Below are 230,686 nucleotides of genomic sequence, written 5' to 3' on the forward strand. Positions count from 1 at the left end.
TTTGCCAATTCGACAATATGTTCAGGGCCTTTAAGAATGGCAATTCCAAGCGGTACTTGCTGTACAATATTTTTAAAACGTTTCTCACTTTCTTCGATTGCTTGGCGTGCTGTAACCTGAAGCGTTACGTCATTTGCAATCGCAACAATTCCCGAAATTGTTCCGTCTGTCTCATACAAAGCTTCATAAACAACATTAATAAACGTATTTACGATTTTGCCGTTTCTCATTAATTTTACCGGAAGCTCATTTGCTGTAAAGCGTTCGCCTGTCAAATATACGTTCATCAGAAGATCTTCTAGACCTTGTCCCGTAGCTTCTGGCAATGATTCGAAAATGGGTTTATTAAGAACTTCATGCTCTTTACGTTCCCAAATTTCAAGCATTAGTTGATTTGCGATTTCAACAGTAAAATCCTTTCCTCTGAAAATGCACATGGCATTTGGTGCCTGCAGAATATTATTGCGATAACGGTCATTACTTTCTTCGAGTCTTTTACGAATGTTTACTTTGTCTGTAGTTTCGGTACAGACAACGAGAACGCCAGAGATTTTTCCGTCATCATTCGTTACAGGACTATAACTGAAAGTCCAATAAACATCTTCTAATGTTCCATTTCTGTAAATAGGAACTAATTGATCTTCATGCCATGTAGGTTCTCCATTGGTCAAAACCTGATCGATTAACGGACCAATAAAATCCCAAATTTCCGGCCAGTATTCGGCGCCTTTTTGTCCTAAAATATCTGGATGTTTTCCTTCGTTTCCTAGACTTGGACGATACGCATCATTATAAAAGCAAATATGTTCTTCTCCCCAAAACAAAAACATGGGAAATCTGGAATGCAAAAGAATACCTAAAGTAGTACGAAGGCTTTGAGGCCAAGTTTCAACCGCCCCAACCGAAGTTTTGCTCCAATCTTTGGCACGGGTCAGGGCGCCCATTTCGCCTCCATTTAAAAGAAAATTATAATTTGTATTGTTCATTAAAATTCGCTTTTGCTGGTCGTTGAAAAATAAATTTTACGTAATAAATATAGCACTTTTTGTATTGTTTGTGATTGAAAATTTAAAATTAATAAAAATATTCAGGATTAGAATTGGTCTTTTTTGAATGAGATAATTTTTAAATCTATTGAGTTAATTTTATCTGCCAACTATGATGAAATTTGATAAAACAAGATTAACTAAAATGTTATTCAAATTTTTAAGTCATGAAAAAAGAACAAAAACACGAAACCGATTATATACAGAAATATCAGGATGAAGGCTACACATCAAATTTTTTATTTGATACTTCTGGCCTGATAGATACTGATACAAAATACGCCTATCAGCCAGATGAAATTTACATTGTAGCACATCACAGATACGAAGGTATGAGTAATCCAGATGATATGTCGATATTATATGTAATTGAAACAAAAGACCACATAAAAGGTACGCATTTGCTAGGCTATGGCCCAACAGCAGATTTAGAGGAAGCCGAATTTTTTAAAGATATTCCGAAAAAGAATTATTCTAAAAATGCAGACATAAGTGAACTTACTTAAGATAAAATAAATAGGTATTTTTATTTTGCTGAGGAGCAGTTGTTCCAGATTTATCTGGGGCAGCTGTTTTTTTTTTGAGGTTCTGAGATGCTAAGGTACTGAGGTTCTAAGTTTTTTTATTTAAAATCAAAGTAAAAAAAACTTAGTCTCTTAGAACCTCAGAACCTTAGTCTCTTAACAAAATAAAAATTATGAAATATCTGACTGAAATTGTGTAAGGGTTTGATTTACAATTAATACGAAATTTGGGTTATACAAAATGAGAAACTTATTAAACTCATTTTTATAAAAACTAATTAAGTATTGACTACTTTGTAAAACCAAACCAAAATGAAAAAACTATACATAAACAATGGGGAATTTGATACTGTTTTTAATGACCTTAAAGATAGTTTTAATGGCACATTAAGTGCTCAAAACAATGAATATAACTTAGATATTCAATCGAAATGGACTAAAGGTTCTATAAAAGGAACTCGTTTTGATGATAAAATTTTGTTTATGCATTTTGATTTGGTTTTTCATCAAGATGTCAGTTTAAGTATTGAAGCATTTCAATCGGCTCCTGTATTTTTTGTGTACTGCGAAAACGGAAAAGTATGTCACAGTTTTGGTGCAGGTGGAGAAAAGAAAATCTTAGGAAAAAATCAGTCGGCGGTTTTAAACAATTCCTCTGTAATTAATAGCGTTTTATATTTTGAAAGCCATAAACGCATTCAGTTTACTTTGTTAGGAATGCCAACAATGGAGAACCGAAATGCACCATTAGTTTCTCAAGTAAAACAGCATTTTACAAACGATTCTGGAAACTATATCTACATTGGAAAAGAGAATTCCAGAATTTCAAAAAAGATTCAGCAATTCAAAACAATGCCTGAAAAAGGTGTAGTGGGAACGATTCTTAAAAAAAGCATTCTAAATCATATTGTTGAGATGGAAGTAGAGCAACATGCTTATAATTATTTGAACACATTTGATCCAATTGTTGATGTAGTTGCTCATCAAATTACTGAAATTAAACGAATTTTAACCATGAGTTTTTCTGAAGCCGTTGCTTCTTTCAAACTTTTCAGAGCCAAACATCATTGGTCATTTAAACTTTATAACCAAAAATTAGCTAGCTGATAAAGCAACATATATTTTATCTTAAGGTACTAAGATGCTAAGATTCTGAGGTTCTAAGTTTTTTAACTTGGAATCTCAGAGTTTTTTTTTAGTTTAAAACCTTAGTCCCTTAGACTCTCAGAACCTTAGCACCTTAGGTCACTCTTTTTCGTAGTAAATTATAAAATAGACCATCACTAGATTTAGACAGAGCGAAACACTATTTGTGATGATAATTGGCAAATCTTCTTTTAAAACTCCATAGATGATCCAAACTACGATTCCGAAAGTCAGAATTCCGAAAGTCTTAAGTGAAATATCCTTTACTTTCTTGGTTTTCCAAACCTTTATAATCTGCGGAATTGTAGATATCGTGATGCACGCACCTGCAAATAATCCTATTATGTCGATGTAGTTCATTTTTTTTAAGGTTCTAAGGTTCTGAGATGCTGAGGTTTTTTCTTAACCGTAAAGCACGCTAAGGTTCACGCAAAGGTTCGCTAAGCTATTTGCACACTCGTTTTATAGATTTGAAACATATTTTTCTTGCGTTCTTCGCGTAAACCTTAGCGTGCTTTGGGGTTAATTGCTAGCCTCCAACTAATTCCCCGCCATTAATATGAATAAATTGCCCAGTAATATAACTGCTATCTTCGCAGGCCAAAAACACATATGCCGGCGCAACTTCTGATGGCTGTCCGGCTCTTTTCATTGGATTATCTTTTCCAAAATCTGAAATTTTATCAAAACTAGCCACAATCAACGGAGTCCAAATTGGTCCTGGCGCAACTCCGTTTACCCTAATTTTTCTAGGTGCAAGCATGGCAGAAAGTGATTTGGTAAAACTCACGATTGCGCCTTTTGTGCTGGCATAATCTACTAAATGTTCACTGCCTCGGTAAGCCGTTACTGAGCTTGTATTGATAATGGTATCATTTTCATTTAGAAATGGCAAAACCGCTTTTGTGATATAGAAATACGGATAAATATTAGTTTCAAAAGTTTTCTGTAACTGTGATGCAGTAATTTTTTCTAATTTGCTTTGCGGAAACTGAACTGCAGCATTATTGACCAAAACATTGATTTTTTTAAACAAACTGATGCATTTTTTAACGGCACTTTTGCAGAATTTCTCATCCTTTAAATCACCGCTTATCAAAAGGCATTGTTGTCCTTCTTTCTCAATTAATTCTTTTGTAAGCTGTGCATCTTTATCTTCTTTCAAATAAACAATTGCAATATTGGCACCTTCTCTGGCAAAATGAACTGCAACGCTGCGCCCAATACCGCTGTCACCGCCCGTTATAAAAGCGACTTTTCCAAAAAGTTTACGACTTCCAATATAATTTTCACGAATTATTTCGGGTTCGGGATGCATTAAATATTCATTTCCGGGAAGTTCCTGTTTTTGTTCAGGAAATATTTTAGGCTTTTTCATGATAGTTTGAGTTATAGTAATTCATTTCTAATTTACTTCGTTTTCTTTCAATCGATTAACTGAAATAATCTAAAAATTGCCCCAAAAAGAGATTTTACATAATTTTAGTTCCAACATGGGAATTATATAAATAATTGCATTTTTGATGAAAAGTAGTTTTAACTTTTCTTTATACATTTGAAAGTTGAGCTTAGGTTGTTCAAAATAGGATCAGATGTTTTGAATTGCTGCTTAGGCTTTAAATTTCAAACCAAAACAAATTCATAACGCTTTTTATCCCCACACAGCATGGTATTGATTGTAGACGATATAAAGGCAAATATTATTGCCTTAAAAAAAACATTAGAGCTGCATAATATCGATGTCGATACCGCCGAATCTGGTGAGGAGGCCCTGAGGAAAATTTTAAAAACAAATTACTGCCTCATTATTATGGATGTTCAAATGCCGGGACTTGACGGCTTTGAAGTGGTTAAAATTCTTTCAGGAAATAAACGCACAAAAGATATTCCGGTTATATTTCTTTCGGCTTTAAATATCGAAAAAAAATACATTTTCAAAGGTTATGAAACTGGCGCAGTGGAATATATCACTAAACCGGTAGATACTGATTTGCTGATGCTGAAGGTTAAAACCTTTATCAAAATCTACGAACAACAAAACGAATTGAAAGGCATTAAAGATCTTCTTTCAAAAGAAATAAAAATCAGAAAAGAAGCGCAGGACAATCTCGAAATTAAAATTGCCGAACGAACAAAAGAACTGGTTTTAAAAAATGAAGAATTAGAGATGAAAAACCACGAACTACAGCAGTTTGCATGGGTTGTCTCGCATGATTTGAATGAACCGATTCGGAAAATTCAAATCTTCATTAAAATCATCAAAGATTTATATTTAAAAGCAGATGACAAAGCGGTTGATTATGTCGATAGAACTATAAAATCGGCAGAGAGAATGCAGACTTTAATTACTGATCTTTTGGCGTATTCCAGATTATCAGCACAAGTAAAACCTGAAACTACAGATCTTAATGTGGTTTTGCAGGAAGTGCTTTCAGACTTTGATTATTTGATTGATCGAAAAAATGCAACAATCAAAACTACAGAACTTCCAACAATAGATAGTATTCCGAGTCAGCTTCGTCAGGTTTTCCAAAATCTTATTGGAAACGCGATTAAATTTTCTGGCGCAAATGAACCTCCGTTAATCGAAATTACTTCTGAATTGATTGCCATAAAATCTTTTGACAGCCCCACTTCGCCTGATGGAAAGTTCTGCAGAATTACGGTAAAGGACAACGGAATTGGGTTTGATGAAATTTATCTGGATCGAATATTTATCATTTTCCAAAGTTTAAATGACCGTCAGACATATGAGGGAACCGGAATTGGTTTAGCAATCGCTAAAAAAATCATAGAAAAACACAACGGATTAATCACTGCTAAAAGCGAAGTAGGCAAAGGCGCGAGCTTTATTATTGTACTTCCTTTAAAATACGAATAAAAAGTAATTATAAAATATGAAGAATAATTTTAAAAGAAACCTGCTGATCAGTTCTTTAGTTTCCTTATTAGTACTTACAATCAGCTCTGTGGCTTCGTTTATCAGCATTAAAAGTTTGCTGCATAGTAATTTTTGGGTCAATCACACTCAGGAAGTTATTTATAATTTAAATGAAGGCTCAGCAATTATTACAGAAGCGCAAACCAGTATGCGCGGTTATTTGATTACAGGCGATGAGCAGTTTGTAGACAGATACAATGACGCTGAAGCGAAATCAAATAGTTATTTTGATAAATTGGATGACCTTACAAGTGATAATCCTTCTCAGCAAAAACAATTGAAACAACTTCGTGTAAAGCGCGCTAGTTTTTTCAAATATCTAAACAATCAGATAGTTAAAAAACGTCTAGGAAAAGATACTGTGGTTTTTGATTTAAATGTAGGCAGACAGATGATGAATGATCTACGTGCGGTGATTAAGAAAGTAGAAGCTACAGAGCAAGAACTTTTAGCCGAACGTAATGCTAATTCAGAACGATACGGGAATTATAGTTTGATATTAATTATTGTTGCTTTTTTTATTGCCTTTATTATTTCTATTGTCTTCTTGATCAGAATCTTGAAAGATTTTAACGAACGCTCTGCTTTACAATCTGAGTTAGAGAAAAAAGATATAGAAACTGCACAAAGAATTGAAGCAATTAGCACCATTGCAACTAATATCTCAAACGGAAATTATGACATTCGTGTTGATGATACAAAAGCGGATGCGCTTGGAAGTGTTGGAGAATCGCTGAACACAATGGGCGTAAATCTTAAAAGCTCATTTGATTTGTTATCTCAAAAAGAATGGCTTCAAACTGGTATTGCCGATTTAAATAATACAATGTTAGGTGAAAAAACATTGCAAAAATTAGCTAAAGATGTAATCGAATTTTTATGTAATTATACCAACAGCAGTGCAGGCGTATTATATGTGATTGATGGAGAGGAACTCTTGGCTGCTGGTGGTTATAGTTATATTCCGAGCAAAAATCGTGAACGCATAAAAAAGGGAGAAGGGATTATAGGTCAGGCAATTACTTCTAGAAAAATGCTGGAATTAAAAACATTGTCGCCAGATGATATTCAAATCAATTATGCTTTAGGGCAAATTAAACCAACTCATGTTGTGGCATTTCCTTTGGTCGATAATAAAATTGAAGGTGCCGTTGAGCTGGCCAGTATTTATGGATTTTCTGAACTGCATTTGGAATTTTTGAACACTGTTGCGAGCAATATCGGGATCGCACTTCGATCAACTCAAAATAGAAAACGAGTAATGGAATTGCTCGAAGAAACAAAATCACAGTCGGAGGAATTGCAGGTACAACATAGTGAGCTGGAAGCGATTAATGCCGAATTAGAAGCGCAGACCGAAAAACTTCAGGCATCAGAAGAAGAACTTAGAGTACAGCAGGAAGAATTGGAACAAACCAATGAAGAATTGTCTGAAAGAAGTGTTTTATTGGAAGAAAAAAACAATGAAATTCAGAAAAAATCGGAAGCGTTGGAACTTACAACACGCTATAAATCGGAGTTTTTGGCAAACATGTCACATGAGCTAAGAACGCCTTTGAACTCAATTCTTCTTTTAAGCCGATTGTTATCTGAAAATAATAATCAAAGCATGAACAATGAAGAAATCGAATTTGCAAAAGTAATTCAGAGTTCAGGAAACAGTTTGCTTGGTATAATTGATGAAATTTTGGATTTATCTAAAATTGAAGCCGGTAAAATGGAATTGGAGTTTTTAGAAGTTTCGACTAAAGAAATCACTGATACACTTTGGAACTTGTTCAATTTAATTGCCAAAGAAAAAGGAATAGAATTTGAAATTATTTCGAAAGAAGCACCAATTGTCATCAAAACAGACAAAATGCGTTTAGAGCAGATTTTGAAAAACCTGATTTCAAACGCTATTAAATTCACAGAAAAAGGAAAAGTAAGTGTTGAAATCAAAATAAATGATGACGATGAAAAAATAATCTGTTTTATTGTAAAAGATACCGGAATCGGAATTCCGTTAGAAAAACAGCCACTTGTTTTTGAAGCTTTCCAACAAGCCGACGGTTCGACAAAACGTAAATATGGCGGCACTGGTTTAGGATTGTCAATCAGCAGGGAATTGGCAAAATTATTAAAAGGAGAAATTATTCTGCATAGTAAAGTGAATGAAGGAAGTTCGTTTACGTTATGTCTACCAGTTTTTGGAGCGGCTTACAATAAAATAAATGTCGAAAAAATTCCACCAACAGATTTTACAGATCTAGAGCCAGAGGAAGAACCAGTTCCAACAAAAAAATACATTAGTGATATTATTCCTGATGAAATTGATGACGATCGAAATTCAGTTAAACCTGGCGATAAGGTAATTTTGATTGTTGAGGATGATATTAATTTTGCAAAATCACTTTTGAGTTTTACACATCAAAAAGGATACAAAGGAGTAGTGGCAGTTCGTGGTGATTATGCATTGAATTTTACATTGCTCTATAAACCTGTTGGTATTTTATTGGATATTGAACTTCCAATTAAAAGCGGATGGGAAGTTTTAGAAGAATTAAAAAATAATTTTGAAACCAAACATATTCCTGTGCATATTATGTCATCTCATAAATTGAAACAGGAAAGTCTGCTAAAAGGAGCTGTTGATTTCTTAGATAAACCGGTAGCTTTCGAGAAAATTCCGGATGTATTTTTGCGAATAGAACATATTATCAACAAAGAAGCGCAAAAGGTTTTAATTATTGAAGATAACCCAAAACATGCTAAGGCTTTAGCTTATTTTTTAGAAACGTATAATATTAATTCGGAAATTAAGAGTGAAGTTTCTGAAGGACTTCAAGCTTTGAATAAAACTGAAGTGGATTGCGTAATTCTGGATATGGGAATTCCGGATAAACAAGCGTACCAAATTCTAGATGGCGTGAAGAAAAATCCAGGATTAGAGAATTTGCCAGTAATTGTTTTCACCGGGAAAAGTTTGTCGCTTAAAGAAGAAGTGAAAATTAAAAAGTATGCTGATTCCATTATTGTAAAAACAGCGCATTCGTATCAAAGAATGCTCGATGAGGTTTCACTTTTCTTGCATTTGGTAGAAGATAAAAAAGAAGGAAAAGATAAAAAAGAAGGACATAAAAAGCTAAATTTACTGAATAACATTCTGTTTGATAAAAAAGTATTGATTGTTGATGATGATGTTCGAAATATTTATTCATTGACAAAAGCTTTAGAAGTCTTCAAAATGAATATTATCACAGCTTTTGACGGAAATGAAGCCATCAAAATTCTGGGCGAAAATCCAGATACTGATATTGTTTTATTAGATATGATGATGCCAAATATGGACGGTTATGAAACAGCCGAAAAAATAAGAGCAAATCCTAAATTCTTGAATTTGCCATTGATTGCCGTTACAGCAAAAGCCATGACAGGAGACAGAGAAAAATGCATAAAAGCCGGAGCATCAGATTATATAACAAAACCGGTTGATGTTGATCAGCTGTTGTCGTTATTGCGAGTTTGGCTGTATGATAAAGTTTAAGAGTAAAATGCCAGGAATTACACGAATTAACACAAATTCAAATTGGTAATTAATTAGTGAAAATTAGTGTAATTCGTGGCAAAAAAATATAAGAGTTTATGAGTAAAAAACGACTTTTAATTGTAGATGACGATTCCAGAAATATCTTCGCATTGACGCATACTTTGCGCGTCAAGTCATACGATTGTCTGTCATGTACGAGTGCTGAAGAAGCCATAAAGTTATTGAAATCTGATGAAAAGATTGACGCCGTTTTATTGGATATGATGATGCCCGAAATGGATGGTTATGATGCAATTCCGTTAATAAAAGAGATTCCGTCTAGAGCCTCTATTTTTGTTATTGCGGTAACAGCGCAAGCTATGACGGGCGATAAAGAAAAATGTTTAGAAGCTGGTGCAGATGATTATATTTCAAAACCAGTAGATGTTGATAAATTATTGCTGATTTTAAGCAAAATTTGAGTTAAAATTTGAAAGGAATATGATTGAGGATATTGAGTTAGAAACGCTAATCAATGAGGTTTTTGAGTACTATGGTTTTGATTTTGGAAGTTATTCAAAAGCGTCGCTAAAAAGGCGTGTAAACAGGATTTTTCATTTAGATGGTTTTACGCATTTTCATGAATTTCTTTCAAAAGTCCGTTCAGATCCAGAATATTATAAAAGAATGGTCGACGAAATCACGGTTAATGTAACCGAAATGTTTCGTGATCCTGCCTTTTATAGTGTTTTGAGAAATGAAATTTTACCACTTTTAGGAACAAAACCTTTTATTAGATTATGGCACGCCGGATGCTCAACTGGCGAGGAAGTTTATTCTATGGCAATAATGCTAAAAGAGGCAGGTTTGCTTCATAAATCATTATTATATGCGACCGATATTAATGCGACCGTTTTAGAAACAGCTAAAAAAGGAATTTTTCCGCTTCGAATGATGAAAGAGTATTCACAAAATTATCGTGATGCAGGAGGCCAAGAAGATTTTTCAAGTTATTACACAGCAAATTACGGGATAGCAAAGTTTAACGGTGATTTGGCTGAAAAAATGGTTTTCTCACAGCACAATCTCGTTTCAGATACTTCCTTCAATGAATTTGATATGATTTTGTGCCGAAATGTTTTGATTTACTTTGATGCCGATCTACAAAAGCGCGTAATTAAGTTATTTGATGAAAGTTTAGCTGTTCTTGGTTTTTTGGCTTTGGGCACAAAGGAAACTATAAAATATTCTATTGGTCCAAATAAATACAAACAATTGGATAAAGATAAAATATGGAGGAAATTAAAATAATATCAGATTGTAAAGTAGTCATTATTGGAGGATCTGCAGGAAGTCTGAATGCTTTGATGATGATTTTGCCAGAGCTTATCAAACTCAATGATTTTGCAATTGTCATTGTGCTTCACAGAAAAAGTACAGACGATCAAACTTTAGAAGATTTAATTACATTAAAAGCAAATATAAAAGTAAAGCCAGTTGAAGATAAAACACCGCTTTTGCCTGGATTTATCTATATAGCGCCCTCTAATTATCATTTATTATTTGAAAAAGAAGGAATTTTTGCTTTAGATACTTCCGAAAAAATAAATTACAGCCGTCCGAGTATTGATGTTTCTTTTGAATCGGCGTCAGAGATTTATGGATCTTCTTTGATCGGAATTTTATTGTCAGGTTCAAATGCTGACGGAACAGAAGGTCTAAAAGCTATAAAAGCTGCGGGAGGAAAAATTGCAGTTCAAAATCCGCTTTCTGCAGAAATGCCTTTTATGCCTAATAATGCTATTTTGTATGCTGATCCTGATTTTGTTTTAAGTACGCAGGAAATACTTCATTTTATAGCATCAATAAATACCAAATAGACCAGAATCTGAGTTCGATTATTTTGTTTTTCTATCCCGCTAGGGATTTAATATTGGTAGAAAAAAAAATATCCCAGTTTTATTTTGTCCCGTAGGGACTATATTATGCATAAATCCAAATAAAAATGGCATTAAACATATAGTCCCTACGGGACAAATGGCTATCGGCAAAATTAATTTCTACCAATATTAAATCCCTAGCGGGATAAAAAAAAGTTTTTATAAATTTAATCAAATTTGATAGCCAGCTTGTAGGTATTATTTCCGTATTTACAGACACCTACAAGGTTTTGGAAACCTTGCAGGAATTTATATCTTAATTTTTCGGTGCTGGTTTTTCATCTTCAGGAAGAATAATTTTATTCAGTTCCGCTTCTTTTTCTGCTTTTCGTTTAGCTGCTTTTCCTTTTCCAATAGGGATTCCAGCCGTAATGTACCACGATCTGTTATACTGATTATTTGGTCCGTCACCTTTCATTACAGTTACAAGTCCATAGTAGTATTGAACAGTAAAATTAAGGCCGTTTCCAACATTTAAGTGATAACCAAGACCTGCAGCAAGTCCGGCGTCAATAACATGAATTTGATCGCGAATATTTCTTTTGTAGATAACATCATCTTTCTCGTATTCAGTTTTGAATTCATCAAATGCTTTGGCTAGCAAACCAAACTGTGGTCCGGCTTTTACATAAATATTGTTTTTGAACTGATATTTAATTAAAATGGGAACATTAAAATAACGTATTTCACGATTTACGCTTCCGCCGGCAAAGGTATTGTCTAAATTTGCATCTCCCGTTGGATAGACCGGAATTCCCTGCGCGCCCATAGGAGATTTTACGATTACGCCCGTATTAATCATCCAGGCCGGATTTTTTTTTGATCTAAGATCGAAATAAAATCCAAGATTAAAACCCGGATTAGTTCCCGAAGAATCCATATTTGAAATAGTAGAAAAATTTACCCCGCCTTCCAAACCAAATTCTAAAAACTCAGAGTTAAGTTTATCTCCAAAAATTAAGGAAATTAAAACTTGCGAATAGGCAGAACTGACACAAAAGAAGGTAAAAACGATTAATATAATCTTTTTCATAAAATGGATGTATTACAGTCCAAAACGATATTGTAAACTGCCCAATACTTGAGTACGGCTTCCTAAAAAGCCACATTCTGCTCGAAACATAAAATGTCTGTTGAATTGATACTGCGATCCCACAATAAAGTTCCACATATCTTTTGGTCTTTTTTGAAGCGAATATTGAACAGATGAATCTGAGACTGTGCTCAATGCTCCGTCAAGAGTTGCCAAGAATGTTCCTGCTCTATCTAAAGCTCTGTCAGCAGTATTGTGTTTGGCTATATTTACTGGATTTTTTTGTTCCGCTGGACTTAAACTATCCCACCAGTTATCTACTTTTGTTTGGTTTTCCGCTACTTTTGCAAGACCACTGTCCACTTTAGCTTGAGCGTTGCTTAAATCGATGAAATCTGACAATGGTAAATCTCCATTAGTATCTCCAGAAATATGCACTCTAAAAGCTCCAACCCAGACAGCTATATTTTTGTCTGGTTTATTGAATTTAAATGTTTTACCTAATCTTGGTCCAAAAATATAAGAAAATGCAGGTTTATCAAGGGAACTAATGTCCGTCCAAGCCATGTTCATATCCAAAGCAAACCAGCCTCCGCCAATACCAATTGTAGGTGTCATACCGATACCAAAAGTAGTGGCATCAAAATTTGCTTGAGTGCTGAAATTTGCAATTTCAGACCAATTGTTACTAGCATCCGGAACCCAGATACCAGCATTAATTTTAGTTGAAGTATTGGCTTTTCCAAAAATTCCATAAATATTTAAAAACGGAAGCAGCCAAACATCAGGTCTAATGGTCAAAGCACCAGCTTCTACAGTTGATTTGTCAAATCGTACAATTTCATCTAAGTTATACTGAGGACCATGATTAAAACCAATATTTAAATCATTGATAACAATTTCAGATTCCTGCCAAAAATAATTAACAGAAACTCCCGCAGAATAAGGAAGTTTGTATCCTTTTTGAGCTACTTTTTCTCCCCAGATAGGAAGAGCGTACGGATATTTTTCGACTTTAAGGCTGTCTTTTAATTCTTCATTTTTTTTCCCTACAATCTTGTCGGTGTAAACCTGCCCGAAAATTTGTATGCTAAATAATAATAAAAAGGCTGATATTAATGTATTACATTTCATTGATTTGAGTGTTTTAATATTAATTAATAAACTGCGAAAAATAAATATGTACTAATAATTATGAGGGGTAATCTTTTTATTGAATTTGATTAGCGTAGGTTTTTAAAATTTAGTTTAAGGCTTAATAATGTGTTAATTAATGTTAAAGTTAACGAAATTTTCTTACCTCCGGCAAAATTTTTTTAGAAAGTATAATTTCTGTTAAAAATAGCACACAGATAACACGGATTAGACGGATTGTTCATAGTTATTAATATAAAAATCCGTTTAATCCGTTTAATCCGTGTTCCATTTATTCATCCTTACATTTATCTATATCAATTATTTATATTTATAAAAAATAAATAGTAATTTTACGAACATGAAATGGATTGCAGCCTTATTATCAATTTATTTGATGGCACTTTCAAATATGCCTTGTGCAGATATGGAAGTGGATAGTGTTATGCATAAAACTGCTCAATTTTCTTCTGAAGCAAATCATTCTCATGACAAAGACAATGATTTATGTTCTCCATTTTGTGCCTGCAACTGCTGTGGAGCTCAGGTTTTGAGTTATCAGGCTCCTTTAAGTTTTGAGTTCTCTAAAACTTTCAACCAAATTTCGATTCAGTTACCCAATTATAATTCTGTTTTTGCTTCTAATTTCTACGGAAGCATTTGGCAACCCCCTCAAATAGCATAATGATGCTCGGTTGAAACCGAGTTAGAGACATGTGGATTTTCCACAAATTTATCAGACAAATTATTGTCTAATTTCTCATGTCATTATATATTTCAAATGCTAGATAAAATCATTCAATTTAGTATACGAAACAAATTCGTCATACTACTATTTACCCTTGTTTTAATAGCTTGGGGAAGCTATTCGCTTAAAAATTTACCGCTCGACGCACTGCCTGACGTTACTAATAATCAAGTTCAGATTATTACAACGGCACCAACTTTGGCAAGTCAGGAAGTTGAGCAATTAATAACATATCCGCTGGAACGAGCTGTAAAAACAGTTCCAGATATTATAGAACTTCGCAGTATTTCCCGTTTCGGATTATCAGTTGTTACCGTCGTTTTTGAAGATGATGTTGACATTTATTGGGCGCGTGAACAAATTTTCCAGCGTTTAAAACAAGCCGAAGAAAATATTCCAGATTATGTTAATTCTCCCGAATTAGCGCCTATTACAACGGGTTTAGGCGAAATTTATCAATACGATGTTTATGCCAAAAAAGGGTACGAAAACAAATACAGCGCGATAGAATTAAGAACAATTCAAGATTGGATTATTATTCCACAATTGCAAGGAATTAGGGGCGTTGCCGATGTGAGTACTTGGGGCGGAAAACTAAAACAATATGAAATTGCCGTTAACCCAAATATGCTGAACAGTCTCGGTGTAACCATCACCGAAATTTTTGATGCTTTAGAAAAAAACAATCAGAACACGGGTGGAGCCTATATTGAAAAAGATCAATACACTTATTTTATTCGCGGAGTCGGAATGGCAAAAGGCGTTAAAGATCTCGAAAATGTTGTTGTAAAAAACAGAAACGGTTCGCCAGTTTTAGTGCGTAATGTAGCGCAGGTTCGTGAAGGCGTTGCTCTTCGCTACGGCGCATCAACAAAAGATGGAAAAGGCGAAATTGTTTCTGGTTTGGTTTTGATGCTGAAAGGAGAGAACTCAAGCGCCGTAGTAGATCGAATTCATGAAAAAATGGCTCAGATTAATAAAAGTCTGCCCGAAGGTGTGGTCGCAGAAGCCTTTATTGATAGAGGAAAACTGGTTGATAATTCGATAAAAACAGTAACTAAGAATTTATTAGAAGGCGCTTTAATTGTCATTTTTGTTCTGATTTTATTCTTAGGAAATCTTCGTGCTGGATTAATTGTAGCTTCTGTAATTCCGTTGGCAATGTTGTTTGCGGTTATTTTGATGAATGCTTTTGGCGTAAGCGGAAACTTGATGAGTCTTGGCGCAATAGATTTCGGAATCATTGTCGATGGCGCCGTTATTATTGTTGAAGCTACGATGCATCATCTGCAGAAAATAAAAAACAAAAAAGAGCTGACTCAAGAAGAAATGGATGATGAAGTCTACAATTCGGCTTCAAAAATTAGAAACAGTGCGGCTTTCGGAGAAATCATTATTCTAATTGTTTATCTGCCAATTTTGGCTCTGATTGGAACAGAAGGAAAAATGTTCAAACCAATGGCAATGACAGTTGGTTTTGCTATTATTGGCGCGTTTGTTCTTTCGCTGACTTATATTCCAATGATGAGTGCTTTATTTCTTTCGAAGAAAACAGAACACAAAGAAAACTTTAGCGACCGAATGATAGCTTGGTTACAAAATCGGTACACACCTTTGTTGAATAAAGCTTTGGAGTTTAAAAAAGTGGTTCTTTCAATTGCTGTCGGATTATTTGCTTTGGCATTTATTATTTTCCAAAATATGGGAGGCGAATTTATTCCGACTATCGAAGAAGGAGATTTGGCCATAAATGCAACAATCATGACAGGAAGTTCGCTTACGCAGATGGTAGAAACGACAACCAAATACGAACAGATTCTAAAAGCCAAATTTCCCGAAATTAAAACCATCGTAACCAAAATTGGAAGCGGTGAAATTCCAACCGATCCAATGCCGATTGAAAGCGGCGATTTGATTATTGTTTTGAAAGACAAAAAAGAATGGAAAGGCAAATACCATAATTGGGAAGAACTCGCCAATGCCATGAAAGAAGAAATGGAAGTGATTCCAGGTGCCAATATTGAGATTTCTCAGCCCATTCAGATGCGTTTTAACGAATTAATGACTGGAAGTCGATCTGATATTGCGATTAAGATTTTTGGTGATGATTTAGAGATTCTAGATGCTAAGGCATCGGAACTAATTTCAAAAATAAAAGGAATCGACGGAATTGGTGATTTAAAAGCCGACAAAGTTACCGGATTACCACAGATTACGGTTAAATACGATTACGATAAAATTGCACTTTACGGACTCAATATTTCAGATATCAATCAAATTATCCGTTCGTCATTTGCGGGTGAAAGCGCTGGGAAAATTTATGACGAAAGTAAACGATTTGATGTTGTCGTGCGAATGGATGAAAATAACCGTGCTGATATTACTGATGTCAGCAATTTGTTTATTCCGCTTCCAAACGGTCAGCAAGTACCGCTTTCTCAAGTGGCTTCTGTTGATTACGAACAAGGGCCGGTGCAGGTAATTCGCGAAGACGGAAAACGTAGAATTACTGTTGGTTTAAATGTCCGCGGACGTGATATTAAAAGTGTTGTCGAAGAAATTCAGGAAAAATTGGATAAAAACTTCAAACTTCCTGTGGGCTATTACGTTACATATGGCGGTCAGTTTGAGAATTTAATTAAAGCTTCGGAAAGACTTTCAATTGCATTGCCAATTGCTTTAGGATTGATTTTGGTGCTGCTTTATTTTACTTTCAAAAGTGTCAAGCAAGCATTTTTGATTTTTACTGCAATTCCGTTGTCAGCAATCGGGGGCGTTTTTGCGCTTTCGCTGCGAGGAATGCCGTTTAGTATTTCGGCAGGAATTGGTTTTATTGCTTTATTCGGAATTGCCGTTTTAAACGGAATTGTACTGATTTCGTATTTCAATCAATTGAAAACAGAAGGAATTTCAAATCCGTTTCAACGAATTCTTATTGGAACCAAAACCAGATTACGTCCTGTTTTAATGACAGCAGCTGTAGCTTCGTTAGGATTTTTGCCAATGGCTTTATCAACAAGCGGTGGGGCAGAAGTACAGAAACCTTTAGCAACTGTAGTTATCGGCGGATTAGTCTCAGCGACTTTATTGACTTTAATCGTTTTGCCGATTTTGTATTTAATGTTAGAGAGATTTAACCGCAAAGAGCGCAAAGATTTACGCGAAGAACGCTAAGAAAAATTTAAAAGAATGAAAAATTTACTATATAATTTAAGAAAAATAACCCTTGTGAACTTCGCGCTTCCTTTGCGAACTTTGCGGTTAAGCATATTCCTATTGGCAAGCACGTGTACATTTGCACAAACTAAAATATCGTTAGAAAAAGCAATAGAATTAGCCAAATCAAATAACATCGACTTAAAAATTGCCGATAAAGAAATTGAAAAACAAACCGTTTTAAAGAAAACCGCTTTTCAGCCAGATCCTTTACAAGTTCAATATCAAGGCGGTCAATTCAATAGCGCCGATTTTGATCATAATGTTTCGGTGCAGCAATTTTTCCCGTTAGGAAATATCACAAAAGCTAACAGGCAATTGCAGGAAGAATTGGCAAAATTAGCCGAAAAAAGCAAAGCATTATCTTCTTATGAAGTAGAAAAAGCAGTGACTTTGGCGTATTATCAATATTTGTACGGCGTTTCGATTCAGAAGCTAAACTCCGAATTGAATGATATTTATACCAAGTTCCTTAAAAATGCTGAACTCCGATTTAAAACGGGAGAAAGCGGCAATATTGAAGTAATTTCTGCGAAAGCCAAAGTGAAAGAAATTGAAACGCAAAAGGGACAATTAGAATATGATTTGGCAATTTATCAAAAACAGCTTCAGTTTTTTGTTCAAACAGATCAAAATATAATTCCAGATGAAACAACTTCGCTGCAATATGCCCTTGTAGAAACTCAGGATTCGAAAGCAGAAAATCTAATGACAGATTTTTATCGGCAACAAATTTCAGTTTATCAGAAAGAAGCTGGAACATACAAAGCTTTGCGAACACCAAAAGTTGGCTTAGGATATTTTGCCCAAACAATTAATACTGAATCATTGTTTCAAGGTTTTACGGCAGGATTACAAATTCCGCTATTTGGAGGTGTTAATACAACGAAAGCAAAAGCGGCAGAAATTAGTATTTTACAGTCGCAATTGGCATTGGATAAAAATAAAATTATCCTGAATTTGCAAAAAGATGAATTGCAAAATAACTTCCAAAAACAGCAGAAAAACTTGGATTATTACCAAAATGAAGGCTTGCAATACGCAAATCAGATTATTGAAACAGCACAAAAAAGTTATGTAAATGGCGATATGAGTTATTGGTCGTATATCAGTTTTTTAAATCAAGCCATTGATATTAAAAAACAATATGCCGAGGCTACACATAGCTACAATCAAAGCGCGATTGAATTGCAATTCCCAACCATCAAAAACAATTAATTATGAAAATTATATTTATGACTTTAACCGAAGATTTAACCGTAAAGCACGCAAAGATAAAACGCAATGTTCGCAAAGGAATTAAGTTTAGCGTCCTTTGCGTAATCTTTGCGCTCTTTGCGGTTAATTTAAGTTGCAGTGAAAAGAAAACGGAAGAGTCAAAAGAAGAAGAAAAGTCAAGTACAGAAGTTGCATTAACCGAATCACAATATAAAACGGTAAGCATTCAAACGGGATTTGTTGAAGACAGAAATCTCAATAAAATCATCAAAGCAAATGGTTATACAACGGTTCCGCCTCAAAACTCTGCTGAAGTTTCAACTTTAATTGGCGGAACAGTCAAAGACATTTATGTTTTGGAAGGAACTTATGTCAATAAAGGAAAAGTCTTGGCAACCATTCAGAATTTGGAAGTAATTGAAATGCAGGAAGAATATCATTCGGCGACAGCGAATATTGAATATCTGCAGTTGGAATACAATCGCCAGAAAACCTTGAGTGATGAAAATGTAAATCCGAGGAAAATATTTCAAGAAGTCAAAGCAAAATTAGCGACGGAAAGAGCTCGTGCACAGGCAGCAAAAAATAAACTGGATGCATTGCATGTTTCTACAAAAGGAAGTTCGTCTTTAGTTCCTATTGTAGCGCCTATAAACGGTTATGTTGGGAAAATAAACATTGCCAAAGGTGCTTTTGCAAATACTGGTGTTTCGTTGTTTGAAGTGGTTGATAATAGTCAGATGCATTTAGATTTGAATGTTTATGAAAAAGATTTAGGTTCAATTTCTGTAGGCCAAGTAATTGATTTTGTATTGACAAATCAGTCTAATAAATCCATTAAAGGAAAGATTTTCGGAATCAATAAATCATTTTCAAACGAAAGTAAAACCGTTGCAGTTCATGCTAAAATCGATCCGGCGGATGCTAAAGGTTTAATTCCGGGAATGTACGTTTCTGCCAATATCAATATTACAAATACAACCGTTCCGGCTTTGCCAAAAGATGCGGTTGTAAAAAATGCCGACAAATACTTTGTTTTTGTACAAGAAGAAGGAAATGCACAAGAAGAGCATAAACATGAAGAAGGAGAAAAAGAACAAACTCATGAAAAAGAAGTTCATTTTAAGGCAATTGAAGTGATTCCAGGCACAACAGATTTAGGCTTTACAGAGGTTAAGTTTGTAGATAAAATTAATTCGGATGCTAAAATAGTTATCAATGGTGCTTTTTATTTGCTGTCTGCAATGAAAGGTGGAGGAGAGCATGAGCATTGATTTTTTTTAAGGTTCTAAGATTCTGAGGTGCTAAGGGACTAAGTTTTTTGTTTATTAAATTGCCTCCAGCTTTAGCTAGAGGTGATAAAATGTCAATTCTAAAGGCTTTAGCCAAACTCACGCATTTGGCTAAAGCCTTTTACTTTGTCCTTAGTACCTCCAGCTAAAGCTGGAGGCAATTAAAGATAAACTTTGCAACTCTGCGACTTTGCGAGATTAAAAACAAATTTTACTTCAAGTAAATTGCCACAAAATGATTAAATTTAGAACATAATTTTAAACAAAGTTTTAGAATCCAAAACTTGTCCCGATAGCTATCGGGATTAAACCTGAAACGCTAAAAATGATACATCAAGATATAGAAGTAAAAAATATAAAAACCAAGCCTAAAGCATCCTGTTGTTGTTCACATGACGAGCCCGTTCACACAGAAAGTAACGGACACGACCACGAAGGGCACGATCATGAACATAATACAGACGGCAGTTTATTTAAATTATTCCTGCCATCGATTATATCGTTTGTTTTATTGCTAATCGGAATTGGGTTTGATCATTATTTTCCACAAAATTGGTTTACCGGAATTGTTAGAATTGCTTGGTATGTAATTGCCTATCTTCCTGTTGGACTTCCTGTTTTGAGAGAAGCTTATGAAAGCATAGTAAAAGGAGATGTTTTTTCTGAATTCTTCTTGATGTGTATAGCGACAATTGGTGCTTTTGCAATTGGTGAATTTCCCGAAGGTGTTGCCGTTATGCTATTTTATACCATTGGAGAAACTTTTCAAGGAATGGCGGTAAAGCGAGCAAAATCTAGTATTAAAAGTTTGCTTGATCAGCGTCCAGATGAGGTTACTATTTTAGAAAACAATATTGCGACAAAAGTCAAAGCCAAAGATGTTCAAATTGGAACCATTATTCAGCTTAAAGCAGGAGAAAAACTTGGTTTAGACGGTGAATTATTGTCGGATTGGGCTTCGTTTAATACTGCGGCTTTAACAGGAGAAAGCAAACCCGATACTAAAAAGAAAGGCGATACCGTTTTGGCCGGGATGATAAACGGAACCACAATTGCAGAAGTAAAAGTAACAACTGCTTATAACGACAGTAAATTGTCTAAAATTCTCGAATTGGTGCAAAATGCTACAACCAAAAAAGCACCTGCCGAATTATTCATTCGGAAATTTGCTAAAATTTATACGCCGATTGTAGTTTATCTGGCAATTGCGATTTGTCTTATTCCAATGCTTTTTGTAGATAACTATGTTTTTGCAGACTGGCTTTACAGGGCTTTAGTATTTCTGGTAATTTCTTGTCCTTGTGCTTTGGTTATCAGTATTCCGTTGGGTTATTTTGGCGGAATTGGCGCAGCGAGTAAAAACGGAATTCTATTTAAAGGAAGTAATTTTCTAGATAGTATTTCGACAATTGAGAATGTTGTTGTGGATAAAACAGGAACAATGACCGAAGGCGTTTTTAAAGTTCAAGAAGTCATTATAAAACCTGATTTTGATAAAGAAGAAATTCTAAAATTGATCAATGTTTTAGAAAGCCGAAGCACGCATCCCGTTGCAACGGCAATTCATAATTACGTTGGACAAATTGACGCTTCAATTGAATTGAAAAACATTGAAGAGATTTCCGGACATGGTTTAAAAGCTTTTTATAATGAAAAAGAACTTCATGTTGGGAATTTTAGACTTCTGGATAAATTCAATATTCCGTACGATCTCGATCCGTCTTCAATCGTTTATACGACGATTGCGATTGCTTACGACAAAAAATTCGCTGGCTATTTAACCATTGCCGATGAAATTAAAGAAGATGCTCAAGAAACAGTTTCTAAGTTGAAATCTTTAGGAGTGAAACTAACAATGTTGAGCGGTGATAAAACAAATGTTGTTCAGTTTGTAGCAGATAAACTTGGAATTGCAAAAGCTTTTGGAGATTTGCTTCCAGAAGATAAAGTCAATAAAGTAAATGAAATTAAAGCAAAAAATGAAACTGTAGCATTTGTAGGCGACGGCGTAAATGATGCGCCTGTAATCGCGTTAAGCACAGTAGGAATCGCAATGGGAGGTTTAGGAAGCGACGCCGCAATCGAAACTGCCGATGTTGTCATTCAGGATGATAAACCAAGCAAAATTGCAATGGCAATAAACATTGGAAAACAAACCAAAAAAATTGTCTGGCAGAATATTACCCTGGCTTTTGCCGTAAAAGCTTTTGTCCTAATTCTTGGCGCCGGCGGACTCGCCACAATGTGGGAAGCTGTTTTTGCCGATGTTGGTGTGGCTTTACTTGCAATTTTAAATGCAGTCAGAATTCAGAAGATGAGGTTTTAATAAAAAATTTTTCAACCACAAATTACACAAATTCACACAAATTAATTCGCGAAAATTTGTGTAATTTGTGGTTAAAATTAAGCTTCCCAATCTTGCAGATTTGTACTTTACTGATCAAACATATAGACTTCCAGTCTATAGCAGTTTAGTTTTTCAATCGATTTAATTGAAATTGTCTTTTGAAAACTGTTCGCAAAACTCTTTTATAGTTTGTCTGACTGTTCTAAATTCCTGTAAAATTTCTTCTTCAGTTCCAGTTGCTTTTGCTGGATCATTAAAGTTATAATGCAGTTTTGTGGCGCTTGAAGGGAAAAATGGACAACGCTCTTTTGCTTTATCACAAACCGTAATTACAAAGTCAAAATCGATATTTTGATATTCATCAATATGATTTGAAGTGTGATTTGAAATATCAATTCCATCTTCTTTCATAGTTATAATAGCTCTCGGGTTTACTCCATGAGTTTCTACGCCAGCGCTGTAAACTTCCGCTTTATTTCCTAAAAAATGTTTTAAATAACCTTCAGCAATTTGGCTTCTGCAACTGTTTCCTGTGCAGAGCACTAGAATCTTTTTTGTCATAATTTAAACGAATAACCAAATGAGATTGATAATGCAGAATTTTGGCTCAAATCCAAAAATGAGTTGCAGTACAATAACAGATGTTGTGATAATGATAGGTTTCTTGTATTTAATTATTTTCTGCTTCATGATTAGCAACAACCCGAATTTGGCGAACAGCTGTTTGCTTCATTTTTATGCAATTCAGTCAAAGCAATTTTCTGTTTTGCTGGAGGAATATTGCATGCATCTTGCGCCAGACAAGCTGTAGTTTTGTTTTTCAATAGAAAATGTGTTCCATTAAACTCTAAATCATATCGGCCAATGGTTTCATTTTGATATTCGACTTCAATTTCAAAATCTTGAATGTTTAGTTTTTCTTCTGATAGCTGAATGATATGTAAAAGTTTGCTTGGTTTCAATCGGTGTTCATAATCATTTGCGTTCCATAATTGGAAGTTTACTGCGTTTTCATTTCGTATAACGCCTCCGCAATCAATAAAGTTTTTTGAAGTGATTCCGATTTCCGTAACATGAAAATGTTCAGGAACAAAAGTTTCATTTTCTAATTGAAATGCAACATTTTCCAAATTAGGAAGTATGTTTTTAATCTCTGATAGTTTCATAATTTTTTCATTTATAGTTATAATGCAATATTGCGATATAGATAGTTAAAAAAATGCTTTAACAGCATTTCTGATTTTTTGTAACGGCAATAATATTCGAAAAATAGGCATTTAAAATAGCAAAAGTCGATTCATCAATACAATAACAAATCGCATTTCCTTCGATATTTCCTTTTATAAGCCCAGCATTTTTGAGTTCTTTAAGATGTTGCGAAACGGTTGGCTGCGCAAGAGGAAGTTCATTTACAATATCACCACAAATACATTCGTTTACCTTCAAAAGATATTCGATAATAGCAATTCTTGCAGGATGTCCTAATGCCTTTGCTATGGTTGCAATCTGATTTTGTTTATCTGTAAAATGTTCTGTTTTAGAAGCTCCCATTTTGTTTAAATTTTAATATAGCAATATTACGATATAGATTTGTTAAAAGCAAATATTTTATTCATTAAAGTAATATTAGAGTTTTTTGGAAAACAAAAAAGCCGATTCCATTGAAATCGGCTTTTAATTTTTCTTTTGAAATCATTTTGGAAGACTATTGTTTCAAATCAACCACAACTTTTTCAATTTTGCCTTGAAAAGTAAAAGGGGCATCGTAAGTTCTATTTACTGGTGTTCCAAAATCTTCTCCAACATCTAAGGTTTCATCTGCAGAGAAACGGCTTGGTACTGTTTTAGGAATATCGCCACTTGCTACTTTTTTGCCATCAACAAGCAAAGTAGCTTTAACCGCTTTTCCGACACCGCCACCTGCATAATCAAAATTTAAAACAAGAGTATGTTTACCTGCTGTTAAGGCAGTTGGCGATTGAATACTCCATTTATGATTTGGATAATGAGAAAAAGCATACGCAAATGTTGGTTTTCCTTTTTGAAGCATTAAAGCCAAACCTGCAAAATAACCACCTTGCGTAATAATCATGCCTTCCTGACCTGCTTTTACTTCAATATCTGCTGTTATGCTAAAAGACGTATTTTTCATGTTAGGCGCCATTCCTTCTGTGATTCGCGATGTTCCTTGGTGAAAAGTAAATTGCGTTCTTCCTTTATTTAGATTCGGACGATTTTCAGGATTTACTCGATCTATATAACGATCGTCAAACGGAAAAACATTGTATTTTTCGGCTTCTTCCATAAAAGCTTTTTGCATTTCTTTTAATTTCTCAGGGTTTTGAGCAGCAATATCTTTCGCTTGGCTAAAATCTTTGGTCAAATCATATAATTCCCATTTGTAATCTTTAACGGGATCTTCAGAGGGAACTGGATGACCTTGCCACGGAAGATTTTTTGGAGTTGTACTCGCCATCCATCCATCTTTATAATAGGCTCTGTTGGCAATAACTTCAAAATATTGTGATTTGTGAGTTTCAGGTGCGTTTGCATTATCAAAAGAATAAACAAGACTTTTTCCGGCCATTGGAGTTTGGTCAAAACCATCTACTTTTTTGGGCTGCGGAATATTTGCGACTTCAAGAATAGTCGGAACAATATCTGTAATATGAGCAAACTGACTTCTTATTTGCCCAATTTGCTTGATTCTAGCCGGCCATGAAATTACCATTCCAGTACGACTTCCACCCAAATGAGAGGCAATTTTTTTGTCCCACTGAAAAGGTGTGTTCATTGCATGCGCCCAGCTTTGCGAATAATGTTCTGCCATCCAAGGACCGCCAAAATCATCTAAATGTTTCAGCATAAATTCCTCAGTATCAACTTCGCCATTTACCAACATACCAATTTCGCTCGTCATACCTTGTCCGGTTGGGTCTTCGGCACTTGCGCCATTATCACCCATTATAAAAATGACCATCGTATTGTCATATTCTCCCAAATCTTTAATTGATTGAAGAATTCTTCCAATTTGATTGTCACAATAGGCTAACATCGCTGCATAAACTTCCATTTCTCGGGCGGCGACTTTTTTCATTCCCGGAGACAATGCATCCCATTTTTGATATTCAGGAGGCGTAGCTGCTAATAAAGCATCAGACGGAATAATGCCTAGTTTTTTCTGATTTTCATATGTTGCAATTCGCTGTTTATCAAATCCCTGATCAAATTTCCCTTTAAATTTTGCAATCCATTCCTTAGGTGCTTGATGCGGAGCGTGCGCAGTTCCAGGCGTATAATAGGCAAAGAAAGGTTTGTTTGGCGAGACATTTTTTTGTGTTTGTATCCAATGAATAGCGTGATCGGCCAAATCTCGGTCCAAGATATAGTCATTATCTACTTTTTCTTCTTTGAAATAAGGATCTACAGGTTTTGTCCCTTCAAATAAAGCGGGTCTAAATTGATGCGCATCGGCACCTAAAAAGCCGTAGAAATATTCAAAACCTAAACCTGTTGGCCACAAATTAAACGGTCCAGCCGGTGTCGATTGCCAATCTGGGACATTATGATTTTTACCAAACCATGAAGTTCCGTATCCATTATCGGTTAAAATTTTACCAATTGTAGCAACGCTTCTCGGCACTAAACTGTTGTAACCGGGATAAGGAGTTGAGAATTCCATAATAATTCCCGTAGCTGCGGTGTGATGATTTCTACCAGTAATTAAGGCAGCTCTGGAAGGAGAACAAACTGCAGTGGTGTGAAAGCGATTGTAGCGTAATCCGTTTTTAGCAAGAGCGTCAAAATTTGGAGTTGGAATAGGACCACCGAAAGTAGAACTTGCACCAAAACCAACATCATCAATCATAATCAGCAAAACGTTTGGTGCACTTGTTGGCGCGCTGATTTCTTTGGGCCAATCTATTGGGTCAGAATCTTTAATTGTCGGGGCGACTTTACCGACTTTTTGATAAGGCTCAATGGGCAAAACAGTTCTGTCGGGCCAGTTTTGAGCATTTATCGTACCAAAACCTAGGACTAAAATTAGTCCCGTGAAAAAAAAGTTACTTTTCATAATATTAAAATGGTATTATATTTATAAAAAAAAGAGTGATAACTTTTTAAAAATCTGTTTGTGAGGAGAATACACTAGTAAATGTACGAAAATTAAATGCAGGCTGCTTAAAAGGTCTAAATATTTGGTAAATAAATTTTTATAAATAATAATGTAAAAAAAGCCCTTTTCAAAACGAAAAGGGCTTTTATGATTTGTGGTTTTTATTGGGGCAAAAAACAAATCATTTTAACTAAATTATTTTGGCATTTCAGGGACAATGATTCTTCTGGTAGGGGTACTGAGCGTTTCAATAAAAGCCAATAAATCACTAATTTCTTCTTTGCTTAAATCCAGTTTTTTAAGCATTGGATCAGTTTTCGGAATTAAAGAATCTCGTGCTGTTCCTAAATACTTTTTTTGAACCGGAGATGGATTCCCTAAATTATACAATTCCACAACATCTAATAAAGAAGGAAAATGACCGTGATGCATCCACGGTTTTGTGTTTACAGCTTCGCGAAGTGTTGGCGTTCTGAATTTGCCAATGTCTTTTACATCTTTGGTTACATTGTAACACCCAAAATCTTCATTTTTTGTTCCGAATAAAGTTTGACCGTCATTATGAAACTGATTGTCGCTGAAATACGGCGTATTGTGGCAATTGATGCATTGCGCTTTAGTTCTGAACAAATGAAGCCCTTTTACTTGCGAATCGGTATAAATGTCTGATTTTCCGCTTACAAATTGATCAAACTTACTTTTCGGACTGTTAATTGATCTTTCAAAGGTTGCAATGGCATATTGAATTCTTTCTAAAGTTACTTTTTTGTCTCCAAAAGCGTCTGTAAATAAAGAATTATAGCCTTTGATTTTAGCAATTTTATCAACAGCAATCGTCAATTTTTCATTCATTTCTAAAGGATCTTGAACAGGAAATTGCGCTTGATCTTCTAGACTTTTAGCTCTTCCATCCCAAAATAAAGAAGTGGCGTAAGCCGAATTTAAAATGGTCATCGAATTGCGTTTTCCAGTTTGACGATCGTGTCCAAAAGAACGTGTCAAATTATCCGTCCAACCTAATTCTGGATTATGACAGGAAGCGCAGGCAATTTGTCCGCTTCTGGATAATCTCGGATCAAAAAATAAAATCTTTCCCAAACTTTCTTTTTCCTTCGAATACGGATTATAAGCTGGATAAGGAACTGCAGGAAGTACACCAATATCTTGAAATGTAGATTTATCGACATTTTCGTGCAATTCCGCAACAGGCCACTTCGAAACGTCACCGCTTGAATACAGTTTTCGCAATTCCTGAATATCAATATAATCAGGTTCTTCGGCACTTTTATAAGCCGTTAAACTCAAGAGGAATAGGATGGGGAAGATTAGTTTTTTCAATTTTTTTGTTTTTAAAAGCAAGAGGAAAGAAGCAAGAAGCAAGAAACAAGAGTTAAAGAATTAACAATTCACAATTAACCATTAATTATAGGTCTTTCTCTTTAGGACAGTCAATCGCTAAAGCGGCTGGTTTTGGATAGGTTTTATTATTATACATTTTGTATTGAGATGTTACAGTTCCTCCAAAAAGAACATCATTGGTCAATTTCAATTCAAAAATAATTTCAAACAAACCTGCACTTATTTCTTTGTATGTTCCTGATCCTGAAATCGCAATACTGTAGGTGTTTTTGTTAGTTCCGGCGATTGTAATGTATTGCGGTATAACCAACACATTTCCGCTTGTTTTGCTGTTTCCGTTTGCAGGGAAAAATTCCAAAGCTGATGTAATATTAAATCCAGGCGAATTTGCTGCGGTGGTACTTTCATTAGAAAACCATCTTTTTAAGTTGAATGAGTTTGTCGTATTGGTTCCAGAAGCAACATTAAATCCAATTTTGAAAGCGTCATGATAAACATCATCATTTGGGTTTGCGGTTCCTTTATCACTGTATAAAATTGCATTTTCATGATCTTTCGTAACAACAACCGGAAACGTAAAAGCATTATAAGCCTGCCAAGCGCAAACACCGCTTTTATCAAACCAAGTTTCTCCGTATGTCAAATAAAACTGATTGGATAAATCATAAAACTTAGAAGCCGGATTTGCATTTCGATCTCTGGTTGATTTGATTGGCTTAATAATTTGAAGAATGGTGTTTCCTGTTGCGTTATAACTGCCTGCATTCACTAATGAAATGGAAGATTCATAATAAACATCATCGTTTTGAATGTTCTCTAAAAGCGTTAAATGATAGGTTACCGAATTGGTACTTTTATTGAAATCGTCATGAGTCAAAGAATAATTAAATCCATTCAGGAATTTGAAAATTTCTAGTTTTTCTAATTCTGAAGCAAAAAATCCGTTTGGGAAATTTACTTTAAAATCAACCGTTTCGCCAACTTCACCTTTAATGATATATTGCGAAACCGGAAAAGTATAATTCGTTGTAATAGTTCCTAAATCAATTTTGAAAGTATCGTTTGGATATTCAGTATTAAGACTTCCAATGTGAATTTCAGGATCTGAAACGGTTTCCAATTTTAAAGAAATACTTTGGTTTGCCGTCCATCTTTTATTAAAAGAAACAAAAATAGTATCGGTCACTTTATTTCCCTGAAACGTTAATTCGTTAACCGGATTGACAGTGAAACTTTCCTTATCACCAGTTGATGATACGGCACTAAAATTTGCTGTTACGGCATTTTTTAGGGAACGTGTTGTTAGAGCAACTGGCACTTTCAAAGTTTTAACCGAATTGTTTACATAACTAGACTGTGGCAATAAACCTCCGTTAACCGTTGGATATTCTAACGGAACATTGTCGCTTTTAACCAAGAAGTTAAAACGTAAATGCGGTTCAATTTCAGAGCCTAATTTATAATCGTCTTTTGAACAAGAAGTCAATAACAAGACTAAAGTTACTATGCTTACTATCTTAATAGGATTCATTTTGCTGTAAGTTTTCATTAAGATTAATATTAAAAGTTGGAATTGGCAGTACATATTTTAATGAAGGATAAGTCAAACTGCAAACGGTTGAAATACAGCCGTCATTTCGTGTAATTCCTTTATGATTGCGCGCCAGATCAAAAAATAAGTGACCTTCAAAACAAAGTTCTTTTCGGCGTTCTAAAAGAATATCTTCTTTTAAATTTGTTGTATTGGTTAATAAAGAAGCTTTGGCGCGAGCACGAATAGTGTTTACGTCAGCCATTGCAAGATCTGGTTTATTATTTTCCAAAGCAGCTTCAGCACGTATTAAATACATTTCGCTTATTCTAAAAGCAACATAACCAGCGTTATCCTGAAATTTTCGTGTAAAGTTGTAATTAACAGGAACTAGAACGCCATTTACTAAAGTCGAAAGATTTGTGCCAATAAATAATTGTTTTCTCAAATCAGTATTCTCATAAAGATTATACAAATCATTTGATGCCACGTATTTGGCATAATTATTTTCGGTAACCCCAAAATAACTTGACATTGATGATGAAACGGTATTTTCTAAATCTTTAGGGACAGAAAATTCTAAAAGCGCTTCAGAAATAGGGAGATCTGGCTGTGTCCATTGTGTTACAAAATTTGAAGTATTTACTAAAGTAATTCCCGAATTTGTAATCACATCATTTGCCGTTTCATAGGCATTTGTCCAGTCTTTTTTGTACAAATAAACTCTGGCCAATAGCGCTTTTGCATTATTTCTGTTGAAATAAGAATAAGACGGTCCGGTCATTAAAGAAGCATCGGAATAATTTGAAATGGCCGTTTTTAAATCTTCAATAATAAAAGAATAAGTCGCAGCAAGCGTTTCTCTTTTAGGGTATTTGATTCCTGTTTTTATAGATTCTCTGCTGTAAACAATTCCTAAATGCGAGGCATCAGTAGTATAACTGTAATTTTGACTGTAAATCTGTGACAAAAGAAAGTGTGCATAGGCTCTGATTGTCAAAGCTTCGGCTTTTATTTGGTTTTTCTCCGCTTCGGTGGCATCGGTTAAAGTAGGAGTATATTCTAAAATTAGATTTGCCTGATTGATAATGTCATAACTTGCATCATAGAATGATTTAAAATTGCTATTGTCTGCGGTATCTTCAAACGAATATACTTCCCTGATATTAAGCGCAGGCGTAATCTGGCCTCTGCTGCTTCCGGAAGATGTTGGTGTAAATTTGATATTACCACCTTGTAAATCAGAATACACGGCAAAACGCTCGCTTCTAACATTTGCTTCAACCTCTACATAAAGCCCTTTTAAAGCTTTTAAAACGCCTTCTTTGTTTTGCAGAAGTTCATCTATAGAGGTTTGAGTTCCAGGTTCTTGTTCCAAGAAATCACTGCAGCTTTGCAATGAAAAAATCAGGATTATTATTGTGATATATTTTAAATAATTCATTGTCTTAAAATTTTGCATTAACACCAAGTGAAATTGTTCGCGCTTGCGGATAGATATAACTGAATTCTCGTATTCCGTTCATTCCTTTCGGACTTTTTTCTTTGTACCAATACAACACATTTGTCGCATCTGCAAAAACAGAAAGATTGTCTAGGAAAATATTTTTGATAGGAACATTATAACTTAGATTGATATTGCTCACACGGAAATAAGTAGCATCATAAACATATTTACTAAGATTTGGCGTTGGAGGAGAACTCGCAACCGCGGATTGAGAAACGATATCGCCTGGATTTCTCCAATGATCATCGGCATTTACTGAAAGATTTCGGTTTACTGTATTTGAATATTTGTCAATAAGGACATCTGGAGCAAAGAAATCACCGCCAAATTGAAAATCTCCTCTAACCGCTAAAGTAAGGTTGTTGTAGAAAGTAAAACTGTTGTGAAATCCGCCGTATGCTTTTGCCTGAGTATCTCCAATTGGCTCCCAATCTGCCACAGTATATAAAGATCTGTAAGTCGCAAGGTCGTAAACTTTGCCATTTTTAGTGACCAAATCTCGTCCTGTAGCCGGATCAACTCCAACCCATTTTATTCCCCAAACTGTTGTGGAGCTGTAACCAATTTTTTGTGCCAAAGCTAGGTCGGCTGTGGAGTAATCGCTTCCTAAACCTTTTAAATCGGTTACTTTGCTGTCTACTGTAGAAATGTTGAACGATGTTGTCCATTTAAAAGCATCACTTTTTACCCATTTAATTCGGGTTGTAAACTCAAAACCTTTATTGTACATACTTGCAGCATTTAACTGAATTGAGCTGTAACCAGTTTCAGTAGGAATATCACGAGTTGTAATCAAATCACTCTTATTATCATAAAAATATTCCAATGAAAATTCCAATCGGCTGAAAACATTAAAATCGATTCCGGCATTGAATTTTGTGTTTTTTTCCCAGCTTAAATCTCCGTTTGGCGCTGTACCAGTCGTTGCACCAATTCCTCCGTTATAACTGTTTTGTGAAATATTGTATAAACCTTTTGAACGATACGAACCAATTCTTGAATTTCCTGTGTTACCGTAACTTGTTTTCAATTTCAAGAAATCAACCCACGAACTGCGGTTAAGAAAATTTTCATTGCTGATAATCCAGCTGGCTCCGGCGCCACCATTATTAGCAACATCAGTGTCATCTCCAAAAACAGAACTTTGATCACGACGGAAATTGGCCAATAAAAAGTAACGTTTTTTATAATTGTAATTGACTTGAGTGAATAATGAAACTCTTGAATTATAGCTTATTTCACCGCCATAAGTCTGATTTGATGTTCGTTCATCTACTGAAGTAGTTACCGGATTATCATCGCGTAAAGCATTAGAAACTGGATTAATCACATACGGATTCACAAAGCCAATTCCGGATTGATAATTAAAATCGGTTTTGTCTTCAGAAAGTTCAAAACCTACAACGCCGTCAATTGCATGATTTTCTGTTAATTGTTTGTCAAATAAAGCCTGACCTTGCCAGTTCCATTTTTTAGCATTTCTTTCATTAATAAGTCGGCGTCCCCATCTTGGATACGTAATATTATCTAAAGTAAATGTTCCAGTGAATTGACCGCTTTCATTTTCGGCAGAAAAATAACGATCCTGATCTTTTTTTGCATAATCCATACCGAAAAGAGTCACAAATTTAATGGCATTGCTAAGCTTATACGAAACACTCAAACTTCCTAAAAGACCATAAGTTTGTGCTTCATTTTTATTTTGTTCGATAGCTGCAAGCGGATTTCCGCGCATCATACCGCTCACACCTAACATTGAATACGAACCATCCGCGTTATACGGAGAAAGAGTAGGCAAATAAGCAAAAGAATAAAAAATATTTGGAGCATCTTTTTGAATAAAACTCGGATTAAGCATTAAATTAATGTCCAGTTTTCCAGAGTTATAACCTAAATTAATTCCCGCATTAAGCTGTTTGGTATTATTTCCCATTTGCGGTTCATCAATTTTTGTATAACTGATGTTGGTGCGATAAGAGAATTTTGACGTCGCGCCAGATACATTAAAATTGTACTTATTGTAAATCCCTGATCGGTTCAATAAGCCAAACCAATCTGTATTTACGCCATTGTAAGCCACAGGAACATAATTAGTTGTAGTGTTTTTTACAAATTCATTTCGAAGTTCTGTGTATTGTTCTCCGTTCAAATATTTAATTTGATTTATAGCCGATGAAACCCCAAGCTGATTCGAGAAGCCAAATTGCATTTTCCCTTTTTTTCCTTTTTTAGTGGTAATCAAGATTACACCGTTAGCTCCGTCAGCACCATAAATACCAACAGCTGCAGCATCTTTCAAAACAGAAATTGTTTCAATATTTTCAGGAGCAATTTTCATCAACGGATTTCCGAAACTTTCCGTAAAATCGCCGTTTCCGCTAAAATAAGAACTATCAATTCCAAATTCTTCGCCCATTATAACGCCGTCAACGATGATAAGCGGTTGTGTCGAAGTTCCGGTTCTAGCGCCAGTTAATGAAGGCAATGTACCTTGTCCGCGAATATTAATTTTCACCGGACCACCAACGCCAGAAGTGTTTTCGACCAAAACTCCAGCAATTTGTCCCGTAATCATTTTATCAACCGATTCAGATGCTTGTTCTACGGCAATATCTTTTGAATTTAGGGTAGAAATAGAACCAACAATTTCTTCTTTTAACTTTTTAGTTCCGTACGAGGAAGTAATTACAACCGGATTCAGTTCGTCAGTTGCTTCTTCAAGATAAAAAGTAAATTCCTTTTTGCTGTTTACTTTTTGAGTTTGAATTTCCATTCCTAAATACGAAGTTTCAAGAACTATGTTTTCAATATTGTCGCCATTTAGCTGATAAATAAATTTTCCGTTAAAGTCAGTTATAGCACCCATTCCAGTTCCTTTTATGCGAATAGTAGCGCCCGGAAGTGGCAGTTTGTCTTTTGCGCCAAAAACAGTTCCATGTATCAATCTTTCTGTTTCCTGAACATTTGGATCAGAAGTTTGGGAAGGAGCAGTGCTGGTCAATAAAACCTGTTTTTTCTGTATGTAAAATGTAATATTTTTGTCTTTTAATAATTGCGTTAAAGCCTTTTCTAAAGTCACATTATTGACATCTAAATCGGCCAATTGTTCAGCATCAATTTTTCGGGCATTATAAATTATTCTGAAATCACTTTGCTCTTCAATCGATTTGATAATTAGGTTTATAGGTTTATTTTTAGCATGTATGGTTATTAATTTATTCTGAGAAAATCCTTTAAAAACAGATATGAGAAATGCTAAGAAAAACAGAATTTTTCTTAAAGCGGGTTGTATCGTAAATGTCATGTTTATTTATTTATCGCGGATTGGTAATTGTAATGGTTTTTTGTTCAATTGAATAATTAAAAGGCGTGTCGCGTTTTAGCAGATCTAAAATGTTTTCGACACTAGATTCGCTTATTTTTATTGTACCGGTAAAATTCTGTCTGGCCAAATCAGAATTTTCGTTGACAATTTCAACGTCATAAGTACGCTGAATAATTTTAGCGATGGTTGAAAATGGAGTGTCTTTAAAAGCAAGTTCACCTTTTGTCCAAGCAGTATAAAAGGCTGGATCAACTTCTTTTATGACGATTTTTTTAGAATTATTCTGCCAAGTTGCCATTTGGTTTGGTTCAAGCAAAATAGAGTTTGCCGGGTTAACAGCTTCAGACATTTGAATGCTTCCTTCCAGTAATGTACTATTAACAGTAGGGTTTTCAGGATAAGCGCTCACATTAAATTTTGTTCCGAGTACTTCAATGTTTGCCTGATTGGCATGCACAATAAACGGGTGCAGTTTATCTTTAGAAACTTCAAAAAAGGCTTCTCCTGTTAAATATACATTCCTGTTTCCATTAATGCCAAATTGCTCCGGATAACGAAACGTTGTTCCCGAGTTTAAACTGACAACAGTGCCGTCTGAAAGCTGAATTTTAAAGCGTTTTCCGTACGGAACTTTTAGGGTATTGTAATTAATATTCTCATCCTGAACTTTGCCAAAATAAATGATTTGATCCGGAAATTTTTTGGCCACTAAATCGCCTTTATCATTTAAAATTTGGCTCTGATTTTTTCCTCTAAAATATTCCAGTCGGCCGTCGCCAAGAGCAAGAACAATTTCTTTTGAAGTTTCAGAAGTTCTGTTAAATAAGAAAAAAGTGGTTCCAAAGCTCAAAAACACTAAAAAGATGGCAGCATACTGCAGATACTGTCTGATTTTGTTTTTTGCTTTGATTTGAATTACCGGAACTGTATCAATAGATAAATCTGTTGCAATTGAGCTTAAAACCCAAGCTTTCTTTGCGTTTATAAATTGTTGTTTATTTTCTTCTGATGCTTCAATCCATTCAAAAAGTGCCTGAACTTCTTGTTCTGAAGCTTCGTTAGAAAGGTATTTATTTAGTATTTCCGATGTCATATTTGCGTTTTAAAACTTCTCGCTATAGTTAGTACACCTCAGAATTAAAATACCCTACCTTTTATTCTTAATTATTATAAATAAGGATAAAAATTAAGAATAAATAATCAGATAATTTGGTTTTTAAAATCTTTAAAGCCTTGGTCATATGGGCTTCAACAGCTTTTAAGGTAACACCCATTTCTTCGGCGATTTCTGCATTTTTTTTATTCTCGAAACGTTTTTTTATAAAAACTTCTCTGGTTTTTGCTGGTAAATCGCCAATCGATTCCTGAATGATGCGTTCTAATTCGGTTAATTCTAAAGTGTCGAACTGAATCGAATTTAAAACTTCGATATTCAGTTCTCTTTCTTTTTGGTTGAGTAGGTCATTTTTGAATTTATCTTTCACTTTATTGTGCCGAATTAAATTCAAGCATTTTGATTTGGCGTAGGTAAACAAGAAAGCCTGAATTCCATTTATAGATTCAACACTTTCTCTATTTTGCCATAAATGCAGTAAAGCTTCCTGAGCAAGATTTTCGGCTTCATCCTGATCGTAAATAAACTGAAAGTTGAAAGATTGTATTCGTCTAAAATATTTATCGTAGAAAAACTTAAATGCAGTTTCGTCTCCTCCCTTGAAGGATAGGAATAGTTCAAATTCAAAACTGTCATTATTGTTCATCAAAAGGATTTTACTTTGGAAAGCAATATTAAGTAAATTTTAAAAACTACTCAGTTTTGCTCAGAAAGTGGCAAATATAAAAGTTTATTTATATTAATTCTAAATAAAATTCAAATAAAGATTGATTCTATAGAATTTATTCAGAATAGGTTTAGTATTGCTGTTTTTTTTAACCGCAAAGCACGCAAAGATTTTAGAATATAGTAACCTCATATAAACGCAAAGTTCGCAAAGCTTTATCTAAAAACTTTGCGAACTTTGCGTATACCTTAGCGCCCTTTGCGGTTAAATAATTTGGCGGTTAAATAACTTTCCGTTTAAAATTCCACCAACCAAAAACAATCAGCAACAAATTAAAAATAAGTAAAGGCAAAAACGCATTTATAAAACTCGTTTCAGAGTTGTCCTTAAAAGTTTCGACTTTAAAATTTTCCCATTTTTCCTGATCGACCGGAGCATCATCGAATATCTTCGGATAAAAATACAAACGCAGTTTTTCGTGAAATTTCGTTGTTTCTTTTAAAAACAAAAGCTGGTTTCGCAAATCAGATTTTGCAATTTCTTTTAACTGAATTTGCGTATGAAGCGTCGGAATAAACTGCGCGATAAACTCACTCGCATGATTTCTCTGTTCCAATTTCGATTCTAATTCTTTAGATTGTACCGAAGATTCATCGTCGCCCATTTGCTGCATGGCGTAATACCAAAGCCAGCTGAACTCCTTATCAGGCAAAGGATAATTTTTAAACTGCGGATAATGTTTGTAGAATTTATCCAACGTTTCCTGTTTGTCCATATCCCATTTTTCATGATAGGCATTTCGTTGCGCAAGCGTTAGTTCTAGGGCTTCGGGAACTTTGTATTTATTAATGATATACGTATTGATTACGGCTGGAAGAATAATAATTAGAAACAGCCAGATGGTCAATAAAATAACGGCGTTGAAGTTGGAGTTTTTGTTAAGAGAAGCAATGAAAAAACAAACCGTAAACCAAAATAAAAGGTACAAAACCGAAAGCCCATAAAACAGAAGAAACGCTTTGTCGACTGGAATTTGTAAAAACAAAACAGCAACTAAAAGTGTTAAAGTTAAAAGCGCCAGTAAGCTTAAAATCCGAATATAAAACAGTTTTAAAATATAGAAAAAGGTATTCGGACTTTGTGTTGCCACGATTTTCCAAGTTCCTGATTCTTTTTCTTCAGAAATGATATTATACGAAAAAGCGATAATCAAAAGCGGAAATAAATACAAAAGCACAAAACTAAAATCGATATTTCCAGACAAAAGATTACTCGGATTATTCAATTCTGAATCGTATTTCTGAGCTTCCAAACCCCGAATAGTAACACTTTGAATCGACGGATTCACATCGCGCTGCCCAATTGCCAAACTGTTGATTGGTAGAGTAGTATTAACCAATGAAAATTTGATGTAATAGAGGAGAAGTCCAATTTCATCTTTATGAAAAGCAGCATTTCTCGCAATATGTTCTTTTTGATAAACTGCCGCTTCAGTAATATTATTTTGTTGTTTTTCCTGAAACTGATGTCCAATCAAAAGGCTTATAAAACCAATGATTAATAAAAAAAGTAAGCCAATTTTGGTTCCTTTTGAACGTATGAAATTTTTAAATAAGAGTGGTAACATATTAAATGGCTTTTAAGTTTTTAGAAGCAATTCGGATCAAAATAAATAACAGAATTATCCATAAAAGAATAGAAATAACAGAAACAATTTCGTTTTTTAAAACGTCCCTGATGCCTTTTGGTTCATAATGAAACTCCTTTACATCGGCCCAGTGTTCCTTGCTAATTGTGAGTGGTTTATCATTGGGCCCGGGTTTTTTATTACTGATGTATTTAACTTGTAATGCGTTCATTTTCTGCGCCATTCCATAACGGTATTTCTCGGCTTGTTTCTGGAAATCGATATATGAATCATAATCAGTATTTGATAATCCCATCGATAAATTCTTCATCGCGATGTACGGATTTAGAAAAGAAACGGCCTTCGAAAAACTGTTTTGTCTGGCATAGATTTTCAGCAATTCTTCTAAATGTTTGTTGTAAATGTTCGAGCTGATTTTCTCGCCTTCGGTCATAATAAATCCAGAATAATTAAAAGGAAGTTTTTGTACCGAATCGACTTTGTAAACTCGTAATAAAGAATCTTTTATTGCTTTATAATGCACATCATTAGGGTTGTGACTGTCGCCTTGTTTCAAAATATCTTTTTCTATGTCGCTGTTAAACTGAATTTTAGAAGGCGCTTCATATAAATATGCTCCAATTGCCTGCGTTGTTCGTGGCAGAATTATGGTAAATAGCAACTAAATTCCAATTAATGAAACTAAAGCTTTTTTTGAAGTTTTACTTGACGCCGAAATCAAAACAGCAACGACACAAAAGAGCATCAGATAAATAAAATGAAACCCAATAAACAACAGCATTTTAATCGTTTCATCTGCCGAAATGGAAAAATTTTGCAGCAGTAACCAGACCAAAACCAAAATGATAATAGTGGGAACAAAAAGCAACATAACGACACTTGCAATTCCAAAGACTTTACCAAATAAAAGCTGTTTCCAGCTTATTCCCTGACTTAAAAGGATTTTTAAAGTTCCGTTTTCTCTTTCGTAAGCCACAGAATTAAAACCGACAAAAAAGATCAATAAAGGCAGTAAAACCTGCAAAACCATAGCAATGCTGATTTCGCCAAAACGAAGCATACTGTTAGAAAATCCAGCTTCAGAGAAATTGGCCGTATTTTGTTTATGTGCTTCAAGGAAAATGGCATTTCCAAAAAATGGTTCCATTCCAAATTCAAAAACGCTCAAAGAGGTACTTTTTCTAAAGGCAAAATTGCCGTAGTGCGCCATTCTATGCGGGTTTTTATCTGGGTTTTTCAACCAGTCTTCGCGGGATTCATGTTGGTATTTTTCGCTTGTTTCGTTTTGGCTTTTGTAATTATCCCAACCCGAAAACGCAGCAAATAAAAGTAAGACGCCAATAAAAAGTGTAATAATATAAATCGCCGAATTTTTAAAAACAGCGTTTTTAAAATGTCTGGCTATAAGGAGTTCTGTATGTAATAATTTCATATAAATTAAAATTTATAAGTTACCGTAAGGCTAACATTTCTAGGACTTCCCGGAAACAAGCGCAAATAATTCTGTGCACCCAACCAATACGTTTTGTTTAATAAATTGCCAGCATTTACAGCAATCTGAACATTGCTTTTGCTTGGTTTATAAAACAAAGCAGCGTCAAAAATGGTAAAGTCAGGAAGTGTAAAATCGCGGGTAAACCAAGGCACTTTACTGCTTTGGTACTGCATTCCAAAACCAATTCCCAAATCTTGTAAAACAGAGTCAGAAGCAAAATTGTAGCGTGTCCATAAATTGGCGCTGTTTTTTGGCGTGTTTTGTTTTCGAGCACCAATTAAAGCCGGATTAGCGTCTTCCATGATTTCAGCATCAATATAACTGTATGATGCATTAATTTGCCAGTCTGTTGTAATATAACCTGCTATATCACACTCAAAACCACGGCTTCGTTCTGCACCTCTTGTAACCAGTAAATCAGGATTTGCAGGATCATTGGCATTCATTAAAATATTGCGCTGATTGATTTCATAAATTGCTGCATTAAAACTCATTGAATTGTTTAAAAATGTGGTTTTGATCCCGACTTCTTTTAAATTACTTTCCAGCGGATCAAATAAACTTCCGGCAGGCAAACTTCCCGTTTGTGGCATTAGAGTTACCGTATTCGATTGTGGCTGATAACCTTCAAGATATGTCGTATATACATTTATCGCACTGTTTACGGAATAAGTTATCCCGATTCTTGGCAACAAAGCTGATTTTTTGACTTTCAGTTCGTTACTGGTTTCGTAGTTTGTAATATCTTCAAACCATTCGTTTCGCAAACCCAATAAAAAAGTAAACTTTTCCCATTGAATTTGATCCTGAATATAAACCGCATTTGTAGTCGTTAATGCCGATGGAAGTGATGTTCTCACATTCAGCGCATAATCTTCGGGACTTGTAAGTTTGTAGTTTGGATTGCTCAAATTGAAATAATTCACATTTGGTTTTGGCATAACAACGCCGTCAACGGTAATGGTTTGGTAATTTGAGGCATTCGCCAAAACAAAACTGCTGGCAACCGTTCCGTCTTTTAATAAATAACCTCTCGCTGCATTTTGTCCGCCGCCTTTATTTTTGTTCCAACTGCTTAAATCGTAACCTGTCAATAATTTATGCTTAAGTTTTCCAGTTTTGAAATCGAAGTTGAAATAAGCACTCAAATTATCAATGTTCCAATTTTGTTGACGTTGTACAAACTGCATCATTGCCAGACTTGTAACGGGTTTATTGTTCATATCGACAGCAAAAGCATTTGTAGTGCGGTGTTCTTGAAGATCTTCTGTCCAAGTTTGCTTCATGTACGATGCGTTAAAACCAATTTTAGAGCTGAATTTATGTGTAAAATTCGTCATCAAAATCATTTCTTTCGATTTGAAAAAGTCGCTCGGAGCGCCTAGATTTAAGCTTATAGGTGTTTTATTCAGACTTGTTTTTCCAGCAACGGCACCAAAAATCGGTTGTCCGCGGTCCAGAATTCCAGTCATGTCGCTTAAAATTAATTCGGTGTTAATTGCCGTTTTTTCATTTGGTATATAACTGAAAGAAGGCGAGATCAAAAACGATTTATTATTGACTAAATCACGAAATGATTTTGCTTGTTGATACGCGCCGTTTACACGGTATAAAAGTGTTTTAGATTCGTTTAAAGGGCCTGTGAAATCAAGCGTTCCGCGCAAAGTACTGAAGCTCCCAACGCTTAAACTAATCTCTTTTCGGTCAATTGCCAATGGTTTTTTTGTAACCAAATTAATGCTTCCACCTGGATCAACAGAAGAAAATGTTGCACTCGATGGACCTTTGATGACTTCAACACGTTCAATATTGCTCGTTAAAGGCTGAAGAAAATAATATTGACGCGTTCGCATTCCGTTGATGATTTGGCCCTCCTCATTTTGGCTGATTCCCCGAATCGTATATTGATTGTAATAACTTGCCGGAATTACACCACTTGCCATTTTTACGGCATCAGCAAGATAAAAAGCTGCTTTATCGGTAATTAATTCCTTTGTAATTGTCGAAATAGATTGCGGAATGTCTTTATTCAACGCTGCAGTTTTTGTAGCTGCAAACGAATATTCGCTGTTGTATTTTTTGGTTGAACGACCTATAATTTCAACAGTCTGCAATTCATTTTTCATCATTTTGATTGAATCCTGTGGAATGCTATCTGTACTTTTTTTGTTGACAGTCTGAGAATGTATTGCTTGTACTGCAATTAGTAGAAATATAAAAGGAAATAAATTTTTCATGTTTTATAGGGAATGGAAATGCTATTTCCTTTTAAACCGTTTGTAAATACAAATTTTCAAGTTCATCAGCCGAAATTTTAGATGCTTCGATTACGGTAACAAGATTTCCTTGTTTCATAATTCCGATTCGGGAAGCTACTTCACGGGCTCTAAAAATATCATGTGTGGCCATTAAAATTGCGGTTCCATCAGCTGAAAGCTCTTTTAAAATCTGCGAAAATTCATTGGAAGCTTTTGGATCCAAACCACTTGTAGGCTCATCTAGTAAAAGGACTTTGGCTTGTTTTGCTATTGCAATCGCAATTCCCACTTTTTGCCTCATTCCTTTAGAATAACCTCCTAAATTTTTATCATGGGCATTAGCCTGTAATCCGGCTTTGTTTAAAAAATAGGTTAATTCGCCTTTTGAATATTTGAAACCAGCTAATGAAGAGAAAAACTTAAGGTTCTCTAATCCAGTTAAATTGGGATATAACATGACGGTTTCTGGAATATAAGCGACATGTTTTTTGGTTTCCTGCGTATTTTCAATTACAGATATATTATTGATTTCTAATTCTCCGGATGTGGGTTCAATAAAGCCAAGAAATAAATTGATTGTAGTAGTTTTTCCGGCGCCATTTTGACCTAAAAGAGCAAAAATTTCGCCTTGTTTTATCGTCAAGTTCAAGGCATTTAAAGCAGTATAGTCTCCGTACTTTTTAGTCAGATTTTTTGCTGTAAGCATAGTGTTATTTATTTTGAAAGATTTGATTTTAAAAAATAGAAATATCAAAATCAGGCCTTTACGTATGTGTAAAAGATTGATTTTTAATATGAAACAAGAAGATTTACTGCAAATAATAGAAAATAGGATTTGATTTGTTCTCGAAAACAAATCAGACAAAACATAAAACAGCATTGCTTTTATCTATTTCAATGAAAAAGATAAATGCAGTATTTAGTTTGAAAAAAATTAAATGTAGTAAATTACAGAAGTGCTGGAGGTGCACGAAGGGCAAAAAGACTTCCTTTGAAAAATGTCGAAACTGTCTTTGAATAAAAGAAATAATAAGAAGTTTGAACACTGATTTTATGAAACGAAATTGTCTGAAAAGAATTCGGGATAAAAGTGCTGAAAGCAAAATGGCACACATGACAGGTGTTCTCAACAGAGTGACTGTGCGTTATTTGCTTTTCTCCAGATTTGTGTTTATGAACACAGTGTTTTTCAGAAAATTGCTTAACAACGTGTTCATACGAGTGAACGGTCTGGAACAGCATTGCGAACAATACTGCAAAAGACATCAAGAAATTTAAAACTATAATTTTCTTTTTCATTCAGTGGTATTTCAGTGCAATTCTTAAATCACTCAAAATGAAATAAATAAATGCAACAGTGTTGCAAATATACTTATCTTATTTTAAAATGCCCGAAAAGCGGACTTTTTTTATTGAAAAATCAGAAAATTAAAGATTGCTATACAATAATTGCAGTGTATGAAAATCAGATGATCCGTCAAAATATTTATGAAGCGCTTCCTGAAATACTGGCTCACTGTTTTGAATACTCGCAAACAATGTCAGGCAGGATTGCAGTTTTTCATCATCTGGATTTCCAAAAATTTCTTCTGCCGTTTTTTCTTCGTTTTTGATCAATTCTGAAGTAATTTCAATAAGATGTTTTCCAAGAATTGGATGCTCTAAAAACGCAATTGCTTCATCGGCATTCTTAATTTCATAGAATTTTGAAGTATCGCAAGATCCCGATCCTTTTATCTGCGGAAAAACAAACCACATCCATGGAGATTCTTTTTTACCTTTTTTAATTTCAGCCAGCGCTGACAGGTATAATTTATTTTGTGCGTCTAAAAAACGCATTAATTCATTGTTATTGTAGGCCATTATTTACTGATTTTGATTTGGGGAATCAGGTCATAAAACTACTCAAAATATGTTTAGTTGTACACGCGGAAGTTGTTTTTTTACAGCTATTTTGTTAGTTTTTTTGCAAATTAAAATGTTTGTTTGGGAACTGTAAAAATTTAGCTTCAAAAAGAGAAAGTGGAACTCATTTTTTGTCATTTCGACTGAAAGAAGAAATCACACAAGAGAGTCTACAAAGATTGGCGATCATCGTTACGAAAATACTAGTATGATTTCTTCTTTCAGTCGAGATGACAAACTGGATGTAATCGTTCCTTTCCAAATAAATCTCAATTCACAACAGCCGGTTTCCTAACATTCTTTCCAACTTTATTAGTCAAATCATCGCCAAGATCTTCTCGTGCTGTCTCAGCTATTTTTTGAATTTGCTGTACAATTTCTGGGTATAATTCTTGTACATCACGCACTTCCCCGGGATCATGTGCTAAATCGTAAAGCGCCATTGGAACATCTTGTGTGGCTCCTTTGCCTCTTAAACCGTCTTTTCCAGGTAAATTTTTATTGTAAGTAGTTCCTTTATGCGGAAAAATAAGTTTCCAATGTTTATAGCGAATAGCTTCCAGATTATTGCTTCCCACTCCAAAATAATAATAAAAAGTATCTCTCGGACCTTTATCGGTTTTTCCGGTCAATAATGGAAGAAAATTTAGGCCGTCAATTTTGTTTTCTGGCAATGAAGCTCCAGTGATAGAAGCAATGGTTGGCAAAAGATCCATATTAGTAAAAAGTGAACTGTTGACCATTCCGGCTTCAATTTTTCCGGGCCAACGAATCAAAAACGGAACTCTCGTACCGCCTTCCCAAGTAGTTGATTTACCTTCTCTAAAACCTCCTGAAGAACCGGCATTGTCTCCAAAAACAAGCCAAGGACCGTTATCACTAGTTACAATAAGAACCGTGTTTTTTGAAAGTCCTTCATTTTCTAAAGTTTTTAAAATTTCTCCTATCGACCAATCGATTTCCATAATAACATCGCCAAAAAGACCTAAATCGCTTTTTCCTTTAAACTTATCTGAAACAGCTAAAGGCGCGTGTGGCAAAGGATGCGTGAGGTATAAAAAGAACGGATTTTTTTTATTCTTTTTGATAAACCCAACCGCTTTTTCAGTAAAAAGAGTCGTTAATTTTGAAGCTTCTTTGATGTTTTTTATAGTATCAATTACGGTAGTATTGCTGATCAATGGAAGAGGAGGAAAGCTTGAACGCATATCTTTTGAATCTGTAACCAATGTAAAGCCGTCATAATCAATTGGCCAGACATCATGTGAATATGGAATTCCATAAAACTCGTCAAAACCATAATTTGTTGGCCAATATGGCATTTCATTTCCTAAATGCCATTTTCCGTAATTAGCCGTTTTATAGCCGACTTTTTTAAGCATAGAAGCAATCGTTTCTTCTTTTGGATTAAGAGCGTGTTTCATTCCGGGAAGCAAAACGCCAGACATTCCAATTCGATTAGGATAACAACCTGTCAATAAAGCCGCTCTCGATGCGGTACAAATCGCTTGACCGGCATTAAAATTCGTAAATCGTGTTCCTTCCTGAGCAATCTGATTAAAATGCGGCGTCGGAATTCCGGTCATTCCATAAGGTTCGGTATCTCCATATCCCATATCATCCATATTGATGATTACAATATTGGGTTTTGAATCTTGTTTTTTATTTTGAGCGGTTATTTTGCAATTAAAAAAGGATACGAATAATAAAAGCAAGGTTAGACTTTTTCTCATGATTTGCGTGGTAATTATTTTGGATAGTGGTATACAAATATAATTCGCAAAACCGAAAAGTATTCTGCTTCACAAAACTCTTTTTTGGCAAATAAACAGAAAATTGTTATTTCTTTAAAAGCAAAGCCTTCGTATATTCATAATTCATTTTGGCAATAGAAAGCACTGAAATGCTTTGAGGACATTCGACTTCACAAGCTCTTGTATCCGAACAGTTTCCAAAACCTTCTGCATCCATTTGCTGTACCATTGTTAAAACTCTTTTTGAAGCTTCTATTTTTCCTTGCGGAAGCAAAGCTAAATGCGTTATTTTGGCCCCAACAAACAAAGCAGCACTGGCATTTTTGCAAGTTGCGACGCAGGCACCGCATCCAATGCAAGCGGCAGCATCAAAAGAGGCTTCGGCAGTTTCGTAGGAAATCGGAATACTATTGGCTTCTGGCGCTTGACCTGTTGCTGCGCCAATAAAACCACCAGATTCAATAATCGAATCAAAAGCAGATCGGTCAATTTTTAAATCTCTCAGAACCGGAAACGCTTTCGCCCTAAAAGGTTCAATATAAATGGTTTCGCCATCTTTAAAGCTTCGCATATGAAGCTGGCAAGTTGTAGTATTTTTTAAAGGTCCGTGCGCTCTTCCGTTTATCATAACACCACATTGCCCGCAGATTCCTTCTCGGCAGTCGTGATCAAACTCAATTACGCGCTCTTTTTTCTGAATCAAAGATTCGTTTAAAAGATCGAGCATTTCAAGAAATGACATATGTTTAGAAACGCCATCTATTTCATAATCTTTAATTTCTCCTTTAGATGAAGAATCAAATTGGCGCCATATTTTTAGAAATAATTTCATAGTTAATTATTAATTATAAATTGTTAATTATGATTTCTTATAAGTCGTGAAAATGAGTGAGTTGTTAATTAACAATTAACAATTCATAATTCACCATTTATTTATAGCTTCTAACAGTAAGTTCGACGGCTTCAAAAACAAGCGGTTCTTTATGTAGTTTTTGAGGCTTTTCTTTTCCTTGCCATTCCCAAGCAGATACGTAACAGAAATCGGCATCATTTCGAACGGCTTCGCCATCAGCAGTTTGGTATTCTTCTCTAAAATGAGCACCGCAGGATTCTTCTCTTTGCAAGGCATCGTGGCACATTAATTCGGCTAATTCTAGATAATCAGCAATTCGTCCCGCTTTTTCTAATTCGCTGTTTAATGTATCATCTCCTGTAATTAAAAGATCGTTTTCAAAAGATTTTTTTAATTCATGAATTCCTTTAATTGCTTCTTCGAGACTTTTTTTGCTTCTCGAAAGTCCGCATTTTTCATAAAGAAGTCGGCCAATTGTTTTATGAAAATAATCGGCACTTAAAGTTCCTTTATTATTTAAAAACGTATCTAATTGCGCTCGAACAGCATTTTCAGCTTCTTCAAAAGCAGGATGATTGATATCAATTTTAGGAGCATTTAATTCGCCCGACAAATAATTCGGAATCGTATATGGCGCAATAAAATAACCATCGACACAGGCCTGAAGCAATGAATTAGCGCCAAGACGGTTTGCACCATGATCAGAGAAATTAGCTTCTCCCAAGGCAAATAAACCTGGAATTGTAGTCATTAATTCATAATCAACCCAAAGTCCGCCCATAGTAAAATGTGCTGATGGTGAAATCAACATGGGTTCTTTATAAGCGTTGATTCCTGTAATTTTCTCATACATCGCAAAAAGATTGCTGTATTTGGCTTCAATTTTATCTTTTCCTTGTGCTTTTATAGCATCGGAGAAATCCAAATAAATGGCATTTTTCATTGGGCCAACACCATGTCCGGCATCGATTCTTTCTTTGGCAGCGCGCGACGAAATATCTCTTGGAGCAAGATTTCCGAAAGAAGGATATTTACGTTCCAAATAATAATCGCGTTCGTTTTCTGGAATTTTATTGGCAACTCGATCGTCGTTTGCGGTTTTAGGAACCCAGATCCGGCCATCATTTCGCAAAGATTCCGACATTAGCGTTAGTTTTGATTGATTTTCACCATGTTGTGGTAAAGAAGTAGGGTGAAACTGAATCCAGCTGACTCCGGCCATATAAGCGCCTTTTTTATGTGCTCTCCAAATCGCTGAACTGTTACAGCCCATTGCAAGTGTGGAGAGATAATATACTTTTCCGTAGCCTCCAGAAGCTAAAACAACGGCATCTGCATTGTGGCGTTCTAAGGCTCCGGTTTCAAGATTTCGGGCAATAATTCCTTTTGCTTTTCCATCAATAACTACTAATTCAAGCATTTCATGACGCGTGTGCAAATCTACTTTTCCTAAAGAAACTTGTCGCAACAAACCTTGATAAGCACCAAGTAAAAGCTGTTGTCCCGTTTGTCCGCGAGCGTAAAAAGTTCTGGAAACCTGAACGCCACCAAAAGATCTGTTGTTTAAATATCCCGCATATTCTCTTGCAAAGGGCACGCCTTGAGCAACCGCGTGATCGATTAAAGCAGCTGAACATTCGGCTAAACGATAAACATTGGCTTCTCGAGATCTAAAATCTCCCCCTTTGATGGTGTCATAAAACATTCTGAAAGTGCTGTCACCGTCATTTTTATAGTTTTTGGCAGCATTAACACCGCCTTGTGCAGCAACAGAATGCGCTCTTCGGGCTGAATCCTGAAAACAAAATGATTTGATGTTGTAACCTTGTTCAGCTAGAGAAGCAGCGCACGAAGCACCTGCAAGTCCAGTTCCAACAACAATAACGGTAAGTTTTTTTCGGTTCGCCGGATTTACCAGTTTGGCTTTGGCTTTATAAGTATTCCATTTTTCGGCAAGAGGTCCTTCGGGTATTTTTGATTCCATTCTTTTCAACGGTTTAAAATGAATTGAGACAAAATTTTAAAAAATCGAAATTGTAAGGGCACTCTAATTTACTATAAATTATTAATTTACATGTTAATAAATGAAGATTTTTGCTTTGTGAATTTAATTATAATGATGGCTATCAGGATGAAGGGTAAAAAAATGTTTCACGCAGATTTTGCAGATTTAATTTTTAGTGTTGATTAAAAAATCGGCATGATCTGCAAAATCTGCGTGAGATAAAAAAGTTTGGGTTTTACTTCCCAATAATTTCTTTTCGATGTAAAGTTCCCCATTCATTTAGAGCCCCAATGACATTATACAAAGTATGACTGTGTTCTGTTCGTGCATATTCAACAGTTGGCGGAAAAGTATCATAAACCGTTCTGGTGACCAGTTTATTCATTTCTAGGTCTTTAAGCTCTTTCGAAAGCATTTTATCTGTAATGCCGTTTATATCTTTAGAAATCTCTTTAAATCGTTTTGGTCGGTTTGACAATGCAATCAAAATAGGTAATTTCCATCTGCCGCTTAAAACTTCTAATGCATCTCGTACTGGTAATAGTGCCGCCAGACAACCTTCTGGTTCACAGCCCATTTCTTTCGTTATTTCGCTTTTTGTTTTCATGCTAATCGCTTTACTATCCTCAATGATAGCGCTATCCTCGAGGATAGTACTATAAAATGTATAGCAAATGTAAATAAGTTTGCATTGTAAACAAATAATACTGAAAAATTATGAGCCAAAAAATTCTACGCATAATTACTAGTACCAACGGAGATACTTCGTTTAGTAATCAATTATCGAATGCCGTTATTGAAAAATTAACTGCATCAAATCCTGAAACTGAAGTACAGACATTGGATCTTACTAAAACACCTTTGCCTTATTTGACGGGTTCGCATATTAATGCCGTTTATACACCTGAAGATGCGCATTCGGTAGAACAAACTGAGGCATTGAAATATTCTGATGAGGCGATAAAAACGTTATTAGAATCAGATGTTATTGTAATTGGAGTGCCTTTGTACAATTTTGGAATTCCAGCAGTTTTAAAAGGATGGATTGACCAAATTGCCAGAGCAGGAAAAACTTTTAGTTATAGTGCCGAAGGTCCAAAAGGATTGGTTACAGATAAAAAAGTATATTTATCGATTGCTTCTGGAGCCATATTTTCTGAAGGACCATATAAAAGTTATGATTTCTCAGAATCGTATTTGCGCACCGTATTTGGTTTTTTAGGGATGACAGATGTTACAACTTTCCGCGTTGAAGGAACAGCAATCCCTGATTTTGCTGCAAATGCATTGCCAAAAGCTTTGTCTTCTGTTGAAGAATTTGCTTTTTAAGAAAATCAAAAAAAATCTGCTAAAACTGCGTGAAAAAAATTACTCCCGCAGATTTAGCAGATTTGCAGATTTTTATAATGAAACTCAAGGATGTTTTAAAATATTATTTCTCAATAATCATAGTTACACCTTGTCCGCCTGCGGCACAAATTGAAACAAAACCTCTTCCTGAACCTTTTTCATTTAAAAGTTTCGCCATAACGCCAATGATTCGGCCACCAGTTGCAGCAAAAGGATGCGCTGCAGCTAAACTGCTTCCTTTTACATTTAGTTTTTCTCTGTCAATTGCGCCAAGCGGTTTTTTCAATCCTATTTCGGCGCTCAGTTCTGGGCTTTCCCAAATTTTTAAAGTAGCCAAAACTTGTGCGGCAAAAGCTTCATGTATTTCATAATAATCGAAATCTTGAAGATTTAATCCAGCTTTTTCTAACATTCTAGATGCCGCAAATAAAGGAGCCAGCAAAAGATTCTGCTGATTTTTGACATATTCAATTGCTGCAATTTCTGCAAAAGTGATATAAGCTAAAATTGGTAAACCTTGTTCTTTTGCCCATTCTTCACTGGCTAAAAGAATACAGGAAGCGCCATCAGTAAGCGGTGTCGAGTTTCCTGCTGTCAATGTTCCGTTTGCTTTGTCGAATGCGGGTTTCAGGCTTCTCAGTTTTTCAATCGAACTGTCTTTTCTTAAATTATTGTCTTTTTCAAGTCCGTTAAAGGGCGTAATCATATCGTCAAAAAAGCCTTCATCATACGCTTTTGCCATATTCAAATGACTTTTAAGCGCTAATTGATCTTGATCTTCTCTTGGTATTTTATAATATTTTGCAGTAATTTCGGTATGTCCGCCCATCGAAAGTCCGGTTTGTGATTCTTCATTTCGAGGAACTAAAGGCGTTAAATCTGACGGTCGAAGTTTTAAAAAAGTATTGATTTTTCCACCCAATGATTTTTGTTGTCGTGCTTCAAGCAATATTTTTCGGAGTTTTTCGCTTACTGCAATTGGCATATCGCTTATAGAATCGACACCGCCAGCAATTCCTGATTCTATTTGGCCTAAAGCAATTTTATTAGCGATATAAACGGCACTTTCAATTCCGGTGTCGCAAGCTTGTTGCAAATCACAGGCAGGAGTTGCGGGATCTAAAGACGTTTTCATAACACATTCTCTGATCAAATTCATGTCATAAGAATGTTTAATTACTGCGCCACCAGCAACTTCGCCAAGCAATTTTCCTTTTAAATTGTATTTGTCTATAAGTCCGTTTAAGGTTGCGGTCATCATTTCTTGATTTCCAACATTTGAATATGCGGTATTTGCTCGCGCAAACGGAATTCGGTTATAGCCAACAATGGCAACTTTTCTAATCGTTGTGGTATTGTTCATATCTGGATTTTGTTTCATTAAAGATAAGAAGTTTTTTTATTGCCACAGATTACACAGATTAAAATGATTTTTTAAGCCTATAGAAATATTTTATATATAAAAAGATATTCGTTGCGTAGGCGCACAGCAGTGCGTCTCTACGGTATAAAATGAGGATAATTGTATTTTGATTATTTGTATTTAACGAAAGTTGGAGTTAAATAAAACAAAAATCAACACATAGTATATCGTAGAGGCGCACTGCAGTGCGTCTACGCAAAGTAGAGCACGAACGGAGCTTTTCTAATGTTATAATATTTTAAGATCATAACGTTCATCTCTAAAAGTTTTTCCCCATTGTTTGACTTCTACAGATTCTGTTAGTGTAAATCCCGCTTTTTTATACATTTCCAGTGCCGTATCTTGCATGCTTGTAGTAAGCAGAAAAACATTTTTAAATTTCTTCTCTCTGCAAAAATCTACAGCATCGGTTAAAAGTCTTTTTCCGATTCCCAATCCTCTAAAAGTTGGATCCAATAAAAACCATCTTAATTGTGCTTCTTCTTTTGTTTGATGCTGAATCGCAATACAGCCTACAATTTTATTGTTGTATTCAGCCATCCAAATGCGATCATATTCAGGAGAATAATTTTCTAGAAAATGGTAAAAAGTCTTTATAACGTATTTTTCAAATTCGTTCGAAAAATTAGATTCGTTGCCGTAAATAAATCCATGCAGGTAGATAATATAACCAATATCGCCCGGATTAATTTCGTGACGATAGGTGATATCACTTCGAACTGGTTTATTTTCAGATAAAAGATTTTTTATTGTATGCATTGAATTGAGCAAATTCTCTTTTTCAAAGAAATTCAGATTTTCTATTTTATGTTCAATCTGTTGTTCTACTTTTTTATTTAAAGATTGAAGCAATTCCCTTCCCGAATTACTGAGTTCAATATTAAAAGCGCGTTTATCTTCTAATGAAGCAACTTTTAAAATGATGTTTTCTTTTAAAAAGCGTTTTATAATTCGGCTTACATATCCTTTATCCAAATTCAGAATTTCAGTGATTTTTTGTGCTGTAATGGTTTTGCTTTCACTTATTTCATAAAGAATTCGGACTTCGGTCAGCGAGTAATCACTATCAAGATAATGTTGGCTTAGTATGTCTAAATGTGCTGTGTAAAAGCGATTAAAACTTCTAATTTTTGAAGTTGTAGTATTCATAATTTTAAATATTGCATTGAATAATGCAAATATACAAAATTAGTTGCTTTTGTCAACTATTATTTTGTTTTAAAATAAATTGATATCAGTGCGTCTACGCAAAGAATATCACGAACGAATTTCTATAAAGTCATTCCAAAAAAATATTAAAACAGACAAAAATAATTATCAAATTGCCAAATTATCTAATTCTACTTATTCATCGCAATATAATCCGAAGGCGACATTGAAAAATGTTTCTGAAAATTTCTTCCAAAACTTGTCTGTGATTTATAACCTACCATTTCGGCGATTTCATACATTTTGTAATTCTCATTTAAAAGCAACTCTGCAGCACGTTTTAAGCGAACAATATTAATCAACTCATTCGGACTCAAATTCGATAAGTCTTTGATTTTTCGGTACAAAGTCGAACGGCTCATGTTCATGATTTCGGCCAAAGATTCTACACTTAAATCGGGATCTGTGATGTTTTTTAGGATTTCATCATCCAGTTTTTTAAGAAATTTTTCGTCTGTTTTGTTGTGTGCAATGCTCTTGATATGTGAAAGCGGAGAACTCGCATAATAATTCATAATCTGCTTTCTATTTTCGATTAAATTATTGGCTTGAACTTTCAAATAATCCATCGAAAAAGGTTTTGCCACATAAGCATCTGCACCAACTTCCAGACCGTCGATTTGTGATTTCAACGAATTTTTGGCTGTCAATAAAATGACCGGAATATGACTCGTTTCAAGATTTGTTTTAATCTCTTTACACATCGTAATTCCGTCCATAATTGGCATCGAAACGTCGCTTATTACAAGCTGAATGTTTTGATTATGAATTATTTTTAATGCTTTTTCTCCATCTTCTGCTTTTAAAACGGTATAAGTCGAAGCCAATTCTGAAGTGATGAAATTTAAAAGATCCAGATTATCTTCAACAATTAAAATTTGAGGTTTTTCTAGTTTTGTTTCCAGTTCTGTTTTCTCGAATTCAGTTTCATTCGTTTCTTTTTCAGTATCGGTATAAAGCATAAATTCTTCTTCTTGATGCAATGGCACAACAAGTTCGAAAATGTTTAATTTAGGATCAGCAATCAATTGCAGGTTTCCGTTATGAAGCTGTGCAAGCGAATGCGCCAACGAAAGTCCAATTCCAGTTCCCGAAGTAGTATCCATATTATCAACTCTAAAAAACGGCTCAAAAATCTTGTCTTTCAGCTGAAACGGAATCAAATTCCCATCATTTTTGACAATTAACGTCAACTTTTTGTCATCTCTAAAAAGTGTAATCGAAACCTTGTCTTTTGAATATTTGATCGCATTACTGATTAAGTTGCTTAATATTTTCTTGAAAGCTTCTTTGTCAACAAATGCAAAAATGTCTTTTTCGCCTAATTCCAAATCAAAATCAATTCCCTGTTCTTCAATTAATGGCGTAAATCGTAAATGCAGATTTCTAATTATAGACGAAATATTGGCTTCTACGAAAGTGAGTTTCAATCCGCCAATTTCAGATTTTCTAAAATCGAGCAATTCGTTTACCAATTTTAATAAACGCGACGTATTTTTCTTCATTATAGAAAGATTCTGAGGAACTTCCGGCGATTGGTATTCCATGATCAGCAATTTTTCCAAAGGCCCTTTAATAAGCGTTAAAGGCGTTCTGATTTCGTGTGCAACATTGGTGAAAAAATCAATTTTAGCCTGATAGATTTCTTTTTCTTTTTCGTCGTTCAGATGTTTTATTTTGCGGTTATTCTTAATCTGCGTAAGATTTTGCGAATAACGAATGATGTAGTAAAACGAACCGCAAATCAAAAGAAAATAGAAAAAATACGCATAAGAACTTGCCCAAAACGGAGGCAAAATCCTGATTTTTAGTTCTACTTCTTTGCTCCAAACACCAAAACTATTCAGCGACTTAACTTTAAAAACATAATCGCCAGGCGCCAGTTCTGTAAAGAAAACTTTGTTGTTTCGTTCCAAATAAACCCAGTCATTATTGACATTTTCCAGTTTATACCAATATTCGGTAAGTTCTGGAGCTGTGTAATTTAAAGAAGCAAATTCCAAATTAAATGACGATTGATCGTTGTTTAATTCCAATTCATCCAAATGCGAAATTGATTGTTTTATAGGCGAATCATTTTCATTGGCATCAATATCTTTATTATTGATTTGCAGATTGGTTATAAAAGTAGAAGGCGTGTATTTGTTTTTGGTAAAATTTTTCGGATTGAAGCTGATCATTCCGTTTAAATTTCCAAAATACATATCGCCATTTGTATCCATAAAAGCCGACGCATAATTAAACTGATCGCTCAATAATCCGTTTGCTGTGGTGTAAATTTTAATGCTTTTATGATCAGGACTAAATTTCACCAAACCTTTTGACGTCGTAAGCCATAGATTTTTGTTTTTATCTTCTAAAATCGAATATACAACATTGCTTGGAAGGCCATCTTTTGTGCTGAATTTCTCGAAAGTTCTGCTTTTTTTATCAAATAAATTCAGTCCATTTTCAGTTGCAAACCATAGATTTTTTGAACTGTCTTCAAAAATATAGTTGATAGAATTATTACTGATTCCGTTTGGATTTTTATAATCATAAGTGAAAACCTCCTTTTTTCGAGTTTTCGGATTGTAATAAAACAAACCGTCTCGATAACTTCCTGCCCAGCAATTTCCATCTCGATCTTCTTTATAAGTGGTATAATGTGTGGTTTCGGGAAATGTTTTCAAAATATCAAAACTGTCATTTTCCTCGTCATAACGGTACAATCCCATTGTGGTAATCACAATCAGTTCATTCTTTTTGGTTTCATAAAAAGAAAAAATAAAATTACTGTGCAATCCAGAAGCGGGATTATTGGCGCTGTAATGTTTTATAACAGTGCCCGAATTTCGATCTAAAACATCCAAGCCATGCTCAAAAGTTCCTACCCAAATTTTATCTTTTCTAGGCATTAAAGCGTGAATATTATAGTAGGAAACGGGATAAGAAGTAAATTGCTGCGTTTTAGGATTAAAACGATTTACTCCAGCATCTTCAGTTCCAATCCACAAATCGCCATAATCATCTTTGTGAATTTCTCTTACGGCGCTTCCGCTAATAGAATTTTGGTTTTTCTGAGGGAAATACTTTTTAAACTGCGTGTATTGTTTTTGATGGTAATTAATTCCTCCAAAATAAGTTCCAATCCAAACTCCGTTTTCCTTATCAATAGAAATAGAGTAGGCGGCATTGTCTGAAATCGCATACGGATCGTTATAATTCTTCTTTAGATTGATGCTTGTTTTTGTTTTCAGATTGTAAACATAAACGCCAGATTCACTGGCAATCCAGATTTCGTTATTTCCACGTTTTCTAAATTGACGTACAAAAACAGGTTCTTTTCCTGAAAATTGCAAAACCGATGTCGTTTTGTCTTTAATATTATAAACCAAAACGCCATGATCCTGCGTGCCAATCAAGATGTTGTTTTTATTTAAAGCGTAAACAACTGTAATTCTAAAATTGGCTTTATTTGCCGGCGGATTTAGATTCATGCTTTCAAACGAAAGGCTTTCTTCAGAATAATGATATAATTTATTTAGAGAAGATGCCCAGATTTCGCCGTTTTCATCACGCGAAATTGAAGTTGTAATAAAATATTTGTTCGGATTAAAAGTTTTAGTTTCTTTTTTGCTCGGCGAATATTTATAGAGGATATTTCCAGAAACAAACCAAATATTACCTCTTTTATCATGATTAATGTCGTTGATTCTGTCGTTTATTGCTTCATTCAAAACCGTAAACTTATCTGTTTTTTTATTGTATTGATACAAACCTTTATCAGTTCCTACCCAAATAATTCCATTGAAAGCATGAATCGACTGTATATAGTTGCTTCCAAGGCTGTTGATTGGATCAGATTGGCTTCTGTAAGTTTTAAAACGATAACCGTCAAATCTATTTAAACCATCTTTTGTTCCAAACCACATAAAACCATCTTCATCTTGAGTTGAAGTGATAACCGTGTTGTTAGAAAGTCCTTCTTCAACCTGAAAATGTTTAAAATAATATTCCTGAGCGTGAATAAAATTTATAGAAAAAAGAAATAAAAATGTAAAAAGAAAGAATTTACGCATTGCTGTGTTTTTTTATAAAAAAATAAATTTCTTCAAATCGTCTCAATATTCTACCAAATGTTGCAAGCCTATGTTTTAATGATCATTTTTATACAATTTGAATCATTTGAGAGAGATATTGACACAAATGAAGCATTTTATTTTGAATTAAAATCATCTACTTTGAATTTTCAAATAAACGTTATTGATAATTTTTAGGCTGAAAAAATATAGTATCAGTAAAATTTTATTTGAAAAAAAATATCATATTCAATTTTGAAACCAAATGAACACATTATTATCAATGAGTAAAGACAAAAGCTGTTTTGCTCGAATCAGAGATGATTAGAAAATTAACTTATTTATTGTAAAACCAACCAAGAAATGAAAACTATCTAAAATGAAAAATCAATGAAAACAAAGTTCACTCAAATTTTAAAGCAGAGATATTACCTCTTGTTTTTCTTTAGTTTATTATTACAGCAAACGTATGCGCAGCAGCAAATCACTATTAGTGGTAAAGTTTTGGCTGCTACGGGAGAACCAGTCCCGTTTGCAAACGTTTTAATTAAAGGCACAGCAAATGGAGCTGTTACCGATTTTGACGGAACATATAAAATTAGTGCAAGCGGCAATCAGACATTAATTTTTAGTTCCCAAGGTTATAAAACGACAGAAGTAGCGATCAACAATAGAACTTCTATCGATGTAAAGCTGGAAGAAGATGCCATGAAACTCGATGAGATAGTTGTTGTGGGTTATGGCTCACAACAGAAAAAAGATCTTACGGGAGCAGTTTCTTTAGTAAAGCCAGACGAAATTCAGAAAAGACAAATTACAACAGTTGCAGACGGACTTCAAGGTTTAGTTACCGGAGTAAAAGTTCGCGGTGGCGGTCGTCCTGGGCAAGAAGCTAGTGTTGAGATTCGTGGTTTGAAGAATCTTCAAAATACAAATCCGCTTTATGTTATCGACGGTTTAGTAACATCTGCAAATAGAGATTTTAATCCAAATGATATTGAAAGCATTCAGGTTTTAAAAGATGCATCGGCGGCGGCAATCTACGGCTCAAGAGCGGCAAATGGTGTAATCATTATTACTACTAAAAAAGGAAAAAAAGGACCACTTCAAGTCGAAGTTTCTGCAAAAACGAGTTTCCAAGTTATGCCACGTTATGATTTAATGGGAACTGAAGAGTTTGCAAAATACAATAACATGGCGTATGATAATGCTGGATTTACAAGACAAAATCTAAACATGGCTGTAGATACAGACTGGCAGGATGCTGTTTTCAAAACGGGAATGATGCAGGATTATAATGCAAGTTTTTCTGGAGGAAATGAAAATTCAACATTCTTTATGTCTGGAAATTATTTTGGAAACGAAGGAACTGTAGTTGGAACTGATTTCGACAGAATCTCATTCCGTGTCAATTCAAGCGGAACAAAAGGAATTTTCAGCATCGGAGAAAACTTAGCGATCAGTAATTCAAAAACAGATGAAATGTCTGGAAACCCAATTATTGATGTGTACAGAATGACGCCTACAATTCCTTTGTATGATCCTGCAAATCCAGGTGGTTACGGCTACGGAAAACAAGGTGTTGCAGATACTTTTGGAACAAACCCTTTAGCGATAGCTGATTTTGCAAATACGATGAATGAGAATTTCAGAATTAGAGGAAATATTTGGTCTGAATTAAAATTTGCTCCTTGGTTGAAATACCGTTTCAATTTTGGATATGAAACTAGTTTCGACTCTTATAAATTCATGAGAAAAGTTGGAAACTGGTCTTTAAATCAGCCAATTGATCAATCGTATACCGATCAAAACAAAGGAAGATCAGAAACGTTGCTGTTTGAAAATACATTGACTTTCAAAAAAGCATTCGGCAAACATGATATTACATTTTTAGTAGGACAGACGTACCAAAAAGACAACTACAACCAAATTTATGGAACAAAGAGAAATCTTCCAATGAATTCTGGAACAGGTCAATATTATGAAGTTCTTAATCAAGGAGATTCGCCAGTTGTTGGTGGTTTCATTAATGAAGCGGCTTTGGCTTCTTATTTAGGAAGATTAGAATACAATTATGACAATCGTTATTTATTCAATGCGGTTTTAAGACGCGACGGATCTTCAAAATTCAGCGATGCAAACAAATGGGGTAATTTCCCTTCACTTTCAGCAGGATGGAGAGTAAGCAACGAGTCTTTCTTTAAATCAGAATTTATTAAAGATTTAAAAGTAAGAGCAAGTTACGGAGAATTAGGTTCTGGAAATATTGGAAATTACGAATACAAAAGCTTCGTAAACAATTTTGGACAGATTGTAATGGGTAACGAACAAAAATTATATCCATCTGCAACGCAAGTAAAATTGTCAAACTCAGAATTGCGTTGGGAAAAATTAAAACAAACGAACTTTGGTTTAGATCTTGGCGTTTTAAATAATGATTTGCGTCTTACAGCCGATTATTTTATTGCTCGCACAGAGGATGTATTATTCGGGTTCCCAATTTTATTGACAACAGGAAATGATGGAGGAAACCCAATTTCTAACGCTGCAACTGTTGAAAATAAAGGTTTTGAATTAGAATTGGCTTACAGTAAAAAAATCAATGAATTCTCGTTTAATGCTTCGGTGAATTTCACGAAAGTAAATAACAAACTGGTTTCATTGGGTAACGGACAAAACGAAAACTTTTCTGGAAATACAGTTACAAGAGCAGGAATGCCAGTAGGAATGTGGTATGTTTTAGAAACAGACGGTTTGTTCCAAAATCAAGACGAAATTAATAACTACAAAACGGCAGACGGAAAAGTAATTATGCCTGGCGCAGTTCCTGGAGATATTCGTTTTAAAGATAATAACGGAGACGGACAAATTACGAATGAAGACAAAGCTGTTGTTGGAAGCCCTTGGCCAGAATTTGAAATGGGATTCAATGCAGGAGCCGATTACAAAGGTTTTGATTTTTCTATGAACTGGATTGCTTCACACGGAGCAACTGTTTATGACGGATTTAGAAGTGTTGTAGATCGTTTTGATGACAATAGTAACTACCGAAAAGGAATTCAGCCTTGGACACCAGAAAACCCAAACACTGATTTTCCTAGAATTACAAAAGGTTCAACTTTAAACTCGCGTGGTGACAGTGACCGTTTCTTAGAAAGTGGTGATTTCATCAGATTGAAATATATTGGATTTGGCTATAATTTGCCAAGCACTGTTTTGAAAAACTCTGGTATTACAAGAGCAAGATTAACGATTTCGGCACAAAACATTATCACTATTACAAAATACAAAGGATTGGATCCTGAGTTTACAAACGGTAATATTTTTGAAAGAGGTGTTGACAACGGTGCTTTCCCAAATCTTAAGACATATTCTTTTGGTGTAGAGTTTAGCTTTTAATTTTAAAAAAATAGCATAATGAAAAAATCAATAATAATAGCCGTAGCTTTTCTAGGTCTCATTTTTGCTTCATGCGAAAAAGAACTTGACCTAAATAGCCCAAATGATATTACAGTAGATCAATATTGGAAAACTGAAAGTGACGCACAAGCCGGAGTAAATTCTATTTATGCCATGTTTTATAAAGATGGTTTGTGGGCAAGATGGATTTATTTCCGTTTAGATTTAACTTCTGATGAAGGATATAGCGTGAGCCCGTGGACAGAATTGGCAGATTGGACGAGATTCAATTACATCAATTATAATTTCTGGGAAGGAAACGCTGTAACATGGAGAGATACTTACAAAGCAATTTTCAGATGTAACCAAGTTTTGGCAAATGTTCCAAATATTACTTTCCAAAATGAAGATGCAAAAAAGAGAATTATAGCGCAAGCTAAGTTTTTAAGAGCGTTGCATTACTATTATGCAACAGTAATTTGGGAAGATATTCCGTTGGTTTTAGATCCATCTACACCAGCAGATTTGCCAAAACAAGTAAAAGTAACTGAAATTTGGGCTCAAGTTGAAAAAGACTTAAATGATGCTTACGCAGATTTACCAAGAGACTGGGTAGGTGCGGATATTGGAAGACCTGATAAAGGTGCAGCAAAAGCTTTTCTTGCAAAAGTATATATGCAGCAACACAAATGGGCTGAAGCAAAAACAGCTTTAGACTATTTAATTTCTGGCGCAGGAGCAAAATACAGCTTACAAGCCAACTACAGAGACAATTTTACAGATTTACGTGAAAACAACAGCGAATCTGTTTTTGAAATCCAATTTGGTGATCAAAGAAAAGGAGGAACAGGAGAAGATCAAAATGCTGCAGTTTCTAGCAACCGTTGTCAGTTTTTTGCACCAAGAGGAATTGGATGGTCTGACGGACAAGCACGTTTCTGGTTAGTAAATGCTTTCAAAGAAGAAAAAAATAAAGATGGAAATCTTGATATCCGTTTAAGATGGACTTTGTATTATCCTCAATTGTTAGCTGATTTTGGAGACAAAACATACAACAGAAACTGGGAATGGAACAACAACGAAGCTTGGTTCAGAAAAGGAAGTCGTGATTATTACAGAGATAATGAAGATTACTATTCTCAAGTAAACTACAGATTAGTTCGTTATGGTGATATTTTGTTGCGTTATGCCGAAGTTTTGAACGAATTAGGAAACACTGCTCAGGCGTATCAATATGTTGACATGGTAAGAGCGCGTGCTAATATGAACACTTTAGCGGTTGCACATCCTGAAATTGGAAACAATCATGATTTGTTCTTGGAAAGATTAAAAATGGAAAGAGTTTTAGAATTAGCAGGAGAAAGTGTTCGCTGGGAAGATCTAAAACGTTGGGGAGATTTGAATACGCAAGCTTCTGTTGATAAAATCGCGCTTCGTGATTCAGATTTTAAAAACTTCAAAGTGGGTAAAAATCACAGAATGCCAATTCCACAAACAGATGTAGATAATAATCCAAATCTAGAGCAAAACTCAGGATATTAAAAATTAAATTTTTTGAGGGAATCAGATGCTTCAAATCTGATTCCCTTATCATAAAGAACAATTGTTCATAATAACAATATTGAAAATGAAGAAAGTAAAATTGTGTCTGACATTAATGTTGGCAGGGCTAGTATTGCTTAGCTGCAACAATAAAAAAAGTAATTCTGAAGAAAACAAAATCGAAACCGCTTCAGCAGAAAAAAGAGAAATCTGGACAAAAGATCAGGCCAATAAATGGTACGCAGAACAACCTTGGTTTGTGGGCTCAAATTATTCTCCTAGCACAGCTATAAATCAGTTAGAGATGTGGCAGGAAGATACTTTTGACCCAAAAAGAATTGATCAGGAATTGGGCTGGGCAGAAGGTCTGGGAATGAATGTAATGCGTGTGTATTTACACGATTTATTGCATCAGCAAGATCCAGAAGGACTTTACAAACGCATGGATCAGTTTTTAGAAATCGCAGATAAACACCATATCAAAACGCTTTTTGTTTTGTTTGATTCTTGCTGGGATCCCTTTCCTGCTTTAGGAAAACAACGCGCTCCTAAACCGCACACACACAATTCTGGTTGGGTTCAGGCACCAGGCCAAAAAGCACTTCAAGATAAAACACAATATCCTCGTTTAGAGAAATATGTAAAAGAAACGGTTGCCAAATTCAAAGATGATAAGCGAATTTTAGGATGGGACGTTTGGAATGAACCGGATAACATGACAGGACCATCTTACGAAAAAGTAGAGATCAAAAACAAAGTTGATTTGATTTTACCGCTTTTAAAAGATGTTTTTGTTTGGGCAAGATCAAGTAATCCTTCACAGCCTTTGACTTCTGGAGTTTGGGTTGGAGATTGGAGCGACGAAGCTAGAATGCAACCCATGCACAAAATGCAGATCGAGCAATCTGATGTGGTTTCTTTCCACAATTACAACACGCCTCAAGATTTCGAAAAAGTGATCAAACAATTACAACGTTACGGGAAACCATTAATCTGTACAGAATATATGGCAAGGCCAAACGGAAGTACTTTTGAAGGATTTCTTCCGATTGCCAGAAAATACAATATTGGTATGATCAATTGGGGATTTGTGGACGGAAAAACACAAACAAAATACGCTTGGGACAGCTGGACAAAAACGTATACTGCAGAACCAAAAGTTTGGTTTCACGAAGTATTACACACAGACGGAACGCCATACATTAAAGCTGAAACAGATTTGATCAAAAAAATGACTTCTGAAGCGAATAAAAAGAATTAGATAATTGCTTTTGGCCACAGATTAAACGGATTAAACGGATTTCCGCCGATTATTTTAAATTATATCAGTGAAAACCTGTTTAATCTGTAAAATCCGTGGGAAATAAAATAAATCATTTTAATCCATTTAATCTGAGGCAAAAAAACAACCCGCGGAAACCCGTTTAATCCGTTTAATCTGTGGGCAATAAGCTAAACCTTTACAGCAATGAAAAGATACACAATAAAACAGCTCTTTTTTCTAGCGATAATTCTAGTAGGATTTTCTGCGAAAGCACAACAACCAGATCCGCCGGGACAAGTTAAGGGAAATGAAAAGCCTAAAAACGAAGCCTATCTTTTTGCGCACATGACGCACAAAGATTATGGCAGATTGTATTATTCTGTCAGTCTTGATGGTTTACATTGGGAAAATCTGAACGACGGAAAAAGAGTTTTTGAAGAATACAAAGGACATCCTGATATCTGTAAAGGTCCAGACGGAAAATATTACATAGCAGGAAATACTGGTGACGATGCAAAAAGCATTAATATCTGGGTTTCAGACGATTTAATTACTTGGAAAAAACATTCCGATTATACGCCAGATTTAAAAAGCACGCCTGATTATTCAAATGCTTTACAGCGAATTGGCGCGCCAAAATTATATTACGACAAAGATTCGGAAAAGTTCATCATGACTTGGCACACGCCACATTTAGAAGGAACAAAAGAAGATGGAGAACGTTATTGGGCAAGTCAGCGAACGTTGTATGTGTTGTCTAAAGATTTAAAAACCTTCGAAGGAACTCCAAAACGTTTATTCGATTGGGATATGGGAACAATTGATGTTTTTATTCGTAAAGTCGGCGATTCCTACTACGCCGTGATTAAAGACGAAACTTATCCGACTTTGTATTGGACAACCGGAAAAACCATTCGAATTGCCAAATCAAAATCCCTTTTAGGACCTTATTCTTTGCCCCAGCAATCTATCAGTCCAAACTTTAGAGAAGCGCCAATGTTGATTCCTTCTCCAGATGACAAAATATGGTACATGTATTACGAACAATATCCAGGAGTTTCATACGGATTATCAATCGCAGATAACCTAAACGGACCTTGGTTTCAAGCCTCAGGCTACACTTTTTTCTCTGATTGGGACAAATACAGCCTTCCAGAAAAAGTACGCCACGGTTGTATGATTACAATATCTAAAAAAGAATACGACAGTTTAGTGAAGAAATTTGGAAAGAAGAATTAAGATAGGAGTATTAAGTATTAAGAATGTGTGAGGAGTAAAAGAATCTTAATACTTAATACAAAAATCTTAATACTACTAAAAACTTGGTTAGTTAAGTTAGTTTGAGAATTTACCAGGCTTGTGTGGAATAAGTCTGGTAATTCATTTTGATTTAGAAGAAATACCAAAGCATTAAAAATATTTTCACCATATAAGTTAAGTAAGGTCATAGTAAGTTTGGTTGTTGATTAAAAGTCAGAACTTACATTCTCTTGGGATTGTTTTAAAACCGTTGCTTAAACTAAAATGAACTTATATAACTTATATGGTTTAAAAAAAACTTATGAGAATAAAATCTCAAAATATATAGCAGATGAAAAGAAAAAGCATCCTTTTTTTAGCCTTATTTTCCATGCTTGCAGTGAATGCACAATGGAAACCGCAAGGAGATAAAATCAAAACAAAATGGGCAGAGCAGGTTGATCCAAATAAAACTTTACCTGAATATCCCCGTCCGATTATGGAGCGTGGCCAATGGAAAAATCTGAATGGTTTATGGAATTATGCTATTCAGGAATTTGGCAAAACAGCGCCTTCAAAATATGATGGGCAAATTCTGGTTCCGTTTGCGGTTGAATCGAGTTTGTCTGGCGTTATGAAAGAAGTTGGTGCCAAAAATGAACTTTGGTACGAAACTAATTTTTCGATTGAATCAAATTGGAACGGAAAAAATATCCTTTTGCATTTTGGTGCCGTAGACTGGAAAACGGAAGTTTTTATAAATGATATAAAAGTTGGGTCGCATACAGGTGGTTATACACCATTTTCGTTTGACATTACATCTTTTATTCAAAAAGGAAAAAATCAAAAACTAGTTGTAAAAGTTTGGGATCCTTCAAATGACGGGCCTCAGCCACGAGGAAAACAAGTCAAAAATCCAGAAGGAATTTGGTACACGCCGGTAACCGGAATTTGGCAGACGGTTTGGATTGAACCTGTAAATGCTAAAAGTATTTCAGAATTAAGAACAACGCCAAATATCGATCAAAACACTATCAGCATAAAAGCAGATGTAACTGGAGCAGAAAAAGGAGATTTAGTTGAAATTTCTGTTTTTGACGGCGGAAAAGAAATTGCTAAAGAAAAAGCGGTTGTTGGCGAAAGCAATGATATTGTATTAAATGCTCCGAAATTATGGTCGCCGGAGAATCCGTTTTTGTATCAGACAAAGATTCGTTTAATCAGTAAAAATAAAGTGGTTGATGAAGTGAAAAGTTATTTTGCAATGCGAAAAATTTCATCAAAAAGAGATGAAAACGGAATCATGAGAATGCAGTTGAACAACAAAGATTATTTTCAATACGGACCTCTAGATCAAGGATGGTGGCCAGACGGATTGTACACGGCACCAACTGACGAAGCGTTGAAATATGATATTATTAAAACCAAAGAATTAGGTTTTAATATGATTCGTAAACATGTAAAAGTAGAACCGGAGCGTTGGTACACACATTGTGATCAGTTAGGAATTTTAGTTTGGCAAGATATGCCAAGCGGTGATGATCAGCCGATTTGGCAAAACAAAAAATATTTCGACGGAACTGAATTACAGCGTTCTGCAAAATCTGAAGAAATCTACAAAAAAGAATGGAAGGAAATAATGGATCATTTGTATTCTTATCCAAGTATTGTCGTTTGGGTTCCGTTTAACGAAGCTTGGGGACAATTTAAAACCGTCGAAATTACAGAATGGACTAAAAAATACGACTCAACGCGTTTGATTAATTCAGCAAGTGGAGGAAATCATTTCCAAACGGGCGATATTTTGGATTTACACAATTATCCAGGACCAGAAATGTATTTATTCGACGCAAGAAGAGTCACTGTTTTAGGAGAATATGGTGGAATCGGACTTCCATTAGAAGGCCATTTATGGAGAGCAAATGATAATTGGGGCTACATTAAATTTAAAAATGAAGCTGAAGTTACAGCTGAATATATCAAGTATGCGAAAGTTCTAAAGAATTACGTAAAAACAGGTTTTTCAGCAGCAGTTTACACACAAACAACCGATGTTGAAGGCGAAGTAAACGGTTTCATGACCTACGACAGAAAAGTAGATAAAATGGATTTCAAAGCAATAAATAAGATTAATACTGAAGTTATAAATGCTTTGAATTAGTAAAGAGTGATTTTTTTTAAATACATAGAAACATAGGTTTTTTTCTTAAAAAAGGAAGTAGAAGAAACTAGTTTCCACAATCTTGTCATTCCGAGGAACGAGGAATCTCCACGAGTAACTCTACAAAGATTGGCGATTCTCTAAACGGAGCTACTTGCGGAGATTCCTCGTTTCTCGGAATGACAAGATTGTGGTGACTATGTTTATTTTAAACAAGTGAAACGCCTTTTTTACAGACAAAGCAAAACTATGTCTCTATGTGTTTAAAAAATCACGCCCAACAATAAAAAAACTAAAAATGAAAAAATACCTAATCCTTTTTCTGCTCACAACTATAAGTTTTGCGCAGCAAAAAACATTCAAAAACCCCATTTTGCCATCGGGTGCAGATCCTTATAGTACGTATTATAAAGGCTATTACTATTATACAAACACACTCGGAAATAAACTGGTTTTATGGAAAACAAAAGATTTATCTGATATCAAAAATGCTGAAAGCAAAGTGATTTGGACGCCACCAAAAAATACCAATTATTCGGCAGAAATCTGGGCTCCAGAATTTCATATTATCAACGGGAAATGGTATTGTTATTTTGCTGCAGATAATGGAAACAACAACAATCACAGAATGTATGTTTTAGAAAATAAATCATCAGATCCGTTTAAAGGGAACTTTGAATTCAAAGGAAAAATAGCTGCGAAAACAGATAAATGGGCAATTGATGGAAATGTTTTTGAATATAAAAAACAGCTTTATATGATTTGGGCTGGATGGGCAGGAGATACCAATGGACAACAGAATATCTACATTGCTAAAATGAAAAACCCGCTTCAAATTGATGGTGACAGAGTGATGATTTCTGAGCCAACAAACGATTGGGAAACGCACGGCGCATTACATGATGACGTAAATCCACCACAAGTAAACGTGAATGAAGGGCCACAATTTTTAGAAAGAAACGGAAAAATTTTCATTATGTTTTCTGCAAGTGGCTGTTGGACTGATTTCTATTCTTTAGGATTATTGGCTTTTAATGGAAGTGTTAATTTGTTAGATGCTTCAGCTTGGAAAAAATCTTCAGAGCCAATCTTCAAACAATCAGACGAAAATAAAGTTTACGCACCGGGACACAATTCCTTCTTTAAATCTCCAGACGGAAAAGAAGATTGGATTTTGTACCACGCCAATTCAAATCCGGGAGAAGGATGCGGCAATAAAAGATCGCCAAGAATGCAGAAAATCGATTGGGATGCGAACGGATTTCCAGTTTTGGGAGAGCCTGTAAGTGAAGCGACAATCTTGGCAATTCCATCAAAATAAAACATTGAAAATCATCTTATAAATTATATAAAAATGAAAAACATTCAAATTGCTGCAGTTGTTTTGCTGGCGCTTTTTCAATTTAATTGCAAAGACAATAAAAAGGAAGATACAGTTTCAAAAGAAAGTACTGAAATCAAAACAGATTCAGTTAAAACGGTTTTAGAAACTAAAAATTTCGATACGATAATTGACGGTAAAAAAGTCAATTTGTATTGGATCGAAAACAAAGGAATCAAAGCTGCTTTCACTAATTACGGCGGAAGATTAATTGGACTTTGGATAAACGATAAAAACGGAAAACCAACTGATGTTGTTGTGGGTATGAACAGTGCTAAAGGTTTTAAAACTTCGACTGAACCTTATTTTGGAGCAACAATTGGAAGAGTTGGAAATCGTATTGGCAAAGGAAAATTTACTTTGGAAGGAAAACAATATCAAGTGCCTCTAAATAATGGAAAAAATGCTTTACATGGCGGTATAAAAGGTTTTCAAGATGTAGTTTGGAATGCTGAAAAAGTGAATGAAAACACATTAGTATTTACCTATGTTTCGCCAGATGGGGAACAAGGTTTTCCTGGGAATTTAAATGTAAAAGTAACCTATACGATTACAGATGATAATTCGGTTAAAATGGAATATGAAGCGACTACAGATAAAACGACATTGGTAAACTTAACAAATCACGCTTTTTTTAATTTAAATGGAGAGGGAAGTGGCACCATTTTAAATCACGAATTACAGATTTATGCGAATGAATTTACACCAGTTGATGAAGGTTTGATTCCGAGTGGAGAATTGAAATCGGTAAAAAACACAGTTTTTGATTTTACCTCAAAACATACAATTGGAGCACGAATCGAAACGAAAGACGAGCAATTGAAATTTGGAAAAGGTTACGATCATAATTACGTTTTAAACGGAACGAAGAAAAATGGTCTGAATCATGCTGCAACAATTTCGGGAGATAAATCCGGAATTGTATTGGATATTTTCACAGAAGAACCGGGATTACAGTTTTACAGCGGGAATTTCATGCAATCTAAAAACACTTTTAAAAGTGGTTCAAAAGATGATTTCAGAACGGCTTTTGCTTTAGAAACACAACATTTTCCTGACGCACCAAACCAGCCAAAATTTGCTCCGATTGTTTTGAAGCCGGGAGGAAAATACCATACGGTTTCTTATTATCAGTTTTCTGTGAAAAAGTAGTAACGAGTTTAACCGCAAAGAGCGCAAAGGTTTACGCAAAGTGCGCTAAGGTTTTTATAACTTTTGCCACCCTGAGCGAAGTCGAAGGGCGCAAAGTAATTTCTCATTTTTCAAATTCATTGCGTTCTTAGCGTAATCCTTTGCGCTCTTTGCGGTTAAAAACACAAACCCTATAAAAATGAAAAAAATACTATCCATACTAACATTATTCAGTGTTTTTACAGCCTGTTCGCAAGAAAAAAGCACAGACAAACCAAAAGAAACAAAGTCGAATGCCATTTTACTGGCAGACCCAACTATATTCTACGACAAAGGAACGTACTATTTATACGGAACCACAACCGGAGATATTCCAAATGGTGAAGGATTTCAAGTATATACTTCAAGTGATTTAAAAGACTGGAAAGGTCCGGTTGGCGCGCAGAATGGATTGGCTTTAAAAAAGGGAGATGCTTTTGGAGACAAAGGCTTTTGGGCACCGCAAATTCTATCGTATAAAAACAAATTTTATATCATTTATACTGCCAATGAAAATATTGCAGTTGCAACCAGCGACAGTCCGCTTGGGCCATTCAAGAGCGAATCGAAGGAACCAATTATCAAAACCGGAAACCAAATTGATCCGTTTATTTTTATTGATGAAGATGGAAAAAAATACCTGTATCATGTTCGTTTGACAAATGGAAATAGAATTTTCGTAGCAGAAATAAACGATGACCTTCAAAGTATTAAACCGGAAACCTTAACCGAATGTATTTCGGGAACTTTGCCTTGGGAGAATACACAAAATGTAAGTTGGCCAGTAACAGAAGGCCCAACAGTTTTAAAACACAATGGTTTGTATTACATGATTTATTCGGCTAACGATTTTAGAAATATTGATTATGCTGTTGGTTACGCAACCAGTAAAAGTCCGCTTGGACCTTGGGTAAAAGCTACGGACAGCCCAATTATCAGCAGAAAAAACACAAAGCAAAACGGAATTGGCCACGGTGATGTATTTTGGGACAAAGACAACAAAATGCATTATGTATTGCATACGCATTTTAATGAAAGTGCCGTTTCGCCGAGAAAAGCCGGAATAATTTCGATTGAATTTGCTGGAGATAAAATAATTGCAAAACCAGAAAGTTTTATCTTTTTGAATCAAAAGTAAATTTCTAAAAAAGATTCTGAAACGAGAATTTCACTCTTACTTAGAATTAAAAGTTTTTTAAAGCCTGTTTTTATTTCTAAAACAGGCTTTTTTATTGCCTTCCAGCAAGTTAAAAGTTTGATTTTGACATGTAATTTTTATTTTTATTTAGAATGGTTAAAAATAATTTGGAAAAACAAGTTTTAGAAAGTACTTTTGCCAACGAAATTTAAAACCAGACAAAATGAATAGCTTAACCATTAAAAAAATCTGTTTTTTTGTGCTTTTCGTAACATCATTAACTATGATGGCGCAAAACCAAAATACAGGCAGGGTAACAGGAAAAGTATCTTTGAGCGGAAATGTTCCTGCAGAAGGTGTATCAGTTGCTCTTAAAGGAACAAAATATAGTGCTGTAACCAACGAAAATGGACAGTACGAAATTAGAAATGTTAAACCAGGCTCTTACACAATCAGTATTCATTCGGTTGGAATTCATGGTGAAGAAGCAGCAATTGTTGTAACGGCAAAACAAGTAACAACAAAAAACTTTGCACTTTCTGAAAGCCAAGAAGATCTTGACGAAGTTGTAATTACAAAAAACAAATACAAGCAAGACAAACCTTCGTTGTCTTTACGTCTTCAGACTCCAGTTTTGGAAATTCCGCAAAACGTTCAAATTGTAAGTGGTCAAACTTTAAAAGATCAGCAAATTACAAGTATGAGCGATGGAGTTATTCGCAACGTGAGTGGAGCAGTACGTTTAGAGCACTGGGGTGATTTGTACACAAACATTACCATGCGTGGTTCTCAAATTCAGGCTTTCCGTAACGGATTTAACGTGGTTTCTTCTTTCTGGGGGCCATTGACTGAAGATATGAGTTTTGTTGATCATATCGAATTTGTAAAAGGACCTGCTGGATTCATGCTTTCAAGCGGAGATCCAAGCGGACTTTATAATGTGGTGACTAAAAAACCAACTGGAATTACAAAAGGCGAAGTAAGCGCTTTAGTTGGAAGCTACGATTTTTACAGAGTAAGTCTTGACCTTGACGGGAAATTAGACAAAAAAGGAAAATTACTTTACAGATTTAACGGAGCAGCTCAAAAGAAAGGTTCTCACCGTCCTTTTGAACACAATGATCGTTATGTAATTGCCCCGGTAATTTCATATCAATTTGATGATAAAACAAAAATTACAGCGGAATACAATTTCCAATATGCAAATATGACTGAAGTAGGTTCTTACTATGTTTTCGGACCTGCATCTGACGGATATGCAACTTTGCCTGTTGGGTTTACAATGACACAGCCAGGTCTGCCTGATACCAATATTCAGGATCACAGCGGTTATTTGATGTTTGAACATAAATTTGACGACAACTGGAAACTTACGGCTCAGACTTCTTACTTTAAATACATTCAGCAAGGATACAGTTCTTGGCCAGGTGTAGTTGGTCCTGGCGATGTTGACAGAAATTTTGACGGAGTTTCTGAAGGAACACTGGCAAAAGGAGAAATCATCAGAAACGTTGGTATTTGGGATGCAGAAAGTAATATGTATTTGGGACAGATATTTGTAAACGGAAAATTCAATACTGGATCTGTAAGTCACAAAATATTAGGAGGAGTAGATTTAGGAAGTAAAGATTATATGGCAGACTGGGGGCAATCTCATGATCTTGATACAGTTGATGATCCATTCAATGTTTATGCACCAAATTATGGTACGCCATCTAACGGATTACCAATGTTTGACCACAAAACGCCACTTTCTGTAAGAGCTAAAAATGCAGGAGGATTAATGAGTACAGATTATGCTGCAGGTTATGTGCAGGATGAATTAGGTTTTTTCCAAAACAAACTTAGATTGACTCTTGCAGCACGTTATACTTGGATTAGTCAAGCGAGCTGGGGCGGTGCTCCAATTGCTGACAGCCATATCACGCCTCGTGTTGGTGTAAGTTACTCGATTACTAATGATTTTGCAGTTTATGGTTTGTACGATCAAGCTTTTATTCCACAATCAGGAGTTATTAAAAATGGAGACAAAGTAAAACCGCTTACTGGTAACAATATGGAAATTGGTATCAAAAAAGATTGGTTTGATGGATCTTGGAGTACAACTTTAGCGGTTTACAACATTTTAAAGAAAAACGAACTTACATCAGATCCTGCAAATACACCAGGACAGCAATTTAGTGTTGTTTTAGGAGAAAAAAGAGCGCAAGGTGTTGAATTTGATTTAAGAGGAAAAATTGCAGATGGTCTTAATCTTATTGCAAATTATGCTTTTACAGAATCTATTGTAAACAAAATTGATCCAGCAGTTTCTGCATCAACAGGAATTAAAGAAGGAGATATTGTTCCAGGTTATGCTAAACATACAGCAAATGCTTGGTTAAACTATACGTTGCAAAATGGTAAATTAAAAGGATTTGGAGCTTCTATTGGAGGAACTTTCCTTGACGGAAGACAAACTGATACTTGGAGTGCAGGTCTTCAAAAACTGCCTTCTTACTTTAAATTAGATGGAGGTTTATCTTATGAAACTGGTAAAGTGAAAGTTACTGCTAACGTATTTAATATCTTGAACAAATATCTTTACAGCGGTTCGTATTACCAATGGTTGAATGCTTACTACTGGCAGACTGAAGCGCCAACAAATGTTAGAGTTGGTGTAACTTATAAATTTTAATTATCCGCCTTTAAAAAGAATTGTTATAAATGATAAAGCATCCGTTAATTTTTAGCGGATGCTTTTTTTTTTTGAGGTTCTGAGGGACTAAGGTTCTGAGTTTTTATGTATTGCCTCCAGTTTTAACTGGAGGTATAAATTAAGATTAGGAAAGGCTTTAGCCAAACTGTGCTAGTTTGGCTAAAGCCTTTTCAATTTCTTTCTTATTCCCATCTAGCTAAAGCTGTACGCTATTCATTTTTTATATCTGTTATGTTTTTATCTAGTGTTATCCTTTTTTTATTAAAGGAATCAATTTTGTTCCAATTAACTCTATAGAATTCATTAATTGTTGATGTGTAAGTCCTGCGTTGTCCATTTGGAAAGTAAATCTTGAAATACCGCCAAGTGCTTCGCTGTGTCGTAAAATTTTCTCGGCCGCGCGTTCAGGACTTCCCACAATTAAAACACCAAGATCATCAATTAATCCGTCAAATTTTCCTTTGGTTACTGGTGGCCAGCCTCTTTCGTAACCTAATTTTGTCCACAATTCGGCGTAACCTGGATAATATTCTTCGATTGCTTTTTCAGTAGTTGTTCCAACAAAACCAGGCGAATGTATTCCTACTTTCAATTCTTCTGGTTTATAACCTGCCGCTTTTCCGGCTTCGCGATATAAATCAATTAAAGGACGAAAACGATGTGTTTGTCCACCAATAATAGCCACCATCAAAGGCAAACCTAGAGATCCAGCTCTAATAAAGGATTCTGGAGTTCCTCCAACGCCAAGCCAAACGGGAAGTTTTTCCTGTAAAGCTCTCGGGTAAACTGGAAGATTATTTATAGCGGGACGAAATTTCCCCGACCAAGTAATAAATTCGTTGTCTCTGATTTGTAAAAAAAGATCTAATTTTTCCTTGAAAAGTGCATCGTAATCGTTTAAATCAAATCCGAAAAGGGGATAAGCTTCAATTGAAGATCCTCGGCCAACAACAATCTCGGCTCTTCCTTTCGAAATTAAATCCAATGTTGCAAAGCTTTGATAAACGCGCACAGGATCTGCAGCACTTAAAACCGAAACGGCACTTGATAAACGTATATTTTTTGTTCGCGCTGCAGCTGCAGCCAATATTACCACCGTAGCCGAATCTAAAAACTCTTTTTTATGATGTTCTCCAATCCCAAAAACATCCAAACCCACCTGATCTGCAAGTTCAATTCGCTGAAGTAATTGTTCCATTGCATCAACACTGTTCAAAGTGTTGTTGTCTCCGTACATTGCCGAAGCAAAACTGTCAATTCCTATTTCCATAATTTTTTTGCTTTAGGCTTTTTATTAGCATTAAGCTTTAAGCAATAGGCTTTAAGCTTTTACTTATTATTTTTAACATTAGCTTTATGCAATAAATGTCAAGCTTTTTTGAAAGCCTAAAGCTTACTGCCTATAGCTTAAAGCTTCTCAATGTGAGAAGCCAAATGAGATACTAGTAATAATAATCAAAATAACAATCAGCGTAATCACAACGTATAGATAATCTCTTTCGATAAGAAAAGAGAATAACGACAGCAAAACCCTGAAAACCGGCGTTAGAAACAATAATATAATTCCGAAGAAAATTAAAAATTCTCCATTTCCTTGAATAACACCGCGATAAACATCGGCAATTACTTCAAATATATTTCGGTCATTTTCTTTAAAAACAGAATAATCTTCAATGTCACTTCCGTGATGCATCAAATAAACAATACCGCCTATAAAAGCGACTGAAAGCGAAATCCAAACTCCGTATCGCAATAAATTTCCAACAATTGCTTGAAAATCTTTTTCTCCAAATTTTTCGTGTTGCATACTTTTAGATTTTTCCATTAAGTCCGTTATAAATCATATTAATTGCTAAAACAAAAATTAAGCAGGCAAAAAATATTCTCAATTTTTTAGGGTTTGTTCGCACTAAAACTTTGGCTCCAGCCATAGCTCCAAACAAAACACCAATTACAACCGGCATACAAATTCCGGGTTCAATATATCCTTTCTGAATATAAATTACGGAACTCGCCATTGCGGTAACACCCATCATAAAATTACTGGTTGTAGTCGAAACTTTAAACGGAATTCGCATGATATTATCCATCGCAATAACTTTAAAAGCGCCAGAACCAATTCCCAGTAAACCAGACATCATTCCAGCAAGTCCCATCATCCCAAATCCGCCTAGGACATTTTTAGTGCCATAGCTCACTACTTCGCCGTCGTGTGTTGGGTAAGTTCCGTCTAATTTTAATTTTTGTGCCAATGGACTAGATTCTAGTACAATATGTTCTTCTTTTTTCCGAAGTGAATTTATAGCCGAAAAAATCAAGGTAAGTCCGAATAAAACGGCAATGAAAGAAGTTGGAGCAATAGCAGAAAGCAACGCGCCACCGACCGCGCCAATTGTTGTAGCGATTTCTAGAAAAATTCCCAATCGCATATTGGTAATTCCTTCTTTTACATAAGCGGCAGCAGAACCTGATGAAGTTGCAATTACTGAAACTAAAGCCGCTCCAATTGCATAATGAATATCAACGCCTAAAATGACAGTTAAAAGTGGAATAATAATGATACCGCCTCCCAATCCTGATAATGAACCAATAAAACCTGCTAAAAAAGCACCAAAAATCATAATCAGCGTAAACGTAAGTACTGTCATTCGAATAAATTTTGTTTTGGCTAATTTACGAATTGATATTTGGCGAAGGAATTTTTAGGAGCTTAAAAAATCCTTAAAAATCCGAAAACGATTTTGTTGAAAGTAATTTAAACCATACATGGTTGTTGATAATTTTGTCATTTCGAGGAACGAGAAATCTCCGCAAGAAACGCTACAAAGATTGGAGATTCTCGATGTGGAGCTACTTGCGGAGATTTCTCGTTCCTCGAAATGACAAACTTTGGGAACTATCTGCAAAAACTAATAAAGTATTATTTTTTAAAATACAACGAACCGTTTTTTATGGATTGTTTTCCTAGTTCACCTTTCTCTAATAATTTTTCAAGAAGAATAATGGTTTCAGCATAAGATGTATCCCGAATAACAGCAAACTCTTTTGGAGTCAATGTGGGATAAATTTTAAACAGAGATAAAGGATCCGTATTCGAAATAGTTTTCTTTTTTGCGTTTGGAAACACGGCAAGTAAAGCATTTTCGTATTCAGAATAAGGTTTGGAGCCGTAAACAGCAAAACGGTTATTGTTTTGATCGGCAAAAAATAGCGTTGGAAAACCTCTTACTCCAAGTTTTTTTCCGTAATCTAGATCTTCCTGAAAAAGTTCTTCAGCGTCGTCATAATCGGTTTTCATTTTTTGAATGTCGAGTCCAGCTATTTTTGCAGCTTCTTCAATGTTTTTCCACTTTGCAATGTTTTTCTTTTCGAGATATAATTTCTCACGCAATACACGCATAAAATGAATTGCTTTTTCTTTACTCTGTATTTGTGCCGCTTTCATGGCAATACAAGAAGGGTAGGAAGAATCCAGTGGATCTTCAAGCCACACATTTCCATCAATTGGCATTTCATAAACTAAACTTGCCTCATCCCAATGATGGGCCACATCTGAAGGTTTGCTTATACCACCGCTATTATAACTCCAATCTGGCAGTAAACCGCCCATTTTGTAATTAATTTCAAAATAGTCGCCATATTCGAGTTTAAGCTTTCTGAGTTGTGGCTCGATTCCCCAGCATGAAGAGCAAATGGGATCGGTATAATAAATTATTTTTACTGGTTTATTTTCTGTTTTAATAATGGTATTTTCGACTGTTTTTTCGTTAAAAGGCATTTCACATGCTCCGGTAACGGGATCACAAAGTAGCGGATTTATATTATTTTCGTTCATTTTTAAATGGGTTTGTGACTGACAGGACATGCTGTAGATCAGGATTAATAATAGTGATCCTATTTTCATAAAAACTGAAGGAAAATAGAGGTTAGGCGTTTAATATTTTATATTTTTATATCAAAGTTCGCTGATGTTTAACCAAAAGTCAATTAGTCTAAAAAATATGACTACAGAAAATAAAGAAGAAAAAGATAGCGGTTGTCCGGCAGAAGGACTTCTGAAATTATTATCAGGAAAATGGAAACCACAGATTTTTTTATTAGCCGTTGATGGACCAATACGTTTCAACGGACTTTTAAGGGATATTAAAGGTTCAAACAAACAATCAGTTGCAGTAGCGTTGCGTGAACTCGAAGAATTTGGGCTTTTAGATAAGAAAGTTATCAAACTAAAACCGCTTCATATTGAATATAATTTATCAGAAAGAGGGAAATCACTTATTCCAGTTTTTAGGCAATTAGAATCTTTTTTTGAGAAATAAGATTTTGATTTTAACCTTTTCAAAATCTCGTCGAAATAAGTATTTGTTCAGATAAAACTAACCTTTGTAGCTTTGAGCCTTTACACCTCTGAACCTAAAAAATAATTCATTAAATTTTCATTAACAAAAAGTACGTTTTCATTAGTTTATATTTGTAAGAGACAAATTAAATCTAAAGAACTGTTTTTTTATGAAAGCAAAGACTTTTTTAAGCCTATTTTTATTGGTCGTTTTATCGACAGTTTCTTACGGTCAGAACGTAAAACTTATCACTGTCGACCAACTTCACGAACGAATTAAAAACGGAAAAGATAGCACTTATGTGGTCAATTTCTGGGCAACTTGGTGTGCGCCTTGCGTAAAAGAATTGCCTAATTTTGAAAAACTTCAGGCAGAATTTAAATCGGAGAAATTGGCAGTTTTATTGGTAAGTGTTGACTTTAAATCCAAATTAAATTCGGCTGTAATTCCATTTGTCAAGCGTAAAAATCTTCAAAATCAAGTGTTTTTATTAAACGAAAGCAGTCCGCAGGAATATATTGACCGAATCGATCCTTCGTGGTCAGGAAGTATTCCAGCAACACTTTTCATTAAAGACGATAAAAGAAAATTTGTTGAAACGGAACTTACATATGAACAACTATTAACTGAATATAAAAAACTATAAATTATGAAAAAGATTATCACTTTATTAGTACTAGTATTTACAGCCTGGTTATCGCAGGCACAGACAGCAACGCTAAAAGCAGGTGATCCCGCACCAGATTTTAAACTTAAAAATGTTGACAATAAAGAAGTTTCTTTTGCAAGTTTTCCTATAGCAAAAGGTTTTATTGTAGTTTTTACCTGTAATACATGTCCGTATGCAGTTGCTTATGAGCAACGCATTATCGATTTAGATAAAAAATTCAGACCTCAGGGATATCCTGTAATTGCAATTAATCCAAATGATCCTGAAGCTTCAAAAGCTGATGCGTTCAATAAAATGCAGGATTTAGCAAAAGATAAAAGTTATCCTTTCCCATATTTATTTGATGCAGGACAAGTAGTTACAGATCAATATGGTGCAAAACATACACCGCATATTTTTATTGTATCTAAAACTGCCAAAGGAAATGTTATTGAATATGTAGGAGCAATCGATAATGATCCAGAAGGAACAAAAGCAGAAAAAACAAAATATGCTGAAGATGCCATTGCAGCTTTGCAAAGCAACAAAAAACCAGCAGTAACGCAAACTAAAGAAATTGGTTGTACAGTAAAAAGAAAGGCGAAAGCTTAATTTTTGAATATTAATTTGTGAAACGAAAAACGCCTCAATTTCTTGAGGCGTTTTTTTTGTTTTATAAACTTTTCAGTTTCTTCATAAAAACAGGAAAAACTTCATTCAATTCATCAAACAAAGGATTCTTGCGGTGTTTGAGTTTGATTTCACTGAATAATTTTAATCCGAGTGCAAATTGAGTTGCTTCTGAGGGATCGTCGAACAAGTTTTTGTCTTTCATTTTTTGAATGATGCCAAAAATCTCATCGTGATTAGAAAATTCGATTCCGAGTTCTTTTGCTGGTTGGGTTTCTCCGTTTGCGTACTCTTTTAAGCTTAATGTTAAATAGTATTTGTTTGATCTTTTTTCCATGATAATTTAAAATCTATTTTATTTTAACCATTTATCAACGATGGTTTTGAATGGCTCTTTGTATTGTTCTCCCACTGAAATTTCGGTTTTTCCAATAAAAACAGAATGTTTGCTGATGGCACTTATTTTGTCAAGCGAAACAATAAACGAACGATGAATTCGCATAAATTTTGCAGAAGGCAGTTTTTCTTCTAAAGCTTTTAAAGAAATTAAAGACAGTACTGTTTTTTGTGAATCGTCGAGATGTACTTTTACGTAATCTTTCAAACTTTCGATATATGAGATATCTTTCAATGAAATTCGGACCCAATTATATTCTACTTTCAGGAATATAAATTCATCATCGGCTGTTATGGGCTGAAAGTTGTTGGTGGATTCTTCAGTTATTTGCAAAATTTTATTGGCTGCGCGCAGAAATTCCTCATAGCTAAAAGGCTTTAAAAGATAATCAACAGCATTTACTTTGTAACCTTCAATAGCATAATGATTGTATGCGGTTGTAAAAACTATTTTAGGCATTAATCCGGGCGTATCCAGCAAAAGTCGGGCTAATTCCATTCCTGTAAGATTGGGCATGTTGATGTCTAGAAAAACAATATCGGGCTGTTTTTCTCTAATTAATCCCATCGCTTCGACAGCATTATCACAACTTGCCGTTAATTCCAGAAATGGCGTTTGTTCAATAAAGGTTTCCACCAGTTTTAATGCCAGTGGTTCGTCGTCAACTGCTATACATTTTAATATCATCATTATTCTAAATTTAGCTGCAGTTTTACATTATACTTTCCATTTTCAGCAATTCCAGCTTTTAAACTATGTTTATGCGGATAAATCAAATGAAGTCTTCTTTTAGTATTGGTTAAACCGATGCCTCCTTCGACTGCAGTTCCAGACTTTTCGAAATACGTATTTTCTACTTCAAAATCAAGATTGCTTCCGTTTTGTCGCAGTTTAATGTAGATTTCGCTTTTGTCTGTGGCGTGAATTCCGTGTTTAAAAGCATTTTCAACTAAAGGAAGCAATAACATTGGAACAATAGGATAATCATGTAATTTTTCAGGAATATCAGTCGTAATAGTCAATTTGCTGTTGGCACGAAGTTTCATAAGTGCTATAAAATCCTTCATGAATTCAGCTTCTTTGAGCAAAGTCGTTGTTTCTTCGGTGCTGTAAAGCAGGTAGCGCATCATTCGGCTTAAAGTATGAAGTGCATTTCGAGAATCTTCAATATCTGTATAAGTAAGCGAGTAAATGCTATTTAATGAATTGAAAAAAAAGTGCGGATTAATTTGTGCCTTCAGCATTGCTAGTTCGGCCATCGTTTTGTCCTGCTCCAATTTTTGTTTGTGTTGTGCTGCTTTTTGCCAATATTGCAGCATTGCCCAACTTGTACTAATTCCTAAAACCAATAAAGTCAGTGTAAGAACATAATTATCAAAATAGGGATTCTTGTACTTTTTGAAACCTAAAACTAAGCTGATTTTATTATGAAGATCAGTTTCTGAAGTATATAAAAAAGCAATAAACTGCATCGTAACAATTGCAAGGAAAGCCCAAATCAAAAACGGCGAAGTATTGTCTTTAATAATGGTTTGCGGAACTATGATTTTGGCATTGATATAGAAAATAATAATTAGCAAAAACAATACAATCATTTGCCAAAGCCAAAAAGCATCTGGAAGAACAACATTCCAAGTTAAAGGAATGTAAAACAGCATGATAAAGCCCAGCGATAACCATCCGAGAATGTGCAGTCCGGTGAACAAATAGGGTCTGTAGATGTTTGAAGCCATTATAAGTTGTGATTTTTAAAGACAATATTACATTTTATTTGAATACGATCAAGAACCAATCGGCCAAAATAACTTTACAGCCATTAGAAACCATTTTTTAGCCGACGAGCTTAAAAATTAAACGCTTGTTTAATTCTGAAAAAAAACCGTCGGGTGTCAGGCTGTCTCTATCGATTGTGTTTCGCTCTTCGTCTATTCTAAAAATTTTGCGTATTCTATTTTAGTTCTTTTGCTTATTAATAAATAGATAATTACACATTTTTCACAATGAATAAGCAATCGTTTTTAAGCATTTTCGCAGCCTCAGTTATTATTGCCTCTTGCGGTAATAAAAATGACAAATCGGCTCAAGCCGGCGCTGCGCCACAGGTAAAAGAGTATAAAACGCTGACATTGCAGCCAGAATCTGCAACGTTATATAGCGATTACCCTGCTAGTATTCAAGGACAGCAAAATATAGAAATACGTCCAAGAGTTGAAGGTTATATTGATAAGATTTTTGTCGATGAAGGCGCTGTAGTAAAAGTGGGACAACCATTGTTTAAAATTAGCGCGCCAGAATATGAACAACAAGTTCGCACGGCAAGTGCCAGCATTAAAAGTGCTCAAGCAGAAGTTAGTGCAGCAAAACTGGCAGTTAATAAAGTGAGACCTTTAGTTGAAAAAGGAATTATCAGTAAATATGATTTAGAATCAGCACAATATACGTATGAATCGGCTATGGCAACATTGGCTCAGGCAAATGCAGCTTTAGTCAATGCCAAAACTAATTTAGGTTATACAACTGTAACAAGTCCGGTGAATGGCGTTGTAGGTTCAATTCCGTTTCGTTTGGGAAGTTTAGTTAGCTCAAATACTGCAGATCCTTTGACGACGGTTTCGAGCATCGGAAATGTGTATGCTTATTTTGCAATCAATGAAAAGAAACTTTTAGATTTTACAGAAAGCAAAACGCCGGGTACAACATTGGCACAAAAAATCCAAAATATGCCTGCAGTTTCATTAGTGCTTTCTGACGGAACGCCTTACTCAGAAAAAGGCCGAGTGGAAACCGTGAACGGATTGATTAATACTGAAACTGGTTCGGTTACTTTTAGAGCACGTTTTGCAAATCCAAAAAGCATTATCAGAAGCGGAAGCAGTACAACTGTTCGAATTCCGAATGAAGTAAAAGGTGGGCTCATTATTCCTCAAAGTGCAACTTATGAACTTCAGGATAAAATATTTGCCGTTACAGTTGGAAAAGATGGTAAAACAAAAAGTGCCAATATTACCATTTTAGACAACAGCGCAGGAAATTATTATGTTGTAACAAGCGGTTTGCAGGCGGGAGATCAAATTGTTTTGGAAGGAGTGGCAACACTTAAAGACGGAACAGAAATTAAAAGCCAAAATCAATCTTCAGAAAAAGTTTACGCCGATTTAAAATAAAAACAGATGTTTAAAAAATTTATACAACGACCTGTACTCTCAACAGTAATATCTGTTATTATTGTTATTTTGGGTGTTTTAGGATTGATTGAGCTGCCTATTTCTCAATATCCCGATATTGCACCGCCAACAGTAAATGTTTCGGCGAGTTATACAGGTGCCAATGCCGATGTGGTACTGAAAAGTATCGTCATTCCATTGGAAGAGCAGATTAATGGTGTAGAAAACATGACCTACATGACTTCTACAGCCACAAATGATGGAAATGCTTCGATCAAAATTTTCTTTAAAGTAGGAACAAATCCAGATTTAGCAGCGGTAAACGTGCAAAACAGGGTTTCGAGAGCAACTAGTTTATTGCCTGTTGAGGTAACTCAGGCAGGGGTTACAGTTACTAAAAGTCAGAGCAGTAACTTGCTGATTTTCTCTTTATACAGTGATGATAAAGCTTATGATCAGACATTTCTTCAAAATTATGCGAAGATCAATTTGGTGCCACAAATTCAGCGTGTAGTTGGAGTTGGTGATGTAACTGTTTTTGGTGCAAAAGATTATTCGATGAGAATCTGGCTGAAACCAGATGTAATGCAACAATATAAATTGATTCCGAGTGATATTTCAGCAGCTTTGGCAGAGCAAAATATCGAAGCGGCGCCAGGTAAATTTGGTGAAAACGGAAATCAGGCGTTTCAATATGTAATTAAATACAAAGGACGTTTAACCAGTGCTCAAGAATTTGAAAATATCATTATCAAATCGGTAGGGAACGGACAAATGTTACGTTTAAAAGATATTGCAAAAGTTGAGTTAGGATCTTTAAGTTATTCTTCAACAATTAAAACAAATGGTGTTGAATCGGCGGCAATGGCAATCAGTCAGACTCCGGGTTCAAATGCGCGTGATGTAATTATCAATTCTAAAAAACTGATTGAAGAAGCAGCAAAGAGTTTTCCAAAAGGAATGAAGTATACCATTATGGTAGATGTCAATGAAAATTTGGATGCTTCGATTGAGAAAGTAATTCATACGTTGATTGAAGCTTTTATATTGGTTTTCATCGTAGTATTTATTTTTCTTCAAGATTTTAGGTCAACTTTAATTCCGGCGATTGCGGTTCCAGTTGCGATTGTAGGAACGTTCTTCTTCTTGAATTTATTCGGATTTACGATCAACTTATTGACGCTTTTTGCGATGGTTCTTGCCATTGGTATTGTTGTCGATGATGCAATTGTGGTTGTTGAGGCCGTTCACGCCAAACTCGATCACGGGTATAAATCGGCAAAAAAAGCGACGATTCATGCGATGAACGAGATTTCTGGAGCGATTATTTCGATTACTCTGGTAATGGCGGCGGTATTTATTCCGGTAACTTTCATCAATGGATCAACAGGAGTTTTCTACAAACAGTTTGGTATTACACTGGCTGTAGCGATTATTCTTTCGGCTGTAAACGCCTTGACGCTGAGTCCGGCTTTGTGCGCGCTTTTGCTTAAACCGCATGCAGACGATCATAAACATAAAAGTTATTTACAACGTTTTTACACTTCATTTAACGTTGCATTTGATAATGTAACCGAAAGATACAAACGTTCAGTAAGTTTTCTTTCCGTGAAAAAATGGATTGTACTGGCGTCGATTTTAATAGCAGGTTTGTCTTTGTTTTATATGATGAAAACCACGCCATCAGCTTTTGTTCCTTCGGAAGATCAAGGAACTGTTTTTGCCAATATTAGCTTACCGCCATCGGCTTCTATGGAGCGTTCTGATATTATCGCGAAAAGAGTTGACAGTATTGCTAAGACGATTCCGGGAGTTAAAAATACACTTCGAATTGTTGGGCAAAACTTTACAGCTGGAGCGGGAAGTGCCTATAGTATGGTTATTGTGAAATTGAAACCATGGGATGAGCGTGATCTTAGTGTTGATGACGTAATCGGAGAGCTTTTTGCTAAAACGAGCGGTATTCGTGAAGCTAATATTTTCTTTATTTCACCACCAACGATTCAAGGTTTTGGACAAAGTGGTGGATTTGAATTCCAATTGCAAGATAAGGGTGGACATACAACGGCTGAATTCTATAAAGTCAATAACGAATTCTTGGCAAAATTAGCTGAACGTCCTGAAATTCAATATGCGACAACGCCATTTAATCCTGGTTTTCCTCAGTATATGATGGATATTAATTTGGCCAAAGCCAAAGATGCAGGAGTTTCTGTAAATACGATTCTATCAACGATGCAAGGGTATTATGGCGGATTGTATGCTTCGAATTTCAATAAATTCGGAAAACAATACCGTGTTATGATTCAGGCTTCTCCAGAATTCCGAACAAATACAGAAGGTTTGAATAAAATTTTTGTTCGTAATAGTGCAGGAACTATGGCGCCAATTACAGAGTTTGTCAATATGACCAGAGTTTTTGGTCCTGAATCGATTTCAAGATTTAACTTATTTACGTCTATTTCTATTACTGGAGCACCAAAACCAGGATATAGTTCAGGAGACGCCATTAAAGCTATTCAAGAAGTTGCAGCAGAAAATCTTCCTGCAGGTTATGGATATGAATTTTCTGGTTTAACACGTGAAGAATTAGCTTCGGGAAGTGAAACTATTTTCATCTTTATTTTGTGTCTGGTGTTTGTTTACTTCTTGTTGAGTGCGCAATATGAAAGTTATATTTTGCCGTTTGCGGTATTATTCTCTATTCCGTTTGGATTGGCGGGAGCTTATTTATTCTCGATTATTTTCAAACTGAACAGTAATATTTATTTGCAGATTTCCTTAATCATGTTGATTGGACTTCTTGCCAAGAATGGTATTTTGATTGTCGAATTTGCTTTGGATAGAAGACGAAAAGGATTGCCAATTGTTCAAGCAGCAATCGAAGGAGCCGTAGCACGTTTGCGACCAATTTTGATGACATCATTTGCTTTTATCCTCGGACTTGTGCCGCTAATGTTTGCATCTGGCGCCGGAGCGGTTGGGAATAGATCAATTGGAACTGGAGCTGTAGGAGGAATGTTGATCGGAACCATTTTAGGAGTTTTTGTAATTCCGGTTCTGTTTATCATTTTCCAGACATTACAAGAAAGAGTAAGCGGTCCAGCAAAAGATGGTTATGATGATGAAGATGACGACGACGACGATCATTTATTAGAAGCTCATAAAGCATAAAATTTAATTCAAAAGAAATGACAAATAGTTCAAATAAATATATTTTACTGGTAATGACAGCCGCACTTTTAAGTGCGTGCTCTGTTACCAAAAAGTACGAACGCCCCACAACAATATCGACCGAGAAATTGTATAGAGATCAGGCTTCTGCTGATTCTACTACAATTGCAAATATGCCTTGGCAAACTGTTTTTAAAGATGAAAAACTAAATACACTGATTCAAAAAGGACTGGATCAGAATCTGAATCTGAAAAATGCGATTGAGAATATTGTTCAAGCAAATGCTTCATTGCGTCAAAGCAAACTGGCTTATTATCCAACTTTACAATTGGACGCAAATGCAACGCATACCAAGCAATCTGAAGCAGGATTGAATTTTCCGGCAGGAATCAATATTAATACCTTAACAACAACGTACAAATTAGGTTTAAGCACTTCTTGGGAAGCAGATATTTGGGGAAAATTAAGCAGTAAAAAAAGAGCTGCGCTTGCTACATATTTAGCTTCCGACGCAGCGAAACAAGCTGTTCAAACACAGTTGATTGCTGATATTGCCAATAATTATTTCCGATTATTAGCGTACGACAAACAATTGGCGATAACTCAGGAAACTTTGGAAAGCCGAATCAAAAACGTGCAGACAATCAAAGATTTAAAAGAAGGAGCGATTGTTACGGGCGCGGCGGTTGTGCAGAGCGAAGCCAATCAGCATGCAGCGGAAGTTTTGATTCCCGATTTAAAACAAAGCATTCGCGAAACTGAAAATGCAATAAATATCTTGCTTGGACAAGCACCTGGCCCAATCGATAGAGGAGTATTAGGATCACAGATTGTTCCTGAGAAATTGGCACTTGGGCTTCCTTCACAATTACTAGAAAATCGTCCAGATGTTCGTCAAGCTGAATTCAATTTCAGAACTGCTTTTGAAATGACGAATATGGCCAAAACGTATTTTTATCCGAGTTTGACGCTTACAGCAAGCGGTGGTTTTTCGAATTTAGAATTAAAAGATTTCTTTGCCAATTCAGTGTTTTACTCATTAATTGGAGGATTGACACAACCGATTTTTAATCAAGGACTGAATAAAATGCGATTGACAACAGCGCAGTCTCAGCAAGTACAAGCCTATAATAATTTTCAGCAAAGTCTTTTGACAGCGGGTCAGGAAGTTTCAAATGCGTTGTACACGTATCAAATGGCGGCAGAAAAAGAAGATTCAAGAACCAAACAAATTGAAGCTTTAATAAAAGCGGTTGATTATACAAAACAGTTGTTAGAATATAGTTCGGCTACCAATTATACAGATGTTTTAACATCGGAACAAAACCTTTTAGCAGCGCAATTGAGCGGTGTAAATGACAATCTGCAAAAACTGCAGGCTGTTGTTGATTTGTACCGAGCTTTAGGCGGTGGTTGGAAATAAAATTCAGAAAAAGCATCTCAAATATTGAGATGCTTTTTTTAGAATGTATATCGGCTGAGAAGCACTTTTCGTCGATTAGTTTGGTGGTTTTGTATAATGAATGCGGAAAAAAGCATATTTGGCACTACTTTAGATTAGTATCTATTGTAATTAATATTTAAATTTTGAAAAGATGAAAAAGTTAGTATTCGCCTTAATGCTTTTTACAAGTGTTTTTGCTCAGGCACAGGTTTCAGTTAATGTAAATATAGGAACGCCTCCAAATTGGGGACCGGTTGGTTATGACAACAGCAGATATTATTATTTACCAGATATTGATGTCTATTATGATGTAACTCAAAGTGTATTTATTTCTGATAATAACGGAAAATGGGTACGCGCAAAAAGGCTTCCAGAAAGATACAGACAATATGATCTTTACTCAGGCTATAAAGTGGTTTTGAATGATTATAGAGGAGATGCTCCTTATGCGTATCATTCTAAACACAGAGCAGAATATCCAAAAGGATATCATGGAAAACCTCAGAAAAACAGAGGTGAAAAACCAAAAGGTAATAACGGGAATCATTACGGGAATGATAAGGGAAATGGAAAACATTCAAATAAAAACCACGATCACCATTAATCAAATTTAAACATGACAAAGAAAAACGTCCCGAACTTCGGGACGTTTTTTGATTTACATACTTTTTAGTTTTTGTCATGCAGAGCGAAGTCGAAGCATTTTTTCAAAAGCTATTTTCAAAATTGAAAAACTACAAAGGCGTATAAAAATCTGAGATATATTTTTTATTTTAGTCTTCTCACTTTACGTAAAATATGGAAAAAGAAAATACCACAAAAGGAAGAATTTTGCCAAGCATTATTTTTGTATCGGAATTGTACGCGTTACCTGTGCAGTTTTACTTATTGCTTGATGGATCTGAATTTACTTTTTTAAGTGCGACGGTTCGCTTTTTTAGTTTCTTTACAATTCTGACCAATTCTATAGTTTTCTTTTGGTCTGCAATGTTTTTATTTGGAGGGAAATCTAACCTTAAATCTTTTTTTTCAAAATATGCTACAATTACTGCTATAACGGTTTATATCATGATTGTTGGAATTGTTTTTAATGTGCTTTTGCGTTCTATCGCTCATTTAACTGGCCAACATCGTATTGTCAGCGAAATTTTTCATGCTGTAGTACCAACTTTAGTCTTTTTTTATTGGCTGTTTGTTCTTCCTTCTGAAAAGCTTTCTTTTAAGGTTATTTTGCCGTGGCTGATTTATCCAATTATTTATATAATTTATACTTTACTGCACGGAATTTCGACCAATTTTTATCCGTATCCTTTTGTAGATGTGACAAAAATAGGTTTTGAAAAAGCAATTATAAATGGACTTTTTGTTTTATTAGCGTTTGTAATTTTATCGATTATTCTGATTTTTATTTCTAATAAAAGAAGTAAAAACGTCAGCTAATTATTTTCAAAGAAAACTCAGTACCTTAGTTCCTTAGCATCTTAGTATCTTAAAAACTAAAACTTAGCCTTAAAATGCTTAATATTGAAGTTTTTAGATTTGATTACTTTTCCTTTATCAGTAATCATCAAACAAGAATATTCGGGATGTTTTTGAAGTAAAATCAAACCTTCTTTTTGGCCTAAAACCATCAACGAAGTGCTTAAGCCATTTGCAGTTTCGGCATTTGGACCAAAAACCGTTACACTGCACAAACCCGTTGCAGGATAACCCGTTGCCGGATTAATTATATGTGAATAACGTTTACCGTTAAAAATCACAAATTTTTCATAACTGCCAGACGTAGTAACAGCTTGCTGTTCAAGCGGTACAACGGCAAGAAGTTTTTCAGGATTAAATGGGTTTGTAATGCCAATTTTCCAAGGCGTTCCGTTGGGCTGTTTTCCCCAAGTGCTCATATCTCCGGAACCGTTTATAATTCCGGCATTGATGCCTTTTGCAAGCATCATAGCGCGACATTTATCTGTAGCATAACCTTCGCCCAAAGCGCCAAAACCAATCTTCATTCCTTTTAATTTTAGAAAAATTGTTGATTGAATGCTATCTAAAATAATGTTTTTGTAACCGACTTTTTCCACCGATTTTTTTATGGCTTCCGCCGAAGGCATTTCGGTCATTGAACCGTCAAATTTCCAAATTCTGTCCATGGCAGCAAAACTTACATCAAAGCCACCTTTTGTAATTTCTGATAATTTTATGGCTCTTTGCGCTAGTTCAAAAACTTCGCGATCTACTTTTATCGGTTTGATTCCGGCATTTTGGTTTACTTGCGAAACCTGAGAATCTGGTTTCCAGTCTGATATTAAGTTTTCGATTCTAGTAATTTCGGCAATTACTTCGTTTATGTTTTGTTCTGCTTCAAGCGAATCTTTGGCAACAATTGTAATATCAAATCGTCCGCCCATCAGTAATGTTGTTCTTTTTCGTAAGACTTGTGCATTGGCTGAAAGACTGAAAATCAGTATAAAAAGAAATAAAGCTCTTTTATAATATGATTTTTGAATTGACATAAAAGTTATTTTAAATTTATTGTTCTCAAAAATAGTTCAACACGATTATTATAGTACGTTTTGCTTTCAACTTTAAAGAAGTTTTTAACCGCAAATTACACAGATTAACACAAATTAATTTGCGAAAATTTGTGTAATTTGTGGTTAAAATTAAGCTTTCTAATCTTCTAGACCTTAAGTATGCAGGTCAAATCCATACTGGCTTAGTTAATAGCAATCAGTTAATAACTGTCCATTATTTCTAAATTCTGAAAGTGTTCCAATATTATTTTCCAGACACAAAGCATCCAAAATTGTTTCAACATCTTTTTGCATCGCAAGCGAACCGCAAATCATAATAACTCCACCTTCTTTCAATAAATTAATAAAAAAAGTCGCATCTCTTTTAATTAAATCCATTACATAAAAATGTTCTGCTTCGCGCGATAAAGCCAAATGAAAATTATGAAGCTGTTGTTTCTCCATCATTTCCGAAGTAAACTTTTTATAGCCTAAAACCATTTCAGTTTCCATTCGGAATCCAGCATACAAATGCGTTTCGATTTTTTTCTTGTTTTGCTCAATCATTCCAAGAAATGGCGCAATTCCGGTTCCGTTAGAAATTAAAGCCACTTTTGAAGTTTTTTTCGGAAAGTGAAAAGCATGATTATTGATAATTCTTCCTTTTATAACTTTTCCTGCTTCTAAATTATTTAAGAAACCAGAACCCAATCCGTGCGGATGAAGTTTGACAACCAATTGTATATTTCCAGAATGATTTCCAATAGAATAGAGGCGTTCTCTGTTGTCGTTTGCCGGATAAACAGCTAGTAAATCTCCAGAAGTAAATTTGGTTCTTGCATTAGCTCTTAAAGTGACTAAAAAAGTCTGTTCTGATTCAGAAACCATAGTTTTATCTAAAACCATTAATTTCTGTAATCCTTTTGGAACATGATTATATACAGAAGGCGTTGTAGACAATGAAATTCCGGTTTTGGCACTCCACAATTTAACCCATTCCACAAATTCAACAGCCGATTTATCATTAACAGTCTGCAGTTCCAAGAAACGCTCTGACCAATTTTGTTTTTCTAAAAGCTGATCCATTTCAACAGCAAAACCACAAAAATCCGGATACGATTTTGAACCAAAACCAACTACTGAAAAATTGATTTTTTGCTCTTGATTGTGTTTCTTTAACAATGAAACAAATTTGCTTCCGTTAGAAGGCGCGTTACCTAAACCGTGTGTTGACGAGAAAACTATAAAATGTTCTGCTTTTGGAAAAACGGTAAAATTATTCAATTCAGATATATGCGCTTTGTGTCCGTGATCAATTAATTGTTTCAGAATAGAATTGGCAAAACGCAAAGTGCTTCCGTTTTCAGAACCTGCTAAAATAATGATCGAACTTTCAGCAGCTTTGAATTTGTTTTTAATTCGGCTTGCTCTTCTTTTTAAAGTAATTGCAAAACCAGAATAAATGAAAAACAGAATATTCAAACATGCAATTGCCAAAATAACAGCCCAAATGGCGTTTATTCTTCCGGTATGAATGTCAAGACTTAAAGCCGCTAACTGAATCGTCATTGGCGAAAGCTTCTCAGTAATTACAGTGCCAGTAACCTGATTAACTTCAATTTCACGGTCTTTTAATTCAATGATATAATATTCTTCTGGATCATCTGTAAAAGGAAATTCGATTTTCTTTACATCTTTCAAAAGTGTTTTTTCAAAGACTGAAGTTTTTTTGGCTTCCGCCGAAAGTTCTGTTTTTACGGCTTTTGCTTTTTCATCTCCCATAAAAAAGTTGAATCTTTCAAGGGAAAGATAAGTTCCTGTAAGCGCAATAATCAAAATCGGAATTAAAGCTAATCTTCCAAAAATTACGTGATAATATTGGGCAAAATATTCTTTGATTACTTTCGAAAAGAAATTACGAATTCCTCTTTGACGACTTAAAACAAGCATAAATCCAGAAATGGCAATCAGAAATAATAAAAATGAAATTACACCAACAAAAAAACGCCCCGTTTCATGAAGAAACAAAGAGCGGTGAAGACTTGTAATCCATTGAATAAATTCACTTTTTTTTGCAGGAATTCCTAACGTTTTTCCTGTTTTGGCATCAATATAAGCGTTGATGTCATTTCCATCTTCATCAATTGCCTGAAGCGTTACAAATTGATTGTAATCGACGCTTAATTCGGTAATTTCAGCGTATTTCTTTTTTAAAACAGGAAGTGTTTGACCTAAAGTTAAGGTGTCAAAATTTTCTGTTTTGTACGGCAACGTTTTTTCCTGTACAGCATCTACAGCCAAAATAATTCCGGTAACGGATGCCAGCAGTAAAAACAAAGAAGAAAACAAAGCCAAGGCTAAGTGTGTGTAACGCCAAAAAGAAAGAGTCATTGAATGTATTCTATTGTAATGTAATGAAATGTAATAAGCTTTGTCAAAGTTTTAAATTTTGACAAAGCTATATTTTTTAGTTTATGCGATAATTAAATTTTGTTTAATCTTACATATCTGATATAACCTTTACCGTCAGTTTTATCAGCAAGACCAGCCGTTGTCAAAGGAATTTCTAAATCACTTACGTAATATTTTTGGTCCTCAACAGCCGATTCAAATCGTAATTTGTATCCTTTATTGATTTTAGAATCATCAATTTCAAAAGTGGTAACACTGCGGTCTCCTCCAGTAACTGACGCTCCTGAGATCGCACTAACATCATCAGCTTTTGCAGTATGAAATTTGTTCCATTCTTTCAATGATTTGTACCATTTTTTATCATCTCCCATTACATAAAGCGTTTTCTCGTATTCACCTTTTGGGTTGATTAGAGAAACCACAATATATGCACCTTCTCCCATATAATTTGCCATTTGCAGCATGCATTTATATTTGCTTGCTTGTGCATTAGACTGAAAAGAAATAAGGCAGATAAGTGTTGCAGTAAGCGCGATTTTTAGAATTGATTTCATTTTAATTATGAATTGTAAATTGTTAATTATAAATTTTGAGTTATGAAGTATGAGTTTTTAACTCAAAACTTATAATTCATAACTCATAACTTTTTTTAATCTTATTTTAAAAATTCGATTGATATATTTTGTTTGGTCAGAGACTCGTTTTCTTTTGCTAATGCATAAGCGCTTTCGTCAAATTCTGTCATAAGGTCTTTTTTAGCACCAATTGAAAGCAAATATTTTAAAATTGAATCATCTTTTGCAACCATTGCAGCTTTGTGTAATGCTGTAATTCCGTCTTTATTTTTAGCATTTACGTCAATATTTAAAGCAGCTAATTTTTTTACCAAAGAAAGATCGTTTTTCGCTGCTGCGAAATGATACAAAGTGCTTCCATCTTTTTGTGGAGCAGCAAGATTTAATCCTTTTTCTTGAAGCAGTTTTGCTTTGGCATCAAAAGTATCTTGTTTAGGATCTGGTCTGTAAGCTTGTACTAAATAAAAGCCAAGATTATTTCCGTCTTTATCAAGAACTTTTGCATCAGCTCCTTTATTTAATAAAAGTGTAACCGCTTCTGTTGTTCCTGATTTAACAGCCATTGTTAAAGCCGATTCTCCTTTTGTATTTTTGAGATTGATATTTTTTGCTGTAGGCAATAATACTTCTAATGCACCATTTTCTCTAGCGCCTGCTGCAATCATAAACGGAGTATTTCCGTCATTATTTACTTTGTTTGCATCAACATTTTTTGATAAGAAATAAGCAAGGATTTCTTTCTGATTAGGTTTTCCAGCTAATAAATGAAGCACGTTTTCTCCAGATTTCCCTGTTACAGTTGGTTTTAACTTCAAATCTTCAACTAAAAATTTGTAAGCTTCAAGTGAAGTTGTTTCTCTACGACTTCCTTGAGTTGCGATAAGTATCGCGTTGTCAGTTGGTTTTACTTTTCGTTCTAATAATTTTTTCAAAAGAACAATATTTCCAGTTCTGGCAGCATAATCAAATGCAGTGCTGCCATTTGCATCAGTATCTTTTAGAGATAAACCTTTTGTTGTTAAAAAATCGGCAAGTTTTAATTCCTTGTCAGACGGAATGCCTAAAAGCAATAAGTTTTCTCCGTCTTTATATTTTTTCTTCGGATCGATTCCGGCTTTAAAAAATGCATCATAAAGCGCTGGATCAGATTGCCCATTGCCTGCAGCAAAAACTAGTGGTGTAGTGCCATGGCTGTCTTCAAAATTAATATCAGATCCTTTTGAGATTAAGTAGTTCACTAATTCGGTATTACCTCTATAAGCGGCCCAGTGCAAATAAATACGATTATCGTGTGTAGATTTGTTTACAGGATTTCCTGGCTGATCTAATAAGAATGTTATAGTTGTAAATGGTGCATCATTATTAATGGCTAATGTTGTAACATCAAAAGCATTTGCATTGGCTTCTGCTGGATTATTTCCTTTTGCAATTTCGGCTTTAACAGTATTTACATCTGGAGCTGTTTTCCAAAAAGAAGCTTCTAATAAAGTATTTTTTTGCTGTGCATTAACAAAAAAAGCGGTAGTTAATGCCAAATAAAGAAAGATATTCTTTTTCATATTTTGGTATTTGTTGTTATTCAGTAAGTTAATATTTATGTGTTCTTTTTTATAAAAATCATTCTTCAAAACGATTCTATTTAGAATAAATAAAAATAACGCAAATGTAAAAATTAATATCAGTAAATCAATTTATTTGGCTCATAAACTTTGGTCTTAAGCAGATTTTAAGAGTTTTTCATATGATTTTCTTTCTATAAGACTTATAAGAGGTGTAAAAGTTTAATTTCATTTAAAATTTATTTTCTAAAACAAAAAAAGGATATAATTCTCATTAAATATTAATTTAGTAGCCGTTTCCAATCCCGTCCCGAAGTTTCAGGATCGAGACAAAATTTAAAAACCAAAACCAATCATAAATGGAAAATATTACTGTCATTATAATGTTACTTTTTGGCGTCGCTTTTTTGAGCTTAATGAGCAAAAGATATAATTTTCCTATTCCTATTGTACTGGTTCTTTGTGGTGTTGCAATCAGTGTAGTTCCTGGGCTTCCAGTAATTGCCTTAAATCCCGAAGTCGTTTTTATTATCTTTTTGCCACCACTTTTATATCATGCAGCATGGTACACCAGCTGGTACGAATTCAAAAAAACAATTCGACCTATTACGCTTGCTGCAGTAGGACTGGTTTTATTTACCACATTTGCTGTTGCCGTTGTGGCGCATATGTTGATTGATGATATCTCTTGGCCGTTAGCCTTTTTATTAGGAGCAATTGTTTCGCCTCCAGATGCTGTTTCAGCAACTTCAATTACAAAAGGACTTGGACTGCATCCGCGCTTGATTGCTATTCTTGAAGGTGAAAGTTTGCTGAATGACGCCAGCGGACTTGTGGCATACAAATATGCACTAACCGCTATAATTGCTGGAAATTTTGTGTTGTGGGAAGCCGGATTGAATTTCTTTATCATGTCGACCTTAGGAATTGCGATTGGTCTTTTGGTAGGTTACGTGATGAGCATTATTCATAAAAGATTTGTCTGCGATGATGTTATTGAAGCGACATTGACACTTTTAACACCGTTTGCATCGTATTTAATTGCCGAGCATTTTGAATGTTCTGGAGTTCTTGCGGTTGTAACGACGGGGCTTTTTCTGTCGGCAAGATCGAGCGTTATTTTTACACATGAAAGCCGAATGATGGCAGGAACTATTTGGAACATCTTAACCAATATCTTAAATGGTCTGATTTTTATATTAATAGGTCTGCAGTTGCGTGATATTATTTCGGGAATAAGCAATTATTCTGGAACTTCTTTGTTTTTATGGGGCGCGAGTATAAGTATTGTTGTCGTTTTAGTTCGTTTTTTATGGATTATTCCGGCAACATTAGTTCCGAGATTTCTCAGCAAAAAAATACGTACCAATGAAGAATTTGATTACCGTAACATGATTATTTTTGGTTGGTCCGGAATGCGTGGTGTGGTTTCTATGGCTGCCGCATTGGCATTGCCCTTAATGTTGAATGAAAAAGAAGGATTTCCGCTTCGCAACCTTATTATTTATTTGGTTTTTTGCGTGATACTTTCGACTTTAGTCGTTCAAGGATTAACGCTTCCTTGGCTCATTCGAAAATTAAAACTACAGCCGTATTCGATTTTAGCCGAAGAATATGAAATTAGAAATGTAATTGTTTCAGAGACAATTGCGCATATTGAAGATAATTTTTCACTCTTAAATGACGATTTGCTTCATAATATTAAAAGCAAATATGAAGTAAAATTTAATCGTTTGCAGAAGACTGAACTTCCGGCAAATTTCTTCGGAAAAGGAAATGTAATGGGAGGGGAGATTTTTAATGATTTTACAAAATTACAAATTGATTTGCTTAACGTTGAGCGCGCAAAATTAGAATTGATGCATAAAAATGGCTCAGTAAACGAAGAGATTTTCAGAAAAATAGAAAAAGAGCTGGATCTTGAAGAAACACGTCTTTGGATGGAAATGTATGAGGAATAAGGGAATTAGATAATTCGATAATTAGAAAGTTAGATAATTCTGTAATTCGAATTAAGATAATTCATTAAGTCAATTTTAGAAATCCTATAATGTTGTAAAATAACTTATATTTACATCTTATATTATTTATTTCATGGAAGAGAATAAACATGTAACGATCTACGATATTGCAGAGAAGCTGAATTTAGCGACCTCTACAATTTCAAGAGCTTTAAAAGATCATCATTCAATAAGTGATAAAACTATAAAAAAGGTAAAAAAAGCAGCCAAAGAAATGGGATTTGTTCCTAATACTCTGGCAGCAGGTTTACGTGGAAATAAAACAAAAACAATTGGAGTTTTGATTCCAACAGTTACACAGCCCTTTTTATCTTCTTTGATTAGTGGTATTGAAATTACAGCTCAGAAATCGGACTATTCTGTAATTATTATGCAGTCGCACGATTCTTATGCCGAAGAAGTAAATATGGCTAAATCATTGTACAGCAACCGTGTGAGCGGTGTTATTTGTTCGCTTGCGATGGAAACAAGAGATACTTCGCATTTTGAGCAATTTTCAAATAATAATATTCCGCTAGTATTTGTCGACAGGGTTCCAAAGGATTACAATACGTTTAGAGTTGTAATTGATAATTACTCAGCAGGTTATAAAGCGACAAAACATCTTATTGAGCAAGGCTGTCTGCGAATTGCGCATTTAACGGCTGGAGCTGAATTTGGAAACCTTTATAATGAAAGAAAAAGAGGTTATACAGAAGCTTTAAGAGACCATAACTTGCCTATTATTGATGAGTTGATCGTTGATTTAAAGTCGGTTACTTATGAAGATGGTGTAAAAGCCAGTAATAAATTGTTTGATTTAAAGCCAATTCCAGACGGAATATTTGCCTCTGGAGACATTATTGCAGTAAGTGCTGTGCAAACCGCAAAGAAAAGAGGAATAAAAGTACCTGAAGATCTGGCAGTTATTGGTTTTAATAATGACCCTATTTCTGAAATTATAGACCCTAATTTATCTACGATTACACATCCAGCAGAAAAAATGGGAAAGGCAGCAGCCGAAATCATTATAAAAAACCTGAAATCACTTAAAGAAAGTGAAGTTCAGGAAATTACTTTTTTAAATACAGAAGTTCTTGTTCGAGAATCTTCTCATAGAAAATAATTTTGTTTTAAGGTAAAAAACTAAAATCAGAAGATGTTTCAACTGGTTCAATTATAGTTAATTATTGATTTTAGCAATCAATTTTTTAGTAGTATAAAAAAACTCCCGTCAATTTGATGACGGGAGTTTTTTTGTTTTAATAAGCAACCGATTGCCTTTTTGGTTTATTTTTCTGAATAAAAAGGAAGTACTGTCAATTTTCCTACGACGTATCCAAAGTACGTAATGTTTACTTACAGTTTGTTCAATCATAATCTTGTAGGTTGAAAATGAAAAAAATCTAATATTCAATTTTTGCATTTTTTTTATTTTTTTTTAGAAAACATAAATTTATCTACAACGTTTTCGTTGTAATGCGATGTTGTTTTATTAAATGTTTAAAATTTTAATATAAAAATTAAATTATGTATTTTTTAAACCGTGTTTTTTTTAATTATTCAAATAAAAAAATTGCACAACCGGTTGTGTATTGTTGTATTTTATATATATTTGTTCAGACAAAGATTTGTTTTGGCTTTCATTAGGATTCAAATGCATACTAAATATAAGTCTGTTCAAAAAATAACCAACTAACCAAACTATTAACTAATTAAATCAACCATTTATGACTAACTTTTTAATTACGAAAAGCAAATGGAAATACTTTGAAAATCTTGGGTTACTATTCCTGATGTTCGTGTTTTCTGCTGCGGTAAATGCACAAACCACTGTATCTGGGGTAGTTTCAGATGCAAATGGACCAATACCTGGAGTTAATATCATTGTAAAGGGAACCAATATTAACACCGTTTCTAATTTTGATGGCGCTTATACCATTAATACTTTGCCGGCTAATGGCGTTTTGGTGTTCAGCTTCATTGGATATAAATCAAAAGAAGTAGCTGTTGCTAATCAAACTAAAATAAATGTTACACTCAAAGAAGACTTAAATGACTTGAAGGAAGTAGTGGTAGTAGGTTATGGTACCATGAAAAGAAGCGATTTGACGGGCGCTATTTCTTCAATTTCAAGTAAAGCAGTTACAGAATCTGTGACAACAACTATTGATCAGCTTTTACAAGGGCGTGTAGCGGGAGTTCAAATTCAGGCAAACAGCGGTGCGCCGGGAGCGAGTTCTTCGGTTCGTATTCGTGGAATCAGTTCGTTAAATGGGTCTAATGAACCTATATATGTAATTGACGGTGTTATTATTGATGGAACGGCAAATGCTTTAATGTCAAATCCGCTGTCTTCTATCAATCCTTCTGACATTGTTTCGATGGATGTTTTAAAAGATGCTTCAGCGACTGCAATCTACGGATCTAGAGCGGCAAATGGAGTAATTATCGTTACTACAAAACGTGGCAAAAAAGGTGACATGGCGCTTAATTTTGACAGTTATGTAGGTTGGCAGGAAATCCCAAAACATTTGGATTTGTTGAATTTACAAGAATATGGCATACTTAAAAATACGCGTGCTGATTTAGGAATTGTACAGCGTGACAATACTTTCATCAGACCTGATTTATTAGGAGAAGGAACCGACTGGCAAAAAGAGCTTTTCACGACAGCCATGATGCAGAGTTACAATTTATCTGCTTCTGGAGGAACTGATAATACTACTTATGCATTAGGAATTGGATATTTAGATCAGGAAGGTATCGCGATTGGATCTGGTTTTGACCGTTTCAATTTAAGAGGAGTTGTTGATTCTCAAGTTAAAAGCTATTTTAAAGTAGGAGTGAATTTTGCTTTGAGTAAAACAAATCAAACCACTACAGTTACGGACGATTCTTTGATTCTAACTGCGCTTAAACAAACTCCAAATGTTGCAGTACGCAATGCAGACGGAACTTTTGACGGCCCAGATACAACAGAATTTGTGCAAAACAATCCTATTGGTTTGGCTTCGATTAAAGACAATCACAATATCAATTATAATATGAGAGCGAGCACGTATGCTGAAATCAGTTTTACGAAAGATTTGAAATTCAAATCGCAATACTCTGTAGATTATAGTTTTGCAAACAATTATACGTTCAGTCCATCTTATACTTTTGGTGCTCTTGTAAATGATGTTCGCGAAGGAACAAGAACAAAATCAAACAGCGATTTCTGGATCTGGACGAATAGTTTGAACTACAACAAGACTTTTGGTGCTCACAATATTAATGCAATGGTATCTCAGGAAATGCAAGAATCTCACTGGGAAAACCTTTACGGATATCGTTCAGGATATTTAACAAATGGTGCAACCGATTTAAATGCTGGTGATGCAACAACAGCTAAAAACTCAAATGGTAGCAACACAAGTGCTTTGAAATCGTATTTTGCTAGATTGATTTACTCGTTTAACGACAAATATTTATTGACTGCAACGATTCGTCGTGATGGTTCTTCAAAATTTGCCGAAGAAAATCAGTGGGGTTGGTTTCCATCTGCAGCTGTAGCTTGGAAAGTTTCAAATGAGGAATTTTTAAAAGACAGCAAAGTAATCAATAACATGAAATTCCGCGTTGGTTGGGGAGAAGTAGGTGGTCAAAACGTACCAAACTTCGCCTATACATCAACTTACAACGCATCGGCAACAAACTGGGGAACTGGACTTCTTGCAGCAAATACAGCAAATAAGGATTTGAAATGGGAAACTTCTAGCCAAACGAATATTGGTCTTGATTTGGGTTTCTTACATAACAGAATTGAATTGACTACAGATGTTTACTATAAAAAGACAGACAATTTGCTTTTACAATTGCCTCTTCCGGCTTATGTTGGAACAACAGGACAAGGTTCAACATCTTCTCCTTGGGTAAACGTTGGTTCGCTTGAAAATAAAGGTATTGAGTTTACGCTGAATACTTTGAACATGGACAGAAAAGATTTCTCTTGGAGAACGAATGTTACTTTTTCAATGAACAGAAGCAAAGTTTTATCATTAAACACAGAAACAGGAATCTTGAACAAAAGCATTCAACAAGGCTCTGATGTAACGGTTGTTACTCGTACTGCAGTTGGTGAGCCAATTGGTCAATTCTATGGATATAAAGTTATTGGACGTTTTGAAAACGCTACTGATTTCTATTATAAAGACAAAAACGGAACGGTACAGCCAACAGCTTTGCCAGAAGGGATGAAAATTGGTGAAAATGGTGTTTGGATTGGAGATTACATTTTTCAAGACATCAACAAAGACGGTGTAATTAATGAAAAAGACCGCGATTACATTGGTAATGCAAATCCTGATTTTACTTTTGGTGTCAATAACTCATTTTCTTTCAAAGGGTTCGATGTGAGTATTTTGGTAACAGGTTCTTATGGAAACGACGTAGTAAATTACCAAAGACGTTGGTTAGAAAATCCTAGAGAGAACACAAATTTATTGACATCGGCTTTAGGTTATGCACAATTGGAATTAATTGATCCAACAGGACCAAACGATTATCGTAACGTACACATTGTTGGCGGAGATCCTTATATGCCTAGAATTGCGGCTTCATCTGCGGCTTCATCATCAAACTATCGTTTCAGCAACCGATTTGTAGAAGATGGTTCGTATGTGCGCATCAAGAATATTTCTATAGGATACAATCTTCCGCAGAAATTATATTCTAAATACGGAATATCGAATATCAAGATTTACTCAAATGCTCAAAACTTCTTAACGTTTACAAAATATAAAGGGTATGATCCTGAAGTTGGTTCACTTAACCAAGATGCTCTTTTAACAGGCATTGACAACGGACGCTATCCTTCGCCAATGATTACAACACTTGGATTAAATGTTAACTTCTAAAATACTGCAAACCATGAAAACAAAAAAAATATTATACTCGGTTCTTTTGATTGCATTACCATTGGTTTGGATTAGTTGCAGTGATCTTTTAGATGTTGAACCCGAAGATCAAATTACAAAAGAAAATTTTTACCAATCAGAAGCCGATTTTCAGGCGGCAACAGGACCACTTTACAATAAAGTGTGGTTTGATTTCAATGATAAATTTTATTATGGTTTAGGCGACGGACGCTCAGACAATTTGTATGCACCGTACTCAGATTATGTTTATCCATTTACAGATTTATCTGAAACAGGTTTAACAGGCCCTTTGGTTTCTGCTTGGGGATCTTTATACAATGTTGTACAACAGTCAAATAATGTAATTATTGGTATTTCAGACAGTAATGTAAATACGACGATTAAAAACAAGTACATTGCCGAAGCTCGTTTTATGAGAGGAACTGCTTACTGGTATTTGGCATCGCTTTGGGGTGACGCTATTATTTCTACAGATCCAAGAGAATTGGTTAAAAATCCAATTGTAAATAAAAGCCCGATGAAAGATGTTTATGAGTTTGCAATTCGCGATTTAGAATTTGCAGCAAAATATCTTCCAGAGCAAGCAGGTCAAGCAGGACGTTTAACAAGATATAGTGCTTTCGGAATGCTTTCTCGTGTTTATTTGTCTTTTTCAGGCGTAAGTGATAACCCAAATAGCGGTACGAGAAAACAAGAATATCTTGATTTGGCTAAAAAAGCAGCTGAAAAAGTTTTCAATTCTGGACCCTATAAATTGTTGGCTAATTATGCAGATTTATTCAAAATTGATAATAACAACAACCCAGAATCGATGTTTGCACTTCAATGGGTTCCAAACGGAGATTATGGCGTAAACAATACACAACAGGCTTATTTTGCATTAGGTTCTGATATTACAGGAGATGATGCAGCTTGGGGTTATTGGACAAGAGCTTCTTATGATGTTTTGAAAGAATATGAAACTAAAGATGCACGTCGTAAAGCAACTTGGATGGGTGATGATGATTTTTATCCAGAAATAAACAAATCAAACGGAGGTTACACAGTTGATCATAGCAAAGATTTCTTGAATGTGAAAAAAGGTGTTGTAGGCTCAACGAAAGACAACGCTAAAACAAGTCGTATGAATTCGGGTTTAAACACCTATATGTTGCGTTTGGGCGAAGTTTATTTGAATTATGCCGAAGCTGCTTTAGGAAATAATGCTTCAACTGCTGATGCATTGGCAATTGCGGGCGTGAATGCGCTTCGTATGCGTGCGGGACTTGATCCAAAAGCAACTTTAACGTATGCTGATATTATTCACGAAAGAAGAGTTGAATTGTGTATGGAAGGCCAATATTGGTACGATTTAGTACGTAGGTCGTATTACAAACAGCAAGAAGTAATCAACTATGTGACTGCTCAAAACAGAGGAACTATTGTGCCAATTTTATATGATAGTGCAACAAATACAGTTTCGATTGATCCTGCAAAAAGCAACAGCACGCGTTCTATTGGTGTAATTGATGCTACCATTTTTGTGTTGCCTTATCCAGAATCTGAATTGGTTCAGAATCCGTTATTGAGAGAAAACCCAGTTCCGTATCAATTTACAGAAGAAAAAATCAAAGACTTATTCTAATCAGACTGAAAATAATAAATCTAAAAGAAAGATTATATGAAATATATTTTAAATAAAAAGTATTGGGCGCCCATCGCATTTCTTGGGATGATGGTTTTTAGTATACTGTTTACTGCCTGCGATAATAATGACGGCGCAAGTAAACAAATAGTAATAAGCAAAGTATTTCTAGAAGACGTAAATTCAACTGTTCCCGACAGAGAAGTGAGTTTTGCCCGCTTAGGCCAAACATTGCGTATTGAAGGTTCTGGATTTACAGGATTAAGAAAAGTATTTATAAATGGATATTCAACGTATTTTAATGTGGTATTTGTTTCTGATAATTCAATGATTATTAGTGTTTCTTCAGATACGCCAACAATTGAAGCAGATCCAGCCGAAAGAAATACTATTCGTTTTGTAAATGATAATACTGAAACGACATTCAAATTTGATATTCGTTCAGGAAAACCTGTTATTAACGGAATTTCAAATACAATGCCGAATCCGGGAGAAATTATCCACGTTTTAGGTTCAGGTTTGACCGAAGTTAAAAAAGTAGTTTTCCCTGGAAATGTTACCGTAACGACAGGAATTGTTTCAGATCCTGACGGTGAATTTTTCACAGTTGCAATGCCAAACGGTGTTTCAGATCTTGGAGGTTCATTATTTGTTGAAGGTTCAAATGGTGGGGTTTATTCTCCGGCATGTTTCAATTTCAAAAAAGGATTGCTCCTTAATTTTGATGGACAAGGACAGCACGGATATTGGGGAACAAGCACAAGCATGATTCAGCCAGCCGATTTAGAATCAGCTTCAGTTGGAACAGAGAATGTTTCACAAGGAAAATATGTAGCGCATCGTCCAGCTCGTATTGCTTCTTTTGATGCTGGAAAAAATCGTCTTTCAGAAGTTTGGACTGCAGGAAATGGAGTAGATAACTGGAGAGCACAATTAACGCCGTACATTCCGGCAAATACGCCTCTTGATAAAGTAGCACTTCAATTTGAAATGTATGTTCCTGAAATTTGGAAAGAAACCGGATTCTTAAAAATTTGTATGATCAATAATTTTAATGGAGGAGAATGGTCTGGAGCTTGTTACAACTATGTTCCTTGGATTATTGACGGAAAAGCCTCAGAAATTAAATCAACTGGCTGGAGAACGGTAACAATTCCGTTAAATAAATTCTACGCTTGGTCTAAAGAAGCTTTTACTTTCGAAACTGTTTTGGCATATCGTGAAGCGGCAACCTATCAAAACTTCGGAATCTATTTTGAAAACTCTAACGTGAAACTTAAAGATGTAACTGGAACTGCAAGTGAAGTAGAATTTCCTGCAAAAGCGACTTCTGTAAAAGTGTACACAGACAACTGGAGAATAGTTTCTATGAATACACCGGTTTATAACGATTTTAACTAAAAAAGCATCAAAATGAAATATAAAAATATACTTCCAATAGCTGCCTTGTCATTAATGCTTTTATCATCTTGTGATGATAATTTAATGGACTGGGAAAAAGATCCGGAGCACGGTGCCGTAACTGGCGCAGAGCTTCCATTAGAATTAGTTGAAAAAATAAGCCGTTACGAGCCTTTAAAAAACTACACCAATTTTGTTCTAGGAAACGGAATTGGAGCAGATTTATACATGAGCGATGCTGCTTACCGCAAAATTGTAAATGAGAATTTTGACGAGGTTACGCCTGGATATGCTATGAAACATGGCGCGATGGTAAACTCAAAAGGAGAAATAAACTTTGCTACAATTGATGCTTTTATCGCCGAAACAAAGAAAGCAGGATTAAAAGTTTTTGGTCACACTTTAGTTTGGCATTCGAATCAAAATGCAAGTTATTTGAACAGTATTATTGCGCCAACGGTAATTCCGGGTTCAAGCGGTACTAACATTCTGGATATTGCGGGTTTAAAAAGCGGTGCTTTTACGAATTGGGCAAGAAATAATCCAGGAAAAGGAATTTCGGTAGTAGCAAATTCTGGACTTACAAGCACGTCACAGGCAGTGCAATTGCAGTCAAGCGCGACATCTTCTGCAGCTTATAATTTACAATTGACATCACCAAATGTTCCAATTGTGGCGAATCATAATTATGAAATCTCATTTTACATCAAATCGGATGTTGCTGGAAAAGGCCGACTTTCGTTTAATGCTTCATTGACAAACCAATATCCATATAAAGATTGGTACGCAACAGGAGGATCTTGGACAGAAGCTTTTGCAACAACTTCATCTTGGCAACAAGTCAAAATTAAATTAGCGCCAGGTGATTTTAAAGCAGGAAGTACAACTTTTCAGTTTAATATTGATTTGGGTTATTTGCCAAATGTTACTTATTTAATTGATGTAAATACTTTAGCGGTTGTTGATTTAGATGCGCCTGTAGGAGTTACAAACTTAGTTGCCAATGGTAAATTTAATACAGATCTAACAGGGTGGTCAAAATACAATGGCGCAGCTGATGCTTTGAGTCTTGCTGGAGCAGCAAATGCTTACGAAGGAAACGGAGCAATGAAAGTAGTGAATGCAACTGATAATTCGGGTGGAGAATGGAAAACGCAGATTCATGCTGATTTTACTTCGACATTGACTGCTGGAAAAAGTTATACTATTTCATACATGATTCGTTCAGATGCAACAGGATCAGTGCGTTGCTCATCAACAGGAGGATCGGCACAATATCAAGGAAATCAGGCAACTTCTCCAACTTGGAAATTAGTTGAGTGGAAAATAACGGCAGCAGGAACTGAAACGGGTTTCAACTTCGATTTAGGTTTATTAGCAGGAACATATTATATCGACAATGTGGTAGTTTCTGACGGAACGTCAAGCGGAGGGGCAACACCACCGGTTAATATTGATAAAACAGATGCTGAAAAAACAAAAATCATTGGTGATGCAATGGCAGATTGGATTACAAAAATGATGAATCACTACAAAACAAGTGTTTTTGCTTGGGATGTTGTGAATGAGCCAATGAAAGAAGACGGAACGTTGAGAAACGGAACAGAAGGCGACACAGCAACAGATTATTTCTCATGGATTAAATATCTTGGAAAAGATTATGCTGTAACTGCTTTTAAATTAGCACGTACAAACGGAAATGCTACTGACAAATTGTTTATCAACGATTATAATCTTGAATCAAGATTAGACAAATGTGACGGTTTGATTGAATATGTAAAATATATTGAAAGCAAAGGCGCTACAGTTGACGGAATTGGAACTCAAATGCACATTTCGTTGACAACTGATAAAGATAAAATTGTTCAGATGTTCCAAAAATTAGCAGCTTCAGGAAAATTGATTAAAATTTCTGAGCTGGATATCAGATTAGGAACTGCTACACCAACGGTTGAACAACAGGCTTCTCAGGCAGCAATGTATCAATATGTTATTGATATGTACAAAAAGTACATTCCGGCAGCACAACAATACGGAATTACAATTTGGGGTGTTTCAGACAGCGTAAAAGAACACGAATTCTGGCTTCCTAATGAGTCTCCAAACCTTTGGGACGCTAATTATGTTCGTAAACATGCTTACAAAGGAACTGCAGACGGTCTTGCAGGAAAAGATGTAAGTGCTGGATTCTCTGGTGAATTAGTAAAAAAGTAATAGTTTCATTCTAAAATAATCCATGACACAAATTCCATTTCGGATTTGTGCATGGATTATTTGTTTTCTTAAATTTTTAAAATAATAAGAATGCTATATTTTCTAAAAAAGAGATTTTTTCTGCTTTTGGTACTGTTTGCACAGTTTGGATTTTCTCAGGAAAAAATTCCAAATCTTCAAAAGAAAGGAAATAAAACACAGTTAATTGTCAACGGAAAACCATTTATAATTCGCGGAGGAGAATTGGGAAATTCTTCAGCTACTACTATGGAAAGTATGGAACCAATTTGGTCCAAATTGACGGATATGAATTTAAACACAGTGTTGACGCCAATTTATTGGGAATTGATCGAAAAGGAGGAAGGCAAATTTGATTTTTCTTTAGTTGATGATTTAATTGTAAGAGCCCGAAAGGAGAATTTGAAACTGGTTTTTCTTTGGTTTGGTTCATGGAAAAATAGTATGTCAAGTCACGCCCCGGCATGGGTAAAATTAAATCAGAAGAAATATCCAAGAATTAAAGATGACAAAAATAAAAGTCATGAAATCCTGACGCCTTTCAGTGAAAATAATTTATTTTTCGATTTGAATGCGTTTCAAATATTGATGAAACACATCAAAGATTTCGATCAAAAAGAGCAGACCGTAATCATGATTCAGGTTGAGAATGAAATTGGAATGTTGCCAACGGCGAGAGATTATTGTCCGCTTGCAAATACTGCTTTTCAGAAAGAAGTTTCAGCTGAATTATTAAAATACTTACAGCAAAACAAAGAAAAATTAGTTCCCGAATTTTTAGAAATCTGGAAGAAAAATGGTTTTAAAACCAAAGGGAATTGGGAAGAAGTTTTTGGAAAAGGATTTCAGACCGATGAAATTTTTATGGCTTGGTATTTTTCAGAATTTACTAATAAAGTGGCAAAAGCAGGAAAAGAAGCCTATTCTATTCCGATGTTTGTAAACGCAGCCTTAAACGCACCAGAAAAAAAGCCAGGCGAATACCCTAGTGCGGGCCCGTTGCCACATCTTATGGATGTTTGGAAAGCAGCAGGAAATTCAATTGATTTTTTGTCTCCAGATTTTTACAATCCCAATTTTAAGCATTGGAACGATCTGTTTACGCGCCAAGACGATCCTTTATTTATTCCAGAACATCGTTTTGATATTACTGCGCCATTCAAAGGTTTATACGCAATTGGTCATTATGAAGCGATTGGTTTTTCTCCGTTTTCAATTGAATCGGTCACCGATGCAAAAAAAGAACCGCTTGGGAAAATTTATGAATTGATAAAACAATTAACTCCTGTTATTGAAGCGAATAAAGGACAAGGAAAAATTGAAGGCGTTTTATTGGATAAAGAAAATCAGTCGCAGATTATTCAAATGGGAAATTATGAATTTACGTTCAAACATGATTATACCTTAAATTGGTCAGATGGTGCCAAAGAAGCGGTTTGGCCAATGACAAGTGCCATTATAATTGAAATTGCTCCAGATGAATTTTATATTTCCGGTTCCGGAATCGTAGTCACTTTTAAGCCTTTAAAAAATAAAGAGCTGAATGCAGGAATTTTAAAAACAGATCAGGGAATTTTTGAAAACGGAGCATGGAAAACCATTCGCCATTTCAACGGAGATCAAACTCATCAAGGTCGACATATAAGAATTGCCGTTGATGATTATGAAATTCAGAAGGTAAAATTGTACTCTTACGAGTAAATTTTTAGGAGGAAGGGACAAAGTGACAGAGGACAAAGTGACAAAGGTTTTTTTGAGCCACTAAACTATAAACCCGACAGGTTTTTAAAACCTGTCGGGTTTGCTTTATGTATAAAGTTTCGAAACCTTTGCCCCTTTGTAACTTTGTCCCTAATCTAAAGAAAAAGTTGTTTTTTCAATAGAAGAAAGTGTCAATGCTGCTGCAAAACTTGTAAAAACAGAGTAATCTAATGGCGCTTTAATAGAAATTGCAAAAGTCATTGTTAATGCAAAAAGAAACATTAATCCTGCAGTTCCAAGAGCTGCGTATTTTGTTTTAAAACCAATAATTAAAAGCAGGCCGAATGTAATTTCGAAAAAAGTAGCTAATGCACCCAAGATTCCAGCAAGTGATTTACTAGCAAAAGAATTAAGCGTTTGTGTATAAGCAATAAAATTATCCCAATTTCCCCAAGCTACACCTGGTGCTCCTGGCGCTCCCCAAAAACCAAAACGGTCTGCAACTGCAGAAAGCATGGTAATTCCTAAAAAGATTCTTAAAATAAAACCGGCATTTGATAATGATATGTTTTTCATATTGGACAATTTTTTATGTAAATGTAAAAAGAAGTTGAGTAATTTAAGATACAAAACCATTTTCCTTATCAATAAAGGCCCATTCTGCCATTGCTTGAATAACAGGCATCAAGCCGTTTCCGGCAGGACTTAAACGATATGTTACAAAAGGAGGAACAACAGGTTTTGCTTCTCTAATGATAAGATTATCCGCTTCAAGTTGTTTAAGGTGTTGGATGAGCATTTTTTCACTAACGGCCGGAATCGCTCTTTTTAATTCGCTGTAGCGTTGACTTCCACCAGAAAGATGATATAAAATAATAGGCTTCCAGTAGCCTCCAATTTTTTCCATCACATACGTTACGGGACATTTTTCTAATGCATATTGCTTATTTTCCTGAATAGTCGAAGCTTCTTTAATTGCTGTCATTTGTGCATACTTTAGGGTAAGTACTTGTGTAAAAGTAAGTACAAATATACCTTTGTTTCAGATAATAAAAAAATATACAGTCATGAAAATTACAATATCAGGTTCGTTAGGGAACATCGGGAAACCATTAGTAAAAAAACTTATTGCTGCGGGACATCAAGTAACGGTAATCACCAGCAATTCAGATCGAAGTGAAGCGATCGAAGCATTAGGTGCAAAACCAGCAATTGGTTCTGTAAGCGATGCTGTTTTTTTAGCGAAAGCATTTGAGGGAGCAGATGCCGTTTTTGCAATGACGCCGCCAAACATGGGAGGCAGTAATGTTATAGCAAATACAATAAATGCTGGCCAAGCTTTTGCTAAAGCAATTGCTGGAGCTCAAATAAACAGAGTTGTAATGTTGAGCAGTATTGGCGCTGATTTGCCAAATGGAACTGGCCCTATTGCAGGACTTCATAACATTGAAAAAATATATGAAAAATTAGAAAACACATCGGTGACTTTTTTACGAGCGGGATTTTTCTTTACTAATTTTTATAATGATGTTCCAATGATAAAAGGCGCTGGAATTATGGGAGCTAATTATCCTGCATCAACTGTAATTCCTTATGTGCATCCAGAAGATATCGCAACTGCGGTCGCTGAAGAATTAGTAAAAATAGGATCAGGAAAAAATGTTCGTTACATAATAAGTGATGTGCGTACGCCAGGTGAAGCTGCAAAAATATTAGGTACAGCAATCGAAAAAACAGAATTGCCATGGATTGAATTTACTGATGAACAATCTTTAAGAGGAATGATTCAGGCCGGATTACCAGAAGAATTTGCAGGTTTGTACACAGAAATGGGAACAGGTTTGCGAAGTGGAGCAATCGCAGCTGATTTCTTAAAAAACAAAACTATCGACGGAAAAACAAAACTGGAAGATTTTGCAAAAGAATTTACTTCAAACTTTTAAAATTTACTTAAAGTAAAAACAAAAAATCACTATTTATAGTGATTTTTTCTGTTTTGTGGCGTATTACTTTTGCCACAGGATTTTTTTGTTATTTTTTATTTTAATAGTAAGCATGAAAATAAAATAGGAATTAACATTGAAGTTTTTTTATAAAAGCCATTTCCTATTTTAATTTTTTTGAGCAAAAAAAGAGACAGCTTATTGCTGTCTCTTTTTATTATTATCTTATTTGATTCTTATTTGATTCTTATTTCAATGTTGTTTTAATTACAATTGCAGCTTGCTGAATAGCAGTTTGAATCGCTGGAACATTTGAAATTGGATTTAAAAGTCCGTAATCGTGAATCAATCCGTTGTATCTTGTTAAAGTTACAGGAATTCCAGCTTCGTTTAATTTTCTCGCATAAGCTTCACCTTCATCTCTTAAAACATCATTTTCTGCTGTTTGAACTAATGCAGGAGGTAAATCTTTAAGTTCTGCTAAGCTTGCTTGAAGCGGAGAAGCATATTTTTCAGCTCTTTTTGCAGTTTCTGGCAAGTAATTATCCCAAAACCATTTCATCATATTTTTAGTCAAGAAACGTCCGTTGGCATATAAATTATATGATTCAGTTTCAAAATTAGCATCGGTTACAGGCCAAAGTAAAACTTGAAGTTTAATATGTGGACCTTTTTTGTCTTTTGCCATTAAAGTAATTGCTGCCGTCATATTTCCTCCAACACTGTTCCCAACAACGGCAAGGTTTTTACCGTCAACACCAATTTCTTTTCCGTTTTCAGAAACCCACTGTGTAGCAGCATAAATTTCATTTATTGCAACAGGATATTTAGCTTCTGGTGAAGGAGTATAGTCAGGGAAAACTGCAACTGCACCACTTTCAACTACAAGATCTCTAACTAATCTTCTATGAGTTGGATAATCTCCTAAAACCCAGCCACCGCCGTGGATAAAAATAAAGACTGGTGCATTTGCTTTTGCGCCTTTAGGTTTTGTAATGTGAATTTTTACTTTTAAACCGTTTTGCGAAATTACTTTTTCAGATTCTTCGATACCTGAATAATCCACTTCGACTGATTTTTGTGCGCCAACTAAAACATTACGTGCGTCCGCCACAGGCAATTGTTCCAAAGGTTTTCCGTCACCTGAATTTAGTGCGTTTAAAAAGCCTCTAACTTCTGTAAATATTTCTGGGTCATTTTGTCCTTTATAAGGTCTTTCTTGTGCTGAAGCAATTGTATTTACGATTAACAATGCTGCAATAAATAAACTTTGTTGTAATGCTTTAATAGTTTTCATATCTTTTATCTTTTAATTATTTATAATTTGATAGGACAAAGATATGGCGGTTATAAAGCCTTAAAAATAGATAAAAGTCTATTCTAATTGTACATTTTTCCCTTGAAGGTATTTTTTCTTGAAATTGGATGGAGTGTCGCCAACTTTATTGGTAAAAAGTCGGTTAAAATAAGCGGGATCTTCGTATCCAAGCTGATATGCAATCTCTTTTACACTTAATGAAGAATAGCCTAAAAGACGTTTTGCTTCCAAAATAATTCGGTCTTTAATAATATCATTTGGTTGCTGAAGTTCCAATCGATTGAATTTGTTCGAAAGTGTTTTGGGTGCAACGCCAAGAATGTCAGCATAATCTGCAACGGTATGTTTGGTTCTGAAATGAATTTCGACCAATCGGCTGAAATCTCTAAAAAAATCCATTTCCTTTGAAGGCTCCTCATTCAAAACGCCTAATTGCTGTATTTTCCAGATTCGGGTTGCCTTTATAATCAGCTGTTTTAAGTACGTTCTGATCATTTCTTCCTGAGAAGAATCGGGCGAATCAAACTCCTGTTGCAGTTGTGCGTAAATACCATCTATAAATAAGACTTCTTTATCAGGCAGTGCAGTCATTGGCATTTCAAAAATATTATTGAATAATAATCCGTCGCAAGCCACTTCGGCATCATGAATTTGGACACAATAAAAATCTCGGTTATAATACATAAAATAACCCTGTTTTTTTCCCTCTTTATCAATTTGCAGATATTGATTGCTATTGATGAAAAATAGGGAAGGACTGGAGGTTTGATAATGCTTAAAGTCTATTGTAATCGAATATTCTTCAGGAAGATAAAGGACTTTAATATAGGATTTGTACAAATCGCCATTAATTTCTTCAATAAAATCTTCATTCAAGGCAAAGAAGCCCAGTTTTTTATAATTAGATTCAAAAAATTTATGGTTAAGCATTGGCAAAGTTATTTTTATTTTTACTTCTTTATTTTGGATGAAAGTTCCAAAATATTTTTGCTGATAATATTTTTATCCGAAGCTGTTTTGGCCAATTTAAGCGCGGTTTCAAAATGATGAAGTGCTTTTAAATTGTCAATATCGGTATATAAATTTCCGAGCAACGAATAATAGAAATGATTATCAGTCAAATTTAACTTTTCTGCTTCAATTACAGCTTCTTGTTTGCCAATAACTTTTGATAAGGCAAAAGTTCGGTTCAAAGCCACAATTGGAGAATATTCTAAAATGATCAAATGATTATAAAGCTCCAGAATATGTTTCCATTTTTCTGAAGTATCACTTTTTAAGGTGTGCCAATACGCAATTCCAGCTTCAAGATGGTATTTTGAAAGTGTATTTCCGATAGAAGATTTGCCTAAAAAATAAGTGCCTCGATCAATTAATTCCTGATTCCAAAGTGTTTCATCTTGATCTTGGTATAAAATAATTTCGCCGTTTTCTGAGGTACGCGCATCAAATCGGGAAGAATGAAAACACATTAATGCCATTAAAGCATTTGTCTCAGGCAGATTGGTGCTTTGATTCTGAATCAATAAATAGGTTAAGCGCATGGCTTCGGCACAAAGATCTTTGCGAAGCGTGGTATTTTGTGAAGTCGAGTAATAACCTTCCGAATAAAGGAGATAAATGGTTTTTAAAACCGTATCCATTCGATCCGAGATTTCAGTCTTATTCGGACTTTGGATTTTAATATTTTCTTCCTTGAGTTTTTCTTTGGCCCGATTTATACGTTTGTAAATCACTTCTTTATTTGATAGAAAAGCATCGGAGATTTCGCTTATTCCAAAACCGCATAATAAATTCAATGCCAATGCAATTTGCGCTTCAGCAGCATTACAAGGATTACAGACGGCAAAAATCATCGCCAACTGACTGTCTGCAATATTTTGTTCCGATAAATCAATTTCGATTTCCGGATTGTTTAACGGTGCATTGTATTTGATTTCGGAGACAATTTTCTTTTCAAAAATATCAGTTCTCTTAAAATGGTTTTTGGTTTTATTTTTCGCCACAGTATAAAGCCAAGCCGTCGGATTTTCCGGAATTCCCTTTATAGCCCAAGTTTCAGAAGCGGCCAAGAAAGTATCGCTCACAATATCTTCGGCAATTTCAATATGATGAATGCCAAACAGACTGCAAAGCACTGAAACAATCTTCTGATATTCAGTTCTAAATAAATTGGGAATAAGCTCTTTTTCCAAAATTGTAAATTATTAATTGTGAATTGTTAATTGCAAAAAAGATAAAATGATAATTTATTAATTTACAATTAACAATTCATAATTATTTTAAACCGCCATTCTAATCTCGACATTGCCTCCAAAATCAAGAACTGGACATCCTTGTGCAATTGCTGCTGCTTCATCATAATCTTTGGCTTTTATAACGATCAAGCCGCCAATAGATTCTTTGATTTCAACAAAAGGTCCGTCAGTGATTCCTTTGTTTGAAGTTACGAGTTTTCCTTTTCCGTCCCAGCGCTGTAAGGGTCTTGCCAATTTATCTTGCGCCGCCAAACCGCCAAACCAGTTTTGCCATTGTTGTAAATGTTGTTGTAGTTCTTCTGGCGACGGCTGAAGTTCTTTAGTCGAAAAATCTCTTCTGAAAATTAATATGAATTCATTCATTTTGATACGTTTTAATATGTTATAAAAAGAAGCAACAAATCATTTTTCTCAAAGTTTGTCATTCCGAGGAACGAGGAATCTCCGCGAGAAACTCTACAAAGATTGACCTCTAATTACGGAGCTACTTGTGGAGATTGCTTCGCCAGTTCACTAACGCTCGTGTCCTCGTTCCTCGGAATGACAAGATTGTGTAGACTATGTTTATTTAAACAAGTGAAACGCCTCTTCGAGAATACAAAATCTATGTTTCTATGTGTTAAAATTAATTTTGCTTAATGATATAAATTTAGTGTTTTTACCAAATATAAAAACAGCTTGGTTTATTTATCCGAATTGCCCAACTCTGTAAGTGCCAGCCGGATTGGCAAAAGCAATATTAATTCGATTCCAAATATTTATTGCGCCAATCGCTAGCGTAAGATCAATTAATTCCTCTTCTGAAAATTCAGCTTTAGCAATATTGTAGATTTCGTCTGGAACATCACATGCATTTACAGCTTCTGCGTAAGCAAGGGCAATTCTTTCGCGTTGTGTAAAATAAGGAGTTTCTTTCCATGCGCTCAAGCCAAACAAACGTTGCGTTGTTTCGCCATGTGCCATTGCTTCTTTAGTGTGCATATCGATACAATATGCGCAATTGTTGATTTGCGAAATTCTAATTTCGACTAATTCAAAAAGTGATCTTTCAAGTTCTGATTTTTTCAAATAACCGCTTACGCCAAATAATGTTGAGATTGCTTTTTGACCTTTTTCGAATACATTAATTCTAGTTTCCATTTTGTATAATTTTAATTGTTTATACTCTAATGACAACTGAAGTTTCAGAATTGGACAAAATTTTGAAAAAAAATAAAAAAACTTTTATTTTGGACGTATTTGAAGGTGTTCCAGCGTTTTTCCGACCAAAGTTTTTTCTCCAAAAGATTGAAATCCGAGGTTTAAATATAGTTTTTTTGCGTTCGGATTACCTTCTTCAACTAATAATCCTAAAGTCTGATTGTTTTTGGCAACAAATTCTTCAATCAAAAATCGAAGCAGTTTTGAACCAATGCCTTTTCCCTGATGTTTCGGATTTACACCTAAAGAATCAATGTAAAATTCACCGGCTTCTGATTCTAACTCTGGATCAAACTCCGGATTAAAATGAGTTCGGACATATTCAATTATTGGAGTTCTTAAAACTTCTAAATCGGCACCATTATAGATATTTACTGCGCCAATTATTTCATTATCAGCTTCGGCAACAAAACAATTTTGATACGAATATTGATTGTTTTCTTTTCCGATGAAATACTGCAAGAAATGTTTCGCGGAAGCGTAATCTTCTTTTTTAAGAAACTTATAAATGATATCTTCCATTGCCAGCAATAATATTGGAGCAATTTGTTCTGAATCGGATATTTTGGCTTTTCTGATATTCATTTTTTCGAATGCTTAACTTTAGCAAATTTAAAGTTTTTATTTAAACATATTTTGAAAGGAGCGGGCCTTGGATTCAAAATTGAAAAAATTAGAAGCGCTGATGAATAATAAACCGAATTAAATTCTTGTAAACAGTTTAGGGGTAAAGGTCTATAATTTTCTGTACGTTGCCAATGAAAATTTCAGTGTTTTTGATGTCTTGTTTGATCGATGGTTCATAATACAATAATTTGTAATGCTCCACCATGTAGTTTTTTTGATATTTAATAATTGATTCAAAACTTCGGATTTCATTTTCATCGTGCTTTTTCAATTCCCTTTGTTTACTTTTTAAATAATGTAAAGATTTTTTTAATCTTTCAATTTCTAATTTTTCCAAACTGTAATTTCTTAAAATTTAATGAAACAAACGATAGTCAGAAATGTGATAAATTTCATGATGCCCCAAAAACTATTATCATTTGAGTTTACCACAATTTTCTGCTATTTTCACCCTTAACTACGATAAAATTGGAATCTTGGATTTTGCATTATTTAAAATAAAGTTGAAAATATTTTTAATTTTAAATTGAATGAAAATGAAGTGTTTGAAATTCAGTTATTTGCATTTTAAAGGAGTTTTGATTGTCAATTGTTTTTTTTATTATTTAAATACATAGAGATATAGTTTTCCACAATCTTGTCATTTCGAGGAACGAGAAATCTTCGCAAGTAGCTCCAAATCAATAATCCCTAATCTTTGTAGAGTTTCTCGTGGAGATTTTTCGCTCCTCGAAATGTCAAACTATGCTGGCTATGTGTTAAAAAACGAGTTTTTTTTCATTCACATTTTTCAAAAAAAAAATCTATGTTTCTATGTGTTTAAATAAAACTGAAGAATTTCTACCGATATAGTATAAAATTATACCAATTCAAAAGTTTAAACAGCTCGTATATTTGTTATTATATTTTAATTAAAAATTAAAAAGAATGAAAGCAATAGGATTTAAAACATCATTAAACATAGAAGAAAGAGAGAGTTTTATCGAATTTGAAGCTGTAAAACCAGTGCCGGGCGCACATGATTTATTAGTAAAAATTGATGCAATTTCAGTAAATCCAGTCGATTTTAAAATTCGTCAGAGCAGTGCAAAAGATACAGTTTTGGAAACTCCAAAAATCATTGGCTGGGATGCCGGTGGAATTGTATAAGCAGTGGGCGAAAAAGTGACTTTGTTTGAAGTTGGTGATTTGGTTTATTATGCCGGAGATATTACAAAACAAGGAAGCAATGCCGAATATCAAATTATTGATGAAAGAATTGTTGGCAGAAAGCCAAAGTCATTAAGTATTGAAGAAGCGGCCGTAATTCCGTTAACCGCTTTGACGGCTTGGGAAATTTTGTTTGACCGAATCAGAATCAATACGGAAAAAGACAAAGGGAAATCAATTTTAATTATTGGAGGTGCTGGCGGAGTAGGTTCGATAGCGATTCAATTGGCTAAGAAAATGGCAGGATTAACGGTTATTGCCACAGCGTCGCGCCCTGAAACTACAGATTGGTGCAAAAAACAAGGAGCCGATTTTGTTGTTGATCATAAAAACTTAATTGCTTCGGTAAAAGAAGCTGGTTTTGAAACGGTTGATTTTATTTTGGATTTTGTTGATACCAATGCCTATTGGGATAGTATGACAGAACTGATAAAACCTCAAGGACATATTGCTTCGATTACCGGAAGCAGTGAACCCGTTGCGCTTAACAAGCTGAAAAGTAAAAGTGTTTCTTTTTCTTGGGAATTAATGTACACGCGCTCAATGTTTCAGACGGATGATATGATCGAACAGCATCATATTTTAAATAAAGTAGCCGATTTATTAGATGAAGGCATTTTAAAAACAACTTTAAATCAAACCTTAAACGGACTTACAGCGGACAATTTGAAAAAAGCGCATCAGCTTTTAGAATCGGGGAGAACGATTGGGAAAATTGCGATTAAGTTTTAATTTTTTAGATAAAAAAAGCGAGATAATTCAAAAGAATCGCCTCGCTTTTTCAATTAAAATCAGAAATCAAATTAACCGTGAGCTGCGACAGAAACGTCTGCCCATTCTTCCCAGGTTTTTAGTTTTTGTTCGTAAGTTTGTTTTGCGAATGGCAAGGCTACTTTTCCTAAAAATAGGCGTAGAGGAGGATTTTCGGCTTCGACTAATTTAATAATAGCCGGAACTGTAGCACTTGTTTTTCCGAAAGTATCAGGATCATGTCCTTCTGCAATTGCTTTTTTGATTCCGTCATAAGCATCGATGCTTTCGCTGATAATTCCGTTACCCCAAATATCAGTAACATAACCGTTTGGTTCTACCAAAGTAACATTAATTCCGAATTGTTTTACTTCTGAAGCCAAAGTTTCAGTAAGACCTTCAACGGCAAATTTAGAAGCGTTATATAAACCAATTATTGGCAAAGTAGCAATTCCTAAAATAGAAGAAACCTGAATAATATGCCCACTTTGTTGTTTTCTCATAATTGGCAATACCGCTTGTGTTAACCAAAGTGTACCAAAGAAATTGGTTTCGAATTGCGCTCTTGCTTCGCTTTCTGTAGCTTCTTCCACAGCTCCGTTTAAAGCGTAACCTGCATTGTTGATCAGGATATCAATGGTCCCGAAATGTTGTTGTACTTTTTCTACCACTGCAAACGACTCTGAGCGGTTGTTTACATCCAGTTTAAGAGGCAAAATGGCGTCTCCGTATTGTGCCTTTAAGTCGGCTAGGGTATCAATATTTCTGGCTGTTGCAGCTACCTTGTATCCTTTTGATAAAAATGCTTCTGTCCAGGCTCTTCCGAATCCTTTTGACGCTCCTGAAATTAAAATTGTTTTTGACATGATCTTTAATTGTTAATGGTGAATTGTAAATTGTTAATTACTCTTTGACTTTAAATTTTATTTATAACCAATCGGTCATTTTTCGAAGAAAAAAAATTAGAGGCTGTTTTCCTCTATTATATTTTTAAGGGTTTTAGCGATAATTTTCATTTTATCGTTGTTTCCTGACATTCTTGAAATTAGATGACCGCCTTCCATCATGGCGAACATGATGAGTGCAAATTCTTCAGCATTCCAGTTGGGTTTAAACTCTCCGTTGGCTATTCCTTTGTTGATGCTGCTCGCTAATAATTGTTGATTGGCATTACAGCCTTTATTGATTTTCTCTTTTACAATAGGGTTAGTGTCATCGGCTTCAGTTCCGAAATTCAATAATGGACAACCTCCAGTTAAGGGCGGATTCACAGCATTACTAAAAAAATCAATATAAGCAAACAATTCCTCTTTTGCGGTTTTGCCTTTACTGACTTCTGACACCAATTTGTCGCCTAATATTTTCATATTATGATCAACAGCAGCGCAGGCCAGAACTTCTTTGTTCTCAAAATGAACGTACATACTTCCTTTAGACAATTTGGTAGCCTCCATAATATCGCTCATAGAAGTTGCTGCAATCCCTTTTGTATTAAAAATCGGTGCTGCTTTTTCGATGATAAATTGTCTGGTCTCTTCTCCTTTTGCCATGATAGCTTTTATTTAACGATACAAATATATGACCGATTGGTCATAAAAACAAATTTTTAACACTTTTTTTTAATGATCAGAAAGAATAATATTGGTTTTGGGCTTCTTAGATTTGCTCATTACCAGCAATAACAGGGGAAGCGTGAGTACAAAAAACAAACCTACAAAAAGAAATGCATCGCGATAACTCAATAAAGAAGATTGTCTCGTAACTATATTTTCCATTAATTTCAGTGCTTTTGATTTGGCTTCATTATAAGCAAACCCTCGATGCTGAAAATAAGTAATGTAACCATTCAGACGATTCATTGCTTTTACATTGTCTAAAGTTACGTTTGAAACCAAAACATTTCGGTGTTCGGCAAAACGGTGCGCGATATACGTATTAATGATCGATACGCCAAAAGAACCTCCCAATTGACGCATCATATTATTAAGCGCCGCACCTTGGCCGACATCTTTATCATCAAGCGAAGAAACCGCCAGCATTGTAAGCGGAACCGTTAATAAAGCCATTCCCAGTGCGCGAAAAATTAATGAAGAGGATACTTCGAAAGCGCTTGTTTCTAAAGTGATTTCAGACATTCTCCAATTGAAATAAATAAATAGCAGAAATCCTGCAGCAATTATTATCACGGGTGAAACGCCTTTTTGAAGTAATGTTCCGCAGAGTTTTAAAGCAACAAGCGCAAACAATGCACCTGGAAGAAGCAGTAAACCAGTTTGATAAGGCGAAAAACTTAAAAGACGTTGTGCTACAACCGGACTGATGTAAATGGAAACAAACATTCCGAAACCCGTTACAAAAGTCAGGATGGCGGCAATGCTCAAAGATTTGCTTTTAAGAACCTTGAGATTTACAACAGGTTTATCAACCGTCAATTCCCAATAAATAAAAGTTAATAAAGCGATTGCAGCAATAACAGTTAGGATAACAATATAACGTGTTTCGAACCAATCTTCGACTTCGCCTCGTTCTAAAACTGTTTGTAATGCGCCAACTCCAATAGCTAAAAGCGCAATTCCAATCCAATCGACTTTTGCGATTTCAGGTTTTACAGGCGGTTCCGTCAAAAGAAAAAAGCAAGATATTGCAACTAGAATTCCAATTGGAATATTAATCAGGAAAATCCAAGGCCAATCATAATTTTCGGTTATATAACCGCCAAGTGTCGGCCCGATTGTCGGTCCAATAAAAATTCCGGCTCCAAATAAAGCACCTGCGGTTGATTGTTTGTCTTTTGGGAAAAGTTCAAATACAACAACCTGCGATATTGATAATAAAGCTCCACCGCCAATTCCTTGAAAAAATCTGAAAAATACTAACATCCAGATATTTGATGAATGCCCGCACATGAAAGAACAGAACGTAAATAAAATAACGGAACCAATATAATAATTGCGTCGACCTAGATTAGCACTTAAAAAACTCGTAATCGGAATGATAATTACATTGGCAATCGCATAAGCCGTAATTACCCAAGAAGTATCTTCCAGCGTTGCACCCAAATTACCGCTCATATGCGAAAGCGCGACATTGACAATAGAAATGTCAATAAGTTCCATAATCGCAGCAAGGATTACGGTTAGAATCAAAAGTTTGCGTTGTAATGGATTCATAGTATTTTATTATACCAATCGGTATATTTTTAATTGTAAATTATTAATTGTGAATTATAAATTTTATTGTCAGGTTGAGCGGAGTTGAAGCCCTTTTCAACCTGAAACCTAAAACTTAGAATTTACAACTCTTGCTTAACGATATTTGTTTTGAAAAGATTAGAATAAGCCGTCGCGATCAATCGGGTTTGAGGTTCGTTCCAAATTTCGCATTGCGCATTCACAAATTGTCTTCCTTTTTTGATGATCGAAGTTCTGGCAATTATAGTATCGCCAACACGAGCCGGAGCAAAATAATCGACATTTAAATTTATGGTCGTATAAAAATTTTCTTCATTTAAAGAGAACATCGTTGCACCAATACAATCATCAGCAATGGCTGCAATAACGCCTCCATGAAGTGATTTCACCGGATTTGACATTTCTTCTCTAACTAAATACTGAAAAGTAACACTGCCATCTTCAGCAGCTAAAACTATTGGACGCATCCAAAGCATAAAAGGCGATGGTGAAGCAGTAAATTCTCTGTCAATGTGATCTTGAAGTACTTGTAGTCGGGTCATGAGATTTTAGATTTTAGATTTTAGATTTTTTTTTCAGGTTTCATGTTGGCGAGTGACTTCGATTTCGCTCAGCCTGACAGGAAAATTTATAATTAACAATTTATAATTTATAATTAAAAATAATACTGATTGGTATATTTTTATTGGTAAAAAAAGCAACACTATTTGTTATTGCTTTATTCTAAGTCTTCTATAATTTTAGTTACTGAGAGCATTACATTCGATAAATCTTTTAAATTTCCGGTTAGTTTGCTGATCATTACCGAACCTTCAATTAAAGCAATTATTGTTAATGCGGTTCTTTCAGTGTCGATTGATTTTGCTTTGAATTCTCCGGCCAAAATTCCTTGATCAATGAAATAGATTATTTTTTCTTTCCAATAATTTAGGGTTCTTTCAGCTGATTTTTTCAGTATTGGATGTGTATCGTCAGATTCGGTTGCGGTATTTAAAATTGGGCAACCTCCTTTTGTCACTTTCAAACTCGCGTATTCAGAATAAAGCTTCGGATAAACCAATAGTTTGCCTTTAAAAGTAGTCTGTTTATCAATTTCTCTCGAAAAAGCATCCTGAAGTTTCTTCACATTAAATTTAAAAGCGGCTATAGCAACTTCGTCTTTATTTTCGAAATTACCGTAAATACTTCCTTTTGTAAGTCCGGTAGCCTCAGTAATATCGCTCATCGACGTACCGCTATAACCTTTCATATTAAAGATTGGTGCGGTTTGTTCGATAATAAACTGTTTTGTTCTTTCTGCTTTACTCATGATAAAAATCATTTTGATACTGCAAATATATACCAATCGGTATTATTTTTAATCTTTTTTTTAAATTTATTTTAGAAGAAAGCTCAAAAATGAGAAAGGAAAGATAGTTTTTTAGAAAAATAAAAGCTCCCATTGGTTAGTACTGGGAGCTTTTGGGGCATTATAAATTATTGGGCAGTAAAAGTCAGATAATCAAAATTCATATTGCCATTTGTGACAATATGCAATCGTAATATTTGTTTTCCTTTTTGAAGTTTAATTGTTCCAATATTGTCAGAACTGTTCCAATGGTGCCATTGTCGCCAATCTACGGGATCTTTGTCGTCATGCGTTGAAGCAATTTTCATGTTTCCGGTGGCGTCTTTTCCGTTTACATCGATACTAATTTCGCCATCGCCATTGGCAGTGTAAAGCAAACCAATTTTATAGGTTCCAGTTTTTTTAACTTCAACAGTATAATTTATCCATTCTCCTGGCATTGTCCAGCCAACATAAAGATTACCAATGCTTCGAGGAACTTTATTGTAAGGATTATTATCAATATCACCATCTTTAGAATACGAAATATCGACACCTTCATTTATTCTAAATTCATTCAGCGGATTTCCGTTTACCGGATTCAATTTCCCGCTTCCGTTATTGATTGCATCAGTATCGTGATAAGTAATACCTTCGCCACCTTGATCGTAAAGCTCGCATTCAACTTTACCCGGAATTTGTTGTGGTTTTAGGGCTTTTGATGTTTGTGCGATACAAGCAAAACAATTCAGTAAAATGATATTCAATAGTATAAATGTCTTCATAGAATTATATTTATTAACTCGTTGGGTGCAATTAATTCAAACACATAGAAACATAGATTTAGAATACTTAAAAAAGGCGTTTCACTTGTTTAAAAAAAACATAGTTTGCTATGTGTTAGAAACTAGTTTCTTTTTAAGCTCTTCGCTAAAAATAGAATCTATGTTTCTATGTGTTTAATAGAAAAATATGAATTACACCCAACGGGTTGTTTATTATTGAACTTCTAAAGTTGCAATTGAATGTGCTGCACTCGTTACTTTCGCCGCTTTTCCTTTTATCCAAAGAAAATAATCAACATCCGTTTCGCCTGAATTCATTACCACAACTTCCAATTTATTGTTTTCATTTACAAAAGCCGTAGACAAAAGTTTATTACTGCTTGATGAACAAGCAATACGTTTTGCTCCCGGACGAATAAATTTAGAAAAATGTCCTAAATAATAATAGCCATTAGTATAAATTAAATTTCCAGTTTTCAAATCAGCGTGAATAGGGGACATGCAGAAATTCTGAACATGATTTGGTCCGCCTTTTTCGTCCAATAAAACATTCCAGTCGGTCCAAGCTACAGTTCCAATATTGAAATCGTTGATCATCGACATTCCGTATTTTTCGCCAAAACTCCACTCCGTCAATAATTTTTGATCGAAATCGGCGGCACAGCCTTCAGTTAAAATTAATGGTTTATCTGGAAAAGCTTCTGCAACGCGACGTTCCGCTTCGAAATTCATTCCGTTTTTCATCCAGTCTTCGTACCAGTGATAACCAACGCCCCAGACATATTTAGCAGCCTCCTTATCTTCCAAAACTGTACTTACGCGCTGATACATTAAATCACGATTGTGATCCCACATAATCAGTTTCTTTTTGGAGAGCCCAGCTTTTTGCATCGTTGGCCCAAGAAAGTTTTTGATAAAATCACGTTCTTCTTCAGCAGTAAAAATGCAAGATTCCCAACGCTGCACCGCCATTGGTTCGTTTTGAACCGTATAACCCCAAATCGGAATGCCTTCTTTTTCGTATTCTTTTATAAATTTCACAAAAAAGTTAGCCCAGCTTTGGTGGTATTCAGGTTTTAAAGTACCGCCTTGCAACACATTATTATTCGTCTTCATCCACGCTGGCGGACTCCAAGGTGAAGCGTATAACGTTATTTTGCCTCCAGCTTTTGCAATAACTTCTTTAATAAAAGGAATTCTATATTTTCTGTCGTGACTGATATCAAAGGTTTTTAGGTCCTTATCGCCTTCCTGAATATAACTGTAAATATCACTTGAGAAATCACAACTTTGCATATTCGTGCGCGCCAAAGTATAACCAATTCCTTTCTCCGTATCATAATAAGCCGTCAGGATTTCCTGCTGTTTGTCTTTTGGAAGCTGATAAAAAACTTCTGCAGAAGCATCTGTCAAAGCGCCTCCAATTCCTAAAAGCGTTTGATAGGTTTTGGCAGGATCAACAAAAACTGCAATTTCTTTTTCTGTTGTCTGAGGTTTAGATGTAAAAGAAAGTGTTTCGGTTTTGGTTAGTTTTTTGTCTGTATTTTTAGCGGTAACATAAATAGTAACGCTTTTATATTCCGTCGTTTTACTGGCTTTTTGCTGGGCCAGTAAACTGATAGATATAAATCCGGAAAACATGATGGTCAGGCATGTTTTATGAAAAATAGTATTCATAATTAAGGTTTTATGGTTAGATAGTTATAGTAAAATCTGATCAATTGTCTGCAGTTCATCTTCTGAAAAAGAAGTATTTTGAAGACAGCCCAATGAATCAATTACTTGTTCTGATTTGCTTGCGCCAATGATTACGGATGAAATTCGTTTGTCTTTTAATACCCAAGCCAATGCCATTTGCGCCAAACTCTGACCACGTTCTTCCGCCATTTTGTTTAGTCGTTTCACTTTAGCAATATTTTCGGGCGTAATCGCATCTTTTTCCATTGCGCCATTACCGCGATTTGCATTAGCTCTTGAATTTTCTGGAATTCCGTTTAAATATTTATTGGTCAAAAGTCCTTGAGCAAGCGGAGAAAAAGCGATGCCGCCAATTCCATTAACTTCTAAAACATCCAATAATCCATCTTCAACAGAACGTTCAAACATAGAATATTTAGGCTGATGAATGACACAAGGCGTTCCTAAATTTTTTAAAATTGAATACGCTTTTTCAGTTTCAGCCGGACTATAACTCGAAACACCAACGTATAAAGCTTTTCCTTGACGCACCATTAAATCAAGCGTTGCCATCGTTTCTTCCATTGGCGTATTTGGATCTGGTCTGTGATGGTAAAAGATATCTACATAATCAAGTCCCATGCGTTTTAAGCTTTGATCCAAACTCGCAACCAAATGTTTTTTAGAACCAAAATCACCGTAAGGACCGTCCCACATTGGCCATCCGGCTTTGGTAGAAATCAAAAGTTCATCTCGGAATTCTTTAAAATCTTGTTTGAATATTTCGCCAAAAGTACTTTCAGCAGAACCCGCAGGGGGACCGTAATTATTAGCAAGATCAAAATGGGTAATGCCGTTATTAAAAGCAGTATGCAGAATTTCACGTGCATTTTCGATATTATCAATGGCGCCAAAGTTGTGCCATAAACCCAAAGAAAGTGCTGGCAATAATAAACCGCTGTTACCGCAACGGCGGTACTGCATTTTTTGATAACGGCTTGAATCTGGGATATAAGTCATTTTTTAATTGTGAATTATGAATTGTTAATTGTAAATTATTTTTAAGCTTATTGCCTAAAGCCTATAGCTTAAAGCCTTTGAAAAGCTTTCTCGGCAATTTCTAAATCGGTTGTGCCTCTGAATCCGCTGAAACCAACAGAGAGTTTTGTGCCATCTTTTAAAGTTATGGGTTGTCCGCCTTGCCAGCCAATTAAATCTGGTGCTTCGATTCCGTTTGCATTTTCGCCTACAATTCCGTTGAAAACCATTTTTTCATATTCTCCAGTTTTTACTCCGGTCAGCCAGACTTGACTCGCTTTTGTCCAGGCAATTTTGTACGATTGTCTTTGGCGCGGTTTATCGTTTCCATACATTTTACCGAATATACTTCCATTTTCATCAATGATGCAAACAGCAACATTTCCGTTTGAAATCTGTCGATCTTCTTCTATTTGAAGATATTTTGGTATCAGTTTATCAATTTCGGCGAAAGCCAAAACAATTTGATTGTCCATTTAATTGTAAATTGTTAATGATTAATTTTTTTCGTGTAAAGCCTAAAGCGGAAACAAAGATGGATTATTAAATTATGTCATTTCTTAAACTAGATCAAGAAATAATTATAAATAAAACCTCTTATATTTACTTTCTGTTTGTTAATGAAGTTATTGCCCAAATTGCTAAAAGGAGATAAAAATGTTTCAGAAAATTCACGATTACCTTTCCAGATCAGCGCGTCTTTCTAAAGAAGAAGTGAAAATCTTTGAAAAAAATCTTGAACTCCGATTGGTTCCAAAGAAAACGATTCTGCTTAAGGCTGGAGAAATCTGTAATTTTGAAGCATACATCAATAAAGGATGCATCAGAGAATATTTTATTGACCGAAACGGACAAGAATTAACACTCCAATTTGCCATTGAAGACTGGTGGGTGAGTGATATTACGAGTTTTGAAGATCAGGTGCCAAGCGATATGTATATTGAAACGCTTGAAGATTGTGAACTTTTGGTTTTGACACGTCAGTCCAAAGAAAATTTGATTAATGAAGTGCCACATTTAGAACGAATGTTTCGACTGATGATTCAGAGGCATTTATCCAAACTGCAAAAACGATTGTTTAAAACCGTTTCTTCGACAGCAATGGAACAATATGTTGAGTTTATTACACGATATCCTTCTATTTCACAGCGCGTTTCGCAGCAATATATTGCGTCTTATCTCGGAATAACACCAGAATTTCTAAGCAGATTGCGTGCAAAACATCTAAAAAGCGGAAAAGCCCAAGAATAAAGAATTATTTCTCTGTTGCGGTTTCTCTATTTTTGATATGATTTCGATGCGAAATTCCCCATTTGATCATTTCAGAAATTATGGGTCCAAATGACTGACAATACGATGTAGATTCATAAAGAATCGGTACTAAAGCATCACGGTCTTCGGTTCTTTTGACCAAATTATTCAGTTCCATATCTTTTAATTCCTTCGATAACATTCGGGAAGTAATCCCTGGAATACTTTCTTTGATGTCTTTAAAACGATTGTTTCCATTGCAAATCGAATTGATTATAGGAAGTTTCCATTTTCCTCCCAAAACATACAAAGTATCCTGAAGCGCCTGAAATTCTTCTTTTTGATTTCTTGCCATAATTTTTAAACCATATAAGTTATATAAGATCATTTTAAGTGTTTGATTGCTTAAAATTTTTATGCGTTTTTTGTTTCCCGCAGATTTGGCAGATAATACAGATTTCTCAGGCTGAAAAAATTATCAGCGTAATCTGCAAAATCTGCGGGAGACAAAACAAAATGTTGCGTCTTACTGCCTTCGTGGCATAAACAAAAGTATAAATAAATCATAAATAATTGTATTTATGTATTTAACTACGTAGTTTTGTATTGTAAAATTTTAAATATCATGAAACCTTTAATTATTCCAGTAGAAAACAAGTACGAAAATGTCATTGCCGACTTAATATTAAACATTCAAATAAATGAATTCAATGTGCCGATTACGAGAGAAGATCAGCCTGATTTATTTAATATTCAGAATTTTTATTATGCTGGTGGCGGCGGTTTTTGGGGAGCATTTATCAATGATGAATTAGTTGGCACAATAGCTTTGGTTAAGTTTGATGAGCATTCGGCGGCAATTCGAAAGATGTTTGTAAAAAAGGAATTCCGCGGAAAAGAGTTTTCGATTGCTCAGAAATTGTTAGAGACTTTAATAGAATATTGCAAAGAAAACGGAATCGATGATTTATATTTGGGAACCGTTGCAATATTGCAAGCGGCATTGCGATTTTATGAAAAGAATGATTTTGTGCGAATTGAAAAAGAAGCGCTTCCAGAAAAATTTCCATTAATGAAACCCGATAATGTTTTCTGTCATTTAAACTTAAAGAAATAGAAATGAATATAATAGATGAATCAGGAATTTTAGCTATTTCGACACGATTGCAGCGTTTAAGCGAGCAGTTGCGCAAAGACGGCGCGTTAGTTTATAAATCATACGGAATTGATTTTGAACCCAAATGGTTTCCGGTTATTTATACGCTTCATTATAAAGAAACGCTGAGTGTGGTTGAAATTGCCAATGAAATTGGATATACGCATCCGTCGACTATAAGTTTGTTGAAAGAACTGGAAAAACAAAAACTAATTCGCTCTAAAAAAGACAAAATCGACGAACGAAAAAGACTCATTCAGCTCACAGCAAAAGGGCAGGAGCTGATTGAACAAATGAAACCCGTTTGGGAAGTCATGAAAAATGCTTTAACCGAAATCATAACCAACCAAAACAATTTGCTAAAAGCGATTGAAGAAGCCGAAAATAAAATCTTGCATCAGAGTTTTTTGCAACGGGCTTTGCAGTTGAAGAGTGAAGGGGAAGAATAAATGACAAAAGCGATCTTTTTAGGATCGCTTTTTTTATATAATTGGTTAGAAAATGATAATCAGGAAATGTGACAAAATTCGATATGCTCCAAAAACTACTCCATTCAAATTCACCACGCTCCTAAATACCGTTTTTAATATGTACGATAAAGTGTATGTTTTGGTTTTGAAACTTCGCTATTTTCGCAAAACTTTAACATCTTCAAAATTTTAGCTTATAAGACAAATTGATATTTATGTATCTTTATAAAATAAAATTATAATCATGACCATTCAGCAGTTAAAATATATCGTTGCTTTAGACGAAGAACGTCATTTTGCAAGAGCCGCAGAAGTTTGTATGGTAACACAACCCGGACTTACAATTCAGTTAAAAAATCTGGAAGAAGAAATAGGAATCAAGATTTTTGATCGTAATAAAGTACCACTTACGCCAACTATATTAGGAATTGAGATTATCAATAAAGCCAAAAAGATTTTGCGTGAAGTAGATGAAGTTAGGAATTTTGTGATCAATGAAAAAAATCTTCTCGAAGGAGAATTGAAACTCGGTATTATTTCGACTTTATCGCCTTATCTAATTCCGTTATTTATTCAGGCAATGAAAGAAGTGGCTCCAAAAGTGCATTTCATCATTAAAGAAGCGTATACCGGAGTGTTAATGAAAGATTTAGAAACCGGTGCAATTGACGTTGCGATTATGGCGACACCAACCGGAAATCCAAATTTAATTGAACATGTTATTTTTAAAGAACCTTTTGTTGCCTATTTAAATCAGGCGCATCCAATGGCGAATGATGAATTTTACGAAATGCAACCAGGCGATAAAACTGAATTACTACTGCTTCACCACGAATATTGTTATAACGCACAGCTTCTAGACATTTGCGGTTTAAAAACGTCAGATAAAATAAAAGAGCAGTTTACGTATGACATCAATTCGATTGAAACTTTAAAAAATCTCGTGCGCGCGCATTTGGGATTTGCTATAATTCCACAGTTATCTATTTTAAACGAAGCGCAATCGACACTTTTCAAACCTTTTAAAGAACCAATTCCAGTAAGAGAAATTAGCCTAGTAGTTTCCGATTCGTTTTCAAAAAAATTGCTCCTCGAAAAAATGAACGAAGCCATCTGGAACTGTCTGCCAGATTCGCTCAAAAAAGATTTCGCCTACAGAAAAATTCGTTGGAACGATTCGCCTTATTTTGTGAAAGCGGTTAGTAAGTTTATGTAATGTCTATTTTTTAAACACATAGCTATGTGTGCGTAATCTTGTCATTTCGACCGAAGGGAGAAATCACACAAGAAACTCCATAAAGAGTGTCGCCAATCTTTGTAGAATTCCTAGTGTGATTTCTCCCTTCGGTCGAAATGACAAGATTATATTGAATTGATAATTAACAATTAATAATTAACAATTATTTTTTCGACGCTGTAATGATAACTTTTGCAACAGCTTCTGGCTGAGAAATAAAAACCACATGACTTCCTTTTATTTCAGTGATTTTTGTGTTAGAACGTTTGTACATGGCACGTTCGATATCAGGATTAATACTTTTATCTTCAGTTGCTACGATTCCGTAAGAAGGTTTAGTTTTCCAAGCCGCTTTTGTGATTGGTGTACCAAAACCATTTGCATAAAAAGCACCTTGAGAAGCAAACATAAAATCAGCATCTTCTTTGCTTAAATCGCCCGCAAAACCAGCGTGGAATTTCGCTTTGTCATAATAAGCAATTCCTTTGTCATCTGGAGGCAATACACCGTTTTCAGGAGCTGGAGGCGCAGTTTGCAACCATTGAATAGAATTTTCTCCGCTGTCAGGCTGTAAAGCAGCTACATAAACCAAAGCCACAACTTTTGGGTGATTTCCGGCTTCAGTAATTACTGTTCCGCCCCAAGAATGTCCCACTAAAATGGTTGGCCCGTCTTGTTTGTCTAAAGCTAAATTTGTTGCTCTCACGTCATCTGCCAAAGAGCTCAACGGATTTTGAACGATGGTTACATTATAACCTTTTTTAGTCAAAATTTGAAACAAACCTTTCCATCCAGATCCGTCTGCGAAAGCGCCGTGTACTAATACTACATTTTTAATTTGAGGTGCAGTTTGTGCGTTTACTGTTGAAGTAAATACCAAACTAAAGATTATTGCTGCGAATGCTAAAAAGCTTTTAAATATTGTTTTCATTTTATTTTAGATTTTAAATTGTTGATTTTAGATTGTTTACCCATAATCTTGTCATTTCGACGGAGGAGAAATCTCTGCAAGTAGCTCTACAAAGATTGATGACTTATCAGACGGAGTTTCTCGTGGAGATTGCTTCGCCAGTTCGCTATCGCTCGTGTCCTCGTTCCTCAGAATGACAAGATTGTGTTGAAATTTTATTATTTAGAAATTAGTTTAAGGTTACAGCCAAAGTAATTTCAGTATTCAATAACTTAGAAATAGGACAAATTTCTTTTGCTTTTTGTGCTGCTTTCTGAAAATCTTCTGCTGAAATTCCAGGAACTTTTCCTGTAAGTTCTAACTGAATTAAAGTAATAGTTCCGTCTTCAAAAGTTACTTTTGCCACTGTGTCTAAATCTTCTGGAACAAATCCTGCTTCAGATAATAAAAAGCTCAATTGCATTGTAAAACAGCCCGAATGTGCCGCTGCGATTAATTCTTCAGGATTAGTTCCTACACCTTGCTCAAAACGAGTTTTAAATGATAATTGTGCATTATCTAAAGTTGTGCTTTGTGTACTAATGGTTCCTTTTCCTTCCATTCCTGTACCTTTCCAGTTTGCGTTTGCTCTTCTTGTAAATTTCATGATTTCTATATTTTAAGTTATTTTTTAAGATGATCAAATCATTTCTTTGATTTTGATGAGACAAAGGTATAGCGAAGGTGTTTATTAATCAAATTAATAATTTTTTGTAGTTATTAATTTTATTTATAATTATTGAATTTAGAGAGATTTGAGTTGGTTTGTAGTGAAAATAAAAAAGCGCAAACTCGGAGGAGATGCGCAATTTTATGAATGATTTTAAAAGATTGATTTTTTTTATATAGTTATATAGAGTTGTTTATTTTATCCATTGTGTATTTGTCTTTTGGCTTTAGCTTATCACCTTTAAACTGTCACTTATAAAACTAATAAGATCCCTCATACATGACTGATCCCTTGTAAATTCGCACGCTGTCAACTTCTACAGGTTCATGATTCAAGTACAATTCTAATTTTTGATTGTCTTTGCTGATTTTGACTTCAAATTCCTGTTTGTCCTCTGTTTTAAAATTTTTGAATTTTTCGAAAATCACTTTTTCATTCAAAAAAATATTGCCCCGAAAACGTTCATCAGCACTCGTTTCCCAATCGAGTTCTAGAATTTGCGGTAAAGCACGATTGTCATAGTTTGTAGCAGGACGGGGTGGCATGAAAATAATGTCTTTTTCGCCATTATAATTGGTAAAACAGTAACGAAACAAACGCAAAGCCGGATTTTCGTTCTCCATTTTTACCCTAAAAGTATAGCGTTGACGGTACATATCCCATTTGACACAGGAAGCATCGGGTAAAAAATCCCTTTCTGCCACTTCTTTTCGGTTCATAGACCAGTTTTTAAAAAGCTGTTTTTCGAGTTCTTTGTCATTAGCAATGACTTGAGCCTGATAACGACCAAGTTCAATCCTGAAAAACATATATTCTTTCCAGACCACAACCATCCCTTGAGGCGCAAAGCCAAAGATCAGGCCTGTAAATTTCTCATTTCTATAATCATTATACCTATAAGTAGTGTCCATGGCTTTTTTCATTTCTTCAATCGGAAATTGGACTTTCAGATGATAAAATTTATCTTCATAGCCCGCATAATAAATGACATCGGCTCCTATTGGTGTGCCATGCTGTGATGTCCAGCTTTTTCCTGAATCTCCCCAACGTCCGGACGAACCGCTAAAAGGCAGGCTGGCGGGTTCTCCCTCGAGAATCAGAATGTCGCCTCGTGCAAATTCTACTCTGTAAATATTTTCATTATCGTTATGTTGTTGTGATGGTTGACAAGTATAACTTTGCCATTCATATTTATTTCTCATTTGACAGCTTGCGTTTAATGTGATTATTAATAATAACAGAAATTTGTTTAATTTATCCATTGTGTATTTGTCTTTTACGTTTTTCAATTGGCAAAACTTCATCAAATCGAGGTCCAAGACCAAATTTGTCTGCTTTTACAGACCAGTGCAGATACCTGTTTCGCAGTTTTTTTAAATCATCGGGTTTTATATAATCTAGATAGCTTATTTGCTGTGATTCTTTTAGGTATTGAGTTGCTTGCTTCTCATCTTTAATGGCTTGGTTCCTGTGAAGCATAACAGCTTGACTATATTGAGTAAGCTGTCTAAAAACATCGGCAATAAAAGGATCTGAAATATTGGTTTTCTGCTTTGTAATAGTATCATCATAAATAACCTCAAAAAATTGTTTCGAAATCAGAATCATTTTGTTCAATGCAATTTTATCGTAGGTATTTTCCAGAACACGTGTACCTACCAGATATGCAGTTTTATTATCATCATTGTATTCAATTGTAAGTTCATGACTTTTGTACCAGCCTTCATTTATTAAAATTTCCTTAAATGCATCTAGGTTTTTAGTAGTCGGTTTAAAATTATAATACTCGTCGCGGGTTCCTAAAAAATATTTTTCCTTCATCACAACCGAACGTTCTTTATCACCCTGACGATAAGAACCACCAATATCTGAATGCACTCCAGGAAGTATTAATTCCAGCCCCTTTAATCCTGCGCTGTGCACATTGGTCAGGTCGAAATTCTCTCGGTATTCATCGGCAGATGAAAGCTGAAAAATCATTTTGGCTTTTTTTATGGCATCGAGTCCCAAATCTTTTACATCGTTTTCATGACTGAGACCGTGTGAGGAAACCGTATCGTACAAACCCACAAAATTGTAAACAATTTTACCTACCTCAAAAACGCCGTTATTGATAAGACATCTCTCAAAATAACCTGCCTTGATTTCTAGACTGTCTGGATAGGGCGGTTTGGTTTTATCTTCATTCTTGGGGTATTTTTTAGGCAGCATGTCTCCAGGAAAAGTAAAATAACCGTCTTTAGATACTTTTACTGTGTACGATACATTGGTAATGTCTAAAAAATGTCGTGCTGTTGCGGCACCACGACTAAAACAAAAAACATTAATAGTCAGCTGGTCAATGGTTTTTCCATCAGCTGCTTTAGAAACTTCTAATGCTCCCAATTCACAACCTTTATAGACCTTGTCTTTTATGCCGGTGTGCCAGAAACCTGCAGTCTGCGCTGTGCCTATGGGATATTTATCATCACTCTTTAAATCGGTCGTGCCTACCCCTTCAATATATACCGACTTTTGCATAGTTTCTTTTACAGATGCTGCATCATAAGCTCTTGCAATATTGGTATAATCGTTCTCGTAACTATCATCTTTTTTGTTTGAGTTGTCTTGATAGGCATTTATGTTTTTTTCTCGAGCTTCGGTATTGTTTCTGTTGTTTGTTGTACCATCAAAAAAAATATTGAGTGTCAGTTCAAGACGATTACTCATTTTATCTTCAGGATGAGAAGGTTCGTAATCATGATATTTTATACCTTCTTGTTCTCCATGCCAATTATTATGTGTCGCAGCAACAAGATTGACATTGCCATTTGTTGCGTGAATATCGATATTTCCTGTGGCGGTCTTTGTTAATTTTCCACCAATTATTCTTGTAATACTCATCTTTAGTAATTTCTAGAATTTTCACCGCTGTGGCTGTTTATATCTTTAGCTCCTCTTAAGTTGATGCTTTTTTCGGTACTATTTAAAAGAACTTCTTGAGCCATTTCTTTAATATCTTTACTTTCAGTTTCTTTATTTCCTTTTATCAATTCGAACATATTGCCTGCTACTTTCAGTATAAAATTAATCCCAATGGTAAGATACTTTGATCCAGTAATTGCTTCCGTATAATCTCCGCCGACCGTATTTGTTTTATTGAGACCAACATTTGTATTCATATTTTGACCTGCATTCATATTTATATTTTCTCCAGCATTTATTGTGAAATTCTTCGGTGCACTGGCCTCAATATTTCCCTGTCCGTCCTGAAAAACTTTACTTCCGGCTTTGTCTTCCGTCAGAATAGAACCATCGGCATCGTTGATAATAATTTTGCATCCGCTTCGGGTTCTTATAGCTTTAATATCATTTTTTGGAGTGTAATAACCTGACAGTTCTTTACCATTATAATGCGCTCCCATAACATAAGGACACTGCGAATTTCCACCTTCAAACCCAACTAATACCTCTTCACCAATTTCAGGTATAATATAAGAACCTTTTCCCGCTCCAGTATGTTGTTGAATCATTCTGATCCACTGGCTTGTCTTACTCCCATTTCCCCAATAGAATTCAACTCTTACGCGCCCAAGTCCTTCAGGATCATTGTTGTCTTTTATTTTTGCGGGCTGGGTTTCTGCTTTTGCAAAAGCTTTTGTATTGGTATAATGAGGAGCCGAAACATCGTCTGGAATTGCTTTGAATTCGCAGGTATAATTGCCATGCACTTCTGAATGATGTGTGGCTTCTATACAGATAAGATGATGCTCAGTAGTGTCGTTGATAATGGTAAAAACCTGCCCAAGTCCTATTGGAAAGTACGATATTCCGCTGTAGTAAACGCTGTTGGCATCGATTCCTGCGGTATGTAGCGTGACCATTTCGTCTATTTCGTCTTTGTTCTGCGCATTGTTGGTGTACGCACCGATGCTCAGATCCGGCTGGGCAACGGTTCCCTGATTGAATCCTATATTCGATGCAAAGCTGTCTTTGCTTCCTGCAGAAGTTCGCAGTGAGGAATTCTTGATGCTGGAAGCTTTATTATAGTCATAGCCTGTCAACGATATTTTATGCGCGCTCATATTGGCCTGAATCTTAAAACTGTGCAACGAAGCTCCGTTGATGAGTTTTATCTTGGAAGTTTTGATCTGCCCGAACTGCATGCGCATTCCGTCAAAATAAAACCACTGGCCGTAACGATGCGCCAATCTTTTCAGAAAATCAAAACTGGTTTCGTTGTACTGAGCCATATATTTAAACTCCTTCAGATAGGTCGATCTTATCGCATCTCTCTGATAAAACTCAGTCGGTCCTTCTGACAAGATATCCAGCACAATATCATCCATTCCTCTTTCCAGATAAGTTCTAGATTTCGGATTGTCGTCCAATACAATACTATGGCTGGTTCCGCTTACATGAAGTCCGACGGCACTCCCATTCTGGTCTATCGAAGTCAGCCCGGTTATAATGCCTTTGCTCATCAGTTTAATTCCTGTCAAGCTTTTGAAAGTAAAAATGACTTCATTGCCGATGTAATCTTTCATTGCTTTTGCCTGATCTGCCGGTTTTATCACTGCTTTGCCGGTATATTGCCATACAAACGAAAAATAATGATGATCTGCCATTTTCTGGGACAGCTTCAAATCATAATAAATAATGTTTTGGGTAAAACCTCCAATAGTAATGTGAACTTGTTCTGAGAAATGTGCCATACTTTTTATGCTAGTTTTAGTTAGTTAAATAGAAAATCAAAAAATCTATTTAGTAAACATAAACCTGCAAATTAGAAAGCACAGCAGAACAAAGCTTTATTTATAACAGAATAAGACTTTTCTTAAATTTAATTCAACACAAGATCTTATGAAAACGAATGCCCTAGCCCTGATGGAAGCGGCATCCTTTTGTGCCGGGGTTCGGCATAAAAGATACAGCGGACAGCAGGAAATAGCTCCTTAGAAATAAAATTCGAAAAAATGAAATGGAAATAAAACTCTAACCTTCAATAATACTCAAAATAGTCTTTGGAATTTCGGCGAAAGCCTCAAAAGAATAGGGTTTAATAAGATAGGCTTTTACGCCCAGAACGTCGCATTTTTCTTTGTACGACGGATTTATGCTGGTGGAATAGACAAAGCAAGGAATGTCTTTTAAACTAGAATTGTTTAGAATTTGCTGTAACGCTTCGATGCCGTCAACAATAGGCATGTTGATATCAGTCAGAATTACGTCTGGGTTTTCGTTTATGGGATTTTTTAGGTAATTGAGCAATTCTTCGCCATTGGTTACAAGGCTTACTTTCCCGAAATTGGGGTTTTGGTTGAAGGTTTCACAGATGACGTCAGCGTCATCAAAGTCATCTTCGGCGATTATGATATGTAGATTGTTTTTTTGTGGCATTTTATGCAATGGGAAAATAAAGATTAAATGTTGTGCCTTCGTTGAGCGTACTTTCGACGGTTATTTTTCCGGAATGGTTTTCCATGATTTTTTTACAAATCGCAAGGCCAATTCCGTTTCCTGAATATTCGTTTCGGGCATGTAAACGCTGGAAAATGGTAAAGATTTTAGCTAAATGGTTTTCTTCCATTCCTATACCATTGTCTTTAATTTGAATCTGTACAAATTTAGCATTTTGATTTGGTATTTTGGTATCTAAGTTTTCGGGCTGAAAAATTTCTATAAACGGAGCCGTTGTTTCTTTGCTGTATTTTATAGCATTCGAAATAAGATTAGAAAAAAGCTGGCGCATTTGTACTCTGGAAGCTTTTACGATTGGTAAATCTCCAACTTTAATGCTGGCTTTTTTATCTGAAATTATAATTTCAAAATCCTCCATAACTTCAGAAATGATGGTTTTCAGGTTTATTTTAGTTCGTTCTTCCTGCGCCGTATGCGATGAATATCGTACTAAATCATCAACAAGGGAGTTTAAACGCAAAGCCGATAATTTCATGACATTTATTGCTTTGGTATCTGGTTCGGTAAAATAACTTCCGTCAATTCGGCTTGTATTCATTACAATTTTTCGCAACGGTTCTTTCAAATCGTGCGATATTACGTGAATAAACTCTTCCAGATTTCGGTTGATTTTATTCAGTTCGTTGATTTTTTCTTCTAATTCTTCTTGATGACGAATTAAAGCTTCTTCGTGTTTTTTCTTTTCGGTTAAATCGGTAATCACGATTCCAATGGCTTCAACAGAAGGTTCAAGATCTGTTAAAGCGATATAAGCCGGAAAAGTTTTTTTATCGCTATCCGATTTTAAAAGAATTTCGTGTGTGGCGATTCCGTATCTCAGCGCCTGAATAAGCTGGACAAACTGTGTGGGATTATCAAAATATTCGTTTAAATACGTCCCAACAATTTGTTCTGAAGGAATACCAACGAGTTCTGAAAAGTAGTCGTTGCAATATAATATGAGTCCTTTTCGCGAAATACTAAGCGCACCTTGTCTGAATTTTTCAATAAGAAGCCTATACGTATAATCGGCTGTTTGGAGAGAATATACTTCCGGAACTCCGTTTGTACTTACTACTAAAGCATCAACATCTCCTTGTTTTATAGCATCTACAATACTATTGGACTCAAAAAGCTCTTCTTTTAAGGATTCTATTTCTGCTAATAATGATTCTATATTTCTTTTTTTTACCTCCAAATTATTACTCTAAGTTTAGTATATACAAAACCTTTTCTTTATCTGATAAATCACCCAAAATGATTCTTTTGGGTTCAGGATGTATTTTGATTAATGTTGGGATTGCCACAATTTGATGAATTACAGCTTGTTCCTTGTCACGACTAATATCTATAATCTCTATTTCGTAGTTTTTCGTGAGATAGGTGTCGCAGATTTTGCGCAAATTTTCGATTGCATGTCCTGATTTAACAGACATACCTGAAACAAAAAGTTTGAACTTATGTTTGGTTGTACTTGTGCCATCAGATGAATCTTCCATGATTATGAGTTTATAGGTTTGATATTAAGTCCTACAAGTACTCTTTCTTCATTAGAAAGATCACCAATTATTTTGCGGATTGGCTCGGGAAATTTTCTCACCAAAGTTGGTACAGCCAAGATTTGATCGCCTTCTGCCAATTGCGGATTCTTCAGCAAATCGATAATTTCGATGCTGTATTTTCCTTTTAAATGTTCTTCGGCATACTTTTTTATGTTCTCAAGCGCCTTGATCGATTTTGGCGTTTGGCCTGCTATATAGAGCAATAATTGCCATTCGGCTACTTCTTTTTTCATTTTGTTTATTTTTTCTTAGAAGACAGTTTTTCCTGCAATTCTTCTGTTGCTTTAAGGATACTTAATTCTTCTTCTGCCGATTCAAATTCGGTTTTCAAGGCTTCAATATTGGCTTCAAGAACTTTGCGTTTACGCTCGATTTCACGGTCTTTTCTGCTGATTTCGTTTTGAAGCTTGATATTCGAAATGGTTTTCTTGAATTGGTGTGATGTTCTGGCCGTTCCCGTCAAAATTCCCTGCGGACCTAATTCTACATCCAGTAATTCGATTCCGTTGCTGGTAATCACAAATTCTCTAACTTGGTTAGAATGTCCCATTCCGCGGGCTTTGACGATGAAAATTCCTCGGTTTCTTTCGCCAATTCCTTCCATATCACGAACCGTTATCCAGGTATCTACTAATGAAGATACGGATTCTTCGGCTAAATCTGGCCTGAAATTTTCAGTTTGTTTATTTAATGACGTAAACAAGGCCGTAATGTTATTGGCTTTCAGCATATCGATTAATCGTACAAGCATAGATCGAACTTCGTGTTCACTTCCCACCGAAATCAGATTGCTTATTGGGTCGATAACTATTGTTGTCGGACTAAACTCTTTGATTAATTTTCTAAGCGTAAGCAAATGCAGTTCAAGACCGTTTAACGACGGACGAGAAGAATGAATTTGCAATAAGCCATCTTTAATGTGTTTGTCAAGATTAATTCCGATTGATTTCATGTTGCGAACCAATTGTTGCGGCGATTCTTCAAAAGCGAAATAAATCGTTCTTTCTTTATTTTCACATTGCTGATTGGCAAAATAACAACCAATCGTGGTTTTTGCTGTTCCAGCCGTTCCTGAAACCAATATATTGCTGCCGCGGTAAAAGCCACCACCCTGAAACATATCGTTTAATCCCGGAACTCCTGTTGAAATAATATCCGAAGAAACTTCATTATCTAGTTTTAATGAGGTAATAGGAAGTACCGAAATACCTTCTTCATCTATTAAAAACGGATATTCATTTGTTCCGTGTGTTGAACCTCTGTATTTTACAATGCGAAGTCTTCGGGTTGAAACCTGCTCAATAACGCGATGATCGAGAACAATAACGCAGTCTGATACATATTCTTCTAATCCCTGACGTGTAAGTGTTGCTTCTCCGCGTTCGCCTGTAATAACGGCTGTAACTCCTTTTGTTTTAAGCCAATGAAATAATCTTCGTAATTCGGCTCTAAGGATTGCCTGATTGTCAAGACCTGCAAATAAAGATTCGATTGTATCGAGTACAACACGAGTTGCTTTTATAGAGTCAATCGCGTGTCCCAATCGTATAAATAAACCATCAAGATCGTATTCTCCAGCTTCTTCAATTTCGGATCTTTCGACGCGAACATGATCTACTACGAGTTTTTTATCTTTCTTAAGTTGTTCAAGGTCAAAGCCCAGCGATTTTACATTCAAAGTAAGATCATCCGAAGGTTCTTCAAAAGACATGAAAACTCCAGATTCGCCATATTCTGTAATACCTTTAATAAGGAATTGCATTGACAATAATGTTTTTCCGCATCCGGCGCCACCACAAATTAAAGTTGGGCGTCCTTTTGGGAAACCTCCTTCAGTAATTTCGTCTAATCCGTCAACTCCCGTTGGAGTTTTTGGAAATATAAAATGAGTTGTTTTTGTTTTTTCTTGCACGATAATATAAATTCAGTATAATCTCAAATATACGTTTTCCTACATGATTTACAATGAATTCTTATTAAGATTTAACAGCTGTTTAATGAAGTTTTAAAAATAAATTAAGAAAATTAGGCTTTAAATATGAAGAAATCGGAGAATTTTAACCAAATAATCGCAAAATTGGTTTTAAATATTTAACACTAATTTTTCCGTTTTGGCGAAAATTGATTTTTAAGAACAGGAAAATGTTAAAATACACTTTGCAGTATACTCTATGATACTATCAAAAAAGCAACCTCTTTTCCAATCTAACTTTGTCCTGTTAATTTAAAAACATATAAAAATGGACAATCTTAAAAATAAAGTAGCCGTAATTACTGGCGGAAACAGCGGTATAGGTTATGCTACAGCAAAACAATTAAAAGGGCAAGGCGCAACGGTTGTTATTACCGGAAGACGGAAAGAAGCGATTGAAAAAGCGGCGCAAGAATTAGGTGTTATAGCAATCACAGCAGATCAATCGAATGTTTCGGATATTGAAAGTCTGGTTTCAAAAGTTGAACAGGATTTTGGTAAAGTGGATATTCTTTTCATAAATGCCGGAATTGCGGGTTTAGGAAATATCGAACAAACTTCTGAGGAATTGTATGACAGTATTATGAATGTCAACTTGAGAGGCGCTTATTTTACATTAAGCAAATTTATCCCAATTTTGAAGGATGGTGCTTCGGTGGTATTTTTGTCTTCGAATACTGCAAGTATGCCAGGGCCGGGATCTTCGGTTTATTCGGCGAGTAAAACTGCTTTGAATTCGGTTATGAGATCGGCGGCGTTGGAATTAGCGCCAAGAAAAATCAGAGTGAATTCGGTTAGTCCAGGACCTACAGAAACCGAAGTGATGAAAAAAGTAGGTTTAGACGAAGCAACTGTAAATGGTATTATGGATGTTGTTGTAGAAAAAGTGCCATTAAAACAAATGGGAGAATCTGAAGATGTTGCTAAAATGGTTTCGTATTTAAGCAGCGAAGCAGCAAAATTCATCACCGGAGCTGATTTTATTATGGATGGGGGAATGGTTTTGGCTTAATTGTTAATGGTGAACTATTAATTATGAATTGAGATTTAACCGCAAAGAGCGCTAAGGTTTACGCAAAGGTCGCAAAGTTATTACACACATAGCTTTGCGATCTTTGCGTTTATACAAAGCATAATGAGCCAAAAACTTTGCTCCCGATAGCTATCGGGATTGCGGTTAAATATGCAGCTTAGCATATGTCCAATTCACCTTCAAGTTTGTCCGTTTCGTCTATTTTTTGATTTCGCAGGAAGCGTTGTCATTCTACTTTTGACTCAGAAATTAACTGATAACAAATAATTTAAATCAAAAGTTATGGAAACTAAAAAACAAAAAACCTGGGTTATAATCGCGATCATCATTTTAGGAATTATCGCTTTTTTAATCCCAAATCAAATTGCAGCGCAAACCGGAATTAAAAGAACAGATTTACAAAAACACGATTTGGGTATTCCAGGAAGAGAAACCGTTCAGGCAAGAATTGATTTTGACGGACATACGGCTTTCGGAAAACATTCACATCCGGGAGAGGAAATCATTTATGTACTTGAAGGTTCATTAGAATATGAAGTTGAAGGTCAAGGGACAGTTGTTTTAAAAGCCGGAGAAGTACTTTTTATTCCGGCTGGAGTTGTTCACTCCGCACGAAATAATACAGATTTAAAAGCATCAGAATTGGCAACGTATATCGTTGAAAAAGGAAAACCAGTTTTGGTTATGAAAAAATAGTGTCAGGTTTCAAATTGAAATGCGAATAGTTTAACCGCAAAGTGCGCAAGGTTTTTTGATCATGAAGGCGTGGTAGAAACGCGAAGGACACAAAGCTTTGCGTATAGTTTTTTGCCACAGATTATAAGATTAAAAAGGATTTTAATCTGTGTTAATCAGTTTAATGCGCTCAATCTGTGGCTAATTAATCACACCGCTTTGCGCCCTTTGCGTTAGTATAGAGCCCAATAAGTAAAAATACCTTGCGCACTTTGCGGTTAAATCGTCACAATTTACATCCTGTCCATTTCACCCTAAACTTTGTCCACTTCACCTTTTTTCGTCTTTTAAAACGAGGATTGTCAAGATACCTTTGACGAAGAAATTAACTGATAATCAACTAATAAAAACATCAAAAATTATGAAAACAATAGTAAAAATCAAAAACAGTTTTACAAATGCAGTTCTTTTAATTGCTTTTCTTTTAGTAAACGTAGCAGCAATTGCACAAACAGAAAAATCAGAAGGTTCATTAGGAACTTTAAAACAAATCAACGCGGGTTTATTAAATGTTGGTTATACCGAAGCCGGCCCTTCAAACGGAACTCCAGTAATCCTGCTTCACGGCTGGCCTTATGACATTCACAGCTACAATGAAGTCGTTCCGATTTTAGTTTCAAAAGGATATCACGTTTTTACGCCTTATTTAAGAGGTTTTGGCACAACAACCTTCCTTTCGAAAGAAACATTCAGAAACGGACAGCAAGCGGCGTTAGCAAGTGATCTTATTGCTTTTATGGATGCGCTGAAAATTGATAAAGCAGTACTTGGAGGTTTTGACTGGGGAGCTAGAACTGCGGTTGTTACAGCTGCGCTTTGGCCAGAACGCGTAAAAGGTTTGGTTTCGGTAAGTGGCTATTTGGTAGTAAATCTTGAAGCGAATTTAAAACCGCTTCCTCCAACAGCAGAATTAGGATGGTGGTACCAGTATTACTTTGCAACCGAAAGAGGGAAACAAGGTTACACTCAAAATACATACGATTTCAATAAATTGATCTGGAAAATTGCTTCTCCATTATGGAATTTCGATAAAGCAACTTACGATCAAACGGCTCAGTCTTTTGATAATCCAGATCATGTAGCAATCGTAATGCATAATTACAGATGGAGACAGTCTTTAGAGGCTGGAGAATCAAAATATGATAATCTTGAAAAACGTCTGGCTTCAAAACCAGCAATTAAAGTTCCAACAATCACAATAGGAAGTGATTTTGACGGCGCTTTCGCAGATGGAAAAGCATACGCTAACAAATTCACAGGGAAATACGAACATAGAATCTTAAAAGGAATTGGACATAACGTTCCGCAAGAAGATCCAAAATCATTTGCGCAAGCGATAATTGACGTTGCTAAATAATGGTGAATTGTAAATTGTTAATGGTTAATTACTCTTTACATCGAACATTTCACATTTCATAAAAAAAATCAATATCAAGCATATAAAATTCACAATTAATAATTCACAATTAACAATTAATAAAATGGAAACAAAAATCTTATACACAGGAAAAACACACACAACAGGCGGTAGAGAAGGTGCATCTCAAAGTTCAGATGAACAATTGAATATCAAATTAAGTTCTCCGGGATCATCACGTCCGGGGACAAATCCGGAGCAGTTATTTGCAGCAGGTTGGTCGGCTTGTTTTATTGGCGCTTTGGGAATTGCGGCGTCAAAATTAGGCATCAAACTTCCGGCAGAGACTGCTGTAGATACAGAAGTCGATTTGTGTGTCACTGAAGGGGAATATTCTTTGCAGGCAAGATTAAACATCAATCTTCCGGGAATTAATCGTGAAACGGCAGAAGCTTTGGCAGCACAAGCGCATCAAACTTGTCCGTATTCAAAAGCGACAAGAGGAAATATAAACGTTGAGATTAATATTCTGTAATTTCTAAGTTGCCGACCTGCAAGGTTTTTAAAACCTTGTAGGTTTAACGTATAGACTTTCTAAATAGAAAAATATACCTACAAGGTTTTAAAAACCTTGCAGGAAATAAAATAGAAATCATGAAAAAGATAAAAATAATAAGCGCTTTTACAATGCTGTTTCTGTTAATTGGAAACACCATTTTCAGCCAAAATAATAAAGATAAAAAAGGTTTTGCCTTATTAGAATTATATACTTCCGAAGGCTGTTCGAGTTGTCCTCCAGCAGATGAATTGATGGGGAAAATCCAAAAACAATATAAAGACAGCAACGTATATGTTTTGTCCTATCATGTTGATTATTGGGATAAACAAGGTTGGAAAGATATTTTTAGCAGTGCTTCCAACACCAAAAGACAGTACGATTATGCAAAATTCATGGAAAAAGAACCCATTTATACGCCACAGTTGATTATCAACGGGAAAATAGATTATATCGGTTCACAGGAAACGGCTGTTCAAAATGGAATACATTCGGCGCTTTCAAAACCCGCAATTACTGAAATTGCTTTAGAGGCCAATGCGCATGAGAATAAACTGAATGTGAATTATAGTTTGAGTAAAGTTTCAAAAGACAATCGTTTATTTATTGCCGTTGTTCAAAAATTAGCGAAAAGCAATGTAAAAAGGGGCGAGAATGCCAATCGTATTTTATCGCATTTTCAAATTGTTCGAAGTCTGAATAGTTTTGCTTTCGCAGGAAATTCAAAAGGAAGTGTTTCTTTGGCTTTGCCAAAAGATTTTAATACAAAAGATTTTGAAGTAATTGGGTTTGTTCAAAACATGAATACGGGAATTATTTTGACAGCCAATCGAGCAATTTTTGCACAAAATTTATTGTAAAATAGAGGAGAAGCAAAATGGTTTTTGACTCAAATAGGCAGTACGTTTTTAATTTAAGAATTGGAGTTTTTCACTTCGTGGAAAAGCTGCTCTTTAGTCGATAATTAAAGCTAAAAATAGTCAATTTAGAACTCTGACTAAATGTCAGTACATGTATTTTGTTTGTTGTTAATTTATTGGAAACCAGTATTTTTAAAATTATTATATAAAGTAAAATATTAATGTTGTTGTTTGTAAAAATGCAACGGAGTTTAAATCTTAAATCTGACTTTCTTATCATAAAAATCCCGTTATTTTATCACTATCTTTGACAAAGTATATCGAACTTGAAACCTGACCCGATAGTTGTCGGGATAAAACTCGAAACAAAAAAAAACTATGGAAAAAGTAAAACGCTTTCAGGTTTCCCGCCGCGTTATTTGGGGGAGTTCTGTAGCACTTGCAATTCTGGCTTCGATACCAAAATTATTTGACATGGCTTCAACGCCTGGAGATCTTGTAATCAACTCTTCGATTACACTTCTGTTTTCTCTTTTTATCTGGTATTACAATATTTATAGTCTGCCTAAATTTTCAGTCCGTCACATGGCTAAAAGTCTGTTTAACTGGAAGTTATTGCTGAGTGTGGTGCTGGGAATTTTGCTGATGGTGATTCTGGTAGTGGCGCATCAGGAACTTTTTCAGGTTTCCAAAATGGATGCGCCTATTATGTTTGAATTGCGTGGCGTTTTGATTAATTTGATTGTATACATGTTTTTGCATCTGCTTTTTCAAAACTATCAAACGCAACAAATAGGGGTAGAACTCGAGCGAAGCAAAGCCTTAAATTTAGGCGCGCAATACGAACTTTTGAAACAACAGGTTAATCCACATTTTTTATTTAATAGTTTGAATACGCTAAAATCAATGGTCGATATTCAAGATCCGCAGAGCTCTGATTTTATTTTGAAATTATCTGACTTTTACCGATTTACGCTAGAGAGCCGAAAGCTTGACTTGATACCTTTAAAAGAGGAGATTCAGATTCTGGATTCGTATGTTTATTTGTTGAAAGCCCGTTTTGAAGACGGATTTGAAGTGCTGAATGAAATTGATTCAAAACAATATGATTGTGCTATTCCACCGTTTTCATTGCAACTTTTGATTGAAAATTGCATCAAGCATAATGTGGTTTCTTTGGATAAACCTTTGCGAATTAAATTATATACCGAAGATGATTTTTTGGTTATTGAGAATCCAATTCAGCTGAAACGAGGCGTTTTGTCGACGGGCGTTGGTCTGGATAATATCAATCAGCGTTTCATGCATTTGGTTCATAAGGAAATCGAAATTGATAAAAACGACACTATTTTTAAAGTCAAAATACCGCTTATTTATGAATATCGTAATAATTGAAGATGAAGTAAAAACGGCCAAAGCACTTGGTCAGCTTATTTTGAGCATCAGGCCTGACGCTCAGATTTTATCATACATTCAGAGTATCGACGGCGCTGTGAGTTATCTGATGGAAAACGATCAGCCGGATCTTATTTTTATGGATATTCAGTTGGCAGATGGGCTTTGTTTTGAGATTTTTAAAAATGTTGAAGTGCTGTCTCCGGTGATATTTTGTACTGCGTTTGATGATTATGCGATTGAGGCTTTTAAGTCAAACGGAATCGATTATGTTTTAAAGCCGTTTTCAAGAGATAGTATTTCTCAGGCGATCAAAAAAGCAGGCGAACTGAAGAATTTCTTCCAAAGAAATAAAAAAATGATGCCGGATTTTGATTATCTCTTGACGAGAACTGGCGAAAATACAGGTAAAAGCAGTTTTTTAGTTTTTAAAAACAATAAATATCAAACCATTCAAACCGAGAATATTGCGTTTTTCTTCATCAAAAATGAAACGCCTACAATTATGACGTTTGATAAAAATGAATACCAAATTACGCAGTCGCTTGATGAGGTTCACAAGTTGTTATCGCCAATTCAGTTTTTTAGAATGAACAGGCAATATCTGGTGAATTTTTCGGCAATACGAGAAGCCGAACATTATTTTTCACGTAAGCTACTTATCAAGTTGACAATCCCAACAGAAGAAAAATTATTGGTCGGAAAAGAGAAAGCCACAGCTTTTTTAAGCTGGCTGGAAAACCGTTGATAATTGTGAAATGTAAATAGTTTAACCGCAAAGCACGCTAAGATTTTTACATTCAGGACTTAGTATAACCGCAAAGCACGCAAATCTATGTGTAAAAAATTTTGCGGACTTGGCGTAAACCTTTGCGTACTTTGCGGTTAGATTATCTATCTTTCAGTATGAAATATTTATAAAATACATTTTAAGTTTTTGTTGATATAAATACTTCTAAAATAAATAAATTGAGTTGTTTATGTTTATTTCTTTTAAGAATATTTCATCGTGTGAAACCACAATCAGTGTGCCTTGATATTCATTTAAAGCATGTGTTAGAATTTCGATATTTTGCAAATCGAGATTGTTTGTCGGCTCATCTAAAATGATTAAATCGGGAGCCTGATTTGCAATTGTCAAACCGCAAAGCATTAAGCGCATTCGTTCTCCTCCGCTTAAAAACTGACAAGGTTTATCCCAATCGGATTTGCCGAAAAGAAAACGATTCAATCTCATTTTTACATCATGTTCTTCAAAACCCGAAGTATTATTTTGCTGCGCCTGTTCATAAACGGTCAGCGCATTATTGATGAGCGAATAATCCTGATCAATGTAAACGCTTTCGCAATCTGCGATTTTCAGAGTTCCTGATTTTGGTTGTATTTCGCCTAAAATCAATTTGATCAGCGTTGTTTTTCCTGAGCCATTATTTCCTTTTAAGGCGATTCTTTCGCCAGAAAGTATTTCAAAATTCAAATTGGTTTTCCAAATTGCTTCATCATTATAGCTGTAATTCAGCGATTCAGCAGTTGCGATTATTTTTCCTTTATGCAGGCTCGAATTGTCAAGGCCAAACTTCATTTTATCCAAACTTGAAACTCCTTCGCGCAAATCACGCAATTCCTGAGAGATTCCGTCAATTTTTTCAGCATGAACGCTTTTGGTTTTTGATGAACTGTTTTCGGCTTTATTCTTTAAAGTATTCATCATTATGCGGGCAACTCCTGCTTTTTCTTGTTTCTTTTTGCCTTTTGCATCCAGTTTTTGCTGTCTTTCGATTGTTTCTCGCTGTTTTTCTTTAGCTTTCTGAAGTGCTTTTTCTTTGGAATGAATATCTAGGGCCAAAGCGTTCTTTTCGATATTCTTCTGCTCCAAATAAAAATCATAATTACCGCCGTAGGTTTTGACTCCGTTTGACTTTAGTTCGCAGGTTGTATCGAGTAAATTCAGCAGTTTGCGATCGTGACTTACAATCAACATTGTACTTGTCGAAGCTTTTATGAATTGGTACAATAAATTCCGTCCTTCAACATCAAGATGATTGCTCGGTTCGTCGAGCAATATAAGTTTTGGCTGATGAATGGCAATTCCGGCAAGAAATACCTTTGTTTTCTGGCCTCCGCTTAAAAAATCCATTTTCTGATTTAAATCTAAATCATTTAATTTCCAGTAGTTTAAAGCTTCGCTGCAACGATCTTCAATTGTCCAATCGTCGTTGAGCAGATTTAAATTGGTTTCGCTTACATTTCCGCCGAGAATTTCATGAAAAGCGGTAAGTTTTTGATCAATTTGTAAAGCTTCAGCAATACTCAAATGATTGTATTGTCCGAAGATTTGCGGAATATAATACGGATCGGTCTCAATTTCGATGGTTCCGCTTGACGGAAATAATTCTTTTGCTATAATTTTAAGCAAAGTTGATTTTCCAGCACCATTATGGCCTGTTAGGGCAATTTTATTGCCCGTGTTTACCGTTAAGCTGATGGCGCTAAACAGCAATTCTTTATTAGAATGTGTATATGAAATGTTTTGCAGAATGATCATAATCTCTTTCTTAAGCATTAATAAATCAGCAATACCAAAGTTTGGCTCGCTGTCTCTATATCTGAAAGAAATTATTTATTCACATTTATGGAAGTAGTTTATTTGAAAGTGCAAAGATAAGAAATGTTTTAAAATGGCTAACAAAACAAAAAGCGTCTGTATATTACCTAGACGCTTTTTATATTTTTTGATACTTATAAAGCTTTGAAATTAGCTTACAATTGCATTTCGGCTGTAATTAGCGGAATATAATTCTCTAAACATCGCATACGTTACACTGACCATTGCAAAAGCAATAATAGCGTCGATGGTGGCAGGAAAACCTAATACAACTAATTTTGAAAAGAAAGCAAAAATGATATCAAAGAAAACTCCAGCAAAGACCCATTCTTTCAATCGTAATAATTTATTCGGAATCAATAATGTGATTACTCCAGCGACTTTAAATACACCAAGAATATAAATAAAATGTGCTGGATAGCCCAATTGTTGTGTGATTTCCCAAACTAATTTGTTTGTTGTAAGTTCGAAAAATCCGCTGGCACCAAACCATAAAGATGTTAAAATGATTCCTGTCCAGTAAATGATTTTTGTTGTTTTTGTGTTCATGATTTTAATTTTTAAGTTGTTAAACAGGACAAAATTGCGTTAGATCCAACAGAAAACATATCGTTTTTTGGGTGAAACGGACAAATTGAATCATGAAATAGACAATCCGAAAGTTCATCTGATTTCATAACTTTACAAAAGACTTTTAAAACTGAAATTATATAATGGAAGCTAAAGCCATTTTGCAACTACATATAGCCAAAACTGCTGTATTGACAGAAGAGGAATTCGATTATTTCTATTCTCATTTCAAGCCTTTATCTTTCAAAAAAGGCCAAACTATTATCAGCGCCGGCGATAAAGTAAACTGCGAATATTTTGTGATTTCAGGCTGTTTGAAAGCTTTTTTTATCAATGATGAAATCAAAATGTACATATTGCAGTTCGCTATGCCAACTTGGTGGGCGTCTGATTATTCCGCTTTATACAATCAAACGGAAGCAACCATAAATGTTGACTGTATCACCGATGCCGAAGTGCTTTGCCTTTCAAACGAAGACCGCGAGAAACTTTGTGCCGAATTTCATCAAGTAGAGCATTTTTTCCGCTGGAGAACGAATAAAGGTTACATCGCTTCTCAAAAAAGGCTTTTATCTTTTATGAATAACAATGTGAAAATACGTTATGAAGAGCTTTTGGCTTTGTATCCGCAATTGTATAATCTTGTTCCAAAACATTTGATTGCCGCTTATTTGGGTGTTTCAAGAGAAACGCTGAGCAGGCTTTATAATTCGTAGGTTTTATGGGCCACAGATTTTACGGATGAAACGGATTAAAATAGTTTGTTTCATGCAGATTATGACGATTATGTAGCTACTAATTAATCTCGCAAAACAGGAAATATATTGGCTCTCGCAGATTTTGCAGATTGAGCTGATTATTTTTCAATCTTTTTTATCTGCATAATCTGCAAAATCTGCGAGAGACCAAAATAAGAATTCTGTAAAAAAAAAAACTTAGCACCTTAGAATCTTAGCATCTTAGAACCTCAAAAAATAAGAATGTGATATAGGTCACGTAACCCATTTCCATAGTCGCCGTTCCTTTGTACTGTAGTTTTAAATACACTTAAAAAACAATCACAATGGAAACAACAAATTTTAAAATCGTAAGCTCAAATAGCAACGTAGAATGGACTGGAAGAAAAGTAACCGGCGCACATAACGGTACAATTGGTATCAAAGAAGGTAATTTCATCGTGCAGGATGGAAAAGTAAAAGGAGGGAAAGTTGTAATTGATACAGCTTCTATAAAAATTCTGGACGTAACAGATCCAGCAACAAATACACAATTCGCAGGCCATCTTGCCTCAGATGATTTTTTCTCAATCGAAAAATTTCCTACTTCAACTTTTGATGTTCTTTCAGTGAAAGAAGTATCAGATAATGTTTTTCATCTTGAAGGAAACCTTACCATTAAAGATATTACACATGTTGCAGGTTTTGAAGCAAAGTTAGAAAACAACCGAAATGTAATCGCTCTTAAAGGGAAAATGATTATTGACCGTACCAAATATGATATTAAATTCCGCTCAGGAAATTTCTTCAAAGATTTGGGAGATACTTTGATTTACAACGACTTCGAATTGGATTTTAATGTCACTGCCGAAGCTATTTTTTCAGAACAATCTATCCCGAGCCTTCGGGACTAAAGCCATGCCTTACGTAAAATTAGAATTGACTCGCGAAGGCGTAACACGTGAGCAAAAACAGCAATTAATAAGCGGTATCACTAATTTAATTACAGAAGTATTAAACAAAGATCCGCATTTGACCCAGATTGTAATTCAGGAAGTAGAACTTGATGATTGGGGGTACGCAGGAGAACAAGTATCTGTATTAAGAGAAAAAGGCATTACAGCCGATAAAAAATAAATATCATGAAAAAACAAACAATAATCGTTACCGGAGCAGCTTCAGGTATTGGAAAAGGAATTGCTAAATACTTTTTGGACAGAGGAGATAATGTTGTTATCAATTCATTTACAGAAAGTTCTTTGAAAAAAGCATATGATGAATTTGGAGCTGGAGATAATCTGGCGATGTTCGCCGGAGATGTAAGCGATAAAAAAACGGGCGAACAATTGGTAAAAATCGCCGTTGAAAAATTCGGTTCTGCCGATGTACTGGTAAATAATGCCGGAATATTTGACAGTAAACCTTTCTTAGAAGTTGATGAAGCGTATTTAGATAAGTTTCTGACTACCAATTTAAAAGGAACATATTTCACTACACAAGCCGTAGTTCCTCAAATGCTGAAACAAAAAGATGGTGTCGTAATTAACATCGGAACACCATTAGTAAACCACGGATTAGGTGGATGGCCAGCTTCGGCACCAATTGCAAGTAAAGGAGCTATTCACGCTATTACAGTTCAGTTAGCGGCAGAATTTGGAAAACAAAACATTCGTTTCAATACTGTTGCGCCAGGTGTTATCAGAACTCCAATGCACGGTGATAAAGCCGATCAAAGCGCTGGCTTGCATTTGTTAAACAGAGTAGGAGAGATTGATGATGTTGCTGAAATGGTTTATACTGTTGCTAAAAGCAATTTTATAACCGGATCAATTATCAATGTTGACGGAGGTAAAGCAGCTGGACATAATTTAAATTAAAATGAAAACTATTTTATTAACTGCTTTTATGTTCTGGTCATTCCAGGGCATAAAAGCACAAAATGCAATTAAAATGGAAAATCAAGCAGAAATTACAGCTATTACAAATGCAGTTGAAAACTATTATTTTAAAGGAATTTATGAAGGCGACGTAATGCTTTTGGGAAGCGTTTTTTATCCCGGAAGCTTTGTATTTGGGGATGTTAACGGACAACCTTACTTTAAAACCGTAGATCTTTATTTAGATGGTGTAAAAAATAGACAAAGTCCTAAAGATTCAGGAAAACCTTTTAAAGGTGAAATCCTGAGCATAAAAATCGTAAATTCAATTGCGATTGCAGAGCTTAATGTGAAAATGTACGATTTTAATTATCGGGATTTTTTATCTTTCCATAAGATTGATGGAAAATGGCTAATCGTCAATAAAATGCTGACTAATGTAAGCGAATAATTTTAAATTTTAAAGTGATGTGGTACAATACAAAAGCTTCAGAGTTATTAGGAATTCAATATCCAATTTTGCAAGGGCCTTTTGGCGGTAATCTTTCATCGCCTGAACTTGTTGCGGCGGTTTCAAATGCAGGTGGATTGGGCGGATACGGTGCTTATACATTGAGTCCTCAGGAAATTTTTGAAGCAGACAAGCAAATAAAAGCTTTAACGGATAAACCTTATAATCTAAATCTTTGGGTATCCGATTCAGATATGAATCCAGAAGGTATTACAGACGAACAATACAATAAGGCAAAAGAACTGTTTAAACCTTATTTTGACGACGCCGGAATTCTGTTGCCTGAAAAACCAGCATCTTTTCAATCCCGATTTGAGAATCAGCTGGAAGTTGTTTTGGATATTCGCCCAAAAGTTTTCAGTTTTATGTTTGGCGTTCCGTCTCAAGATGTTTTGGAGCAGTTCCGAAGATTAAAAATTGTAACGGTTGGCGCAGCTACGACTTTAGATGAAGCTCTGTTTTTAGAAAATGCCGGAGTGGATATGATAATTGCCTCAGGTTTTGAAGCTGGTGGACACCGACCTTCTTTTTTGGCTTCAGCCGAATCATCAATAACTGGAACTTTTGTTTTATTGCAGTTAATCAGAGAAAAAGTAAAAGTTCCCGTAATTGCAGCAGGAGGGATTGCCAACGGAAAAGGGATTGCGGCAGCATTAGCTTTAGGAGCAAGCGCAGCTCAAGTAGGAACGGCATTTTTAGCTACCGAAGAATCAAACGCAATGCCAATTCACAGAGAAATGCTTTTTTCAGATGCTTCAAAATACACAACATTATCTCGTGCTTACACCGGAAGGTTAGGACGCGGCATAACCAGCAGAATTGCAAAAGAAATTATGGGCAAAGAAGCAGATGTATTACCATTTCCATTACAAACTACTTTTATGTCGCCTTTGCGAAAAGCAGCACTTGATCAACAGAAATGGGATATGATATTGTTTTGGGGCGGACAGATTTCGCCTATTTTAAAACATAGAAAAGCAGGAATACTGATGAATTCATTAATTGAAGAAACTGCGGCTTATTTTGATGGATTGAAATTGTAATCCTAAATTCTGAATTAAGTTGAGTATTTCGCTTCTCTGAAGCTTTAGGTTTTAACTTAATTATCAGCTATAAATATTGCGCCCTTACAGGGCTGTAAAGTAAACTCTGGAGGAGTATTATATTTATAGAAATAATTAGTGAAAGCGCAATTTAGCCCCATCGGGGCGGTATAAGACAAAGAATAGAAAAAGAATTAAAGCTCGTTTCAAAACCGGAATGAGTTTTTTTATGCATAAAAAGTTCATTTTTGAACCAATTTATGGATTAAACACATCAATTTCGGCAATAAAATCAAATTTTTAAACTTTTATAAATCTCTGTTTTTAAGTTTGTTAAAACCAATTTATAAACGAATCAAAATTAATTTGAAAAAAAACAAACTTAAACTTGATTAATTCGGTAGAATTAATATGTATTTGTATCACAGAAAATTTCTGTAATGATACTTATCCAGAAAGACTGAGGGAATAGGCCCAATGAAGTCTTAGCAACCTGTTTCTAAATAAGGTGCTAAATCCTTCCTGCCTTGCGGGACAGATAAGAAAGATTTCCTGAAAATCTGAATAAGATCATCAATATTAAAGTCAATTTATTTAAAATGAAAACTAAGTCAGTTTTATTACAAGCCCAATCTGATCGTTTGAATTTATTCTTTCAAAAAAATAATCTTGAAGTTTTCCGAATGCGAAGACAATAGTTTTTTTCACATTTTCTTTATTTACAGTATTTGCTATGGTCTTCATTGGCCCTGGAATTCTTTTGTCCAATTTAAATTTAAATCAACATGAAAATAATAAGCTTACTAATCACTAAAAATCAAAAAAAGATGAAAAAAATGTTACTCAGTTTTGCCTTATTGTGCGGGTTAACGCAAGTGCAGGCGCAGGAAAATAATATACAGTTAAAAGGAACTGTTGCTGATACAGTAGTTCAGTATGTTTATTTGCAAAAGTTTCACAACAAAATGTTTACTACGATTGATTCGGTAAAAGTAAAAGACGGAAATTTTAGTTTTAAAACTAAAGTACAAACGCCAGAATTATATGGTTTAACGGTAAATTCGGGAAGTTCTCCGTTATATATTTTTCTTGAAAAAGAACCAATTACAGTAAAATTAAGTCCGAAGAAATATTACAACGCTTCAACGGTAACAGGTTCAGTTTCACAAGATTTGTTTGAAGCGTATAAAAAAGAGAAAGACCCAGAAATCAGTAAATTCATTACAGAACATCCAAAGTCGATTGTTTCTGCTTATGTTTTATACCGAAACTGGTCGTACAGACTGACGCCGGAGCAAATCACACAAAATATTGCTTTACTAGATAAAAGTTTGCAAACTACTACCTATGTGAAAGAATTGAAAGAACTGGTGACTGTACTTAGCGGATTATCAATTGGGAAAAAAGCGCCAGATTTTACTGCCAATAATCCAGAAGGAAAGCCAGTTCGTTTTTCAGAAAACCTGAAAGGATACACTTTAGTTGATTTTTGGGCGTCATGGTGCGGACCTTGCCGCAGAGAAAACCCAAATATTGTAGCAGCTTACAAAGAATTCCATGACAAAGGATTTAATATAATAGGTATTTCTTTGGACAGAAAAAAAGAAAGCTGGATAAAAGGAATTCAAGATGATAAATTAGACTGGATTCAGGTTTCAGATTTGCTTTTCTGGAACAGTGCAATTGCTAAATTATACGGTGTAAGAGCAATCCCAGCCAATTATTTAGTGGATTCTAACGGAATTATTGTGGCGAAAAATCTTCACGGAGAAGAATTGCAGTCAACGCTTAAAGGACTTTTAGAGAAAAAGATTTAAGAGATTGCGCACAATCTTGTCATTCCGAGAAACGAGGAATCTTCGCGAGTAACTCGACAAAGATTGGCGATTATGATTGTGGAGTTTCTTGCGGAGATTCCTCGTTCCTCGGAATGACAAAACTATCCGCAATCTTGTCAATTATGACAAAAAAACACTGGTAAAAATACATCAACAATACAATTAGTTAATTTTAAATGATAAGGAAATGAATGCAATTGAGACAACAGCGCCAATAGAGTTGGAGTGTTACTTCTCTAAATTTAGAGAAAACACGATAGGAGTAAATCATAGTTTTGAATCGGTTTATGGTGAGCAGAATTTGCTTTATGCAGATTGGGTAGCCAGCGGAAGATTATACGTTCCGATTGAAGATATAATGCTCAATAAAATTGGTCCAATGATTGCCAATACGCATTCACTTTCGAGTCAGACGGGAAAAACGTCAACTTATGCTTATCAGCATGCAAGGGAAATTATCAAGAAAGCGGTTAACGCAAATGAATCAGATGTTTTAGTTACTGCCGGAACCGGAATGACGGCTGCTTTGTCAAAATTGCAACGTATTATAGGTTTGAGAAAAAATTACGGAAATGAAAATGACAAACCAGTCGTTTTTATTACGCATATGGAACATCATTCCAATCAGGTTTCGTGGTATGAAACTAATGCTGATGTTGTGATTTTACCCGCTGATGAAAACAATTTAGTCGATCCGACAATTCTTTCTTCAGAAATAAAAAAATATGCCGACAGAAGTTTGAAAATAGGCTCATTTACAGCTTGTTCTAACGTAACCGGAATTATTACGCCTTATCATGAATTGGCTAAAATCATGCATCAAAACGGCGGATTTTGTTTTGTTGATTTTGCTGCTTCGGCGCCTTACGTTAAAATCGATATGCATCCAAAGGATCCAGAAGAGCAGTTAGATGCTATTTTCTTTTCGCCTCATAAATTTTTGGGTGGGCCAGGAACTTGCGGTGTTTTGGTTTTTAATGAAAAACTTTACAACGCTGAATTTCCAGATAATCCAGGCGGAGGAAACGTAAAATGGACCAATCCGTTTGGGAATTATTCGTATAGTGATGTAATTGAAGTGAGAGAAGACGGTGGAACTCCAGGTTTTTTGCAGGTAATTCGAACGGCTTTGGCTTTGGAATTAAAAGAAAAAATGGGAGTGAAGCAGATTGCCAAAAGAGAAAAAGAACTCTTGGATCTTTGTTTTTACAGACTTCAAAAAATTCAAGGATTGTCAATTTTGGGTGATTTGAATAGCAAAAGAATTGGCTGTGTTTCCTTCGTAATTGAAGATATTCATTATAATTTAATCGTGAGGCTTTTAAATGACCGTTTCGGAATTCAGGTTCGTGGTGGCTGGTCTTGCGCAAGTACATATGCGCATTATCTTTTTAATATTGACGAAAAGCGCTCAAAAGCGATTACAAATGAATTATCAGAGAAAAATCAAACCAATAAACCGGGCTGGGTTCGTTTGTCACTTCATCCTATTATGACGAATGAAGAACTGTTGTTTATTTGTGACGCAATCGAGCAAGTGGCTATGAATTATAAAAAATGGCAGAAAGATTACGAATACAATTCTGCGTCAAACGAATTTGAAAATCCACAAATTGCAGATACAATTGCGAGAGAAGTGAATGAATGGTTTAAATTTGATTAAAATTTAGTCTATTATTTTGATAGGGAAATAAAAGTTTTAATGATTTTTGCATTAAAATTGAAATTAACTGTTTAAATTTGCAACCGCAATGAGAAAAAACGACCAGAATATGAAGAATTATTATAGCAGCAGTTTAATGTGCTGTGATGTTGTAATGCACTTTGTTGATCTGGCTTTTGTATAAAATAATAGTATTTATTTCTAAAGCCTTTCATGAGTATCTGAAAGGCTTTTTTGTTTTTAAATTGGAATAAGAAATGATTGAATTAAAAAATGTAACCAAAACTTTTCATCAGAAAGACAGAATTGTCACGGCACTTTCAGATGTTTCGCTTACGGTTCCGCCGGGAAAAATCTTTGGCGTAATTGGAACTTCTGGAGCAGGAAAAAGTACGCTGATTCGCTGTGTGAATTTATTGGAACGCCCAACTTCGGGAGAAATTATTGTTGACGGAAAAGCTTTGATGCAGTTGTCAAACAGTGAACTTGCGATTGAAAGAAGAGAAATCGGAATGATTTTTCAGCATTTTAATCTGCTTTCATCTCGAACGGTTTATGAAAATGTTGCTTTTCCGTTGGAATTGGCTGGAACTTCAAAAAGTGAAATTAAAACGAGAGTTTTAGAATTGCTAGAATTAGTTGGTTTGGCAGAAAAAGCAAATGATTATCCAGCAAGTCTTTCGGGCGGACAAAAGCAAAGAGTTGCGATTGCAAGAACTTTGGCAAATAACCCAAAAGTTTTATTGTGTGACGAAGCGACAAGTGCACTTGATCCGGCGACAACAAGATCGATTTTGAACTTATTGAAAGACATTAATAAACGTTTGAATATTACCATTTTGCTGATTACACACCAAATGGAAGTTGTAAAATCAATTTGTGATGAAGTGGCCGTTATTAACCACGGAAAATTAATAGAGCAGGGAAGTGTGGGCGAAATTTTTGCTGATCCAAAACATGAATTGACAAGAGAATTTATTTCTTCTTCATTGCATATTGATATTCCGGCAGTTTATCGGGAGAAATTAAAATCAGAAGATGACGGAAATCTTAATCCGTTATTGAAATTAGAAATGACAGGAAAATCAGTAAATGAACCTGTTATTTCAGAAGTTTCAAGGCTTTTTGACACTGATTTTAAAATTGTAAGCGCACAAATGGATCAGGCTGGCGAGGTTAATTTTGGTGTTATGCTGATTGAACTTTCAGGAAAACGCGAGAATTATGATGCAGCAATTCAATATTATAATTCAAAACACATTAAAACAGAAATTATAGGTTATGTCTGATTCAATTATAGATTTATTATTAAAAGGAACTTGGGAAACCATTGTAATGACATTTGTTTCTGGTTTTTTCGGATTTTTATTGGGACTTCCTACAGGAATTTTATTGTTCCTTACTCGTAAAAATCAAATTCTAGAACAGCCGGTTTTAAACAGAAGTTTATCGGTTTTGGTAAATATTTTTCGTTCTATTCCATTCATTATTTTAATAGTTTGGATGATTCCGTTTACGCGTGCGATTGTGGGAACTTCAATTGGAGTAAGTGCCGCTTTGGTTCCGTTAAGTATTGGTGCAGCGCCATTTATTGCACGTTTGGTAGAAAACAGTCTTTTAAGTCTGCCTTCTGGATTAATTGAGGCAGCGAGAGCTCTGGGCGCAACGCCGTTTCAAATTGTATATAAAGTATTACTTCCAGAAGCTTTGCCTTCTTTAATAAATGCAGCTTCAATTACCTTAATTACACTTGTAGGTTATTCTGCAATGGGCGGAGCTGTTGGAGCTGGCGGACTAGGGCAAGTGGGTTATCAATACGGATATATTGGTTATGATGCCGTAACAATGAATTCGGTTTTGGCATTGCTTGTCATTTTAGTATTCGTGATTCAGTTTGCGGGAGACCGATTATCAAAACGATTTGATCATAGATAAGCATCAATTAATAATTTATAATTAACAATTAATAATTAAAACATATGAAATTAAATATTTTAAAAACTGCTGGGGTTTTAGCTTTGGCACTTGTGTTATCAAATTGTGGGAAAAGCAAAAACAATGATCCACATTTTATTAAAGTTGGAGTTGCTTCTGGACCAGAATTAAAAGTAGCTGAAGCAGCTAAAAAAGTAGCAAAAGAAAAATTCGGATTAGAAGTTGAATTGGTTTCTTTCAATGATTATGTTGTTCCTAACGAAGCTTTAAGTCAAGGAGATATTGATGCTAATGCTTTTCAGCATAAACCTTATTTAGACGAGCAATCGAAACAGCGTGGTTATAAATTGGCGATTATCGGAAAAACATTTGTTTACCCGATTGCAGCATATTCGAAAAAAATAAAAAATCTTTCGGAATTGAAAAACGAAAGCACTATTATCATTCCGAATGACCCAACAAACGGGGGGCGTTCCTTATTGCTTTTGCAGAAAAATGGCTTGTTGAAATTGAAAGACGGCGTTGGTTTGCTTCCGAAAGTAACTGATATCATAAGTAATCCTAAAAACTTAAAAATATTAGAATTAGAAGCACCGCAATTGCCACGTGCTTTAGATGATGCAAATGTTTCAATCGCTATTATTAATAATACATTTGCTTCTGCAGCAGGATTGGTTCCTTCTCGTGATGCGTTATTTGTTGAAGATAAAGAATCACCTTATGTGAATTTGGTTGTGAGCCGTGAAGACAACAAAAACGACGAAAGAGTAAAACAGTTTTTACAAGCTTTTCAATCTCCTGAAGTTGAAAAAGCTGCGGAGCAAGAATTTAAAGGTGGCGCTGTAAAAGGCTGGTAATTTAAATCTTAAATCGATTTTAGATAAAAAAAAGACAGTATCAATTTTGACACTGTCTTTTTTTTTTGAATAATTTGAAATCTTATTTAGCAGTTACTTGAAACCATGGAATTTCGAATTTTCCTTTCATTAAGTAAACATTCACTTCGTCATTTACTTGAGTATTTTCGTAAAAACTCTGATTAACAGTCACTCTTTCGCTTTCTTTTCGAGGTCCCCACGGAGTCAGATTTAAGTAATAGGTTTTGTTTTTGCCTGAGTTAATTCCTTTTTCTAAAACGACTGCATTAAATAGTTCTGGTTTAGAATTGTCATAAACACAGTTTACGGTTGTATAAGAGCCATAAGCATAACTCAAGGCGAGAAGCACAATACCAAATGCATTTAAGTAATCATACGCTTTTTCGTATTTGATATCTGAAACGCAGAATAATAAAATGGTGATGTAAATTATGGCAATTATGATCATTGGCACCCACAAATTTGAATAATCCAATATTTGAAAGTCTAATAAACTTCTTAAACATAATGCCAAAATAGACGCAAAGAGCCCCATAAAAATATTTGGATAAGCGGTATTCTTCTTTTCTCCAATTCTGATTAAACCTCTAAAATTCCTTAAAATGAAAAGGCAGATAATAGGAAATACGATACAAGGAACAATGGCATATTGATACGGTTTCGGAAAAAACAATAACCAGATTCCAGCAATTGCTCCAATTCCGTTTATAATTTTTGCAGTTTTACGAGCTTGAACGAGTTTTTGTTCTCTTTCAGTTTCATTCCATCCAAATTCTTGATTTTTTAGAATCTCTTTTTTCTCTTCGATTTCCTGAATTTTATCTAAATCAGGATAATCATTCTCTAAAAGCCATTCTTCTATTTCATCAGTTTTGCCAAAATAAGTACTGATTTTGATATTCTTTTTATTCTTGCTTTTGGGCTCGATTATAATAAACTTGTCATTTGTTCTGTATCCTTTGATTTCATGAAATAATAATTCTCTATTTGAAAGCGTGGTGACAGAATAAACTCTGTTTCGGTCAATTACAAATTTTCCTTTTATAATATCTAAAAGTGCAAATGTAAATACTGTAATCATTACAATCGAGAGCACAGCCATGAACCAATAGGCATCAGGCGCAATATCATTTTTTGTCGCAGGTATAAATGGCATTGCCAGCAGGAAAATAAAAAGTGCAATTAATAGCGGTGCACATATATAGATAATGATTCCCCATCCTTTAGCTATTTTGTATTCTTTCATTTTTAGCAGAAAATTGATTATTAAAAATTTGAGACAAACAAATATATAAGAAGATTTGTTCGTTTTGATGCCTATAACTGCGTTTTTTGTATCAAAAACGAGTTTTTAGAAATCAAAAAGAGTTCTGGTCAAGAAAATTGATGCAATTTTTTGGCCTTTATTTTTATGTAAAAAAGGGAAGAAGCAGGATTGAATTTTAACAATTGGTTTTCGTTTTTTAATCGAAAATCAGCGAATATCTTATGATTGTTAAAATCTAGATATAAAAAAATCCTTTTTATAAAAATGATTCATTTTAAGCTGTTCAAAAACAATAGGTTTCATTTTATAATATGAAACAGACTTGCATCAAAATTATATCTTTTAAGCTTTAATGTGACTTAACTTTATGAAATATTAGAATGTATATGTTGTTGTAATATAGTTTTTTATGAAATATTTTAGTTTTTATCATTTTCTTTTGTTTGACCAAAAAAAACCTAATTTATCTAATTTATAAATTGTATAGTATGTCTGTTCCCAAAGAATTATATAATTTAAAGTTTTCGGAGTATTTAGAATCCTTAAAGATTCTATATTCATTAGATGATAATTTTAAAACTATCTGTGATGATTACTGTGCAAGTACTCTTAAAACAGAAAAGTACAAGATGAAATTTGAAAAGTATTTTCAGTACAAACTTGAAGCTGAAAATTTATCCAAAGAATTAGAAGAAGAAATTTTAATCTACTTGATCAGAAATGGTTGGGATAAGAAATAAAGAATTGTAGAAGTTTTTTAGTTTATTTAATTAGTAAGTTGTAAAATCTCATTTCATTTGAAATGAGATTTTTTCGTTTTTGGCACTTTTTTCTGTTCCAAAGAAATAAAAAATCGAATCACATAAAACTTTTTTAGTCTTTTAAATTGAAGCCGTTTTTTGAGCTTTGAAAATCTAAACCTATGACGGTTTTAACGATTGTTTAAGGCTGTTTTTTGGAGAGATTGTTTTAAATGTCAGTATTTTCAGTGCTTTACAGGCTTGCTTTTCAATAAAAACCAACCATTTTTATGATGTTGCAAATTATAAAATGAAACAAAAAAGCTGGACTTTTATATGAGTTTACTTCGTAAATTTATAATCGTTTAGCATAAAATTCTAGAAAATCAATTTTCCTTCTAAAATGACTATAATGTTTTACTACGATTAGTATTAAGCCAAATATTTATTTCTGCATTTAATTAAACGCCAATACATTTCTACACGCAGCGTTGCTTTCTGAATTTAAATGCCAATTTCTTTTAAATACACGCCAAACTTTAGCCCCATAATTTAGTTCATTACTTGTAACAAACAATTTTAAACTATAGCTATTATGAAAAAAAAGTGTTTAAGTATGGTAAGGATAAGATATCCTGTCCTTCTAATTTGCTTTCTGACCATAAATCTCATACATGGTCGAGATGATGGAGTAAAAAAATATCAAAATCTATGATGAAAGAACAGATTATCGTACTTCATTGTAGTTAGATAAGACTCTGAATCAAAAATTATTGTTTGTAAAAATAATCACTGATAGTTCTAGGAAGAAACCAACAAAAAATAGAAACCATGTATAAAAAAATAAAATACATCCTACTGTGCAGTTTATGTATTACCTCTCTACAAGCGCAGACACGAACAGAAAAAGATCTTTTAGGCGAAAAACAAATTCCGAATAATGCCTATTACGGAGTTCAAACGGCCCGTGCACTTGAGAATTTCCAGATAAGTGGCATGACAACTCAATTTTATCCTGATTATGTTAGGGCTTTTGCAATGGTAAAATTAGCAGCAGCAAGAGCAAACGCAGATGTTGGCCGACTAAAAAAAGACCGACTCGCAGCGATCGAAAAAGCCTGTCAAGCGGTTATTGACGGAAAATACCACGATCAGTTTTTGGTTGATTTGTATCAAGGTGGCGCAGGAACATCTGCAAATATGAACGTCAATGAAGTTTTGGCTAATATCGCTCTTGAAATGAGCGGTCATAAAAAAGGAGAATATCAATTTATTGAACCTCATGATGATTTAAATATGGGGCAATCTACAAATGATGTTTACCCAACAGCGATAAAAGTAGCATTATTGCTTCATAACGATAAACTTATCAAAGAAGCCGAATTGCTTTCGCAATCCTTTCACAAAAAAGGAGATGAATTCAAAGATATATTAAAAATGGGACGCACAGAAGGGCAGGATGCTGTACCAATGACAGTTGGGCAAGAGTTTCACGCCTTTGGAAATCAGCTTGATGCCGAAATCAATGCGTTGCGCAAAGTCGAAGTCTTTTTATGCGAACAAAATATGGGCGCAACAGCAATTGGTACAGGAATTACAGCCTCACCAGGTTATGCTGAAAAAGTAGCGACTCATTTGGCGAAAATTACAGGAAAACCTATTGTAATGAGCAAAGACCTTATAGCGGCAACTACAAGTCAACAGGGATTTGTAATGTATTCGTCAACGCTTAAAAGTATGGCTGTTGCAGTTGCAAAAATCAGCAGTGATCTTATTATTCTGGCTTCTGGGCCTCGTACAGGTATTTTTGAAATTAATTTGCCTGCGCTTCAGCCTGGATCTTCAATTATGCCAGGTAAAGTTAATCCCGTAATGCCAGAACTTATGGGCCAGCTTTGCTTTAAAGTAATAGGAAATGATTTAACCGTAACTATTGCGGCTCAATCTGGATTATTGCAGTTAAATGCATATGAGCCAATTGAAGCAATTGCCATGATGGAATCGCAGGGATTGTTTTTTAAATCTTTTCCATTATTCAGAAAAAATTGCATTGACGGCATTACAGTAAACAAAGATATATTAAATCATTATATGGAAAGAAGCGTTGGTATTGTCACCGCTCTAAATCCAGTATTAGGATATGAAAAAACGACAGAATTGGCTAAGGAAGCACTTGCAACAAACAAAGGAATCCTAGAGCTTATACGTGAAAAGAAACTGCTGACAGAAGATCAAATCAAAAAACTTCTGGATCCTGCCAGCTTAACAGGTCAAAAATAACTCTCAACATAAAAATCAATAATTATGAAATTAAACTTATCATTTTCTAAGAAAATTCTTTTGTTGCTATTGTTATCGCTTAGCATCAGTATGTTTGGACAGGCAAAACCTAAAGTTCTTATATTGGCAACTGGAGGAACAATTGCCGGAGCAGCTAAAACCGGCGTACAATCAGGATATACATCGGGTCAGGTTACTATTGATGCCATGGTAAATGCTGTTCCAGACGCATTAAAATTGGCAGATATTAAAGGAGAACAGGTTGCAAATGTTGGATCTCAAGACATGTCGTTTGAGATTATGCTAAAAGTAGCCAACAGAATTAATGAATTGGCATCCAGTAAAGATTACGATGGTTTTGTGATTACACATGGAACTGACACTATGGAAGAAACAGCTTATTTTTTAAATCTTGTTGTAAAAACAGATAAACCTGTTGTACTCGTTGGATCAATGCGCCCTTCAACAGCAATTAGTGCTGACGGACCTTTGAATTTATATAATGCAATCGCGGTAGCGGCTGACCCAAAAGCAAAAGGTCATGGTGTACTTTTAGTAATGAACGACTGGATTCATTCGGCTCAGGCATTGACAAAAGTAAGCACTACAGCTGTTCAGACTTTTATGTCGCCTATACGCGGACTTATAGGAACAACTTCTTATGGAATAAATGATTTTTACCATTATCCTGATCAGAAATATGGAAAAACTTCTGAATTTGATGTGAAAGGTGTTACAGCTTTTCCACGTGTTGATATTATTTATGCTGATGCTGATATGAAAGCCGATTTGATAGATGCATCAATTGAAAGAGGCGCTAAAGGAATTGTAATTGCCGGAGTTGGAAATGGAAATATGAATAAAGAATCGCTTGATGCTTGCGCAAGAGCCAGCAAAAAAGGAATTATCGTAGTAAGAAGTTCGCGCGTTGCAACAGGAATTGTGGGACGTAACGTTGAATGCAATGATGATGAATTAGGGCTTATTGCATCGTATGGATTAAATCCGCAAAAGTCTAGAATCCTATTGACAGTGGCACTGCTTAAGCCTAGAAAATTGGACGAACTCCAAAAAATATTCTTAGAATATTAAGTTCTGATTGAAACGAAAATTGGTTTCATATTTTTTATAATTGGTTTAGTTAATGATGGCCGAATAGGTTTTATTATTTATGGTTTAATAAAACCTATAAAGCTGTTTTAAAATATTTATATGCTGGATGCTTTTTTATTTGGGTTATTAGCAACATCTTCCTTAGTTCTGGGAGGTATAATTGCTATTCGATTTAATTTAAGCAACAGCCTCATCGGAAAAATTATGGGATTTGGAGCGGGAACTTTGATTTCGGCCATTTCTTACGAATTAGTTTTCGAAGCCGTAAAACTAGGCAGAGGGAGCAATTATCCCACTTTTGGTTTTTTTAGTGGCGCCTTATTATTTTATGGGGCAGACCGACTTATTGGTCATTTTGGTGCTAAAAACAGGTTGAAAATCGGTGCAGCAAAAGAATCAAGTTTAATTGTTCCAATGGTTTTAGCGATCATACTTGACGGAATTCCAGAATCAATTATTATCGGGCTAGGTTTTTTTAAACATCAAACAGGAAGTTTAGCGATGCTGGTTGCCGTTTTTATTTCAAATTTGCCCGAAGCAATTGCGGGATCATCTGGAATGAAAAAAGGAAATTGGAGCAATAAAAAAATAATATTGCTCTGGGTATTTATTACGCTTTTGTGTGCTTTGGCTTCTTTGGCAGGCTATTCTGTTTTTGGAGATGCCTCAAACGAATGGCTTTCTTTTATTCAGGCTTTTGCAGGCGGTGCAATATTAATGATGCTTGCAAATTCAATGATTCCAGAGGCTTATGAACACGGACATAAATCGGCGGGAGTTTATACCGTAATTGGATTTTTTGTTTCGGTTTGTGTGGTTGTTTACGAAAACATGTGATAAAAAAATTATTTGCAAGTTTTAAAAAGCTTCGCCAATTCTAAAATAAATTCCCCAATCGCCTTTTCCCACAGCACCGTCAAGACCAACGTTGAATTTTTCATTTTTAAAAGCTCTGTAACGATAGCCAACGCCAGCTCCGGGATATAATTTCCAGTCAAAACTTGGCGTATCTGAACCATAAATAGTGGCTACGCCGGCAAAACCAACAACTCCCATTCTTTTATGAAAATTATATCTGTATTCGCCTTGTAAAGCCATAAGACCATCACCACGATATTTTCCTTCAGAATAACCTCTGATGTCATCATTGCCAATCGTTACTTGTTGTTCAAATGCAATATCTCCTAATCCGAATTTGCCTGAAAAACGTGCCGCAAGAACATCAGTCTTATTACGCATCGGAAAATAAGTATTATACTCTGAGATAATTTTATTGGCATTGACATCATTGCCAAACCATTCAGGATAACTAATCCATCTTGCTCTTATTTTATTGCCCGTTGTAGGATAATAAACAGCATCTCTGGTATCATAAAGCGCAATGACTTGCAAACCATTTGTGTGAGAAGTAGAGGCAGGCTGAATATCATCTTGATAAGTAGTGTCATAATGTGCGTATGAATAACCAAGTCCGCCGTAGAAGGATTTGAATATTTTTCGAAGTCCGCTTACACTGATCAAATTTGTTTTGGTTCCGTAATCATAAAAATCACCAGAGTCAAAATCATCCATAAAAAATTGTGCGTTTTGATTTCCAGTCATGATAAAAAGCTGTGCGCGCCATTTGTCTTCATTAAAATGCCATTTATTGAAAGAACATACAAAATAAGATTTGTTAGTAGTATAAATAGCAGAAATACCAGATAATGATTTTGGCGAAATTGTATCGGCTTTATTTGTTTTGTACATCATCATTGGGATAGCACCAAACATAAAATCCATAGTCCTGTTGTAGCTGATGTAAGGCATGACGTTAAAATCAATATTCTTAGTGGGAGTCTTTGCTGTTGAAGTGCTGTCGGTTGATTTTGATTGTGCCAATGAACCAAAAGTAACCAAAAGCAACAGCGCATATATTGAATTTTTATACATAGTAGATTGAGATAAAATTAGGAAAAAGCCTTGTTTATCATCTAAGTTAAAATGTATTTATTTTTTAAGACACTTCAATGCGGTTTAAAGTGTTTCATTTTATAATATGAAACAAGTTCGTCCAATTTTCTGATTAAGAATTCTTTACATTTATTTACTAAAAGTAGAATTTCCAAGTTTTAAATTTTCATTATTCAGACAAAAGCAATGTGCAGCTATAAAGTTTAAAAATTTAAAAGTCAATGAATTATTTTCAGTTAAGAGATTTTAAATTAAAGTTTTGGGCTTTAATCTTCAGTTGTGTCCATATAAGTTTTGGGCAACAGGACAGTCTTGGAACTGCAAAAATACTAAAGCTTGATGAGGCAATTATTTTAGGAATTCAGAACAATCGCCAGCTTAAAATTGCTAATACTGATTTGGCCATTGCCAATGAAAATGTCGGTCAGGCCAAAATTGCAAAAATGCCACGTATAGGTGTCAACGGAGGTTATACCTATATAGGCGATCCTAAAATTTATGAAGGTTTTTATGAGAGCAATATTTCTGTAGATTATTATAATCATCAGGCTTTCGCCAATATTATTTCGTCATTGCCAATTTACGCCGGTAGCGCCATCAACAAACGAATCGATCAGCAGGAACTTTTAAGCCAAATGCAACAATCTGTCGTAAAAATGACAGAAGCCGATGTAAAAAATGCCATTACAGAGCAATATTTTACACTCGAAAAATTGTACCGCCAAATTGAAGTAACAAAGCAAAATATTATCAACACGGATCTGCGAATCAGACAGTTACAATCGCGTGTCAATAATGGACAAAATATCAAAAGTGATCTTTTAAGAACAGAATTGCAACAGTCAAATTTTAAAGTGTCTGTTTTTAGAAGTACAAATACAATACAATTGATCAGCAATTATCTGGATATTTTGATTGGTTTTCCAACAAATACCATTTTAAAACCAGTAGTAGCAGAAAGTATGCTTCCGACAGAAAACCTAAATCTGCAGGAAAGTTTAGCCGAAGCGTATCAAAACAGAGAAGAAATAAAGCGTGCCGAAATTAAAATCAAATTATCTGAATCGTCTTTGAGTTTGACCAAAAGCGGTTTTATGCCTAATATAAATGCCAACCTGATTTTGAACACCGAATATCCTGCACAATGGCCAAATTATGTCAATCTTCTTAATTATTGGGCAGCAGGCGTTTCATTGAATTGGGATGTTTCAAGTTTTTATAATTTAAAACACCGCATTTCTGGCGATAGATTGGAAATTGATAAAAGCAATATTGCTTTGCAGGTAACTAAAGATCAGATAAGCACAGAGGTAAAAAATGCCTATGTACGATATGCCGAAAGCAAAGAAAATATTAAAACTTATAAAAAAGATGTTGAGCTGTCTATGAGCAATTATAAAATTGTAAAAAGCCGCTACGATAATGATTTTGCATTAATCAGCGAAATAGTTGATGCCGAATTACAGCTGAACAACTCCCGAATTTCATTGGTGAATGCCAATCTCGATTTAATAATTCAATATTATTCGCTGCAATATGCAATGGGAAAACTTTAATATAAAAGATTATGAGCGAAGAAAATACAGAAAACGAAGCCCTTCAAAAAGATAAAAAAAGAAATACCATTCTTACTGTGCTGTCTTTTGTTTTTTTGATTGCAGGCAGTTTGTGGATTTTGAGTTTGTTTTTTGATTTTAATACTTACGAAACAACGAATAATGCTCAGGTTGAAGCCTATATCAACAGTGTGGCAGCAAGAGCGACTGGCCATATTAAAGAAATTAAGTTTGAGGCCAATCAATTTGTTCATAAAGGAGATACGCTCGTAGTTCTTGATGATGCGGAGTATTTTATAAAAGTAATGCAGGCCGAAGCAGATTTGGATATAGCCGAAGGGAATCTTCATTCATTGGAACAAAATATTACCACATCAGCATCCAATCAAGCATCTGGGAAAGAGAAATTGGCGGGTGATATGGCGAGTCTTGAAAAAGCACAAAAAGATTATCAACGCTTTAAAAACATGTATGCTGATTCGGCCGTGACTAGAAACCAATATGATCAGGTAATTTCTAAATTGAAATCGGAAGAGGCGTATGTAAAAGCCGGTCAAAAAAGTTTGGAAGCAAGCACTTCGGTAACCAAGCAAAGCAGTATTAACCTCGAAGCGGCCAGAGCAACAGTAGCTCGTAAAAAAGCAGATTTAGATGCGGCAAGACTTCAATTGTCCTATACAATTGTATTTGCACCCGGTGACGGATATGTGGGAGAACGCAATTTGTCTATTGGAGAATTAATTAACACCAATCAAACTGTAGCCACAATTGTTCTAAGCGAAAAATTATGGATTTCGGCGAATTTCAAAGAAACCCAGATCGAAAAAATAAAACCCGGACAAGAAGTTACCATTACAATCGATGCGCTCGACGGGAAAGAGTTCAAAGGAAAAGTAACTGGATTTTCGCCAGCAACTGGAGCCAAGTTTTCGATGGTTGAACCGGATAATTCGACAGGAAACTTTGTGAAAATCACACAACGGATTCCAGTAAGAATCGAATTTGAAAATTCCGCAAAAGACTTGCGGGATGTTAGACCAGGAATGAATGTAACAGTCGACGTAAAAAAATAACAGATGATTGCAGGAAAAAAAGGAAGCATTTTTACCCTTTTAGGACTTTATATCCTAACCATTCCTTTTTTTAATGGCCTGAATGTCACAGCTTATGATAATTTGCAGATAATGGGACATTTTGGAGCTTCGACAACCGTTTTTACATATTCCATTTATATTCCCATTTTTGCGATGCTTGCCTTTATGCCTTTAGGATTAAAATTAGGAAAGCAAATCAAGATCAGGACTATGATTTTGTCCGTCAGTTTTTTGTCTCTTTTGTTTAATACAGCTTTGCTATTTGTATCAAGTATCGAGTGGTTTGTTTTTTTTAGATCCCTTTTGGCCATTATTTCTGTCATTGGAATATTTGCTTCGATGGTTCCCATTTTATTAAAATACAATCCTGTTTTTAATATGGCATTGCTGTACGGCATTCTGCAATTTATTCAAAAAGGGAGCCAGCATCTGTATCAATATTTTGGGACTCATTTTACGAGTTTTCATAATTGGACTTTCGGAATTTACTTTCTAAATGTCAACTTTTTGATCGGTATTATTTTGGCTTGGTTTTTTTATAAAGCCGATGTTGCTCCAATGAAACAAAAATTTCAATTTGATTGGAGAGGATGGATAATCATGATTTTATTTTTTATTATTATTCTCTTTTTATGTGCCGAAGGACAGACCAGAAATTGGTTAAGTGATCCAAAAATCTGTTTGGCAATTGGATTTCTCTTTATAACAATGGGAATATATTTACTGCATGTCCGATTTACAGCTGAACCCATTATTGATCCAGATGTTTATAAATATAAAAATGTGGTTATTGGCGCTTTTTTGATGTTTTACATCGGAATACTGAATGGCACCGGAAGCGTAGTAACAGGTTATATGACAAACGTTTTAGGGTTTGATCCTGTGCTTAATGCGTTGACACATTTGGCATTATTGTTTGGTTTGTGTTTGTCAATTCCCATTTCAACCTATCTTTTATATAAACGAATTTATCTGGCAACCATCTGGATTATAGGTTTTGCTTGCTACGGAATATATCATATCGTTCTCTTTTTTAGATTTTATCCTGGAATTGATTCCTCTGATTTTTTTCTGCCCTTGGTTTTTAAAGGCATCGGAATGGGATTTCTCTTTCCTGTTTCCTTATTATATATTTCAGAAGGCGTGCCACCACAATTAAGCACTTCAAGAATGATGAGCGGTATTATCGCGCAGGCTGTATTTGCTTCACTTTTAGGAGGAGCTATTTTAGGAACATTTATTTCGAATATGAATGTGCAGCATAAAACAGGATTAAGCCAGCAATTGACAGAAGTGAATAAAATGGCAGAAAATCAATTGGTTAACTCAAAAAAGAAATTCTTATACATGGGATTATCCGATGCTGAGGCACAAAAAAAAGCCGAAAAAAGTCTTTCGAATCAGACGTCGCAAGCTTCCATATTATTAGCCTATAAAGATGTTTATCTTGTCATGTCTGCAATTTGTTTTATGCCCATTTTTATTATTCTTCTCTTCAAACTTTGGCGCAGGCCAATAGGAAAAGTAGAAGTAGAGCCAATACCAATTTAAGTTTCTAAAGCATTTGAAATAAAACGATTAATTATGAGAGCAAAAAACAATCGCCTTTTATATAATCTCTGGGCTAAAGAAAGCGGGCTGGGAGGCATGCTTATCTTGCTTTTTATTATGCATTTTATTGCCATTCCATTTTTTGGAAGTTATCCGCGTTTTATGGTCGGACTCAATATTTTTTGGATGCTTTTTTTGTTTGCGGGAATTTTTTCGCTTTCAAAACATAAAAAGCAGGCGTTTGTAATTTCAATTATTCCCATTCTGTTTGTCATCATTCAGTGGATTGATTATTTCAACCGAAACATCATTATTTTATTTGCCGACCTCTTTTTGACTATCGCGGTCATGGGACTCTTGATTACTTTGGTTTTAAGAAAAGTTTTAGAGCCGGGACCCGTTACAACTTATCGTATTATAGGCTCAGTTGTAGTTTATATGCTTCTAGTTCATCTTTGGTGCACCTTGTATTTATTTCTTTTTAGACATATTGAAGGTTCTTTTAATATAGTCGAATCTAAATTTGAAATCAATAGCGATCAGGCCAGTTTTATGTATTTCAGTTATATCAGCATTACTTCGACGGGTTTTGGCGAAATAGTGCCGTTGCATCCTTTGGCGCGTTCTTTAGTCCAGATTGAAGTTCTCACTGGAGTTTTATACCCCGTAATCTTAATAGGAAGATTAGTTTCAGATGCCAATTTTTCTATGAGTAAGCAAGAATAATCAAATTAAACCAATCATATCTAAATCAAAATAAACATGGAAACATCAAATTCTACTAAACGCAAAGAGCTCTTTGATACTATTTTACAGTTGTTTTTCATTTTCCTTATTGTAGGATTTTGTCTAAAATTACTGTTGCCTTTTTTTATGCCGATTCTTTGGGCGGTAATACTTTCAGTGGTATTTCTTCCTTTATTTGATTTTCTGCAAAAAGTATTAAAAGGCCGAAAAACATTGGCTTCAGTAATCATTACGATTGTAATAATTGCTATTATGTTAGTGCCTTTGATTTATTTTCTAAAAGCGGCAACAGCTAATTTTTTAGAACTGAAAAGCAGTTTTGATAATGGCACTCTTAAAATTTCGCCTCCCGGACAATCTATAAAGGAGTGGCCGATAATAGGGAAACCTTTGTATGAATTTTTGCTTGCGATGTCAACAGATTTAGAGCAGGGTGTAATTAAATACCAAGATCAGATAAAAGAGTTTTCGACAAAAATTATGGGAAGCATTTTAAGTTCTGGTGCGGCGTTTTTGCAGTTTATCTTATCGGTTATTATTGCTGGTATTTTGTTAGTGACACCTGGCGCCAAAGTTTTTGCTATGAAATTCCTTAGAAAAATTGCAGGAAATGAAGCAGATGAAATCATGACCATTTCTGTTTCAACGATTTACCAAGTTGTAAAAGGAATATTAGGCGTTGCCGTGATTCAGACTATTATTCAGGCCATCGGATTGTTTTTAGCCGATATTCCATATGCCGGAATTCTGACTTTAATATGCCTGATATTTTCGATTTTACAGATTGGGCCAATCATTATTAATATTGGTGTAATTGTTTATTTATTCTCAACAGGCGATTCAGGCTACGCGATTTTCTGGACGATATTTTTCATCATCAGCGGATTATCTGATAATGTTTTGAAACCACTTTTATTGGGTAAAGGAGCGCTCGTGCCAATGCTTGTTATTTTCCTTGGCGTTATAGGCGGATTTATTATGTCAGGCTTTATAGGGTTGTTTGTTGGGCCAATCGTTTTTTCAATTGGTTATAAATTGTTCATTGCTTGGGTTAATGATAATCAAGAGCCAATTGTTGATCCTTTAGAAGTTCCTGAATCTTTAGAATAAGTTTGTTTTGAATTAGTATAAAACCAAAATCTCAAAGATTTTGTCATTTCGACGAAGGAGAAATCTTCGCGAGTAGCTCCACAACGAAAATCCAATCTTTGTAGAGTTTCTTGCGAAGATTTCTCCTTCGTCGAAATGACAATATTGAAGCCGTATTTAAGTTACTCTTTATACAAAACAATCGTAGCTTTATAGCCAGTTCCAACATTCCATTGACTGGATTCAATTACAGCGCCTTTGTCGTCATATACTTGAAATTCGGCTGTATTTGGTGAAGCTGATCCTTCGTTTAAAGCTTCAAAATCAATTTTATTAATTCCTGGAACCAATGTTATTTTAAAACCTTGATATTCTCCATTCATTGTAACTTCGGGCTCAATTATCTTATCGTTTAAATATACTTTAATTTTATCGCCATCTACAAAAGCAGCGTCGCGATAACGAATTGTTGAAGTATAAGTTGATGTTTTAAAGCTTCCTAAAAATTGATTTTGTCTGTAAAAAATGCCTTCTACATTTGCTGGTGTTTTATACAAATTGGTATCCTTAAATAATTCTTTAGGATCAATTTTAGAAGGATCTGGTTTTTCAACAGGCGCAGGCGGATTAACTTTTGGAGCTTCTTCTTTTGGCGGAACAACTTCTTTTGTTTTTGGAGTTTTCGCCGGAATTGGCTTGTATTTGTTATCCAGTTCTTTTTGCGCATATCCTTGAATCGAAATACCGATTACAAGAATTAAAGTCAAAAATCCTATTCTATTTTTCAATTGTAATAAATGCATATACTCTTTAAATTAATTTGTTTATCTCTTTATGTATAAACAAGTAATTAAAGCATTTATTGCCTTTTAAACCAATTTTAGGTTATTGATAGTTTGGCTTTTTTTGAACTGAAATGGTTTTTATAATGGAAAAATAACTAAGCCAGAAGAGTTATGTCAGAATTTTAATTTCCTTGGCTAAAAGCTATTTTTCTAATTTAAAAAGCACATATTGAGAACAATGGCACTAGACAAAATAGCTATCTTTTCTTCATCCTTAGCATAATTTAGCATTACACTTATTCTGTAGCTGTCTGTTGATGGAGCAATGTTTTTCATAGTTCCGTTCCAATTGTTGTTTATTGATCCAATTTGGTTTTCGGAAGAATCATTAATGATAAAATTGGATTTTTTCCAGGGATCACAGATTTCTGCAATTACGTGATTGGAAGTGTTTAGAATTTTAAATTCAGGTTTAGAAAAGCTGAAATTTGGATTTATTGCTCCAATTTTTTTTCCATTAGCATCATGAATTACAATTTCAGATTTTAAGAAACTGCCTCTTTTTGAAATAGTAGCTTCTAAACCACCATTTGCACTTCGAATTTCAATATTAAAAGGAAGTATTGATTTGCCAATAATAGTTGGAAGTACTTTTTGAATTAAACTGAATTTTTGTTTAATTCGGCCGATTCTTTCTCTTTTTTCGTTGTAAATATGACAGCTTTCCTGAAAGCCATTTTTTTTGTCCACAAAATAATTATTAGTTTCAAAGAAATCTGAAATCATAGATTTGAGCTGGTTGGTTAGTTTTTTGGTGCTCAAAAGTAGAATTTAAGTTACAGTTAGAAATAGGTATAAATACCTGTTTATATGTTAAAAAACAAAACAAATTGCAACACTGAAAGAAAATAACTACACTGATAATCATTGTACTACAACACGTGATTCAAATTTTTTTTGCAAAGAGATTTTAGAGGTTGAAACTACATTTTAGTGATGATAAATTCGCTTCGTCTGTTCATTTGATGTTGCGCCTCAGTACACGGAACTCCGTTTGAACAATTGTTGACCAACTGAGTTTCGCCATAACCCATTGCGCTTTCTATACGTTCTGGTGCAATTCCCTGCGAAATAATATAATCTCGAGTAGCTTTTGCTCTTCGGTCTGAAAGTTCGAGGTTGTATTGATCATTGGCACGGGAATCAGTATGAGATTCTATTTTAATGACAACAGTAGGGTATTGGCTCATTAATAAAACGACTTTATTCAATTCGATTGCCGCATCATAACGAACTTCTGATTTATTGAGATCAAAAAAGATAATTCCGATTTTGATTTTCAGCAAACCATCTTTGCGTTCGATAAGAGCAGGATCAAGCCCAATGGGAACTTGAGTAATGCCTGAATTTTCTGGCGTCACAATTGCTTTTGTGCTGGTGGTGAAATTATCTTTTGCGGCTTCAATTGTATAGGAAGTTTTACAGTCGATATTTTCTTCAAATTCAAATTTTCCATCAATTCTGGAAACGGTTTCTTGCAATTTTTGATTTTCATTGTTTTTAAGCGTTACAATCGCACCTGCAATATTTTTGTTTGAAATAGCATCAAATACATAACCGTCTATCGATTGTACACAGCTTCTTTCGAAAGAATAAATATCATCGTCGCCTTTGCCTGTTTTTCTGTTCGAACAAACAAAACCTTTATTGGTTTTTTCGTTTACGATATAGCCAAAATCGTCCATACTGCTGTTTAACGGTGCACCAAGATTGACAGGCTCATCAAAAACTTCATTGTTCAAACGGCTTTCAAAAACATCAAGGCCACCAAGTCCTAAAAATCCATCAGAAGCAAAGTAAAGCGCTTTATCTGTTATATACGGAAACATTTCGCGTCCGCTGGTGTTGATTTTTGGGCCAAGATTTTTTGGGTTCGAATATTGATCTTTGCCTAAAATATCAACTACAAAAATATCAGCTCCACCAATTGTTCCAGGCATATCAGAAACAAAATAAAGTTTTTTACCGTCTTTGCTAACTGTTGGCTGTCCAACTGAATAATTATCACTGTTAAAAGGAAGTTCTTTTACATTTTTCCATTTCACAGATCCATTGTCGCTTTCGACAGCAGTAGCCGAATAAATTTTTAAATTATTTACCCCTTTGCTGTCTCTTTTAAGTTTTCCGTTATAGTTGTTTCGCGTAAAATAAATGGTTTGTTCGTCTGGCGAAAAGGCAACACAGGCTTCGTGATATTGAGTTGTAATTTCTTTTCCAAAACGCTCTTTAAAACTCACATTTGTCTGTTGCGGACTTATTTTACCAAGTTGCATATTTAAATAGGGCTGATCGTTCCATCCATATTTATTTGTTTTTAAATAGGAGGAATCTACTGTTGTCGAATACACTAAATCGCCTTTGTAAAACATTGGCCCAATATCAGAGTACGGCGAATTAATTTCGAGGTTTTCAAGTAAAAACTGTGGTTTCAGCTTTTTGATATCTTCAAGTGTTACTGTTTTTAGCGAAAAATTTTGCCCTCTGGAATCCGATGATTTTTGTTTTTCAGAGAAGTTTTTCATCCATTTTTTTGCCAATTCATAATTTTGAATTCCCTGCAATGACTGTGCGTAACGGAAATAATATTCCGCAGAAACTTCAGTTGGATAATCGGCGAGCAGTTTGCTGTAGTATTTGCTGGCATTTTCCATTTGTGTATTGAAATAATAGGCGTCGCCAGTGCGTTGCAGAATCTCTTTAGAAACATCTCCACTATTAATAGACATTTCATACGACTTTGCTGCATCTATATAGTACATTTTATCAAAAAGAGCATCGGCCGCTTTGTTCTTAGTTTGCGAATTAACCATTTGAATGGCAAGCAATACAAGTATAGTAGTTGTTCTTTTCATATAGGTCAGTATTAAAAGAATCTTGGAGATTTTAATCCTTTTTTGCGTGATACTAATTCAAATCGAAGCATAATTTCATGTGTTCCGCTATTATAGTTCTGCAATTCTGTTGTTGTATAATCATAAGCGTAACCCACAGTAAATTGAGGAGCAATTTGTAAAGCTGCCATTGCACTAACCGAATCGGACGTACGATAAGAAGCACCGAGAGTAATAACATCGTTAAACAGGAAATTGGCTGAAAAATCGGCAATAAGAGGAGCACCAGATACATATTTTACTAGCATTGCAGGCTTGAATTTTGTATGAGCCGAAAGATCAAATACAATTCCTCCAATTAGATACAAGTGCATTCTTTCGTTTACTAGATCATCAGCAATATCATCATAATTGTATCGTTCTCTAGTCAGAAAATTTGGAATTGATAACCCAATATAATCGCGTTCGCCATGCCAGTATAATCCAGCTCCAACTACTGGTACAAATTTATTGGTTATGTTTTCACGAAACACGACATCAGGATCACGATGACTACCTTTTGTCCAATCGATATTCAAAACGCGTCCGCCACCTTTTACACCAAAAGACAATTTATGCGTTTGACCAGATTGAATAGTATAAGAAAAATTGGCATCAATGAATTGTTCTTCTGAAGGACCGATTTCTTCGTTAATGACAGACAAGCCAAGACCTACATTTTTAGCGATTGGTGTGTCAAGGGTAAAAGATTGCGTTGTTGGCGCTCCGTCAAGACCAACCCATTGCGTTCTGTACAACCCTGTTATAGCTAAATGTCCCAACGATCCAGCATAAGCTGAGTTTACCGTGAGTGTATTATACATATACTGCGTATACTGCGGTTCTTGCTGCGCATAAGCTCCAAATACAGAAAGCGTTGTAATTACTGTAAAAACCTTTTTTATATCTTTAATCATAGCCAATTATTTTGGTTATCCTAATATTTTAAATATAGCCAGCCAGAAGTTTTGGGAGAACCATCTCCTAGATCCAGAATGTAGAAATAGGTTCCTTCCGGAAGTGTTTTGGCAGATCCTTCTTCTTTACCATCCCAAGTGTTGTCGTATCCTTTTTTATAGTAAACGATATTACCCCAACGGTTAAATATGGATAGTTGATTATCCGGATATTGTGTAATACAATCAATATAGAAAGTATCATTTTGGCCGTCGTCATTTGGTGAAAATTCATTCCAAATTTTCAAGCAATTTGGCTGTACCGTTGCACTGTCTTGGTTATTAGATGCATTGGTATCAATTTGATCCATTGAAACCAGTTGTGCGATATTCAGATAATCTTTAACATCAACAACTTTTACATTTAGAGTCAGTGTTTGAAGACCTTTTGGCGCAACATTTGGAATTTTCCAAATTCCGGTTGTACTGTCATAAGTTCCAGAAGTTGCATTGGCAGATTGGAATTCATATCCTTTTGGCAACAAATCTTTAACCTCAACATTTGTTGCGGCTAAATTTCCTAGGTTTTCAGCTGTAACGGTAAAGATTACGTTGCTGTACATGGCAACATCTGTTTTATCAACTTCTTTGTTTATTGCGATATCAGTTGACGGAATATTTATGAATTCAGAATCTTCATCATCTTCGCTCTGATCACCGTTGTCATTGTTCGGTTTACTGTCAGGATCAAATTGATTAGAGGCTGTTACCTGAGCCATGTTTAGATAATCATCGTGATCAAGACCTTTAGGATTTGCAACTGTAACTTGATAAGTAAGTGTAACACCGCCTACAGGAACAGTCAAACCAGCCCATTTTATAGTGTTGTTGCTGAAAATTCCTCCATTGCTGATATTGGTAATATTTCGATATCCTAACGGAATTATATCATCAACATTAACTCCAGTCGCAGTACTTGGCCCTTCATTATTAAGCTGTAAAGTGAAGGTAATTACTTCATTTACATTTGCATTTTTGTTGCTTACTGTTTTTTCTAAACTTAAATCGGCAACTGCTACATTAATTTGAAGACTTGCATAATCATCTTCTGTTGTAATGCCATTATTTGGAGTAGAGTCAGGATCAGGGAGATTACTTGCAATGATTTCAGTTGTATTTGTATATTCGCCCGCAACACCACTTGGAGGATTTACGGTTGTATAGATATCCAGCGATTCATCGTTGCCTGCAGTAACAATACCTACATTCCACACACCAGTAATATAGTTGTAAAGACCGCTGGTAGGAGCACTGGTTAAATATTTGAATCCAGGAGGCAATAAATCTTTAACAGATACACCGCTTGCATTTGCAGGACCATCATTTTTAACCGTAACGGTGAAAATAACAGTTGCACCAACATCATAAGTTGCATTGGCATTCAATGCCGTTTTAGTAAGTGATAAATCAGCCATTACAATGACAGGCGTTACAAAAATACTGTCATAATCATCTTCAGTGATGACGCCGTTTCCAGGAGTACTGTCGGGATCAAATTGATCTGAAGTCATTATTTCAGCTGTATTTAAGTATTCGTCTGCAGTACCAGTTGGCGCTTTAACAATTGCATTTATCAATAAAGTATGACTATTTCCTGATAAAATAGTTCCCGGCGTCCATATTCCGGTTGAAGCATCATAGCTTCCGGATGTTGAATTGTAAAACAGGTACTGATAACCAGATGGTAGGATATCTTTAATAGTTACACCAGTTGATGTACTTGGACCATCATTAGTAACAGTAATAGTAAATGCAATTTGTGACCCAATGGCAGGAGTAAGGTTGTTGCCAACGACATTTTTCTCTATCGAAAGATCGGTTACTGCGGGTACAGGTGTAATTAATTGTGAATCCTGATCATCTTCTCCCGCTACATTGTTATTTGGCGTACTGTCAGGATCATGTTCATTTGAAGTATTGATTTCTGCAATATTATTGTAATTTCCAGTTCTATTTACCTTAACGCCTATTAATAAAGTTTCTGATTCTCCATTTGGAATTGTACCAATATTCCATATCCCGGTTGAATTAGCATATTGTCCAGTTGTTGAGCTATAAACAACATATTCAAAACCGCTTGGTAGTATATCTTTTACAGTTACTCCAGTAGCAGTGTGAGGACCGCTGTTTTTTACTGTGATCTCAAATGTTACCGTTGCACCAAATATTGGACTTAAATTACCTCCAACAACAAATTTTGTAAGAGATAGATCGGCAATAGGAGCAATTGGAATAACGGTTGCGACTGCATAATCATCTTCTGTGACAATCCCATTGTTTGGAGTTGAATTTGGATCTGGCAGATTACTTGCTGTAACTTCAGCTGTATTAATATATTGACCATTAGGATTTACTGTTGCTGTAATCTGCAAAGTTTGAGAATCACCATTTATTAAAGAACCAATAGTCCATTTTCCAGTAGTTCTGTTATAAGTTCCCTTAGTAGCCGTGTAACTGTTAAAAGTGTATCCTGTAGGTAATAAATCGGTTACCTCGACTCCTGCAGTGTTTTGAGGGCCACTATTGGTTATTACAACTTCAAAAGTAACAGAAGTGCCTATCAGCGGAGCTGGATTATTTACTGTTTTGGTCAATGATAAATTAGCTGACTGAGGATTTGGAGTTGTTGAGGCAGTAGCATAATCATCTTCTGTTGCAACTCCATTATTTGGAGTAGAATCAGGATCTGGAAGACTAGCAGCAGTCACCTCAGCAATATTAAGATAATTTCCAGTTGCATTTACGGTTGCTACGATTTGCAACGTTTCCGATTTTCCGTTAACCAAATTGCCTAGCGTCCATAATCCTGTTGTTGAATTGTACGTTCCGGTTGAAATGTTGAATCCGGTAAAAGTATAACCTGTAGGAAGCAAATCAGTGACCTGAACTCCACTGTTATCTTGTGGACCATTATTAGTGACTATAATTTCAAAAATAACTGAAGAACCTACTAATGGTGTTGCATTATTAACTGTTTTAGTCAAAGATAAATCAGATGCCTGACTTGTAGGCGTAACTATCGCCGTTGCATAATCATCCTCGGTTGTAATACCATTATTTGGCGTTGAATCAGGATCCTCAAAATCAGCGGCAGTTATTTCAGCAATATTAAGATAATCTCCTGTTGCATTTACTGTAGCAGTAATTTGAAGCGTTTCGGATTTTCCATTAATGATGTCACCAACTGTCCATAAACCTGTTGCTGGTGTATAAGTTCCTGTTGAAACTGTATATCCTGAGAAAGTATAACCCGATGGAAGCAAATCTGTAACTTGAACATTTTTATTATCATCTTTTCCGCCATTGCTTATTACTATTTCAAAAGTAACTTGTGAACCTACCAATGGAGTTGTGTTATTTACAGTTTTTGTCAGAGATAAATCAGAAACTGGAGGTGGGGGTGGTGTTTCTGCTCTTGTTCCGACTAGTGCAATTGCATAATCATCTTCTAAATTGGCTCCGTTATTAGGAGTTGAATCTGGATCAGCAAGATCAGCAGCAGTAACTTCAGCTCTGTTAACGAAGTTTCCTATGGCACTTGCTATTGCAGCAATTTGCAAAGTCTCTGATTGACCAGTTGCTAAATTACCAATGTTCCATAAGCCTGTTACTGGATCATAAGTTCCTGTTGACACTGTGTATCTGGTAAAAGTAAATGCTGCAGGGAGTAAATCAGTTACTTGAACACCAGTATTGTTTTGAGGGCCATCATTTTTTACAATAATTTCAAAAGTAATTTCTGTATTGACAACAGGTGATGAATCACTAACCGTTTTAGTTAACGATAAATCAGAAGATTGCGCTGTAGGAGTAATGGTTGCAGTTGCGTAGTCATCTTCAGTTGTAACACCATTATTTGGAGTAGAATCAGGATCAGGTAGATCACTTGCTGTTACTTCAGTGCTATTAGTATAATCTCCAGAAGCATTTACTGTTGCTGTTAGCTGCAAGGTATGCGAAGTGGCGTTTGGTAAAGAACCTAAAGTCCATAATCCTGTTGTTGAATCATAACTTCCGGCAGTTGCGCTGTATGAAACGTATGTATATCCAGACGGAAGAATGTCTGTTACAGTCACTCCGGTTGTTGCCTGCGGACCTGCATTGCTAACTTGGATACTAAAGGTAACTTGTGAACCTACTAAAGGAGTAGCATTATTTACAGTTTTAGTAATTGATAAATCAGCAGACTGAAGAACAGGAACTGTTGTTGCTGTTGCATAGTCATCTTCTGTTGTAACACCGTTATTTGGAGTAGAATCTGGATCAATCGTATCGCTGTTTGTGATTTCAACAATATTAGTGTAATCTCCAGTAGCGTTTACATAGGCATTTATTTGCAAGGTTTCAGATTGCGTGTTTCTTAGGATATTTAATGACCAAATACCTGTAGTGCTGTCATATGTACCGCTTGTCGCATTGAAATTTAAAAAAGTATAACCAGACGGAAGCAAATCTGTTACCTCAACCGCACCAGCATCCTGTGGACCGTCGTTTGTGGCTATAATTTTAAAAGTGATAAGCCTCCAACTAGAGGTGTTGGGTTGTTAACTGTTTTTGTTACCGATAAATCTGCCGATTTAGCTATCGGAGTAACAGTAGCTTCTGCGTAATCATCTTCTGTTGTAATGCCATTATTTGGAGTTGAATCAGGATCTGGTAGAACACTTGCGGTTACTTCTGCAGTGTTTGTGTAATTTCCGGTAGGATTTACAGTAGCAAGTAATTGAAGTGTTTGAGAATTTCCATTAGGTAAACTACCAACATTCCAAATACCTGTAGTCGAATCATAAGTTCCTGTAGATATTCGATATCCCGTAAAGGTGTAGCCTGAAGGAAGTAAATCGGTTACTTGTATGCCAGTATTATCTTGCGGACCACTATTGGTTACAATAATTTCAAATGTGACTTCAGAGCCAATGATTGGCGTTGTCGTATTTACCGTTTTTGTTAGAGATAAATCTGATGATTGCAGAACAGGAACAGTGGTTGCCGTTGCATAATCATCTTCAGTTACAACACCATTATTAGGAGTTGAGTCAGGATCAAGTGTATCGCTGTTTGTTATTTCGACTACATTAGTATGATCTCCAGTAGCGTTTACATAAGCGTTTATTTGCAAAGTTTCAGATTCGGTGTTCCTTAAGATGTCCAATGACCATATTCCGGTAGTGCTGTCATAGGTACCGCTGGTTGCATTGAAATTGAAAAAGGTATAGCCAGACGGAAGCAAATCAGTAACGGTAACAAATGATGCATCTTGAGGACCACTGTTGGTGGTTATAATTTTAAAAGTAACAATTGAACCCACTAGTGGTGTTGCATTGCTTACTTCTTTTGTTAGCGATAAATCGGCAAGAGGCAACACTGGTGTAAGCACAACACTATCTTCGTCATCCTCGCTTTGATCGCCATCGTCATTATTTGGTGTAGAATCGGGATCTGGCAGACTACTTGCTGTAACTTCGGCAATATTTTTATAATCGCCCGTTGGAAGTACCTTTGCATCGATAATAAGCTCTTCTGAATTGCCAGGATCAATAGTACCAACATTCCAAATTCCCGTGGTAAAAGTGTATAAACCAGCTGATGAACTGTAATTTACAAATTCGTAGCCGGATGGCAATAAATCTTTTATTAAAACCCCGCTTGTACTATTTGGACCATCATTAGTAATAACAAGTTCAAATGAAACCTGACTTCCAACTACTGGACTTGTATTTCCTGTAACCACATTTTTAACTAGTGATAAATCTGCAGTAGGTCCAATAAAGGTAAAAGGAGCATTTGATTCATCATCTTCACTTTGATCACCGTCATCATTATTAGGTGTACTATCTGGATCAGGCAGATCGCTGGCTGTAATTTGTGCAATATTTAAATAGCCTCCTAAAGGATTTACAATGGCTCTAAAAGTTAAATTTAAAGTTCCTCCATTTGCTAACGTTAAGTTTTGCCATGTGAGAGTGGTATTAGCAATATTATAAAACCCTCCATTTGATACAGATCCAGGAATTAAAGTAAATCCTTGTGGTATAACATCCTGTACATTAATTCCGGTAGCATTTCCCGGACCTTTATTGAGAATTGTGAGTGTAAAATCTACTTGATCTCCTGAAGCACCACTTGTAGGCGTAACTGATTTAGTCAATTCTAAATCGGCTGATTTTAAAGTAATATTTGCACTTGCTCTATCATCTTCTGGCAATCCATTGCCGGGAGTGCTGTCGGGATCAAATTGATGCGCTGTTTGTATTTCGGCAGTATTGACATAATTAGCAGTAGTTGCTACATTTACTTTCGCCGTAATTTGCAAGGCAAGAGAGTTACCGTTATTAAGATTGCCAACATTCCAAATTCCTGTAGTGTTATTGTATTTTCCGGCTCCATTGTCGCTTACATAAGTGTATCCTGGAGGTAATTGATCTGAAACTGTTATTCCTGTTGCATTGTTAGGACCGCTATTGGTCACTCTAATAGTGAAAATAACATTATCATTAATACTTACAGAAGTAGGAGAAACTGTTTTTTGAAGCGATAAATCTGCTACATCAAGAATCACTGTTGCACTATCCTGATCATCTTCAGTTGAGATACCATTATTTGGAGTACTGTCAGGATCAAATTGATCTGAAGCAATAACTTCAGCAGAATTCACATAAGATCCACCAGCTCTAATCGTTGCTTTAAAAGTTAAATTTAATATACTGCCACTCGGAATTGTTAATCCAGTCCAAGTAACTGTATTATCTCCAACATTGTACTGTCCTGCAGCATTTACAGATCCAGGCACAATCACAAATCCTAACGGAATATAATCGCGTACTGCAACGTTAGTTGCTGTAACAGCACCTCCTTGGGCATTATTGTTAAAGACATTTATATTGAAAGTTACTATATCACCAACGCTTCCTGTTGTTGGTGTTACTGTTTTGGTCAATTCAAGATCTGCAACTGCCAATATGGTAAGGTTCATGGTGTCTGATGAAACAGCACAATTTCCATTGGTTACATTCCATTGCAGGGTATAAATTCCAGGAATAGTTCCGGTCACGGCTGTTGTAGGACTTGTAGGATCTGTGAAGCCTATTGTGCTTGGTCCTCCAGTTTGTGTCCAAGATCCGGTACCGATGGTTGGCGTAACAGCATTTAAATTGATAGGCGAGAATTGAGGAACAATTTGATTTGGTCCTGCATCAGCTGTTGATGGATTTTGATATATGGTCACAAGAACAGAATCTTGTGAAGTACAACCATTATTATTTTGCGTCGTAGTAGTCCAAAGAAATTCATAAGTTCCAGGTATTAATCCTAGCATTAATGAATTAGCATTATTTGGCGATGCTATATTTGCTGTATTTGGCCCAGAAACCATCGTCCAAGTACCTAAACCAGAGGTAACAGGAGTAGCGGCCATAGTAGCGGTTGTTACATTACAAAGTTCCTGATCTGGTCCTGCATTTGCGATAGACGGTGGTGTATCATTGAAGGTTATGGTAACAGTATCCGACGATGGTTGACATAAAGATGGGCTTGTAAAAGGTCCATTCGTGACAGTCCATTGTAATGTGTAAGCACCTAAAACATTTATATTCGATAAGGTAGTAACCGGACTATTAGGATTGTCAATTACAGCAGTTCCGCCAGGAGGTTGAGATATAAATGTCCATGTTCCAATACCAACAGTAGGAGGCACAGCGGCAGTTTTATAAGTTGTCTGACATGCTACAGTATCATCAGGCCCTGCATTTGCGGTACTTGGCGGTGCATTCATTTCTATTCGAACAATGTCAGACAGCGATCGGCAATTATTACTTTGAAATACCCATTCAAGAATATAAAGTCCCGGAACTGTCAAGTTTGTAACGGTTGTTAATGGTGCCGATGGAGTAGTTATTACAGCAACACTTCCTGACGGCTGATAAACAAAACGCCATTCGGCTGTAGTAACATCCGGAGGTGGCATATTTCCAGTCATAGTCGCAGTTCCTGAAACATCACTAATACATAAAGTTTGATCAGGTCCTGCATTTGGGTCAATGCTTGCACCACTGAAAATGGTTATGTTTACAGAATCTGACGTTCCGGCGCAAGTAGCACCATTTGGAAATGTAGTAGGAATAGTTGTAAAAGTGAATACATAATCATTTCCAGGAACTACAGTCGCATTTGCAATATAACTGTTTACCTTAGATTGTGTAATTGTGACATCATTTGGGTTTCCGGTTGTACTAGTAAGTGCCCATGTTCCTTTTGAGTTTTCACCTGCCATAAGTTCTACACTTGTGACATCACAATAGGTTTGGTTACTTCCTGCATCAGCAGGTGTATCTACAATTACGACAACATCATCAAAAGTGCCTTGGCACAAAAAGATACTTTTTGCAGTTACGGTCCATCTAAAAGTATATGTACCCGCTATAAGACCATTAATTGCAGTATTTGGATCAGAAGGATCAACAATTGTTGGCTGATTTGGAGCACCGGTTAGTACAGACCATTGTCCTAATTCAAAAAAGCTGTCATATGTACTTCCTGCCATTGTAACCGTAGTGCTATTGCAGACATTTTGATCTGGACCAGCTACCGCCTGATGAGGTGGAATACCAACTGTCAAATTAATATCATCGAAAGCTTGACCGCAAATGTTCGCATCAACTGTCCATCTAAATATATAATAACCGCTGTAATTAAATGTAAAGACCGCATTGGGGTCATGTATATCGCTAATAGTATAATTTCCAACTCCAGAAATTCTGGTCCAGGTACCTGTAGATCCTCCACTTTGAGTTGCAGCCATTGTTATGGTATTACCGCAAATTTCCTGATCAGGACCAGCATTTGCTGCAGGAGGTGTTTCAGCAACAGTTACCGAGACACTGCTTTCACTTGGAAGACAAGTTCTAAATCTCGAAATAATTGTCCAAGTAAATACGTAAGTTCCGTTTCCTGGAACTGTAACTGAAGTATTAGGATCAGTTTCCTCAGCAAAAACAACTCCAGCTGACGGAACTACAGTCCAAGTGCCAATTTCAGTGGGTATTGGTGTATTACCACTAAGGTTAAAAGTTGTGGTTCCAGAAGTATAACAAGCATCTGGCCCCGCATCAGATGGTGTTGGAGCTAGAAGGTTGCTGGTTTGGATGATTACATTATCTGTAACCGCTGAACCGCAAGAAGGCCCCGGATGTAAATAAGCAACACTCCATTGCAATTCATAGGTTGAAGAAGGGGTGAGAAAACCACTTGCAATAGCATTTGGATCATTGACATTCGAAAATGTAATCGTATCAGGCCCTGAAACTTGGCTCCATGTCCCAATTTCACCTGGATCTGGCTGAATGGCGGCAAGCGGAACCTGCGAATTTGCACAGACTAACTGATCTTGACCGGCATCAACGTTATTAATAGTGGTATCGGAAACATATACAGTTACAGTAGAAACTGAAAATCCACAGGTGGCACCACCACCTTTTGTAATATATTGAAAAACATAAGTTCCCGAAATAAGACCACTTACTTGTGTGTCAACAGCAAAATTATCAGCAACTATGGCTGTATTTGGACCACTCAACTGACTCCAAAAATGCAAGCCGTCGTCTGTAATGACTCCAGATAGAATGGTTGAAGTATCACCGCAAGGCAAACTAACGTCTGTTCCAGCATTAGATGGTGTAGGTTCACCAGAAACCAAAACATTTATAGTGTCAAAACCATAATCGCATTCTACAGTTAATGCTCCTGTTTGTCTTCTAATAAATTCAACGGTGTAGTCGCCTGGTGCAGTAAGTGTTAATGTTAAAGAATTTCCAGTGTCTTGCAAAGCTGTAGGAAATGGCCCAAGTGGCGAGAGAACTGGTCCGCTTACAATTCGGTATTGATTGGATCCTGTTCCTGTAACCGCTAGCGGAATAGTAAATACTGTTGCATTACAGCTTCCTACAATATCATCTCCATTATTAGCAACTATTGTTCGCGTTGGCCCATTATATTGTACCACATAATCTTTGGTAAAAATACAGCCTGTATTGTTGTTTGTAAGTGTATAGCGGAATCGGTATGGACCTCCTGTTGAAGAAATATTGGTTACTAAAGTAGTAGGATTTGTAGGCGAAACAATTACTGCTCCAGTATCTCCTTCGATCTGCGTCCACGCAACAGTTTCGCCAGCATATAAAGGTGTTTGCGCAACAAGAGTTACTTGATTTATTGTATTGTCGCAAAAGTATATATTCTCATCTCCGCCCGGCAGCTGCGTTACATCTTGAGTTGCAGGAGGTACAGTAATTACAACCAGATCATTGCCAGATGCACAACCTCCAGTAACGGTCCATCTAAAGGTATAAGTTCCTTCAACTAGATTTGAAATGCCTGTATTATTTGCATTAGGATTGGCTATTGTCGGCGTATTCGGTCCTGAAACAAATGTCCATTGACCATTTTGGCCATTAAGCCCGCATCCGCCATAAGATCCTATAAGATTTGTTGACTGAGTAGTAGTGTAACAATTGCTCAAGGTTTGATCTGGTCCTGCCGTTACCGGTTTAAACCCTCCATAATTTGTAACAGTAATTTGTGATGTTGTTCTGCAACGTTGTCCGGGTGCAAATTCTGGTCCTTCAATAACCCATTGAAGCGTTGTTACTCCACAGCTTGTTGCAGGTAAGGTTATTGTTGAGGTTGCAAGGTTTGGAAAATTAATTACAACACCTGCATTATTGGCTCCTACTATTTCCCAACGACCAGTTTCTCCAGTGTTTTGAGGTGTGTTCCCAATAATCGCCAATGTGCCATCGCTACTAGGACAGCTTGTAATATTGCCTCCCGCATTCGCTTTTGTTATTGGCTTAACATTGACAACTTTATCTTGATAGGATGCAATTCCATCAGCGCAGGTTGCACTATATCTAAAGGTATAAGTATTGCCTCCAGTATATCCTGATACTGTCGTACTAGGACTGGTAGGAGAGTTAATGACAACTGCTGGCCCAGATATCTGTGTCCAATGTACAGTACCAGTAATTGGGCTTGGAGTATTTCCTGTTAAAACTAATGCATCAGTTTCGCAAATTGTTACGTTAAGTACTCCGGCATTTACAGTACAGTTTTGGGCATTTAGGTTTACTGCGCTTAAGATTATTAAAATAATGGCTAAATACAGTTTTTTTTGAAAAATGAGTAACCGCGGAATAAAAGTAAAATTGTGGCATAAGCAATCAGAATTTTAGCAGTAGAAATCATTGTAGATCTACCTTAAATTAATAATTACGCTGTGTAAATTAACTATTCGTTGTTTGTGATTTGCAGGTTGCGATCGAATTGTATGGGTGGGTTCCTCAAAGTTATAAAAACAATAGCTGTCAAGTGCGTTTTTTAATGTTTCAAATTATAAAATGAAACAATAAATTAGATCTTGCAACATAAAAACGGACTGTAATTGCTGGTTTTTGCAAAATGCAGTTCCAATTTTGATTCAGTATGCAACAAATCAAAATAAAAGTGATTTTCTATAAGTTTTTTAGACTTAAATTTATTTGTAAATCTAAAAAGAGAAAAAGACTTCAAAATTCAGCCAATTCTAAATAAGAAGTAAATGCAAATAAACCTGCTTTTGACGGCCTATTTTCTTTAAGAAAAAAATAACAAAAGCTAAATCAATTCTAATGTTATTTTAATGTAGCGTAGAAAATTTCGTTCTAACTTGCGCCCTTGTTAAGAATAGAAAAATGTTGAGCAAAATTAAAAATAGTATCTTTTGTAAATGCGTTCATGCATTGCTAATCGGCTATTTTTTAATGAACAGTATTAATTTTTCAGGAACATTTTCTAGAATTATAAATAACAATACCGAACAGCATTCTGTTAAAGGAATAACATGCAATTTCCTAAAAAAAATATTCAAATGTGACAGCATCTCTGAAGAGTTGGATGATTATGAAACTAAGGAAACCAAGTCAACAAAACAAGCAAAAGGAATTCCTTTATTCGAATATATAATTCCATTTGATTCTTCAATTGCCAACTTGTATTTTCAGGTTGATGCTAAAGGCAAAAAATATCTCAATAATCCAATTTTCTCATTTGGGTTTCATGGCAAAATTCATTTGCGACCTCCTCAAAATATTGTATAAATACTATTTTTCTGATATAAAAAATCAAATACTCAATCCGTAGTATGCTTTTTTTTCGTACATTAATAATTATTTATTAGTGTAATATTTATACATAAATTTATGACACCTTTTAAACGTTTTTACAACTTGCTTACACTCGATAAGCGAGATGTATATCAAATTATATTTTACGCGGCATTTGCCGGTTTAGTAAATCTTTCTCTTCCTTTAGGAATTCAGGCTATTATCAATTTTATTCAGAGCGGACAGTTAAGTGTTTCTTGGATTGTCTTAGTAATTCTGGTAACAATTGGAGTCGGTTTTGGCGGTGTTCTAACTATTCTGCAACTTAGAATTGTGGAGAATCTGCAACAGCGAATTTTTGTGCGTTCATCGTTTGAATTCGCTTACAGGATGCCTTTGATTAAATACAAGGAAATGTATTCTGAATATGCTCCTGAAAAAGCAAATCGATTTTTCGATACGCTTATGGTTCAAAAAGGAACCGCAAAACTGCTTCTTGATTTCTGTACTGCTTTTCTGCAGGTTGGACTTGGAATCATATTATTGGTTTTGTATCATTCCTTTTTTATGGTAATCGGGCTTTTGTTTATCGCTATTTTATACATCATTTTTAAATTTTCGTATAAAGATGGTTTAGAAACAAGTCTTAACGAATCAAAATTCAAATATAAAGTAGCGGCATGGATTCAGGAAATTGCAAGAAACCGTGAAAGTTTTCGCAGAAAAGGCGGTTTTGAGTATGCACTAAAACGAAATGACGGCTATGTAACACAATATGTTAATAATCGTGAAAGGCATTTTCAGGTAATGAAAAAACAATATATTCAGCTTACTATTTTTAAAATCATTGTTACGGCTGCCTTATTGTCGATTGGTGGTTTTCTGGTAATTCACCACCAAATGAACATCGGGCAGTTTGTAGCAGCTGAAATTGTTATTGTATTGCTGATCAATTCAGTAGAAAAAATCATTTTCGGACTAGAATCATTTTATGATGTTTTGACTTCTGTAGAAAAAATTGGCCAAGTGACCGATTTGGAGATTTCATGCATTCCAGAAAAATCGGCGATAAATGAAGGTGGAATCACAATTGAAACCGAAAGCGTTGCCTACAATTATCCAGATCATAATAAAAAATCACTTAAAAATATCAATCTGAAAGTCAATCAGGGCGAAAAAATAATATTGCGCGGAACAAATGGCGCCGGAAAAAGTACCTTACTTCGATTGCTTGCTGGTTTGCTTGAACCAGAAAGTGGTGCGATGTATGTTACAGATACTTTTATGAACCGTCTTGACGAAGACAGTTACAGAGCGCAGTCAGGAACTTATTTGCAAGGAGATACTCTTTTTGCAGGCACAATTAGAGAGAATATTCTTTTTGGAAATGAAGAACTTAACAATGACGATCTAAAATGGGCTTTGGACAGCGTGGGTCTTACGCCAGATATCAAAACATTCCCTAACGGTTTAGAACACCAGGTTCATCCAGGCGGACATGAACTTTCTGCTTCCGATATTCAAAAGATATTACTTGCCAGAAGTATTGTTCACAGACCTAATATATTATTCCTTGAAGATCCGGTTGATAAAATGGACGAACTGACATCAGGAAAAATTGTTGATTTTTTACTTTCTGAAGAAAATGACTGGACGGTAATCGTGACTTCTAAAAATGATATTTGGAAGAATAAATGCGACCGAATGATAACGATTGACGACGGAAAAATTATTAACGACATAAAGCTATAATCATGCTCAATATATCTAAAGATAATAATATACTTATAACTCCGGGAAAGTATACGTCTATTACAAGCGTTGCCCGAAGACCTCATTATAAAATTTTAAACAGAGTCATAATCGGATTTTTGTTGTTTTCTGTCGGTTGTTTGTTTCTTCCTTGGACGCAGAATATTTCAGGAAGTGGTTCGGTTACAACTTTAAAACCTGATCAAAGGCCACAGACAGTGCACAATGCCATTGCCGGAAGAATCGAAAAATGGTACGTGCAAGAAGGAGATTATGTGAAAAAAGGCGATACGATTGTTTTTATTTCTGAGGTAAAAGAGGATTATTTAGATCCAAATCTTGTTGGAAATACAAAACAACAGGTCGATGCTAAAAAAATGGCAGTCGAATCGTATGGCGATAAAGTAAATTCTCTTGAAGTTCAAGCGAAATCACTTAATACCGAAAGAGAACTGAAACTACAGCAAGCACAAAATAAGATAAAGCAGTCACTGTTGAAAATCAAAAGTGATAGTATGGATCTTGAAGCTGTAAAAACGCAACTGCGAATTGCTAAAACTCAATTTGACCGTTCAACTGCTTTGAATAAAGAAGGTTTAAAACCAATGACCGATGTTGAGCAGAAAAGATTAAAGCTTCAGGAATCTGAAGCGTACATCATTACCCAGCAAAACAAGCTTTTGAGCAGTAAAAACGAATTGATAAATGCAAGAGTCGAAATCAACCGAATTTCAGCGGAATATGCTGAGAAAATTTCGAAATCAAGAAGCGACAAATTTACTGCTTTGAGTACGCAATATGACACAGAAGCACAGGTGAACAAATTGGAAAATCAGTATACAAATTACCGACTTAGAAATGGGCTTTACTATATTACAGCTCCACAGAGCGGTTATATAAACCGAGCCTTGCTTACAGGTCTAGGTGAGACTATTAAAGAAGGGACTCCAATTGTAAGCATCATGCCGTCAAGTTATGATATTGCGGTTGAAACTTATGTAGATCCAATCGATCTTCCGTTAGTCCATCGCGGTGCAAAAGTTCGTGTTTGGTTTGACGGATGGCCTAGAATTGTCTTTTCAGGATGGCCGGGATTATCTTATGGAACCTATGGCGGACGAATTGTAGCAATTGAAAATTTTATTAGTTCCAATGGAAAATACAGAGTGCTTATTTCACCAGATGGAGCAGATAATAAATGGCCAAAAGAATTGAGCATTGGAGCAGGAGCACAAAGTATTGCTTTATTAGAAACCGTTTCTGTTTGGTATGAAGTATGGCGAAACCTAAATGGTTTCCCGCCAAATTATTATAAGGCAGATGAAAAAGATGCAAAAGATGGCAAAGACAAAAAATAATTTGAGATACGTTATAAGACTATTTTCTCTTTTGTTTTTATTCGGATTTTCTGTTTCGTACGGTCAGGATTTTAATAAAGAAGAATTAAGTTACAGTGAATTTCTAGGATATGTAAAAAAATACCATCCACTGGTAAAACAGGCTAATCTTGAAATTAGCAATGCTCAGGCAGCGCTGATGATGGCACGTGGTGGATTTGATCCAAAAATTGAAGTTGATTACAGCAAAAAGGAATTTAAAGGAACCGAGTATTACTCCCTTTTAAACAGTAGTTTTAAAATTCCGACTTGGTACGGAATTGAAATAAAAGCCGGTTTTGATGATACTGACGGACAATATCTTAATCCGCAAAACAAGACTCCTGAGGCTGGTTTGACTTCACTTGGTGTAAGTGTTGCTTTGGGACAAGGAATGTTCATCAATCAAAGAATGGCCGATGTAAGAGAAGGAAAACTACAGTTAAAATTGAGCGATGCACAGCGAAAACTTAAAGCGATTGAAGTTTTATATAAAGCCAGCGAAGCGTATTTTGAATGGAGAAAAAGCTATAACGAAGCAGCACTTTACAATAAATATTTAGGTTATGCTAGCACGCGTTTTGCAGGTGTAAAAAAATTGATTGAATTGGGCGATGCTCCTGCAATTGATAGCGTGGAAGCTGGGATTACAGTGCGTAACAGACAATTGAATGTTGAAAATGGAAATCTAAAATTGGCTAAAGCCAAGTTATATCTGTCCAACTATTTATGGATTGAGAATGTTCCAGTTGAGTTGGATGAATTGGTTAAACCAGAAGAAAATTTGATTGAGACATTGGAACAAACCCTGAAAACATCTTCTATGATGGTAGACGTTGAAACTCTGGACACGCATCCTAAAATTCAAGCATTGGAAACAAAAATGGATATGCTGGAAGTCAACAGAAAACTTAAAGCAAATGCGTTGCTTCCTAAGTTGAACGTGGGGTATAATTATATTTCTGAACCTTCTTATTGGAGTTCTTTCAATGCTGATGATTATAAGTTTAATGTCGATTTCAGTATTCCAATTCTGTTGAGAAAAGAAAGAGGAAGCCTTAAACTAGCAAAATTCAAAATTCAGGATATTCAGTTTGATATTGAACAGCAAAGAGTGGAACTTAAAAATAAAATCAAAGCGCAACAGACTGAGATTTCGTCCTTGCAAAGGCAGAAAAAAGTAATTGATAATTTGGTAAACGATTATTTGACGATGCTGAATTCAGAAGAAAAACTCTTCTCCTTTGGCGAAAGCTCTATTTTCCTAATTAATTCAAGAGAGAACAATCTAGTAAGTGCAAAATTATCGCAAATCAGCATAGAGAATCAGTTTTATATTTCTAATGCCGAATTATATAAAATACTGGCAAATCCAGATTAAGAATAAGTTGTTTTTTTACTTAGTTGTTGGTTATATTGAAGAAAACAGCAGTATTTTTTACTGCTGTTTTTTGTTTTTAATAATGCTTAAGCTTTGTGAATGGCACACAGATGACGCGGATTAAATGGGTTTTCACGGAATAATAAAAAAAATCCGTTTAATCCGCGTCATCTGCGTGCTTTATTAAGCTATTAGTCTGCTTAAACCACAATTTATGCGGAGTTTTGGCTGAAATGCTTTATCTTTATCGGCTTTTACCACTAAATAAATGAGCCAAGAAAACCCAATTCCAGAAAACGAACTTGAACGTTTAGCAGCCTTAAAACGCTACAATATATTAGACACACTTCCTGATCATGCTTTTGATGATGCAACAAAACTCGTTTCATACATCTGTGGCGTTCCCATCGCTCATATTTCTTTTATTGATGAAAGTAGACAATGGTTTAAATCGGAAATTGGAATAGGGGTTTCAGAAGTACCACGCGAAATCAGTTTTTGCAAATACACCATTATGGAGTCAAAAATGGTCGAAATCAACGACACATTTTTGAATGAGCGTTTAAAAGACGATCCGAATGTTACAGGCGGTTTTAAAGTTAGATTTTATGCTGGAGTACCACTTACAACGCCAGACGGATTTAACATTGGAACGCTTTGTGCAATAGATCACGTAACCAAAACATTGGATGAAAATCAGCGAAACGCACTTTCGATTGTTGCAAAACACGTAATTAATCAGCTGGAAGTTCAGACAAAAAATATTGAATTGGCAGCGCAGAAAAAAATTGCTGAAAGAGCCGTTTTTGCCAAAGACAGTTTCTTGGCCAATATGAGCCACGAAATCAGAACGCCATTAAATGCCATTATTGGTTTTACAGATCTTTTAGCACAAACAGAACTCGACGAAACGCAACGCGATTATATTGACAGCGTTCAAATTGCAGGCGAAAACTTGCTTTTGATCGTAAATGATATTCTAGATCTTTCTAAAATTGAATCTGGAAATTTAACCATTGATGCAGAGCCTTTTAATTTAAAAAAGACATTGAAACATGTCTATAATTTATTAAAAGTAAAAGTTCCAAAAGAGGTTGAATTCAATCTTTTTTTGGATGCCGATATGCCAGACACTGTTGTGGGCGATCAAGTGCGATTGAATCAAATTTTGGTGAATCTTATTGGCAATGCACTTAAGTTTACACATGATGGCGATGTAACGGTTTCGGTAAAAAAAGTAGATGAAACCGATGATCATTATTCACTTCGATTTTCTGTAAAAGACACCGGAATTGGAATTCCAGAGGCTAAATTGAAAACTATTTTTGAACGTTTTACTCAAGCTGAAGAAAGTACAACCCGAAGATTTGGCGGTACCGGACTCGGATTAAATATTGTAAAACAATTAATTGAGTTGCAGAATGCCCAAATTCAGGTAAAAAGCAAAGAGGGAAGAGGTTCAGAATTTTTCTTTGTCATTTCGTACAAAAAAGCATCTGCCGTAACGGCGGTTGCAAAGCCTTTGTCAAAAAATGAGCTTGGCACCTTAAAAATATTGCTTTGTGAAGACAATGTTTTAAACCAAAAATTAGTACGAAGCGTGATCAATAACTTTGGTTTTGAATTGGATATTGCCGAAAACGGCGAAGAAGGAATTGAGCTTCTATCGCAAAATAAATACGATTTAATTCTGATGGATCTTCAAATGCCAATTAAAGATGGTTATCAGACAACGGAATACATTAGAAATGAAATGAATTTAAACATTCCAATTATAGCAATGACGGCGCACTCACTTGTAGGTGAACAAGAACGTTGTTATAAAGTTGGAATGGATGCTTATGTGCCAAAACCATTCAAACAGCCAGCACTTTTGAAAGCGATAAAAACGGTAATGAGCAAAGGTCCAGAACAGGAAAGAAAGCGCGTTATTGATTTTTCTATTTTAGATGAAATGGCTTGCGGTGATGTAAATTTTAGAAAAGAAATGATACATCTTTTTCTAGAAAAAATTCCAAGTCAGACAGAAAATTTGATCGAAGCATTTAAAAATACCGACCATGATGTTGTAAAAAAATTGGCGCATAATATGAAATCCAGTTTAGATATTTTCATGTTGAGCGATCTTACGAATTGTTTGAATGTTCTTGAAGAAGAAGCTTCACTAAGAAAATTTACATCAGAAACGGCAGATAAAATAAACATTTTGCAATGTGGAATTGAAGAGACCGTTAAAATCTTAAAGGAGCTTTGATACCAAAGAAATAAGCCTTAGCTTTACAATACAAGGATAATATAAATTGAAATTTGCCTCCAAATACCAATGCCAATGAGAATAGTTTTAGCCGAAGATAATGATATCCTACGCAAATCATTGTCTTTTTTCCTCGAGTCCAAAGGATTTACTGTTGACCAGTTTTCTGACGGAAAAGATGCGCTTGATGCCATCGAAAAAAATAATTACGACATCATTTTAACCGACATAAATATGCCCGGCATTAGCGGAATGGAAATTACGCAGTATGTTAGAGAAACTCTTAAATCGGATATTCCAATCATTATACTTACTTCTTCAGGCGTTGAACAGACGGAATTGGATTCTTTTGATATTGGTGCCAATGAATTTATTGCAAAACCAATTAGTCCCGCTGTTCTTTTAGTCCGAATTAATAAGCTATTAAAAATCAAAGCTTAATGAAGTATTTATATTATTCAATGCTGTTGCTGTTTGTTTCTGCGGTGTCTTTTGCACAAGAAATTAATGTTGATGCGGTTCTAGCACAGGCAAAGCAAGAAACCGAAAAAGGCAATTTTGATAAAGCGTTATCATTGATTGCGCCTTTGCGTGCAAAATTTCCTGAAAATGAAGATGTTCAAGTTTTTGAAGGACGAATTTACAGCTGGAAAAAAGACTATTCGTCATCGATAAAAACATTGACGCCATTAACAGATAAAGCAAAGCCAAATCCGGATGCTTTATTGGCTATTATAAATACTTATTTTTGGTCAGAACAATATGAAAAATGTATTGTTTACTGTGATAAATATTTGGCAATTGATTCAAAATCAACAGATGTTATAAAAATTAAAGCTGCTTGTCTTGAAAAATTAAATCGTGACCAAGAAGCGTTGGAAATCATAGATAAAGCATCATTTGCAGACAATAGCACACAGCCATTTAGAGCTATTCGCACGCTTATTGGCAAGAAAGCTAAAAATGCAGTTTCTGCTTCTTATCTTAATATTTCAACTTCAAATCCGGGACAGTCGCCTTTGCATTATGGCTATGTCGAGTATTCGCATAAATTCAGCAGTTCAGCAATTGTTGGAAGAGCAAATGTTGGAAATGCAAACAATGACACCGAAATGCTTTTTGAAACTGACTTTTATCAAACATTCAAAAACAAAAGTTATTTGTATGCAAACGCAGGAGTTTCAACGGGTGAAACTGTTTTTCCTGTAGCAAAAGCAGGTTTAGAATATTATTTTGCTCCAGTTAAAAAGTTTGATTTTGCGTTTGGAGCCCGATTCATGCATTTTGATTCCGATGATATAACCTTGCTTACAGGTCAAGTTGCTTATAATTCGGGCAGTTATACTTTTGCTTACCGACCTTATTATGATACAGGAAATGCTTTGTTTTCGCATGTTTTAAGTGTTCAGAAAGTGAATGAAGAAAAAGAAAATTTGATCCGATTGGAACTTCAATACGGAACAGTTCCTTATTTATATCTCTATAATGGCTTTACGCAACCTTTAAAGGCGTATCGCGCTGGCGTGCAATATCAGCATCGAATTGGTGAATCGTTTTTTGTACGCCCTATTTTTCTGTATGAACGAGAGGAATATGTGCCTGATCAATACAGAAACAGATTCAATGTTCAGTTAATTGTTACTAAACGTTTTTAAGATGGTAAAAGTTTGGGAACTATATGAAAAAGGCGATTGGGTTGTGCCATTTCTGATTTTTTCGATCAGCTTGTTTGTTGGCGCTTCTTTTCTTTTGTATCTGATCATTATTTGGAGCCGAAATAAAAAAATCAAAAGAACCCGACTTAAATCAGAATACAGTTTATTGATTGAAAAAATGATGTCGGCTGTGGTTTTTGAAGATGTTTTGTTTTCTGCTTTAAAAGAAGATAAAGAAACGGGATTGCTTTTCAAAAAAGCATTTTTTAGAGAAACGGTAACGGAAACAATTATAAATCTGCATAAAAATTATGACGGCGTTTATGCGCAAAAAATCGAGCAGTTTTATAAAGATTCTGGATTAATAAACGATTCGTTCAAAAAACTGAAAGATCTAAGATGGGAAATAAAGTGCAAAGGAATCACTGAACTTTCAGAATTCAATATCAGCGAGGCTTTTGAAAAGATTATTACATTATCTAAAAAGAAGAAAAAAACTTTAAAAATCACCGCAATTAATGCCGGTATTAAGCTTGCCGGAACAAAAGGCATTGTTAATCTTGTAGAACATCCTGATCCTATTGACGACTGGACGCAAGTGAACATTATAAGTGCGTTTAAAAAACACGATATAGGCGATACAAAAGGCGTTGAACTTTTATTAGAATCAAAAAACACAACGGTTATCGCACTCGGATTAAAACTTATAAAAGAACTGAAACTTACTCAGAAAGTTAAGTATGTAGCGCAACTTGTTGATCGAGCGCCTAATACAGCAATCAAATACGAAGCGCAAAATGTATTGCAGTCATTAACTGTTTAATTATAAGCCAATGGATTTTTTAAATAACGAATTAACATGGTTTCTAGATCTTTACATCGTCCTTATTTTGGGCTATGCGATATTGATCATGTCTTCGTACCTAATATTAGCCTATCTTTCTTCAAAAGCACTTTCAAGCTATCTAAAAAAAAATAGTTTTGTTGATTATGATGTGCTCCTTACAAGCGAATTTGCCCCAAAATTGTCTTTAATTGCACCCGCATACAATGAAGGTTTTACGATTGAAGAAAATGTGAAGTCGTTACTTTCTTTAAATTACAATAATTATGAAGTTATTGTCGTGAATGACGGAAGCAAGGACAACTCGATGGAAATCCTAATCAAAACGTATGATCTTGTTTTGACAGAATTTGATTTTCACGAACAGATTGAAACCAAAAAACTAAAAGGAATTTATACATCCAAAAACGCTGCATTCAAAAAATTAATTGTAGCCGACAAAGAAAATGGAGGCAAAGCCGATGCGTTAAATGTTGGATTAAATATTGCGCAAAACCCTTATGTAGTTTGTATTGATGTGGATTGTATTTTAGATAAAGATTCGCTGCTAAAACTGGCAAAACCATTTTTAGAATCGCACGGAAAACGTATTATCGCAACAGGCGGTGTGGTCAGAATTGCAAATCAATGTATCATTAAAAATGGACGTTTGGTAGAAGTTAATATTCCTGATAATATGATTGCAAGGATTCAGGTTCTTGAATATTTAAGAGCTTTTCTTTTGGGAAGAATGGCGTGGGGAAGACTCGACGGACTTTTGCTTATCAGCGGAGCATTTGGTGCTTTTGATAAAGAAATTGCGTTGCTGGCCGGCGGTTACAGTACAAAAACAGTAGGGGAAGATATGGAGCTTGTGGTGCGTATGCGCCGCTATATGCTCGAAAATAAATTGCCTTATTCAGTAAGTTATATTCCAGATCCATTGTGTTGGACAGAAGCTCCTGAAGATTTTAAAATATTCAAAAAACAACGAAGCCGTTGGATGAGAGGAACAATTGAAACGCTTAGTTTTCATAAAAGAATGTTCCTGAACCCTAAATACAAATTGTTAGGAATGCTCAGTGTGCCTTATTGGACATTATTTGAGTTTCTAGCTCCTGGAATTGAATTTATTGGTCTGGTTATAACACTTGTATTTATTTTATTAGGCTTGCTGAACTGGCATTTCTTTCTTTTGTTGTTGCTTTTTGTGTACACTTTTGCCGTTTTCTTCTCGGTTTTGGCGCTTTTCAGCGAAGAACGTACTTTTCATAAATACCCAAAACATGTCGATTTTTTCAAATTGCTTTTGGCCGCTTTTATCGAACCGTTGTATTTCCATCCATTAACGGTTTATTCGGCCTTAATTGGATATAAAGAAAAAGTAATGAGAACCAAAGGATGGGGAGAAATGACTAGAAAAGGATTTACGAAGAAAGAATAAGTTTTGAATTTCCATTCTTAAAGTAAAAACCCCAGCGGGGTAAAATATTTATAGAATTTCAATTAGACAAATGAAAAAAGCTCCAGCGGAGCGACATATTTAGATGTCGCTCCGCTGAAGCTTTACATTGTAAATGTGTATTTGTTGCTATAAATATCTCGCTCCTCTGGAGCTTTATATTATTAAGGCATAAATAAAACCGTTCCGCCATTTGCAGAAAGTTCCAGATTATAAGAGTCGTTTTCCAGTTTTTTAGTACTGAATTTTGATTCTTGACCTTCGCCATCACTTATTATAGAAACATTTTTGCCTTTTAGCATTGGTAAACTTACTGTGATGGTTTTTGTTGTATTTTCACCATTGATGGCAGCTACATACCATTTTGTATTTTTTCTTCGGGCAATTACGCAATATTTTCCTGGATAGCCATCAATAAAAACGGTTTCATCCCAAACGGTTGGAACATTTTTTAAATAATCAAATAAGTAAGCTGGTTTCTCACCTAAATTTTCAGGCGTTATTCCCCAATGTTGTACAGCCGAAAAGAAAACAACCGCAGTCGCCATTTCAAAAGCATCAGTAGTTTTTCTGATAGTACCTTTATTGGCTTCACGATGCAGTCGTTTGTTTAGAAAAACTGGCCCAAAATCCATTGATGCAACAGTGTTTCGTGTAAATGGATAAATCGTTGCCGTCGAAGGATATCGATCACTGAATGCTTGTTGAAAAACCAAATTCTCAGAAGCAAGAACCGCTTCACTGGTCATGTAATTTGGATACATTCGTTCCCAACCGCGCGGAAGTGTCGCCCCATGAAAATTGATGTTCAGTCCAAATTCTGCAGCGTCAACAAGAATATCGTGATAGAGTTTCATAGTTTCTTGTTTGTCTCCGCCAAAGAAATCTATTTTTAAACCTTTAACGCCAATTTGCTGTAACCACTGCATTTCTGCACGTCTGACTTCTTGGGTGTTCATTTTGTTTTTTGGAGTTTGTGGAGCGGTATTCCAGTTACCATTTGAATTGTACCAAAGTAAAACACCAACGTTTTTTGATTTGGCATAATCAACTAATTCGGCTATTTTTTCTTTTCCAATATTAACATCCCAAAGCGCATCAATTAAAATATATTCGCATTTCATATCGGCTGCCAAATTAATGAAAGTCTTTTGGTCGTTGTAATTACAGCTTTCATCTTGCCAAACAATCCAGCTCCAGCTTGCTCGGCCGGCATTAAATATTTTAGAAGTCTTTATAAGTGGTTTTACAACATTTGTCGATGCTGTCGATTCAACTATTGGTTTTAAAGTTTTGCCCAATGTTATGGTTTTCCACGAAGTCTGCATGGGTAAAATTCCAGATGCAGTTATAGGTCCTTGATGATTATTTTCACCTTCTTGCGGAAAAGTAACCGTATAGATTCCGTCTAAAGATGCATCACTCAATCGAGTTCCGGGATAATTACCACTGATACCAGTTTCAGAAATCAACAACCAGCCTTTGTCTTCAACATGAAAAAGTGCCGGAAAAGTGAAACCTAAACCATATTGCGATTTTGTTGCAATAGGTTGTTCTCTTGTATACTCTTCTTCATAAGATGGTTTTGTTTTCTCCCAACCGCTCAATGGAGGAGCTTGTGGAGTAATAAAAGTGGTTGATTTTGATGGAAGTTTAAAACCGGTAATTTCTTTTTCAATAATGCAGTTTCCAGTATTTTTTGTGCTTTTCGGAATTTGATAACTAAATGCAACATCCGTATCGGTAACTCTGAAAATGATATTTAAAGTTTCATTATTTGTGTTTGTAAAACTATATGTAATTTCATTTGCCTTATAATTAACCTGACTTACTTTAGATCGATCTAATTTATAAGATTCCTGAATTTTAGCTGTTTTGCTATTGATCAATTTAAGTCCTTTTGTAAAATCGCCAGCCGAACTTAATAGTCCTAGCGGAGACTTACCAAGGAATTCTTCGTTTTGATAAAATACTTGAAAATAAGGAGAGCCATTAATGACAGAAATTTCAAGTTTGATATTTTTATCGGGACTTGTTGCCGAAAGTTGTTGTGCTCGAAGTGAATTTGAAATTGTGAATAGGAGAAAACTAAGAAAGAAATATCTCATTTTTTGCGGTATTTTGGTCGGTTAGTAAAGTTTGATGTTTAAAAAATGGTAATAAGTGTAAAAATAACACTATTTTCGCAAAGAAAAATTTTGAAAAGAAAGTATTTGAAAAATTTCAAATATTTAGAATTGAATAAGAGAGAGGTAAAAGAAAAAAATACACCTTTTGGAGTATTTTTTTTAATCCATAATTGCGTTAGTTTCGTATATATGAATAAGTTAAGTTTTCTTTTTCAAAATCTTAAAATAAAGATATGATAAGTAATACACCAGAAAACAGTTTAATAATAGAGATCATTTTAATATCAATTATTATTTTAGGATTCTCGGTCTGCTTTTTTATTGTAAAAAGCAAAGTCTTAACTTTTAAAAAAGAAAAAATAACTGATGAGGATTATGATAAAAGTACTGAAAAAGCAATAAAAATTTAAGGAAATAATCTTTCATAACAGCCATAAATTCTTAGTAGCAGGCTGAATTCAGTTGTTTTAGATATCCCACTTTGAAGGGATATATTTGATTTGATTCTTTAGTTGAAGAAAATTTATTGCGGAATGTAAATGTCAAAAGTAGCGCCTTTCATGGGCTGAGCAGATGCCATAATTAGTCCATTATGATTTTCAACTATTTTTTTCACGATGGCAAGACCAATTCCTGTTCCGTCATAAATATCTCTAGTGTGAAGTCGTTGAAAAACACCAAATATCTTCTCGCTGTGTTCAGGTTCAAAACCTATTCCGTTATCCTGAAAACTAATATGACAATAATTTTCGAGCGGAACTAATTTATCATTATGTAAATCTTTGCCCGTTGCCATTCGGCTTTTAATTGTAATCTGCAACGGAATTTCCTTTTGTGAAAACTTCAGCGAATTATTAATCAAATTTTCAAGAAGCTGAATAAACAAAAATGGAATAATATTGACTTTTCCATGAAAAGCAGTTATTATTTCGGCATTTTTGTCCTTAATATTTTCTCTAAGTGCTTCTTTTACATTGTCTACAATTGTTTCAAGGTCTGTATTTTCATAAATACGATCAATGATATTGGTTCTTGAAAACGCTAAAAGATCATTAATCAGTTCGCGCATTCGATTGGTAGAATATAAAATTCGGTCAAATTTTAATCTTCCGTCAGGACTTAAATTGTCGTATTCTTTTGCGAGAATAATGTTCGAAAAAGTCTGAATTTTACGGAGCGGTTCCTGAAGATCATGACTTGAAATATGCGTAAAAGCATCAAGTTCTGTATTTTTTCTTTTTAGTTCATTTGCATATTTTTCGATAGCAAGATATTGCGAAGCCAAATCTTCATTGGCTTTCGTAATCTTAGCGTTAAGCGCATTTGTTTCTTCTTCCTTAAGCTGTAATTCCCTATTTTTTCTATATAATTCAGTAAAAACCATCACTTTGGCCTGAAGTATTTCAGCAGATAATGGTTTGATCATATAATCAACGGCACCAGACTGATAACCTTTGAATATATAATCGGACGTATTCATATTGGCAGTTAGGAAAATGATAGGCACATGCTTGAGTTTGTCGCTTTGGCGAATAAGCTCAGCGGTTTCAAATCCATCCATAAGAGGCATTTGCACATCCATCAAGATGATAGCAAAATCCTGTTTTTTGAGTAGAATTCGCAAGGCATCTTTTCCAGATGACGCTTCCACAAACTGATAGCCCATATTTGCCAGAATAACCTGCAAAGAAAGCAGATTTTCCTTTTTATCATCAACTAATAATATTTTAATAGGAGTGTGTGCCATTTTGATTTTTATTTAAAATATTATTTTAACCAAACCCTCATTAACGAAGATAATTGTTCAACATTAACCGGTTTCGTGATATAATCAGACGCGCCAGATTCTATACATCTTTGTCTGTCTCCTTTCATGGCTTTTGCGGTAACGGCAATAATAGTCAGGTCTTTATGTCTGGCATTTTGTCTAATGATTTTCATGGTTTCATAACCGTCCATTTCTGGCATCATGATATCCATCAGCACAATATCCATTTTCGCATTCTGATTTAAAATTTCAATAGCCTCATGACCGCTTTCGGCACTAATAACGTCTAATCCAAAACGTTCCAAAGCTGTTGTCAACGCAAATAAATTTCGAACATCATCATCTACCAAAAGTACTTTTTTATTGATGAGAACATCTTCTTTTAAATAATAAGTTTCAATGAGTTGTTTCATGCTTTCCGGCAAATCTTTGTGTACACGATGCAGGAATAGGGCAGTCTGGTCAACTAATTCATCAATTGATGTAGCACTTTTTGTAATAATGCTGTGCGCAAATCGGCTGAGTTTGCTACGCTGTTTTTTGTTTACATCGCCGGCAGAATGAATAATAATTGCGGTTTCCTGTCCGTTGATATTATTCTCAAGATCAGTTAATAAATCTAATCCATCTGCATCTGGGAGTACTAAGTCTAAGATAATACAATCAAATGACTTTTCTTTAATAAGTTCAACTGCATCTTTTGCGGTCAAAGCAGTCGAAATCGAAATATCATCTCCTTCAACGGCTTCGACAATTCTTTTTAATTCGGCTTGATTATCATCAACGACTAATAAATTCTTCTCTTTTTTATTTTTAAAATCATGAATGTCGTTAAAAAGTGCCGTCAATAAATCATTTTTGACTGGCTTAACGAGAAAGTTTCGGGCACCGCGTTTCAAACCTTTGTTTCTTTCATCTTCGCCAGAAATAATATATACTGGAATATGGCGCAACGTAAAATCAGTTTTCAATCGGTCCAAAATTTTCCAACCGCTCGTATCCGGCATATTTAGATCCATCGTAATCGCATGAGGTTGAAACTGATTGATGTAGTCAATTACATCATTTCCTTTAGTAGTCACCACAGCTTTAATATCATGCTGATGCGCTCTTTCAAGTAAAATTTTGGCAAAAGTCAAATTGTCTTCAGCAATTAGAAGTACTTTGTCGTCTGGTTTTATGATTCCACGGTCGTCTCCAACTTCATCAGCAAAATACAAATCAATATCCGACTTGTTGAAACTTGAAGAAGGAAGTGATTTTAAGCGGCTTTTTCCGGCGTGTAGCACATTTGTTTCTTCATTGACGCTGATGTCTTCAATTTCAGCAATATGAACAAATTTAAGAGGCAAAAACAAGGTGAATTTACTTCCAATACTAGTATCACTTTCTAATTCGATGCTTCCTCCCAATAAGTCAGATAAACCACGGCTGATCGATAATCCTAAACCAGTTCCTCCATATTTACGGCTTGTAGAGCCTTCTGCCTGTTGAAAGGCTTCAAAAATGATGTTTTGTTTTTCTTTTGAGATTCCGATTCCAGTATCCGAAATTTCGAAAGCGACTACAGCTTCAGCATTTTCTAGACTTGTATTTTTGGTTTTCCAGTTATTATCAGCTTTATAAATATTCAGTTTAACCGAACCTTTTTCAGTGAATTTGAAGGAGTTAGACAAAAGATTTTTTAGAATCTGATTTAGTCGCTGTGAATCGGTTTCCATTACTTCAGGAAGATTCGCATCCATAAAGATTTCAAAATTAAGATGTTTTGCCTGCGAAATAGGGTTGAAGGTAGACTCCACAAATCGACTGATTTCGGCAAAACTAATCGGGTTATAATCGACAGAAATATAACCAGATTCAATTTTAGAAAGATCCAGAATATCATTAATCAGCTGAATTAAGTCATCACCGCATGAATTAATGGTTTTGGCAAACTGAATTTGTTTTTCGGATAAATTTCCATCGCGGTTGGCGATTAATTCGTTGGCTAAAATCTGTAAACTGTTCAGAGGTGTACGCAACTCATGAGACATATTCGCCAGGAATTCCGATTTGTATTTTGAAGTCAATGTAAGCTGATCTGCTTTTTCTTCCAAAGCTTTTCGCGCAACCTCAACCTCTTGGTTTTTAAGTTCCACTTCTTCTTTTTGATTGGCTAGCAGAATGGCTTTTTCTTCTAATTCTTCGTTGGTGTTTTTTAATACTTCCTGCTGACTTTTTAACTCGCTTGCCAAAGATTGAGATTGTACCAATAATTCCTCAGTTCTTGAATTCGATTCAATCGTATTCAGTACAATTCCGATACTTTCTGTCAAACCTTCAAGGAAATCTAAGTGTGTCTGATTAAACGTATCAAGAGAAGCCAATTCAATAACCGCTTTAAGTCGGCCCTCAAAAAGAACAGGAAGAATAATTACGTCTTGTGGTTTTGCATCGCCAAGACCCGAATTAATTCGGATGTAATCTTTAGGAACATTACTTAAAATAATACGCTCTTTTTCGATTGCAACCTGACCAATAAGTCCTTCGCCCATTGCGTATTGCGTCATTGAATCTTTACGTTTGATGTAAGCATATGAAGCAATTAAATTCAGTTTTGAGTCCATGAATTCTTCGTCTTCTTCCAAAATATAGAAAAGTCCGTGCTGTGCAGTTACTACGGCAGCAAGTTCTGAAAGAATCTTTTTTGTAACGGCATTAAGTTCTTTTTGACCTTGAAGCATCTGCGTAAATTTAGCTAAATTCGATTTCAGCCAGTCTTGTTCCTGATTACGCAATGTGGTTGCTTTAAGATTATAAATCATTTGATTAATAGTGTCTTTAAGTGCTTCAACTTCACCTTTTGCTTCAACACCAATTGTTCGCGTTAAATCTCCCTGTGTTACCGCCGATGCCACTTCAGAAATCGCACGTACTTGCGTAGTAAGATTCGCCGCTAGCTGATTTACGTTTTCCGTCAAGTTTTTCCAAGTTCCCGAAGCTCCTGGAACATTCGCTTGTCCGCCCAGTTTTCCTTCCGCACCAACTTCACGGGCAACTGTTGTTACCTGATCAGAGAAAGTGGCGAGCGTATCAATCATTTCGTTGATGGTATCAGTTAATTGCGCTACTTCGCCTTTTGCATCAATTGATAATTTTTGTTTTAAGTTTCCTTTTGCAACAGAAGTTACAACTTTCGCAATTCCACGAACCTGACCTGTTAAGTTAGACGCCATTACGTTAACGGAATCCGTTAAATCTTTCCAAGTTCCGGCAACACCTTTTACTTCCGATTGTCCTCCCAATTTTCCTTCGGTACCAACCTCACGCGCTACACGTGTTACTTCAGAAGCAAACGAATTCAACTGTTCCACCATCGTGTTGAAAGTGTTTTTCAAATCGAGGATTTCACCTTTTACGTCAACGGTAATTTGTTTTGAAAGGTCGCCATTTGCAACGGCTTTGGTTACATCGGCAATATTACGAACCTGGCCAGTTAAGTTCGATGCCATTTGGTTAACCGAATCCGTTAAATCTTTCCAAGTTCCAGCAACTCCGGGAACGAAGGCTTGTCCGCCCAGTTTTCCGTCAGTTCCAACCTCACGCGCCACACGAGTTACCTCGGAAGCAAAAGCACGAAGCTGATCCACCATCGTATTTACGGTTTCTTTCAATTGCAGAATCTCTCCACGAACGTCAGCCGTAATTTTTTTCGACATATCTCCGTTGGCAACGGCAATGGTTACCTCGGCGATATTACGAACCTGAGTGGTTAAGTTACCCGCCATTTGATTCACCGAATCTGTTAAATCTTTCCAAGTTCCAGCAACTCCGGGTACATTGGCTTGTCCTCCCAATTTTCCTTCGGTACCAACTTCACGCGCCACACGAGTTACCTCTGAGGCAAATTCACGAAGCTGATCCACCATTGTGTTCAAGGTTTCTTTTAATTGAAGAATTTCCCCGCGCACGTCAACTGTAATTTTTCGGGACATATCTCCATTTGCAACGGCAATCGCCACATCGGCAATATTACGAACCTGAGCAGTAAGGTTTCCAGCCATTTGATTCACCGAATCGGTTAAATCTTTCCAGGTTCCTGCAACTCCGGGAACGTTAGCTTGTCCTCCCAGTTTTCCTTCTGTTCCAACTTCTCGAGAAACCCTTGTAACCTCCGAAGCAAAGCCTCGAAGCTGATCCACCATGGTATTAATTGTATTTTTTAACTCTAAGATTTCTCCTTTTACGTCAACCGTAATCTGGAGTGATAAATCTCCTTTTGCAACCGCAGTTGTTACTTCGGCAATATTTCGAACTTGTCCAGTAAGATTCGATGCCATTTGGTTTACCGAATCCGTTAAATCTTTCCATGTTCCACCAACACCTTCAACTTGTGCTTGTCCGCCCAGTTTTCCTTCGGTACCAACCTCACGCGCTACACGAGTTACCTCGGAAGCAAATGAGTTAAGCTGCCCCACCATTGTATTAATGGTATTTTTAAGCTCTAGAATTTCTCCTTTAGTATCAACCGTAATTTGGCGCGATAAATCGCCTTTTGCCACTGCTGTTGTTACCTCAGCGATGTTACGTACTTGTCCGGTTAAGTTGGATGCCATTTGGTTAACAGAATCGGTCAAATCTTTCCACGTTCCACCAACACCTTTTACTTTTGCCTGACCGCCTAATTTTCCTTCTGTACCAACCTCAAGTGCCACACGGGTAACCTCAGAAGAGAAGGAATTCAACTGATCCACCATCGTGTTGATGGTTTTCTTCAATTCAAGGATTTCTCCTTCGGCGACCGCTGTAATTTTTTTCGATAAATCTCCATTTGCTACGGCCGTCGTTACCTCGGCAATGTTACGAACTTGTCCAGTAAGATTCGATGCCATTTGGTTCACCGAATCGGTTAAATCTTTCCATGTTCCACCAACACCTTTTACTTTGGCCTGACCACCCAGTTTTCCTTCAGAACCTACCTCACGCGCCACACGAGTTACCTCAGAACCGAATGAGTTTAGCTGATCCACCATGGTATTGATGGTATTTTTTAGTTCAAGGATTTCTCCTTCAACGTTTACAGTAATTTTTTTAGATAAATCGCCTTTTGCTACGGCAGTTGTAACCTCGGCAATATTACGTACTTGTCCGGTTAAGTTGGAGGCCATTTGGTTTACAGAATCGGTCAAATCTTTCCAAACTCCACCCACACCTCGCACTTTTGCCTGACCTCCCAGTTTTCCTTCAGAACCTACTTCACGTGATACACGTGTAACCTCAGAAGAGAAGGAATTCAGCTGATCCACCATGGTATTAATTGTATCTTTTAACTCTAAGATTTCTCCTTTTACGTCAACGGTAATTTTTTTAGATAAATCTCCTTTTGCTACCGCGGTTGTTACATCGGCAATATTTCGTACTTGTCCGGTAAGATTCGATGCCATTTGATTCACCGAATCGGTTAAATCTTTCCAAGTTCCACCAACACCTTTTACTTGTGCTTGACCGCCCAATTTCCCTTCGGTACCAACTTCACGCGCCACACGTGTAACCTCAGAAGAAAAAGAGTTCAGCTGATCCACCATCGTATTAATGGTATTTTTTAATTCTTGGATTTCTCCTTTTACGTCAACGGTAATTTTTTTGGATAAATCTCCTTTTGCCACCGCGGTTGTTACATCGGCAATGTTACGCACCTGACCAGTAAGGTTACTCGCCATTTTATTTACAGAATCGGTCAAATCTTTCCAAACACCACCAACACCACGCACTTTTGCCTGACCTCCCAATTTTCCTTCGGTACCAACTTCACGCGCCACACGCGTAACCTCCATCGAAAAGAGGTTCAGCTGTTTCACCATTCCGTTTACCTCTTTGGCAATTCTAAGAAATTCCCCCTGCAATGGATTTCCTTCAATAGCTAAAGGCATTTCCTGAGAAAGATTCCCTTTTGCAACCGATGTAATTACGTGCGCAATTTCAATCGTTGGGTGAACCAGATCCGAAATCAAAGTATTTACCGAATCAACGCAAGAACTCCATGAACCACGCGCACCGTCAAGCACCACGCGATTGGTTAATTTTCCCTGTTTACCAATGCTTTTCCCAACCTTTTGAAATTCAAAAACCATTCTTTCATTCAGGTCAATGATTTCATTTAGAGTGTCGCATATCGCTCTTTTTGTTCCATCTTGATCCGTTGGAAAACGTTGCGAAAAATTACCGTTTTTGACTTTCAGCAAAATCTTCAAAAATTCGGCATCACTGAGAATTGATTCTTCGGTTTTATTTTTCTTGCTTTTGCGTTCTGCTGTTTGTTCTTCTGTAATAACAGGCAGCGCAATCAGCACGTCATTTTTTGGCGTTTTATTTTTGTGAATTTTATTTTTCATAATTGGTGGCGTTGCAGCAGGTTTAGTTTTTTGGCGATTGGAGGTTAATTGATAATTGTGAATTGATAATTGTGAATTGATAATTGTGAATTGTCAATTATTAATTGTTAATGTGAGTTTTTGATTTTTCATTTACAATTAACAATTCATAATTAACAATTGTTTTTACACGTTTTCATTCAATAAAATTTTCCTTAGATGAAATTGCACGAAAGCATCCATGGAATCTGATCTTTTTGTGTTGTCTGTATAATTCAGCGGTTTTATTATGTATCCTGAAATTCCTAAGTTTTCGGCAGTTTCACGATCACTGCTTTCAGACGAAGTTGTCATTATAAATACTTTTAAATCTTTTAGTTTTTCGTCCGCTCTAAGGATTCTTAAAAACTCAATTCCGTTCATTTTTGGCATATTAATATCTAGCAGAATAACATCTGGAATTAGCGGATTGTCAGTTTTTCGTAGCATTTGAAGTGCTTCTAGACCATTATATGCAGTATGAAGATCATATTTGATCTCCAGCTTTTTCAGTGAACGTTCTACTGATATCGTGTCTAGCTCATCATCTTCAATTAATAAAATATTAGGCTTTCTCATACTGTTTGTTATTTCGCCAAGTGAAAGTAAATGTGGTTCCTTCACCTAATTTTGATTCGACATGAATAGTTTCTCCTTGGTCGTCAATGATTTTTTTGACAATGGCAAGTCCCACGCCGGTACTTTCCATTTCGTTTTTCTCTCGGAGCGTTTGGAAAATTTCAAATATCTTTTGGTGGTATTCTTCATCAATTCCAATTCCGTTGTCTTTTACTGAAAACTCATAAATGTTGTTCACTTTTATGCACTTTATTTCGATAAATGGATTTTCAGGTTTCGAATATTTAACCGCATTGCTAATTAAATTTGAAAAAAGCTGTTCGAGTTTTAAGCGTTCTGTAACAAGTTCTGGCAGATTAATTATTTCAAGTTTAAATTCTCTCGGAACTATTGATTGGGCAATTTCATGAACAAGTGCATTTGTATCAACAATTTCGGGAGAAGTTTTACGGTTGATTCGGGCGTAATCTAAAAGCCCGTTAATCAAAGCTTCCATGCGCTGTGTTCTTTTCGGAATAATATTCAAGTAATTTCTAAGAGCAGGAGAGAGTTCGCTTGACAAATCTTCTTCAATCCAGCTGATTACATTGTAAATTCCTCGAAGTGGCGCTTTTAAATCGTGCGAAACGACGTAGGCAAACTTGTTGAGTTCTTCATTTTTGTTTTCCAATTCCTGAATATTTTTTTCAAGACGGCGCGACATTATATTTAAAGATGATGCAAGGGCACTCAGTTCATCATTTTTATAATCTTGAACAATGGTAAAACGGCCTTTCGAAATCGTATCAGCCACACGTACCATCGAATTGATTCGTTTTGTAATCATCATGACGATGTAAGCCGTGCTGCATATTCCGATAAAAATGGTGAGCGTTAAAAATACCAACGAATAGTTTCTGGCATTATTTAAAGAATGCAAAAGCATTTCGCTATGATGGGTGCGCGTTTTGTATTCAATTTTATCAAATGTTTTAAACTTTTGGGCAATAGAATCGTTGATGTTTTTTCCAATATGCTTTTTGAATTTATTTTCTAAAAGATATTGATAAGCTACCGCATTTTCTCTTCTTGCTCTAATTAATTCAGAAGTAAATGAGAGCCACTCACCGTGAAGAACACTTATCGAATCTAAAATCGAAGACTGAATCTGATTACTGTCAATAAGCGTATGTTGTTCTACAAAATAACCAGGTACTTTTTCTATACCACTATAATAAGGAGCTAAATAAGTACTGTCACTAGTCAATAAATAACCTCTTACAGCACTTTGCATTTGTAAAATGGCCCTATGTGTTTTATTTGAATTGCGAATTACGGCTTCTGATTTTGAAAGAAACTGAGAGTTTTGATTTACCTTCAACGACAGTCTGTAATTAGTATACGAATCTGCAGCAGAAAGCAAAATGATAAACGTAAAGGCTAAAATTATTTGCGTGGATAATTTCATTGTTTTTCTCTTAAGAAAACCGCATTAAACAATAAAAAACAACTTATTTGAAAATGGGCATATTTTGCATTTTTGAAAAATTTACTATATCGTGAAATCACTTATAATTTTCTTTAGTTCATTAAAATCACTAGGTTTCGAGATAAATTCTTTTGCACCGTAACTTCTGGCTTTTAGTTTTGTTTCTTCAAATTGAGATGTAGAAAAAACAACAACCGGAATATCTTGAATGAGTTTTTGCGCCTTAATTGCCGTTAAAAACTCAAAACCTGACATGATTGGCATGTTCAAATCAAGGAATATGATATCTGGACTAAGCTCTTGACTAATTAGTTTGTTAAGCGCTTCAACTGAGTTGTGCATTGCCGTATAATCAGCATCTGAGACGGCCTGTAGCGCTTCCATGAAAAATTCGCAATCGTCAACATCATCGTCAATTTGCAGTATATTTTTATAAATCATATATGTTTTTGGTTTAAGTAGAAAATGATAATTTTTTGAATCGCATTTTTTTTGGTGAAATAGAGGTCAATTCAAAAAACTTAAAAAAAAATAAATCGGTGAATTTATTAATCAATTTTGGCGCTTACTGATAATTAAATGCATCATTATTTGCGCGTGTGCAATCTTCGAGATTGAAATGGGGAACACAGCTGTATTTTGTAACCGAAATTAAAAAACCAACAGTGCGTATTTTGAAGTAAAAATGTTTCATAGAATTCAGAATTTTTGGTGTTAATTCATCTATGAAAGTATAAATAAGATTTTCCTTTCGTTTACATGATTTTGGCGCAATGTTATATAATTATCATCTCATTTTATAATTTGAACATATTTGATGATTTTGAATTTGTAAAATTTTCTATTAAGTTTATAATCAGTTTGTTTGCTTCTAAATTTTATTTTGAAGAAGTTTTTTATTTTAAAATTTGGAAAGAAGACAATCTAAAAACGACAAATAATTTAATACACTTGAAAATGAAAAAAATGTTATTAATTATTTTTTTCGCTGGTATTGTTGGAAGTACGGCACAAAATTATGTTTTAATAAAAAAGCTTGACGGAAGCACGATTTCTTCAGATAGTCTTACCAAAAAAATAGAACAGCTAATGAAAAACGGAGACGTAAAAGGTTTGGGCGTTGCTGTTTTTAATTCGAAAAAACCAGTTTATATTAAAACTTTTGGATACAGTGATGTAGAAAATAAAAAGCAATTGCAATTGCAGACCAATTTATACGGCGCGTCATTTAGCAAGGCGGTTTTTGCGGTTTTGGTATTAAAACTGGTTGAAGAAGGAGTTTTAGATTTAGATAAACCACTTCAAAGTTATCTTCCAAAACCAATTTATGAGTACGAACATAAAGTTTGGCATGAAGATTATAAAGATTTGAAAGACAGTCCGCAATATACAAAAGTAACTGCCAGAATGTGTCTTGATCACACTGCCGGATTCCCAAATTGGCGCTGGTTTGAATCGGATGAAAAATTACGTATCAAATTTGAACCGGGAACTCGTTATAGTTATTCAGGAGAAGGTTTAACGTATCTTCAGGTTGTAATTGAGAAAATTACCGGAAAACCTTTAGAAGATTTGGCTCAAGAAAAGATATTCAAACCGCTCGGAATGACTTCGTCCAGTTATAAATGGCAACCGCAATTTGAAAAAGATTACGCCTACGGATATGATACAGAAGGAAAAAAACAGGAAAAAGATAAAGATAATGCGCCAAGAGGGGCAGGAACGCTAGAAACAACTTTTGAAGATTATAGCAAGTTTATTACTGCAATTTTGAACAAAAAAATTCTGAAAGCAAAATCATATAAGGAAATGTTCAGTCCGCAGATTCGGATTCATTCTAAAAACCAATTTGGCCCTGGAGCATTGGAAGATGGAAATTGGAATGACAAAATTGAACTTTCCTACGGTCTGGGATGGGGCGTTTTGAAATCACCATACGGCGTTGGTGCTTTTAAAGAAGGACAGGGTTCTGGTTTTCAAAATTACAGCATTGTTTACCCTGAAAAAGGAATTGGAATGCTTATAATGTCTAACAGTTACCCTACAAGTGGCATAATAAAATATTTACTAGAAACCGGAATTGCAGATACCTATACGCCATGGGAATGGGATCAATATATTCCGTATGATGCTAAAAAAGGGTTGTAAATAATTTGAGATATTCTTAAATTTATAAAAACAGAAACAATCATGCCTTGGAATCCTGAAATCTATAATAAATTTAAAGACATTCGATTTAAGCCTTTCGTTGATTTGACGGAGCTTATAAAACCGATTGCTTCTGGAAACGCCATTGATTTAGGTTGTGGAACAGGGGAGCAGTCTATTTTTTTAGCCGAAAAATTTAAGCAGATCAATTTTTTAGGAGTGGATTCTTCGACTGAAATGCTTTTTAAATCGAAAGCTTTTGAGACAAAAAATCTTCATTTTCAACAATCAACAATTGAAGACATTGCAAATTCAGATAAAAATGGGATTTGGTTTTTAGCAATGCAGCATTGCAATGGTCAGACGATCATAAAGTTTTATTTCCAAAGTTGATTAATTCGCTGAATTCTGCCGGACAGTTTGCAGTTCAAATGCCGGTTCAAAAAGAAAATACATTGAATAAATTACTCTACGAATTGGCCGATGAAGAACCATTTAAAAGTTATTTAAAAGGTTGGAAAAGAGATTCACCTGTTTTGAGTATGGATGAATATGCGCAAATAATGTTTGAAGGAAATCTTGAAGATATTCAAATTATGACGAAAGTGTATCCAATAATCGCTCAAAATCATGATGCGCTTTTTGATTTTATTTCAGGCTCAGCTCTAATTCCGTACATGGAGCTTTTTCAACAAGATCAACAGCAACTTTTTGTGGATGCATTTAAAGAAAAAATAGCGGTTAATTTTCCTAAACTTCCTGCTATTTATGCCTTTAAAAGAATTTTTCTTTATGGAATTAAAGCTTAAAAGCGATAAATTCCGAGTAAGATAATCTTAAACGATTGCCTTATTCAATTTTTTGTTTACCGTTTTTGCTGGAGATTTTTTCTTTGTTTTTTTCTTCTTTTTCAGCCAAATAATAAATCCAGTAATTGGCAGACTCGCGGCAATCAAGCTGGCCAGAAAAGCGATGATTTTACCAAATAAACCAAAGAATCTTCCTGTGTGAATATCGTAATTAGACGCTTCGATTGTATCAGCAGTATTAAAATCTTCGTACAATTTATAGCGAAGCATTTGACCCGTTTTTGGATCAAAATAAAATGTATTTTGTTTTCGTGACCACTTATAAGGGTAAAGCATTCTTAATCGTAACTCTTTGCCCTTTTTTATTGAAAATGTTACGGTATTTGCACCTGGATAGTTCTTGTTTTCAGTTTTATAGATTCTGTCGTAACGAGCTGCTAATGATTCTTTTTCTAAAATTGGTTCATTTATTACTTCTCGACCTTCATTAATTTTTGTGCCTGTAACAAAAGCGGCCGCATTTTTAACTTCTTTAAAAGCAAAAAATAAACCCGTAAACACAATTACAATCAAAAAAAAGGAAGCATAAAAACCTAATACATTGTGCAAGTCATAATTAACGCGTTTAAAAGTACCTTTCCATTTAATAGTCAAAGATTGCTTCAATGATCTTATTTGCAGCGGAAACCATAAAATTAAACCGGTTATAAGCATCAATGCAAAAATTACAACTGCCCAACGTTGTATAAAACTTCCCGCTTCGCCTAAAAGCAGTTCGGTATGCAGTTTTCTCACAACTGTTAGCCAATCTTGTTTTTCATTGCCAATTAAAGCAGCGTCATAGGGATTAAAAAAGTAGGTTTTCTTTTTTGTCGAAAGTTCTACAGCGGCATTCGGAATTTTTTGATTGATTTTGATCGAAGTAATTTTGTCTTTCGGAAATTGCTTCTGAAAATTACTAACAATTTTTTCAAGTCCAACAAAAGGCTTTTCCTGAATTGGAACATATAATTTTTCTTCTTTTGAAAAACTTCTTATTTCTTCTTCAAAAACATAAATACAGCCGGTAATACTGATGATGAAAACAATAATTCCGGTTGCTAATCCAAGCCATAAATGAATTTGGCGCGCTGTATTTTTAATTTGTTTTGAAATCATAAAAAAGATGTAATTCCTTGTGCAGAATTTTAAGATGATGCGGGCAAATATAACGGTATTTTAGAAACAGTCCAAATAATAATTAGCTTAGAAACTATTACGATTTCGTGTGTTTTATAAATTTATTTAGGTTGTTTTTTTTCTGAAAAAATAACATTCATCAGTTGATATTTTCAAATTTATATTGTTCTTTTGCGCTTTAATTTAGAATAAGTATAAATAAGAATAATATGAAAGTAGCATTACATTTAATTTCCTCTTTTATAAAATTATCCAGTTTAAGAAGCAAAACAGCAATTATGCTGTTTTTTATTGCTTTTAATTTTGGATTTCTTCAGGCACAAACCGCTTCAGCAGGACAAATTTCTGGAAGTGTAATTACTAATGAAGGAAATGCTGGTCAAGGCGTTTTAGTAAAATTGGTCGAAATAAATAAAACCGCTGTAACCAATTCAGCTGGTAGTTATGAATTTAAAAAAGTTCCATTTGGAAAATATACTTTAGAAGTTTCAATGCCTGGCTATGAATCTTCTTTAGAAACGGTAGAACTTACAGATCAGTCACCATCAGTTTCTATTGATATCAGAGTAAATTCATCGATTGAAAATTTAGATGATGTTGTGATTAGAACAGGAGGAAACCGATTTGCGAAAAAAGAAAGTATCGATGTGGCTAAAATGCCTTTGAAAAACATTGAAAACTCGCAGGTTTATATCGTTGTCAGCAAAGAATTAATGAAAGAACAGGTTGTAACAGATTACAACAGTGCTTTTAAAAATGTTCCGGGAGCAGGTATCGCCGAAGTTAGAAACCAAGGACGTACTACTTCAATTTCAAGAGGTTTTCCTACGCCACAAGTAGTTAGAAACGGTGTTGGAAGTTTTACCTATACAACAATCGATCCTTCAAATTTAGAGCGTATTGAAGTTATCAAAGGACCATCTGCAACGCTGTTTGGAAGCACATTATCATCTTTCGGCGGATTGTTCAATCGTGTTACTAAAAAGCCTTTTGATACTTTTAAAGGCGAAGTTTCTTATTCTGCTGCAAGCTGGGATCTTAACCGATTGACTTTTGATGTGAATACGCCAATAAATCAAGATAAAACTGCTTTATTGAGAATTAATACCGCACTGCATAGCGAAAGAAGTTTTCAGGACGCAGGATTCAACAAAAACTTTTCTTTTGCACCAAGTTTCTCCTACCAAATTAATGATCGATTAACGCTTTTAATCGATGCCGAATTTAGTTTGTACAAAGCAACTTCGCCAACCAGATTGGCTCCTTTTGTAGTAGCAAATACACAAAGCAGTATTGAGGCACTTGATATTCCTTATAAATTATCTTTTGCTAATAATACGATCAATTATACAAGTCAGCAATATAATATTTTTGCACAATTAAAGTATCAAATATCTGATGAATGGACGTCTCAAACTATTTTGTCAAGAACAAGATCATCGTCTGAAGGTTATGTTGTGGCTTTGCAAATGAGATCGGCTACAACGTTAAGACAACAGGTAACCAATCAGGATTCACCATTTTATGGAACTGATATTCAGCAAAATTTTATTGGAAAATTTAATATTGGCAAGCTTAAAAATAGAGTAGTGGCTGGTTTGGATTTTTACAGTTTGCGCGCTACAAGAAATGATGCAATCGTTAATATGCCGGCAATGAATTATAAAAAGCCTGGTGCGGCTTATGATAACTTTACGCTCCAAAAAGTAGAGCCAATGTTTGCCAATGCTACTTATACAAATTTTGTATCAAATGACGAAGATACGTATAGCGCGTATGTTTCGGATGTATTAAATGTAACCGATAAATTATTGGTAATGGGTGGAGTTCGTATTGATAAATATGAGAATCACGGAACGTATTACCCTAGCAAGGATTCGATCGCAGGAAATTATAATCAGACGGCTGTTTCGCCAAAATTTGGAGTTGTTTATCAAATTGTAAAAGATAAAGTTGCCGCTTTTGGTAATTATATGAATGGTTTCAGCAACGTTTCAGGTTCTGATTTCTATGGAAATACGTTTAAACCAAATCAAGCGAATCAATGGGAAGGCGGATTTAAATTTGATCTAAACAAAATATCGGCAACACTTAGTTATTATGATATTGCTGTGACAAACATTACACGCGATGATCCGGATCATGTTAACTATTCAATTCAGGATGGAACTCAGGTAAGTAGAGGTTTTGAAGCAGAATTTATTGCCAACCCAATTTCAGGATTAAATATTGTGGCAGGTTATACATATAACGACAGTAAATACGAAAAGAGCAATGCCAGTGTTCAAGGTTTAAGGCCAACTACCGCTGGATCTCCAACAACAGCTAACTTATGGGCAAGTTACAGACTTGTTACAGGTCGCGCGCAAGGTTTAGGAATTGGTTTTGGAGGTATCTACGGAAGCGAATATTATCAGACGAATACGACGACGTTCAAATTCTCAATTCCGTCGTATACTGTTCTAGATGCGTCTCTTTTTTACGATCAGCCAAGATACAGACTTGGTTTGAAGGTTGACAATTTGACAAATGAAAAGTATTGGTCATACCGACTTGCAGCACAAAATCCAACACGTGTAACAGCAAATGTGACGTTTAAGTTTTAAATCATTTTTAGCATTATAAAAGGAAAGGGATTATTTCAAGATAAATGAAATAATCCCTTTTTTTTATACGATGAAGTTTCTTTTACTAAAGAAATCACTCAAAATTTTTTCTTAAATCTATAATAGTTTGGTTGGGAACGTCAAGATTTACAAAGCCTCTGCGAGGTCGGTCTAAATCCATTGTAAACAATACAACTAGAGATACTAAAAGACAAAAACCAATTTGAACCAGCCAATCAATTCTGCCATTTCGCCCTTCTGAATAACCGCTGTAAAATGCTGTTATAATCGACAAGAAAAATAACATTACCAGAATGCTTTGCGGTACTTTTGCTTTTTCGCCAGCAAGTCGAGAACTGGCAACATCAATCATGGCATTTAAAGCGGGTATCATTTGTTGTGTTGCAGCAAGATGATTTGGGTCTTTAGAAAGATTTGATGCTCTTTTCCAAAGTTTTGCAGAAATTATCTGTGATAAACTGTCGGCTTTTAAAATTCCTTTTAAATTGGCCCCAGTTTCATAATAAGATATTCTTACTTCTACATAATCTCTAAAATCTTTTCGGAATGCCGTTCTTGTTGAATCAGGATATAAATCACTTCTCAACAGAGCAGTACCAATGTCATTTGCTTCCTCTACAACTATTTTTCTGCGAGAATCGTAACGGTCGCTGCTCATGCCAAAAGTAAAGGCTAATAAAAAAAATAGCAACGCAATAAGAGAAGACGTTTCAGCAGATTTTTCCTCAGCAGGTCTCTTGTTTCGAATATACTTGCCAATTTTTTGTCCTATAAAACATGAAACAAGCATTAATATAAAAAGCAACAACGAAATTACCCAAGCCTCAGTCTGAATTAGTGTATTTGTTTCCATATAATCGATTTCAATATTATGAAGTATTTTTATATTAAATTCAATATAAAGATATTCTTTTTAATGCTATTTTTATCCCCAGTTTTTAAGATTTTTAAAAATAGCATAAGATTATCAGGTACTTATACGCAAATATTCAGTGATTTTATATATGAATGAAGATTTTCTCTCAACTATAAACTGATTTTTATAGATTTGTAAAACTATATTTGCCCAAAGATTATTTGGGAAGCAATTATAAAATTTAAAGACAATGAAATCTGTTACTTCAATATTTTTATTTTTAATGTTTGTCTGGTCAAGTTCTTACGCGCAATTAAGTTCAGATAAAATATTCGAAAGTTTTAAGCAAGGAGAACGCACAAACTGTTCATCGATTGCTTTTATTAAGGCTTCTTTAAATATTTATGGACTAGACAACCTTTTTGTCACCGAAAAAATAGATGATAATCTGCAAAAGATAACCTTGAAGAATAATGAATCTTTCAATATTAATAGTGAAGAAATAAGCAAAGCAAAAATCTCAGCTGATTTTGTCTGCATCAAAGATAATTGCGAGAACGAAAAAATTATCGAATACGCAATATTGACTTATGCCGTAATGGCAAAATACAAACAGATTATTGATAAAGAAGATACTTTTGACAGAGCTTTGGAAGATTTAGAAAGCGGTGAAGTTTATACGCCAACGATCTACAAATATTTAGGATTTCAAAAAGGCAAACAAATAGAAAAATTAAAAAGAGAATCTGGAAGTGAATTTTGCGGTGTTGTAGCGTGGTCAACAGCACATGCAGTATTTGTTTGCGAAGACTATATGGACTATTACGGCAATAAAAAAAGTATTTGGATAAAATACCCTGGCCGTTTTAGAATAATCAAATCTTAATAATTTGATATTGATTTTTTAAGTTAAATGTAATAATTTGCCTACACAATCGCTAAAATGAAAAATTAATTGCAAAAAAGAATTTAATAAAGTTGCAATTTAAGTTAATTTATATATTTTTGTTTCCATCCAATTAACCAAATCTACTAACAAATGAAGAGCAAGATTTTCTTACTAAGTTTCCTTTGCTTCATGGCAACTGTAGCTGTATCAGCACAGGCTAAAAATGCTCCAAGAAGTATTATCAGTACAACAGCTATTATCCGTAAATACCACGATCAAAAAGAATTGGCCGGTATGCAAAAAGGAGAACTTTTGGAATTGTACATTGAGCGTATTAAAGTTTTAGTAAAAACTCTTCCTTACATCGCTTTGGTTACTAAACCAGGAGTTACAATGTCAGACTTAGGTATTCCAGATGACGCCGAGCACAAAAAAGTATTAGATGGTCAAGCAGTTGGAACTACAACATTCTTAGATACTACTGTAGAGTTTCAAAGAAAAATGATGCCATATTCAGATAAAGGAAACCTTATCGCGGCAATTTTGTTTTATGAAAGTACATTGAAATCATTACACGAATTCAACGATTCAATGTAATACATTTCATACCATATAAAAACCTCCAAAGCTTTCTAGTTTTGGAGGTTTTTTATTTGTTATAGCTGTAAACCGTTGCCTTTCAGTAAATTAATGCTTACTGTTGCAGTATCGTTGTCTGGAAATCTTCTGAAGTATGCTTTATCGGGAAATAAACCAGCTTCTGCAGCGATTTTATTAAAGACATCTATTTCTACGATATATTGGTCCGAAAATCCATGAGTTGCATCATAAGCTGTTGCGGGAGTTTTGCCTATATTATGGGCAGTAAGTTTCGGATTTATGGTATGCAGTTCAATTAAAAGAAGCCCAAATTTATAAACATAAGGCGACCATTTTTGCAAATGTTCCAAAAGATTGTCTTCGACTAAATTGTTGCTGATTCTTTTTCCTCTAAAAGCAAATGCGCCAGTCGAATTGCTTATTCTGTCTTTATTGATGTGTTTAGGATCTTCCCAAATTCGGTTGTGATCTAGAAAAGTGCGTACATTCAGCAAGTCTCTCAGGTCAATATTATAATTTTCTTTTAAATCCTCAGAAAGCAAATCGGGACGTCCAATGTCTCCCCAAATTACTTTTGCCCAGATATCCGCTTTTATAAGATTTGCTCTTGTTACTTTAAGAGCGGCCTGATTATAATCGGCTCCAACCAAGAATAGCGGATATTTATCAAGCATTTTTCCTCTGAGAGTCTGTCTGTCGATTACTTCAAAAATGTGTTGCAGAAAAGCACCGTTGCCACAACCCATATCGAGAATTCCTTTTGGTTGTTCTTCAATTGGCAGATTAAAAAGTTTGATTATAATTTCATCGACAATTTTAAAATAAGTATCGTGTGCGCCGCCGCTTCCCCAAACATTCATTTCGCGGTCTACATGAATTTCGTTTTCGCCTTCATTTATCGCCCAGAGAATGGCTGGATTTCCAAAAAACAATTCTTCGATTCTAGCAAATGTTGGCAAATAAGAGACAGTAACACCGTATGCGCTTGCTCTTTTTGCAAAAAACAATCCCATTTCTGTAAATTGATAATTGCCTTTCTTTTCTGTAAACCATCCAAGGTGGGCAAAAAAGTCTAATATTTTTTTGAAATTTTCTGGCGATTTATGAAATTCTTCGGGTTTAAAAGAGGTTTCCATGAAATATTTATGAAACATTCCCTTCATTGCCAAACGCACGATCGTAGGGCCAATTAAATAACCTTCAATATGTTTTAAAATTTGTTCCTGTATACTATTTGTAAGCGGATCATTGGAAGGAAGAATATCATAATTTTTTTTATATTTTTCGAAAATTAAATCCAATTTTTCAAATGGAGCATCTTCAAAAAGACGAGGATGAAATTGGCCAGAAAACTGAAGCAAATTAACAACATCTTCATAAAGATGAAACATTGAAAAGGCAATTTCAGTCTTTTTGTTTACTGAAATGGTAATTTTTTGCGTGCTATTGTTGACTTCGTAATCTAAAAAACCTTGAGAAGCCAAGATTCTCAAACCAACATTCAAATAGCCTTCATTTGCTTTAAAAGCTGTTACAAGTTCTGCTAGCTCTAGTTGTTTTTTATCCAAGATAAATTCTAAAACTGCATGATTTTTCAACGCTATAGCAACTGGAGCGGTAGCTAAACCATCGAGATGTCTGAAAATGGAGCTTCGAAATTGAGATGCATCGGTCATAATAAATGATGATTTGTGAAAAAAGATCTTTGAAACTTAGAACGATATACTTTTTGCTTTAAAATTTTATTGTGTTGCAATATTATTAATCTGCGCCACCATCAACGCTGTCAAATGTTTCTCTTTCTTTTGGACGAATGCTGTATTTCATTGAGAAAACTGGACCGTAATAAACATCGAACTGATTTCCATTTGTGCGTAATTGCATTTGACCGATTACTCCGGCCAAGAAATGTATGTTTTTTGTAATTCCGGCAGAATAATAAACTGACATTCTAAAAATATCAAAATGTTCTTCGGCATAATCTTTTGAGGCAAACTTGAGCATCAATTCTGCGTAATAACCAATATTTGGCGCTAGAAACAAAGGCTTTCCATTTCCAGCCAGATAATGATTAACACCAAATCTTGCTCTGATTCGAGGAATAGTTTGATGAACTCCATTTCGATCATCAAAAAATTTAGTTTCAAAACGGACTTGCTCAAAGATGGTCCCTTTTGGCATTTCTTGTGAAAAAGTTCCCATTACGATCAATCTTTGCTCAAGTGTTTCGTAATTTCCGGCTTCTTCAACAGCATATTTTTGATTGTGAGCATAACCCAGCCACAATTTTACAGTTTTAAAACCTGAATATTTTATCCATGGTCTAACTACTACACGTTGTGTAAAAGCAAATGGATTGCTGGTTGTATAGGAACCTTGGGTTACCAATTGAAAATCGGCTTGACCGCTTAAATGCCATTTGTCATATAAGGGAAACTCAACATCTCCTTCAGTAATAGATGCTGGGATAAATCCCATTGTGTAAGGTGCATCTTGAGCATATATGTGTTGCAATAGTAAGATACTGAAAAACAGAAAAAATCTTTTTTTTGACAAGAGCATAATTTTTTGGTTTATAGATGACTTATTCGATTTTTACAATTTGCTCAAATTTTTGAATTCTTATAATTTAACTACTGCTGGTGGTGTCCATTGATCGCTTAAAACTTTTTGTTCTGGCCAATAGCATCTTACATATAAAGAGAAAATACCTTTAGGCGCAGGAAGCCAGTTGTTGATTTTGTCGGCATCTGGTTTTACATTTTGAACGTATAATGTAAGTGAACCATCAGGATTGTATTTTAATCCTTTGTTTTTTGTGCCTAATGAATAACGTTTTAGTTCATTTGGTGAAAAAAAGTGATGTTCATCATATAAGGTAAGTGACCAAAAACCTTTTACTGGAGGTGTTTCGCCTTTTGCAAAAGTGATCGTATATTTATTGTTTCCATTTAGTCTTCCTTTGTTTTCATCAAAATCCTGATAAAAGTATTTAGATTCATTTGGTTTGTTTACAAATATATTCGATTTAGCACATGCCACTCTGGTTAAATAATCAACACCGAAACCGGCACCATTTTTTTGTGTTGTCCAATTGTATTTAACTGGGTAACCTACGTTTTGAAATTGAAATAGAGGTTCTATTAGGTTTTTTTCGGCATCAATTCCGGCTTGTTTCGCAATCTTTTTCAATTCAGGATTTTTAGCAATAGCATCTAGAAAAGCTTGAATTTGTGCATACCATTGTTCTTCGCCTTTAAAAGGCGGAACTTCTTTTAAAACCACAGGGAGTTCGTCAAAGAAAACCTCAGGATTTACATATAATGTTTCGTGTTTAGAAACTTCTTTATCTGGCGGCGTTGAAGGAAGCTTTGTGTAGTCTGTGATTTTCATTTTTCCATCAAAATCACTCAACGGATAAACATTTATTTGACTGATTATTGGTTGAACCGCTTTTTTATCCGCAGGATCATCAGACTGGAAAACACGCGGTATTACCATTCCAAATGCAGTTGCAGATTTAAAGACAGCGGTGATTCCATCTGGTACTTTTCCGTTCCAGTCTTTTGTTGTCAACAGATAAAATCCCGGTTTTGTTCCGTACATTTTTCCAAGTTCTGCAAAACCGTCTGTACGCTGATCGCAAACCTGATATACCCAAAAACGATCTCCAAAATCTGGAACCTGAATAACAACAGCATCTTTACTAAGGTCGATAGGCGAACCGCCATATACCACATCCTGATTAGGGCAGGCAACTTCTCTTTCCAACGGATTAACATAATCAGTAAGCATTCCGAGGTGATTTATTGACCCTACAGCAAGAACACCTTTATTCAGTAATGGATAAGGGAGTTTCTCGAACATCAATTTTCTATTGTGCATATTGACCATTGGCCAAGCCCACAAATAAATATTTGATGCCAGGGTTTTAATATATTCAGGTGTCATGTTTGTATTTGGAACAGGACCAGAGGGCAAAGAAACTGAAGTAATAGTATCTTTTTTTTCAGTATCTACCGTATTATTGATCTGGGTTTCTTTTTTACAAGAAATCAATGAACTAATAGTTAGTACTGCAAATGCAAAAAAAGGTAAGAAATATTTTTTCATTTTTTTGATTTTTAGAAGTTACTGGGAGTTTTGATGTACACAATATAAAGTTAGATTATTTATGAAAACGCGATAATGTTATACTCAGGAAGGTTGTTTCAAGTTATAATTTGAAACAAAGTTTGAAATATCTGTGTAATAGTTGTTTGTAAATTTAAAGTCTATTAAAATTTCAACCTATGCAGACAAATACCACTTTAAATTCAGCTTTATATTTAGTTCGAAAACTGAAATATATATGCATTATTACTGCTGTTTTATTATTCTTAATTTTCAGTTCAAATAGTATTGCAGCACAAGAAAAAGAGAAACCAGGAACTCCGAAAGTACTGCCATTACCAGATTTTCATTTCCCTGGATATGTTGGAAGAACATATTTAGAATCAGATCCGCCTCAGTTTCCGCAACCTGTTAAAGCACCTAAGGGAGCGCCAAACGTTGTTTTGATTTTATTAGATGATTCAGGTTTTGGACAGTTTAGCACTTTTGGCGGTGGTGTGCCTTCGCCTACAATGGACAAATTGGCGGCCGAAGGAATTCGTTATAATAAATTTCATACTACGGCACTTTGCAGTCCAACGCGTGCAGCACTTATTACAGGAAGAAATCATCATACGGCAACTTTTGGAGTGATTTCAGAAACTGCTACCGGATATGATGGTTATACATGCGTGCTTCCTCGCTCGTGCGGTACAATTGGAGAAGTGCTTCGTCAAAATGGTTATATGACGGCTTGGATTGGTAAAAATCACAATACGCCAGCTTGGGAAACCAGTGAAGCTGGACCGTTTGATCGCTGGGCAAACGGTTTGGGCTTTGATTATTTCTACGGATTTAATGCGGGTGACATGAATCATTGGAATCCAGTTTTATATGAAAACCGTAATCTTGTTCCAGCTTCAAAAGATCCAAATTATCACATGACAGTTGATCTTGCAGATCATGCCATATCATGGCTCCGAAAAGTAAAATCGATTGCGCCAGACAAACCTTATTTTTTATATCTCGCTCCTGGAGCTGCGCACTCACCTCATCATGCGCCTCAAGATTGGATAGATAAATTTAAAGGCAAATTTGATATGGGCTGGGATGCATACAGAGATCAGGCTTTTGAAAGACAGAAAAAATTAAGTGTTATTCCGCCAGATACAAAACTTACCAAAAGACCAGAAAGTCTGCCAGCTTGGAATTCATTAAATGCAGATCAGAAAAAGCTTTATGCTAGAATGATGGAAGTTTTTGCAGCTTATGGTTCGCATTGTGATTATGAAATGGGCCGAGTTATTGATGCTGTTAAACAATTGCCAGATGCAGATAATACGATCATAATTTATATTGCAGGTGATAATGGTTCCAGTGCCGAAGGAGGGCTAGAAGGTTCAGTTAATGAAAATCTGTTTTTTAACGGAATATCTGAAAAATGGCAGGACAATCTTAAAGTTATAGATGAGCTTGGCGGACCTAAACATTTTAATCATTTTACGGCAGAATGGGCTTGGGCTATGGATACTCCTTTTCAATGGACAAAACAAGTAGCCAGCCATTTTGGAGGAACAAGAAACCCAATGATTATTTCATGGCCAGACAAAATCAAAGATAAAGGAGGTTTAAGAAGCCAATTCACTCATACAATAGATGTTGTTCCGACACTTTATGAAGTTATCGGGATTACACCGCCTGAAGTTTTGAATGGAATTCAGCAAAGCCCAATTGAAGGAGTTAGTTTTGCTTATACATTAAATGATGCCAAGGCAAAAGAGAAACATACTACGCAATATTTTGAGTTGGGTGTAAATAGAGGAATTTATCATAACGGATGGATGGCTTCGGCATTGTCATTTGCACCTTGGAATCCGAATCGTGGTGCATTTGATCCTGATAAACAAAAATGGGAACTTTACAAAGTCGACGAAGATTTTAGCCAAGCAAATGATATTGCGGCGCAAAACCCTGCAAAACTTAGAGAAATGCAAGACTTATGGTGGGTAGAAGCATCAAAATACAACGTACTTCCACTAGATTGGAGGGCTGTAGAAAGGCTCAACGGAGAATTAATGGGAAGACCTACGCTTGCTGGTGATGCAGCTACTTTTACATATTATTCCGGTCAAATTGGTTTGCCAAATGAAGCTGCGCCACGTGTCTTAAATAAATCATGGTCGGTTACGGCAGATATTGTTGTTCCAGAAAATGGAGCAGAGGGAATGATTGTGACGCACGGCGGTTTAGTGGGAGGTTATGGGCTTTATGTGCAAAACGGAAAACCAAGTTTTGTTTATAATAATTTAGCTCTAGAACGGCCAACGGTTACAGGAAAAGAGGCTTTGCCAAAAGGAAAAGTAAAACTGACAGTCAATTTTAAATATGAAGGTAAAGCAGAAGAAAGAGGTAAAGGCGCAACAGTTTCAATTTTAGTAAATGATAAAAAAGTTGCCGAGGAACATCTGGACAGAACAATTCCAATTCAAATTTCGCTTAACGAAGGTCTTGATGTAGGAATGGACACTGGATCTCCGGTAGATTTTAATTACAAGCTTCCGTTTGAGTTTACTGGAAAAATCGAAAAGGTTACCTTTAATTTAGGTGATTCTAAAGCATCAAAAAGTACAAAATCGAAATAAGAACATCTTCTAAAAAATACATCAAAAAACGCTAAACTGTATGGTTTAGCGTTTTTTTATTATAATAAAAATTTCAGTAAATAGGGTTTTAAAAAATATAATTTATCTTCTAAAAGTTCAATTCATTATTTTATCTTTATCCACTACTATGGATAAAGTTTTAGAAATTTTTGGCGCAATTTTCGGTTTTTTAGCCGTTTATTTTACAATCAGACAAAACATCTGGTGCTGGCTTTTTGGTTTAATTCAGGTGATGATATATTGCTTTGTTTTCTACACATCAAAATTATATTCAGATATGATTTTGCATGTTATTTACATATTCCTGCAGGTTTTCGGCTGGTACAGTTGGAAATATGGCGGTGCCAATAAAGATACATTGCGTGTTTCTTTGTTAACTAAAAGAATTCTGTGGATTGCCTTAACGGTTTTTATGTCGATTTTAGTTGGATATTTTATGGATACTCGAACGGATGCATCTTGCCCCTATATAGATGCTTTTATAATGGTTGCAAGTTTGGTTGCTCAATATTTGATGATCATTAAAGTATTAGAATCTTGGTTTTTTTGGATAGCAGTCGATGTGGTTGCCATTGGCGTATATGCTTATAAAGAGTTGTATTTTACAGCAGTATTGTATGTGCTTTTTTTGATTATGGCGATATTTGGTTACTTCGAATGGAAAAAAGCATACAATCAAGAATTTATTTATGAAAGTTAAACCTACCATTGGATTGACATTGGGAAAATTTGCCCCTTTCCATAAAGGCCATCAACTAATGATAGAAACTGCTATTAAAGAAGTTGATGAATTGATCGTGCTCGTTTACGATGATCCTATAATCAATATTCCGTTATCAATAAGAGCGCGTTGGATTCGTGAAATATATCCGCAAATTACAGTTATTGAAGGCGATAATTCACCTAACGACAGCGGATACACAGCTGAAATTATGAAAATTCAGGAGGATTATGTCTTAAAAATTTTAGACGGCCGTAAAGTCTCACATTTTTATTCAAGTGAGCCTTATGGAGAACACATGAGTATTGCACTGAAAGCTTTGAACAGACAGGTTGATATAAGTCGGCATGTTATTCCAATATCAGCTACAAAAATCAGAAATGATTCCTTTAAGAACAAGGAATTTTTACACCCTAAAGTATATAGAGATTTGATTACGAAAGTGGTATTGCTTGGTGCGCCATCGACTGGAAAAACGACTTTGGCAGAACAATTAGCTATCCATTTTAACACGCAATGGATGCCCGAATATGGCAGAGAATATTGGGAACAAAATCAAATAAATAAAAGACTTACTTTAGAAGATCTTTTAAAAATTGCAGAAACTCATATTGAAAGAGAAGATGCTTTGATTTTGCAATCCAATCAAATCCTCTTTTCTGATACTAATGCTATTACAACGTATTTGTTTTCTCTAGATTATCATGGAAGCGCGCTTCCTGCTTTGGAAGATTTAGCAAAAATAGCCGAAAGCAGACACGATATTATTTTTGTCTGTGATACCGATATTCCTTATGATGATACTTGGGACAGATCTGGCGATGTGAAAAGAAAAGAATTTCAAAAAATAATAATTGACGATCTAAATACAAGAAATCTTAAATATCATATGCTCAGTGGCACAATTGCGGAAAGAATTGAACAGGTTTCAAAAGTATTATCTGCCAAAGAAAACAGTAAATTTAATCTAACTTAGAAATAAAATATAACCATGTCTGACCTGATAAATAAAACAATGGGATTTTTTAAGAAAGTCCCAGAATCGCCTACAAATCCGCAAGAAACGCATAAAACGACTAAATTTCAAATTGAAGATCTTTATTCAAGCGAGACTGCTCAAAATGAAGCGAGCGACTCTGTTACTTTGGATGAAAAACTGCGTCAAGCGTATTTTTGGATCACTAATACTGCTGTTATCAGCCCATATTATGATATCGAATTCAATGATGGTGATCCTAAAAAGTTTTTATTTGGAGATAGCAAAGTACCGGTTTATTTGCCAACAGATCAAAGTTATTCGAGTTTTGTTTTGATGCCTTTGCTGAATTTAGCTGCAAATGGAAAATGTCTTATCGTTGGGGGACCAGGACGTGGAAAAACAGCTACTTCTGTTTTGATGGGATTATTGGCAGGATATGATAAAAAAGACGTAATGCGTGCCATTCAGCACGGTCAGCCTCAAATGACAATTTCAGATTTGCTGGGCCATCCATTACCTTCAGACATGGTAAAGGCGGAAAAAACTTCAGACATTAGAATTGCTTGGAGAAAATGGCTCGGAATGAGAGTAAAAATCATTGATGAATACAACCGAATTCCGACAAGAACACAGTCTGCTTTATTAACGGTTTTGGCTGATAATTATGCTGAAATCTTCGATCAAATTTATGAATGTCCGGAAGGTGCTTGGTATTTAACTGCCAATGATGATGCGGGAGGAGGAACATATCAAGTGATTGAAGCTTTAAAAGACAGAATCGATATTGTAATTAGAGCCATGCACTTTAATACACGATTTATTGACGATTTATTACAGCGAATCGAACTCAACTTCAAACCCGAATCGATAATTCCAGAGGAAATTATTTTTACTGAAGAAGAGCTGAATAAGGTAAATAAACAGATTAGAGGCATTAAAATAGAACCTGAATTACGTAAGCGTATTGAGTTTTTCTGCCGTCAATTTGAGTTTTTTGAACCTGCATCAAATCGATTGGAATATATGACAAAAGACACCGCAAAATTGTCGGGTATCGATATGCGTTCTCTTTTCAGAAAAGAAACAGGAAAGGATCCAATTAAAGATTTAGGTTCGCAGGCAAAGAATGGTTTATCGGTTAGAAAAATAATGACTTTATTGATGTTTTCTAAAGCGATGGCTTATTTTAGAGGAAATAAAAAAGTCGAATTAGAAGATGTGAGACAAGTTTTGCCATTTGTTTTGCATGACAGCTTAACGCCACATTTAGAATCGCCATTTTTTGACCAAGCAGGAAATGAAGTGTATAGAGTAGACAGAATTGTATGGCTCAGAGAATTGTTCGATTTGTCTTGCGACGAATATGTAAGTCAAGATTTAGACAGACATGATCCAGTTGACGATTTTGAAGCAGAATTTAAAAAAGGACTTGAAAATATATCTTCAAAAGAAATTGACCACCGACTTTTAAATATCGAAAAACAGCTTCAGATATGGTCGCAGGAGAAAAAACTTTATGGATATAGAGCAGATGATATTTTAAAACTGAAATACCTGCATCAGCGTTATACAAATTACAAAAGATGGCTGCAATGGAAAAAATAAGCTTTCCGCCACTTATTGCAGAATTAAGTGAAAATAGTGCATTGTACAATCAATGGTACAATGAAAGTGAAATGAAATTTGGCAATTTAGATTCGCACGTTATTGCGAATTGGATGGTTGAAGTCATAGAACCTATTATTAAAGCTATTGTAGCTTTGGATGTTGCTTCAGAAAAAATTCATGAAGTGGTAAAAGCACTTTATTTGGAATCCTTGAAACTCATAGGAAGCGGTATGGCAATTCGTTATAAAGACGAATACAAAGAAGCTTGGTTATTATTGGCCA

At 35.2% G+C, this 230,686-nt stretch carries 179 protein-coding genes, 2 pseudogenes and 1 riboswitch (2 of these 182 cut by a window edge); of the genes and pseudogenes, 90 read left to right on the forward strand and 91 right to left on the reverse strand.

The annotated features are described in order from the left end of the window. Positions 1-986: the 5' portion of a PAS domain-containing protein gene (locus RB619_RS03515; protein ID WP_308094257.1), read on the reverse strand. Its footprint begins 2,221 nt before the window's first position; only the first 986 of its 3,207 coding nucleotides appear in the window; it begins with the start codon at positions 984-986; its stop codon lies off the left edge, out of view. 227 nt (positions 987-1,213) lie between these two features. On the opposite strand from RB619_RS03515, the gene RB619_RS03520 reads away from it, so the two are divergent. Both RB619_RS03520 and RB619_RS03525 read left to right on the forward strand, forming a co-directional pair. Then, a complete protein-coding gene (locus RB619_RS03520; RefSeq protein ID WP_308094264.1) occupies positions 1,214-1,552 on the forward strand; it encodes a hypothetical protein in 339 nt (112 codons plus the stop codon). 330 nt (positions 1,553-1,882) lie between these two features. Next, the gene (locus RB619_RS03525; protein ID WP_308094266.1) at positions 1,883-2,677 is read left to right on the forward strand and encodes a hypothetical protein; all 795 of its coding nucleotides are present in this window, start codon (positions 1,883-1,885) and stop codon (positions 2,675-2,677) included. Positions 2,678-2,815: 138 nt separating this feature from the next. On the opposite strand, the gene RB619_RS03530 is transcribed toward RB619_RS03525, so the two are convergent. Next, a complete protein-coding gene (locus RB619_RS03530) occupies positions 2,816-3,076 on the reverse strand; it encodes a SemiSWEET transporter (protein WP_308094268.1) in 261 nt (86 codons plus the stop codon). Positions 3,077-3,245: 169 nt separating this feature from the next. After that, on the reverse strand, positions 3,246-4,094 hold the full coding sequence (locus tag RB619_RS03535; protein ID WP_308094270.1) for an SDR family oxidoreductase: 849 nt from the start codon (positions 4,092-4,094) through the stop codon (positions 3,246-3,248). A 288-nt stretch (positions 4,095-4,382) separates the two neighbouring features. On the opposite strand from RB619_RS03535, the gene RB619_RS03540 reads away from it, so the two are divergent. From RB619_RS03540 to RB619_RS03560, 5 genes are all read left to right on the forward strand, one after another. After that, positions 4,383-5,597, forward strand: a complete 1,215-nt coding sequence (locus tag RB619_RS03540) for a response regulator (RefSeq protein ID WP_308094271.1) — start codon at positions 4,383-4,385, stop codon at positions 5,595-5,597. A 16-nt stretch (positions 5,598-5,613) separates the two neighbouring features. Then, positions 5,614-9,183: a response regulator gene (locus RB619_RS03545; RefSeq protein ID WP_308094272.1), complete on the forward strand. Its 3,570-nt coding sequence runs from the start codon at positions 5,614-5,616 to the stop codon at positions 9,181-9,183. A gap of 98 nt (positions 9,184-9,281) precedes the next feature. Continuing rightward, positions 9,282-9,647 carry a response regulator gene (locus RB619_RS03550; RefSeq protein WP_308094275.1) on the forward strand — a complete coding sequence of 122 codons (366 nt, stop codon included), beginning with the start codon at positions 9,282-9,284 and terminating at the stop codon, positions 9,645-9,647. A gap of 19 nt (positions 9,648-9,666) precedes the next feature. After that, the gene (locus RB619_RS03555) at positions 9,667-10,476 is read left to right on the forward strand and encodes a protein-glutamate O-methyltransferase CheR (protein ID WP_308094277.1); all 810 of its coding nucleotides are present in this window, start codon (positions 9,667-9,669) and stop codon (positions 10,474-10,476) included. After that, positions 10,458-11,045, forward strand: a complete 588-nt coding sequence (locus tag RB619_RS03560) for a chemotaxis protein CheB (RefSeq protein ID WP_308094282.1) — start codon at positions 10,458-10,460, stop codon at positions 11,043-11,045. The genes RB619_RS03555 and RB619_RS03560 overlap by 19 nt, the downstream gene beginning before the upstream one ends. Before the next feature lie 316 nt (positions 11,046-11,361). Here RB619_RS03560 and RB619_RS03565 read toward each other — a convergent pair whose 3' ends face one another. Next, on the reverse strand, positions 11,362-12,138 hold the full coding sequence (locus RB619_RS03565) for a porin family protein (protein WP_308094284.1): 777 nt from the start codon (positions 12,136-12,138) through the stop codon (positions 11,362-11,364). Between the two features lie 12 nt (positions 12,139-12,150). Further along, positions 12,151-13,272 carry a hypothetical protein gene (locus RB619_RS03570; protein WP_308094286.1) on the reverse strand — a complete coding sequence of 374 codons (1,122 nt, stop codon included), beginning with the start codon at positions 13,270-13,272 and terminating at the stop codon, positions 12,151-12,153. Between the two features lie 361 nt (positions 13,273-13,633). Between RB619_RS03570 and RB619_RS03575 the strand changes: the two genes are divergently transcribed. The 4 genes and pseudogenes from RB619_RS03575 to RB619_RS03590 all read left to right on the forward strand — a co-directional run bounded on the left by RB619_RS03575 (position 13,634) and on the right by RB619_RS03590 (position 22,072). Continuing rightward, a complete protein-coding gene (locus tag RB619_RS03575) occupies positions 13,634-13,957 on the forward strand; it encodes a DUF6660 family protein (RefSeq protein WP_308094289.1) in 324 nt (107 codons plus the stop codon). A 96-nt stretch (positions 13,958-14,053) separates the two neighbouring features. After that, a pseudogene (locus RB619_RS03580) lies at positions 14,054-18,454 on the forward strand (CusA/CzcA family heavy metal efflux RND transporter). A gap of 2 nt (positions 18,455-18,456) precedes the next feature. Further along, the gene (locus tag RB619_RS03585) at positions 18,457-19,728 is read left to right on the forward strand and encodes an efflux RND transporter periplasmic adaptor subunit (RefSeq protein ID WP_308094291.1); all 1,272 of its coding nucleotides are present in this window, start codon (positions 18,457-18,459) and stop codon (positions 19,726-19,728) included. Positions 19,729-20,071: 343 nt separating this feature from the next. After that, entirely contained in the window at positions 20,072-22,072 is a 2,001-nt protein-coding gene (locus RB619_RS03590; protein ID WP_308094293.1) for a heavy metal translocating P-type ATPase, read from the forward strand. A gap of 162 nt (positions 22,073-22,234) precedes the next feature. Here RB619_RS03590 and RB619_RS03595 read toward each other — a convergent pair whose 3' ends face one another. From RB619_RS03595 to RB619_RS03695, 21 genes are all read right to left on the reverse strand, one after another. Then, complete coding sequence (locus RB619_RS03595; RefSeq protein ID WP_308094295.1) at positions 22,235-22,654, reverse strand: arsenate reductase ArsC; 420 nt, start codon at positions 22,652-22,654, stop codon at positions 22,235-22,237. Positions 22,655-22,785: 131 nt separating this feature from the next. Then, entirely contained in the window at positions 22,786-23,259 is a 474-nt protein-coding gene (locus RB619_RS03600) for a DUF6428 family protein (protein ID WP_308094297.1), read from the reverse strand. Between the two features lie 58 nt (positions 23,260-23,317). Then, positions 23,318-23,644, reverse strand: coding sequence for a metalloregulator ArsR/SmtB family transcription factor (locus tag RB619_RS03605; protein ID WP_308094300.1), 327 nt, complete (start codon positions 23,642-23,644; stop codon positions 23,318-23,320). Positions 23,645-23,798: 154 nt separating this feature from the next. Continuing rightward, positions 23,799-26,168 carry an arylsulfatase gene (locus tag RB619_RS03610; RefSeq protein WP_308094302.1) on the reverse strand — a complete coding sequence of 790 codons (2,370 nt, stop codon included), beginning with the start codon at positions 26,166-26,168 and terminating at the stop codon, positions 23,799-23,801. Positions 26,169-26,405: 237 nt separating this feature from the next. After that, positions 26,406-27,548 (reverse strand): cytochrome c peroxidase, encoded by a 1,143-nt coding sequence (locus RB619_RS03615; protein ID WP_308094304.1) that lies wholly within the window; start codon positions 27,546-27,548, stop codon positions 26,406-26,408. An 85-nt stretch (positions 27,549-27,633) separates the two neighbouring features. Continuing rightward, complete coding sequence (locus RB619_RS03620) at positions 27,634-29,118, reverse strand: hypothetical protein (protein ID WP_308094306.1); 1,485 nt, start codon at positions 29,116-29,118, stop codon at positions 27,634-27,636. After that, a complete protein-coding gene (locus tag RB619_RS03625; protein ID WP_308094309.1) occupies positions 29,087-30,544 on the reverse strand; it encodes a RagB/SusD family nutrient uptake outer membrane protein in 1,458 nt (485 codons plus the stop codon). Before RB619_RS03625 ends, RB619_RS03620 begins: the two co-directional genes overlap by 32 nt. A gap of 4 nt (positions 30,545-30,548) precedes the next feature. Beyond that, positions 30,549-33,911 carry a SusC/RagA family TonB-linked outer membrane protein gene (locus RB619_RS03630; RefSeq protein ID WP_308094312.1) on the reverse strand — a complete coding sequence of 1,121 codons (3,363 nt, stop codon included), beginning with the start codon at positions 33,909-33,911 and terminating at the stop codon, positions 30,549-30,551. Positions 33,912-33,921: 10 nt separating this feature from the next. Continuing rightward, positions 33,922-35,025, reverse strand: a complete 1,104-nt coding sequence (locus RB619_RS03635) for a FecR domain-containing protein (protein ID WP_308094313.1) — start codon at positions 35,023-35,025, stop codon at positions 33,922-33,924. A gap of 67 nt (positions 35,026-35,092) precedes the next feature. Continuing rightward, positions 35,093-35,692 (reverse strand): RNA polymerase sigma-70 factor, encoded by a 600-nt coding sequence (locus tag RB619_RS03640; protein ID WP_308094316.1) that lies wholly within the window; start codon positions 35,690-35,692, stop codon positions 35,093-35,095. Positions 35,693-35,993: 301 nt separating this feature from the next. Next, a complete protein-coding gene (locus RB619_RS03645) occupies positions 35,994-37,340 on the reverse strand; it encodes a DUF3526 domain-containing protein (protein WP_308094318.1) in 1,347 nt (448 codons plus the stop codon). Between the two features lies 1 nt (position 37,341). After that, positions 37,342-38,022 carry a DUF3526 domain-containing protein gene (locus RB619_RS03650; RefSeq protein ID WP_308094320.1) on the reverse strand — a complete coding sequence of 227 codons (681 nt, stop codon included), beginning with the start codon at positions 38,020-38,022 and terminating at the stop codon, positions 37,342-37,344. Continuing rightward, positions 38,023-38,793, reverse strand: a complete 771-nt coding sequence (locus RB619_RS03655) for an ABC transporter permease (protein ID WP_308094323.1) — start codon at positions 38,791-38,793, stop codon at positions 38,023-38,025. 5 nt (positions 38,794-38,798) lie between these two features. Beyond that, a complete protein-coding gene (locus tag RB619_RS03660; RefSeq protein WP_308094326.1) occupies positions 38,799-41,093 on the reverse strand; it encodes a TonB-dependent siderophore receptor in 2,295 nt (764 codons plus the stop codon). 31 nt (positions 41,094-41,124) lie between these two features. Further along, complete coding sequence (locus tag RB619_RS03665) at positions 41,125-41,820, reverse strand: ATP-binding cassette domain-containing protein (RefSeq protein WP_308094329.1); 696 nt, start codon at positions 41,818-41,820, stop codon at positions 41,125-41,127. A 242-nt stretch (positions 41,821-42,062) separates the two neighbouring features. Further along, the gene (locus RB619_RS03670; RefSeq protein ID WP_308094332.1) at positions 42,063-42,413 is read right to left on the reverse strand and encodes a hypothetical protein; all 351 of its coding nucleotides are present in this window, start codon (positions 42,411-42,413) and stop codon (positions 42,063-42,065) included. Between the two features lie 129 nt (positions 42,414-42,542). Then, positions 42,543-42,977 (reverse strand): DUF1810 domain-containing protein, encoded by a 435-nt coding sequence (locus RB619_RS03675; RefSeq protein WP_133524220.1) that lies wholly within the window; start codon positions 42,975-42,977, stop codon positions 42,543-42,545. A 311-nt stretch (positions 42,978-43,288) separates the two neighbouring features. Next, positions 43,289-44,752 carry a sulfatase gene (locus RB619_RS03680; RefSeq protein WP_308094337.1) on the reverse strand — a complete coding sequence of 488 codons (1,464 nt, stop codon included), beginning with the start codon at positions 44,750-44,752 and terminating at the stop codon, positions 43,289-43,291. A gap of 106 nt (positions 44,753-44,858) precedes the next feature. After that, on the reverse strand, positions 44,859-45,605 hold the full coding sequence (locus tag RB619_RS03685) for a succinate dehydrogenase/fumarate reductase iron-sulfur subunit (protein WP_308094339.1): 747 nt from the start codon (positions 45,603-45,605) through the stop codon (positions 44,859-44,861). A gap of 97 nt (positions 45,606-45,702) precedes the next feature. Further along, positions 45,703-47,610, reverse strand: coding sequence for a fumarate reductase/succinate dehydrogenase flavoprotein subunit (locus tag RB619_RS03690; RefSeq protein ID WP_308094342.1), 1,908 nt, complete (start codon positions 47,608-47,610; stop codon positions 45,703-45,705). A gap of 256 nt (positions 47,611-47,866) precedes the next feature. Beyond that, positions 47,867-48,238, reverse strand: a complete 372-nt coding sequence (locus tag RB619_RS03695) for a helix-turn-helix domain-containing protein (protein WP_308094344.1) — start codon at positions 48,236-48,238, stop codon at positions 47,867-47,869. Positions 48,239-48,348: 110 nt separating this feature from the next. Here RB619_RS03695 and RB619_RS03700 point away from each other — a divergent pair, with 110 nt between their 5' ends. Continuing rightward, positions 48,349-48,960, forward strand: a complete 612-nt coding sequence (locus tag RB619_RS03700; RefSeq protein ID WP_308094347.1) for an NAD(P)H-dependent oxidoreductase — start codon at positions 48,349-48,351, stop codon at positions 48,958-48,960. A 103-nt stretch (positions 48,961-49,063) separates the two neighbouring features. On the opposite strand, the gene RB619_RS03705 is transcribed toward RB619_RS03700, so the two are convergent. From RB619_RS03705 to RB619_RS03715, 3 genes are all read right to left on the reverse strand, one after another. After that, positions 49,064-50,344 (reverse strand): acetyl-CoA C-acetyltransferase, encoded by a 1,281-nt coding sequence (locus RB619_RS03705; RefSeq protein WP_308094717.1) that lies wholly within the window; start codon positions 50,342-50,344, stop codon positions 49,064-49,066. 288 nt (positions 50,345-50,632) lie between these two features. Then, positions 50,633-51,553: a bifunctional helix-turn-helix transcriptional regulator/GNAT family N-acetyltransferase gene (locus tag RB619_RS03710; protein ID WP_308094350.1), complete on the reverse strand. Its 921-nt coding sequence runs from the start codon at positions 51,551-51,553 to the stop codon at positions 50,633-50,635. A gap of 191 nt (positions 51,554-51,744) precedes the next feature. Beyond that, positions 51,745-55,674 carry a two-component regulator propeller domain-containing protein gene (locus RB619_RS03715; protein ID WP_308094353.1) on the reverse strand — a complete coding sequence of 1,310 codons (3,930 nt, stop codon included), beginning with the start codon at positions 55,672-55,674 and terminating at the stop codon, positions 51,745-51,747. Between the two features lie 390 nt (positions 55,675-56,064). Here RB619_RS03715 and RB619_RS03720 point away from each other — a divergent pair, with 390 nt between their 5' ends. The 9 genes from RB619_RS03720 to RB619_RS03760 all read left to right on the forward strand — a co-directional run bounded on the left by RB619_RS03720 (position 56,065) and on the right by RB619_RS03760 (position 71,645). Further along, positions 56,065-59,073 carry a TonB-dependent receptor gene (locus tag RB619_RS03720; protein ID WP_308094356.1) on the forward strand — a complete coding sequence of 1,003 codons (3,009 nt, stop codon included), beginning with the start codon at positions 56,065-56,067 and terminating at the stop codon, positions 59,071-59,073. An 18-nt stretch (positions 59,074-59,091) separates the two neighbouring features. Beyond that, positions 59,092-60,615: a RagB/SusD family nutrient uptake outer membrane protein gene (locus tag RB619_RS03725; protein ID WP_308094358.1), complete on the forward strand. Its 1,524-nt coding sequence runs from the start codon at positions 59,092-59,094 to the stop codon at positions 60,613-60,615. An 85-nt stretch (positions 60,616-60,700) separates the two neighbouring features. Continuing rightward, the gene (locus tag RB619_RS03730) at positions 60,701-61,876 is read left to right on the forward strand and encodes a cellulase family glycosylhydrolase (protein ID WP_308094360.1); all 1,176 of its coding nucleotides are present in this window, start codon (positions 60,701-60,703) and stop codon (positions 61,874-61,876) included. 207 nt (positions 61,877-62,083) lie between these two features. After that, positions 62,084-63,118 (forward strand): glycoside hydrolase family 43 protein, encoded by a 1,035-nt coding sequence (locus RB619_RS03735; protein WP_308094362.1) that lies wholly within the window; start codon positions 62,084-62,086, stop codon positions 63,116-63,118. Between the two features lie 352 nt (positions 63,119-63,470). Beyond that, positions 63,471-65,279: a sugar-binding domain-containing protein gene (locus RB619_RS03740; protein WP_308094365.1), complete on the forward strand. Its 1,809-nt coding sequence runs from the start codon at positions 63,471-63,473 to the stop codon at positions 65,277-65,279. Positions 65,280-65,577: 298 nt separating this feature from the next. Next, positions 65,578-66,600 (forward strand): glycoside hydrolase family 43 protein, encoded by a 1,023-nt coding sequence (locus tag RB619_RS03745; RefSeq protein WP_308094368.1) that lies wholly within the window; start codon positions 65,578-65,580, stop codon positions 66,598-66,600. A gap of 33 nt (positions 66,601-66,633) precedes the next feature. Beyond that, complete coding sequence (locus RB619_RS03750; protein WP_308094370.1) at positions 66,634-67,812, forward strand: aldose epimerase family protein; 1,179 nt, start codon at positions 66,634-66,636, stop codon at positions 67,810-67,812. A gap of 178 nt (positions 67,813-67,990) precedes the next feature. Then, complete coding sequence (locus tag RB619_RS03755; protein ID WP_308094372.1) at positions 67,991-68,968, forward strand: glycoside hydrolase family 43 protein; 978 nt, start codon at positions 67,991-67,993, stop codon at positions 68,966-68,968. A gap of 223 nt (positions 68,969-69,191) precedes the next feature. After that, positions 69,192-71,645 (forward strand): TonB-dependent receptor, encoded by a 2,454-nt coding sequence (locus RB619_RS03760; RefSeq protein WP_308094374.1) that lies wholly within the window; start codon positions 69,192-69,194, stop codon positions 71,643-71,645. A 268-nt stretch (positions 71,646-71,913) separates the two neighbouring features. On the opposite strand, the gene RB619_RS03765 is transcribed toward RB619_RS03760, so the two are convergent. The 4 genes from RB619_RS03765 to RB619_RS03780 all read right to left on the reverse strand — a co-directional run bounded on the left by RB619_RS03765 (position 71,914) and on the right by RB619_RS03780 (position 75,501). Then, entirely contained in the window at positions 71,914-72,936 is a 1,023-nt protein-coding gene (locus RB619_RS03765; RefSeq protein WP_308094376.1) for an LLM class flavin-dependent oxidoreductase, read from the reverse strand. Between the two features lie 147 nt (positions 72,937-73,083). Then, the gene (locus tag RB619_RS03770; protein ID WP_308094379.1) at positions 73,084-73,473 is read right to left on the reverse strand and encodes a DUF1634 domain-containing protein; all 390 of its coding nucleotides are present in this window, start codon (positions 73,471-73,473) and stop codon (positions 73,084-73,086) included. A 4-nt stretch (positions 73,474-73,477) separates the two neighbouring features. Further along, on the reverse strand, positions 73,478-74,314 hold the full coding sequence (locus RB619_RS03775) for a sulfite exporter TauE/SafE family protein (RefSeq protein ID WP_308094382.1): 837 nt from the start codon (positions 74,312-74,314) through the stop codon (positions 73,478-73,480). A gap of 272 nt (positions 74,315-74,586) precedes the next feature. Next, positions 74,587-75,501: a DsbA family protein gene (locus RB619_RS03780; protein ID WP_308094384.1), complete on the reverse strand. Its 915-nt coding sequence runs from the start codon at positions 75,499-75,501 to the stop codon at positions 74,587-74,589. A gap of 166 nt (positions 75,502-75,667) precedes the next feature. Between RB619_RS03780 and RB619_RS03785 the strand changes: the two genes are divergently transcribed. The 3 genes from RB619_RS03785 to RB619_RS03795 all read left to right on the forward strand — a co-directional run bounded on the left by RB619_RS03785 (position 75,668) and on the right by RB619_RS03795 (position 77,267). Beyond that, positions 75,668-75,985, forward strand: coding sequence for a helix-turn-helix domain-containing protein (locus tag RB619_RS03785; protein WP_308094386.1), 318 nt, complete (start codon positions 75,668-75,670; stop codon positions 75,983-75,985). Positions 75,986-76,175: 190 nt separating this feature from the next. Then, positions 76,176-76,652: a TlpA disulfide reductase family protein gene (locus RB619_RS03790; protein ID WP_308094388.1), complete on the forward strand. Its 477-nt coding sequence runs from the start codon at positions 76,176-76,178 to the stop codon at positions 76,650-76,652. Positions 76,653-76,655: 3 nt separating this feature from the next. Next, the gene (locus RB619_RS03795) at positions 76,656-77,267 is read left to right on the forward strand and encodes a thioredoxin family protein (RefSeq protein ID WP_308094391.1); all 612 of its coding nucleotides are present in this window, start codon (positions 76,656-76,658) and stop codon (positions 77,265-77,267) included. Positions 77,268-77,328: 61 nt separating this feature from the next. Here RB619_RS03795 and RB619_RS03800 read toward each other — a convergent pair whose 3' ends face one another. From RB619_RS03800 to RB619_RS03810, 3 genes are read right to left on the reverse strand one after another with little or no spacing between them, the layout of a single operon-like run. Beyond that, the gene (locus RB619_RS03800) at positions 77,329-77,622 is read right to left on the reverse strand and encodes a DUF3861 domain-containing protein (protein WP_308094393.1); all 294 of its coding nucleotides are present in this window, start codon (positions 77,620-77,622) and stop codon (positions 77,329-77,331) included. A gap of 18 nt (positions 77,623-77,640) precedes the next feature. After that, on the reverse strand, positions 77,641-78,372 hold the full coding sequence (locus RB619_RS03805; protein WP_308094395.1) for a LytTR family DNA-binding domain-containing protein: 732 nt from the start codon (positions 78,370-78,372) through the stop codon (positions 77,641-77,643). After that, complete coding sequence (locus RB619_RS03810; protein ID WP_308094397.1) at positions 78,372-79,415, reverse strand: histidine kinase; 1,044 nt, start codon at positions 79,413-79,415, stop codon at positions 78,372-78,374. Before RB619_RS03810 ends, RB619_RS03805 begins: the two co-directional genes overlap by 1 nt. Before the next feature lie 267 nt (positions 79,416-79,682). Here RB619_RS03810 and RB619_RS03815 point away from each other — a divergent pair, with 267 nt between their 5' ends. The 5 genes from RB619_RS03815 (at position 79,683) to RB619_RS03835 (ending at position 86,905) form a co-directional block, all read left to right on the forward strand. Then, positions 79,683-80,846 carry an efflux RND transporter periplasmic adaptor subunit gene (locus RB619_RS03815; RefSeq protein ID WP_308094399.1) on the forward strand — a complete coding sequence of 388 codons (1,164 nt, stop codon included), beginning with the start codon at positions 79,683-79,685 and terminating at the stop codon, positions 80,844-80,846. Positions 80,847-80,852: 6 nt separating this feature from the next. Beyond that, on the forward strand, positions 80,853-84,020 hold the full coding sequence (locus RB619_RS03820) for an efflux RND transporter permease subunit (protein WP_308094402.1): 3,168 nt from the start codon (positions 80,853-80,855) through the stop codon (positions 84,018-84,020). Between the two features lie 17 nt (positions 84,021-84,037). Next, positions 84,038-85,444 (forward strand): efflux transporter outer membrane subunit, encoded by a 1,407-nt coding sequence (locus RB619_RS03825; RefSeq protein ID WP_308094404.1) that lies wholly within the window; start codon positions 84,038-84,040, stop codon positions 85,442-85,444. Positions 85,445-85,616: 172 nt separating this feature from the next. Continuing rightward, positions 85,617-86,069: a hypothetical protein gene (locus RB619_RS03830; RefSeq protein ID WP_308094406.1), complete on the forward strand. Its 453-nt coding sequence runs from the start codon at positions 85,617-85,619 to the stop codon at positions 86,067-86,069. Between the two features lie 194 nt (positions 86,070-86,263). After that, positions 86,264-86,905, forward strand: a complete 642-nt coding sequence (locus RB619_RS03835) for a Pr6Pr family membrane protein (protein ID WP_308094407.1) — start codon at positions 86,264-86,266, stop codon at positions 86,903-86,905. A gap of 56 nt (positions 86,906-86,961) precedes the next feature. Here the strand turns inward: RB619_RS03835 and RB619_RS03840 are convergent, their stop codons facing one another. From RB619_RS03840 to RB619_RS03855, 4 genes are all read right to left on the reverse strand, one after another. Further along, positions 86,962-87,975, reverse strand: coding sequence for an FAD:protein FMN transferase (locus RB619_RS03840; RefSeq protein ID WP_308094409.1), 1,014 nt, complete (start codon positions 87,973-87,975; stop codon positions 86,962-86,964). Positions 87,976-88,182: 207 nt separating this feature from the next. Next, positions 88,183-90,366 carry a PepSY domain-containing protein gene (locus RB619_RS03845; protein WP_308094410.1) on the reverse strand — a complete coding sequence of 728 codons (2,184 nt, stop codon included), beginning with the start codon at positions 90,364-90,366 and terminating at the stop codon, positions 88,183-88,185. Positions 90,367-90,458: 92 nt separating this feature from the next. Next, positions 90,459-90,941: a DUF2271 domain-containing protein gene (locus RB619_RS03850; RefSeq protein WP_308094413.1), complete on the reverse strand. Its 483-nt coding sequence runs from the start codon at positions 90,939-90,941 to the stop codon at positions 90,459-90,461. Between the two features lie 101 nt (positions 90,942-91,042). After that, the gene (locus tag RB619_RS03855; RefSeq protein ID WP_308094415.1) at positions 91,043-92,521 is read right to left on the reverse strand and encodes an ankyrin repeat domain-containing protein; all 1,479 of its coding nucleotides are present in this window, start codon (positions 92,519-92,521) and stop codon (positions 91,043-91,045) included. Positions 92,522-92,880: 359 nt separating this feature from the next. Here RB619_RS03855 and RB619_RS03860 point away from each other — a divergent pair, with 359 nt between their 5' ends. The 7 genes from RB619_RS03860 to RB619_RS03890 all read left to right on the forward strand — a co-directional run bounded on the left by RB619_RS03860 (position 92,881) and on the right by RB619_RS03890 (position 106,398). Continuing rightward, on the forward strand, positions 92,881-94,482 hold the full coding sequence (locus RB619_RS03860; RefSeq protein WP_308094417.1) for a Na+/H+ antiporter: 1,602 nt from the start codon (positions 92,881-92,883) through the stop codon (positions 94,480-94,482). 133 nt (positions 94,483-94,615) lie between these two features. After that, positions 94,616-95,647 carry a LacI family DNA-binding transcriptional regulator gene (locus RB619_RS03865; protein WP_308094419.1) on the forward strand — a complete coding sequence of 344 codons (1,032 nt, stop codon included), beginning with the start codon at positions 94,616-94,618 and terminating at the stop codon, positions 95,645-95,647. 604 nt (positions 95,648-96,251) lie between these two features. Next, positions 96,252-99,419, forward strand: coding sequence for a TonB-dependent receptor (locus RB619_RS03870; RefSeq protein WP_308094420.1), 3,168 nt, complete (start codon positions 96,252-96,254; stop codon positions 99,417-99,419). Positions 99,420-99,432: 13 nt separating this feature from the next. Beyond that, positions 99,433-101,064, forward strand: coding sequence for a RagB/SusD family nutrient uptake outer membrane protein (locus RB619_RS03875; protein ID WP_308094422.1), 1,632 nt, complete (start codon positions 99,433-99,435; stop codon positions 101,062-101,064). A 36-nt stretch (positions 101,065-101,100) separates the two neighbouring features. Further along, the gene (locus RB619_RS03880; RefSeq protein WP_308094424.1) at positions 101,101-102,465 is read left to right on the forward strand and encodes a glycan-binding surface protein; all 1,365 of its coding nucleotides are present in this window, start codon (positions 101,101-101,103) and stop codon (positions 102,463-102,465) included. A 12-nt stretch (positions 102,466-102,477) separates the two neighbouring features. Then, on the forward strand, positions 102,478-104,679 hold the full coding sequence (locus RB619_RS03885; protein WP_308094426.1) for an endo-1,4-beta-xylanase: 2,202 nt from the start codon (positions 102,478-102,480) through the stop codon (positions 104,677-104,679). Positions 104,680-104,769: 90 nt separating this feature from the next. Beyond that, positions 104,770-106,398 (forward strand): DUF5597 domain-containing protein, encoded by a 1,629-nt coding sequence (locus RB619_RS03890; RefSeq protein ID WP_308094427.1) that lies wholly within the window; start codon positions 104,770-104,772, stop codon positions 106,396-106,398. A gap of 150 nt (positions 106,399-106,548) precedes the next feature. Here RB619_RS03890 and RB619_RS03895 read toward each other — a convergent pair whose 3' ends face one another. Both RB619_RS03895 and RB619_RS03900 read right to left on the reverse strand, forming a co-directional pair. After that, complete coding sequence (locus RB619_RS03895; protein ID WP_308094429.1) at positions 106,549-106,974, reverse strand: DoxX family membrane protein; 426 nt, start codon at positions 106,972-106,974, stop codon at positions 106,549-106,551. Positions 106,975-107,017: 43 nt separating this feature from the next. Then, positions 107,018-107,383: a helix-turn-helix domain-containing protein gene (locus RB619_RS03900; protein WP_308094431.1), complete on the reverse strand. Its 366-nt coding sequence runs from the start codon at positions 107,381-107,383 to the stop codon at positions 107,018-107,020. 82 nt (positions 107,384-107,465) lie between these two features. Here RB619_RS03900 and RB619_RS03905 point away from each other — a divergent pair, with 82 nt between their 5' ends. Continuing rightward, on the forward strand, positions 107,466-108,341 hold the full coding sequence (locus tag RB619_RS03905; RefSeq protein WP_308094432.1) for an NAD(P)H-binding protein: 876 nt from the start codon (positions 107,466-107,468) through the stop codon (positions 108,339-108,341). A gap of 247 nt (positions 108,342-108,588) precedes the next feature. Here the strand turns inward: RB619_RS03905 and RB619_RS03910 are convergent, their stop codons facing one another. The 7 genes from RB619_RS03910 to RB619_RS03940 all read right to left on the reverse strand — a co-directional run bounded on the left by RB619_RS03910 (position 108,589) and on the right by RB619_RS03940 (position 114,015). Beyond that, positions 108,589-109,638: an alpha/beta hydrolase gene (locus RB619_RS03910; protein WP_308094434.1), complete on the reverse strand. Its 1,050-nt coding sequence runs from the start codon at positions 109,636-109,638 to the stop codon at positions 108,589-108,591. Between the two features lie 78 nt (positions 109,639-109,716). Further along, positions 109,717-110,589, reverse strand: a complete 873-nt coding sequence (locus RB619_RS03915; RefSeq protein WP_308094436.1) for an AraC family transcriptional regulator — start codon at positions 110,587-110,589, stop codon at positions 109,717-109,719. A gap of 20 nt (positions 110,590-110,609) precedes the next feature. Continuing rightward, a complete protein-coding gene (locus RB619_RS03920; protein WP_308094720.1) occupies positions 110,610-111,857 on the reverse strand; it encodes a DUF6596 domain-containing protein in 1,248 nt (415 codons plus the stop codon). An 84-nt stretch (positions 111,858-111,941) separates the two neighbouring features. Then, positions 111,942-112,280 carry a YciI family protein gene (locus tag RB619_RS03925; protein ID WP_308094438.1) on the reverse strand — a complete coding sequence of 113 codons (339 nt, stop codon included), beginning with the start codon at positions 112,278-112,280 and terminating at the stop codon, positions 111,942-111,944. A gap of 324 nt (positions 112,281-112,604) precedes the next feature. Further along, positions 112,605-113,057 (reverse strand): carboxymuconolactone decarboxylase family protein, encoded by a 453-nt coding sequence (locus RB619_RS03930; RefSeq protein WP_308094441.1) that lies wholly within the window; start codon positions 113,055-113,057, stop codon positions 112,605-112,607. A gap of 84 nt (positions 113,058-113,141) precedes the next feature. Beyond that, positions 113,142-113,702 carry a GNAT family N-acetyltransferase gene (locus RB619_RS03935; protein ID WP_308094444.1) on the reverse strand — a complete coding sequence of 187 codons (561 nt, stop codon included), beginning with the start codon at positions 113,700-113,702 and terminating at the stop codon, positions 113,142-113,144. Between the two features lie 136 nt (positions 113,703-113,838). Next, a complete protein-coding gene (locus RB619_RS03940) occupies positions 113,839-114,015 on the reverse strand; it encodes a hypothetical protein (RefSeq protein ID WP_308094447.1) in 177 nt (58 codons plus the stop codon). 656 nt (positions 114,016-114,671) lie between these two features. On the opposite strand from RB619_RS03940, the pseudogene RB619_RS03945 reads away from it, so the two are divergent. Further along, positions 114,672-115,685 (forward strand): annotated as a pseudogene (locus RB619_RS03945) (zinc-binding alcohol dehydrogenase family protein). Between the two features lie 71 nt (positions 115,686-115,756). On the opposite strand, the gene RB619_RS03950 reads toward RB619_RS03945, so the two are convergent. The 9 genes from RB619_RS03950 to RB619_RS03990 all read right to left on the reverse strand — a co-directional run bounded on the left by RB619_RS03950 (position 115,757) and on the right by RB619_RS03990 (position 124,197). Further along, positions 115,757-116,569 (reverse strand): SDR family NAD(P)-dependent oxidoreductase, encoded by an 813-nt coding sequence (locus RB619_RS03950; protein ID WP_308094450.1) that lies wholly within the window; start codon positions 116,567-116,569, stop codon positions 115,757-115,759. A 96-nt stretch (positions 116,570-116,665) separates the two neighbouring features. Further along, positions 116,666-117,253, reverse strand: coding sequence for a TetR/AcrR family transcriptional regulator (locus tag RB619_RS03955; protein WP_308094452.1), 588 nt, complete (start codon positions 117,251-117,253; stop codon positions 116,666-116,668). A gap of 69 nt (positions 117,254-117,322) precedes the next feature. Next, positions 117,323-118,873, reverse strand: a complete 1,551-nt coding sequence (locus tag RB619_RS03960; protein WP_308094455.1) for a DHA2 family efflux MFS transporter permease subunit — start codon at positions 118,871-118,873, stop codon at positions 117,323-117,325. Positions 118,874-118,995: 122 nt separating this feature from the next. Then, positions 118,996-119,436, reverse strand: coding sequence for a PaaI family thioesterase (locus RB619_RS03965; protein WP_308094457.1), 441 nt, complete (start codon positions 119,434-119,436; stop codon positions 118,996-118,998). Positions 119,437-119,612: 176 nt separating this feature from the next. Then, a complete protein-coding gene (locus RB619_RS03970; RefSeq protein ID WP_308094460.1) occupies positions 119,613-120,203 on the reverse strand; it encodes a TetR/AcrR family transcriptional regulator in 591 nt (196 codons plus the stop codon). Positions 120,204-120,370: 167 nt separating this feature from the next. After that, the gene (locus RB619_RS03975; protein ID WP_308094462.1) at positions 120,371-121,006 is read right to left on the reverse strand and encodes a carbohydrate-binding protein; all 636 of its coding nucleotides are present in this window, start codon (positions 121,004-121,006) and stop codon (positions 120,371-120,373) included. A gap of 213 nt (positions 121,007-121,219) precedes the next feature. After that, positions 121,220-122,683, reverse strand: a complete 1,464-nt coding sequence (locus tag RB619_RS03980) for a glycoside hydrolase family 30 protein (RefSeq protein WP_308094464.1) — start codon at positions 122,681-122,683, stop codon at positions 121,220-121,222. A gap of 24 nt (positions 122,684-122,707) precedes the next feature. Then, complete coding sequence (gene mgrA, locus RB619_RS03985; RefSeq protein WP_308094466.1) at positions 122,708-123,703, reverse strand: L-glyceraldehyde 3-phosphate reductase; 996 nt, start codon at positions 123,701-123,703, stop codon at positions 122,708-122,710. Between the two features lie 68 nt (positions 123,704-123,771). Continuing rightward, positions 123,772-124,197, reverse strand: a complete 426-nt coding sequence (locus RB619_RS03990) for a heme-binding protein (RefSeq protein WP_308094469.1) — start codon at positions 124,195-124,197, stop codon at positions 123,772-123,774. A gap of 181 nt (positions 124,198-124,378) precedes the next feature. Between RB619_RS03990 and RB619_RS03995 the strand changes: the two genes are divergently transcribed. Beyond that, positions 124,379-124,972, forward strand: coding sequence for a Crp/Fnr family transcriptional regulator (locus RB619_RS03995; protein WP_308094471.1), 594 nt, complete (start codon positions 124,379-124,381; stop codon positions 124,970-124,972). Between the two features lie 4 nt (positions 124,973-124,976). Here the strand turns inward: RB619_RS03995 and RB619_RS04000 are convergent, their stop codons facing one another. Continuing rightward, positions 124,977-125,327: a helix-turn-helix domain-containing protein gene (locus RB619_RS04000; RefSeq protein WP_308094473.1), complete on the reverse strand. Its 351-nt coding sequence runs from the start codon at positions 125,325-125,327 to the stop codon at positions 124,977-124,979. A gap of 270 nt (positions 125,328-125,597) precedes the next feature. On the opposite strand from RB619_RS04000, the gene RB619_RS04005 reads away from it, so the two are divergent. The 3 genes from RB619_RS04005 (at position 125,598) to RB619_RS04015 (ending at position 127,814) form a co-directional block, all read left to right on the forward strand. Next, a complete protein-coding gene (locus RB619_RS04005) occupies positions 125,598-126,089 on the forward strand; it encodes a GNAT family N-acetyltransferase (RefSeq protein WP_308094476.1) in 492 nt (163 codons plus the stop codon). A 2-nt stretch (positions 126,090-126,091) separates the two neighbouring features. After that, a complete protein-coding gene (locus RB619_RS04010; protein ID WP_308094479.1) occupies positions 126,092-126,577 on the forward strand; it encodes a MarR family transcriptional regulator in 486 nt (161 codons plus the stop codon). A 265-nt stretch (positions 126,578-126,842) separates the two neighbouring features. Then, positions 126,843-127,814, forward strand: coding sequence for a LysR substrate-binding domain-containing protein (locus RB619_RS04015; protein WP_308094482.1), 972 nt, complete (start codon positions 126,843-126,845; stop codon positions 127,812-127,814). Between the two features lie 184 nt (positions 127,815-127,998). On the opposite strand, the gene RB619_RS04020 is transcribed toward RB619_RS04015, so the two are convergent. The 10 genes from RB619_RS04020 to kaiC all read right to left on the reverse strand — a co-directional run bounded on the left by RB619_RS04020 (position 127,999) and on the right by kaiC (position 138,367). Continuing rightward, complete coding sequence (locus RB619_RS04020) at positions 127,999-128,766, reverse strand: alpha/beta hydrolase (RefSeq protein WP_308094484.1); 768 nt, start codon at positions 128,764-128,766, stop codon at positions 127,999-128,001. Positions 128,767-128,974: 208 nt separating this feature from the next. Then, on the reverse strand, positions 128,975-129,391 hold the full coding sequence (locus RB619_RS04025) for an OsmC family protein (RefSeq protein WP_308094487.1): 417 nt from the start codon (positions 129,389-129,391) through the stop codon (positions 128,975-128,977). A 323-nt stretch (positions 129,392-129,714) separates the two neighbouring features. Then, entirely contained in the window at positions 129,715-130,716 is a 1,002-nt protein-coding gene (locus RB619_RS04030; protein ID WP_308094489.1) for a DUF2931 family protein, read from the reverse strand. Next, the gene (locus RB619_RS04035) at positions 130,709-132,337 is read right to left on the reverse strand and encodes a phospholipase effector Tle1 domain-containing protein (protein WP_308094491.1); all 1,629 of its coding nucleotides are present in this window, start codon (positions 132,335-132,337) and stop codon (positions 130,709-130,711) included. Before RB619_RS04035 ends, RB619_RS04030 begins: the two co-directional genes overlap by 8 nt. A 2-nt stretch (positions 132,338-132,339) precedes the next feature. Further along, positions 132,340-134,148 carry a phage baseplate assembly protein V gene (locus tag RB619_RS04040; RefSeq protein ID WP_308094494.1) on the reverse strand — a complete coding sequence of 603 codons (1,809 nt, stop codon included), beginning with the start codon at positions 134,146-134,148 and terminating at the stop codon, positions 132,340-132,342. 280 nt (positions 134,149-134,428) lie between these two features. After that, a complete protein-coding gene (locus RB619_RS04045) occupies positions 134,429-134,833 on the reverse strand; it encodes a response regulator (RefSeq protein WP_308094496.1) in 405 nt (134 codons plus the stop codon). A 1-nt stretch (position 134,834) separates the two neighbouring features. Further along, positions 134,835-136,091, reverse strand: coding sequence for an ATP-binding protein (locus RB619_RS04050; RefSeq protein ID WP_308094498.1), 1,257 nt, complete (start codon positions 136,089-136,091; stop codon positions 134,835-134,837). A gap of 4 nt (positions 136,092-136,095) precedes the next feature. After that, a complete protein-coding gene (locus tag RB619_RS04055; protein ID WP_308094500.1) occupies positions 136,096-136,392 on the reverse strand; it encodes a circadian clock KaiB family protein in 297 nt (98 codons plus the stop codon). A 2-nt stretch (positions 136,393-136,394) separates the two neighbouring features. Further along, a complete protein-coding gene (locus tag RB619_RS04060; RefSeq protein ID WP_095927489.1) occupies positions 136,395-136,688 on the reverse strand; it encodes a circadian clock KaiB family protein in 294 nt (97 codons plus the stop codon). Between the two features lie 5 nt (positions 136,689-136,693). Next, positions 136,694-138,367, reverse strand: coding sequence for a circadian clock protein KaiC (kaiC, locus tag RB619_RS04065; protein ID WP_308094509.1), 1,674 nt, complete (start codon positions 138,365-138,367; stop codon positions 136,694-136,696). Between the two features lie 328 nt (positions 138,368-138,695). On the opposite strand from kaiC, the gene RB619_RS04070 reads away from it, so the two are divergent. The 7 genes from RB619_RS04070 (at position 138,696) to RB619_RS04100 (ending at position 145,111) form a co-directional block, all read left to right on the forward strand. Next, on the forward strand, positions 138,696-139,439 hold the full coding sequence (locus RB619_RS04070) for an SDR family oxidoreductase (RefSeq protein WP_308094511.1): 744 nt from the start codon (positions 138,696-138,698) through the stop codon (positions 139,437-139,439). Between the two features lie 303 nt (positions 139,440-139,742). Further along, on the forward strand, positions 139,743-140,156 hold the full coding sequence (locus RB619_RS04075; RefSeq protein ID WP_308094518.1) for a cupin domain-containing protein: 414 nt from the start codon (positions 139,743-139,745) through the stop codon (positions 140,154-140,156). Positions 140,157-140,556: 400 nt separating this feature from the next. Beyond that, entirely contained in the window at positions 140,557-141,552 is a 996-nt protein-coding gene (locus tag RB619_RS04080) for an alpha/beta hydrolase (protein WP_308094520.1), read from the forward strand. A gap of 124 nt (positions 141,553-141,676) precedes the next feature. After that, complete coding sequence (locus tag RB619_RS04085) at positions 141,677-142,087, forward strand: organic hydroperoxide resistance protein (RefSeq protein ID WP_308094522.1); 411 nt, start codon at positions 141,677-141,679, stop codon at positions 142,085-142,087. 119 nt (positions 142,088-142,206) lie between these two features. Then, positions 142,207-142,968, forward strand: coding sequence for a DUF1223 domain-containing protein (locus tag RB619_RS04090; protein ID WP_308094523.1), 762 nt, complete (start codon positions 142,207-142,209; stop codon positions 142,966-142,968). A gap of 378 nt (positions 142,969-143,346) precedes the next feature. After that, positions 143,347-144,363 (forward strand): histidine kinase, encoded by a 1,017-nt coding sequence (locus RB619_RS04095; RefSeq protein ID WP_308094524.1) that lies wholly within the window; start codon positions 143,347-143,349, stop codon positions 144,361-144,363. Beyond that, positions 144,344-145,111 (forward strand): LytTR family DNA-binding domain-containing protein, encoded by a 768-nt coding sequence (locus tag RB619_RS04100; RefSeq protein ID WP_308094526.1) that lies wholly within the window; start codon positions 144,344-144,346, stop codon positions 145,109-145,111. The genes RB619_RS04095 and RB619_RS04100 overlap by 20 nt, the downstream gene beginning before the upstream one ends. A 207-nt stretch (positions 145,112-145,318) precedes the next feature. Here RB619_RS04100 and RB619_RS04105 read toward each other — a convergent pair whose 3' ends face one another. Further along, positions 145,319-146,908, reverse strand: a complete 1,590-nt coding sequence (locus RB619_RS04105) for an ABC-F family ATP-binding cassette domain-containing protein (protein WP_308094528.1) — start codon at positions 146,906-146,908, stop codon at positions 145,319-145,321. A gap of 210 nt (positions 146,909-147,118) precedes the next feature. Next, a complete protein-coding gene (locus RB619_RS04110; RefSeq protein ID WP_308094530.1) occupies positions 147,119-147,517 on the reverse strand; it encodes a DoxX family protein in 399 nt (132 codons plus the stop codon). A gap of 164 nt (positions 147,518-147,681) precedes the next feature. On the opposite strand from RB619_RS04110, the gene RB619_RS04115 reads away from it, so the two are divergent. The 6 genes from RB619_RS04115 to RB619_RS04140 all read left to right on the forward strand — a co-directional run bounded on the left by RB619_RS04115 (position 147,682) and on the right by RB619_RS04140 (position 151,685). Beyond that, entirely contained in the window at positions 147,682-148,254 is a 573-nt protein-coding gene (locus tag RB619_RS04115; protein ID WP_308094532.1) for a Crp/Fnr family transcriptional regulator, read from the forward strand. Positions 148,255-148,601: 347 nt separating this feature from the next. After that, positions 148,602-149,168 (forward strand): YceI family protein, encoded by a 567-nt coding sequence (locus RB619_RS04120; RefSeq protein ID WP_308094534.1) that lies wholly within the window; start codon positions 148,602-148,604, stop codon positions 149,166-149,168. 4 nt (positions 149,169-149,172) lie between these two features. Beyond that, the gene (locus RB619_RS04125) at positions 149,173-149,391 is read left to right on the forward strand and encodes a 4-oxalocrotonate tautomerase family protein (RefSeq protein ID WP_308094536.1); all 219 of its coding nucleotides are present in this window, start codon (positions 149,173-149,175) and stop codon (positions 149,389-149,391) included. 5 nt (positions 149,392-149,396) lie between these two features. Then, entirely contained in the window at positions 149,397-150,131 is a 735-nt protein-coding gene (locus tag RB619_RS04130; RefSeq protein ID WP_308094538.1) for an SDR family oxidoreductase, read from the forward strand. Between the two features lies 1 nt (position 150,132). Beyond that, complete coding sequence (locus RB619_RS04135; protein ID WP_308094540.1) at positions 150,133-150,582, forward strand: nuclear transport factor 2 family protein; 450 nt, start codon at positions 150,133-150,135, stop codon at positions 150,580-150,582. 17 nt (positions 150,583-150,599) lie between these two features. Beyond that, positions 150,600-151,685 carry a nitronate monooxygenase gene (locus tag RB619_RS04140; protein ID WP_308094542.1) on the forward strand — a complete coding sequence of 362 codons (1,086 nt, stop codon included), beginning with the start codon at positions 150,600-150,602 and terminating at the stop codon, positions 151,683-151,685. 444 nt (positions 151,686-152,129) lie between these two features. Then, positions 152,130-152,230, forward strand: a riboswitch (SAM riboswitch). 61 nt (positions 152,231-152,291) lie between these two features. On the opposite strand, the gene RB619_RS04145 is transcribed toward RB619_RS04140, so the two are convergent. Next, positions 152,292-152,429, reverse strand: coding sequence for a hypothetical protein (locus tag RB619_RS04145; RefSeq protein ID WP_308094544.1), 138 nt, complete (start codon positions 152,427-152,429; stop codon positions 152,292-152,294). Between the two features lie 83 nt (positions 152,430-152,512). Here RB619_RS04145 and RB619_RS04150 point away from each other — a divergent pair, with 83 nt between their 5' ends. The 5 genes from RB619_RS04150 to metQ all read left to right on the forward strand — a co-directional run bounded on the left by RB619_RS04150 (position 152,513) and on the right by metQ (position 157,978). After that, on the forward strand, positions 152,513-153,502 hold the full coding sequence (locus RB619_RS04150) for a TlpA disulfide reductase family protein (protein WP_308094546.1): 990 nt from the start codon (positions 152,513-152,515) through the stop codon (positions 153,500-153,502). Between the two features lie 208 nt (positions 153,503-153,710). Then, positions 153,711-155,186, forward strand: coding sequence for an aminotransferase class V-fold PLP-dependent enzyme (locus RB619_RS04155; protein ID WP_308094548.1), 1,476 nt, complete (start codon positions 153,711-153,713; stop codon positions 155,184-155,186). 257 nt (positions 155,187-155,443) lie between these two features. Then, positions 155,444-156,475 carry a methionine ABC transporter ATP-binding protein MetN gene (gene metN, locus RB619_RS04160; RefSeq protein WP_308094550.1) on the forward strand — a complete coding sequence of 344 codons (1,032 nt, stop codon included), beginning with the start codon at positions 155,444-155,446 and terminating at the stop codon, positions 156,473-156,475. Next, on the forward strand, positions 156,468-157,121 hold the full coding sequence (locus tag RB619_RS04165; protein WP_308094552.1) for a methionine ABC transporter permease MetI: 654 nt from the start codon (positions 156,468-156,470) through the stop codon (positions 157,119-157,121). The genes metN and RB619_RS04165 overlap by 8 nt, the downstream gene beginning before the upstream one ends. A 44-nt stretch (positions 157,122-157,165) precedes the next feature. Beyond that, complete coding sequence (gene metQ / locus RB619_RS04170) at positions 157,166-157,978, forward strand: methionine ABC transporter substrate-binding lipoprotein MetQ (protein WP_308094554.1); 813 nt, start codon at positions 157,166-157,168, stop codon at positions 157,976-157,978. A gap of 82 nt (positions 157,979-158,060) precedes the next feature. On the opposite strand, the gene RB619_RS04175 is transcribed toward metQ, so the two are convergent. Further along, positions 158,061-159,245 (reverse strand): hypothetical protein, encoded by a 1,185-nt coding sequence (locus RB619_RS04175; RefSeq protein ID WP_308094556.1) that lies wholly within the window; start codon positions 159,243-159,245, stop codon positions 158,061-158,063. 509 nt (positions 159,246-159,754) lie between these two features. Here RB619_RS04175 and RB619_RS04180 point away from each other — a divergent pair. The 4 genes from RB619_RS04180 to RB619_RS04195 all read left to right on the forward strand — a co-directional run bounded on the left by RB619_RS04180 (position 159,755) and on the right by RB619_RS04195 (position 164,236). Then, complete coding sequence (locus RB619_RS04180) at positions 159,755-160,006, forward strand: hypothetical protein (RefSeq protein WP_308094558.1); 252 nt, start codon at positions 159,755-159,757, stop codon at positions 160,004-160,006. A gap of 831 nt (positions 160,007-160,837) precedes the next feature. Further along, positions 160,838-162,286, forward strand: coding sequence for an aspartate ammonia-lyase (locus RB619_RS04185; RefSeq protein ID WP_308094560.1), 1,449 nt, complete (start codon positions 160,838-160,840; stop codon positions 162,284-162,286). A 24-nt stretch (positions 162,287-162,310) separates the two neighbouring features. Further along, positions 162,311-163,378 carry a type II asparaginase gene (locus tag RB619_RS04190; RefSeq protein WP_308094562.1) on the forward strand — a complete coding sequence of 356 codons (1,068 nt, stop codon included), beginning with the start codon at positions 162,311-162,313 and terminating at the stop codon, positions 163,376-163,378. A gap of 120 nt (positions 163,379-163,498) precedes the next feature. Next, positions 163,499-164,236: a hypothetical protein gene (locus RB619_RS04195; protein WP_308094564.1), complete on the forward strand. Its 738-nt coding sequence runs from the start codon at positions 163,499-163,501 to the stop codon at positions 164,234-164,236. A 21-nt stretch (positions 164,237-164,257) separates the two neighbouring features. Here the strand turns inward: RB619_RS04195 and RB619_RS04200 are convergent, their stop codons facing one another. Then, on the reverse strand, positions 164,258-165,331 hold the full coding sequence (locus RB619_RS04200; protein WP_308094566.1) for a BamA/TamA family outer membrane protein: 1,074 nt from the start codon (positions 165,329-165,331) through the stop codon (positions 164,258-164,260). Between the two features lie 242 nt (positions 165,332-165,573). Between RB619_RS04200 and RB619_RS04205 the strand changes: the two genes are divergently transcribed. Genes RB619_RS04205 through RB619_RS04225 form a run of 5 tightly spaced genes read left to right on the forward strand, consistent with a single transcriptional unit; the run spans position 165,574 to position 171,410 of the window. Next, positions 165,574-166,908: a TolC family protein gene (locus RB619_RS04205; protein ID WP_308094568.1), complete on the forward strand. Its 1,335-nt coding sequence runs from the start codon at positions 165,574-165,576 to the stop codon at positions 166,906-166,908. An 11-nt stretch (positions 166,909-166,919) separates the two neighbouring features. Beyond that, on the forward strand, positions 166,920-167,981 hold the full coding sequence (locus RB619_RS04210; protein WP_308094570.1) for an HlyD family secretion protein: 1,062 nt from the start codon (positions 166,920-166,922) through the stop codon (positions 167,979-167,981). Between the two features lie 3 nt (positions 167,982-167,984). Then, positions 167,985-169,553 (forward strand): MFS transporter, encoded by a 1,569-nt coding sequence (locus tag RB619_RS04215; protein ID WP_308094572.1) that lies wholly within the window; start codon positions 167,985-167,987, stop codon positions 169,551-169,553. A gap of 33 nt (positions 169,554-169,586) precedes the next feature. Beyond that, entirely contained in the window at positions 169,587-170,279 is a 693-nt protein-coding gene (locus RB619_RS04220) for an ion channel (protein ID WP_308094574.1), read from the forward strand. A 36-nt stretch (positions 170,280-170,315) separates the two neighbouring features. After that, positions 170,316-171,410: an AI-2E family transporter gene (locus RB619_RS04225; protein ID WP_308094576.1), complete on the forward strand. Its 1,095-nt coding sequence runs from the start codon at positions 170,316-170,318 to the stop codon at positions 171,408-171,410. Between the two features lie 161 nt (positions 171,411-171,571). On the opposite strand, the gene RB619_RS04230 is transcribed toward RB619_RS04225, so the two are convergent. The 6 genes from RB619_RS04230 to RB619_RS04255 all read right to left on the reverse strand — a co-directional run bounded on the left by RB619_RS04230 (position 171,572) and on the right by RB619_RS04255 (position 186,843). Continuing rightward, on the reverse strand, positions 171,572-172,192 hold the full coding sequence (locus RB619_RS04230) for a hypothetical protein (RefSeq protein ID WP_308094578.1): 621 nt from the start codon (positions 172,190-172,192) through the stop codon (positions 171,572-171,574). A 192-nt stretch (positions 172,193-172,384) separates the two neighbouring features. Next, positions 172,385-172,960 carry a phospholipid scramblase-related protein gene (locus tag RB619_RS04235; protein WP_308094580.1) on the reverse strand — a complete coding sequence of 192 codons (576 nt, stop codon included), beginning with the start codon at positions 172,958-172,960 and terminating at the stop codon, positions 172,385-172,387. A gap of 197 nt (positions 172,961-173,157) precedes the next feature. Further along, entirely contained in the window at positions 173,158-175,086 is a 1,929-nt protein-coding gene (locus tag RB619_RS04240; protein WP_308094582.1) for an OmpA family protein, read from the reverse strand. An 11-nt stretch (positions 175,087-175,097) separates the two neighbouring features. Then, complete coding sequence (locus tag RB619_RS04245; protein ID WP_308094584.1) at positions 175,098-176,021, reverse strand: type IX secretion system membrane protein PorP/SprF; 924 nt, start codon at positions 176,019-176,021, stop codon at positions 175,098-175,100. Between the two features lie 20 nt (positions 176,022-176,041). Continuing rightward, positions 176,042-180,577, reverse strand: a complete 4,536-nt coding sequence (locus RB619_RS04250; protein WP_308094722.1) for a gliding motility-associated C-terminal domain-containing protein — start codon at positions 180,575-180,577, stop codon at positions 176,042-176,044. Then, a complete protein-coding gene (locus RB619_RS04255; protein WP_308094587.1) occupies positions 180,559-186,843 on the reverse strand; it encodes a hypothetical protein in 6,285 nt (2,094 codons plus the stop codon). Before RB619_RS04255 ends, RB619_RS04250 begins: the two co-directional genes overlap by 19 nt. A 1,009-nt stretch (positions 186,844-187,852) precedes the next feature. On the opposite strand from RB619_RS04255, the gene RB619_RS04260 reads away from it, so the two are divergent. From RB619_RS04260 to RB619_RS04300, 9 genes are all read left to right on the forward strand, one after another. Continuing rightward, a complete protein-coding gene (locus RB619_RS04260) occupies positions 187,853-188,188 on the forward strand; it encodes a hypothetical protein (protein ID WP_308094590.1) in 336 nt (111 codons plus the stop codon). Between the two features lie 102 nt (positions 188,189-188,290). Beyond that, entirely contained in the window at positions 188,291-189,946 is a 1,656-nt protein-coding gene (locus tag RB619_RS04265) for an ATP-binding cassette domain-containing protein (protein ID WP_308094593.1), read from the forward strand. 2 nt (positions 189,947-189,948) lie between these two features. Beyond that, a complete protein-coding gene (locus tag RB619_RS04270; protein WP_308094596.1) occupies positions 189,949-191,304 on the forward strand; it encodes a biotin/lipoyl-binding protein in 1,356 nt (451 codons plus the stop codon). After that, entirely contained in the window at positions 191,285-192,703 is a 1,419-nt protein-coding gene (locus tag RB619_RS04275; protein WP_308094598.1) for a TolC family protein, read from the forward strand. Before RB619_RS04270 ends, RB619_RS04275 begins: the two co-directional genes overlap by 20 nt. A gap of 268 nt (positions 192,704-192,971) precedes the next feature. Next, positions 192,972-194,957, forward strand: a complete 1,986-nt coding sequence (locus RB619_RS04280) for an ATP-binding protein (protein ID WP_308094601.1) — start codon at positions 192,972-192,974, stop codon at positions 194,955-194,957. Between the two features lie 75 nt (positions 194,958-195,032). After that, positions 195,033-195,398, forward strand: coding sequence for a response regulator transcription factor (locus RB619_RS04285; protein WP_308094603.1), 366 nt, complete (start codon positions 195,033-195,035; stop codon positions 195,396-195,398). Beyond that, complete coding sequence (locus RB619_RS04290) at positions 195,398-196,612, forward strand: tetratricopeptide repeat protein (RefSeq protein WP_308094606.1); 1,215 nt, start codon at positions 195,398-195,400, stop codon at positions 196,610-196,612. Before RB619_RS04285 ends, RB619_RS04290 begins: the two co-directional genes overlap by 1 nt. A gap of 1 nt (position 196,613) precedes the next feature. Then, positions 196,614-197,435, forward strand: coding sequence for a hypothetical protein (locus RB619_RS04295; protein ID WP_308094609.1), 822 nt, complete (start codon positions 196,614-196,616; stop codon positions 197,433-197,435). A 10-nt stretch (positions 197,436-197,445) separates the two neighbouring features. Continuing rightward, positions 197,446-198,879, forward strand: a complete 1,434-nt coding sequence (locus RB619_RS04300) for a glycosyltransferase (protein ID WP_308094611.1) — start codon at positions 197,446-197,448, stop codon at positions 198,877-198,879. A 182-nt stretch (positions 198,880-199,061) separates the two neighbouring features. Here the strand turns inward: RB619_RS04300 and RB619_RS04305 are convergent, their stop codons facing one another. Next, positions 199,062-201,005, reverse strand: a complete 1,944-nt coding sequence (locus RB619_RS04305) for a glycoside hydrolase family 97 catalytic domain-containing protein (RefSeq protein WP_308094614.1) — start codon at positions 201,003-201,005, stop codon at positions 199,062-199,064. A 254-nt stretch (positions 201,006-201,259) separates the two neighbouring features. On the opposite strand from RB619_RS04305, the gene RB619_RS04310 reads away from it, so the two are divergent. Continuing rightward, entirely contained in the window at positions 201,260-201,436 is a 177-nt protein-coding gene (locus tag RB619_RS04310; RefSeq protein WP_308094615.1) for a hypothetical protein, read from the forward strand. Between the two features lie 113 nt (positions 201,437-201,549). On the opposite strand, the gene RB619_RS04315 is transcribed toward RB619_RS04310, so the two are convergent. From RB619_RS04315 to RB619_RS04335, 5 genes are all read right to left on the reverse strand, one after another. Beyond that, on the reverse strand, positions 201,550-202,773 hold the full coding sequence (locus tag RB619_RS04315) for a response regulator (protein ID WP_308094617.1): 1,224 nt from the start codon (positions 202,771-202,773) through the stop codon (positions 201,550-201,552). Between the two features lie 20 nt (positions 202,774-202,793). Beyond that, positions 202,794-209,168 (reverse strand): HAMP domain-containing protein, encoded by a 6,375-nt coding sequence (locus tag RB619_RS04320; RefSeq protein ID WP_308094620.1) that lies wholly within the window; start codon positions 209,166-209,168, stop codon positions 202,794-202,796. A gap of 165 nt (positions 209,169-209,333) precedes the next feature. Further along, positions 209,334-209,765, reverse strand: coding sequence for a response regulator (locus tag RB619_RS04325; protein WP_308094622.1), 432 nt, complete (start codon positions 209,763-209,765; stop codon positions 209,334-209,336). Next, positions 209,752-211,212: an ATP-binding protein gene (locus RB619_RS04330; protein ID WP_308094624.1), complete on the reverse strand. Its 1,461-nt coding sequence runs from the start codon at positions 211,210-211,212 to the stop codon at positions 209,752-209,754. The genes RB619_RS04325 and RB619_RS04330 overlap by 14 nt, the downstream gene beginning before the upstream one ends. A gap of 84 nt (positions 211,213-211,296) precedes the next feature. Then, positions 211,297-211,674: a response regulator gene (locus tag RB619_RS04335; RefSeq protein WP_308094626.1), complete on the reverse strand. Its 378-nt coding sequence runs from the start codon at positions 211,672-211,674 to the stop codon at positions 211,297-211,299. A gap of 516 nt (positions 211,675-212,190) precedes the next feature. On the opposite strand from RB619_RS04335, the gene RB619_RS04340 reads away from it, so the two are divergent. Genes RB619_RS04340 through RB619_RS04350 form a run of 3 tightly spaced genes read left to right on the forward strand, consistent with a single transcriptional unit; the run spans position 212,191 to position 214,190 of the window. Beyond that, positions 212,191-213,381 carry a serine hydrolase domain-containing protein gene (locus RB619_RS04340; protein ID WP_308094630.1) on the forward strand — a complete coding sequence of 397 codons (1,191 nt, stop codon included), beginning with the start codon at positions 212,191-212,193 and terminating at the stop codon, positions 213,379-213,381. 42 nt (positions 213,382-213,423) lie between these two features. Next, positions 213,424-213,774 (forward strand): methyltransferase domain-containing protein, encoded by a 351-nt coding sequence (locus RB619_RS04345; RefSeq protein WP_308094632.1) that lies wholly within the window; start codon positions 213,424-213,426, stop codon positions 213,772-213,774. Continuing rightward, positions 213,711-214,190, forward strand: coding sequence for a hypothetical protein (locus RB619_RS04350; RefSeq protein WP_308094634.1), 480 nt, complete (start codon positions 213,711-213,713; stop codon positions 214,188-214,190). The genes RB619_RS04345 and RB619_RS04350 overlap by 64 nt, the downstream gene beginning before the upstream one ends. 27 nt (positions 214,191-214,217) lie before the next feature. On the opposite strand, the gene RB619_RS04355 is transcribed toward RB619_RS04350, so the two are convergent. Continuing rightward, positions 214,218-215,348, reverse strand: coding sequence for a PepSY-associated TM helix domain-containing protein (locus tag RB619_RS04355; RefSeq protein ID WP_308094636.1), 1,131 nt, complete (start codon positions 215,346-215,348; stop codon positions 214,218-214,220). A gap of 230 nt (positions 215,349-215,578) precedes the next feature. On the opposite strand from RB619_RS04355, the gene RB619_RS04360 reads away from it, so the two are divergent. Beyond that, complete coding sequence (locus RB619_RS04360; RefSeq protein ID WP_308094638.1) at positions 215,579-217,975, forward strand: TonB-dependent receptor; 2,397 nt, start codon at positions 215,579-215,581, stop codon at positions 217,973-217,975. A 94-nt stretch (positions 217,976-218,069) separates the two neighbouring features. Here the strand turns inward: RB619_RS04360 and RB619_RS04365 are convergent, their stop codons facing one another. After that, complete coding sequence (locus tag RB619_RS04365; protein ID WP_308094640.1) at positions 218,070-218,849, reverse strand: hypothetical protein; 780 nt, start codon at positions 218,847-218,849, stop codon at positions 218,070-218,072. 253 nt (positions 218,850-219,102) lie between these two features. Between RB619_RS04365 and RB619_RS04370 the strand changes: the two genes are divergently transcribed. Then, positions 219,103-219,738 (forward strand): hypothetical protein, encoded by a 636-nt coding sequence (locus tag RB619_RS04370; protein WP_308094642.1) that lies wholly within the window; start codon positions 219,103-219,105, stop codon positions 219,736-219,738. Positions 219,739-219,891: 153 nt separating this feature from the next. After that, positions 219,892-220,338, forward strand: a complete 447-nt coding sequence (locus RB619_RS04375; protein ID WP_308094643.1) for a hypothetical protein — start codon at positions 219,892-219,894, stop codon at positions 220,336-220,338. A gap of 59 nt (positions 220,339-220,397) precedes the next feature. Here the strand turns inward: RB619_RS04375 and RB619_RS04380 are convergent, their stop codons facing one another. From RB619_RS04380 to RB619_RS04390, 3 genes are all read right to left on the reverse strand, one after another. Beyond that, on the reverse strand, positions 220,398-222,017 hold the full coding sequence (locus RB619_RS04380; RefSeq protein WP_308094645.1) for a class I SAM-dependent methyltransferase: 1,620 nt from the start codon (positions 222,015-222,017) through the stop codon (positions 220,398-220,400). 85 nt (positions 222,018-222,102) lie between these two features. Then, positions 222,103-222,897 (reverse strand): DUF2490 domain-containing protein, encoded by a 795-nt coding sequence (locus RB619_RS04385; protein WP_308094647.1) that lies wholly within the window; start codon positions 222,895-222,897, stop codon positions 222,103-222,105. A gap of 66 nt (positions 222,898-222,963) precedes the next feature. Then, positions 222,964-224,454 carry a DUF1254 domain-containing protein gene (locus RB619_RS04390; protein WP_308094649.1) on the reverse strand — a complete coding sequence of 497 codons (1,491 nt, stop codon included), beginning with the start codon at positions 224,452-224,454 and terminating at the stop codon, positions 222,964-222,966. A gap of 179 nt (positions 224,455-224,633) precedes the next feature. On the opposite strand from RB619_RS04390, the gene RB619_RS04395 reads away from it, so the two are divergent. The 5 genes from RB619_RS04395 to RB619_RS04415 form a co-directional block, all read left to right on the forward strand. Then, positions 224,634-227,075 carry an arylsulfatase gene (locus RB619_RS04395; RefSeq protein ID WP_308094651.1) on the forward strand — a complete coding sequence of 814 codons (2,442 nt, stop codon included), beginning with the start codon at positions 224,634-224,636 and terminating at the stop codon, positions 227,073-227,075. Positions 227,076-227,223: 148 nt separating this feature from the next. Next, complete coding sequence (gene pnuC, locus RB619_RS04400) at positions 227,224-227,796, forward strand: nicotinamide riboside transporter PnuC (RefSeq protein WP_308094653.1); 573 nt, start codon at positions 227,224-227,226, stop codon at positions 227,794-227,796. Continuing rightward, positions 227,786-228,793, forward strand: a complete 1,008-nt coding sequence (locus RB619_RS04405) for an AAA family ATPase (RefSeq protein ID WP_308094655.1) — start codon at positions 227,786-227,788, stop codon at positions 228,791-228,793. Before pnuC ends, RB619_RS04405 begins: the two co-directional genes overlap by 11 nt. 15 nt (positions 228,794-228,808) lie before the next feature. Further along, positions 228,809-230,401 carry an AAA family ATPase gene (locus tag RB619_RS04410; RefSeq protein WP_308094657.1) on the forward strand — a complete coding sequence of 531 codons (1,593 nt, stop codon included), beginning with the start codon at positions 228,809-228,811 and terminating at the stop codon, positions 230,399-230,401. Then, positions 230,389-230,686: the 5' portion of a hypothetical protein gene (locus tag RB619_RS04415; protein WP_308094659.1), read on the forward strand. The gene runs 674 nt beyond the window's last position; the window shows 298 of its 972 coding nt (coding positions 1-298); its start codon is at positions 230,389-230,391; the stop codon falls past the right edge of the window. The genes RB619_RS04410 and RB619_RS04415 overlap by 13 nt, the downstream gene beginning before the upstream one ends.

Origin of the sequence: Flavobacterium sp. LHD-80 (genome assembly GCF_030929605.1) — a bacterium.
In the GTDB taxonomy this organism is placed as follows: Bacteria; Bacteroidota; Bacteroidia; order Flavobacteriales; family Flavobacteriaceae; genus Flavobacterium.

Bases quoted from the DNA above. Each gene is read 5' to 3' on its own strand.
- RB619_RS03865 (WP_308094419.1), top strand. From the start codon at position 94,616: ATGGAAGAGAATAAACATGTAACGATCTACGATATTGCAGAGAAGCTG.
- RB619_RS03835 (WP_308094407.1), top strand. From the start codon at position 86,264: ATGGAAAAAGAAAATACCACAAAAGGAAGAATTTTGCCAAGCATTATT.
- RB619_RS04175 (WP_308094556.1), bottom strand. From the start codon at position 159,245: ATGAAAGAATACAAAATAGCTAAAGGATGGGGAATCATTATCTATATA.
- RB619_RS04340 (WP_308094630.1), top strand. From the start codon at position 212,191: ATGAAAAAAATGTTATTAATTATTTTTTTCGCTGGTATTGTTGGAAGT.
- RB619_RS03825 (WP_308094404.1), top strand. From the start codon at position 84,038: ATGACAAATAGTTCAAATAAATATATTTTACTGGTAATGACAGCCGCA.
- RB619_RS04365 (WP_308094640.1), bottom strand. From the start codon at position 218,849: ATGGAAACAAATACACTAATTCAGACTGAGGCTTGGGTAATTTCGTTG.
- RB619_RS04205 (WP_308094568.1), top strand. From the start codon at position 165,574: ATGAATTATTTTCAGTTAAGAGATTTTAAATTAAAGTTTTGGGCTTTA.
- RB619_RS03525 (WP_308094266.1), top strand. From the start codon at position 1,883: ATGAAAAAACTATACATAAACAATGGGGAATTTGATACTGTTTTTAAT.
- RB619_RS04260 (WP_308094590.1), top strand. From the start codon at position 187,853: ATGAACAGTATTAATTTTTCAGGAACATTTTCTAGAATTATAAATAAC.
- RB619_RS04235 (WP_308094580.1), bottom strand. From the start codon at position 172,960: ATGATTTCAGATTTCTTTGAAACTAATAATTATTTTGTGGACAAAAAA.
- RB619_RS03925 (WP_308094438.1), bottom strand. From the start codon at position 112,280: ATGAATGAATTCATATTAATTTTCAGAAGAGATTTTTCGACTAAAGAA.
- RB619_RS04055 (WP_308094500.1), bottom strand. From the start codon at position 136,392: ATGGAAGATTCATCTGATGGCACAAGTACAACCAAACATAAGTTCAAA.
- RB619_RS03765 (WP_308094376.1), bottom strand. From the start codon at position 72,936: ATGGAAATAGGAATTGACAGTTTTGCTTCGGCAATGTACGGAGACAAC.
- RB619_RS03995 (WP_308094471.1), top strand. From the start codon at position 124,379: ATGTTTCAGAAAATTCACGATTACCTTTCCAGATCAGCGCGTCTTTCT.
- RB619_RS04290 (WP_308094606.1), top strand. From the start codon at position 195,398: ATGAAGTATTTATATTATTCAATGCTGTTGCTGTTTGTTTCTGCGGTG.
- RB619_RS03540 (WP_308094271.1), top strand. From the start codon at position 4,383: ATGGTATTGATTGTAGACGATATAAAGGCAAATATTATTGCCTTAAAA.
- RB619_RS03975 (WP_308094462.1), bottom strand. From the start codon at position 121,006: ATGAAGACATTTATACTATTGAATATCATTTTACTGAATTGTTTTGCT.
- RB619_RS03705 (WP_308094717.1), bottom strand. From the start codon at position 50,344: ATGAACAATACCACAACGATTAGAAAAGTTGCCATTGTTGGCTATAAC.
- RB619_RS03745 (WP_308094368.1), top strand. From the start codon at position 65,578: ATGAAAAAATACCTAATCCTTTTTCTGCTCACAACTATAAGTTTTGCG.
- RB619_RS03885 (WP_308094426.1), top strand. From the start codon at position 102,478: ATGAAATATAAAAATATACTTCCAATAGCTGCCTTGTCATTAATGCTT.
- RB619_RS03675 (WP_133524220.1), bottom strand. From the start codon at position 42,977: ATGGCCTACAATAACAATGAATTAATGCGTTTTTTAGACGCACAAAAT.
- RB619_RS03645 (WP_308094318.1), bottom strand. From the start codon at position 37,340: ATGTTACCACTCTTATTTAAAAATTTCATACGTTCAAAAGGAACCAAA.
- RB619_RS04345 (WP_308094632.1), top strand. From the start codon at position 213,424: ATGCCTTGGAATCCTGAAATCTATAATAAATTTAAAGACATTCGATTT.
- RB619_RS03560 (WP_308094282.1), top strand. From the start codon at position 10,458: ATGGAGGAAATTAAAATAATATCAGATTGTAAAGTAGTCATTATTGGA.
- RB619_RS03730 (WP_308094360.1), top strand. From the start codon at position 60,701: ATGAAGAAAGTAAAATTGTGTCTGACATTAATGTTGGCAGGGCTAGTA.
- RB619_RS04300 (WP_308094611.1), top strand. From the start codon at position 197,446: ATGGATTTTTTAAATAACGAATTAACATGGTTTCTAGATCTTTACATC.
- RB619_RS04140 (WP_308094542.1), top strand. From the start codon at position 150,600: ATGTGGTACAATACAAAAGCTTCAGAGTTATTAGGAATTCAATATCCA.
- RB619_RS04155 (WP_308094548.1), top strand. From the start codon at position 153,711: ATGAATGCAATTGAGACAACAGCGCCAATAGAGTTGGAGTGTTACTTC.
- RB619_RS03805 (WP_308094395.1), bottom strand. From the start codon at position 78,372: ATGATGATATTAAAATGTATAGCAGTTGACGACGAACCACTGGCATTA.
- RB619_RS03620 (WP_308094306.1), bottom strand. From the start codon at position 29,118: ATGAAAACTTACAGCAAAATGAATCCTATTAAGATAGTAAGCATAGTA.
- RB619_RS03800 (WP_308094393.1), bottom strand. From the start codon at position 77,622: ATGGAAAAAAGATCAAACAAATACTATTTAACATTAAGCTTAAAAGAG.
- RB619_RS03550 (WP_308094275.1), top strand. From the start codon at position 9,282: ATGAGTAAAAAACGACTTTTAATTGTAGATGACGATTCCAGAAATATC.
- RB619_RS03520 (WP_308094264.1), top strand. From the start codon at position 1,214: ATGAAAAAAGAACAAAAACACGAAACCGATTATATACAGAAATATCAG.
- RB619_RS04070 (WP_308094511.1), top strand. From the start codon at position 138,696: ATGGACAATCTTAAAAATAAAGTAGCCGTAATTACTGGCGGAAACAGC.
- RB619_RS04150 (WP_308094546.1), top strand. From the start codon at position 152,513: ATGAAAAAAATGTTACTCAGTTTTGCCTTATTGTGCGGGTTAACGCAA.
- RB619_RS03585 (WP_308094291.1), top strand. From the start codon at position 18,457: ATGAAAATTATATTTATGACTTTAACCGAAGATTTAACCGTAAAGCAC.
- RB619_RS04375 (WP_308094643.1), top strand. From the start codon at position 219,892: ATGAAGAGCAAGATTTTCTTACTAAGTTTCCTTTGCTTCATGGCAACT.
- RB619_RS04270 (WP_308094596.1), top strand. From the start codon at position 189,949: ATGCTCAATATATCTAAAGATAATAATATACTTATAACTCCGGGAAAG.
- RB619_RS03935 (WP_308094444.1), bottom strand. From the start codon at position 113,702: ATGAATATCAGAAAAGCCAAAATATCCGATTCAGAACAAATTGCTCCA.
- RB619_RS04015 (WP_308094482.1), top strand. From the start codon at position 126,843: ATGACCATTCAGCAGTTAAAATATATCGTTGCTTTAGACGAAGAACGT.
- RB619_RS04325 (WP_308094622.1), bottom strand. From the start codon at position 209,765: ATGAGAAAGCCTAATATTTTATTAATTGAAGATGATGAGCTAGACACG.
- RB619_RS03790 (WP_308094388.1), top strand. From the start codon at position 76,176: ATGAAAGCAAAGACTTTTTTAAGCCTATTTTTATTGGTCGTTTTATCG.
- RB619_RS04315 (WP_308094617.1), bottom strand. From the start codon at position 202,773: ATGGCACACACTCCTATTAAAATATTATTAGTTGATGATAAAAAGGAA.
- mgrA (WP_308094466.1), bottom strand. From the start codon at position 123,703: ATGACTTATATCCCAGATTCAAGCCGTTATCAAAAAATGCAGTACCGC.
- RB619_RS04380 (WP_308094645.1), bottom strand. From the start codon at position 222,017: ATGACCGATGCATCTCAATTTCGAAGCTCCATTTTCAGACATCTCGAT.
- RB619_RS03930 (WP_308094441.1), bottom strand. From the start codon at position 113,057: ATGGAAACTAGAATTAATGTATTCGAAAAAGGTCAAAAAGCAATCTCA.
- RB619_RS03570 (WP_308094286.1), bottom strand. From the start codon at position 13,272: ATGAAATGTAATACATTAATATCAGCCTTTTTATTATTATTTAGCATA.
- RB619_RS04060 (WP_095927489.1), bottom strand. From the start codon at position 136,688: ATGAAAAAAGAAGTAGCCGAATGGCAATTATTGCTCTATATAGCAGGC.
- RB619_RS04310 (WP_308094615.1), top strand. From the start codon at position 201,260: ATGATAAGTAATACACCAGAAAACAGTTTAATAATAGAGATCATTTTA.
- RB619_RS04390 (WP_308094649.1), bottom strand. From the start codon at position 224,454: ATGAAAAAATATTTCTTACCTTTTTTTGCATTTGCAGTACTAACTATT.
- RB619_RS03700 (WP_308094347.1), top strand. From the start codon at position 48,349: ATGAGCCAAAAAATTCTACGCATAATTACTAGTACCAACGGAGATACT.
- RB619_RS03855 (WP_308094415.1), bottom strand. From the start codon at position 92,521: ATGAAAAAGAATATCTTTCTTTATTTGGCATTAACTACCGCTTTTTTT.
- RB619_RS04165 (WP_308094552.1), top strand. From the start codon at position 156,468: ATGTCTGATTCAATTATAGATTTATTATTAAAAGGAACTTGGGAAACC.
- RB619_RS04135 (WP_308094540.1), top strand. From the start codon at position 150,133: ATGAAAACTATTTTATTAACTGCTTTTATGTTCTGGTCATTCCAGGGC.
- RB619_RS04095 (WP_308094524.1), top strand. From the start codon at position 143,347: ATGGAAAAAGTAAAACGCTTTCAGGTTTCCCGCCGCGTTATTTGGGGG.
- RB619_RS04230 (WP_308094578.1), bottom strand. From the start codon at position 172,192: ATGCATTTATTACAATTGAAAAATAGAATAGGATTTTTGACTTTAATT.
- RB619_RS03715 (WP_308094353.1), bottom strand. From the start codon at position 55,674: ATGCGTAAATTCTTTCTTTTTACATTTTTATTTCTTTTTTCTATAAAT.
- RB619_RS03635 (WP_308094313.1), bottom strand. From the start codon at position 35,025: ATGACATCGGAAATACTAAATAAATACCTTTCTAACGAAGCTTCAGAA.
- RB619_RS03665 (WP_308094329.1), bottom strand. From the start codon at position 41,820: ATGCTTACAGCAAAAAATCTGACTAAAAAGTACGGAGACTATACTGCT.
- RB619_RS03530 (WP_308094268.1), bottom strand. From the start codon at position 3,076: ATGAACTACATCGACATAATAGGATTATTTGCAGGTGCGTGCATCACG.
- RB619_RS04130 (WP_308094538.1), top strand. From the start codon at position 149,397: ATGAAAAAACAAACAATAATCGTTACCGGAGCAGCTTCAGGTATTGGA.
- RB619_RS03685 (WP_308094339.1), bottom strand. From the start codon at position 45,605: ATGAAATTATTTCTAAAAATATGGCGCCAATTTGATTCTTCATCTAAA.
- RB619_RS03970 (WP_308094460.1), bottom strand. From the start codon at position 120,203: ATGAGTAAAGCAGAAAGAACAAAACAGTTTATTATCGAACAAACCGCA.
- RB619_RS04185 (WP_308094560.1), top strand. From the start codon at position 160,838: ATGTATAAAAAAATAAAATACATCCTACTGTGCAGTTTATGTATTACC.
- RB619_RS03535 (WP_308094270.1), bottom strand. From the start codon at position 4,094: ATGAAAAAGCCTAAAATATTTCCTGAACAAAAACAGGAACTTCCCGGA.
- RB619_RS03600 (WP_308094297.1), bottom strand. From the start codon at position 23,259: ATGAAACTATCAGAGATTAAAAACATACTTCCTAATTTGGAAAATGTT.
- pnuC (WP_308094653.1), top strand. From the start codon at position 227,224: ATGGATAAAGTTTTAGAAATTTTTGGCGCAATTTTCGGTTTTTTAGCC.
- RB619_RS04245 (WP_308094584.1), bottom strand. From the start codon at position 176,021: ATGATTAAAGATATAAAAAAGGTTTTTACAGTAATTACAACGCTTTCT.
- RB619_RS03640 (WP_308094316.1), bottom strand. From the start codon at position 35,692: ATGAACAATAATGACAGTTTTGAATTTGAACTATTCCTATCCTTCAAG.
- RB619_RS04215 (WP_308094572.1), top strand. From the start codon at position 167,985: ATGATTGCAGGAAAAAAAGGAAGCATTTTTACCCTTTTAGGACTTTAT.
- RB619_RS03815 (WP_308094399.1), top strand. From the start codon at position 79,683: ATGAATAAGCAATCGTTTTTAAGCATTTTCGCAGCCTCAGTTATTATT.
- RB619_RS04075 (WP_308094518.1), top strand. From the start codon at position 139,743: ATGGAAACTAAAAAACAAAAAACCTGGGTTATAATCGCGATCATCATT.
- RB619_RS04355 (WP_308094636.1), bottom strand. From the start codon at position 215,348: ATGATTTCAAAACAAATTAAAAATACAGCGCGCCAAATTCATTTATGG.
- RB619_RS03565 (WP_308094284.1), bottom strand. From the start codon at position 12,138: ATGAAAAAGATTATATTAATCGTTTTTACCTTCTTTTGTGTCAGTTCT.
- metN (WP_308094550.1), top strand. From the start codon at position 155,444: ATGATTGAATTAAAAAATGTAACCAAAACTTTTCATCAGAAAGACAGA.
- RB619_RS03625 (WP_308094309.1), bottom strand. From the start codon at position 30,544: ATGAATTATTTAAAATATATCACAATAATAATCCTGATTTTTTCATTG.
- RB619_RS03545 (WP_308094272.1), top strand. From the start codon at position 5,614: ATGAAGAATAATTTTAAAAGAAACCTGCTGATCAGTTCTTTAGTTTCC.
- RB619_RS04030 (WP_308094489.1), bottom strand. From the start codon at position 130,716: ATGGATAAATTAAACAAATTTCTGTTATTATTAATAATCACATTAAAC.
- RB619_RS04335 (WP_308094626.1), bottom strand. From the start codon at position 211,674: ATGATTTATAAAAATATACTGCAAATTGACGATGATGTTGACGATTGC.
- RB619_RS04200 (WP_308094566.1), bottom strand. From the start codon at position 165,331: ATGTATAAAAATTCAATATATGCGCTGTTGCTTTTGGTTACTTTTGGT.
- RB619_RS04305 (WP_308094614.1), bottom strand. From the start codon at position 201,005: ATGAGATATTTCTTTCTTAGTTTTCTCCTATTCACAATTTCAAATTCA.
- RB619_RS04405 (WP_308094655.1), top strand. From the start codon at position 227,786: ATGAAAGTTAAACCTACCATTGGATTGACATTGGGAAAATTTGCCCCT.
- RB619_RS04120 (WP_308094534.1), top strand. From the start codon at position 148,602: ATGGAAACAACAAATTTTAAAATCGTAAGCTCAAATAGCAACGTAGAA.
- RB619_RS03670 (WP_308094332.1), bottom strand. From the start codon at position 42,413: ATGAAAAAGAAAATTATAGTTTTAAATTTCTTGATGTCTTTTGCAGTA.
- RB619_RS03760 (WP_308094374.1), top strand. From the start codon at position 69,192: ATGAATAGCTTAACCATTAAAAAAATCTGTTTTTTTGTGCTTTTCGTA.
- RB619_RS03655 (WP_308094323.1), bottom strand. From the start codon at position 38,793: ATGAAATTATTACATACAGAACTCCTTATAGCCAGACATTTTAAAAAC.
- RB619_RS04180 (WP_308094558.1), top strand. From the start codon at position 159,755: ATGTCTGTTCCCAAAGAATTATATAATTTAAAGTTTTCGGAGTATTTA.
- RB619_RS04280 (WP_308094601.1), top strand. From the start codon at position 192,972: ATGAGCCAAGAAAACCCAATTCCAGAAAACGAACTTGAACGTTTAGCA.
- RB619_RS03875 (WP_308094422.1), top strand. From the start codon at position 99,433: ATGAAAACAAAAAAAATATTATACTCGGTTCTTTTGATTGCATTACCA.
- RB619_RS03870 (WP_308094420.1), top strand. From the start codon at position 96,252: ATGACTAACTTTTTAATTACGAAAAGCAAATGGAAATACTTTGAAAAT.
- RB619_RS04295 (WP_308094609.1), top strand. From the start codon at position 196,614: ATGGTAAAAGTTTGGGAACTATATGAAAAAGGCGATTGGGTTGTGCCA.
- RB619_RS04080 (WP_308094520.1), top strand. From the start codon at position 140,557: ATGAAAACAATAGTAAAAATCAAAAACAGTTTTACAAATGCAGTTCTT.
- RB619_RS04020 (WP_308094484.1), bottom strand. From the start codon at position 128,766: ATGAAAACAATATTTAAAAGCTTTTTAGCATTCGCAGCAATAATCTTT.
- RB619_RS03630 (WP_308094312.1), bottom strand. From the start codon at position 33,911: ATGACATTTACGATACAACCCGCTTTAAGAAAAATTCTGTTTTTCTTA.
- RB619_RS03990 (WP_308094469.1), bottom strand. From the start codon at position 124,197: ATGGACAATCAAATTGTTTTGGCTTTCGCCGAAATTGATAAACTGATA.
- RB619_RS03850 (WP_308094413.1), bottom strand. From the start codon at position 90,941: ATGAAATCAATTCTAAAAATCGCGCTTACTGCAACACTTATCTGCCTT.
- RB619_RS04195 (WP_308094564.1), top strand. From the start codon at position 163,499: ATGCTGGATGCTTTTTTATTTGGGTTATTAGCAACATCTTCCTTAGTT.
- RB619_RS04085 (WP_308094522.1), top strand. From the start codon at position 141,677: ATGGAAACAAAAATCTTATACACAGGAAAAACACACACAACAGGCGGT.
- RB619_RS03915 (WP_308094436.1), bottom strand. From the start codon at position 110,589: ATGCTTAACCATAAATTTTTTGAATCTAATTATAAAAAACTGGGCTTC.
- RB619_RS03680 (WP_308094337.1), bottom strand. From the start codon at position 44,752: ATGAGAAAAAGTCTAACCTTGCTTTTATTATTCGTATCCTTTTTTAAT.
- RB619_RS04100 (WP_308094526.1), top strand. From the start codon at position 144,344: ATGAATATCGTAATAATTGAAGATGAAGTAAAAACGGCCAAAGCACTT.
- RB619_RS03795 (WP_308094391.1), top strand. From the start codon at position 76,656: ATGAAAAAGATTATCACTTTATTAGTACTAGTATTTACAGCCTGGTTA.
- RB619_RS04005 (WP_308094476.1), top strand. From the start codon at position 125,598: ATGAAACCTTTAATTATTCCAGTAGAAAACAAGTACGAAAATGTCATT.
- RB619_RS03810 (WP_308094397.1), bottom strand. From the start codon at position 79,415: ATGGCTTCAAACATCTACAGACCCTATTTGTTCACCGGACTGCACATT.
- RB619_RS04145 (WP_308094544.1), bottom strand. From the start codon at position 152,429: ATGAAGACCATAGCAAATACTGTAAATAAAGAAAATGTGAAAAAAACT.
- RB619_RS03555 (WP_308094277.1), top strand. From the start codon at position 9,667: ATGATTGAGGATATTGAGTTAGAAACGCTAATCAATGAGGTTTTTGAG.
- RB619_RS03830 (WP_308094406.1), top strand. From the start codon at position 85,617: ATGAAAAAGTTAGTATTCGCCTTAATGCTTTTTACAAGTGTTTTTGCT.
- RB619_RS03610 (WP_308094302.1), bottom strand. From the start codon at position 26,168: ATGAAAAGTAACTTTTTTTTCACGGGACTAATTTTAGTCCTAGGTTTT.
- RB619_RS04025 (WP_308094487.1), bottom strand. From the start codon at position 129,391: ATGAAATTTACAAGAAGAGCAAACGCAAACTGGAAAGGTACAGGAATG.
- RB619_RS03755 (WP_308094372.1), top strand. From the start codon at position 67,991: ATGAAAAAAATACTATCCATACTAACATTATTCAGTGTTTTTACAGCC.
- RB619_RS04410 (WP_308094657.1), top strand. From the start codon at position 228,809: ATGTCTGACCTGATAAATAAAACAATGGGATTTTTTAAGAAAGTCCCA.
- RB619_RS04265 (WP_308094593.1), top strand. From the start codon at position 188,291: ATGACACCTTTTAAACGTTTTTACAACTTGCTTACACTCGATAAGCGA.
- RB619_RS03740 (WP_308094365.1), top strand. From the start codon at position 63,471: ATGAAAAGAAAAAGCATCCTTTTTTTAGCCTTATTTTCCATGCTTGCA.
- RB619_RS03575 (WP_308094289.1), top strand. From the start codon at position 13,634: ATGAAATGGATTGCAGCCTTATTATCAATTTATTTGATGGCACTTTCA.
- RB619_RS03660 (WP_308094326.1), bottom strand. From the start codon at position 41,093: ATGAAAAATTTATTTCCTTTTATATTTCTACTAATTGCAGTACAAGCA.
- RB619_RS04370 (WP_308094642.1), top strand. From the start codon at position 219,103: ATGAAATCTGTTACTTCAATATTTTTATTTTTAATGTTTGTCTGGTCA.
- metQ (WP_308094554.1), top strand. From the start codon at position 157,166: ATGAAATTAAATATTTTAAAAACTGCTGGGGTTTTAGCTTTGGCACTT.
- RB619_RS03710 (WP_308094350.1), bottom strand. From the start codon at position 51,553: ATGAATACTACAACTTCAAAAATTAGAAGTTTTAATCGCTTTTACACA.
- RB619_RS04320 (WP_308094620.1), bottom strand. From the start codon at position 209,168: ATGAAAAATAAAATTCACAAAAATAAAACGCCAAAAAATGACGTGCTG.
- RB619_RS04360 (WP_308094638.1), top strand. From the start codon at position 215,579: ATGAAAGTAGCATTACATTTAATTTCCTCTTTTATAAAATTATCCAGT.
- RB619_RS04105 (WP_308094528.1), bottom strand. From the start codon at position 146,908: ATGATCATTCTGCAAAACATTTCATATACACATTCTAATAAAGAATTG.
- RB619_RS04275 (WP_308094598.1), top strand. From the start codon at position 191,285: ATGGCAAAGACAAAAAATAATTTGAGATACGTTATAAGACTATTTTCT.
- RB619_RS04045 (WP_308094496.1), bottom strand. From the start codon at position 134,833: ATGCCACAAAAAAACAATCTACATATCATAATCGCCGAAGATGACTTT.
- RB619_RS03720 (WP_308094356.1), top strand. From the start codon at position 56,065: ATGAAAACAAAGTTCACTCAAATTTTAAAGCAGAGATATTACCTCTTG.
- RB619_RS04040 (WP_308094494.1), bottom strand. From the start codon at position 134,148: ATGGCACATTTCTCAGAACAAGTTCACATTACTATTGGAGGTTTTACC.
- RB619_RS03895 (WP_308094429.1), bottom strand. From the start codon at position 106,974: ATGAAAAACATATCATTATCAAATGCCGGTTTTATTTTAAGAATCTTT.
- RB619_RS03595 (WP_308094295.1), bottom strand. From the start codon at position 22,654: ATGACAAAAAAGATTCTAGTGCTCTGCACAGGAAACAGTTGCAGAAGC.
- RB619_RS03955 (WP_308094452.1), bottom strand. From the start codon at position 117,253: ATGGCAAAAGGAGAAGAGACCAGACAATTTATCATCGAAAAAGCAGCA.
- RB619_RS03775 (WP_308094382.1), bottom strand. From the start codon at position 74,314: ATGACAGTACTTACGTTTACGCTGATTATGATTTTTGGTGCTTTTTTA.
- RB619_RS03780 (WP_308094384.1), bottom strand. From the start codon at position 75,501: ATGAACGAAAATAATATAAATCCGCTACTTTGTGATCCCGTTACCGGA.
- RB619_RS03735 (WP_308094362.1), top strand. From the start codon at position 62,084: ATGAAAAGATACACAATAAAACAGCTCTTTTTTCTAGCGATAATTCTA.
- RB619_RS04010 (WP_308094479.1), top strand. From the start codon at position 126,092: ATGAATATAATAGATGAATCAGGAATTTTAGCTATTTCGACACGATTG.
- RB619_RS03605 (WP_308094300.1), bottom strand. From the start codon at position 23,644: ATGGGAGCTTCTAAAACAGAACATTTTACAGATAAACAAAATCAGATT.
- RB619_RS03950 (WP_308094450.1), bottom strand. From the start codon at position 116,569: ATGTCAAAAACAATTTTAATTTCAGGAGCGTCAAAAGGATTCGGAAGA.
- RB619_RS03695 (WP_308094344.1), bottom strand. From the start codon at position 48,238: ATGAAAACAAAAAGCGAAATAACGAAAGAAATGGGCTGTGAACCAGAA.
- RB619_RS03590 (WP_308094293.1), top strand. From the start codon at position 20,072: ATGATACATCAAGATATAGAAGTAAAAAATATAAAAACCAAGCCTAAA.
- RB619_RS03840 (WP_308094409.1), bottom strand. From the start codon at position 87,975: ATGTCAATTCAAAAATCATATTATAAAAGAGCTTTATTTCTTTTTATA.
- RB619_RS03960 (WP_308094455.1), bottom strand. From the start codon at position 118,873: ATGAATCCATTACAACGCAAACTTTTGATTCTAACCGTAATCCTTGCT.
- RB619_RS03725 (WP_308094358.1), top strand. From the start codon at position 59,092: ATGAAAAAATCAATAATAATAGCCGTAGCTTTTCTAGGTCTCATTTTT.
- RB619_RS04000 (WP_308094473.1), bottom strand. From the start codon at position 125,327: ATGGCAAGAAATCAAAAAGAAGAATTTCAGGCGCTTCAGGATACTTTG.
- RB619_RS03965 (WP_308094457.1), bottom strand. From the start codon at position 119,436: ATGACCCGACTACAAGTACTTCAAGATCACATTGACAGAGAATTTACT.
- RB619_RS03900 (WP_308094431.1), bottom strand. From the start codon at position 107,383: ATGACAGCAATTAAAGAAGCTTCGACTATTCAGGAAAATAAGCAATAT.
- RB619_RS03910 (WP_308094434.1), bottom strand. From the start codon at position 109,638: ATGAAAACTATTAAAGCATTACAACAAAGTTTATTTATTGCAGCATTG.
- RB619_RS04090 (WP_308094523.1), top strand. From the start codon at position 142,207: ATGAAAAAGATAAAAATAATAAGCGCTTTTACAATGCTGTTTCTGTTA.
- RB619_RS04225 (WP_308094576.1), top strand. From the start codon at position 170,316: ATGGAAACATCAAATTCTACTAAACGCAAAGAGCTCTTTGATACTATT.
- RB619_RS03845 (WP_308094410.1), bottom strand. From the start codon at position 90,366: ATGACTCTTTCTTTTTGGCGTTACACACACTTAGCCTTGGCTTTGTTT.
- RB619_RS03820 (WP_308094402.1), top strand. From the start codon at position 80,853: ATGTTTAAAAAATTTATACAACGACCTGTACTCTCAACAGTAATATCT.
- RB619_RS03905 (WP_308094432.1), top strand. From the start codon at position 107,466: ATGAAAATTACAATATCAGGTTCGTTAGGGAACATCGGGAAACCATTA.
- RB619_RS04285 (WP_308094603.1), top strand. From the start codon at position 195,033: ATGAGAATAGTTTTAGCCGAAGATAATGATATCCTACGCAAATCATTG.
- RB619_RS03770 (WP_308094379.1), bottom strand. From the start codon at position 73,473: ATGCAACACGAAAAATTTGGAGAAAAAGATTTTCAAGCAATTGTTGGA.
- RB619_RS03690 (WP_308094342.1), bottom strand. From the start codon at position 47,610: ATGGAATCAAAAATACCCGAAGGACCTCTTGCCGAAAAATGGAATACT.
- RB619_RS03750 (WP_308094370.1), top strand. From the start codon at position 66,634: ATGAAAAACATTCAAATTGCTGCAGTTGTTTTGCTGGCGCTTTTTCAA.
- RB619_RS04035 (WP_308094491.1), bottom strand. From the start codon at position 132,337: ATGAGTATTACAAGAATAATTGGTGGAAAATTAACAAAGACCGCCACA.
- RB619_RS04220 (WP_308094574.1), top strand. From the start codon at position 169,587: ATGAGAGCAAAAAACAATCGCCTTTTATATAATCTCTGGGCTAAAGAA.
- RB619_RS04115 (WP_308094532.1), top strand. From the start codon at position 147,682: ATGGAAGCTAAAGCCATTTTGCAACTACATATAGCCAAAACTGCTGTA.
- RB619_RS04330 (WP_308094624.1), bottom strand. From the start codon at position 211,212: ATGAAATTATCCACGCAAATAATTTTAGCCTTTACGTTTATCATTTTG.
- RB619_RS04240 (WP_308094582.1), bottom strand. From the start codon at position 175,086: ATGAAAAGAACAACTACTATACTTGTATTGCTTGCCATTCAAATGGTT.
- RB619_RS03980 (WP_308094464.1), bottom strand. From the start codon at position 122,683: ATGAATACTATTTTTCATAAAACATGCCTGACCATCATGTTTTCCGGA.
- RB619_RS03880 (WP_308094424.1), top strand. From the start codon at position 101,101: ATGAAATATATTTTAAATAAAAAGTATTGGGCGCCCATCGCATTTCTT.
- RB619_RS04210 (WP_308094570.1), top strand. From the start codon at position 166,920: ATGAGCGAAGAAAATACAGAAAACGAAGCCCTTCAAAAAGATAAAAAA.
- RB619_RS04190 (WP_308094562.1), top strand. From the start codon at position 162,311: ATGAAATTAAACTTATCATTTTCTAAGAAAATTCTTTTGTTGCTATTG.
- RB619_RS03860 (WP_308094417.1), top strand. From the start codon at position 92,881: ATGGAAAATATTACTGTCATTATAATGTTACTTTTTGGCGTCGCTTTT.
- RB619_RS04125 (WP_308094536.1), top strand. From the start codon at position 149,173: ATGCCTTACGTAAAATTAGAATTGACTCGCGAAGGCGTAACACGTGAG.
- RB619_RS03785 (WP_308094386.1), top strand. From the start codon at position 75,668: ATGACTACAGAAAATAAAGAAGAAAAAGATAGCGGTTGTCCGGCAGAA.
- RB619_RS04110 (WP_308094530.1), bottom strand. From the start codon at position 147,517: ATGAACACAAAAACAACAAAAATCATTTACTGGACAGGAATCATTTTA.
- RB619_RS04395 (WP_308094651.1), top strand. From the start codon at position 224,634: ATGCAGACAAATACCACTTTAAATTCAGCTTTATATTTAGTTCGAAAA.
- RB619_RS03890 (WP_308094427.1), top strand. From the start codon at position 104,770: ATGCTATATTTTCTAAAAAAGAGATTTTTTCTGCTTTTGGTACTGTTT.